Genomic DNA, 230,686 nt, shown 5'->3' on the forward strand with positions numbered 1-230,686 from the left:
TATCTCTACCGCCGGTGCTGCCGCGTTATTGCTCCACTTTACATAAGCGGTTTGCCCAACCGAAGAGAAGGTAAGCGGCACCGGAAAATTCATGCTGTAATAAGTTGGGAACCCCGGCAGAGCCTTACCCCAGGTGTTATATACGCCATTATTAATGGCCGTGTTAAGCATATCGTTGTAAAATACCCTTACTGCATAAATGCTCAAACCATTCGAACCGTCGGATGCACCAAGCGGACTGTAAAGCACATGGTGCCGTAGTACAGTATCTAAGGGTGAATAATGAAAAGTAATAAAATCATTAAAATCGGGGCCTATGTACGGGCCGCTGTCGGCATATTTAACAATATCCTCGGCTGTGTAAAATCCCGCGTCATTAAATGCCTTATTGGTTGGGGCCAGTATGGTTGGATACATCCCATTGGTTCGGTATATTGAGCCCGGGGCACTAAAAAAGGCAATATCGCCGCCGCCGCTGTTGGCCACTAAAACACTATCCTCTATCATCAGGGCTTTGTAGTACATGCTCAACTCCGGATCGGTTTTAATAATATCATATAAAGTAGGTGCCGGAATCTGCGCTATGAACCCCGAAACCGGGTACAGGTAGCCATTGGTTGCCGGTATAACAGGCGCGCTTTTGTTAAGAGGCACACCGTTAAAATAGATAGCGCCGGTTTGCTTAACAAACAGTATCGGCGACCGCTGGTAGATGGTGCCCGTACTCGGGTCTTTTACCGGGTCTTTTTTCAGGGTGATGATCTGTGGTGTAACCACGCTATTGCTAAGCGCTCTTTCGTCTAAGGCACCTATGCCTATCTGGTAAGTGATCAGCTTACGCAGCGAATCAATATCCAGCTGATTTATCCCGGCCTCATCAAGTCCGGCGGCCATCATGGCCGAATCGGTAGGTGCAAAAATGGTATAGGCTTTACTGCTGTCTATACTCGCGGCAAGCTTCAGTCGATTAAAGGCCTGGTAAAATAAATGCAGCGAACTTTGCCCGGCCAGTGTTTTCACCAGGTTATCGCCCTTAAAAGGAAGAGCAGGCTCGGGATTAAGCTGCGCATCAGATGCTTTTAAACATCCGCTTAATGTTAAGGTTAAACTTATACCCAAAACTGCCAGGGCAAAGTTTATATATAGTAATTTCTTTTTCATGTAGTAATAATGATTGATGTTATGGATGGATCCTGGCGCTGTCGGGTAACATTACGAGGCCGCCTATACCATGTACAATACCATTGGCCGCCTGATGATCGGGATTGGTAAAGTTGGCTGCAGGCGCATAGATGTAAGGGTCGCCATAAGGAGGTATCCAGCTGATGTCCTGTATATACCGGAAGTTAAGCGGCCATATACCATACCCACCCGTGCCGCCATATTGTGCCGGAGTAATTATCTGTACAAACTCAGGGGTAATAATACCCGGATTGGCTCCTAATGCATTGGAAATTGGCGCGTCAAGCAAATCTGAAAGGAAAAAACGCTGCCGGTAAAGGATGTACGCGTTAAACAATTTTTTCTGGTAAGTAAGCGTATCCAAACCGTTCAATACCGTTTCATCTATTCCATTTTGCATAAACAGATCGTTGGTGGGTGCCATTACTACAAAAGGACCGGGTTGTTCCAGCTGACTTAATAAACCAAATTGTTTTAATGCCTGTACAAAATAGCTGTACTGCGGCCTGGTTTCCAGGTATGCTTTTATGGATGTTTCCGGGTAGTACAGCACTTTACTTAATGCTAAAATATAGCCATTACCGGCAGCAAGATCAACCGCGTTTACGGTTACCCCGTTAATGTGTACTATCCCTTTCCCTACCTGTTGTGTTTGGTTCTGTGCCGGCACAGGTTGCGAAAAGTAAACCGGAAGCCCGGCCATCGTAGTAAAGGTAACGCCAATGGCCTGCGGCATAGCCTTATAAGGTAAGCTTTGCGGAAGGATGTGGTACAGCAGCAGCTTTCTTAGTTTGGCGGTATCGATGCGTGCAAGGCTATCTGCATTAATGCCCGATGCCGCGAACGCGTTATTATCAGGCACCATTAACGTGTAAGGGCCTTTACCTTCAAGCGTTTTATCTAACCCAACCCGCTGCAGGGCGGTATAAAACATGCTGAAATTAAAGTTATTTTTCAGTATGCTGATCAGCGATCGGCTATCTGTCACCGGTGGCGGTACTGCATCCTGCTTTTTAACACAGGCGGCCTGTAAGGCTAAAAGCAATACGAGTGTTATCAAAAAATATCGGTTGTTTTTCATCGTCTGTTTAATTCTTAGGCACATTATTAAAACCCCGTTGCAACTGCATGGTATAAACCCGGTCATACACTATTTCCATAATATTTACTGTGGAGTATACATGGTAGCCATTCCCGCTGTTCACCAGCAGGTTAAGGTTAGGTGCCGACCGGTTATTGTCTCTACTACTGTAATTGTTATAGGAACTGGGGTCGCGGTGGCAGCGTAATAAATACCCTAACCGGGAGTCGGGGTCTGTAACCGGTTTATCCGCATCAAGCAGGTTAAAACTGTAGTAGGGCAGCGTACCAAAAAAAACATTGTTGTTACTGAACGCATAATAGCTTCGCAGTATTCCCTGGTAAAAAAAGGCGCTTTCGGGAAGTAGTGGCAGTGGCTGAAAAGAGATACCTGTATCCATTTTAGTGTTCAGCGTGGTCATATACGTATCTTTATATTCAGGGTAAGCATCATAAACAACATCAGCCTGCGTAGCATATACGGCATCATTAAAGAGGTTATAGGTGGTGCTTATCCGTACATTATCACCAATATAATTGCCAAAGCCCTGCTGATTGTCCAATGGTTTTTTACCGGAAAGGTTCACAAAACCTATGTAGAGCTTATTTTCATCAAATGCCTGGTGAACGAACTGCTCATGCCTGATATACAGGCCGTACTTGCCATTATCCAGATCGCGGGAAACTACTTCGAGGGTATACACTTCGCCCTTTTCAAAATTCACGGTGGTATCCAGCAAAACCCTGCTTCTGATGGTTGAGGCTAGCTCTTTAAAAGGAATGTTGTTTTGCGGCCGTACCACAAACATAATGCGGTGCTTGCCAGAAGAGATCTGCGCCCAGGCCGAAAGGTCGAAACCGTTCATTACCGGCGCGGTTAATACATGCGCGTTGCCCGGGTATTCATAATTTAGCGGGTAAAGGTTAATTACCGGTGCACTACCCGGCTGCCCTGAGTTAAGGGTACCGGTACCAATAGAACTGTTAGCCTCGTTAACGGGGTACGACAGGCTGTATAATTGCCGTATGCCCATGTAATCGCCTATAATTTCTGCGTCGTTCGGCACATCCCCATCTGTTTTAGGGTCCATCAAAAAGGTTAAAAACGGAGCCACCTGTGCGCTATGGAATACATCAATATCATTTGAAAGATCATTAAATACCCTGATGTATGCCGGATCTTTAACCAGCGGGGCGATATCATATTTTTTGCAGCCCGCTACGGCCAGCAGCAATAAAAAGAACAGTGATTTATGTAATTTCATACTACAATTATTTATTGTGTTTAATGACCACCAGGCGGGCCTTTTGTGAAGCCGCCACTCCCGGTGCCGTTTTACCTACCAATGCCACCGTATATATGCCGGTTTCAGCTGTTTTATACTTTTGTACCGAATACATATTCTGATTTGATATAAAAGCTTGCAGCACATCAACCGGTGCTACATCGGTGAGTAAGCTGCCCGGTACTTCGGGCAAAATGCCCGGTTTAGACTGGTAAGCCCTGATGTATTTAGGAAGAATGCCAAATTCTGAATACTCAGATTTGGTACCTGCCGAGGGCGGCAAAGTATAAATGATGGAGCTGTTATTTGAAGACATGAAGCCCGGCGACAGGTTTATATAGGCGCTGAAATACCTCATGGTATCTAACTGAACTTGCCCGTTTACCGGTAAAAACAATTGATGGTCGTTAGTAAAGGTAGCGTAAGGCAAGTCGGGGCTCAGGTTAAGGAACCGCGATTGCAGCGCATAGTTAAACTGGCTCCGGCGAAAGATACCATTGGTACCATCGTCGGGCACAACTGAACCTCCGGGCCCGTTTGGCTGATAAGTGGTTTTGTATAGGGTACCCGACATATCATTCGCTTCAAATAAAATGGCAGACTTTCCATCGGGTTTGTTATAGGCCCAAATGGTGTAGTTATCATACGGAAACAACTTAAGATCGCCTTCGGCTATAATGGCGCCATTGCCATCAATTGCTTGTACATGGTGGTTACCCTGCGTATAGATCTGGTATGGCGATTGCTGCGCGGCGGCTGATGTAACCGAACCCACGTAAGGAAGTGTCCCTCCAAGCGTAATGCCATCTACTTTAAAAGTTATTTGATTATCGGGAATAGCGTTAACCGCCTGCATGCGGGCATAAGTACCATTCACCCCGGGATCATATTCAGTAATGATTCGGTAAGAATTTGAATAGTCGCCGACAGGATAGGTATCGCAACCTATATAGTTGAATAAATTCCGGCTGATCACTATACTATAAACACCACCGGGCTTAAAGGTGCGCGCCCTCGGGTTAAGGCCCTCCTGCGGCTGAATAACATTTGGTGCACAGGGTTCTACCCTTGGCATGGTAGGCAATTCTGCCAGTTGCCGGTTTGTTCTGATAGTTCCGCCTGCTGTTGCAAAAAGTTTAAATTGGTAAGTACCATAAGGTATTTCTGCATAACCCGACGTTGCTCTTAGCGCCACATTATTTAAAGCAGGATCTACCGCACTGCCATCGGCATAGGTAAGAGATACCGGGGTGTTCAACTCAAATTTATCCGCAGCGGCACCTAAGTTGATGATCCTTATTTTAAAATTTTGCGGGCTTGAGGGAGGCGTGTTGTTCCTTTCAACTACGCTGAAATGGCCGTCAAGCATTAAATAATAATCCAGCGGATGCGCCACATCATTTACTATTGTAGTATCGGTTATTGAAGTACCGTTTACATTACCATTTATAATGATGTGTATTTTGCCGTCCTTATCCAATAAACTATTGGGCATGGTAAAGGGGCTGCCACCATCGCCCGCCGTCCAAACACCTGTTGGAAATAATGACAAGCCCAGCGGTGTACCCTGCTGATTAGAACCGGTTGTGTAAGAGGTAAGCGGTATATTATTTACCGTCATGTTTGCCGGGTAGCCGCTAAAATTGAACAAACGGATACTTGAACCCGACTGATTGCTTACATCAAGTACCGGGATAGCATTATTGAACTTCTCTTTTTTACAACTACCGGTTAACAGCGCAAACAATACCAGCAAAATACTACTGTAATATGCCGGCTGATGTATAAATATTTTTTTCATACTCATTTTAGAATAATTTATAGGTAAGCCCTAATGAAAACTCGGCTCCTTTGTGATATTTACGGTAGATGTATTCTGTTCCGTAATATTTGCCGCCGTTGCCCGGGTTGGTGTAAACCTCTTTATATGGCGGGTCGAAAAGGTTTTTGGCGAAGCCCTTCACTACCCATTTCCTGCCCAGTTTCTGGCTAAAAACCAGGTCGAGCGTTGGCGCAGGGCTGTCATATATATCAGGCGTACCGTCTAACTGTACCTGTATCAGCCTTGGGCCAACTACGTTGAAACTGGCAGTTACGTTAGTCCCTGTTGAGGTGTTTGCATAATCTAAATAGGCATTAATGGCGTACGGAGCCTGTTCAAACACAGGGCTGGTAGCCGGCGAGCGCCTGTCGTTAATACGCGAAGCATCTAAACGTGCAGGGTTTTTATCTATACTGCTCACATCGAACAATAAATTGGTACCCGCGAATAAATATTTAAGCGGACTCCATAATTTTCCCAGGTCGCGGCGCGCTTCCAGTTCTACACCGTATACTTTACCCACATTAGGGTCGTTCTGGTACATGATCAGCGGAAACTCAGGCGCGGTTGAAAGGCTGCCCTGTGAAGCGTAAGTGAATACTTTTTGTAAGGAATTTTCAATAGTTTTAGTGAATGCCGACACGGCCAACACCTCACCTGGTCCGGTAAACCATTCCCACCTGAAATCGGCGCTTTTAGTTAACTGATTGATCAAATTGGGGTTACCGCCCACTACCGCGAACTGAAAAGGATCAAACTCAAAAACATTGGTTAGTTCGCGCAGTTCGGGCCTTGCCAGCGAGGTGCTGTAGGCCAGCCTGAAATTCATATCCTTTATTTTAGAATACGTAATGTTCACCGAATAATAAGGCTTATAATTTTGTGTATAGGCCGTATTGGGCTGGCTGGTATTGTACCTTACCGATTGGTTAGGTAAACCGGTAAGCACATTCAGATTGGCAGGTACAAACACATCTGCGGTATCTACATGTGCCTTAATGTCAGTAGATTCAAAGCGCACCCCGCCTGTTATGCGAAGGTCTTTGGTTACATGGGCATCCAGCATCCCGTAAAAAGCACGGGTTTCATAAGTACCGGTATAATTGTTAGGCGCCTTTTTTATCTGGTATAAAAACCCACCCACGCGTGGTTGTCCCTCGCTGTCATAATTTGAAGGGTCGAGCAAACCAATGTTACTTGGTGATACCAGCCTGTTAAGATCACCCTTAACATTATTAATAAGCTGCACTCCGCCACCGCCTAAGTTTGATCCCGGCAATCCGAGTATCTGTTCAGTAAAACCCCTGTCCCTTTTGAGGTAATTTACGCCAAATTTCAACAGCTGATCTAACTTACCTACTTTAAAAGGCTGGCTTAGGTCAACTTTCCCGTTGTAGTTAGTTTCATTCAGTTTGCGGTACTGACGACCATTCGGGTCGGCAACAATAATATTGGTATTGTCAGCACCTGTACCGTGTACCAACCCACTTACAAATGCGTAAGTATCTGACCCTATCCCTACCCCGTTAGGGTCCTGAAATCTTTGGGTACGATAATCTGCCACATCTGTCGACCGAAAATCAGGATCAGTTTGAGTGCTTTTTGATGTACTTAAGTTATAAGACAGCTTTGGCGACCAAACTTTATCCAAAAACTGGTGCTCACCTTGCAAATTGTAAGTATTGAACGTACGATAAGTAGTACGTAACTGGTTGATGGTATTATAAACCGGGAAATTTAAACCGGTATTTTGCCAGGCGCCGGTTAGGTTACTTCCCTGGGCTTCGGCACCACGGCTACCCAAAAACTGGGCCTGTATCTCGTTGCGTTTATTAAACTGGTAGGTAAGCCCTACCAAGCCGCCATAGTTGAGTGTTTTTGTACCGGTATTTTCTTTGTAGCTTAAGTAATTTCCCAGGCGTGGATAGTTGGGTGTAATGAAGTTAGGGATATGCAGGGTACTGAAAATAGCGGGCGAACCGGTAACCACTCCCTGAAAAAGGCTGTACTGATTGCGCTCTCCATCATAAATATCGGTGGTGCGCTGGTAATAGTTGGCGCTAACCACCACACCCAGGGTATGCCCATGCAATACTTTATAAGAGTTACCAAAAGAAAGCGTGTAAACCTGGTTCGGATCAGCCTTTTGGTATTGTGTGGTTAACACCGGGTCAAAGCTTTGCATAATCTTACTTACCCGCATAGCTTCGGCCGCCAGGGCCGGGTTGTTGCGGCTCTGTATAAATAAGTTCTGTATTTGCACCAAACCGCCGGGGTATTGCTTAGCCAGGTTGGTAAAATCAGTACTTAAATTATGTTTGCTAACTTTCTGACCGAAAAACCCGGGATCGCTGTTATAAAAACTATTGTATTGCCCGCCCAAACCAACGCTTGAATTAAAGCCTGTTTGCGAGGTAAATTCAAGCACCATTGTTTCCGGGATCGATTTAGTCTTCAGCTCCACCAAACCTGCAGAGGCATCGGCAGCCCTATCCGGATTAAGTGTTTTATAAACCGTGATATTATCCAGCAAAGCAGCCGGAACCAGATCAAGCGGCACCGCGCTGCGATCGGGATTGGCAGAAGATAGCCGCGCGCCGTTCAGTTCGGCAATAACGCTCCTGTCTCCCAATCCCCTTATGGCTACATATTTATCATCGGTAATGGTAACACCGGTAACCCGTTGCAGCGCCTGCGTGGTAGTTATACTTGCTGTTTTTTCAATATTCTGCGCCGATATGGCATCTGAAACAGTCGAAGCATTTTTTCGGTCGCTAAGCAACACTGCTTCACTGGCAGCCCTGCGCCGGGCCTCTACCTTTACCTCGCTTAACGATGTAGCGGCACTTTGCAAAAATATGTTGAGCGTTGTTGTTACCGATGCTTTAACAATTATACCCGGTACCTTTTTAGCTTCGTAACCAATGTAGCGGGCTTCTACCTCATAAGTACCGGGCGGCAGGCTTATCTTATAATGCCCGTTAACATCAGTAGGGTAAGATTTACCTGCAATAATGATAATGGCACCCGCTAATGTTTCTTTGGTTTTGGCGTCATAGATGGTACCTTCTATGGCGCCTGCGGGCGGGGGGAGCGGTAAGCGCGCTACAGTTATGGTCGAGTTGATCTGTTTGAAATCAAGCCGTGTGGTGGCTTTCAATATCCGAAGGGCTTCGGCCAGTGTTTTATTTTGTATGCTGATACTTATAGGCGCTGTTTTACCTAAAGTTGCGGCATAGGTGAAAGTAAAAGGGGTTTGTTTTTCAAAACTGTTTAAAATATCTTCCAGGCCTGCATCTTTAAAATTAGCAGATACCTTGTAGTCATTTAAACTTTGCGATTTCACACCGTTGGCGAATATCACTCCCGTTAGAGTCAGGCTGACTACGATCACCAGGGAGGTTAACCTCGTCATAAAAAATAGTAGTTTAATTACACTTCTTTTTGTAGAATTGTGCATAGCTTTTTAAAATGTCTGTTGTGGTAAGAAATAATGGATTTTTAAAGCTTTTTGAGGCAGGGGGGCTCGAATACCCCTGCTTCTATCTTTAATATCTCGCTTTGGATTTTTGGTAGTTTTCTATTTCATTCGATTTTACTTCAATGGGTGAATTATATAAAAATTAGGGGCATTACCAGATAGTAACAGTAGCGGCATCAATGGCGTAATGAACACCACCGGCAAATTGCAGCGTTTTCATTACATTCTCCAGCCTGTCGTTCTTTTGCTTAAAGTTGAACCGCATTTGTTTAAGTTCATCTTTTTTGATAATGATCTTCACGTTATACCAGCGCTCAAGCTGCCGGCTTATATTTTCAAGGGTTTCGTTATGGTAAACCAGCATACCATTTTGCCAGGCGCCTATTTCATTGACAGCTATTTTTGACAGATTGGGTTCTGTATCGGTTAAGTTATAGGCAATTTTTTCTCCGGGTAAAACGAAATAAGTTATGCTGCCTTCCGTTTTAGCTAAAACCCCCACCTTTCCGGTAGCAACCGCTACAGTTACCTTTTTATCCCCGCCGTATGACCGAACGTTGAAGGATGTGCCCAGTACGCTCACCTTTATCTTTGAAGTATGTACAATAAAAGGGTGGGCAGGGTCATGCGCAACATCAAAAAATGCTTCGCCTTCGAGGTATACTTCACGGGTCTTTCCATCGAAGTGTTCAGGATATTTTAGTTTACTCGCGGCATTTAAGGTGACGGTTGAACTGTCGCTAAGTTTTATTTTGATTAGTTTCCCATTCGGATTTATGGTTTCCTGCATGGCTATTACAGGCTGTTTTTCAGTACCTTTTTTGTAATACGTGTAGGTGGTACCGGCAATTAAAATAAACACAGCCCAAATCGCGGCATATTTTAACCAATTATAATTTCGGGAAGGCTTTACTATATTTTCTTCACCCTCTTTCAGCTTTTGCGCAAACCGTTCTTTCCATGCCGCAAGCTGCTGTGCATCATTGTCTTCTGCCGTGGGTTCTCCATCGTTCCAGCCTTCATTCAAAACATCATCAAACAAAGATTCAGCTTCACCGGTCGACATAAGCTTCCTGATCTCCGCTTTTTCTTCCGGCGTGCATTCACCTTTTAAATATCTTTTGATTAGTTCGCGATCCATTCATTGTACGGCATTATACACCGTTATTATACAAGTCGCAAAAAAGGGGCTGCCTCCCTGAATAATTTTTTATATTTTTTTAATGGCAGACGAAAGGATGTTTTAGAATAGTTTTTTTAAGATCACGATCAATAGCATCAGATCGGCATAATCCTTAAAATGTTCCCGCATAAACTGTAGAGATGCCGTAATATGCGACTCTACCGTTTTAACTGAAAGATTTAGATGACGGGCAATTTCAGACTGGCTCATGGCCTCTTCCCTGCTTAGTTTAAAAACCTTGCGGCGTTGCGGGCTAAGCATTTCCAAACTAATTTTGTATTGCTGTTGAATTTCATTCACAGCTAACTTGCTACCTGCTGTTTGGTAAGCAACAGGATCTGTTTCTATATCCGTAAGCGACATGGTTTCAAGTTCCTTTTTTCGGAAATGGCTGTAGATAATATTCTTCATGGCTCGGAATAAATACGCGGAGAGATCGTTAACTTTAATATTCGGATTATCTCGCTTGTGCCATAGCGATAACATCAGATCCATTACCAGTTCTTCTGCCAATGAATCATCATTTACTTTAGAAAGCGTATATTGATATAGCTTTTTAAAATATTGATCAAATATGTTATTAAAGGCCCGTTCATCCTCACCCCTATTTGGCTGAATGGTGGTAAAACCGGATAAAGCTTTTAAATTCATTAATGTAATGGTGAACGCCGGGGCTAAAATACTTTATCAAAAACACCAGCTGATTAAGCATACATTACCCAATTGTTAACAACATGATAATGTTGTTACATGGAAAGTAATAACCTGTACATATTGCTTAAATACTTCGATTATTGCGGCACCGTCATGTTATAAAGAAATGTTTACAACTGCATCTTTTTGATGAGTATAATAATTAACTTATTGCACACTTTGATATGGATAGTACACGCTTAAAGAGACTATATTTACTTTATCCTTCTCTATATATTTTCAAAAATCACGAAGACATAAAACATCGCGGCAGCAAAAACAAAAACACCGGTTAACCCATATAAGGTTAACCGGCGTTTGCTGTAAAACAGGCTTTGATTCCTTTTCTAATTTACAAACTAACCTTTCTGATCGCTTTATTGGCTTTATCCAATATATAGATCACTCCGTTAGATGCAATGCTAATATCGCTAAGGTCGCCAAATTTCACTTCACTAAAACTACCGTCCTGATAACCTTTACCTGCTTTAAATAAAGTACCTACCCTCCTGGCAGCCGGAGTAATGGTGCGTACCGCGTTGTTGTCAGGGTCGCACACCAGTATCATATCCTTGTTGTTCCATACCATGTTACCAACAACGCCGAACCGGGCTTCGGTATAACTGCCATCAACATGACCCGCAGCGAAGGAGTCGGCAATCAAATCATAATAACTGCCTGCACCAATGCCATGCCTGCCAACGCCATTTATATCTGAGGCATAAACTTTCCCATCGGCATCAATACCCACACGACCTTCCGGATCGGCATACCAATCCCATTCCATGGCAATACTTCCGTTCGGACTGATAATAAATACTCCTGAAAAGCTGTTAGGCGCTGTTCCAACGTACATTTTATTATTGATATCAATAGCTGAGCCTGTTGGCTCATAAGTAACATTTCTAACAAACATAGAAACATCGCCACCCGGAGTTATCTTCTTGATATTACCGGTAAACTCTATTACAAACAGGTTGCCATTGGTATCCATTACTATACCTACCGGCTGTGTGAACCGGGCCGCTGTCCCCAAACCGGGGGCATCGCCGCTTTCGCCGTTCGCGCTTCCGGCAAATACGCTGATGGTACCATCGGGTGCAACCCTGAGTATATTATTCCTTGCGCGGTCTGCCGCGTACACCTCGCCATTTCGGCCTGCGCATATTGAATGAACACCTGCCGGCAATGTATTAGTTAAAGTGCTTATCCCTTGGGTGACGAACGGCTTAGCCGAAAAAGCTTCTTTGCCGTTTACACTTACCTTTATTACGCCCGAGGTAACATTTGGTGGTGCTACCACTACCAATTGTGTAGCACTTGCCGAGTTTACATGCGCGTTTACACCATTAAATGTAACAATGTTATTGGCAGCTACGGTACTAAAACCCGTACCCGTAATAGTGATTACCGCCCCGCCTGTGCCCGCCTCAGGCGTGAACTTCGTTATACCAAGCGTTTGTTCGGTAAAGGTAGGACCAACAACAACCTGATCGTTCACGGTAACCTTAACCTTGCCCGAACCTGTATTTTCTGGTACAACAAGCGCTATCTCAGAAATGCTTATCGATTTTATAGGTACATCTTTATCGTTAATTGACACCTTGGTTTCACCGGGAATGAGGCTGTAACCTGTACCGCCAATTTTCATTTCTGTTCCCGCAGGACCGCTTAACGGGGTTACCTCTGTAATACTTGGCGGATCAACCAACGTGAACACAGGCCCCTCTATTACTGTAGCGTCTATCTTTAATCCAACCCTGCCAGTGGTTATACCCTCCGGTGCAATAACCACTATTTCCGTATCGGTTGACTGTACAACCTGGCCGGCTTTACCACTAAAACTAACCTGATTTTTACCCAACTCGGTTTCAAATCCAGAGCCTTTCAGGGTTATCCTGGTTCCTTTCCCCCCGGTTTTTGGCGAAATATCATACAGTGCCTGCACCTTGAATACCGGGCCTGTTGATGATTTATCCTGCACCTTAACTTCAACCGGGCCACTATTGGTTTTATCCGGCACGGTAGCTATAATGAGCGTATCCGTAAGGCTGATGATGCTTGCTTTGTTGCCGTTCACGGTAACTTCGGCGGGTTTATCTTTATCAGCAAAACCTTCGCCGCTTATCCGGATGTTTGTACCCACGGGGCCGCTCCTCGGCGAAATGGCTTTTACACTCAAGGATTGATAGGTGTACTTACCCACATTGAAATCCTTTCCATTATATTTCACTGTGATATCGCCGTTGCCTGTGCCGTTTGGCACCATTACTACTATGTACCCGGCAGTAGCGCTAACTACTTCGGCCGCTTGGCCTGCAATGCTGGCCGAGTATTGGGTAATATCGGCGGCAAAGCCCTCCCCTTCAATGGTAACCAGTGTACCGGCATTACCACTATTAGGGAAATAATTGTTTATTTTAAAGGCAGCAGCCTGCGGCTCAACCTTATCTTTTTTACATGCGCCTATCATCGCCATTATCAGCAGCAATAACAGGGTGCACGTTTTTACCGGATATCGTATCATCTTTTCCATATCTGATTTTAATATTTGTTATGTTAAAAAGTATAGCGTGCGCCCAACTGCATTTGCACCCGCGAGCCATAATAATCTATACTGTAAGGCTTGCCCGGCGTAGTGAATTCGTAAACAGGGTAACCACCATTATTTTGCTGAGGCGGAAACAATACAGGGTTTAAGCCCACGCTGGCCGTTGAGTTAAAGGTATTGGGCGAAAAATACTGTATACCCCATTTTTTATTGATGAGGTTAGTAAGGTTCATTACATCGGCAGTGATGCTGAAAAACCGCGTGCCCGAAGCGCTGGTAAATATATCGTGCGACAGGTGCAGATCTGCCTGAACATTCCATGGCGTGCGGCCCTGGTTACGTTCGGTAAAGTTACCCCTACGACCCCTCAGGTATTCATTGCCATCAATAAAGCGGTTAAACGCCTCCGCCTGTTGCTGGGCGGTAATGGTTTGGGCTCCGCTTACGCGATCTCTGAAAAAGTTGATCGCCTCATCTATTCGCGGTATATACACCAAACTCACCTGTTGAGGTAAACCCTGTATGCTGTTATTTACTATACCATAAGTGAACGGACTGCCCGATTGCGCACTCACAAACAGCGATACATTGGTGCGCCCATGCTTTGCCCAGGCTATATTATAGCTGATAGTGCTTACTATACGATGGCGGATATCAAAATTACTGTTAGCCAGGGTTGGATTATTAGGCACCAACGCCTGATTCAGCTGCCAGTTTGATTCCATAGAGTTGCGTATACCGTTGCTCAGGTCTTTTGAAGCACCATAAGTATACGAAGCCGAAGCCTGCAGCACGCTATTTACATTTTTAATGATGCTTGCCGTAAGGCTGTAACGATAACCTTTTGAGGTATTGCTGAGCAGGTAGATGTTTGAAAAATGCTGATCTACCGTACCGCTGTATATTGGCTGGCGACGGTCTTTATCGTAGGGATAGTAAGTGGCATTATCCTGCACATTCAATTGCTGAAACAATACATCTTTAAGGGTTTTGGTATAAATACCCTCAATGGTAAATTTCCAGTCATCCGCGGTGCTGTAGTCGAAGCCCATACTGGTGCGCAATACCTGCGGCATCACAAAGTTATTGTCAATCAGATCTACCTGTGTTTTTCCGCTGTTACTGTTGTTTATTATCGCGCCATTAGCGGCAATAAAATCGCCGATACCGTTAGCACCTCCTGTAAGCGGGTTGCTGCCCGGTGCAAAAGGTTTTTGATCACTTTTTTGATCGTAACCGCCGTAGTTATTACCCGAGTTGTAAAACGTGTAGGCTATCCAGGCCATTGGTATCCTCCCGGTAAACAAACCGGCGCCGCCTCTCAGTATCAGGCTTTGGTCACCCAGCCAATCGTACCGAAAACCTATCCGCGGCGATATTTGCACCTTGTTAAAGTATTGATTACGAAGACGGCTTAGCGGCGTATAGCTGTAAGTATTACCATAATAGGAGTCGGCAAGCGCGTTTTGCACCCTTGCGGTCAGCTCTGGTTTTTGCGGCAGATCGGTCATATCGGCCCGCAAACCAGGGATAACTTTCAGCCTATCAGATACCTGTATTTCATCCTGCAGGTACACGCTGTACATATTGATACCGAAATCGGCACCGGGGTTATTCAAAATATAATCGCGTGTGTTGTTGGTATAATTATATGCTCCACGTACACGGTACGGGTTATTGTTGAGGTAATCTTCTATGCTTAAATAATCAACCCGGCCGTTCCAGGCATTTACAAAGCCGTAAGTAATGTTATACAGTTCGTTGTGTGTGCCCAGGGTAAGGGTATGTTTACCAAGCGTGTAGCTCAAATTGGCGGTAACCTCCCATGTACGTTGTTTCATGTTGAAGATACTCGCCTCACGATCAGTACCCAAATAGATAGTAGTACCCGGCGTGCGGCCTGCTATCTGCACCTGCGGCAAAGTTGGATCGCCCAGCGGATCCCGTAAATCGTTCACACGGGTATACCCCAGCAACAAGTTACCCGAAAGTGCCGATGTAAAGCGGCTTTTCAGTTCGGCTACGGTAGATGTTTGGTTATTCTTTTGCAGGAACCCCATGCTGCTGAAGCGAAAATCCTGCTGATCGCGATCGAGATGCGTAGCTTCAGACAGGATGGTATTGTTACGCAGGGCCAGCTGATGCTTATCGCTGATATTCCAATCTAAACGGTTAAAGAATTTGCGCGATTTAGAATAGGTATTATAATTGCCCGATGTACCCGCGTTCATCAAATGAGAAGCGCTGATGGCTTCAGCATCGGCAAGGCTGAGTATCTGGCTGGTTTCGGCCTGACCTGCTTTCAGTTGGGCCGGATCCTGTCTTTTGGTGATCTCCTCATTGCTGAAAAAGAAAAGCTTGTCCTTTATCAGCGGGAAGCCTACCCTGAAGCCTGCCTGGTAGTCGTAAAAATCGCTGTTCATCTTGCCCAGCGTCCCTACACGGTCGTTACCTGTAACAGCTGCATTACGGCCATACCCATAAACTGAACCGCTGAAGGTATTGGTACCGCTGCGGGTAACCGCGTTTACCGAGCCGCCTGTAAAATTACCGATCTTTACATCGTAAGGAGCCAGGTAAACCTGCATATCTTCTATTGCGTCCAGCGAAATGGGATTGGTACGGGTTGAACTACCCGCCATGCCCGACGTGCCCGACTGCCCACCCAGTGAAGGACTGAAGCCAATGGCATCGTTATTTATTGCGCCGTCAATAGTTACGTTATTGTAGCGAAAGTTGGTACCGCCAAAGCTGTTATCCTTACTGGCTTGTGGTACCAGCCTCGTAATATCTGTAATGCTGCGCGATACGGTGGCCATATTACGTACCTGGCCGGCGCTGATATTTTTGCCCGCGCCATAAGTACTTGCCTGCGCGCCACGTTTGGTAGCTTTTACTACTAATCCACTCAATTGCTGTGCCTGATCGGCAAGGGCGAAATTAAGGATGATGGATGCTCCCAAACGAATGATGATGTCTTCTTTTTTTTCGGTTCCCATGCCCACCATTGATGCCTCAACCGAATAAGGCCCGCCTATGCGGAGATTGGGTAAACGGTACCTGCCCTTTTGATCGGCAGAGATGGCATAGCGTGTGCCCGAAGGCTGGTGAATGGCCAGCACCGTAGCGCCGGGTATAGGTTCGCCTTTGGCATCTGAAACAGTACCGCTCAATGTACCGCTTGTTTCCTGCGAATAGGCCTTTTGGGGGCTATTTAGAAACAGCAGGGCCATGATCAGTACCACGAGGCCTGAATATATTTTTTGTTTCATTTGAAATATCTTATTCTGTTACAATCAATTATTGTTTAAATACCCGATTTTAATACACCGCCAATAATGTGCAGTACGCCGTTGCCGGTAAGGATATCCTGTTTCACGATGCTTATATCCGAAGTATTATCGGTACCCCTCACCGTGACGCCGCCAAAACCGCCGGGCTGGCTGCTGTCGGCAATCAATTTAATGGTGATGGCACCGCCGTTGAGCATGTTTTGTGTAGTAACCGTAGCGTTTTCGGTACCCAAAATGTAATCGTACACAAAGCGCCTGTCGCGGATGATGTGATAACTCACTAATCGCTTAAGCACTTCCGGGTCCGTTTTGCTGATCTGCGCCACCGAGGTATAGCCCATGGCCATCATGGCACCATTATCAGGCGCCAGTATGGTGTATGGGCCGGTACCGTTAATGGTTTCGAGCAGGCCCGATGACAGCATAGCTTCGTAAAACAGCGTTGCCGTTGATTCGGCGGCAAGGGCATTGCCCAGCTTTTCGTGCAGGTAAGGGGTAAGTACCCGGTTCATCACCTGTACCAGACCGTTAGATGCCGGGATATTTTTTGCCAGTAACCGGGCGCCGTTAATAGTAATAACGGTATCGGCACCTTTTAGCCAGCGGGTAAGGTAAAGCTTGCCCCCGCGCGAACGCAACTCCTGGTTAAACTTAAAGGGTAGCTTATTCAGTTCGTAACGGCCGTCAAGCATGTGATAATAAGCTATGCGGGCAACCGTGTTCCTATCGGCAGTAGCCACGGCCTGAGGATTGGAAAAAGTGCCTGAAAAAGCTGCATCAGAAGGAGCCAGTAAGGTGAAAGGTCCTTTCTCTTTCAATATCAGGTCTTGGCGGCTAACTTTCAGCACCGTGTTAAATATGGATAAGTTAAAATTGTCGTTAACAACATTGTTAATATTGTTCGGATCAACTTCTCCTCTATCAATCGCCTCTCTTTTGCAGGCGCTCATCACCAGCAGTAACACAGCAAGCAGGCTCACCATTGTACGGGTGGGGTAAAATGATCTTTTATCTCTTTTCATCAGAATATTTTTATCTGTAGGATGATAGCGCACCCCTTAGTTTATTTTAAAGCCTTTGGGTATCAGTAGGTGATCTACCGCGTTAAGAGAACCATTTATGGCCGGTATATCAGCGTCAATAACCCGTGCAGGCGTAAACTCGGCTCTCTTCACCTTTACTTTGATGCCCGACGCATCTTTAGCAAAATCGAACGGCATGTAGTATTCCGGGTCCTCCGGATCTTCGTTGGTGCCATATTTTACGCCGCCGGTAATCAGGTAATTACTCAGCACTGCATTAGTCATTACATTACTGAATATAATCGGGGCGTTTTGCGCAACTCTTGAGGCATTATATTCTTTAGGGATATTAAAGGTTTTACCCCAGTTCATGTGGTAGTTCAGCAGCGTATCGGTAGCGAAGTTGCCTATCACATCTCCCGATCCAAACTCATTAAGCCCCCAGTAAGGCAGCCCGCGGCGTTTGTTAAAGTCAACAAGGTCCTGCAGGGTATTGAAACCTGCGGCCTTAAACGCATCATCGGTAGGCAAAAAAAGTGTGGTTTGCACTATCTTGATGGGCTCAGTATTCACGGGCATCACTTGCCAGGCAAATCGCAGGGAAAACGCCGGTTTGTTTGAATAGCCATTAGCATCAGTCACTATCTTGTTCCATTGTTCGTCGGTGTACCGCATAATTTGCAGCAGCAGGTTAAAGCGTCCGTCCTCTTCAACAAGTTGCAGCAAGCTTTTTGCCGGGCGTGGTATAACCTTATCAATAAACCACATGCCGCCGTTGGCCGCCGGCTGGTATTTGCCTGTGCCGCCTACCTTGCCGTTTACGTACATTTTACCGTCTTTAACCTGCAGTTGCTGGCGGTAGTTATAAGGTATGCTATTTCTTAAAGAGCTTAATATAAATTGGGGATGTATAAGCAGCGTTGGGGCAATAAAATTATCGGCCTTGCCGGTAATGTCCTGCGGGGTTACGTTATTACGCAGGGTATGGTACAGCAACAGGCTGTCGAGCATTTTGGGTTCCATACTTTGTATGGTTTGCAGGTTGTAGCCCGCGGTTTCCATAGCTGCATTAGCAGGTACCAGCAAGGTAAAGTTAGTTTTGCCGATGGTTTGCGCCTTTAATATGCTATCCATATGGCTGCGCTGCCAGGCCGCGTAAAAAATGGTTGCTGCCGATTGGGCAAGCTCTTCCTTCAGCGTTGGCCTTACGGTATCTGCATAAGGTATTTTTTCGCCTACCGGGTCGGGAATGTATCCCTGTTTCTGGCACCCAAAGGCCAGCATAGCCAGCAGCAGGCATATCAGGGTATTTAAGTTCTGTTTCTTCATGGTATGTTCCATTAAATTGATACTTAATTCTTTTTGCAATTTTCGAGCTTTACCAGCACACCTGATAGCGTGTGCACCTTGCCGTTCTCGCATAAATTGTCTGATTTTGCTATGTCATTTTTGGTAGGATATACCCTGTAATACCAGGAGTAAACCGCAGCTTCCAAGGCCATGTCGGGACCGAACCAGGTGAATTTGCTGTTATCGTTGCGCGTTGTTAAAATGAAATTGCCTTCGCTGTTAATAGTTTCAAAAACATCTCTGTCGCTTATAAAATAGTCCTTACCGTAAATAATGTAGGCGCCAAACAGTCGGGGGCCTATGTATTCGGCTGTGTTGAGCTGTTCAACAACCTTCGGGGTAATTCCTGCTTCAATAAAGGCGGAGTTTTTGGGCGCAAAAATAGTGAAAGGACCGGCGCCGGAAAGTTCGTCCCACAGGCCGAACTTTTTCAGGCCCGCCACGAATATGCTGTAGTCGGGGCGTTCGGCAAGCCAGTTCTGCACCGTTTTACCGGGGTATTGCTGCATTACTTTTTCAACGGCCTGCAACACGCCGTTAACCAGCGGCACATCTTTTCGCATTACCATGCAACCGCTAAAATAAATGGCGTTTCGTGGATATTCGGGGTAAGTAGGGTTGAAGGTAGCGAACGACGCATAAAGCGATATACCCGCAAGCGTTTCATACCGTACATCCACGCTGTTTACCGGAAAATCGGCAAAAGTTAATTTACGCGGGATGATGTGGTAAGCCATAGCCTGCCTTAAACTATCGCGGTTTAACTTGCGGATATCTGAAGGTAGTTGTATGCCTAATTCATTAAAGGCGGTGTTGTTAGGGGCTATTACCGTAAATGGCCCTGGCTCGTTAAGGGTTTTAGCCAGGCCGGTATAATCAAGCGCTTCGTAAAAAAGGCTGTAATCATAGTTGTTACGCAAAAAGTCGCCGGCGAGCCTGAAATTCTCGTTGGGCTTGGTAACACTCAGGTCATCGTATTTGCAGGCGCTCAGTAGGGTGCATAAAAGCATCAGGCAGGCAAAGCATATACGGCCCTTATATTTGATGAAAAAGATGATATTATTCATGATGATATGGCTTATTTATAAATTGGAACCGGGTATTTCCTTTGAATGGTAGTGAGGTAAACATTGCTGTTTACCACCTCAATGGTGCTTACCGTGGCAAAGGTTTGCGGGTTGTTGGTGCCCGAATGCACGTTTACCAGCAGATTGGGCAGCAGGTAGCCGTTAGTTAGGTAGCTACTGCCCGAGTTTATGCGTGTTTTACCATTAAGCAGGCAGTTGGCCGATGCATAGTTGGCAAAGGTTTGCGAAACGTTGCCGGGCGCGTCTTTGTAAGGGTTTTCAAAAACATCTAGCTCCGGGGCTAAAAACTCAAAGCGTTGCCATAGGTCTGTAGTGATGCCGTTTGAACCGGCAGCGGCCCACAGCGGGAATGAATAATAGGGGCTTACCCTGTTGCTTTCGGTATTACGCTCTACCGTTCCCATAAACTTGCCCCTGTAACTTGGCAATATAGTAGCCTTGGTAGGTTCTATCTGCCCGTTGTATAGAGTGAGGTATACGTTCATACGCTCTTTTATGCCCGATTTAAACGATACAAGGTTGCTGCCCTGTGGTTTCAGGCTGTAGTCGGCCTCGGCAAAACCTTTGGCGCTGTAATTGTAAAAGTTTACGTAAGCCAGGGAGTCTGACAGGGAGAGCTTTTCAAAGTTCTCCTGCCTCAGCAGTATGCCGTTCTTTTTGGTAATAAAATCTTTTTGCAGCACATGCAGGGTGTATACTTCCTTAACCCCAAGGGTAATGGTGGTATCAACCACAACGTCGCGCTTCAGGCTTTCGTCGAGATTAAAGAAAGGAGTGTTGTTATACGGGCGGTAGTAAAACACGATCCTTAACTTACCGGCTGGCACCTGCGCCCAGCTACTGAGGTCGAAACCGTTAAGTACGGGGCCTACCAATACCGACTCTTTACCCGGGTACTCGGGGTTTTGTACAGACGCGCTGTTACCCACGTGCGACGGATATGGCGGAGCGTATGGCTCGCGCTTATCCAAAAAATCGCCTACTACACGGCCACCTGTAGGCAAACCGCTGGCATCCAGCACCGGGTCGATGATCATGCACAACGAAGGGTATTTATTATCCTTATCCTGCATATTAAGGGTATAATTCAAATCGTTGAATACCCTTAAGTAGGCCGGGTCGGCAAGGTCGGTATACTCAATTTTATTGCAGCCCACAACAAATACCATCATCATAATCGCCGGGATCAGGGCAAGCTTGTTTACAAATTTCCTATTCATTATTTGTTGTGTTTTACTATAATTAATTTTGCTTTTTCGGCATCGGGTACTCCTGCCCCACTACGGCCTATTAAGGCCACGGTGTAAATACCGGGTTCTTGTATAGGTATATCACGGCCGGGTGTGGTGTATAGCGCAGGGTTAGCTACAAAACTCACGCTCTTCAAAACTTCAATATCACGGGCCCAGGTACCGGGCACCACATCGGGCGCCGAGCGGTAGGCCATTACCTCATACGCGCGGTAAAAAAGTAATATTTCATTATTATAAGGCTCGCCGATTTTTAACACACCAGGTTGCATATTGGCTGATACGGGCCTGCCATTATCATAAGTAAATGTGATGTACGGGTTATCGGGAGAGAAATTTAAGAAGCGTTTATTGAATGCGTAATTAGTAGTCACTATGCCTTGGCTACCATCCTGCGGGGTACCTCCAACCGATACCATACCACTCAGGTTATTAGGTACAAATAATATTTGCGCTTTACCGGCGGCATCGGGGTATAACCATAGCGTATAATTTTGGTTATTCCTGAAAGTTTGACTTATTGATGCCAGTACATTGCCTGCCGCGTTAACCGCGTCAATAGTATAATCGCCCTGAATATAGCTTGAATAGGCTGATGCTTCGCCATAACCTAAACCGGCAGACAAGGGCTGACCGTTTATTTTAAAACCTACCTGATCGTTCCCCGGCAGGGCATTAACACCCTGTACCCGGCAATAGGTAGTATTGGCGGGCGCGCTGACATCGGTAACTATATGAAACGCGTTTTGAAAGGCACCGCTTGCCTGTAATATGGAGTTTTGCAGGTAATTAAAATTGCAGGGCGTTACCACAATGGTATAAACACCACCGGGCTGATAGCTCATCATTGGTGCAAAGGTGAGTTTAGCCGAAGTAACGGTACCGTTTAAGCTGATACCTACGGTAGATGTAGGCGGATCTATTACACCGAAGGTTCCGTCAGTAGGAGAAGCACCTGGAACCTGCCTGCCATTGGCCGTTAACACCTTGAACTGGTAACTGCCGTAAGGTAGCTCCACATAGTCAGATGTTTGCTGTTCATTGGTGATATTGCTTGTTTGGGCAGATACCGGCGTACCATCGGCATACGTTAGTGTTACCGGCCCTACCAAACTTTCTATCGGACCGCGCGGCGAAGCTACCGCGGTAGTTATTGGCGAAGTAAGGTTAATGATCCTGATCTTGAAATGATCGGCCTTTGAGGGCTGTACAACGCTTCTTTCTACACGTACATAATTGGGTAAACCGTTGGCCATTTGCGTGGGCAGCAGATAATAATCCATCGGCTTGTTGTAAGTTTCGCGAATGGCAGGCATCGTAAACTCACGCGGACCGAACGATGACGGGCCTATATAGCCAAATTTAAACTCCAACCCCTCAGTCTTTCCAAACAATTCCTGCGGTATTTGCCACGATTTTTCCAGATAGCCGTTCTTCGGGAAAAAATCGGTACCTGTTGATCTGTCGCCGCCAACTTCATTCGGGTCGCGTACAACGGGATCTGTAAGTGTGTTGCCGTTAGCCGCAACCTGGTTATAGCCGGCCAGATTAATAATACGGCTTGTTGAAAGTGGCCGGGTAGCGGTGTTAGCACGGTTATCTTTCCGTACATCCGCTTTCTCTTTTCTACAGGCTGTAAAGCAAGCGGTTATCGCCATTAGCCATAACAGCATGGGGTATTTAATTTTAGGGTATTGTAATGCGATCTTCTTCATCGTTAAAACAATTTATAGGTAAAGCCCAGCATAATCTCGCTCCCGCGGAGGTAACTGCGGTTGATGTATTCGTTATCGTACCATTTACCGCCATTGCTGGGGTAAGCATATACCGTTTTAATGGCCGGGTTAAGTATATTTTTGAAATAGCCTTTAAATAATATGCGCCTGTTTATTCGTTGGCTGAAAACAAAATCGAGCATAGGTACAGGCCGTGTGTACAGGTCGGGTTCGCCGGTAAGGTTTATCTGCACCAAACGCTCGCCTACCATGTTAAATGTGGTTGTAAGATCGGTTCCCCATTTTTTATTGTTGTAGTTTAACCAGGCATTAATGGAGTAAGGCGCCTGCTCAAATAAGGGGCTGTTTTTGGGCGTATGCCTGTCCATAGAACGATTGGCCAAATAACGCTCGGCGCTTTTTTTGATATTGCTTTGCGCCAGCAGCAGGTTAGATCCGAGAAAGAAGTTGCGCATAGGATCCCATATCATGCCCAGGTTTTTAACCACCTCAAACTCGGCTCCCCACACGGTACCTGTATTCGGGTCGTTCTGAAACTCGATGGTTGGAAACTCGGGGTAAGTAGCTGCCAGGCCTTCGGTTTTAAGGTTGAACACTTTTACCAGCTGGTTCTTTATCCGCTTACCGAAAGCTGATATGGCAATTACCTCACCGCTGTTCGGAAACCACTCCCAACGAAAATCGAGGTTTTGGGTATACTGGTTCACCAGCTTGGGGTTACCCACTACCAGCCCCATCTGAAAGGCGTCAAACTCAAACACATTGGTAATTTCGCGCAGCTCGGGTCTTGCAAGCGTGGTGTTGAAAGCCGTACGGAAATTCATTTTTTGATTGATGGTATACGTAGCGTTGAGCGAGTAATAAGGTTTGTAACCTGTTTTATATACCGAGTTGGGTTCGGTAAGTTCAATACCGCCCGCGCCTGTTAACGCCGGATCAATGAATACGCCTGCCGTATCAACCGCCGAACCGATATTGGTCATCTCGAAACGTACACCACCGGCTACACGCAGCTCGTCGGTCAGTTTCAAATCGAACATGGCATACATGGCGTTGGTAAAGTAATGCCCCTTGTAATTATTGGGCGATTTTTGAATATCGTACAGGTAACCGCCCACGGGTGCCGCGCCTTCGCCGGTACCGGCAGCCAGCGGACGCACACCGATGACATCGTTACTCACCAAACGGTCAAGATCGCCCTCTACATCGTAAAGTGGTATTTGCTTGTTACCCGTAAAGTTTGATCCCGGTAACAGCAACTGGCTCTCGTTAAAGGTGCGTTTCCTGAACAGGTAGTTAACTCCCGTTTTAAAGGTTTGCTTTTGCCCCAATAATTTGAAAGGGACAGAAAGATCTGCCTTGTAGTTATAATTATTTTCGTGGAGGTTGCGCCAGCGGCGACCATTGGGTTCGGCCTGTATGATACCGAACGTACCGAAGCCGTTAACATAGCCAGATGTAAGCGCGTAAAGATGTTTGGTATATGTAGGTACAGAGCTTGAACCAACCTGCCGGGTATACCACCCGCCGCCGTTTGGCGTATAATCTGCCAGGCTCACAAAGCGATAGTCGGGATTATTTTGTGCCGATGTAGAGCTGGCCACATTGTAGCTCAGCCTCGGCGAGTAATCGCTTTTTAAAAACTTGTGCTCACCTTGCAGGTTAAAAGTGTTTAGGTTACGATAAGTTTGCTTCAGCGAATACACGGTGCTGGCTACATCACCCGGCAAGCCGGTATATTCGTAACGCCCCTGTAAGTTGGTGGCTTGTGTTTCGCCGCCCCAGCTGCCCAAATACTGCATGCTGATCTCGTGCATTGGCGAAAAGCGGTAAGTTAAACCTCCAAGTACACCGTAGTTAAGGGTTTCGGTACCTGTATACTCTTTATAAGTTTGGTACTTACCCATAAACAGGTTATTGGGCGTGGTATAGTTAGGTATATTGCGAAAGCTGAACACATCGGGGTTGCCGGTAACCACACCTTGGTAAATGCTGTATTGCGTTAAATCGCCGCCATAGGTATCGGTAGTACGGCTGTAATAGTTGGCGCCCAGTATTAAACCCAGCTTGTGCTTTTTAAACAGATTAAAACTGTTACCGTACGTAGCCGAATACAGCTGGTTAAGCGGTGCCTGTTTGTAGCGGGTGGTCAGTACCGGATCAAAACCCTGCATAATTTTATTCACGCGGCCAACTTCTTTCCAGCCATCAGCACTGTAATTGCTTTGGCGTATCATTTGCTGTATGGAGCCTAAACCATCAGGGTATTGTTGCGACAGGGATTTAAATTGGGGCGTCAGGTTTTTATTACTGATCTTGTTACCGAAGAACCCCATATTACTATTGATAAAGCTGTTGCTTGCGCCGCCGATACCAATATTGGAGTTAAAGCCGCTTTGCGCCACCACCTCGAATACCATACTATCGGGTACCGACCGTGTTTTTAGTTCTACAATACCTGCCGCGGCATCGGCCGGTTTGTCGGGTGTTACGGTTTTGTAAATGGTGATGTTATCGAGTAACGCGGCAGGCACAAGATCAAGGGGGATCGCGCTGCGGTCGGGGTCTGACGAGGCAAGCCTTACGCCGTTTAACTGCCCTATAACCGAACGATCACCTAAGCCGCGCACGGCAACATATTTGTCGTCGGTAATAGTTACGCCCGACACCCGTTGCAAGGCTTGCGTGGTAGTGATACTGCCGGTACGTTCTATCTGCTGAGCCGAAATAGCATCCTGCACAATGGAGGCATTGCGGCGTTCATCAAGCACGGCACTTTCTGTACGGGTATTACGGCGCGCCTGCACCACAACCTGGTTTAACGAGGTGGATGACGGGGTAAGCGCCACATTGATATTTTGCACGGTGCCGCTTACCGTAACTTCTTTAGGCTGATAACCTATAAAGCTAAATACCAGTATTGAGCCGCTTTCGGGCACTACAATGGTAAAACTCCCGTTGGCATCGGTTACCGCTACCGTATTGGTGCCTTTTATACGTATGGTAACGCCGGGCAGCGGCTGTGCCTTCTCATCAGTAACCACTCCCTTAACGTTTATATTATAGCGCTTAACGGCGGCCTTTTTACTGATCACCATAACGTTATCAATTATAGAATATGTTAAGGGCTGATTTTTAAGTATAACGTTCAACGCTTCCTCTACGGTAGCATTGGTTATATTTACACTTACTGCCGAGCCTTCTTTTAACAGGTTACTGTTATAAAAAAACGTAAGTCCGCTTTGGTCTTTCACCAGCTTAAGCACTTTTGAGAGCGAAGCATCTTTTTCATGAATGCTTATTTTTTGCGCAAAGGCGCCGGCTGTTACCTGCAAACAGGCTGTGATAATTAATAAAATGGTTAATTTCATTACCAGGAAAATCTTGGAATAAGAAAAAACATCCCTTGCGTAGTATTTCCTACGTTCGTTGAATTGCATATTTTTGCATGGCTTGGGTTAATAAAATTCTGTAATTAGGAAGCTTTTGTACCGGAGCAATATTTAGCCGGGGAGTGCTCGTAACACTTCCCGGTTTTTTTTGCCCCGGTTTCAGATATTTGGATAATTATGTTCGCATATAGGCCTGGGGTTTTTAGGGTTGAATGATCAGTTGTTTATTTTCTATACTAAAGCGCACACCGCTTGCTTCAAGCATTTTAAGCACGCTTGTAAGACGGGTGTCGCGTTTTATCTCACCCACGAAAGCAAATTCGCCCGGTTTGCCGCGGTAAACTATCTGTACATCGTACCAGCGGGCTATCTGGCGCATCAGTTGCGGCAGGTCGGTATCGTCAAATACAAACAGGCCATCTTTCCAGGCGGTGGTAACTGATGGGTTAGTTGTTTTTTGCAGCACAATGTTATTGCCGCTAACAAGCGTTTGTTGCCCCGGCACCAGCACACGGCTTTGGCTGCCAGTTTTAAGGCGGATGCTACCTTCGAGCAGGGTGGTACGGATGCCGGGCTCATCCTGGTAAGCGTTAATGTTGAAATGGGTACCCAATACCTGTACTGTTTGCGTCCCACTGTTTACAATGAAAGGTTTGGCCGCATTTTTGGCTACCTCAAAATAAGCCTCACCCGTAATAGTTACCTCGCGAGTGGTGCCGTTAAACGCGGTTGGGAAGGTTATAGACGATGCCGAATTGAGCCATACCATTGAACCGTCGGGCAGTTTAATGTTATACTGCCCGCCGTTTGGCGTACTGATAGTGTTCATGGCATTGGCGGTGTCTGCACCGGTCGACTTATAGGCAAGCAAGCCATTTTGCACCTTGCTTATACTGGCACTACCCTGCCGGGCTATTTGCCCGTTTGAAGCATTATTGAGTATGATACTATCACCATTGGCTAAAACCAATACAGCTTTATTGCCACCGGGCTGCGCATCGTGCTTAACCCGCGATGCCGCTATGGGCTGTTGACTTGGTAAACGGTTGATAAGGATAGCCGCAAACACACAAAGCAATACAATAACCGCGGCGGCATATTTAAGCCAGCTATTGCGCATATGGCGTATATTGGTTGTCTTTTGCAGTTCTGCCTCGTTTTCTTCAGTTATGCCCATTTCGGCATTAATGGCTTCCTTTAAATAGGTATCCATTTTGCCTTCGTTAAGCAAATGAATAAAAACCTCCAACTCATTATCGGTAAGTGTTCCTTCCAGATAACGCTGGGCTAATAACCTGTAATAACTATCCTCCATTTATGGGCCTTTTATCTGCAAGACAACAGAAAGGCACCCGAGGGTAGCTACAATAGAAAAAAATAATTTATTTTTTCGGGAAAGCTGATCAGTGCTTGAAAAGCACCGCGATCAGAATACTCAACGGTATACCAAGCTCGTTTTCTACAGCGCTTCGGAGCACTTTCATAGAGTAAACCATGTGGTTTTTCACCGCGTTACGTGATATGCCCAGTTCTTCGGCCACTTCAGCATACGATTTTTCCTGGGTGCGGCACATGGCAAATATCTCGCGCGAGCGAGATGGAAGACGATCAAGCACCTGTTCAATAAATTGCAGATATTCCTTGCTCAGTAGTTCATCATCGGTGGTATTTCGTTCACTTACCGCGGCCTGTATGATCTCGCCAATGGCGGTTTGAGAGCGGATGGCGGTTTTCAGGCTGTTTAACGCGTGGTTGCGGGCGGTAATAAAAAGATAAGCCTTAAATACTTTTACATGCTGCAGGCGGCTGCGCTGGTTCCATATTTTCAGAAAAACCTCCTGCATTACATCCTGTGCCAATGCTTCTGATTTAAGGATCTTCAGCAGCATGCCCATCACATCGGCGGCATAGCGGTCATAAAGTACCGTAAATGCCTGCTCATTGTTATGAAACAAATATTGTTGAAGTTCATCATCAGGAAGCGTGTGCAACCCCATATAAGCAGCTTAATTTTTTTGATGCAAATTAAACTGTCGGATATTAGCTTAATGTTAACTGCTTATCACATATGATAAAGCAACTTTTATTAATCAACAAAAAAATCAAATTTGAGCAGCACATCAAATTACCCAATGTGTAAGTGAGCCTCAAATTTTCTATTCATAAAAAAAGCGCCCTCGTTTCTCAGGCGCGGGCACTTAGTAGTAATTAACTGTAGTTATTAACTGATATAAAGAACGAAGAGGTTTAAATTGGTATTTATTGTGCTTTTTGAGGGAGTAACACCAGCTTGATATAGTTTTTCCCGCTTAGGTACTTGCCTGCTACATCCTTTACATCAGCAGGGGTGATCGTGTTTAACTGTTGAATATAGGTGTCTATCTGGTTCAGATCCTCCTTGTTCTGTAATTGACTGCTCAAATAACCCAGCCAAAAGCCGTTGGTTTTTACCGCGGTTTCTATAGAGCGCTGCGTTTCAGCCTTAAACTTATCTACATTCACTTGTGCCGGGCCTGCTGTTTTTATCTTCTCTATCTCATCTAAAGATGAAGCGATCAGCTTATCCACATTTTCTGGCGCGCAACCGAAGCTTACCGTCATGTTGAACCTTCCTTGCGGCAATTTAGTTGTATTCAAACGTACGCCGGGCGAATACACGCCGCCTTCATCTTCACGCAGGCGCTCCAACAGCCGTATCTGTAAGGTTTCCTTCAGGGCATCCATTTTCAGCTTGCCGGCAAAACTGTAATCAAACGCGCCCGAGAATACGAGATTAACCGAAGCTTTTGGCTCGGTACCCTTGTACACTATCTTTTCTATTTTCCCTGCCGGGATGTTGATGTTCAGATCCTTCGCCTCTTCCACGTTGCCTGTGGCCGGCAAACCGCCAATGTATTTCTCTAACAAGGGCATGATGGTTACGGTATCAATACTGCCTACAAATACGAAGGTAAAACCACGCTCACTGGCAAAACGCTCTTTGTATATGGCGTATGCTCTGTCCAGGTTCATCTGACTGATCTTCTCGATAGATGGGGCGGTACGCCGCACACTGTAATTACCCAATACCGCGCTGATGGTATCCTGAAAAACACTGTTCGGGTCGTTTTGGCGATTTGCCAGGCTTGCCTTTGAACGTGCTATCATCCCCTGAAACATCAGCGAATCCTTACGTGGCTCGGTGATGTAGCCGTACATTAATTGCAGCGCCGCCTCCAGGTCATTATTAACACTGCCGCCGTTTATACTTTGTGTGCGTTCAGTAACAAATACCTGAACCCCCAGTTGCTTTCCCGACAGGTATTTTTCCATGGCAGTAGTATTGTAATTACCCACGCCGTAAGACGGAATCATGTTGGCAGCGGAGGCCGACTGATAATCGGCATCGTTGTACAAGGATGTGCCGCCCGGTGCAAAACCACTGAAAGATATTTCATTGTTCTTAAAATCAGTAGGTTTTAGCAAAACCGTAATGCCATTGCTCAGCATCAGGGTCGTAATACCCGATTTGCCATCCCTTTGCTTACTCACGATCTTACCTGCTACAGGTTCGTTCTTTAATATGCTTTCGGTGCTGGTTTCATCTTTATAAGCTGTAATTTCCTCGGCCTGAATATCCTTCATCCAGTTGATTACCGTTGCTTCTGTTGGCAAGCTTGCTTTATCTTTTTCCGGTGCCATCAGTAAAATATCACGGTCGGTTGTTTTAGATACCGTTTTTGCCAGGCTGTTCAGCTCGGTAAGTGTGATGCCTGCCAGCTCTTTTTTCACGAGGTTAAATTCGTAATCGATACCAGGCGCGGCGGTGCCATGCAAAAAATAATGCAGGTACTCGTTCACGTAACTATCCGATGGTGTTTTATTCTTTTCCTTTTGTACCGATTCAACTTGATTGTAATAACTGGTTTTGGCGCGTTCCAGTTCAGTAGCTGTAAAACCGAAGCGTTTTATACGTTCGTTCTCGCGCCAAACGGCCTTAAAGCCTTTTTCCAGTTCGCCGGGTTTAGCGGTTACCGATATGCTGTACGCGTCGAGCCCGCCAATAAAGCTATTGATACCCGCCCCCCCGTTTAAAAAAGGTGGATCTGCCTGGCGTGTTAACTCACCGTAACGTTCGCCAAGCATCGTGTTGAATAATTGACGAACGATATTTTGCCGGTACTGTGCAACCGTATGCAGCGGAAGTTCAGGTTGTTTGATCATCAGTTCCAAACTTGTCACCGGCATTTCAGCATCAGTTACCGCGATGAACTGGTTCTTCCCGGTAAGGGGAACGGTATATTTGGTTCGGGGCTTTTCTTTAACCGGGTTTTTCAGGTCGGCAAATTTCGCTTTAATCAACTGTTCCATCTTAGCTACGTCAATATCGCCCACTATAATGAGTGCTTGCAGATTAGGGCGGTACCAATCCTGGTAATAACGTTTAATAGCTTCGGGTTTAAAATTCTTCAATACCTCTTCCGTTCCTATCGGGAGACGATTGGCATACCTCGAATTGTTGAGTATCACCGGGAAATATTTGGTGCGCATGCGGTCGCCGGCACCTTTGCCCAAACGCTTTTCTTCGAGTACCACGCCGCGTTCTTTATTGATCTCGGCTACGTCGAGCGTTGCACCATGTGCCCAGTCGTGCATAATTTCGATACCGTTCTTCAATATTGCGGGATCATCTGACGGCAGGGGCAACTGGTACACTGTTTCATCAAAACCGGTATAGGCGTTTATATCGGCGCCAAAGCGTACACCTGCTTTTTGCAGGTAATTCACCAGTTCGTTTTTAGGAAAATGCACCGTACCGTTAAAGCTCATGTGTTCCATAAAGTGAGCCAATCCTTGCTGGTCGTCGGTTTCCAGCAGCGAACCAACCTTGTTCGCCAGGTAAAAGGTTACACGGTTTTTAGGTTCCTCGTTATGCCGGATGTAATAGGTAAAGCCGTTGGGCAGCTTACCAGTGCGCACTGCGGCATCAAAGGGAATAGTTTGCGCGTTTGTATGTAATGAAGAAAATAAAATACATGTAAGCGCCAGGATACAGGGCTTGTTATTAAATTTTAAAGGCATAATTATTTTAGTTTAATCAGGATGTTAGGTAATAAGTTAGTTTTCAAGCAGCTCCAAAATCCCCTCATTTTCAATGATCATCATACCATGACGGTCGGCGGAGATGCCCTGTTGCAGTTGATAAGTGTAAGTGGGAACAGAACCGTTCATTATGGTAGGGAGGTATAGCGACTGAATATTGCTTTGCTGTTTTAATATTTCTCCGGCTTCAATAATATGGGTAGATACAATGAATAAGCAATTGCGGTATTCGCTGAAGGCAGCCGTTACCGCCAGTGTGGCATCATAAGCATCCTTTACATTTGTCCCCTTAAACAATTCATCGAATATGATTACCAGATTCTTCCCGTTGCTTACTTCTTCAGCTACCTTTTTTACCCTTAATACTTCCGCGTAAAAATGACTTAAACCCATATCAAGGTTATCAGGCACATTTATAGAGGTATAAATCCCCTGTTTAACCGAAAATTCCATATCGCTTGCCGCCACAGGGAACCCCATGTGCGCCAAATAAAGGTTGATGCCAAATGCTTTCATGAAGGTGGATTTGCCTGCCATGTTCGCCCCGGTTAAAAAAATGAGGTTGCTATCTTTATGAAATGATACCGGGTTGGCTACTGCTTTATTAATATTAGGGTGCCTGAGGCCGGTTGCAGAGAATATGTTGGCCGCATTGGGCAAAGCCTTTGCATAACTGAAACTTTTATCTTTTGCCAAATTAGCTACAGCCAGGTACACATCCAGCATATAAAATATATTCATTACCGTTTGTAATGCCGAACGCAGCGTATATCGTAACAGGTGATCATACCTCGCTGTTATTTGAATGGAATACGGGGCACCGCCAATTTGCACTTTTTCCAGCCATTGCAATTTAGGCTGGTTCAATATGTTTTTTACGGTTTGCAACTCATCATAAAAGGGATGCTGCTGTTGCTCTTCTTCTAATTGGCTGATGAATGTTTTGCATTGGTAAAGCACGGCTATCGTTTGCCTCAAGCCGCTTTGTATCTTTGGATACTCTTCATCCCTCACTATGGTGGCCAGCAATTTTTTATAGGCAAGGGAAAGCAATATCCTCGGAAAAAATTTACCGCTGGTCCCGCTAAGGTAATTTCCCATAGCGTCGAACTGCTCATTGCTGAACGGGAAAGCGGTATGCCTGCTTTGAAAGTATTGAAAGGTTTCACTGCGTTTATTGATCAGTTCCGGATCTGTCAGCGGGGTTTGAAACATCTCTTGGAGTAACTTTTCCCCACCCGCTGTTTTTACTTTGTTAAACAGGTTAAAAATGGAATGCTGATTGTACCTGCCCAGCAGGTTCATGTCTTCAAGCGTTTGTTTATCGGCTATAAAACTCATTTGGTATTTGCCTCCTTTCTGTTCTTCAACATATCCAAAATACCTTCATTGTTGATAATGATCATCCCGTGCCGGTCATCGGTTATACCGCTTTCTAACGTATAGGTATATACAGGAGTAGTTCCCTTCATTTTGGTAGGCAGGTACTTAAAGCTGATGTTGCTGTGTTGCTTCAGCACATCGCCTGCTTCTATAATATGGGTAGAGATCACAAACATGCTGCTGCGTTTTTTTGCAAAGGCGCTGGTGATGGCTATAGTAGCTTCATAGGCATCCTTTACATTGGTACCCCTGAACAGCTCATCAAAAATCACAAAAATGTTTCTGCCTGCACTCAACTCTTTGGCAATCTTTTTTATCCGCAATACTTCTGCATAAAAGTGGCTCGCCCCTATCCCCAAATTATCCGGTAAATTGATGGTGGTATATATTCCGTCGAGCACCGAGAACTCCATTGCTATGGCGGCTACCGGGAAACCCATGTGTGCCAAATACATAGCTATACCAAATGATTTCATAAATGTGGATTTACCGGCCATATTGGCCCCTGTTAAAAAAACCACGTTGCTGTCGGGTGTGATGTGTATGGTATTGGCTACCGCGTTCTTTAACTGCGGGTGATAAAAAGCTTCTATATTAATAAGGTGATCCTCTTTTGACAGCGCTTTGGGGAAAATATAGTTGCGTTCAGTAGCTACCTTGGCTACGGTGATGTATACATCAAACTGGTAAATATACCGCAGTAGTTGTTGAACCGTGTCCCGGTGGCGAAATCGTAGCGTTAAGTCGTAAACGGCCAGTTTCTCATGCGGCAGTTTATTTTTTAAACCTTGCTGAAGCAATGAACTGATGGGTTCTGTGCTCAATAGCCTTTGGGTGCCGGTAGTTTCCGCATCATTTTTAAATGGACTGCCGGATAACAGCAAAACAGTATTCAACAGATTGTTCAACAATTGAATGATCTCTATCAGTGCGCTGATCCCGTTAACGATCTGCTTATAATCCGCATTAGATGCCACCAGGCTCGTGAGCATTTTTTCCAGTGACGGTTTTTCTGCCGGGAGCTTTGTTCTTTCGTCCACATTCGTCAAATATTGCTCGGCCTGATCAAAAAGTTCTGAACTGAAGGGAAACACCACTTTCATGGTTTTCAGGTAACTGATCTTCTCGCTGCGCGCATTGATGGATTCCGCATCCGAAAGCGGGTAACGGAACATATCTTCCAGCAATTTAGATCCATTTACCGTTGCTGTACGGTTAAACAGGGAAAGGATTGAATCCGTTCCCTGTTTGCCGTAAATGTTCAGGTCTTCCTGCGTTTGCTTGTCTGTTGTGAATAACATACTTATTTCCTTTTACGACGGATTAAAAAGATGGCCGCGAAGACCAGGATGATACCTGGGATCACGTAGATGTACACGATCTTTAAAAAAGAAACATGGTCGGTGCTTACCGTTACACGATTATCTTCGGAATCCGGGCGCGAGGCATCTACAGGGTATTGACCATAGTTCAACCAACTGAACAAGGCGGTGCTGAAATTAAAATTAGACACCATAGGCTCATATCTCCCTAATTCTAAATTACTTAAGAAATCCGCGTCACCGCTAATAAATATGCGCTGTTGCCTGCCGTTAATTTGGCGCGTTAAGGCCAATGCGGTAGTAAAGGTTTCCTTCGAGAGATTTTTGTTAGCTGAAGAAGACAACTTTGATTTTTTTGCACCCGGCTTTGAGCCATCTGCCGGCATCGGCATTGCCATGGCAAAACCACCGCCGCCGATCATTTGTACACCTCCGCCCTGCGATGAGTTAGCTTCCTCTTTGGTATTAACAATATCCAAATCGGGGTTTCTTCTCATGGTGTTGCTAACAAATCCGGCTTTGGTAATCAGCAATGGCTGCATCTGAAAGCCGCTGGTATCGCGGTAGGATAATGCTGCCGCGCCATTGGCAGAAATTGGCAATGTATCTACCGAAGGCTTATCCAATAACTTGGCAAAGCTGATAGCGGCTTTAGTTAGTTTAGGCAGCACCAATGCAGGCGCGTAATCTTCACTTTGCTGTATCAGCATACCATTGGCGAGTTGCACCCCTAATGTTTTAAGTAGTGGGTTAAGCATTTGTTGGCGGCCCGGCTCTCCGGCTATCAGCAGGTTTCCTCCTTTAGCAATGTAAGCCTTTATCTTTTGGATGGCCTGCGCGCTTAATTCATTCTGCGGATCGGCAATTACCAAAGCTTTAATATTATCCGGAATCTCCTGTGTACCTAATGAAATCGTATCAACATCAAAACCTTGGTTGATGAGCGCATAACGGAACGTTTTTTCACTGGTTACCGTTTTATATTCCCTGTCGCCTTTCTTGTTGGTTTTGCGTTCGCCGTCGCCGGTTACAAAAGCGATCCTTGGCATTTTAGCTTCCAGTAATCTTTTAAAAGCGGCAGAAACCTCAGCCTCCATGGGCCACACAATCTGGTCATTAAATATCCGCAGAAAAGTGGTTTTGCCTTTGTAGGTCAGCTTCATCACAAATCGGTTCAACTCCGGTTTCAGATCAATTTCTTTTTTAATCTGTTCAGGTGTTTTGAACATATCCATGCTCAAATCTGATCCTTTTGCCCTTTGCTCAGCAATTTGCTTGATGGTTTTGCCTTTGTACGACTGAAACAAATCGTATCCTAAAGCGAAAGGCATATCATAATAGTTCACAAAATGAAATTCTATATCGGGCTTAAAACGCAGATATGGCTCCCATCGGCCTAAATACTCATTACGTTGTTCGGGTAATCCAAACCATGAATAGTTATCCAAAAAGTTATTGTATGCCGTAACCTCCAGTTTACCATCACCCAGTTCCTTAATTATCTGCTGTGCTTTTGGCGTTAATGTATTGTCTTTATTTGCCGTAGTATCCCAGTAACCGATAAGGCTTGGCAGAGAAGTTACGTACCCAACAACTAAAGCCGAAACTACTATAGCCACATAGCGGCTTGCAGAAATATACCAGGGCTTTGTTTCGCGCCCCGATTGTAACTTATAAATGGTGAGGCCCAGAAAGATATATACAATAATGACAAAGTAGATCACATCCTTAGTAGTGATCAAGCCCCCAAGCATGTGACTGGTACGCCCCGATAACGACAGAAAATAAGTGAGATCGCGAACAAAATCTATACTCTGCCACAGGGTGCCGATATAACTAAGAATACCGATCATTACAAACGTGCTTACTGCCGCAACTATCTGGTAACTGGTTAAGCTCGACATGAACAGACCAATGGCCGAATAAGCACATAGCAATAAATAAAAGCCCAGCCCGGCTGCCAAAAGCATCCCATAATCTGCCGACTTGATATCAATAACACCTGCCATCATAAAAATGCCTATTACCAATAACAAGATGACACTATAGGCCATCATGGCGAGGTATTTGCCAAAAACGATCTCTTTTATTTTTACGGGAGATGAATACAGCAGGCTTATAGTACCCCCGTTAATTTCGCGGCTGATGAGACCCATGGTTAACAAGGGGATGTATAAATACAGGTTTTGCATGATACCATTAAACAAACCGTACGGACTGGTAAACACATTATAGGTTAACTGTTTCATGTAGTTTAAACCCATGCCTCCCATTTCCTGCTGGCTGGCATAATTGTTTATCAATTTGGTATAGGAGATAGCGCATTGTACCATAAAAGCGATGGTTAAAAACCAGGCTATAGGCGAGTAAAACAGGTTACGAAGCTCTGCTTTAGCTATTTTAAACGTTAATTTCATTATCGGGATAAATTAAGATTGCGTTGTTTTGGTAGATAATTGTTTAAAAATCTCATCAAGAGCCGTTTTGTCCAGGTTGATCTCTCTTAAGCGCCAGCCGTTATGCACACTTTCTGCTACCAGCCTTTCGGTAATTTCCCGGTCGCCGGTAAAATAAACGCGTGCCTGGCGTTCGGTAACAAAATCCACCCTGTCTACACCGGGTATTTTCAACAGCTCGGCTGCCGGAGGCGGGTTTTCCATGTGCATTAAGGCACTATGTGGTTCCACGTAATTGTTAAAAGCATCCATGGTATCAGAAAAAACGATCTTGCCATCGGCTATCATCTTGATCTCTTTGCACAGCATCTGTACTTCTGACAATACGTGTGATGAAAAAATCACCGCGTGTTCAACAGCAATTTCCTTGATCAGGGTACGCACCTCGGTAATCTGGTTGGGGTCGAGCCCGTTGGTGGGTTCATCCATTACCACCAGCTTGGGTTTGTGAATAATAGACTGCGCTATCCCTACCCGCTGGCGGTAACCGCCCGATAAGTTTTTGATTAACCGGTTACTAAAATGCGATATACCGCAGCGGTCCTTTGCTTCTTCCAGCGCGGGCTTTATAGCCATGGCATCCATTTTTCGCAGTTCGGCCGAATAAATGAGGTACTCATCTACGGTAAAATCGAGATATAGGGGCGGGTTTTGCGGCAGGAAACCAATCTGTCGTTTGGCCAGTTCGGGTTGTTCGCGTATATCAACACCATTAATCAGCACGGTACCTTCAGTTTGGTTTAATACACCGCACATGATGTTCATGGTGGTAGATTTGCCCGCGCCGTTTGAGCCAAGCAATCCTAAAATACCGGTGCGGTTTATCTCCAGGTTGATGTCGCGTATGGCCCAGCTGGTACTGTAGCGGTGCGATAGGTTTTTAATACTTAAAATTGAATTTTCCATATTGATTTTTTGAAAATGGGATACCCTGTCCGGGGTATAAATTATACCCCGAATGGTGATTTTAAAGTGTTTATGATTGGGTTTTACTGCTTAATGATAGCCCGGATTTTGAACAAGATGTGAGTTGAGTTGCAACTGCGCCTGTGGCAACGGGTATAGTGCATAATTAACCTGCCAGTTGGCCAGTACCGCCGGGGCTTGCCCGTTTGCCGGGTATTTGGTATCAGCACTGGTTCTGTTTAAATCAAACCACCTGTTACCAAATTCAAAACATAACTCCGTTCGCCTTTCCTTTCTAACAGCGGCCAGTACAGCGGTTTGTGATGTTGCGTTAACCGTGCTGCTTGCTAATCCCGCCCGGGAGCGAATGGTGTTTACATCGGTTAAAGCCTGTTCAAGATTGCCGAGTTGCGCGGCAGCTTCGGCACGGATCAGGTACATTTCGGCAAACCTTAGCAACATACACTCTGTTGCAGGGCTGGTAGGTTGTAAATCCTTGTATTTAGCGGGATAATACACGTTCTGTCCGTTTACAACATTAACACCCAGCCAGTTTGTGAGGCGCATATCCCCTGCTTCAAACTGGTTTAGCAAGGAATCTGTCACTATGTAGTTAGGTATTGCATCAGTGGAGTAAGGAAAAAATTGGTTTGCATCGCCTGATCCTCCGTATAGATTTTGTATGGGCACCTGCCAAATCCCCTCAGCACTTCCCACCAAAAACACATCGCTTATAGGAGTGGTGGTGAGATCATACAAACCTGAATTTATTACCGAATCGGCTTCATTATAAGCGGCCTGCCATTGGCTCCGGTACAAATTAACTTTTGCCTGCAATGCTATCGCAGTATAAAGATTAGGACGCGCATGGCCCGACGAAGGATAAGTAACCGGCAAAGCTTTGACGGCATCATGCAGATCTGTTAAAATTTGGGTGTATACAGCTGCTGTCGACGCTCTGGGCAACTGTGCATTTACCTTATAGTCGGTTGTGGTAACCAGGGGCACCCCGCCAAATATATTAACCATATTAAAATAGCATAAAGCTCTTACCACTTTCATTTCACCTGTAATTTGTTTTACGAATGAAGCGGATAGGTTATTATTACCCGTTACTCCTGCAAGTATGTCATTGATTTGGTATATCTCCGAGTAAGGTGCCGTCCATAATGAAGTAATCTCATCATTTACCGGTGTAATATTATAACTGTAAAATTGCGCGTTATCCCCATAACTATTGGTATAAGCTACTTCATGTCCCGAAAGCGAGGTAGATGATATGAACAGGCCATCGCTGTAAGGAATACCATGCCCACCTGGTGTATACGAATAAACACCAGCAACAGCCGAAATAGTTGTGGCGCTATCTGCAAATACCTGGTCGCGGGTAATTTGCGTTGGCGGATTAAGTGGTATTTCAATTAATTTTTTGCAGGATACAAGGGTACTTAGGGCAATTAATAAACCACCTGACAGTATTTTATTTTTATTAGAAAATATCTTTTTCATGATGATCATTTATTAAAATTTGAGATTTAAACCAAACGCTACAATACGCTGTAAAGGGAAACTGGTGAAATTACCGGGCTGTTCAGGATCACCAAATTTGTAGTTAGTAATGGTGAACAAGTTTTGCGCGTTGATGAAAATACTGGCATTCTTAACCTTTACCTGTTCAAGCCAGGCATCGGGCAATTTATAGGAAAGCGCCGCGGTTTTAACCCTTAGGTAAGTATCAGTGGTATAGCCGCCGGATGATTGCGAAAACTTATAAGCGCTGTTAAGATATTGCGAATTGTAACTGCTTGACAGCCTTTGCAAGGTAGCCTGGGTATCGCCAGGCTCTGTCCAATACTTGCCAAGCACATAAGTAGGCAGGTTGCTCGCCATACCCGGTGGGTTGCCATAAAGCGCCGCGATGGCATTAGGTTGCAGGCTGCTTGAAAACTGGCAGAAAACATACAGGCTAAAATGTTTATAGGTAAAATTATTACCAAAGCCACCCATAAATTTGGTTTCCCTGTTACCGATGATCACCATATCGCCGCCTTGAGCTACCGGCCTGTAATCGGGCGAAGAAGATGCTGTTCCATCGGCTTTGTAAAATTCAAATAAGCCGGTGGTTGGATTCACTCCCTTATAGCGGTAACCAAATACTACGGTAGTAGGCTGGCCTATTACGTATTGGTTGGTATAAGACGACGACTCCAGGTTAGGGAAGGCAATCAGTTTATTACGGTTGAAAGTGATATTAAAATTGCTTGTCCAGATGAAATTTTTACCTTTTATATTGGTGGATGAAAATGTAAACTCCCATCCTTTATTTTGAACCAGCGCCGGCTGATTTTCATACACTGTAGCAAAACCGGCTTGCGCGGCCAATGGATATTCAACCAGTTGATTGCCTTCACGATCGCGGTAGTAAGTAGCATTTACAGAGAAGCGATTTTCGAAAAAGCCAAGATCAAGAGCTATGTTTAACGCTTTTTTAGTAGCCCATCTGAAATCGGGGTTATATAAGTTAACAGGTATGTTTTGTTTGATGCCCTGGAAAGGCGTTGTATTGCCGTATGGAAACGCGCTGTATAGTGCCTGAAATTTATAACCCACAGATGCATCGCTTCCGGTTGTTCCGTAACTACCGGAGAGCTTACCGTAACTAATGAACGGAAGGGCTTCTTTAAACGGGGTTTCTTCCGAAAATATCCAACCTGCTCCTACCGATCCAAACGTACCGAACTGGTTGCCAGGGCCAAAATTGCTGGAACCATCCCTCCTGCCACTAAATTCTATGATGTACTTTTGATCGTGAATGTATTTCAAACGCCCAAACAAGGCCACATATTTGGTGAGGCCCGACACATCAAAAGGCGTTTGCGAACTGGCGCCGTTAATTGAATTAAGAAAAGCATCGTTGGAGTAACCGTAGGCCTGGGTTTGAAAAGCATAAGTGGTGGTTTTTTGATAAGTACCACCCAGTAGGGCAATAAGCTCGCCTTTGCCAATTGTTTTATTGTAATTTATTTGTGGTTCAATATTAATATTTTGAGCGGAGTTATTGGCAAATGCCGCGCTGATATTGATATAAGTTGGATTTTGCGCGGTTGATGGGTTGATAGAATGTTCGTTACCTGTATTACGATTGTAACCCACGGTAGTGCCAATTTTTAACCCCTTTAAAATTTCGTAATTAAGGTTTAAAGAGCTATTGAAATTGAAACTTTGAAGATCAGATTTTTGTAACAAACCGGCATAAAAGTTAGTATAGAAAGGCACACCCTTATAATTCCATACCAGTTTTCCGTTCCCATCTGTTAAATCGGGTGTATTAGGCGCTAACAACACGCTGTTTCCATATCCGGCAGCAGAATTATTTTGCTCATAGGTATAATCAGTAACCAGTGTAACGTTTAGTTTTCTATTTGCCGAGCTTGTAGTTAAAGCACTGTGTAAGGTATATCGCTTATCGCCAAAGTTACCCGGGTAATTATAATTTGACCGTGTATAACCACCGGAAACCATAAACGTGGTACCGGCACTTCCGCCTGATACGCTGGCATGTATGTCGGTGTTATGCGTACTATTTCCCTGGATGATCTTTTGCCAGTTGGTGTATTTATTTTGATCATAAATGGTAAGATCGGGTGCGAATCCACCGGAATAATCATTTGGATCGTTATTAGGCGTTATAGAATCCTGGGCAAAAGCATCTCTCCTGAGTTGAAGATATTGCTGCGTATTTAATAAGCGTATCGGCCTGGCAACGGCGTTAACCTGGGAGTTTACATTCAGGTCGACAATTGTTTTACCTGCTTTTCCTTTTTTGGTGGTTATCAAAATAACACCATGAGCGCCCTTTGTACCATATATAGCGGTCGCGTCCGCATCCTTAAGTATGGTAATGCTTTCTATATCTCCGGGATTGATATTGTTGAAAGCGCCTATACCGGTAGCCTGATCGAGCCCACCGCTAAAAGATTGCCCGTTTGCCAGATTGGACAACTGACTGATGTTAAGATTTTGCGGAGAAAAAGGCACGCCATCTACAATAAAATAAGGCTGATCATAAGGTTTAAAGGAAAGCCTGTCGGTAGCTAATGAATTTTGACCGCGCATCTGAACCAAAGTAGTTGAGCCGGGTACACCATTCATGGCAGTAACAGAAAGCCCCGGTACCTGCCCCTGTAATGCCAGTAAAGGATTGGTTACCGGTTGTTTTCCTATAGCATCGGCATTCACAGTAAATACAGAACCAACACTAAACCGCTTTGACTCTGTACCATAGGCAATAACCTGTATTTGATCGAGCGCGGAAGGCAATGTTTCCATAACCAGATTGAGGAAGATATTTTCACCCTCAACATTCACAAGCATTTCAAGCTTGTTATAACCCAGATAGGTAGCGGTTAAAAGGTAGCTATTGGGCGGCACACCCACAAAATTAAACTCCCCGTTTTCGTCAGTAATAGCGCTGTAAATCATGCCGCTTGTGCTAAAACGCACATTGGCACCAATCAATGGCCGCCCAAGGCTATCTATAACTTTACCCCTGATATCAGCATCAAGGTTAAGTAGTTTGGCTGTTTTATGCTGGAGGGTTGCCAAAATGGAAGGCTCTTTTTTTGTTACGCTTACTGATTTGTTGTCTATTTTATAATCGAGCGGTTGACCATTGAAAATTACTTTAAGCGCATCGCCAACCTCCATATTTTTCACATTGATAGTTACCAGTTTAGCAGCTTCAATAGTTGCAGTGGTGTATGCGAAATCGTAGCCGGTTTGCTTGCGAACCTGCTCAAATATGTTAGATAGTGACGCGTTTCGTTCGGACAAGGTAACCTTTTGCGCAAGCGAGCTCGCGCTTACCTGCATAAAGGCCAGGAATAGCATCAGGGAGGTTAATTTCATGAACAAAATGATTTTTTTTGCATAGCCAGGCGGCAACACAAAGTGTTCTGAGTAAATTTTGTACATTTGCTAAGTCAGGGTTGTGCGTTTCGCCTTTGAGTTTTCGAAGACAGGGGGCTAACGCGATTCTTAAATAGTTAATTAATTGTTTGAGCAATCTTTTCCGAAGTCATCCGGTTACCGCCAGATGACTTTTTTTATGCTCTTTTTTTGTAGAGATTATTTTACAACCGTAACCCTCCTCCCTTCAATTTTAAAGTGCACGCCTTTTGTGTTTTCTAATATTTGTAATATGGAGCTGATGTTTTTACCACGGCTGATTTGCGCGGTAAAATTTTCGGTGGTTACATTGCCTTCGTACTTAACCTCGATGTTATACCATCGTGAAAGTTCTTTCATAACGGTTTCGATATTATCGTTCTCGAAATAAAAGTCATTGTTTTTCCAGGCTACGTACCTATTGGTATTAACGGTTTTAAGGTGAAGGCCGTCGGTTTGCTGACCAGGGTTCAGCAGTATATTATTCACCTTTACCTTACCTTCAACAAGGGTGGTTCTTGTTTCTTTTTCATCGGTATAGGCATTTACATTGAATATGGTACCGATATCTTCAATGGTTTGCTTTTGTGTTTGTACTTTAAAAGGATGCCGGGCATCATGCGTTACTTCAAATAAAGCTTCACCGGTAATTTTCACAATTCTTTCAGTACCTGAAAATGCAGTAGGAAAAGTTATTGATGATTGGGCATTTAACCAAACCTTAGTACCATCCGGTAAAATCAATGGAAAGGGTGATTGTTCGCCAATTGCTGTAGACAAGGTATTGTAGGCTGCTGCTGCTTTATTACTTATGCCATTTGCGTAAGTAATTCCGTTGTTGATTTGTATGGTGGTATTTCCTTGTGCCAGCTGTTTATGCAATCCTTTTGTTAATAATATTTTTTGCCCGTTTGCTAAAGTTAACGTTGCCTGGCTATGGCCGGGAGCCACATCATTTTTATAATTAGATTGGCCGAATTGCTGCTTTTGCATTAAATAATAACCGCCAAAGGATATACACAGAATAATTGAAGCAGCTACGGTAAACTTTGTCCATAATGGCCTGGTGGAATTTCCGGTAACATGTGTGGTAATTTTATCGTTGATCCTGCGCTCAATTAAGTTCTTAACCGTCTCGGCATCTCCTTGTTCAGCATCCCATTCGTTTACTGATTGAAATTTACTGAACCAGGCGTTATACAGACGGATGTCCTGATGACTGGCACTGCCGTCTCTTACACGTTCAACAATTGCTAAGAAATCTTCTTTTGTCATTTCCTTTTTTTGCGGATCTTAAACCGCTTTCAACTGTAAGGCGAAAAAAGAGCAGCTACCCCCCAAAAGAATTTTAGAAATATTTTAAAAAAAATCGAAAAGGTTGAGGATGGACGTGTTTTATAGAAAAAAAAGCCATGCAGAAAAACTCCCAAGAGCTAATCTGAGTTTTTTTAATGCAATAGTAATTTGATTTTCAACTGTTTTTTCAGATATGCCTAATTTTTGAGCAATTTCCCGGTTGGAAAGCTGCTCATTTCTGCTTAATTCGAAAATCATCCGTGCGCGCGGGGGTAATTTCGCGCTCATTTCTGCAATTACTAACTTCAGTTCTTTAATTTCCAGTGGATCTTCATCAAAGGATAAATTTGCAATATCTAATTCATCCAAATTAACGAAGCAAGCTTCCCGTACTTTGTTGGCGCGTAGTACATCGGTAACTTTATATTTAACGGCAGCCTTTAAATACGATGGTAACGAATTGACTTTCAGTCCTTTTCTATGATCCCACAACCATACAAAAACCTCCTGGGTAACCTCCATGCACGCTTCCTGATCACGAAGAACGTTCCATGCCGATTGATACATCGATCGCCAATAACGGTTATAAAGTTCACTGAATGCACCGCGATCATCCTCCCCCAGGCGGGCAAGTAATTCCAGATCAGAAGGCGGGGTATAAACTGACATGCTGGCGTAATTTACAAAAAATTGATATTAAATTAAAATTGATAATCGCCAGTATTATAATTATTCTATTATGGCATTAACTGTGTTTAATTGAATATCGGGCCAACTCTGCGTTCAAAAAGAAATTAGGGACATTATTGACCTCGTGGCATAACTCCGCTTCCACATTGCACAAACCGGCACAGGTCAGGTGTTGGGAAGATCAAATTATTGCCCTTTCGAACGAGGAGAAACTACGCTTTTGAGCGATAGCGAAAAATCTTCTTCGTCAAGCAAATCGTAAACATGCATGGTGAAGAAGATCTCTCGCTAAGTTCGGGATGACAAGTGATTTTTTCAACACCTGTCATGTTTATACTCCAATAAGGTAATTGATTATTAATTAGGCAAAGGCTTTACCATAATATCTTTATAATACACCACGCTGCCCGGGTCATGGCCCTGTAATGCGAAAGTGCCGCTTGATATTGCCCGGCCACCTGCATTTTCTTTACCTACATTTTCGGGTTCAGTATACTCCACAACTGTTTTTCCGTTAATTTTGATGGTTACATTCTTACCCTGAACCATGATGTACTCTTCGTACCATTCATTGTCTTTCACATAGGTTTCCTTTACATCTTTAACGCCGTATAAACTTCCGGTTCGTCGCCAGTCGCTGTGCGAATTATTCACTTGTACCTCATATCCTTTTTCAGGAAAGCCTTCCTGCTGAAAAGCCGTGTGAAAATAAATTCCGGAATTGGCGTTCGGTTTGGTCATCACCTGTGCTTTAAATTCAAAGTTTTTGAAATTGGCGTCGTTTACCGAACCTGCATAAAATAAATGTGAGATGGGGCCGGCAACTTTTATTGCACCGTTTTCTACGCTAAATGTTTGCGGGTTTTGGTTCTTTTTCCAGCCATTCAGTGTTTTCCCATCAAATAGGCTTATCCAGCCATCCGAGTGTTGCTTCTTTATACTGGAGCAGGATAGTAACATTAGCGCAATGGCAACAGGTGCAATTAGTCTTTTCATTTGATTGATATTTTTATGCAGTGAAAATAACGTTATTCATGTACAATTCCATACAGATGTTTTTATAGATGTTCAACAGCATTCGCTTTGCCGTTGTTAAACCCATTTTAGCTATCACCCACCCGTGCCTGCACAGGGGTTGAACCATTATGTTTCTTAAAAAAAGTAGTAAAATAGGCGGGTTCATCAAAACCAAGGCCGCCTGCTATCTGCGATATACTCCAGTCGGTATGTTTAAGCAGCGCGTTGGCCTCTTTCAATACACGTTCGGTAATATGGCTGGTTGTCGTTCGGCCGGTAACTTCTTTAACCGCGCGATTAAGGTGATTGGTATGTACCGCCAAAGCCTGGGCATAATGGTGCGCTGCCGTCAATTTTAAGGATTGTTCGGGCGAATCGATAGGAAACTGTCTTTCCAGCAGATCCAGGAACAAGGCTGTTATCCGCTCGGAAGCACTATTGATTTTATTATCAGCGCTTACCGGCGATTTCTTAAGCGCCTCATGCATCAGGATATGCAGGTAGTTGCGCAGCAGATCGTACTTACCCAAGTAATCGGAATTCATTTCTTCCATCATCTTTTTCATTAATGCCGAAACAAATGTCAGCTGCATTTCACTTAAAAAAACAATATGACTGCTACCTGTCTTAAAAAGGACATAATCCTGTAACGGGCTCTGGTGTTCCTGCTGTTCAATAAATGCCTGGGTAAAGAGGCAAAAACAACCTTCCTGCGGCCCGCCTCCGGATTCCCAGGCAGACGTAACAGAGGGGCTGGAAAAAACCAAAGCCGGGCGATCAATAATAACCTCGTTATCCGCGTAGATCATTTTACCTTTGCCAATCACCAAAGCGATCTTGTAAAAATCGCGCCTGCTGAACGGGGTCCGGGTTTTGCATGGTTTCCGCAGAAAAACATTGAAATGCCCCTGCCCGGTATTGTCCTCCGAAAAGATAGCCTGGTTGGGCACCGGGTGTCGCTTATAAAACTCCTCTAATGTTTCCAGATGCTGCATTAAGCAAAGTTAAGGTATTTGATTATTATAACACAAATTACATTTATCTGATTATTCGTAAGTTTCATGTTTGATTTTTATAAATTTCCGCTTGAATAGTATAAGTGACCGATAGCTGTACGAACCTACATTTGCGTTATGGAAACCGGCTTTCGAAAATGGATCATTGTGGTCACCATTATTACTTCAACGATCATCGAACTGATCGATACCACCATTGTTAACGTATCAATCAATACCATGAGCGGCAACCTCGGCGCATCACTGGAAGATACCGCCTGGGTTATTACCTCTTATGCCATCGCCAATGTGATCATCATCCCGATGACCAGTTTTTTGGCGGATAAAATAGGGCGAAAGCAATACTATATTGGCTCTATCTTATTGTTTACGCTGGCATCTGCCTTCTGCGGTTTTTCGCATAATCTCTGGGAACTGGTGGCCTTTCGTTTTTTACAGGGCATCGGCGGCGGTGCTTTATTATCCACTTCCCAATCTATCTTGTTTGAAACCTTCCCCCCAAAAGAACGCGCTACCGCGAGCGGCATCTTCAGCCTGGGTATTATTATTGGCCCGTCAATAGGGCCGGTAATGGGTGGTTACATTGTTGATAATTTATCCTGGCAATGGATCTTTTACGTTAACATCCCTATCGGGCTGTTGGCTGCACTCTTATCATACATCTACCTCAAGCCAACAAAAAGATCAGACGATGGCAGATCTATCGACTGGCTGGGAATATTTCTTTTGGCAGTAGGTGTTGGCACCTTGCAGATTGTACTGGAGCGCGGGCAAACGGATGATTGGTTCGCGGCCAATTATATCGTTGTATTGACCATTGTTTCTGTATTGGCATTAAGCCTTTTGGTTTGGTGGCAATTAAAAGCGCCCCACCCTGTGATCAATCTGCGGGTACTAAAAAGCGCCACATTGTCTATTTCCGCTATCATGACCTTTGTGCTGGGTTTTGGCTTATTTAGTGCGGTATTCGTATTTCCGTTGTATGCTCAGCGCATTATCGGCTACTCGGCCTTTCAAACAGGTACAATGCTTTTGCCGGGCACGCTCATGGCAGCTATGATCTCCCCTTTTTTGGGCAAGATGCTGCAAAGCGGTGTACGCCCGCAATATTTGATCATTTTGGGTTTTGGCATGTCGGCAATATTCGGCTATATGATGTCTAAATCAAACCTGCAAACCGGGGGCGCTTACTTTTTTATTCCTTTAATATTTCGCGGATTGGGTGCTGCCTTGCTGATCGTTCCGCTTACCGCGCTGGCCGTGTCTGAGCTTAAACCTGCCGAGATTCCGCAGGGAGCCGCGCTCAATAATATGATGCGGCAAATGGGCGGCTCTTTCGGTATCGCTTTAATCAATACCTACATCGCGCATCGCGAAGCGGCAAACCGCACAGCACTCATAGCACATGTAACAGCAAGTGATCCTTTAACTATTCAGCGTCAGCAATCGTTTATCAGTAATTTGATGGCACATGGGGCAACCTATTTGCGCGCCTTACAGCAATCCCTTGGGGCATTGGAGAATATCGTTGTGCGTCAAACTTTTTTGCTTAGTTATATGGACGCGTTTTTCTTGCTGGCTATCCTAAACGCCTGTTGCATTCCGCTGGTTATACTCACCATTAAGAAAAGGGCGACCGTAAAAGCCGGGAAGGTGGAAATACCGGATGCACACTAATCAGGCAGACTGAGCGATTCACCGGGCATTCATCACTAATTTTGAAAAGTTTACATTTCGCTGCTTGAATGTTATCGTTTTCTGCCTGAACTTGCACACATGGAAATCGGTATAGATAGTTTTGCATCTGCCCTGTATGGTTCAAATGCGCTTACGCCCGTGGCGGCGATGGAACAGTTACTGGAACGCATCGCTTTGGCTGATAAAGTCGGGCTGCACGTTTTTGGTATTGGTGAACACCATAAAAAGTCGTTCCTCGATTCATCAACCGCAGTAATTTTGGCTGCAGCCGCTGCACAAACCAAAAACATCAGGCTAACCAGCGCCGTTACGGTACTCAGCGCGGCCGATCCGGTCCGGGTTTTTCAAAGCTTCGCCACACTTGATCTCATCTCCAAGGGCCGGGCCGAAATGGTAGTTGGCCGGGGTTCTTCCATAGAGGCTTATCCCCTGTTCGGTTTCGATCTGAATGATTATGACGCTTTGTTCAGGGAAAAGCTGGACCTACTGTTAAAAATCCGTGATGAGGAATTTGTTACCTGGCGCGGCAAGTTCCGTGCGGCGCTGGATAACCAACCGGTTTACCCAAGGCCGGTACAGGAGAAAATGCCCATCTGGCTGGGTGTAGGTGGCACGCCGGAATCGTTCGCGCGGGCAGGCACACTGGGTTTACCTTTAATGGTTGCCATTATTGGCGGAAACACACGCCGTTTCAAACCGCTGGTAGATTTGTACCGGGAAGCCGGTGAGCGCGCGGGTTTCACCGCGAACCAGTTAAAAGTAGGCCTCCATTCACCTGGTTTTGTAAGCGATGATAATGAAAAAGCCGTTGCTGAATATTACCCTGGCTATGCCGAACTTTGGACCAGGCTGGGACGCGAGCGTGGCTGGCCAGCTGTAACCCGGCCGCAATTCGACCAGCTCGTAGGCCCCGAGGGAGTGCTGGTTGTGGGCGGGCCAGAGCGCGTGGCAGAAAAGCTACTGCACCATAGCGAAGCATTAGGCGGTGTAGACCGGTTCACCTTCCAGATGGACAATGCCGGGCTCACGCATGAGCAGTTGATGCGTTCAATTCAACTCATTGGCGAAAAAGTTATCCAGCTGGTAAATTCTGCTAAAAAGTAACTTACCAAAGAATACAGGAGGCCTCCTGTATTCTTTGGTAAAATATGTCGCACGCGCTTTCGTAAACTTTTTACATGCGAACTATCATTGACAGACAGCACGACTTGCAATTAGGTAAAACAGGGGCGCTTTTACTCAACACTCTTTATTCAGATTTTTGAACAAATGAATCGAGGTTCATTGGGGTGGGCAATTCTACAGAAGATGAAGCATCAGCTAAAGTGATGTGGGTAATGAACGCGTCTTTAGGCGTGCGAACCTTTTTCATATTTACCAGCCAATCATTTTCCGTTTCGCGATAACCTAAGGGTAATATGACGGTACTTTTGTAGCCCGATCCTGTTAAGTTCAAGAGCTCGTCCAGTTTTTCAGGCAAAAAGCCTTCTATTGGTGTCGCATCTATTTTTTGTTCGGCCGCGGCGGCAATAGCCATGGCAAAAGAAATATAACTTTGTTTTGCAGCATGGTGGGCCTGCCAGGCCTCTCCGGAGCGTTCATAAAGATCGAGGATAACCTGCTTGTAACCGTCCATCGTTTGGTGTGGCAAACCTCGTTCATCCATAATATAATTAAATACACTCGATATCCGTTCGTCCGAATAACCGTCCCATGCGGCAAAAACAAGCAAATGGGAACAATCCGTAATTTGACTTTGATCATAAGAAACAAGTTTTATTTTCTCCAGCAATGCCCTATCTGAGATTACTAAGATCTTATACTGTTGCAGCCCCGAAGATGACGGCGCCAGGCGAGCGGCTTCTAAAATATAATCCAATTTTTCTTCCGGGATTGTTTGTCCGTTCATTTTTTTGGTGGCGTATCGCCACTGTAAATCATCTAATAAACTCATGTCTAAATATTTTTTTTGACAAATTTAGACCACACGAGTATTAAAAAGTAACTTTGTGACAAAAAGTAATGGTGACAACTGAGTCACCAAAGTGACAATTAAGTAACCAGGTAACCATGGAGAACATACCTAAAGGCCTTCCTCCTTTTGAGGATTGCGCTAAAAAGATCAGGGCTATCGACGATACGATGGAATTATTAAGCGGCAAATGGAAACTGTCCATACTTGCCAGACTTTCTTACAAGCCTATGCGATATTCTGAAATATTAAAAGATATTGAAGCGCTATCCGGCAAGGTGCTCAGCCGTGAGTTGAAAGACCTGGAAACAAATGGGTTGATCATACGAACTGTTACTGCAACAAAACCTCCGGCTGTCACCTACAGTGTCTCAGAATACGGTATGTCATTAAGGGACTTATCGGATAGTATTGCTGAATGGGGTTTGCAACATCGTGACCGTTTTAGATGTTCATTAAAGGCAGATCAGTTACAAGATGATTAATCTTAATTAAAAGATGCCCTGAATTGCAGTGGTGAAAATCCGGTTTTTGTTTTAAACAACTTGCTGAACGACTGCGGATGCTCGAAGCCCAGTTCATAAGCAATCTCGCTCACCGATAGCTCCGAGGTTGTTAGCTTCTCTTTGGCTTTTTCTAACAGCTTTTCATGAATATGTTGCTGTGCCGTTTGCCCGGTAAGCACTTTTAAAACACTGCTCAGGTATTTGGGGGATGCGTTTAATGCATCAGCGATATCCTGAACAGAAGGCAGGCCTTTGCGGGTTACTTCGCCGCTGTTAAAATAGTCTGTTAGTTTTTCTTCCAGATTATCCAATAGCAGATGATTAGCCTTTTTGCGTGTAAGGAACTGTCGGTTATAAAAACGCTCCGAGTAATTCAGCAATGTTTCTATCTGCGATATAATGATGTTCTGGCTGTACTTATCGATGTTAGCGTGATACTCCTGTGTTATATTTTCAATGATACCTTTCAACGTATCTTCTTCCTTTTTGGAAACGAACAAGGCCTCATGGGTGGTATAGCCAAAATACTCATACTGTTTAATGCTTTTGGCAAGCGACGTATTCCAAAAGAAATCCGGATGGATCATCAACATCCAGCCCGACCGCTCTCCTTTTACTTCCGCATCCCTTTCAATACTAAAAACCTGCCCCGGCGCAATGAAGAACATGATCCCTTCGTCAAAATCATATTCCTGCTGCCCGTATTTAATTTTGCCTCCAATGTTTCTTTTAAGTGATATGGAGTAAAAATCATACACCCAACTGTTACCCTGATGATCTTGAGTTAACCTCACATCCGCAAAATTTACCACACTGATCAGCGGATGCTCCGGCGGTGGCAGGTCACGTGTACGGTGAAATTCACTGATTGTTTTGATTCTTTGTATGGTCGCCATTATAGATATATAATCGTTACGGGTAAAATTGGTGAATAAAAAGGATTGAAAGCAAATCCTTTTTATTCACCAATAAACAGTGTGAGGTTTTTATTGTTCCTGCTGGTAAGCTGCGGCAAAATCACGCGCAAAATCGGCAAGTTTCACTTTACCTAATACCGGCTTGTGCTGGTAATAATCCTCATATAGGAGGCCACTGCCCTGGCTGGCCTGCATTTCTACAAAACCTTTGGCAATCTGCGGGTTGAAGCCAATCTTCAGGTAAATATTTAATTGCTCTTCGTCAGAAATTGCTTCCCATTTCAAACCGGGCCGACCTATCGCATCACCTAATGCAGCTGCAACCTCATTCGGTGAAACCTCGTCACTCGCTATGTAGCGTACTGTGCGTCCTGCAAATGGCGTATTCATTTCTTCAGCGATCACGGCAGCAATATCCAAAGGCGATACCCATGGTTCTTTCCGGTCGCCACCGTTATTATTGGAAATGATCTTCCCTTTTGTTTTTATGGTATGCACAAAGGCGAATAAATTGGTATAAAAACCGACCGGTCGCATAAATTTGATAGACACGTTTTCCGGTAATTGTTTTAGGATGCTTTCTACATTATGATGGAAGATCAAAAAACCATTCCCTTTATCCGTATGTGCGCCAATACTGCTCAGGTGAACCACTTGCTTAACACCCGAGCGTTCTATGGCCGATCTGTAATTGTTACCAATCTCGCTGATGCCGCCAATGAAATCGACAGTGGGATCCATCATGTCGCCACCAACTGCATCCAGCGTTTCCATCAGGTATACGATTTCAGCACCGGTAAAGGTATCCGCCAAAAAATCGGCATCAAATATAGAACCTACTGCTGGTTTTGCACCTAATGCTACAATATCTTTTTGTCTTTCTGTTTTACTGGTAATTACAGTAACGTCGTGTCCCTGTTTTACTAATTCCGCTGTCAGCGGCTTTCCTACATTGCTTATTGAGCCTGTGAGTACGATCTTCATAATTCTGATTATTTGTTGATACAAAATTGGCTACAAAGACACTGTTTAAAATAACTGAAAGGCCGATTGTTGTAGCCATAATTCATTATAGCCCCTTCGGCTGTCATCGGTGAGGGGCGCTCTGTATATGGCACAGGCTATGATACACCTTAATGTCAGATAATTTTTAGATGCAGCCTCAATTAAGCACTAAGATGCTGTGGGATTTTAAAGTATATAAATTGGCTTAATCTGCAATTTCATTTCTTCTGTACATTGCCGGTGTTTTATTCGTTTTCGCTTTAAATACCCGGTTAAAAGCGGCTTCAGACAAATATCCAACGCTGTGAGCTATCTCACTTATATTTCGTTTATCAGTACGCAACAGGTCTTTGGCCTTCCTTATTCTCCAATCGGTCAGGTAATTTAACGGGGTTTCCCCTACAAGTTTTTTAAAGCGATTGAAAAAAACCGACCTCGACATACCCACTTCCGAAGCAAGAGATTGTAAGGTCCAGTCAATTTCCGGTGAATCCTGCATCAATTTTAGTGACTTACTGATCTGACGGTCATTTAAAGCAGATATAAAGCCGTTTTTCAGTTTATCCTGTTCCAGGTAAGCTCTTATAATGTTAACGAAGGCTATTTCTGCCAAACATTTCAGCATAAGTTTAGTTCCCGGTTTTTCCTCATTTAATTCTGAAAATATCGAGCGTAACAGCTGACCTAACAATAACTGATTTTCAGTTTCATATTGTTTAATGTGGATGATTCGCGGCAGGTCTTTTAAAAAAGGATGTGGCTGATCATCAAAAGTAAAATGACCACCGATGAGGGTTGTTGTATCACCTTTGTCTGAAAAAACAGGAATGCCATCATGACGCGCTTTCACATATTTTTGAGCCGGAATTCGCAAGCTTGATGGGCTGTCTGCAATCCAATGCCCACCTCCGTGCGAGATATAAACCAAGTCACCTTCCTGCATTTCAATAAGAGTATTATCCGGCAGGCCAACTATACATTTCCCTTTAATTAATCGCCAGAATTGCGAATTATTATCCTCCGTAATATCAACACCCCATGCCCCGGAAACAACGAACTTATCATAGACCATACTGCGAAGGCGGGTAGTTTCTAATATAGTACTTAAAGCATCCATCTGAATAATTTGATACGAATGAGCAAATATCTAACATTTTTAATCACCAAACGTATCCACCATCAATTTAACTTTGTCACATTAAATAATATCTCAAGAATATTTACTTAGAAATCAGAAAATTATGACAACTCAGGAATTAGCAAATCAATACGTAGAAATGATCAGAGCCGGCCGCTCGCCGGAAATTTACGATCAACTGTACAGCACTGAAATTATTTGTAAAGAACCGGAACATGCGGCAGCCATGGGCATTGCCACATTAACTACCGGCATTGTGGCGGTGAGAGCAAAATCAAAAGCGCGAATGGAAACTATAGCTGAATCGCACGGGGCTTATTGTACCGAGCCGATTATAAGCGGAGATTATTTCAGCGTTGCCATGGGGCGTGAAGTAACATTCAAGAATGGTGACCGCCGCAAGTTTGATGAAATAGCCGTTTTTGGTGTAAAGAACGATAAGATAGTTTCAGAGACTTTTTTTTACTAAATATTATTCTCTGATAAAAGGAATTAATTAATTCAACCTGGCTCAGGAGGCTTTGTACACAAATTCGTAAATCTCGGTGCTACTTTGTACGAAGGCAGCATTGAAGTCCTCGCTTAAAAGACTTTCGCCCCTACCACCAAAGGCAGCCAATAGTGGCTGCCTTTGGTAGGATTGTCAATGAAATGAATAAATCGCAAGTTTAACAGCATAACCGGTAACCTCGTTTCGTTTACAATTTGCTATTGGCAATTGATCAATTAACCATTTTTTCGTTATTCTCAATATTCAAATCTAAAAATCTCATCCTCGGGTCTACCGTAACCCTTACAGGCTTTTGTCTGCATTTTAAAACTATCGGGTGTTCTATATTACTAATACTAACCATTTGCTTTTTCCCATCTTCAAATGCTATTTCAAGTTCTACAGGTTCCCTGAAGGGAATGCTTACTTTATTGCCACGACCATCTTCTTTATATTTTTTGGTAGTTACATCAATACTTAGTAAGTAACCGCTGTTTTTGAAGCTACCGATGGTGGCTTTTTTTATTTGCAGGTCATAAGTAACTATCTGCTTGAACAATTCTTCAATCTTAGCTTGCTGTGCTTTGTTACTGACCAAGTTAAGCTCGTTAATAAGATTCAAAGATGTTGGCGGCTGATGCGGATAAGCATATTTACCCAGGAAGTTTTTAAGCGCCTGGTTTATTTTATTCTCGCCTAAAAGGAGATACAACTGGTACATGACAACCATACCTTTATCATAACACAAATACGGCTTTTTAGGATCGGCCTTATACAAAGGTTCTTCGCTGCCAAAACCACGTTCGCCAAGGTAAATATCTTTGTGTACTTGCACACGGGATAAAAGGTTGCCGGCCCCATATTTCTTTTTATATAACATCAGCTCGGTATACATGGCCAGTGTTTCGGTAAGCAGCTTGCTGCCCTGTTGATATTCCGGATCGATCAGCGCGTTGCCCCACCAGGTGTGCGATAGCTCGTGGCTAACCTGCTCATTTAAGATATCGCGATGCGCATCATGCTCCATTTTGTTTTGAAAGCCGAAATCTTCGTTGATAAAAAAAGCGGTGGGATAGGCTGTAGCCGCAAATCCCTTGGTAAATGAGGATATTTCGGCGAAACGGATGGTATGGTAACGATATTTGCCAAAGCTCTGTTCGCAATAGTCTAGCGCTTGTTTGGCATCGTTCATCAGGCGGTCAATATTTTGCTGGTGACCGGGTTGATAGTAAGCTTCAATAGCAATACCCCGATGGTCGATCCGCCGTACGTCATACTGTGCCGAAGCCACCGCAAAACGGAACGGGACAAGCTTTTGTGTTTTATATTGATAATAGCTACGGTCCGCTGTTTGCCAGGTTCTTTTTAGTTCACCAATGCTAATAGCGATTTGCATTTTTGAGGTCGAGATGGTAGTATTCAAATCAATGTATCCATAGTTATAGGGCTTATCGGTACCTGCATCCAGGGGCTTAACCATATCAGATACCGGTAATTTACGGTGATGCCGTTCGGTGGGATCGTCTATCTCATTATCGCCTATATAGCCAAACCTTGGGTAATAATTACTAATGCGCAGGAACGATCCGTTCTTTAATATAGCGTTGAATTGCGTAAAGCCGTTAAAAGCAGATGCGCGGTAGCTGAAACTGAATGTCATTGTTGTAGAATCGCCTGGTTTGAGCGGTCGCTTCAACACATACCAGGAATGCCCATAAACGGCATCGTTCGATATACGGCTGGCATGTGGGATAGTTACGGCCTGCCATTGCAGGTCTTTATCGGTATATAATAATATACTATCAATATCCTTACTGCTTTTATTACCCAGCGTGTAGGTGCCATTTACGTTGTAGCTGTTGTTTTCGGGGTAAAGGTTGATGTTGGTAGTAACTGCGAGGATGGTCGGCTGTGGCAGGCCGTTACATTTTTTGTACTTTTCCTCGTAAGCCTGCTTCCAGTTGTTGTGTTCATCTTTGCGTTTAATCACTGTTTGATCAGCAATTATATAACCCGATACAAAAGCGCCTGAAAAGCAAATAGTTAGGAGTACAAGCGAGGTGAATTTTAGTACATACCAATTCCCGGGCTTTTTCCAAACATTTACAGCGATCAAAAAAATCCCGGCAGCAACGAAAGACCAGTACAGCATTTTGTAATGGAACGCGTTCAGAAAAAGGTCGAACCCATTCATTTCACTGTATTCACCGTGATATACATTGGCAAAAAGCAACAATGGATTCTTCAAGCCGACCAAACCTCCGAGGGAAGTATTGGTGATCAGCAACAACAGGGCGGATATGGCCAGGCCAGTATAACGGTTTTTACAGAACACCTGTACCGAAATGACAAGCGCCGAATTTAAGACCAGCGGCAAACCGATCAGGTAAAACAGCGACAGGTAAAGTTGCCAATCAATATCAGGATAACCCAATACCAGTTGGAACAGGATGCCAATCATTATATTAGAGGCGATCAACAGCAATGGTACAGCCGATAAGGAACACCACCTCGCTACCAAAACTGCGCCTTTAGGAACGGGGCTGCTGTTTTCAAAAGCATCGAACCGGGTGCTTTGACTATACCAAAAGATCTCACTCCCGTAAAATATAATCGCCAACAGCCCTACTATGGGGAGCATTTCCAGTATATAGGTGACCATTAAAGCTGAGGTCGCGAACTTTTCGGGAAAACGTGAGCCACTCGCGATATCGCCATACAATTCCATACTTAAGAAACATCCCCAACCTAAGATGAGTAACCAGAACGGGATGCTTTTGACTACGAAGCTCAGATTTCGCCTGACATAACTGTACCATGCTTTGATCAGATATTGCATTCCCCGTACGCGGGTTGCTACGGTTTTGTATTTGATAGTAAGTGTTTGTAAATCAGTAGTGGACTGTTTTCTGCTAATGCTTTTGCCGCCTGATGGTGCAAAGTTGAATTTGTGATAAGCAAATAGTATGAACAGACCGCCAACACAGGTATAAAGTACGCGATTGAACAGAAAATTACCATGTAAAGCCAGTACCTGGTTGTTGCGCTGTTCTGCCGACCAGTATTGGGTCTGTTCAAAAAATGCTGCCATACCAAAGGGATCCAGCCGGGCCATGAGTTGCATACTTTGCGGCGATACCGGCGAGGCACCCGCCATCAGTGGCGAATTGGTATAAAGCGATATCCCCCAATACAGAAAATACACGAACAGACCGGAGATATAAATGATCATTTTGTTTTTAGAGAGCGCCCCGATACTGCAAATGATACCTGTGCAAAACAATATATTGGGGACTGCCAATAGCAGGAATGGCTGTACATAGTTCCACAATTGAAGGTGGGTATATTGATCGGCATAACTTCTGAAAAGTTGATGCCCCAACAGTAACCCTGTCATAAACAGCGCGAAGGATATTGTCGCTACCGTGAAGATGACGGTCATACGGCTGGTTAGGTAAGCTATTTTATTGATGGGGGTAGCATACAGGATAAGATCGAACCGCGAATCTTTTTCGCGCAGCAGGCTTTGTGCGGCAAGCAACGTTACTGTAAATATGCAAAGAAGCGACATGATGCCCGTGACATAAGTAATCACATAGGGCGAATTTCTAAATGTCTCGGGGAACGGGAAGTTAGCGGCAGCCGCGGTAATTAAACTAAGTGCCGCGAAAAATACGAGAACTACGTAAAAACTTATTTTACGGGCAAAATACAGCCAGTCGAATTTGAGTAAACCGGTAAACATCTTATTTGGTGTGATAAAGTTGAGCGAAATAAACATCTTCCAGGTCGGGTTGGCGGAGGGCAAAGCCATTGCCGGGTTCATTCTCGGCGTAAACATGGATGCTTTGCCTGCCTGCGTGCAATTGTACCGATATCACCTGATACTGCTCGCGAAACGTGGGCAGATCCGCCCGGTCAATGGTTTGGCTCCATATGCGTCCTTCCAGCTGATTGATGAATGTATCGGGCTCACCGTAAGCTAAAAGGCTTCCCTTATTAATAATGGCCATTTGAGTGCATAGGTTGTGTACATCCTCAACCAGATGAGTCGAAAGAATGATGATCACCTGTTCGCCAATCTCACTAAGCAGATTATTGAACCGGTTACGTTCTTCGGGGTCGAGGCCTGCTGTAGGCTCGTCAACAATAATGATATGGGGATTGCCCAGCAAGGCCTGCGCAACGCCGAAACGCTGCCGCATCCCGCCCGAATAAGAACTTACCGCCTTATTACGATGTGCGTACAGATTGGTCTTTTCAAGCAGGGCCAATATTTGTTCCTTTCGTTCTTTGGCAGATGTAATGCCTTTTAAAACGGCCAGGTGTTCTAACAAATCGTAAGCGCTCACTTTAGGGTACACGCCAAAATCCTGCGGCAGATAGCCAAGGTGTTGTTTGATTAAAACAGGCTCTGCCACTACATCGGCACCGTTAAAAATGATCTGCCCGCTGTCGGGTTGTTGCAAGCCGGCAATGGTGCGCATTAGCGTCGACTTTCCGGCACCATTAGGGCCGAGCAGTCCAAAAATGCCGTTGCCAATCTCCAGCGAAATATTTTGCATGGCCTTTACGCCGTTGGCGTAAGTTTTAGTCAGCTTATCAATCTTTAAAGTATTCATCAGGTGTGTTTTTTAGACAATACAATTTCACACGTCCATTTCCGGGCGTTTTTAAGGGGCAATATTTAATGGTTTGTTAGTCTGCTCTGTACTCTAAAATATCGCCGGGCTGGCAATCAAGCGCTTTACAAATAGCTTCTAAGGTTTCAAAACGCATACCTTTAGCCTTCCCTGTTTTGAGGATAGATAAGTTGGCCTGGGTGATACCTAATATCTCTGCCAATTCCTTGCTTTGCATTTTACGCTTAGCCAGCATCACATCAACGTTTACAATTATCGGCATAGTTATATGTATAGGTCCTGTTCATTCTGCAAATTAAGTCCTTGTTTAAAAATTACGGCCATAAAATAAGCAAATATACCTACAACCGCATGCAGCAGAGTTAGCGCGATCAGCAGGTTCACCTCGTAGCTGTAAATGATATGCCCTATCAGAAAAGGCAGGGGCACCACAAAATTAAGAATGTAAAATAGTTGCAGTCGCTTTACGCCCTGCACGGTAAACAGTTTACTTTGCCTGAACGTGTTGAATATGTTACCAAGCAGCCAAAAGAAAAGACCGTATAGGCCGAGGAGTGCTACGAGTTCGAATTTATAATAAAAACGGACGTCATCGCCGATCAGGAAACGTGAATTTGTGAACGGATAATTGATAACGAAGCGCCTGCCGCCATCAATAACCTGGTATGCCGGAAGGCTGAGCACCATGCATAAAAGGCTATAGAAAGCGATGGTTAAATAAGGTATGGCAACTGCCCTTGATACGTAAAACAGGAACGCTGCTACAACTCGAACTCTTTTCATTTCTTAAATATTTACTGCAAATGTATATTTAATTATTGTAAAACAATAATTATTCAAGAAAAACACAGTTTACATATCAGTAAAGATGAGATTGCGCATATTTACGCATAAATGCCGATACTGTAGATATAAGCATAACAACTCCCAACCCTACCTAAACAACTTTCCCACAATAAACCAATGCATTTTACCGGTTTGGCATCGACCAAATGCCTGTTTGCATAATAGAATTTCGTGCCGGTAGTACCCAAACTACTTTTGTTCCTGGTTTTCGTGATCAGGTAATCCGGCATTTGAATTAATTCATTCAACTCTCCGGAACTACATGCAAACCGAGTTAACATCTATTTATTAATTATTATTTAAAAAGAATTAAAATGAAAAAGGCAACAACAATTTCGCTGATAACCTTCCTGGTAATGGGATTATTAGCGGCATGTTCTACACCATCGTATTTTGGGAAAACTTATTCGCCAACTCAAAATGTAGATGTTTATCTGGATAAGGCAGATGTAAAAAAGACCTACACTACAATGGGTTCTACCAAAATTGCCAAAGGCTTTAGCTCACTGGAATCCGCACAACAAAAGGTAATAGAGTTAGGAAAAGCTAAAGGCGCGGATGGCGTGATCATGAACCTGACCGAAGAAGTGGTAAGCACGCAGCAAACAGGTACCGGAGTAGTCACACAAACAAAAAAGAAAAACGTTATCGGTACGTCCAGTTCATCCACGATGGATGTTAAATCGAAAAAAATAACCGCTACCTTCATTAAATATGAATAAGGTACAGGTCTGGTCGGTATCTTAATTAATCGGGATTATATGTTTACTTCAGTGTTGAGATTTCTGAAAATTAATAGCAGGCGCTTATTGTTACTGACGGTGTTCTCGCTGTTCATTTACGGCTCGTTCTTTATGCTGTCCTATTTGGTAATCCCAGATAAAACGATGAAAAATTTCGCGGGACAGGGTGGCCTTGCCTTAAGCATATTGAGCTTTGTTACAGAATCCGTTATAACTCACTATGTATTGATATTTGTGGTGATACTGCCCACTATGCATGGGCAACGCCGTCGCCGAAATGCTTTGTTCATTACCCTGGCTCTTTTTCTTGTGAAGTTCGCAGTTAACTATGGTACGTATTTGTATGATAACAATAGGGATACCGTCAAGCTATCTGAAAGCTCGCTGGGATGGATACTGGTCATATCTTATGTATTTACACTGGTGAGCAGTCTTTCTGTAGCCCTGCTGGTTGAATGGGTAAACAAGAGTAAAGAGCGTATCCTATTGGAAAAGCAGAAAACCGAAGCCGAACTCAGCGCATTGAAGCACCAGATCAACCCTCATTTTTTATTCAACTCGTTGAGCTTTATTTATGGGAAGGTGATCAAGACGGATAGAGAAACAGCCGACTCAGTACTAATGCTGGCCAATATAATGCGGTACGCATTAGGTACGAGCGAAAGTGTTGATGGCAAGGTAAATATTATGGATGAACTTGAACACATGAAAAATGTGGTAGAAATTAACCAGCGTCGCCATAGCCATGACTTAAATATCCGTTATGAGGAACAGATAGACGACCAATCGATAAGCATACTGCCGCTGGTGCTCATCACATTGGTTGAGAACGCATTTAAACACGGCGACCTGCATGATCCGGATCATCCTTTGCTGATCAGTGTCAGTACCCGGGTGAACGAACTTACTTTTGACATTGAGAATAAAAAAGGAAAAGGAATTAAGGAACTTTCCAACGGCGTCGGCCTTCAAAATATACAACAGCAACTGAAGCTTACCTATGGTAGCCGATGTTCATTTGTGGTAAAGGAAACCGACGAGTTTTTCCGCGTAACTTTGAAAATAACATTTGCTGTATGATAGATTGCGTTATAATAGATGATGAACAGCACGCGATAGATCTGCTTGCTCAACATATAAGCCAGGTGCATTTTCTGCGCGTGGTTGGTACAGCCACCAACCCGGTAAAAGGGCTGGCAATGATCACAGATCTTAAGCCGGGTCTGGTATTTTTAGATGTACAGATGCCGCACATTACCGGGATAGAAATGCTGAAACTGATCAGTAAAGACAGCCATATCATCATGACCACCGCGTACAAGGAATACGCGCTGGAAGGTTTTGAACATGCCGTGGTAGACTATCTGCTAAAGCCGATTCCCTTTCTTCGTTTTTTGAAAGCGGTTAACCGCTTATGGACCATACATAACAGCCTCCGGCCGGCAGCGGAACAAGATCATTATGTGTTTGTAAAAACGGAACAGAAGGGCAAACTACTGAAGATTGACTCCCGCAGGATCAGTTATATTGAAGGCCTGAGTAACTACGCGATCATTCATACAGACGATCAGAAAAAGATCATCACCTATCTAAAACTAAAAGAGCTTTCGGAACATCTATCTGCCAGGGGTTTTGTACGGATCCATAAGTCATTCATTATTTCGCTCAGTCATTTAACCGCGGTTGAGGGAAACATGGTGCGAATACTTAACGAAGAGCAACCCATTTCCATAGGCGACGCTTATAAGAAGGATTTTTTTGATTTCATTAACACTAAAATGCTATCCCTGCCACCGGATAGTTCGATCAATTAACATAGCAATTTCACACGTGGCACAGCGTATCGCTGAACGGCCGGGCGGTATGTAAAACTCAGCCTATAGCTGCGACAACAACACTAAATCAATTTTAAAGATCAATCAGTTTTTGCTTGCTATTAAAGCAGATTGGCCGTGCTGTGCCCGGTTATGAGCACACGATCAGGTAAGAATTACATCAACAGACAACAATTAAAACAAATAGAAAATGAAAAACAACACAAGCGAATATCGCACATTCAAAAGTATCAGCCTGAAGGGAATATTTATAATTCTCTTATTATCATTATTCGTAATGCAGGCTTCAGCGCAAAAATCACTGGTAACCAGTGCGCTTTCAAAATATGGTCTAGATCAGTCTTTTTTAGACGCTGCAAACCTGAGGGCACCCGTTGACCACGCTTTTGACCTGAAGGAATCGACCACGGTTGCCGGTAAAACAAAGGTGATACTGGCCAAATTTGAGCCGTCGGCAACAGAGCACGAGCGGTGGAAAGTAGTGTCAGTGGATGGAAAATCACCCTCTTTGTATGAAACCAATACCTTTCGTAATGCCAGGGCAAAACCACCGGTAGACAAGCCCGACGAAACGACTTACAAGATAGACAGCGAAACCACGGATCAAATGGTTATCAGCTATAAAATGGATGCTGCATCGATCCCAAAGGAAGCATCATTTTTGAAAGATTGCCGTGTGATTCTATCCATTGATTTAAAAAACAAACAACTGACGCAACTGCAACTATTAAATGAAAAGCCGGTTAAGATAGGGCCGCTTACTGCTAACAAGTTTGAAATAGTAACGAAGTATTTCTACGATAAGTTGACCAAGCGTTACTTCCCGTTAAATGATAACGTACACATGGATGCCGCATTTTTAGGAAAAACTGTGACTACACAGATAGAAACCGTTTATTCTAATTATACCAAAGGTCGCTAAACAATCATAATTATACTAAAAACGGTTCCAAATGCATCAATCATGCAGATGGAACCGTTTTTAATTTCCCGATGTTCAATATTCCAAAATATAGATCTTTTGCTTATCATAATCCCAAACCGTTTTATATTGTGAGAAGAAACGATAACCAATATCCAACAGATTTGGCTCGGTAATACCTAATTCTCTTCTTACTACCTGAGTATCATCTAAATCAGCTAATTCCACTCCTTTTAAAGCAGTTTTAAATTTCCCTTCGATAATAATATTTTTAACACTCAACAAGGTATCGCCGCCGCTGTCTGTACCGGAATACATAACGGAGCCCCGGCTTTTAAGTGCCTTAGCGGAAGGAAGATCCAATTGTAATAAGCCATTCTGGCCTGTGTCAAACGCGCCTAAAATAGCTATCCCATCTATCTTTATTTTAACAAGCGGATGATTCGCTAATTTCCTGATCTCAAAATCAATAACAGCCAATACCTTCTCATTTGCTAAAAAATCTTTGGAAATACTACGTTCGGGCGAGTTTTTATAAAACGTGACCTTTCTGTGGAGGTAATCTAATTTAAAAAGATAGTCTTTAAAAAATTGATGACCGATATAGCCGAGAAAGTCGGGTGCGATGTGCTTTTGTAAAAAACCATAATTTCCACTATTGATCTTTTCCAGGTTGCGATAAGTTATACCATTGGTGAACCTGATCTCCCGGATGGTATCATTTATACTGGTTTTGAAAGACTGGCCGCTGGCTACTACACCGGTACCTTTCATTCTCTTATCAGGCAGATTGACGAAATTATCATTAATGGTAATGGATGTTCCAAACCCTGTATCGAACATGAATTTGCCTGTTACGCCATTAACTGTTGCTGAAATGAAAGGATAAGCATTGATGAGGGTGATTGGAAACACCACAATATCACCATGCAGTTCCGGTGTTTTTTCAAATACCTGGGCTTTTACCGGGAATACTGAATAACAGGTCAATAAAATGATCAACCCAAAAGATAATTTGAAACGTGGCATTTATATAAATGATTTAGATAGCTTTCGATCTTTGTTTTTCATAATCGATCTTCCCGTAATCTCCATTATAAAAATCCCGGTAGGCATTGGCAATATCCAGCTTGGAATTCATTACGAAAGGTCCCTCTGCAAAAATGGGTTCCTGGTAAGTATCGCCGCCGAACAATAAAACATCACAGGCTTCGGGATTTTTATTGTGTATTTCTATATTTCCTTCTTTTCTGTCGAATTCGATGAAGTCACCATCATTAAAATTTTCATCGTTGATAGTGGCAGACATGGTGGGCAAATAAGCCGCCACCTCCAGCTTCTCCGCAAAGTCAATAGTGAAAACTGCACCAGGCTCCAGCTGGATATGATAAAGGAATTGTTCCGAATAGTTAGGTATCACCGAGGATAGATCTTCAAATGTGCCGGCAATTACTTTGATCCATCCTTTGCCGTCCGGCAAGGCTTTGTAGGGCACTTCATTACCTTCAATGGCTAAATACTCCGGCTTTTCAGCTTTGATCTTCGCCGGCAGATTGATCCAGAATTGAAAGGCATGTACCAGTTTTGAGTCTGTACGAGAATCATAATTCAGCGTTTCATCGTGAATGATACCGTTACCGGCCTTCATCCATTGAACCCCTCCCGAGTGTACTTTGGCGTAATTCCCGGCACTGTCGAAGTGCTCATCTTCGCCATTCAGTATGTATGTTAATGTGGCGATGCCCCGGTGCGGGTGCGCGCCTGTACCTTCTTTATTGACAGTAGTTTGAATAGTAGGAACCACATGGTCCAAAAATACAAACGGACCCACCGCATCGGCATACCTGTTGGCCAGTAAACGGTATATTTTCAGATCGCCTATATCGGCCCTCTGTCCCTGGGTGGAAAAACTGCTTTTCTTTTTCATAATTAATAAATTTCTGTTGTATTAAATTACCGGGTGGCTATCTGCCGTTTTTCTAATTTGTGGGATCACCTTCGAACCAATCAGTTCAATAGCCTGCATTGTCTGCTGGTGAGTAAGGCCGGCAATATCCATCTGGAACATAAAACGGTCTATTCCCCCGAGCGATTCGCTATGTCGCAATAGCTTTTTAGCGACCGTTTCCGGCCCACCAACCATAAGGACACCTTTTTCAGATACCAGATCGTCGAACTGGCTTTTTGTAACAGGTGGCCAGCCACGTTCGCGACCTATTTTGGTCCACGATTCTTTATAGCCCGGATAATAGTCATTAATCGCTGCCTGATCATCCACACCCACATAGCCCGGTGAATGTAGCCCCACCTTCAACTCATCCGGTTTAAAACCGGCTTCGGCTCCTGATTTTCTATAAAGGTCCACCAGCGGCCGAAAGCGCTCGGTTTCACCACCAATAACAGCCACCATTAAAGGTAGCCCCAACATACCGGCACGAACAAATGATTGAGGCGTTCCGCCAACGCCAACCCAAACAGGTAACTTCTCCTGAAGCGGGCGCGGATAAACCGGCTGATTGATCAGCTCCGGTCTGAACTTACCTTTCCAGGTAACAAACTCCTCGTCACGGATCTGCAAAAGCAATTTCAATTTCTCCTTAAACAGGGCATCATAATCATTCAGGTTATACCCGAACAGCGGAAATGCTTCTACAGAGGAACCCCTGCCTGCCACGATCTCCGCACGTCCTTTGGAAATGATATCCAGTGTTGCGAATTGCTGAAATACCCTGACAGGATCAGAAGCGCTCAATACCGTCACCGCGCTCATCAGCCTGATCCTTTTGGTACGGGCTGCGGCAGCTGCCAGTATCACCGCCGGAGCAGAATCCAGAAATTCTTTTTTATGATGTTCACCAATGCCAAAAACATCCAGTCCGGCCGTATCCGCCGCGACAATTCTATCCAGCAGCTGCTCCATCGTATCAACACTGCTCAGCCCATTGCTGCTGTACATTGCCGAAGCAAAACTGTCTATACCTATTTCCATTTTATCCTTTTTTGCTCTTTTGGTTAATGATAAAAGGTCGTATGGTCCCTTTTAATGTATAAAAACTACCGTCGGGCAGGGTCGCGTTACTGTAAAGTATTCCATTCTCATGGTCTTCAACGTGAGTTACTGTCGCACCTGTGGCTTCCTTCCAGGCAACCATGTACACCTCCGGCCGCACCTCGCTGATCGCTATGTGCACGGTCTCTGTATGACCTGGTTCTGCCGGCCCGGCGCCATCTGTGATCTTGAAGGTAAGTGAATCATCCGACTCGAAAAACAGTTCCGATTTGAATGCGCCCAGATCAGCCAGAAACTTTTTGCCTGTTAAATTATTTTTCATTTTCCGGAGTTAATATATTGAATGAAGTCATCGGATTCCCACTTGCCGTTTTTTCGGCAGGTACTTCTGACTGTACCACATCCCAGTGTTCTGCTATCTTGCCGTTCTCGAACCTGAAGATATCTACAACGATCAATGGCGATGGCCCCCAACCATGCACCTGACTATGCGCTAAAACAAGGTTATTTGATTCAATGAAGATACCGGGTTCCCACCGGAAGCCCGGCTCTATATATTCCAGGATGTCCCTCAACCCTTGATGACCGTTGATCATCGATGGATTGTGCTGTACATAGTTTTCGTGCCAGTAACGTTCAATCGCGTTAATATCCCGGTCAACAAAAAACTCTTTCATTGCCTTCAATACAATTTCTTTATTCGTCATATATATGGTTATATAATTGGTGCTCTTAAATTAATGTTGCTCTTTTTGATAGGGAGATACCCGTATTTTCTTATTTATCAAGAAATACGTAGAGTGACTTGATTTTCCCGTTTTCGAAAAGCGCGATATCCATTCCGGTGGCAACGGGTGTCTGTCCGGTCGGGCCCGCTCCCCAAATCAGCCTGCCAATGCTGTTATTGATGATCACCGGTTTGACTTGGGTAAACACAAAATTGGAGGGCAGTACCTTTTGTGTGGTTGATACGCTATCATTGATCGCAGCCCAACCGGTTACCTGATCTCCAACGTGATTAAGCGTGGCGGTCGCACTGTAAATTTTTTCGATAGCCTTTAATCTGAGGGCCGGATCTCTTTCATTCCAAACCTGATTAAGATTATCTTCCATCATAATGGCTGCTTCGTCGGTCATATTGTATTAGTTAAGTTGATTTTTGTAATTGGATAAAGAGCAGCATCCCGAATTATTTAGGATGCTGCTTTCCTTTTAATTATTGGGCTGGTACAGGGGTAGCCAATAGCTGCAATTCCCATGCATAGGCTACGCCACTTGCACCGGCATGCTCCATCATCAAACCAGCTGCCTGGCCTGCAGTTTCGGTACGGGCCCAGTCGCGTTGCCATTCAGAAGCAACTGCCAGCCAATTGATCGGCGTAATACCGTGTGCCTCCATACGGCGAACGGCCATATCGTGCGCTTCTTTTGATACCGAACCAGAGGCATCTGTTACCACAAATACATCATAGCCCTCACCTGCTGCCTGGATCGCCGGCATAGCCACACAAACCTCAGTCCACAAACCTGCTATGATCAGCTGTTTGCGGCCGCTTGCTGCTACAACATCGGTAACGGCCGGATCCTGCCAGGTATTAATGAAAGTACGATTGATAGGCTTTTGCTCAGGGAAAACGTCCTGGATCTGTTTAATAAGCAATCCGCCGCGTTCTTCAATAACTGTTGTGAGAATGGTAGGTACATTAAAAATTTTAGCGGCTTTGGAAAGACCTGTCACGGCGTTAATGATCATTGTTGGTTCGTGGCTGTTCAGGTTCATAAACTGGAACGGCTGATGATCGATCAAAACTAAAATACTGTTTTCCGGAGTCAGCAGGGCCTCAAGGCCTCTTTTTACATTTTTTGACATGTTTTTGATAGCTATATATTAATGGATAATTGTGAATTGCGATAAAGCAAATTTCACGATCCTGACAGACCGGAAAGATGATATTTGTAGTAAAAAACAGTAGATAAATGTCTACGAAACACTCAGAGGCTGCTCATTAGATACAAGCGTCATATTTGTTAAACACCAATATTCCAACTATTTAACTTATTCGTGCACCACCCCTACCCGAAAGACTGTGCTTTTAATCTTATATTTGTATCACCATCAACAGTGTTTAATAATTTAAAAGATACGAGAGGCTTACATGTACAATGCTTTTTTTGAATACCTGAAAAAATTCAGCCCTGAGCCGCTTTCTGAAGAAGAAAAGGCAGTGATCAGGCAGACATTTATTCCGTTCAAATTAAGGAAAAGACAATTTTTGTTACAGGCCGGCGATCAGTGTAAGTATTTCGCTTTTATAATAAAAGGTGCTATGCGAATGTATTCGGTTGATGAGAGAGGCATTGAACACATTGTACGGCTGGGTATTGAAGAATGGTGGATGGGCGACCGCGAAAGTTTTGCTGAGCTTACGCCAAGCCGCTACAATATAGACGCATGGGAGCACTGCGAACTGCTTTGTGTTACCAGGGAAAGCACCCTCGAACTGCAGGATAAGGTACCCGCGTTCCGTGAAATGAAAATGAGGCTTGACGAGCGCAACATGATGGCCAATAACCGTCGTCTTACCTCCACTATAAGTTCATTAGCTGATAAGCGTTATACCGATTTTGTAGAATGTTATCCTGACCTTCTTAATCGTTTTCCGCAACACATCATCGCGTCCTATCTCGGTATTAATAAGGATACGCTAAGCCGTGTCAAACGTCAGCACAATCTGAAATAAAGCATTTCCCTTTCTTGGCAGATCAAAATAGTGGGCTATTATCTATATTTTTTGCTACAAATATCATCTTCGAGCCTCCGGAACGGGAAAAATTTCAGCAGATCACGGCCCGGCCGTTTTTTTACCAAATGGTAAATGAGGTGCACTTAATTATGCCGAAATTTAACTTATGAAAGAGTTCGTTGAATACATATTAAAGTTTGGAAACCTGAACAAGCAACAAACAGATTTTATTATCAGCAAAGCAAAAACGCTTGACCTGCACAAAGAAGAGTATTTTTCGGAAGCCGGAAAGATTCCGCGATATGTAGGGTTTCTACTCGATGGTGTAGTTCGTTTTTGCTATTACAACAACAAAGGCGAAGAGATCACACATCACTTCATCGATGAGAACAATTTTGTTTCGGACCAGCAAAAGTTTGAGGCACAGGTAGTGGCTTCTGAGTATATACAGGCAGTAACCGACTGCAAATTGCTTATTTTCACTAAAAAAGATTGGGACGACATCGGAAATACCATTGTTGGCTGGGACGCCATTACAGGCCTGATATTAAAAAATTGCCTGTTAAAAACTATCGAAAGAAGGAGCCCGCTGGTTTCAGAAGATGCTACCACCAGATACTTATCGTTCATTGAAAATTTCCCTTCGCTAATGAATCGTATCCCGCTTTCTCAAATCGCTTCTTACCTCGGTATCACACAACAATCATTGAGCAGGATAAGGAAAAATATCCGTTAACATCACTTTTTACCAAATGGTAAATGTTTTCATTTTTTTGATACCAACATTTGTATCATTATTTAAACAGAAAGAAAATGAGCAAAAAAGTTGTTTTAATTACAGGAACAAATAGTGGTTTTGGTTGGCTAACCGCGCATTCCGTTGCAGCTTTGGGGCATAAAGTTTATGCAACCATAAGAGATACCCAAGGTAAGAATGCCGATCAGGCAAAAGCATTAGCACAGGTAGAAAATATTACTGTACTGGATGTTTCATTAACTGATGAAACAAGTGTAAAGAATGCTATCGATACCATTATCGCGAAAGAAGGAACGATCGATGTATTGGTAAACAATGCTGGTGCCGTGATATTTGGCGTGGCTGAAGGTTCAACTACTGACGATGTACAGCGTTTGTTAGATATTAACGTTATAGCGCCATGGCGATTGATCAAACTGGTATTACCTTTTATGCGTAAACAGTCGGAAGGTTTGATCATTAATGTTTCGAGCGGTTGGGGAAGATTCGCCGCCCCTTTTACAGTAGTGTACGGCGCTTCAAAGTTTGCTTTGGAAGGTTTAAGTGAAGGTTTGCATTATGAAGTACGCCCATTAGGGGTTGATGTCGCTATTGTTCAACCGGGCGCTTTCCCTACCGAAATGTCACAAAAGGTCCAGGCCGGTTCTGATGCATCAGTTGCTGATGAGTATACAGCTATTGCTGATGTTCCAAATAAATTATTCGCAGCTATTGGCCAAATATTTGAAACCGCGAAGCCTGATGCGCAGGAAGTTGCGGATGCCATAGTAAACCTAATCAATTTGCCGAAAGGTCAAAGGCCATTACGAACAGTTGTTGACTCCTCCACAGGTGATATCACTAAAAGAGCCAACGATGCAGTTAAGGTTGAATTCGAAAATGTTTTAACAGCATACGGAATGAGCGAGCTATTAGCTTAAACATTAATCATTATGTAAATAGAACTGCCCCAAATGCCTTGGTTATGCATTTGGGGCAGTTTTATTTTAATGGTGTGCTTTCCCACTTATTTATCACACGGGTTCACTGCCAATCTCAGGAACACCCCGAACGTTGTTCGTCATTATCGTTTAGCGATTTTATATAAATTACCGTTATCGGTCGCGGCATAAATAGCACCATCTTTACCAGTGGCTATGCAGCGCCAGCGTTCATTTTTATCGGCTAACAGGCGCTCCTCGCCAACTACTTTGTTGTCTTTGATAACCAGGCGGATAATGTGTAAACCGCTTAACGCACCCACAAAGAGATTATTCTTCCACTCGGCGATATTTCCGGTATAAAACATCATGCAGCCCGGCGATATCACAGGATCCCAGTAATAAACGGGTTGCACTGTGCCTTCTTTTTGCTGGATGCCATCGTAAACTTTTTCGCCGCTGTACTCAATACCATAGGTAACATATGGCCAGCCATAGTTTGCGCCGGGCTTGATCAGGTTAACCTCATCTCCCCCGCGCGGCCCGAATTCGCTCTCCCATAAATCTCCCGTAAGCGGGTTGATGGCCAGTCCGTCGGGGTTACGAAAACCCAGGGCATAGATCTCGGGTTTGGCATCAGCCTTACCAACAAAGGGATTATCCGATACCGGTTTACCCTCTTTGGTGATATGGATGATCTTGCCGGTGGTCGCGCTCAGGTCCTGCGCTTTTACACGAATGTCTTTAGCGCTGCGGTCACCGGAACTAACGAAGAGGTTTCCGTTCTTATCAAATACAATGCGCGAGCCAAACTGGCCGCTTCCTTTATAACGTGGGCTGGCTTCAAAAATCACTTTTACATCTTCCAGTTTGGTTTCATCGGCAGATAGTTTGCCTTTGGCCACGGCAAGCGCGGCACCTTCACCGGGTTGGGCGTAGGTCCAGTAAACCATACGGTTTTTTGTAAACTCTGGATCAATGTTAATATCCAGCAATCCACCCTGTCCCTGAAATTGAACCTCCGGAAAACCGGTGATATTTTTTACGATTTTACCACTGGTATTAACAATTTGTATGGTGCCCGGCTTACTGCTGATCAGTAAGCGGCCGTCGGGCAAAACATGCATTCCCCACGGACCTTTCAGTTCACTGCTGATGAGTGTAACGGTATAAAGTGTTTTTGTTTTGAGACTTCCGATACGGGTCTGTCCCGCGAAAGCGGGTTTGTAATCGCTGTTGGCTTTGTTCTTTTCTACAGGTTCGCCGGTTTGAGCCATACCTGCTGTACTAATTACTGAAAGGACAATGCCTAAGCTTAATGATCTGTAAAATTTTGACAACATGATCTTTTGGGTTAATGCCCTTAATGACAACATTTCCGGTGATATGTTTTATAACAACAGTTTTATTACAGTTGCCGGGGATTCCGCGAAAATATCAACAATAAATACTATGTTTAGTTAAAGAAAACTTTACAAGAACTACAGTAGAACAGATTTAATTTCCCTATTGATTATTTTATAACACAGTTGAAAAAAAAAGCATATTATTTTTTCAGTTCCACTATCAGCACCTGCTCTTACGCCACACTGCTGAACTTATTATTGTTATTGCCTGTTTTCGCATTCGCTCAATTACAGGAGCAATTGGGTGCGCCCAAAATTATTCATTATGACCGTTCCGATTATAATGCCTATAATCAAAATTGGGCTATTGCGCAGGATGAGCAGGGCATCATGTATTTTGCTAATTCAAAGGGCCTGTTATTGTATAATGGCAATCAATGGCAAATCAGTGAACTCCCCTTGGGACAGGTAGTTCGTACCGTGGCTATTGACCCAGAGGGGCGCATTTATACAGGTGGCTATGCCGAGATTGGTTATTGGGAAAAATCGCTCTACGGTAAACTCAAATATCATTCTTATGCGGATAGTGTACATAACCGTGCTTTTAAGCAGGAAGAGATTTGGCATGTGATTACGGTTGGTAATGGCGAAATCTATTTTCAGTCGCTCAGTACCATTTACCATCTTAAGAATAATGCGGTTGAGGTGGTGAGTTCACAACACCCGTTTGAAAATATAAAATTAGTCAACGGTGTCGTTTATGCGATGTCGACGGACGGGCTGTTCGAGATTCGTAATAACAAATTGTCTCTTGTACCCGGCAGTACATCAATAAGCAAAGAGGGTATTGACGATATGGTGCCGTATGCGCTTAACCAGCTACTGCTATGCTCATCAACAAGCAAATTATTTATTTATGACAATAAAACTTTCAAACCATTTGCATCTGAAGCCCAATCATTCCTGACCGGCAACCCGGTGCTTAACATTTTACGAATAGCAGAAAATAGGTTTGCGTTCAGCACGCTGCAAAACGGTGTAATTGTTACCGACGGTTTTGGAAAAATAATATACCACTTCAGCAAAAATACAGGCTTGGCAAGCAATAGCGCACTGGCCCTGCTTACCGATAAAAAAGGTAATTTATGGGTTGGCCTCGATGGTGGCGTAAGCCAGGTACTGTTGCAATCGCCGTTTTTGCATCATAAAGATGGCGAAGGAAAATTCGGCGTGGTGAACAGTGCTGCATTTTACCGGGAAAAACTTTACCTGGCAACCGCAAACGGCCTTTTCTATCTTAATTCGCCCGAAAGCAAAGTTTATGAAAAATTGAAGCAATTCGCAGGTCCTGTACAGAGCGTTGAAACCATTGATGACCATTTATTTTTAAGTACCACGACAGGAACCTACACGATCTATAATGATGTAGTGAGCAAAATCTCCAATGTCATCATCGGATGGTGCATAAGACCAATCCCGGGTAAGCCGGATTACGTTATTGAAGGTTCCTATAACGGCTTAACCATTTATCATAAAGCAGCCAACGGCAAATGGCAATTGCATGCTACTATACCGCTTCGTCAATGGCTCCCCTCCAAGGATGTCGTAGTAGACGATCAGGGTATAGTATGGGTAAAACATTTGTACTATGGCATCTTTAAAATCAAATTGAGCAATGACCTTAAAAGTACTGTTAGTGTTCAGGTTTTGGGAAAGCATTCGGGCTTGCCTGCTTCAGGCAAACTTAATCTGTTCAGATATAAAAACACCATTCGTATAACAGGCACCAAGGGTATTTTTTATGAAGATACACCCGGCCATTTCAAACCAGATATTCAGCTCAAACAAAAGCTGGGTGATTATTTTTTCGCCAAACGCATTATTGCCGATTATGACCCCGAATGGTGGATCATTAATGATGACAACTCGATATCTCACCTCAAATGGATACCTGATGGGAAACCCGATATCAAACGTTTTGGCCAAAGGAATTTTTACCTTTTAAACGATTTTGAACATATCCGTAAACTGCGGTCGTTATATTTATTTTGTACAGAGGACGGCTTCAGCATGTATAATTCGCAGCAACCTGTTTCTTTTACTGATGTAAGCGCGCCTATTATTAACGAGGTAAATGTGCTTAATGGCGGCAATCCCGTACCGGTGGCCCAGGTTAAGGCATCAGGGGAAATTATCCAATTACCATACAGGCTGAATAACCTGAGCATATCATGGGGCATGCCTGAATATGACTCGCGTAAAATGTACAGCTACCGTGTAAACGGTATGCCGGGCTATGAAGAATGGAGCCGGTGGTCGGCTGCTTACCAAAAGCAATTCGATAACATGCCGGCAGGCCGGTATACTTTCCAGGTACGGTCAGACATCAGCGACAAAATTACCTCATTAAGCTTTGTTATTTTATCCCCGTGGTATTTTACCCTGTGGGCCAAAATACTTTACATACTTATTTTGGCGGGCTTGCTGTACTTACTATACAGGGCACATCGAAGGCGATTGGTGCAACAACGGTTAAGGCTTGAGGCGCATACGGAACAGCTTGTACAGCAGCAGCGAAAAGACAATCAGCACGAATTGATGACTGCCCAGCAGCAAAAGCTTACACAGGAAGTATTACTAAAAAGTGAACACCTTGCCAACTCATCTATCAACCTGATTGAAAAAAAAGCGGTATTAAATAAAATAAAGAAAGCGTTGGCCGATATAAAGGATGAGGCGGGACCAGGTTTTCCCGTAAATAAGTATAACAGACTCATTAAAATGATCAATAACCATACAGGAAATGACAATGACCTTAAGTTATTTGAAGAGAGCTTTGACCAGATCCATGACGAGTTTTTTAAAAAGCTGTTAAAAGAATATCCCGACCTTGCCCCACCCGATTTAAAGCTTGCCGCTTACCTAAAAATGAACCTGACCACCAAAGAGATCGCTCCTCTTTTAAACATTACACTGCGTGGTGTTGAGGTAAAACGGTATCGCCTGCGCAAAAGATTAAAGCTCAGCAGCGATCAGAACCTGATTGAGTTTATGATGAATATTTAATTACCATTAATTTTTCTGCAATTGTTTTAAATATCATTTTTCATTTTTAAAACACTGATAATAAATATTTTATGATTTTTTGAAGTAGTATTGATGTATTCTTTTTCTGCAAAACAGATGCGTTGAAGTATTAAAGTATGGGCTGGCTAATTGCAGGTAAAACAATTAAGCAAGGTAGATTAGCGGAAACGAACTATTTCTAATTAACTGACTAAATCAAGCTCCTGTGAAGAAAACTTTACTTCTCTTAATCAAACAGTATTTCTTTATCCTGCTGTTTATGTGCATCGGCAGCCAACTGATGGCCCAGCAGGCGATTTTCAAAAATGGCGTGCTTTCCGGTGTGGTGAACGTGAAGATTGCTCCCCAATCCGTAAACAAGCTTTCTTCAAAATTAAAGACCATGACCGCCAAAAGCGGCGTGCTCCGTACAGGCATAACTTCAATAGATGTCGCGGTGCAACCGTTTAATGCCATTACCATGCAACGCGTATTCCCGTACGATGCCAAACATGAAGAGCAATTGGAGCGGCATGGCCTACATTTATGGTACAAAATCACGGTGAACCCCAATGCCGATGTAAAGCAGGTTGCCGCCGCTTTAAGCAAGCTTACTGAAGTAATTGTTGCGCAACCCATTTATAAAAAAACCATGAATGACGGTTACAGGAGCGCCGCGGCTAAAGTAGTTAACCCGGCAAGTTTTCCGGGCGCTTTAAAAGCTGCCGCATTTCCAAACGACCCGTATTTCAACCAGCAGTGGGATCTTAACAACACAGGCCAGCATGGCGGCCTCGCAGGTGCCGATATCAATATGCTGAAAGCTTGGGAAATAGAAAAAGGCAATCCGAATGTCATCGTCTCTGTGCATGATGTGGGCATGGATATAAAGCATGAAGACCTTAAAGCCAATATCTGGATAAACGAGGCCGAAGCTAATGGTAAACCGGGTGTCGACGATGACCAGAATGGCTACGTTGATGATATAAACGGATATAACTTTTCAAAAAACAGCGGAAAAATTGATCCGGATGAACACGCTACCCATGTTGCAGGTACGATAGCCGCTATCAACAACAATGGTATAGGTATAGCCGGTATTGCAGGCGGAACAGGCAAAGGCGATGGCGTAAAGATCATGTCGCTTAAAATACTGGAAGGCGCATCAGAAGAAGATGTGGCCTTATCCTACATCTACGCCGCTAACAATGGCGCTGTAATTTCTCAAAACAGCTGGGGTTTTACTTCGCCGGGTGTTGATGAGCAAATTATTCATGAAGCCATTAAATATTTTGTGTCTGAGGCAGGGCGTTTACCTGGCAGCCCTATGCGCGGCGGTATTGTGCTCTTTGCGGCAGGCAATGCCGACGCCGATGGTGATTGGTATCCCGGTTATTATGACGAAGTTGTAGCCGTATCGTCCCTGAGCAATCAAAACACGCGTGCTTACTATTCAAACTATGGTTCATGGGTTGATATTGCCGCGCCGGGTGGCGATCAGTCAATCGCTGCCGAAGATGGCACTTTGAGTACCCTGCCCAACAACCGTTACGGTTATTTGCAGGGCACTTCAATGGCTTGTCCGCATGTATCAGGTATAGCAGCATTGATCGCATCCAAATTCGGAGGACCGGGTTTTACGGCAGATAAGTTAAAAATGCAGTTATTGACAGGCATTCATAATATTGATGCTCTCAATCCCGATTATGCAGGTAAACTGGGTGCAGGTTATGCCGATAGCTGGCTGGCCCTGCAAACCAACAAATTTGCCAAACCAGCACAGGTTAAAGATTTGAAGGTATTGAGCGCCGCTCAGGACAACATTAAGCTGGGCTGGAAAGTCCCTGCCGATGCCGATGACCTCTTCCCGGCTAAATTATACCTGTACTATTCAACCGAACCTATTACAACTGATAACATAGCGAAAGCAACTGTTATTGAATTACGCAACTGGGAGGCAGCAGGTGCCGATGTAGAAGCTATAGTACCTAAATTAAAACCACTAACCAAATATTACTTCGTAACGCGTTCTGCCGATAGATGGAACAATTTTTCGGATTTGTCGAACGCAGTATCGGCAAGTACAAGCGACGGCCCTGTCATCACGCAGAATAAAGCTTCGTTTGATTTTGCAATAGACGCTAATACCAATAAAACATTAACCACGACCGATAATTTTAACATTACCAACATTGGCAAAGGCTTGCTTACCTGGAATGCTTTCCAGCGGCAAAAGGGGGCTACTCTGGAGTATTTCAGGGCGAAGCTTAAATATCCTGTGATCAACAGTGTAGGAGCCCATCAGCATAAAACAATTAAAACGAGCGTTAAGGCGGTTCGCAATATTATCCAGCCAAAAGCTTCGGCATTTGTGAGCCAGGAACTTTTTTATTCGGATTTCCCTACCAATGTGATCGGCGAGGACGATTTAAAATTGACCAACTCTTCGGCTACCAAATTTTTGGTTAACAGTCCGGATGGCTTTAATTTAACCAATATTACCGCATTCTTAAATGTGAATGACAGCCACGGCCCTGTAATTGTTGAGGTATATAAAGGCGGCGATAAGCCGGTGAGCGAAAACCTGCTTTACGCGCAGGAATTTCATGTATGGTCTACCAAAATGGACTACTATTCCATCAAGTTAGATGAACAATTACCATTTGCGTCGGGCGAATCATTTTGGGTGGTAATTCATACCCCTGCGGGTAACAAATACCCTTTGGGCATGGGCTACCTGAATGATAATGCCACTCCCGAAAACTACCTGCTGATGAGTTTTGATTTAGGGAGCACCTGGACAACGCTTGCCAGCAATATCAATTCGCACGGCTTCGGGTGGAATGTGATCGCGCAAAGTTTTGAAGCATCTACCGGCGATTTTATCACGCTTGAACCGGCATCGGGCGAAAACGAAGCAGGCACCAGCACCAGTGTAAACGTAAATGTTAATGCGGCTACCTTAGCAAACGGCAGTTATTCTAATGTGATCATCACCAGCAGTAACGATGCCGCCCATAAAGAGCTACGTATACCAGTAACTTTAAACGTGAGTAATCGCAAAGCGGTTTTAAACTCGGCAGATATAGTTGACTTGGGCACCGTGTTTTTAGGCAAAGAAAAAATTGCAGCCATCAACATTGAAAACTCGGGCTATGGCAATTTCATTGTAGCCAACGTGAGTTCATCAAACACCGATTTTTCAGCAGAGAACCCCGGCCGGATCCCGGCACGAGGCGAGGCATTGTTAAACATTATCTATAAACCTACTAAAAAAGGCGAGGCCAGCAGCGTAATTACGCTTACAGATAACCAGGGAACCAGACACCTTATCAATTTATTTGCCGTTGCAGCGCAACCGGCAATCGTGAAGATTGACCCAACGGAAAGAAATTTTGAATTGAATATAGGCGATACCGCTTCAGCATCGTTCACAATTAAGAACGCCGGCAGCTTCCCGCTAAAATATGTGGCGCCCAAGTTTTCTAACAAGCAGTTGGAAGGGGTTGATTTCAGCAAGATTAGCACTTATGGTTACAGTTATAAAATAACTACAGGCACTGATTATAATTGGACGGAAATAAGCGCGAGCGGCAAGGATATAACGGACGTTTTTAAACCGGTTAACACTTATTTTTACCCGGCTGATCTTGGCTTTTCCATCAACGTTTTTGGGCATAAGTTGAGCAAGGTGTACATTACCCCTGCCGGTGCCATAACGTTCGATGATCAGGCTAATTTGGGTAATACCAGTACGCCCGGCGTAAAAGAGGACTGGATGCCGAATGGCTATTTTGCGGCCACATATTTGCTGCCCGATCTGCAAAAAGGCGGTCATATTTACTTTAAAAGAGAGGCAGACAGGTTTATTGTAGAATATAAGAACGTTGTATCTATTTACGCCTCAGATGCATCGCAGGTGATGACCTATCAGATCGTGATCAGGGATAATGGTGATGTACAATATTTATATAATGACATTGAAGCATCGGGCCTTAAAGATCTGATATTCATTGCGGCCGAAGGTTTTGACCGTACCGATGCATTGGCCATTCAGGATAACAGTAACCAGCTTAACCTTACGGATAAAACAGCCATTAATATAACCAGTCCCGGTGATGAGATCTTCACCTCCATGACTAATGCCGATGGCCTGGTATTGTTCAACGACAGCAAGGAGTTGCAATTGACACTTAATACAGACAGTTTAAGTGAAGGTAAACACACTCAAAATTTATCTATACTCACCAATGATCCGTTTATACCGGTTGCGCATTTAACAATTAATGTAAATATAAAAGGCGGCGGTTTGGCAAAACTCAGTGTTGACAGAAGTGAAGTAGATTTTGGCAGCGTTTTGCAAGGCGATACAGCTACACAAACAGTAGCCTTGGTTAATAATGGATCAGGCGCTATTGTAATAAATTCGGTGTCGCTTAACAAAACAAGTTTTAAATTCACAGGACAAAAAAGCTTTACACTGAAGCCAAAAAGCACCGCTTTTTTTGATATCGATATCAACTCATCCCAAAAACCGGGTGATTATGCAGATACGCTGACTTTTACTCCCGCCACTGGCAAAGCTTTAACTGTAGCGTTAAAAGCAACCATCACCCCTGCCCCGGCCATCTTAGTTGACCGTACCGCCATAAAAGAAAGCATTGCCGCAGGTGTAGTTAAGGAGCGTGATTTTGTGATTGATAATACAGCAGGTAAAGCAGCCCTTGATGTAGTACCATCATCGGCACATTGGCTAAGCCTGTATGATAAGAACGACACCAACAGTAAAATAGCTTATAGCTGGGCCGATAGTAAGAAAGCTGACGGACCGCAATTTGAATGGATAGACATTATTAAATCAGGTGTGAGGGTAGCCTACGCGGCTTCCGAAACATCAAAAGAGATTGAGCTGCCATTTGAATTTACATATTATGGCAAAAAATACAATAAGCTGAATATAGGAAAATCAATAGGCGCGGTATCATTCACCAATAGCATTCCTAATATGGTGTTTACGCCGGAAATTCCTAATACCAGGGCCCCCAACGCGCTGCTCGCTCCGTTCTTTGAGTCGGGCTATGTAGACATTCAACGCAATGACCCAGCTGTGTCGGGTATATTTTATCAGTTTTTTAATGATCGTGTAGTGATCGCTTACGAAAATTACACCTCTCTATTTGCATTTGCGGGTGGCGATATCTCCTTCCAGATCATCCTTTTCAAAAATGGAACGGTAAAATTTCAATATAACCATGTAGGGACTGATTTTGCTACCCAGGCCTGGATCAAACGCCCCGGCGTAGGTATCGAAAACGAAACAGGTGCAGAAGGGATCCAGATCTCGAAATTCCAGTCATATATAGAGGATAAGCTGGCTATCGTATTTACGCCATCGTACAAGTTCAGCATCCCGCAGGGCCAGGCAAAAACGTATGCTCTTAAATTTGATGCTACTACGCTAAGCGGAGGCGATTATCATTCGAACCTGATATTGCAAAACAATACGCCATCGGCAAAAAGCGTGTCAATACCTGTTTCACTCTCAGTTAAAGGCACACCTCAAATAACCGTTGCCGATACAATTGATATGGGTGCCGTGATCATTACCGGCAATAATACAACCAGTATTAATTATTTTAATATTAGCAATAACGGTTCGGCAACGCTGAATATCAAAAGTATGGCCTTCACCAACGCGAAAGGCCTTTCATTAGAATATGGCAAAATCAATTCTACTTTCTTTGGTACCGATACCGTATGGACGGCAGTTAATAAAATATTCCCGGCAAACTCCATTGATGTGCCGCCTTTTGGCAACGGTATGTTCAGGATAATTGAAGATGTTACCGCACCGGCAACCTATAATACCGAATTAAAAATTACCAGCAATGCCGCTGCTACCACATCGGTTAAAGTAGTTGGCACCGTGGTTTACCCACCGCTGATGTCAGTTTACGAAAGGGCCATACATACGCAGGCGAATGATTCAACAGCTGTTATTACCAAATCATTCACTATTGATAATACTAAAGGCCGGTCAGCATTGAACTATGGCCTTAACATTCAGTACCAACGCGGCGACGATAAATTAACCGGCAATGTTCTATCCGTATCAGCATCTAAAAGAGTCAAAACTACCTCCAAAGCTAAAATAGGGGGCAAAAAATTGGCTGCTGTAAAAGCGCTTCCGCATACTGTGGCTAACGGCGCTACTATTAACTCAAGCGTATTGGAACATGATAATGCAACCAGTGCCACTAATTTAATTGGTACGGGCGAAGGTTCGGCATTTTCAGCTGCTACCGCGTTCACTGCCGGAAGCGATGGGTTTAATCTTTCGGAAGTAAAAGTGTATATGGCGGCCGGTGAGATGGCTTCGGCACCGGTTACCATAGATGTTTTGGTAGGCAACGACCCATTGCATGCTAAAAAACTACACTCCGAGCGCTTTTACGTGATGCGTAATACGCCTGATACCGCAGGTGCTTACGAAACATTCAAGCTTTCTACGGTTAAACAGATCTACCCGAACGAAAAATTTTTTGTGGTGGTCAACTATCCTATCGGTTTAGGGTATCCGCAGGGCGTGGCAACTATTCCTGCCGGTTTACCGCAAACCTTCTTCTTTTTTGATGAGTACAGTGCTTCATGGATCGACCTCAGCACCATTGATGATTTTAAAAGTGTTTCTTTTATGGTGAAAGCGGTGGAAGATGTGCATAACAGCCTTTCGTGGGTGAGCTTGCCGGGTGCTGCAACAGGAAAAATAGCAGCCGGTTCAAAAACCGATATCGCGGTAAAATTCACGGCCGCCTACGCGTCCAAACCTGATAACAACGCGCAAGTAATGATCAACAGCAACGATCCCGACCATAAAACAGATTCGGTTGCATTGTCACTGCACCTTAACCAGGGTCCTGTATTCGTTAAAATACCGGCTGGCAATCAGATTTACATTAGGGAAAACACTGATACCACAGTAATTATAAAGGCTACAGATGCCGAAAAAGATGCCATTACGTACAGCGTTGAAAATGCACCGCAATGGGTGATCAGCAAAGCTGATACGGCGCTTCACCTTAACTTAAAACCTGGTTATAATGATGCTGGCAGCTATACTGTTAATATTAAAGCGGTTGATGCTTATAAACACGCAAGCACTTACGAATTTAAGGTAGATGTGCAAAATACAAACAGGCCCCCGTTAGCGGTAGCAACACAAACGCTTACACTTATAAATGGCAATATTTTTCATGCGAAGCAAGCCGATTATTTTACTGATGCAGACGGCGACGCACTTACTTACAGTTTTATCACATCGGATGCAGGCGCCATACAGGTAACAGCAGCCGGCGATGAATTTCTGCTGAACCCTTTAAAAACCGGGCCGGTTACGGTAAACATAATTGCCGATGACAAGCATGGCGGCAATGACACGCTAATGCTGAATGTAACCATCAAAAATAATTCGGCACCGGTGCTGGCTGCCTCGCCCGGTACCATTGTGGTAAATATATCGGGAGGCGTGCGCACACTTAACCTGAACGATTACTTTACCGACCCTGATAAGGATACGCTGACCTATGTATCTATTGTAGATAACAGTTCTATTGCAACTGTAAATACCGAGCAAAATCAATTGTTGATCACTCCTTTTAAAGTTGGCGATGCCAGTATCAGTGTAACTGCCGACGATAAATTAGGTGGCAAGGTCAGCTCGTCGATCGTATTGAAGGTGGTTACCGACAATGACGAAAGCCTGCGCTGCTATCCAAACCCGGTACAAACCCTTACCACTATTGATTATTTGTTACCGGTTAACGGCCATGTTTTACTGCGTGTATTTGATGCATCGGGTAAACTGATCAAAAACTTAGTTGACAGTAAGCAGGATATTGGCAAGCACTCCATCACGTTTGACATGTCGGGCATGAGTTCGGGCATATATTTCTACAACCTGTCTATCGATGAAAAAACAGGCATAACCAAAAAGATCATTAAGCTATAAAATTTACAACACAGGGAGCACTGTATTACGGTGTTCCCTAAAATTATAAAAAATGAAAAAAACATTTTTACGCACCTTTTATATCATCGTATTGTTTTTATGCGCAGGCAGTAAATTGTTTGCCCAAAATAGCGGAACAGCAGTACCATTTCTCAACATCGTCCCTGATTCCAGATCATCTGCTATGGGAGATGTTGGCGCGGCCACCACGGCAAATACAGATCCTAATGCATTGTTCCATAATCCTTCAAAACTGGCTTTTGCGGAAAGCAATACAGCCATTAGCCTCAACTATACTCCCTGGTTACGCAATATTGGCGTTAAAGATGCCAACTTAGGCTATTTGGCAGGCTATAAAAAAATTGATGAAAGGCAAACCATAGGAGCCTCGCTTAAATATTTCTCATTAGGAGACATTCCCTTTACCAATGAACAGGGCGAGTTGATACAGCAATACAGGGCCAGTGACTTTGCATTCGATTTTTCATACATCCGGAACATGGGAACAAATTTTGCGATGTCGTTAACTGCACGTTATACGCATTCATCTATAGGCAACGGAAACTATAATGGCGTTGATGTTAAACCAGGCAATGCACTATCGGTAGATGTAGGTTTGTATGCCAAAAAAGCTGCGCAACTTTTTAATAAAGAAGGTAAGTTGGCCATAGGTGCCAATATATCTAACCTGGGCACAAAAATCCAATATGGTGCACAAAAAAGTTTCTTACCGGCCAATCTCAAAATTGGTGCTACTGCCGACATTAACCTGAATGAAAAAAGCGTATTTTCATGGTCGGTAGATGTTAATAAACTGCTGATTCCGGAAAATAGTGATTTGGGTACCAGCCTGCCATCGGCTATCGGAAAATCTTTTTCACCGCTAAATCTTTCAGTAGGAACGGGTTTTGAGTTTTGGTATGACCAACTTTTAGCACTCAGAACCGGTTATTTTGCAGCACCGGGCAAATATGAAACCCAATATTTAACAACTGGATTTGGTTTGAAATATAAACTACTGCAGTTTGATCTGTCTTACCTGATATCAACCAAAAGCAGAAGTGCTATTGATAATACTTTGCGATTATCTTTAACCTATCAAATAAACTAAGTTGGTCTTTCAACAGCTACTTAGGACATCAAAAGTCCGGCCCTGAAAAGCCGGACTTTTTTATCTAATGCAACCAACTGATGTGAAATCAATTGAATTTTCAAGTGCACACCTTCAAAAAATCACTAAACCGAAAGTGCTTTTAACCCCTTTAAATAAGATATCTGAAGCAGATCAATTTATTTTGCGCTCCCTTATCGTAAACTTAGCTCTCTGACGGGAAGTTGACCATATTATACTCTAATTATCCTTTATCATAAAAATGTAAATTCCAAAAAACAGGCTTGTAGGCATTTAGGTAAATGCCTAAATTTGTTTCATGAAATTGCTGGAAGTAATTAAATCATTATCTAATCAAACTCGTTTGGACATACTTACCTGGTTGAAAGATCCTTTTGCTTATTTTCCGGCCGAGGAGTTGGCTGACTACAGTCCATCATTAGGTGTATGTGTTTCCGATATTGCTAAAAAGGCAAAAATGTCTATTCCTACAGTTTCAGTTTATCTTAAAAATATGGCAGTAGCAGAGCTTTTGGTGGCAACAAGGAAAGATAAATGGACATACTATAAACGTAATGAAGAAGCGATACAGCAGTTAGCTCAGTTGATCAAAAACAACTTATAATTTTTTTTAATATATAATTAGAAATTTACCTAAATAACTAAATACTATTATTTATGAAAGCAGCAGTGTTAAACGAATACGGCTCGGTTGAAAAGTTTGAAATATTAGATGTACCAACCCCAAAACCGGGTTTTGATGAAGTATTGGTAAAAGTGATGGCAACATCAGTGAATCCGCTGGATTTTCAGGTCCGCCGTGGGGATTATAAAAATGAATTGCAGTTGCCGGTTATCACCGGGCATGATGTGTCGGGCGTGATCGTAGAGATTGGAACAGGCGTTAAAAACTTCAAAGTTGGTGATGAGGTATACTATACCCCGGAAATTTTTAACGGGAACGGAAGCTATGCAGAATATCATATTGCCAATGAATTCATCATCGGTATCAAACCGAAAAATGTAAGCCATTTAGAAGCCGCCACATTTCCTTTGGCGGCCGGCACTGCCTGGGAAATGCTTTACACCAGGGCACAACTCAAGATCAACCAAACGATTTTGATACATGGTGGTGGAGGTGGTGTAGGAATACCTACTATTCAAATGGCAAAGGCTATGGGCGCTATTGTTTATACCACAGCGAGAACAGTGCACCATGAGTTTCTCAAAGCATTGGGAGCGGATCATATCATCGATTATGAAAAGGAAAATTATATCGATGCAATTTTAAAGCTGACCAATAACAAAGGCGTGGACGTTGTGATCGATACTTTAGGCGGTAACACACTTTCGGACAGCGGTAAAATTTTAAGCCAAATGGGACAGGTTGTAACATTAGTTGATATTGAAAAACCTCAAAACCTGATCCATGCTTGGGGGAAAAATGCCACCTACCATTTTGTATTTACCAGGCAGAGCAGAAACAAATTGGACGAACTTACGAAGCTGATAGAGGCCGGGAAGCTGAAACCCGTGTTAAACAAGGTTTTCCCATTGTCGGAAATAGGTAAGGCACATAACCTGCTTGAATTTAAAGAAGGTGATAAGGATTTCTATGGGAAAGTTGGTATACAGATAGGCAATTAAAACAGTGATTAAATAAAGACTAGCTATGAGTAATCAACATGTTTTTTTAAAGGCGAACAAAGCTTTGGCAGAAGGAAACTATGAAGAATTCATCACGTACTGCACCGAAGATATCAAATGGGAGAACGTTGGTAAAAGCACCTTCAATGGAAAGGCGCAACTCCTTAGGTACATCAGCTCAGCTTATGATGGAATTACCTTTACAACAGAAAATTCCATCAAAGAGGATGATATGGTAGTTGAGCTTGGTCAGTTAGTGATAGAAAAAAACGGTGAATCGAAAAAGAGCTCCTATTGTGACGTTTGGAAGTTTAAGGATGGAATGATCAGTCAGGTAACTTCTTTTGTGATCTGATAAAGCAAAATTTAAATCCCGTGAAAAAGCAATGATAGCTTTGCATAAATAAAATTAAGCTAAGTTTTTGAGGGTCGCATAATGCGGATATTTTGCTTACTGTTTGAATTGAGGTGCTCAAGCTAAACAACGCCAACACTTTTAGGAGGGAAACCAAAATGCCGGGAAAAACTGACAGAAAAGCTGGTTGGATTACTGAAACCTACCTTGTAAGCAACTTCCGCTACGGTTAAATTTTGTTTTTCAAGTAACTGGTAAGCTGTTTCAAGCCTGATCAGCCGGATCAGTTCACCCGGCCCCTGCCCTGCTACAGCCTTTAACTTGCGGTGTAACTGGATAATACTCATTCCTATGTCATTTGCAAGCCTCTCAACCGTGTAGGTTTCATCATCCAAATGCTTCAGTACGGTTTGGCGTATAAGGGAAATAAAATCGCGTTCCGGGTTGGGCATAGCTGTCTGATCAGATAACCATGATTGCTCTTTTGTATAATATTCGCGCAGGCGATTGCGGGTATCAATCAGGTTTTCAACTGTCGCTAAAAGTTCGCGGTTATTAAACGGTTTGGCCAGGTAAGCGTCGGCTCCTGTTTCTATCCCTTGTACCTTGCTGTCGGTATCTGCTTTAGCCGTTAGCATAATAATAGGAATATGGCTGGTTTTTATATCTGCTTTAAAACGCGCGGCCAATTCATAACCGTTTACCTTCGGCAGCATGATATCGGTTATAATAGCGGTTGGAATTTGCTCCATACCTATAGCAATGCCTTGTTCCCCGTCTTCAGCGGTTATTACCTGGTAATAAACGCTGAGCAGGCTGTACAAATAGTTCCTCAATTCCTCGTGGTCTTCTACCAGCAATACAAGTGGTTTGTCCGGGTTGGCACTTTGTGTTGCGTTTGCACGTATATTATATGAATTACGTATTTCGGTTTTACCGGCTTCGATAATATTTTGAATAGGAGGCGCCGGAAAGTACTGCAACACTACAATCATTTCCGTTCCTTCATCAACCGTGCTAACAACATTAATACGTCCGCCCATTAGTTCTGTCAGTTCTTTAGTTAATGCCAAACCAATCCCTGATCCTTCGGCCGACCGCGTGTCTGATAGATCCGCCTGGTAAAAGCGGGTAAAGATATGAGCAAGCTTTTCTTTGGGAATGCCTTTTCCTGTATCGCTGACTTTTATCAGTATATTTCCGGCGTCATTATCTATAAATTTTTGAAGCGCAATATCCACACCGCCGTTATCTGTAAATTTAACAGCGTTTGATAGCAGGTTGGCTACAACTTTACCGACCTTGTCATTATCGCCCATTATCCAAAGTTTGTCGAACAAGGATGTAAATGACAAAGAAATATTTTTTTTTGCAGCCGTTATTTCATAAGCGCTCAGGTGTGTGTTGATGACCGCCACAAGATCAAGCGGAGCATAAGTCACTTTCATGGCGCCATTTTCTATCTTGCTCAGGTCAAGCAATTGATTGAGCAGCTCGAGTAAACGGGTGGCGTTATTATAAATTAAATGTGCATGAGCCTGCGTTTGTAATGCAGGTGACGCCATGAGTTCTTCCGCGGGATTGAGTATCAGGGTAAGTGGCGTTTTAAGCTCATGAGTGATATTCGTGAAAAAACGCGATTTGATCAGGTCTGCTTCCTTCAGTTTTTCTGCCTGAAGTTCCAGTTCCGCTGTACGGTCGGCCACCAATATTTCCAACCGGCGGGCTTCACCGGCTATCAGGGCATTTTTTTCAGCCTCTTGCGTTAATGCCATTGTCGACAGCATTTCAACTTCGCTAAGCTTTTCCGATAATACCTGGTTAGTTCGGGTAAAATCAAGCGCAAGGTAAAGTGAAAGGCAAACGGGCAATACCAGTTCGCCTATGTTCATCATAAATAAACGCATGGCACTGCTGTAATAAGGCCATAAACCGAATACATCTGCCCAGGCAAAAAAGTACGTGAGTACCACCACAATCACCCCCGTCACAATAAGCCAGGCACCTTTGTCCCTGCGACGGATAATAGGTATCACCGACCTGAACGCATCGACCATCCAAAACAGGTAAATAAGGTAGAAGTAATCGTTCCACATCGCTTCAGGATAGTAGAGCGCCTTGATCACATAAGCCGCCAAATAGCCGGTGCATATGACCGAAAGTGCGATAAATCTTCGTTTAGGCAGTTTAACTAATCCCAGGGCGTAAAGCAGCGTTACACTTGTCCACAACTGCATTACCGTACATAGGTTGCCTGTTACTTGCGCTGCCCACTGTAATTGCGGGGTAGCAGCCTGGTAAAAAAAATAAGCAGACAATGCACTAATGCCTACGAACATTACAAACGCCGCATAATAGAGATAAATAGTACGTTTACGGTAAAAAAGGTACAACAAGAAGTGCAGTAAAGCCAGTATGATCTGTGCCGCGGCACACAGGGGAATAGTATTATACAGCAATATATTTCTGTTGATACGGGCAGAAACTTTTTTATAGTCGCCTATCCAAATCTCAAATCCGGCAAAATCAGCATAATAAACTTTATGATTAGCATAATGAATAGTAAGAAGATGGGGTTTGGTATCATTAAACCATACCGGTATTATTTGTCTTGGTGCCCGGGCATTCTCGGTAGAAATGGCTGTGTGCCCAACCTGACCATACCCACCAACCGCGTGGCCATCAATAAATATTTCAGAGGCGCCATCATGATTGATACGTAAGGATAATTTTTTTCCGGCCAGTGTTTTATCAGTTTGCAACCATACACTAAACCAGCCCTCACCGCGCCAGTTTTTGGGCGCATTTACATTTCCGAAAGTGGTATAGTTAAAAGTTGTCCATCCTTCAGTGTTACCAAGATAGGGTTGATTCAAGGCCTTACTTTGGGGCAGGAAATACCAGGTTGAGTCGCGCAATGATATCTCGTTCAATTGAACAAGACTTTTCTCGCCAATAGTGACAATTTCCTGAGCGCTTGCCGGCCGCATGAAAACCAGCGCGCATATAAGTAATCCAAGACGAGTCCTGATCACAGCAAATACAAACTTTGGTAAGTACCTCATCTCAACAATATTTTATAGCTCGACCACCATTTTGCGATGATACTGATTAAATGATTCCTTAGTGTGCCCCTCTTTGCAACAGGTGAATCTTATTTTGCTTACAAAATAATTATCTTTCTTGAAGCTTACAAGCAGCTTTGTGAAACCGATCATTGTGGGTTAAATGTTTAAGTCTGGCAACACCCATTCGCAAAGCACATTTAAATTTAGCCTTCAATTATTACGATCTAACAAACATTCATGAATTCGAAAGAAATTCAAATGAAATTGATAGAAATTCGAAGTTTTTTATTCTCTCCATCCCATTTATTTGCCAAGTGACTTTATTACGTAAGTTAGCAAGACAACAATACAGTTCCTGAACCTTGTATCGCAAAAAAAGCAACATTTAAACATCACACTATGAAAAAAGCAATTCAATTACTAATAGCTGTAATAGCTTTTAATGCTCTTTTTTTGAGCACAGGTTGTAAGAAAGATAAAAAAAATGCACCTAATAATCCAAAGGGGACCTACAGTTTTTCCAATTCTGAATACACCGGTATTGCACGGGTTGGCAATCATTACTACCCAAGACCTCTTTCACTACGATTTGGGGCTAAAGACAGTGTCATTGCCTGGTCGCACCTCACGCTTACTAAATGGCGCCGCGGAGACGTGCCCGGAAAGATAACAAAAGTAGAAGAAGACGCCCAGGGGCAAACCCAGGTTACAGTATTGTTTGATTTGCCGGGAGATGAACAATTCAATTCACCTCAGGTTTATACGATCTCTGCTGATAAATCTAAAATTACGGGTGGTTCTTCACCTATTATAGCTATGGTGGATATGAAACTCTTCCCTAAAGATGCTCCAAGTATAGTAGGTAACTGGGGGCAGCCCGACCACCCTGAATGGTTTCCCGATGTAAATTCTACTACATTTTATACACAAGGATTGACCAGTTATTTTTCAGGTGGTGATCCCCTTTATTCCGTCCACGACGATGGCGTAATCTTCAAATTAAATTACAAACAAGATGGCTCACGCATTTTATTTTCAGGAGCCAACCCCATAGATCCGGAAATTTATGTCATTCCTTATTACGGTGTACTCTCTGCAGATGGAAATACTTTATACGTTGACCCGTACGAGTTTACGGCCGCCAGAATCACTACATCATTGAGCACTTTTGAATGGTACGGACCTAAAGGTGTAACACCCTGGTTGCTGAGGAAGTAAGTTTGGATGAATAATATATCGGCTAACCGATACGGTCTCAAAACATTTCTCGTAAACCTATTATGTTTTTTAAATATTCAACTATCTGTGTTAACGAGAATTTCAAATATAGCGAATGCCATTAAAACTTAATTTAATGGCATTCGCTGTAATATTTAAGTAGATCAATCTCCAAATCTCATCCGATTTTACGCTCTGAAAGCAAATGCCGGTAAGCGGGACAAGGGGATTTTGAAACCTGCGTTGTTTTGGGATCCTGTGTTATAACAGTTTCTAAAAACCGCCGGTTAGTATCCCCCCACTGGTTCAGGGCATCAATGATAGGCATTAATGACCAGCCTATTGCTGTCAACGAGTACTCCACTTTAGGCGGCAATTGCGGATAGATCTTTTTTTCTACCATGCCGTGTTCCTCCAATTCCTTGAGTTGTACGGTCAGAACCCTTCGGGTTACTCCCTGTAGTAAACGCAGGATCTCACTCGGGCGTTTTACGTCCATGGAGATGGCATTCAGCAACGCTGGTTTCCATTTGCCGTTCAACACCTCTTTTGTCAGATGGAGGCCGCAATCAATAGTGAGAGGAATCTTTCTTTCGTACATACACCGGTTATCTTAACTCAAAAATAAGCATTGTATCTCATTTCGACATAAGGGATAATTTTATCCCTATGCTATTAGTTTCTCCCATATTGTAGTGCTGCAGTGTTTGCCCGAGGTTTGCTCAAAAAAAGCAATGAAAAATTCAACACAGCTTCTATTAGAAGAATATCACTTAGGCGATCTGAAATTAAAGAACCGGGTAGTTATGGCGCCAATGACCCGCGGACGTGCCACTAACGCGGATCTGGTTCCTACCTCTCTTATGGCAGAATATTATGCGCAGCGGGCATCAGCAGGATTGATACTTAGCGAAGGCACGTGGGTAAATTCGAGAGCTATTGGCTTTATTAATGTTCCCGGTATTTATACAGAAAAACAAGTTGAAGGGTGGAAACAGGTAACTACAGCGGTACATGATAACGGCGGTTTGATCTTTTCACAACTTGGGCATATTGGTTCTGCATCTCACCCCGATCATCTTAATGGTGAATTACCTGCCGGGCCATCAGCCATCAACCCGCAAACGCAATCATTTACGCCGGAAGGGTTTAAAGATACATTGACACCACGCGAGTTAACAGTTGCTGAGATTAAACAAACGATACAGGATTATAAACAGGCTGCTCAAAATGCTAAGGATGCAGGCTTCGACGGTGTTGAAGTACATGCACAGGCAGGTATGCTGATCCCGCAATTTTTAAGTTTAGCTACTAATCAGCGTACGGATGAATATGGAGGCAGTATCGAAAACCGGGCGCGTATTATCTTTGAGATCCTGGATGCAATAACAGAAGTTTGGAACAGCACCCGGGTAGCTATTAAGTTTACACCGGTTATGTACACTCATGTAGGCATTGTAACCCCGGATGAAGAGACAATACCAATTTTCCAGTATATATTAAAAAAACTCAATGATTACGATCTTGCTTTCGTTCACATTACAGGTCCCGCTCAAGACTTAACAGGTACGCCAGTAGAGGCATTGCAAAATGATTACTTCAGCCATTTCCGTTATCATTACAGCGGAAGGTTGATGGCTAACCTTGGCTTTACGCAGCAGAGCGGTGATACAATTCTGAAAGAAGGAAAAGCCGATCTGGTATCTTTTGGCCAATTATTCATCGCTAACCCTGATTTGGTTGAGCGCTTCAAATTTCAACTACCACTTTCTGAAAATGATCCTGATACTTATTACACTGGAGAGGAAAAAGGATATGCTGATTATCCGGGAGCCGTGTATGTTGGCGCTGGCGCACAATCTGATGAAGTTGATTCCGAGTAATAATTGAAAGTTTTAAAACAATGCTTTTCTAATCAAATATAGGAAAGCATTGTTTCGAAACCTTTATGGAGAGATAGAATTCACTTTCACTGTCAAAAACAACTTATGATTGCGTTTTCTGGCAGAAAAGCTTCCGTACATCATGGCACAGTGCATATAACTTTTTATGCCGCGGTTAAAACAGGCTACTGGAGTTAAGAACTTAGCTACAACCTTACAGCTACAAGACCCATAGTCTAATCGGCCTGCACAACGAACTGACCTTACTTTTTTTGCAAAATAAAAAGAGTAACGTTTGTGATGTTTTTTGCTCAGCGGCTTGGCTTACCGGGAACTCATACTTCATCAATAGGTATCTAAAAGACGCCGTACAGCGCAAAATAGTTACAAGAATTCGTAAGTATCCTGATCTAATTCCGCCCGGTACGATGCCCGGAAAAATAAAGCAATACCACAGCTATACCCCGTATCATTGTTTTTGCTGCGACAGGAAAGTAATAAGCGAAGCAAATTCCTGGTAAGATAACGCATTGGCCAGGCCGGTAGGCATCATGGAGGTTTTCAGTTCTGAACGGCTCAGCACATCTGCCGATTGGATAGTAAATACATCGCCGGTAATATTGCGCATCACTATCTTAGTGGCCGATTCTTCCGTTATAAAACCCATATACTCCTTATTGCCTTTCGCCGATATTAATACCGTAGCAAACCCCTGTGATATAGATGCATTGGGTTTAAGTATCGATTCGGCAATTTGTTGGCGCGTCATGATCGAACCGATCTGCCCCATAAAAGGGCCTTTCAGCTTTTCGCCCTTTGCAATACTGTGGCAGGCAATACAACCCTGACGGGTGAACAGTGCCTTACCGGCAAAGGGGTCGCCTTTTATTTTTTCAATGGCCAGCATCACATCTTCTATGGATGATTTACCTATTTGTCCTTTTTGATTACGTATTTTTTCCAGATCAACCTTTACCTCTTTGGTGGCGGTAACTTTTTCTTCGCCACCGAAAGCAGTAATACCCATTTGATGGCGTGCATTCAGGTCGGCATAAAATGGTTTGCCGGCTGCCGGAGATCTTGTCCATTGCTTTTTCAAAAAGCTTTCAATTTTTGGCGAACCTTCCCAAGCTATGCCCTTATAAACCGGTCCGTGCGAATCTGGACGTGTACCCCACCACCAGGAGGCATCATAAGGCGCTTCTTTTTTATACAGACGCGACAGGGTTACCAGAATCTGTTTTTTTTCCTTTGCGGTTTTCACCAGCGGGTAAGCAGCAATAAGACCATCAACCGCTTTGCTATCATACATATATCGCAAGGCCCATAAGGCAAGCGTAGAATTTTCTGTACCGATGGCCGCTACACAGGCATTTACAGCATTTAAGCTAACCAATGCCCTTACCGCCAAATGCGCGGGAATAATGGCAGAATTAGGTGTAGCATGCGGCCCTTCCACATTTTTTACCGGTGCCGTAAAACTGGCAGGTACAGTTATTTTCAGCAATGCTTTTGCAGCTTCTATTCTCCCAAGCCTGTTGAGCGATACAATGGCGGTTGTTTGAACCCGGGGCGACGGGCTTTTGAGCGCAGCCAAAAAAGGCGCGATCGGCACCTGCTGCAAGCCCCCTTTCCGGTCGGTAAGTGCCTTCAAGGCAAATTCTGTTAGTTCTTTATTTTTGGCGAGATCGAGCAATGCGGGGATACCGTTTTCACGGGCTATCTGCGCATAGGTATAAATACCGGCCACTCTTGCATACAAGGGTAAGCTTGTGTTTGAGGCCACATTTAGTGTGGCTTTAGCTGCTTCATCAGCCGGGCGGGTGATAAGCTCCTGCGAAGCATTCAGGCGGGTTACCGCACTTGCTGAATGAAGCAGACCTGCCAGATCGGATACTGACGCCGCTTTTAGATCCGGAAAAGCTTTGTAGGTCCAGTCGGTAGGTACCGCACGTACCACATATCCCTTTGCCGGGTTGCCCGAATACCCCGCGCCATCCCAGGCAGATAGGTATAGCCTGCCCGAACCATCCACATCGAGATCAGTGATCTGCGGCAGCTGGATAAATTCTTCTTCCTTCAGCAAAAAGCTTGCGCCGTCAGGCTGTACACGGTCAATAAACAACTCGTTGCGGCCCCAGTCGGCGGTCATGGGCACACGGTTATATTTTTCGGGCCAGCCGGGTTCGTCCATAAACAGGGAGCCTGTACCCGAGCCACCACCCAGATCGGCCAGTGCCGGTATGATCTCGTCGGTAAAATGCTGGAACAATACCGGGTAACCATACTCGCCCGACTGTATATGATGCGAGAAACGGATATTCCAGCCGCCGCCATCATTGGTATTATCCCTGGTGAAAACATTCATGTAAGGGTCAATAGCTACATCATACAGGTTACGGGTACCATGCGTAAAAACTTCCATCTCGGTGCCGTCCGGCCGTACGCGAACAATACCGCCGCCAAGCATGGTCATTTTTTTACCGCTGCGATCGATTGCATCATGAAAACCAAAATCGCCCACGGCGATATAGATCCAGCCATCAATACCCATCCGGATACCGTTGGTTGCGTGGTCTGTACCCCTTTCTACCAGCATGTGCTCGTTACTGATGTGTTCAATAAGTGGTTTAGCAGGGCCATCGGCAACGCCATCATGGTCTTTATCTTCAAAATAATCCAGGTCCATCCCCGTGGCTTTGCCTGTGGTTGCCGAAAATACGGTATGCAGTACATAAACCTTATCGCCCATGATTAATATACCACGCGGATCATCAACATCGGCAAAGTTGGTATGCTGATCTACCTTACCATCATTGTCGCTGTCAACCAGTCTTACAATGCGACCTTTGCCTTTATCTTTACCTAAGGAACCTATCATATCCACGCCAACATATACCTCACCTGTTGCCGCTACGGCGATACATGCCGGGCTTGGCGTTAGTTCAGGACCTGCAAACGGGGTAACGGTAAGCCCATCGGGCCATTTGGGTAGCTGTTTAGCAGGCACCTTTTCGCGTTTTTTCTGGTTCGCCCCTCCAAAAAAGGTGAACGTGCCCAGAAAAGACATGATAATAAACAGGGTGAAAGAATATCTTAGCATGGGTTAGCGGTTTTATTGTTTAGCTACGCGTTTTACAGCCATCAATTGTTCAATTACTTTTTTCAATTGTTCGGGCTTGGCAGCAAATTTTTCAAGGTTAATGATCTCTACTTTCCTGAATTCAACCGGGTGACTTTCGCTTTGCAGGGAGATGGTGCCGCTTTTTATCAGCGTACCATTGTCGCTGTTACCTACCGGGTCGGTTTGTGGTTTCTGGTAACGCAACACTTCTTCCCCGTTCACGTAATGAACCACCAGCGAGTCGCCCAGTACCAATGCCTCTACACGCACCCATTGGTCGCCGTCAAATGTTTTTGAATTGGAGTCCATGCAATGGTTTTTAACTACCGAATTGTTCATCACATACTGCGTGCCCGGTGTACAAACATTTGCAGTAGTGCGTTTCCCGCTGCCATTGCCGCCTAACAATTGCACTTCTATAGAATTAGGAAAATCCTGACCTTTGGTCATGGTTGCCGGGTCCTGCCCGTGGATCATGATCCCGCTGTTTCTAAAAGCCCATCCGGGGCCACCTTTTACCTGGTTGCCGGTAAAACGGTATTCGGCGGCGATGAGGTAATACGAGAAAGGTTTTTTATAGAACAGGTGCCCGTATTGTTCATCGAACTCTTTGTAATGGTCATAGTTCACCTGTATTTTACCATCCACCACTCTGAAGGTATTTCCGAAGTTATCGTTAAGATCACGCCCTTTTATTTTGATGGTCCAGTCTTTCAGGTCTTTCCCGTTAAAAAGCTGCTGCCATTTTACACCGGCAGGCTCAGGTTTGATCACAAAGGCAAATATTACCGGCAAAAAGCCAGCAATAATAATGTACTTAAAAAAAGATACGCGTTTTGTTTTGTTCATAAGGTTGTTTTAAAACAATATCTGTGCAACCAATTTTAAGGATATTTTTTCTTAATTCAACTATTGCGCGATTTATTTGGTAGAACAGCTTTGCGAATACTCCCGGAACAGCCATTGATCAGGCAGCAGATCGGGATCAATAGGTTTAACACCTTTGATGTAATGAATACGCTACTTTATTTGCAAGATATGGTGTTAAGCCATTTACTCTTCGATAATCATGGCACCCTGTTTTTTTAACTTTTCCAAACCTTCTTTCATTGCCGTGATCTGCTCTGATGAATGACGCTGCCATACAATAACTTCACCTACAACTTTGAACGGGGCTGTGGAGCGGTAGGACATGGTAGGGTTACCAGGGAATTTCTTATCGGTTACGTTGGGGTCATCTTCAACCGCACCTGTTGCTTCTACCAGGTAAATTCTTTCACGGCCCTCTCCTGATGCAAGCTCAGCTCCCCAAACCGCCACATTTAAGGTTGCGGAAAGGTAAATATGTTTTAATTGACGGTCTACAAAGTTTGAATTAAAGCCGGTGCTTATAAGATCGCCGATTTTCAGATCCGCTTTTGTACCGTGAAAAAAAGTTTGCGAAAAAGGATTTAATGCAGAGGCTGTTACTTCGTGTTCGTTCTTGGATGTGTCCATCTTCTTACTGTTTTTGATCTATCGCTTTATTAATGCTACAATTTCTTGTTCAGAAAACATATGATTATAAAGATAAATAATTGTTTTACTGATAAAACAGATCGGTTGTTGAATACGCACAAGTTCAGGGATGAGATGCAACATTCAATGCCGCCGTTAAGGGGATCGTTATCGTTTAGCGATCTTATATAAATTACCGTTATCGGTCGCGGCGTAAATAGCACCATTTTTACCGGTGGCTATGCAGCGCCAGCGTTCATTTTTATCGGCTAACAGGCGCTCCTCGCCAACTACTTTGTTGTCTTTGATAACCAGGCGGATAACGTGTAAGCCGCTTAATGCGCCCACAAAGAGATTGTTCTTCCACTCGGCAATATTTCCGGTATAAAACATCATGCAACCCGGCGATATAACAGGATCCCAGTAGTAAACGGGTTGCACTGTACCTTCTTTTTGCTGGATGCCATCGTAAACTTTTTCGCCGCTGTACTCAATACCATAGGTAACATATGGCCAGCCATAGTTTGCGCCGGATTTGATCAGGTTGATCTCATCTCCCCCGCGCGGCCCGAATTCGCTCTCCCATAAATCTCCCGTAAGCGGGTTGATGGCCAGTCCGTCGGGATTACGAAAACCCAGGGCATAGATCTCGGGTTTGGCATCAGCCTTACCAACAAAGGGATTATCCGATACCGGTTTACCCTCTTTGGTGATATGGATGATCTTGCCGGTGGTCGCGCTCAAGTCCTGCGCTTTTACACGAATGTCTTTAGCGTTGCGGTCACCCGAACTAACGAAGAGGTTTCCGTTCTTATCAAATACAATGCGCGAGCCAAACTGGCCGCTTCCTTTGTAACGTGGGCTGGCTTCAAAAATCACTTTTACATCTTCCAGTTTGGTTTCGTCAGCAGATAGTTTGCCTTTGGCCACGGCAAGCGCGGCACCTTCACCGGGTTGGGCGTAGGTCCAGTAAACCATACGGTTTTTTGTAAACTCTGGATCAATATTAATATCCAGCAATCCACCCTGTCCCTGAAATTGAACTTCCGGAAAACCGGTAATATTTTTTACGATTTTACCACTCGTATTAACTATTTGCATGGTGCCCGGCTTACTGCTGATCAGTAAGCGGCCGTCGGGCAAAACATGCATTCCCCACGGACCTTTCAGTTCACTGCTGATGAGTGTAACGGTATAAAGTGTTTTTGTTTTGAGACTTCCGATACGTGTCTATCCCGCGAAAGCGGGTTTGTAATCGCTGTTGGCTTTGTTCTTTTATACAGGTTCGCCGGTTTGAGCCATACCTGCTGTACTAATTACTGAAAGGACAATGCCTAAGCTTAATGATCTGTAAAATTTTGACAACATGATCTTTTGGGTTAATGCCCTTAATGACAACATTTCCGGTGATATGTTTTATAACAACAGTTTTATTACAGAAGTTGCTAAAACTATCCGCGCTCCCATGGGTTTATATACCCAAATTAATGTAAGACCAATTGCCTGTAACACCGTCCCGATTCAGTCCGCTTGCCGCCAGAATGATACTCATTGCGGGTTTGCTGGTTTTACTAATTGCCGAAAGTTTCTTTGGCTACCGCCTGCACGAGCTGTCGGCGCGGCAGGAAATGATCAAAGCGGATCATGCGCAGGTAAATAGTATTACTTACGGTTTGCTGTCCGTCGACCAGTGGCAGGATGAGATTGCCGGGGTGGTAACACGCCAGGTCAAACACTTTAAGTTGACGAAACTGCAGAAGAAGGAATTGCAGACCGAGATCGAAGAAGTACTGTATGCGCTGATTGCCAAAGCAGAAGCGATGGTAGAGAAAAAGCCCAAAAGCCTGGCAGGGAAGATCCGGAAACTGGCGGTCAAAACTTTCGTCAATACGGATAAGATCAAAGCCGGGGTACCGGCCATGGCGCGTGATATTATCGCCAAAGCCGACAATCCGAATCAAAAGGCTAAGTTGAGCGACTTGGCCATGTCCAAATTCAGCGATCTGCAACAAGCTAAGCCTATTGACAGCGCTTTACGCGCGAATCACCAGCTGTTTGATAAGATGTACCATAAATACCGGGTTACTACCACCCCTGCCCTAAACAGCAAGCTGGATCATTTGCTGACAGAGATACGCACGGAGATGTACCGCTATTGCTTTTTGATGCTGGGCTGCATTGTCATTGTGCTGGCCTTATGGTGGTTCCTGCGCAAACAGGTTAAATTGCACGCCACGCTATTCATTCTCTCTTTACTCTTCGCTTTCATTCTGTTGGGGGTCGGCTTGAGCGCTTCTATGATCGAGGTGGATTGCCGGATCAGCACGCTGGATTTTACGCTGCTGGGTGAGCATGTATTGTTCAAAGACCAGGTATTGTTTTATGAGAGTAAAAGTATCCTGGGCGTGGTAGAGGTATTGATCAAACAGCCGGCCATTGATTCCATCGGGGTCGGTATCCTGATCCTGTCATTCAGTATCCTATTCCCGGTACTGAAACTGAGTTCGACCGGAGTGCACCTGCTGGGCCGGAAAAGTATCGCGGAAAACCGGATCGTCAAATACTTCGCGTTCCAGTCCGGAAAATGGAGTATGGCCGATGTGATCGTTATCGCGATCCTGATGACCTATATCGGGTTAAACGGTTTGCTGAATAGTCAGCTGGCTTTATTGAATATCCGCTCGCAGGATCTGACGCTGATCTCGACGAACAATACCGCGCTTCAGCCCGGCTATATCATCTTCATCAGTTTCGTGCTATACGGTCTGATCCTGTCGACCATCCTTAAATATATTACGCCTAACGATGCCCATTAAATGAAATAATCTTTAGCAACCATCAGTTTATTGTTTGGGCTGAGCATTTTGCTGGCAATTGGCGTATTTTCCGCGTACAAGCTTGACGCGCTGTCGGCAGAGCGGGAAAGCCTCAAAGAAGATTACAGTTTATCTAACAGCGTCAGCCTCGGGCTTTTCTCGATCGATGCCTGGCAGGATCGTATCTCGGTTGTGATCAGGAGCCAGCTGCATGATTTCCATATTACGCCTGCGCAAAAAAAAGACCTGCAGGCCACCGTCGAAAAAGAAATGCATGGCCTGGTGCGCAAAACTGTAAATGAGATCAACCGTCCGCAAAAAAGCCTGGGCGGAAAGTTGAAAAAGCTGGCCTTTAACGCGCTGGTTGATTCAGCAGAATTACAGGCGCAGGTGCGCCCTTTTGCCCGAACCATCGTGGCAAAGGTGGCCAGCCCGAAAAGCGAACGGCGGCTGAAACGAATTGCCGGCAGCAAGTTTACGCAACTGACCTCCCAAATTTATGACAGCGTACGGGTAGCCAATGACACCGTGACGAAATACATGTATCAGAAATATAAGGTTTCGAATCCTGTTGCTTTTAATAAACGCATCAACGGGCAACTGGCACTGATCGATACGCAACAGATTTGTTATGTAGCCGGTTTGATCGGGAGCATTCTCGCGGCCTTGACGTTATGGTTTGCCTTGCGCAAACAGGTGCAGTTGCAGACGGTACTGTTTGTATTCGCCTTACTTTTTGCCCTGCTGCTGCTGGTGACCGGTAGTGTGATCCCGGTGATCGAGGTCGATGCGCGCATCCGGTCACTCGAATTGCAGTTGCTGGGTGAGAAGATCGTATTTCAAAACCAAGTGTTGTTCTATCAAAGTAAAAGTATTGTCGGGATCGTGGGAACGCTCCTCTCTCAGCCGAAACCGGATACCATCGTGGTGGGTATATTGATCTTATTATTTATCCTGGTATTGCCGCTGCTACGATTGATCGCCAAGGGTATTTATGTACTGAGCCCTAAAAAGATCGCGGAAAATGGCGTGGTGCGCTACCTGACTTTTGAACTGCACAAATGGGATATGGCCGATGTAATGGTAGTCGGCATGCTGATGACCTATATCGGGTTAAACGGTATCTTAAAAAGCCAGTTGTCCGCGCTGAATATTCAGGACAAGACCTTACAGGTCATGACCGATAACGGCACTTCGCTACAGCCGGGCTTTTACATTTTTGCGGGGTATGTCGTATTTGCGGCTATCCTTTCACAGATCCTTAAACGTGTTTCATCACATGATCAGCTTTGAAAGCACCTCTGCATTTAGTATGCATTATCGCGCATCATCGACAAGACCATTTGTTGCTGCTTCATCATATATTCGCCACGTGGAATACTTGATAGTCTTTGCATTCGCGATGATTCCGGCGAGCTGTGTGCTCTCCTTCAGCACGTCATTACAAAGACCGATCTTTTAATCTATGCCTGTTGATGCGTCGGCTTATCTGGACCTTCCAGGTAAGTAAGTTTGGACCGCTCAGGTAAATTAACGTTGCCATTTCCATGGATCTTTGTATTACAAAATCTTGGGAAATGAACAACAACAGCTATATTATTACCGGACCGACCTCCGGTATCGGTTATGCAACAGCCTTAGCACTGGCCAAACATGGCAATTTGATATTGGTAGGCCGGAATGAACAAAAATTACAAGAGGTTAAGAAAACCATCGAAACATCAGGAGGTTGCGCTTTCACTGTCGTATGTGATCTATCCGATATACACAGTGTTAGATCCGCAGCCAAAGAGATCATTGCGCTCGGCTTACCGGTCAAAGGGTTGCTGAACAACGCAGGGATCATGCCATCCAAACCAGGCAAGAACGCGCAAGGTTGGGATATAACTTTCGCCACCAATCATTTAGGTACCTTCGCTTTCACAGAGGCGCTTGCCTCAATGCTACCCGACGGTGCAAATATACTGACGGTTGCCTCCGCTATCGAAGATCCCGAACGTAAGCCTGCCAAAATCATGGGTATGAAAGGAGGCCGTTTCTTATCGGTAGCAGCCAGCGCTGGCGGGGAATGGAAAGCGGGCGGCTCAAAGATGCCGGGCATAGACGCGTATGCGACCTCAAAGCAATGCATCTTAGCAGCAACCCTGGCTTTGGCGCGTCAGGACCTGAGACTTCACTATAACGCCCTTGAGCCCGGGATCACACGGGGAACTAATCTGGGCGGCGAGGACACGCCGGCATTCCTGCGTTTTTTATTTGGGCACCTGATGGCCATCATTCCGCCATTTTCACGGTTCAGCAGTACGCCGCAAAAGACCGCACGGGTAATCGTTCAGCTACTCAGCAGTGACACGGGTAAAACAGGCATCTATTTTGATGAAAAAGGTAAGCCGATGCTAGCCTCTGAACAGGTTCGCCAACCAGAATTTCAGGACCTTGTGTTAAGCGAAACCAGAGCCTTGCTATTGGCAATCAAATAAGATAGTTTTGCGTACTTAAATGAGCATATCTAATTATAAAACAGGCGTCATCTCTCCCGAGCAGTTCATTGCCGAGCATTCTTTCGCCTACATTATAAAAGGTGAAATGCAGTTGTATGACGGTGAGCATAATCACTTGCTCCGGTCAGGTGAGTTTGGCCTGGCACGAAAAAACAGGCTGGTGAGGTTCAAGAAAGAGATGATCAACGGGGAACTGGAAAAAGTGTTCGTTTTTTTCGATGAACCCTTCCTCCGGAAATTCCAGGAAAAGCACCACCCTACTATCACCAACTTTCCGCCCGGACAGACTATCATAAAGCTTCCGGAAAATGAACTGCTTCCCAATTATATTCAGTCCTTATTGCCCCACTACGATCATGGCCTGATCGCAGAGCCGTTCAAAGAACTGAAACGTGAGGAATTATTGATCATTTTATTGCAGGCCTCACCTGAATTAACAGGCATATTGTTCGATTTCGGTATTCCGCAAAAGATCAATATTGAAGCCTTTATGAACCAGAACTATCATTTTAACGTAAGTAATGAGCGGTTCGCATTTTTGACAGGACGAAGTTTATCAGCTTTCAAAAGGGACTTCAGGAAAGTATTTCATGATACGCCCGGCCGGTGGCTGGTTCAAAAGCGCTTACAGGAAGCCTATTTTCTGATTGATAAGCAACATAAGAAAATTTCGGAACTTTATCTGGACCTGGGCTTTGAAACCTTGTCTCATTTCTCGTACGCTTTCAAAAAACACTTCGGCTTTGCACCGACCGAACTGACCAGGCATAAGTAATACCACATGCAGCAAAGCGCTTATTATGAATTATGCCGCTTTGCCTTTACATTTGCCGTATCTAAATGACCGAATCGATGAACAGATCAAGTTCTTTTCCTGCGGGCCTGAGCCAAAACGAGCATTTGCCGATCAGGATCGTTTCGCCTGATTTTGGTCATTTACCGGCTGGAACCGGGGCCGAACAGATGCAGACACAGCGCTTATCCTATTACTTTTTCCTTTTTGTATATAATGGTCATAGTCATGTAAGTGCCGACCTGAACAACTTCGAGGTTGGGAATAATGAACTGCTCTTTTTGCTGCCGCAGCAAATACGGGATATTACACGTCCTGATCACGGTGGTGCTTATTTCAAACTGGGTTTCGACCAGGAATGCCTGGCCCGTTTGCCCAGGTCCTATCCTTTCCTGCTTGATCCACTGCACCAACAGAAAATAAAGGTTACACCGGATTCGGCTGAGCGGTTAAAGATTATTTTTTCGATGTTGCAGGGGCTGCTTAATAAGCCTGATAGTGATCCCCGGATCATACTGGCACACCTGAACAGCCTGATGACCGAGATCGATGCAGCTTATTTCGCCGGTCAGAAAAAACCGGATGATGGCCGGATGTCTAAGTTTGCCAGCTTTAAAATATTTGTCGAAGATCACCTTTCGGAACACCGTTCCATCAAAAGCATATCAGAAGAGCTGGCGGTCAGTAGCAGCAGTTTGCACCAGATCGTTAAACAGCAGTCCGGCCTGAGTCCGAAAGAATTTATTAATGAACGCCTGATCCTCGAGGCTAAAAGGCGCATGCACTATGGCCAGCGCAGCTCGGTTAAGGAGCTTGCTTTTGAACTCGGTTTTAATGATCCTGACTATTTTAGCCGCCTCTTTAAACAAATAACCGGGCAGACCGTTGCCACGTTCTTTAGGGATTTGTCCTGAACTTTCCTGCTTTTGTCCGGCATCATCCCAATTGCTTCGCTGAACTTTGTTCTTGTTAAAACAGTAAACATGAGCAAAAAAACAGAAAACATATTAATCACCGGTGGTGCCGGCCTGGTGGGTACGCGGCTGCTTCCGAGATTGGTGGCAGCGGGCCATGATTGCCGCGTGTTATTGCGTAGCGGCAAAACAGCTGCAGCAGTGTTAACTGCCGTTTCGGGCGATCTTTTAGATGCCGATACACTTGCCGGTGCTGTAACCGGGATCACGACCATCATCCATTTGGCAGCGGTGTTTCGCTCGCCTGATGCGGATCTAATATGGAAAAGCAATCTTGAAGGTACCAGGAATCTGATTGATGTCGCAAAGCGATATGCCCCGGGCGTGCGGTTCATTATGGCCGGCACTGCGCACGTTTATAACAGTAATCAGCCTCATCCCGGCAGAGAAGATGATGAAGTAGCGCCGCAACACGCTTATCCCGCCAGCAAAGCAGCAGCCGAAGAGTTGTTAAAAGAAAGCGGATTGAACTGGTCGGTGATCCGGTTTCCCTTTGTTTATGGCGATGGTGACGGCCATTTGGAGGAACTGCCCAAACATGTGGTACAGTGGCATCCTGCCAAACGTATGAGCACAATTCATCATCGTGATATATTCACGGCGTTAGCAATAGCGCTGGAAGGAAAATTTGATAGACGTATCGTCAATATCGCTGATGAATCCCCTACCTCTATTTTTGAATTGCTTGGTTTGATTGGTATCCAGTTCCGTTTCTCAGCTGAACCTCTGAACGATCCCTGGCATTTGCAGGTGGACGCTTCGCTGGCGCGGTCGCTGGGTTTCCAACCTATAGTACGGACGGTTTATCAGGCGGTACAGGAAGGTTTATTGTAATTTGATTTATTGTAAATGGAAGATCAGCTGGCTTTAAAATAGGTTTTAAGGATAGCACGATGCGTTTCGCCCAACCTGGCGGTCACTTCAATAAACGAGATCAGCGTTTGATCAGTTCGATGAGTCATAAATGACCTTATGGATGATCCCTTGCCCGCTGAGTTGTTTAAGCTGATTGCCCAGTAGTCTGCGCGAGGCTTTGTGTATTTTCCGCTGTAACTCTCCCGGCCTTTTGATACCGTATGAATACACCAGATCAGACTGATCTTCCATTTGCCACTAATTACCGCCATAAAAAGATGCAGTCGGCATTCCAGCTCTACGGCTAACTTTCGTTCATACATTCAAAAATATGTCATCAGAATTATATCAATATTTATGCACAGCATTATGATGACTGACATATGCCGTCCGAGGCGTGCGGTTTGGAAGATTTGTCCAAAGCTGGAAAAGTGTTGTGCACCGGTTTAGTTAACTTCCAGACACCAATTAAAATATTGATAATCATTCAATTACAAAAAATCGGTACAAACAGGTAACAAATTCACAAAACATTGCCAAAATCTCTCGTTCAATTCAAATAATAGTTACGCCCCACTTTCCGCAACTGGCCTTCATCAACACCCCGTGCATTTTTTTCATTATTGTACGTCCTAAGTTGTTTCGCAATTTCCAGCAAAACATCTTCTACCTGTGTATTGGCCATATTAAGCGTGATCGGAGTGTTTAATTGGCGCTCGTCGGCATGTACCGATACATCATATCTTATGTTCAGCGTATTTATTACCTCTTTTAAAGTTTCCCCTCTGAATACGATATCACCCTGACGCCATGATGCCGATAAAACAGCCTGGTTATCTGTCATTTTAATCAGTTGACTACCTGTTATATGTGCATTACCGGCAATTCCCGACCCGGCCATCGTCTCACTATCAGGCAAAGGCTGCTGCCCCTTTGTTAATTGTAGAGGGCTGGTTTGCAGGCTATACCTGGCTTTTTCGTTAGGCATTAAATATACAGTGTCCCGATGTTGTCCCTTTGATACCTGGTTAAGGGTAAGCATTACCTTTCCTTCAAGCAAGGTAACTTCAACTGCTTTACTTGTTTTGTACGCCTTTACGTTAAACTTAGTGCCCAATACGCGCGTAACCAGGTTACGGGCATGTACCCTGAAGGGATGTTCTTTATCTTTTGCCACCTCAAAATAAGCTTCCCCTTCAAGATAGACCTCACGTGTAGCGGTTTTACCGAAGGTTTGCGGATAGCTGATCCGGCTGCCCGCATTTAACCAAACCAGGGTACCGTCGCTCAATTTAACCATGGAGACTTTGCCGGGTTTTGAGGATACTACACTTAAGCGCGCTGTATCCGTTGTAGTTGTTTCATCGTTTAATCTCCATAAGCCAAAACTGGCAATTATCAAAATGGAGGCCGCGGCAGCATATTTCCACCACTTCACTATAGGTACAACAGGCGGCGTTTCACGGTTTATCTTATCTTGAATTGCAGAAAACATTCGTTTTCCGGTATCGGTAACTTTCTCCGGCGCCAAAATCTGTGTGATATCAAGGTCCGGATAAATACGTGCGAAATAGCTTTCCACCTGGATTTTCTCCCCGGCAGTGGCTGTTCCGTCCTGGTATTTTTTCACCAGCAATATCAGTTCATCATCATTCATTACATCGTGTGTGTCAAAATCCGGGCAATCTCCCAAGCAATCGGCAAATTAATTAAAAATTATAACGCAAGCCTAATTGCATTTGCCATCTCGACTGATTAACATCTATTTGATAAGGTGACGTAGGCAGCTCCCATGTATATGTAGGGTAGCCTCCAACCGACCTGCCCGTTGGCTTAAGGCCCACACTTGCCGCGGAGTTAAACAAATCGGACGAGAAGTATACCCTCCCCCAGTTTTTATATAGGAGATTGGTTAAATTAAATATGTCGTAAGTAATAGTGAAAGAATGGCCTTTGGTTAGCTTTCCATTCAGCAAAAACGTTTGCGAAATACGTAGATCAGCATTAGTGTTCCATGGTGTGCGGGCACCGTTACGCTCGGTAAACTGTCCACGATGCGAACTCAGGTAAGGAACCGAACGTAAATACTTGTTAAACTCCTCCGCCTGATCTGCCTGACTTTTTTGAACTATGGACCCGTTCGACAAGGTGATACGGCCGCCCTGAAAATACCTGAAAGTTTCCTCAGGCGTGGGTATGTATACTAACCCCACCTGCTGACCTGTATTTTGCAGGGAAACCGACGGATTAACAAAACCATAGGTAAATGGCTGCCCCGAACTGGCGCTGATGAAAGCACTTACATTGGTGATCATTCGCTTCCCGGCACCGTAACTCAGGCGGTAATTTACCGTACCGATGATGCGGTGGCGCACATCAAAATTAGAGTACGCCAGTCCCGGGTTATTGGGGTTGAGCGATTGATTCAGCTGCCAGTTTGATTCCATGGAATTGCGTATCCCGTTGGCCAGATCTTTTGATTCGCCATAGGTATACGCAGCCATCAGGTCGAGACCAAATAAAAAGCGTTTACTCAGCTGCGCGGTGGCGCTGTAGCGATAACCTTGATGTGTGTTCGTCATCAGGTACATGGCAGAAAACGCGGGATCATTAGAGCGGCCGCTGAAGATTGGCTGCTGATTATTCCGGTCATACAAATAATAAGAAACGCTGTCCTGCACGTTGATTTGTTTAAACTGCACATCGTAAATTGTTTTGGTGTAAACACCTTCTATCGAAAACTTGTAGCCATTGCCTGCATCAACATCCAGCGCTGCACTGGTACGCCAAACCTGCGGCATTTTAAAATCGTTGTCAATATAATCAACCTGCGTAGGCCCGTTTCCGTTAAGTGCCGCCAGCCCGTTCTCATTTGCCGCTATGGCCGCTATGCCGTTACGTGAAGGAATACGCGGATCGGTACCCGCTGCCGGTATAGTAGGCGGCACCGGCGGAATGGCCGATGGGTTGCCCACATAGTTGTACCGCTTATCGAACGAACCAAAATCGGCACCGTTATTATAAAAGGCATAACCTAACCAGGCAAAAGGGATACGGCCGGTAAATAAACCTGTACCTCCTCGTAGTACCGTTTTTTTGTCGCCGCTAAGGTCGAAATTAAAGCCAACGCGCGGCGAGAACTGAATTTTCCCTAAATAACCGTTATCAATATCGGCAGGCTTGGTATACGTATAGGTTGTGCCGTAAAACGGATCAGTGCGGGCACGTGTGGTTTTGAGCGATATCTTTTGCTTATCAGGAATCGCGGTCATATCCAATCGCAGGCCGGGTATCAGTTTAAACCGGGTAGAAAATGCTATTTCATCCTGTGCATATACACTGTACAAATTTACTTTAAACTGTGTAACAGGGTTGTTGAACAAGTAATCGCGGTCCTGGTTATTATAATAGAAATTACCGCGGATACGGCTTGGCTGCCCGGCAATAAAATCGTTAATGCTCGCGTAATCTATACGGCCGTTGGGTGAATTTACAAAATCATAAGTAATGTTATATAACTCATTATGTGTGCCTATGGTAAAGGTATGCCTGCCTTTAAATATGGTCACGTTATCGGTAATTTCAAAACTTTTTTGGCGCATGTTAAATACACTTGCCTCGCGATCGGTTCCCAGCAAAATAGTGGTACCGGATGTATTTCCGGCTATCTGTATCTGCGGATAATAAGCGTACGATAAGGGGTTGCGGTAATCGTGCACCGTGGTGTAGCCCAAAACCAGGTTATTTGATATTGTGCTGTTGAAGGTTGATTTCAATTCAGATACGGTTGCTACCTGGTTATTATGCTGCACAAAATCGATACCTGAAAAACGGAAGTTCTGTGCATCGCGCGTTAGATTAGTGGCTTCAGAAGTAACCACATTGCTTCTGACAGACAATTGATGCTGATCAGAGATATTCCAATCCACACGGTTAAAGAACTTTTTTGATTTGGCGTAAATGGTATAGTCGCCCGCCGTACCCGGGCCGGCATATAAGCCCTGCGGATCTATGTTCTTTTTATAGTTATCGCTGTTATAAAAATCATAAATGCGCTGGGCATCTGCTGCTGTTAAAATGGGTTGTGTAATAGCCGAATTGATGGTTTGCGCCAATGGCTGCTGATTATCGGTAAGTTCGGCATTGGTAAAAAAGAATAGTTTATTACGAATGATGGGGAAGCCAATTCTGAATCCGGTTTGCAGGTCATGATAATCATTGGATAACCTGCCTGTGCCCGATGCATGATCGGGGCCGGTAAAGGAGCCCAGTTTACCAAAAGCGTAAACCGAACCTTCTACATGATTGGTACCCGACCGTGTTACCGCGTTGATGGAACCACCTGTGAAATTACCTATCTTAACGTCATAAGGCGCCACATACACCTGTATATCCTGTATCGCATCTATAGATATTGGATTAGAACGGGTAGAGGAACCTATCTGGCCCGAGATACCTGTTTGGCCGCCTAACGACGGCGAGAAACCAATTGCATCGTTATTAATAGCGCCATCAATAGTAACATTATTGTAACGAAAATTGGTACCCACAAATGAGTTACCGTTGTATTGGGGGGTAAGGCGTGTATAATCTTGCAAACTGCGCGCGCCGGCAGGCAGGTTACGCAGGGTTGCCGAACCAATATTTGTGCCTGCCCCTGTGCTATTGGCCTTTGAACTTTGCGAACCTTTAATTTCAACTATATTAAGCAGTTTAGCGTTGGATGGCATAACAAAATCAACCGACCCTGCCGAGCCGAGCGCAACCATGATGCTATCTTTTGTCTGTGTATCATAACCCACAAAGGTGACGGTAACGGTATAGGGGCCGCCAACCCGCAGGTTCACCAATGCATACCGGCTGATGGAATTGGTTTTGGTGATATACTTTGTACCTGTAGGCTCATGTACCGCGGTAACAGTAGCGCCCGGCAAAAAGGCACTGGTTTCGTCGGTAATCCTGCCGCTGAGTGAGCCGGTGGTTTCCTGGGCAAACAGCTTGGGCACACCAGCCAGCAGCAGTAACAGCAAAAAGCATAACCGAATGAAATTGAGCGTTATAAAACGTTTAGGTTGTATATTAATAATCATAGGTGAAAGTTCTTGAGCCTTTATAGCTGAATTGAATATTATCGAAGGTTTCTATAGATTTTACCGGCAGTCCTTTATCGTTATACTCGTATTTCCATACCGATTGATAAATATCTACAGGCGTCAATATCGGTTCGGAGCCGCTGCCCGGCCCGCCGGGACTGTAAATAACGCCTACCATTTTACCCTCGGTTACGTTGTTTTTGTTTACCAGCGCGGCAAATTCGCCTGGTAGCTTTATACTACTTTGCAGGGTAGGGAAATTGTTAAAAGGATTAGGATTGTTATCAAATTTATAATAGCTGTTTTGTCTTAAAGTTGGCCTGTTTTGCAGGTCGAACTGGTTTTTGGTGATCTGTATCACGTTATTACCCGCAGCATCATAGGTAAACAGGTATTGATATTTAACCGGCAGCTTCAGCGGCTGCTTAAGCGAATCTAATACGGAAATCAGTTTACCCGTACCACTCTGATAGGTGAATACCACTTTGCCGGTATCAGTTAATGTAGTATAATTGATTTGCTTGGGCTTTTTAGTTGCAGGGTCATAAATTATATTTTGCGTGCCCGAATTATTGGCCTGCGCTTTTACCAGTTGTTTGGCGGCATCATAGCTTAAGGAATAGGAAAAAAGGGCTTGTGTATTTTTTTCAAAAACGTTTACCGGCAGATCATCCTGGTACGATAAGGAAAAGGTGGTTACGGGCAATACGTCATAATCATTTTTCACCAGATCGTAACGAAAGATTTTGCCCGATGCTGATTTGCCCGCGGCCACCGGCACATCGTTTTTATTACAACTTGTAAAGCCGGTAACAAAAGCGGCAAGCACGATGATATAAGTATGGATACTGATTTTTTTCATGGTATTATCTGGCATAGTAAAATGAGTTTACACCAACAGGTATGTAAGAGATAACCGAACGGTACCCTAAGTAATTATAGGCCTCGGTAGATGATTGTGTAACCGGTACCTTTGTAGGGCCTACTGCAACAGGTATGGTGGCCACCGTGGGGTGATAGCTTTTGCCATCGTAACGGAGCAGGAAGCTGTCGCGGTAGGTTCTGTTATAAAGCCCGAATGAATTGTATACCGGCAGCCAATCGCCCACCCCCAGTGGGGCGGCACCCGTGGCGGCAGATTCACCTGCCTTGTAAGCCAGTACCCTGAAGTAACGGGGCAGGCCAACGGTATCGGGCGCGTTGGTTTGTGGGTTTATACGCATGTAGCGCCCAAGCGGTATCTCGGTAAAAGGTTGGTCGTCTTTAGTTTGAAAACGTCCGAGGCCTTTTGCGGCCAGAAACTCCTGCCCTATTTTGGTGATAAAACGTACAGTAAACCGGTACGACGGATCAAAATAGTCGGCCCTTGGCCCATACATCGGGGCAAGGTATACGTCAATCGAGTCGGTATTCTGGTTAAGTACCTGATCGTTATAAACCGGGGTGAAATTAATAAAGCGTACATAAGCGCAGGTATCCTTAAACTGTTGAAACTTATCGGGATGATCTTTAAACGATATGATGTCCATGTCCTGAGAGTTAAAGGAAATCGTTTCAGACATGCCATACGGGAAGCCGTTCTCGGTATTCTGGCCCGCTGTTGTGTACGCCTTAACAGATGACTTATTAACCAGCAGAGAGGTTTGTATTGCTCCCCCTTCCAAGTTAACCTGCCTTTCATAAAACTTTGGCCCTCTTACCGATACCATATTACCGTACTGGTTAGCTGTAACCACGCCATAAAGTGATATAGTATGCTGTGCCGCCGGCAGCGATGCCCAGTTAAAAAAGTTAAACTTATTGATATTGGGCGCAAGCATTATTCTATTAGTGGGATTAGGAAAGTAAGAGAACCTGCTGCCGTCAGTAAAATAATAGCCGTATACGCCGGCAAAGTTTAAAGGTGTATTATCACTCCAGCCACCTGATGGGTAATTTACCGTAACGGTAGATGGCTGATTAGGATCTTCCTGGTAAATACTTCCATCGGGGTTGTGCACTACCGAATCGCCGTTGGCATTAGTTAACCCATCCATTGCGAATTGTATTTTGCCGCCGCCCGGTGCATCTATCACAATAAATCTGAAATAGGACTGGGCATATTCGGGCGACATTTTCACGTCTTTTTTGCAACCTGCGAACAATGCCGCTGTAAGGAAGCTTAACAACACGATTGGTTTTATTTTCATCACGGTTTAGCTTGTGTTTTATCAATAAATAAAGGGATGTAGGAATTATAGGTGGAGTTAGTAGCGCCAATATCAATACGGCCATACACGTTTGGTGCGTTTTTGCTGCTGCCGTCATCGTTCAGTACATAAATACCGGTGGCGCCAAATCCATTGTATGGCAGGCTCTTGTTGGCGTAATAAATGTGCTTACCCGCCCAAACAAAACCCTGATTATAATCTTCGTTAGTATTGTCACTCAGGGCATCAATCCAATTTTGCTTCCCATATAATTTTACCAGTACACCCGTTGCCGCATTAAACTTATAAATCGCTTTTTCCGGGTTCGCATAATCTTTGTTGATGGTATAGATCAATATATTGTCGTCATGAGAAGGGTCGGTGAGGTATTCCACGATGGTCAACCCGGGCGGCAAAGGGATCGTGCCAACTGCTCCCCCGCCTCTTGGCATGTAATGCAGCTCAGATATCATATTGGGTCCGTTAGAATATCCGTTATTATATGGCTTTCCATAAAAAACATAGTTTTTGGCAAAATCAAGTCCATAAGAAGCGTCTTCAGCAATCGGGTAATTAACGTAGCTTGGTTTAAAGGAATTGGCAGTTTTGGCAGTTGCCACATTACCCGTCATAAACCTGTTACCGATACCGAGCTTAATGTAGATCTGGTTACCATCAATTCCCAATCGTAGTGTAAGATGATTGGGGATGTTTATAGTACCATAAATAGGATCCTCAAATGGTTTAAATCCTATTTCAGATGTGAGAAGTGTATCCTGCCAAATGATGGTTTTGGTAACCGACGGCTTAAGCGTTAGTTTGGTTAGCGAGTAGGTTACAATTTCATAATTGTACTGATCTCTGCGCAGGTAATAAGCATTACCTTCACTGTCCGATACGATGTTGGTTTTAACGAAAGCATAATTACTTCCGTAATCAGATAGCGTACCGGGTTGGCTTGTTCCGTCACCAGGTTGTGAAATTTCACGGGGTTCAAAATTAAAAGGCGCTTCGATAGCATAAGGTTCTCTACCCTGATCTAACCCTCGATAAAGCTTTATACCGCTCACTGATGAGTAATCAGCATAACGTACTATCCAGTGCAAACGTCCGTCTTGCAGCGGGCTGGGTTTATTAACCGTCATGGGATATGGCATGGAAACCAGGCCATTGGTAGTGATCACTAAAGATCCGGTAGCATTCGCGTTAGTAATAATTGCTCTGATAGTAGTATCTGTTACATTTAAAACCCGAAGTAAACCACCGGCCGGTGCAACACCGTTCAGTTTGTAGGGCGTAGTAAAATTTTGGCCTTTTATCAGAACGGTGTCCCCCGGAGTAACATTTGATGGGGTAACCGAAGTAATAACCGGTTGACCGGTTACAATAATCTGCAGTATATCAGGGTAAACGGTCGCCTTCCCTCCGGCATACGCCACACTGAGCTGGCCATTAGATACCCCTTCCGGAATTACCGCTGTTATTTGTGCCTGCGTGGCACTGATCACTTTAAGTGCCGCGGTGCCTATCGATACCAGGTTCTCCGACGGGTTACTGCTAAAGTTGCTTCCGCTCACCACAATGGTATCGCCTATATTGAACCTCGTTTTGTTGATGCCCGAAATGGTAACGGTAGGTACTTCTTTAGTTTCTTCCTTTTTGCATCCGCCAAAAAGCACAAGCAGGCTCAGCAAAAGCGCGATGATCATCACCGGCATGGCACCATGATCATACACACGGCTGTTTGCCTTGTTTTTAAGTATTGTTTCTGTCAACATCATGGCTTAATATTTATAATATAATGTGGTGTTATTGGTGTACGAGCTGCTGGTAGCATACGCGTCTGATATAAAATGCACAAAGGGCTTAATAGGCTTTGGTTCACCGGTGTAACGTGTACCCGGCAACAGGCCCATTACATAAATGGTACCGCTGTTGCCGCCTTTAAAGGGCAGTTTCATGGCAGCAGTTTGAAACGGAAGCGTTGTTTTGCCGGCATCGGTGATGTACAGATCCTGCGTTACCAGCGTGGGGTTGATCTGCTGGTAATCGGTAGCCTGGCCGAACGGCACCCCGGCCGCGATCACCGGGCCCGACGGGCTGCCGGTATGCAGGTCAAAGGCTGCTAAACCACCCATCAGGTTGATAACGCGCAGTTTAAAAAAGGCAGGATCGGGGGTTCGGTCGTTTTGCATTACAAATGAATTGCACTGCGTTTTGCTATCATTACGCGGCACCAAACAAATGGTATAAGACAGGTTCTCCTGAAAGTCGTAATTAAATACATTATAGGTGGGCGAGAAAGTACGCGCGGCCAGAGTACTTGCTTTATAAGAGCCCGGACTGATCTGTACAGGAAATGGGAAACGGGCGTTTGCGGCCATACTTGGCGGGTTCCAGTCATATACCCCCGTGGTATCCTCTTCCGGACTCGTAGAAGGGTACACAATGGGCCAGCGCTGCGCCGCCAGCGTTGCCTGGTTAAGCTGAACATTTATACCGGTATAAACACCCTGTGAACCCGGAACAGTTGGATCGAAAATAATATTAGGCAAATTGTAAGCGCCGTGCACCAGCCTTACCTCGGCCATGGTAGACGAGTTACCGGGGAAGGTAACGGTTGATATTGCCAACTCTTCAAGGCTCTCGGGATGCCCGTCTTCCACAATAAAAAACTGGGGCTGTGGCTCAATGGTAGGCGCAGGCGTCAGGAAGTTCTTCATATCGCCGGTAGCGATAACCGAGTAACTTTTTCCGTCTTCCAACGGTACGGGCAAAAACGTAAATCTGATATTATACTGGCCCGTGTTATTATAGCCGTAACCCGACATATTAAAGGCGAGTACCTTATTTCCCCCTTTGGTAGTGGAATAAGTTTCTGAAGGTGTTTTGATATCGTTAACATAATCAAACCGTGCCTGCGGAATGGTAAGGTTGGTACCCGCCCCCGTGTTGGGCGTTACCGTAATACTGCTGCTATTGTAACCGCTCATGAGGTTAAGAAAGCGAACAGCCGAATAACCATTACCCGGGTGGTAAACCTCCTCAGGATAATATACCAAGGAAGGTACAACTGATGCCTTGGTACCATTATTAACATCATACCCCTGCGACACAGGAAATACCATATAGCTTGTATTGGGTTTAAAAGCGATGGTAGCCATTGACCTGAACAAGGAGTTTATTCTCGGATTATAGGTTACGATCAACTTGCTGCTGGGCTGCTGGGCATTCGGGTTAAAGGCTGTAAGCGTTGAATAATATTTACTGAACGTGTTCAACTTTACATTTTCGCGCGGTAAGCCATCAACAGATAGCGTGAGCGCCGTATCATAGGTAAATGCGTTAAAGAAGTGAAACTGGGGAGGCACCGCGGCTACGGAATCCACATGTGTAAACAGCCGTCCGTCCTTTTTACATCCGGTTAGGTGCACACCGGCAAACAGCATCATAAAAATGGGTACAATAACCGTATAAGAGGATAAGCGGCTCAGCCTTTGCAATATACTTTTCATTACTTGTGTTGTTATTGTGTTTATTTATTAGTGTAATTGGTGTGCTTGATCATAATGAGCCTTAACTTTTGCTTTTCATCAGCCGTGTTTAGCAAACCGATTGCGGCCATGGTATAATTACCCGGGTTGGTTTTTAAAGGGAAGAAAGCCTTGCTTTCAATAGAAAATACCTTTTTGCTGGCTAATGTATCCGGCCGTTGCGTACTCAATCTTAAATTGAATGTTGCGGGCTGAAGTTGAACACGGCCATCAAATACCGCTGTAAAAGTGTTGTTGCTTTCAGTGGCATAACTTTTATAGCCCATATCCGCGGTCATACGGGTATCTGTACCGCCGATCACCGTAGCTGAGGTAACAAACATGTTGCCTGCATCGGCACACAGGTTGAACACTTTAAATTTAACAGGCTCTATATAACCCGGACCGGCATAACCGGGTGCCTGATAATCGGTTGTTGATATATTGTTGCTTTGCTGAAAAACCTGGGGGGTATTATTCTGGTCGGCGGTATAATACAAGGTATAGTTTGCCAGCCGGGGTATTTTTATATCGTAAGTATATAGTGTGCGTCCGCCCTGTGTAAAAGTGCAGGTAACGTTTCCTGAGGGAACGGTTATTGGCGCTGTATATTTACCAAAGGGCAGCGAGTTATACTGATGTGTTTCACCTGTCTGGGGCTTCATGGTCAGCTGCAGATCCTGCTGACCTGGGTTGGCATTCACCACCTGCACTTTACCAAAATCATCAAGCGTATTGGCGCCATACTGTTTGTCAAGTATCACGTTGTACATGTTACCAAAAACGTAAATACTGTAACAGGCGCCAGCATTAAAGGGATAGCTGCCCCGGTTACCGGCATTTGAGCCTATACCCTGAAAAAAGCCCGATGGATCCGTATAAAAAGGATGCACACTGAAATAAATCTCCCCCGCGCCCGCCATGGAAAACGCGATACCGAATGAGGAGGTTAGGTTATTGAATTTACCCGAATAGTTAAAGTACTTCAGCGAATCCGGGTACTGATTGAAGAGCAGTAGTTGCTGCATACCATAAGGTACTTCCGCATAGTTCGAGGTGCTGCCATAAGGCACCTGCTGTAAACCGCTTACCGCCGTGCTATCAGCATATTGCAGGCTCACCGGAAATTGTTTACCAGTTGAGTTAGGGAAATCATAAGGTAGCTCGTAAGTATTTCGCATAACGGGCAGATGGTAACCAAAGTTTACTATCCGTACCTTAAACTTACCCGGCACTGGCGGGGGCTCATTGATGGCGGTCATCGGTATGTATTTAACATCATATTTGCCATCGGGTCCGGCATACAGTACCAGGTTGTTAAACCCGCTGTTGGGCGGTATATTAATTTCGGCTGAGGTACAAATCACCTTGCGCTCGTCAATCTTGTTAGATATTGGCGAGTAGTTGGGTATTTTAGCAACTTTAAAGCGATAAGTACCACCAGTATGGGGCAAAGTCATTATCGGCGGAATACCGGAACCCTGCGTTCCGCGTATGCCCCACTTTGAATTGGAATAGATCATGCTGGTGTCTGTTCCGCTTATCGCGTACAAGGCATACCCCATTGGCGAAAACGAACTATCAGGTAAAAGATTGAAGATATGAAGCGTATCCAGCTTGGTAATTTCTATGGGCTCAAACTTCGACAGGCTGGCAGCCTCTTTTTTACAGCTTTGCAAGTACAAACTTCCTGACAACAACACGATAAGCAGTAAATACAGTGTTTTTAAACTTTTCATCATTTTCATTATAAGCTATATTTAAACCCAATGGTGTAAACTGCACCATAAGCAAAGCGTCGGCGTATGTAAGTGGCATTGTCAACCCCGAAAGTGTGCGAGTTACCGGCATTGCCGTAAGCAAACTCTGTGGCCGAATTCAGCAGGTTTTTGCCGAACATTTTCAGCTGTAGCCGCGAGGTGATTTTTTGTGAATACACCACGTCAAAACTCGCGGGCGGGTATTCGTAAATATTGGGGGAACCATCGGCGTTAATGTCAGACAGGCGCTTGCCTGTACGCGCATACAACAGGTTGATCTGTGAACCCCATTTAGGGTAACCGACGTCAATGTTAATATTGTAAGCGTAATTGGGCTGGTCAACCAGGGGGCGTTTTTTATCTGCCGTACGGTCCAGCAGAGCGATAGCCCGGTAACCTACCGAATCAATAGTGGCCTCGCTTTTGGCAAGCATTAAACTGGCGTTTATACCTATGTATTTCCCAAAGTTGAAAAGGCCGCCAAGGTTTCGCCGTATTTCAAACTCCAAACCATACACCTTTCCAACGCTGGGGTTGTTTCTGAAGGTGACAAAGGTATTTTGAAAGCCAAATTGGTCGATAAAAGAACCGTTGGCGCTTGCCGGAATATACACCCTTTCTATTTGTCCGGTAACGGTTTTATAGAAAAGCGAACCTGCAATGAGCTGATCCTGGCCGATGAACCAGTCGGTACGGAAATCATAATTATTGAAAACCCCGTTTTGCAGATCTTTGTTACCATACACAGTGATCTGCTGTATTGGATCGCGCTGGGCTGACAGTACGATCTCGTTAATTTCCGGCCTGATGAGCGTACGGCTAAAGGCAAGCCTGAAATTGATATCTTTAATTCCCTTGTAAATAATTGAGCCTGAAGGCAGCCAGTTATAAGTAAGGTAATTGGTTTTATACAGGCGGGTAAATTCTTCGTTTGTTTTAATGCCAGTTCTGCCGGCAAAATCAGTATTCAGCGTATCGGGTGTGGCGCGGTAATCGGTATTCTCAATCCGCAAGCCACCTACCACGCGCCAAGCCTTGCTCAGGTGCAAATCGCCCATGGCATAAAACGCGACAATGGTTTGTTTTGCCCTGTAACTATTAATAAATGATTTGCCACCAATGGTATTTATACCGGCCTCGGGCACATATAGTACACCGGTTACCAGCGGCTTGCCCTCTACCACGTTTAAACCTTCCTGTACGCCTACAAATTGAGGGCCGCTCCAGGCATCCAAATCGCCGCCAAGTGTTGTCAGGTTGCCATAATACTGGTCGCTGCCATAATATTCGTTCTGGTACCTCGCCGGGCTAAGGTCCTGCCTGCGGGTATTCAATTCATTATAGCTCCTGTTACGGTGATAATAGTAAGTGCCGAATTTCAACAGCGATTCTTCGTCCTTCATAATGGAGAACGGCACTGTCAGATCGATCTTACCGTTTCGGTTTTTTTCGTTTAACAAACGGTAATACCGGTTAGATTCCGCGTAATAGGTATACTTATACTCCGATTTTACCAGTTGATTATCTTTTACGATGTAACCATTAGAATCTAAACGCATACGTGTTTCCCTGAAATCGGGATCGTTCTGTCGTGCTGTTGAGATACTCCCGTTATAGTTTAACTGCCATGGTTTCCAGTTTTTGCTAAGTCTGAACTGGTGATCGCCTTTTAACTGCACAGCGTGTAATGATCTTTCTGTCAATCTCAAAACATTGTCAAACAGGCGCTGGTGCGGCGGAAAGGTTGGCACCACGTTAGGGTCATTAGCTACCAGCGACGAGTTGGCGGTACCATCCTGCAATGTGGCGTTGCTTTCGGTACCGAAGTTGCCGTTATAGGTAGCGCTAATGGCATTGAACTTGTTGAAACGAAAGGCCACAGTCGTCAACCCGCCGTAGTTTAGCTGGCGCTGACCGGTGTTTTCGCTGAGCTGGTACAAAGGTACCAGGCGCAGTTCGTTCGGGTAAACAATATTGGGCTCACCCACGCCCGAAGAAGTTGGCACCTTGGTGGTGAAAAGATTATTCTCACCGGCAGGGTTGGATTGTGAACGACTATAATAATTCAACCCCATAATCAGGCCGATCACCTTTTCGCCTTTCAGGGCTATTTTGGTACCGCCGGTAATGCCGTATATCCTATCGAGCGGATATTGGGCAGGATTGGTGGTAAGCGTACGGCTAAAGCCTTCTTCCATTACTTTGTTAATGTGTAGCGCCGCATCGTAATGTGCCTGATCAATGTTACTGCTTCTTATCGCCTGATCTAACATGCCGCCAAACGTACCCCGTGGTATGGATCCGCCCCTGGCGGTATAATCAGACTGGAGGTTAAGATAATCTTGTGTTAAATTATGACGCTTTACATTTTGGCCCCAAAAGCCCATATCGGCATCGGCAAAGGAGTTGGCATAGCCCTGTATACCAATATTACCGTTCACCCCTGTTTGTGCCGAAAACTCTAAAAAAGGCTTATCAGGGATTGATTTGGTGTGTATTTCTACAACGGCGCCGTTGGCATCACCTGGTTTATCAGGTGTTATGGATTTTTCAACCACGATATTTTCGAGCAACTGCGCCGGTATCAGGTCGACAGAAACCGAACTACGCCCGGCATCTGAACCTGCCAAACGTGAGCCGTTTAACTGCACCACCACGTTTCGGTCGCTCAAGCCCCTTACGGTAATATATTTACCGTCCTTAACGGTAACACCGGTAACCCGTGAAAGTGCCTGCGCGGTGGTTATACTGGCCGTTCTTTCTATCTCAACAGCACCAATCGCGTCCTGTATGTTAGATGAGGCCCTGCGCATTTCGAGCAGGGCGCGCTGTGTGGTGGCTTTACGTGTGGCATCAATAACTACAGCCCCCAGCATACGGGCATCCGAACTCATAATAAGCGAAAGTTTGCCTACTTTACCGGCTTCAACAGTTATTTTCCGGCTTATAGGCTTCATGCCTAAAAAGGTAACCGACAGGGTATATTCACCCGGCCTTAATGATAACGAAAAGGCACCTTTCGCGTCGCTCATAACGCTTTGTTTGGTTTCAACAATGGTTATGGTTGCGCCAGGTAAAGCCTCCTTATCATCAGCCACTACGCCGCTTATGCCTGTTTTGATGCTCTGCTGGGCAGCGGCAGGTAAGGCCCCGGTTATCAAACTTATAATAAGTAACACGGATAGTATGCGACAGGATAACCGTAATATTCTATTCTGTAAAAACATATTGTGATGTTGGTTGCTTGGTATCAATATTTGGTTATTTGTGGGTTGAAGTTGCACCAGCCTGCGGTCCAGTCTTCGGTACCAAAAGCGCCTACGAATTTGATATCCTTGTTAATCAGCGGGATATCAACAGGTGAGCCTGATGGAAATTTTGCACCTTGTAGTAAAACAGAACCTGTTTTGGGCAATAAGTTAGGGTGACCAAGCATGTTGTAATTAGCCAGCCCTGCTATCCCGAGATCATCTTTTCCGGCATCCGGTTGCAACATTTTGGTAGTGTCATTATCTGCGGCAAAGCGGGTGTTTTTTGCATCGTTCCTGATGTTCTCAAAACCGCTGCCCGGCGATGTCGCATTCTCCAGCGAAAAAGCGCCGCCTCTGAACGGGTATTGGGCTGGAGCACCGCCGGTGATATAATTGTTGAACAGGTCAATAGCCCCGTATATAGAAGGCTGGGCGTAGTTATTCCATGTATCCCGGCCAAATATCGAAACGCCGCTTAACCAACTACCCGCTATTACAGAATTATATAAACTAACCTTGCTTGTATTGGGTATATAGTAACCTGTTCCGTTGGTTAAATTGCTGTAACCACCTATTTGAACCCCCCTGCCGGCATTATTACTTAGCGGATAACCGGGGCTGATACTTTTAATACCACGTGCTGATGGGTAATAGCCAATCAGGGTGATATTACTTAACCGTACCGGAGCACCCATCACAAATATTCCTTGCCCCAATGAAACATCGGCATTGTAAGGGTCTTTGAGGCCTAAGGCATATTGCAGAACAATATATGGCCCGTTAATTTTGAAATCGGTACCGGCACAGGCGAAGGCTACAAAGTATCTGCCTAAAGCATATTCAACATCTGAACCGGTATATTCAACAACGCTGTTTATATTAAAAGCATCACCCTGACTGTATGATACCTGGATATTACTGTAAGTGCTGCTGGCATCCATATTAAGAGCCAGGGCTACACCAGTTTTACCCGATGCATGATAACCGGCGTATTCTACCCGCATATACTTCAGTATGCCGTTTGGTAGGCTGCGCTCACCTGCCTTAATGGTTACGCCGCCCCAGTCACCCGGCTGACGGCTGTTCACCGGCTGATCAGATGTAAATATTACAGGTTTATCGGCCGTACCCTCAATACCGATATCGGAGGCTGTGACCGAGGCATGGGTAAGCTTCTCACCCAGTATCACCGTTCCGGCTTGTATGATCAGCTTATTATTAAAGATCACCTCACCGCGTAACAGGTATTTTTTATCGGCTGTAAGAATGGTGTTATCTACAATGGTACCCTGCAATACCGTTAAAAGGCTATATGCCAAATCACTTATTACCGTTTTACCGCCAACCTGAACTTTAATGGTTCCGTTTGAGGCAATCGCAGGTACAATTACCTGAAGTCGATTGGGGGTGGCTGTGGCAACCTCGCCGGGTACGCCGTTAAAGGTCACCTTGTTATTTTGCGGATTGCTGTCGAACCCGTTACCGTAAATAGAGATGACATCGCCGGTAGCAAAGCTCATAGGGCCATAGCCATGCAGGCCCAGATCGGGCTCCCCTGCTTTATCCTTTTTGCAGGAGGTAAAAACCGTTAGTGTAAAAACGAACAGGTAAAGTATTTTCTTCATAAGATGTAATTGCAATTGATTATTGGTAGGATACTTGCTGAGGCTGATAATTACTCCATGACGCGGCCCAGTCCGTACCGCCGAATGCCCCCCGGAAAGCTGTATTTCTTGCAAAAAATGTGTTGGCTAACATAGCCGATGAGAAATCGGCGCCCGACAGAAGCAGCGAGCCTGAAACAGGTGAAAACACCGGGCTTGTTAGTTTATTGTACTGCACACTATTAGTTAAACCATAATCATCATAAGGAGCATCATAGGTAGGATAAGGTAATAGCATCAGCCTGGCCGTATCGTTGTGTAACATAAAGGCACCGGCCTGCGTTGTACCGTCAATGCGTTCAAATCCTTTTCTGCTGCCTGTTATGTTTTCGGCGGAGAAACTGTAGCCGCGGAAAGGGGGAGAACCCGGAAGCGTACGTATCGCATTAGTACCGTCTGCCAGGGTATAAGTGACAGATGTATTGCGAATTACCGAGCCTGTGCTGCCATTTTCATACCCGGCCCACGATGCCGCGCCGTCAACAGAAATACCGGCCAGCCATGGTGCCGCTATTACTGAGTTGAATAATCTTAAAGTACCACTTGCAGGAGTAAGTACACCATTTACATTAGCCATTCCACCTATGCGTACTCCGCGGCCGGCATTTGCATTTAACACTTCATCATCAACCAAACCGTACAGATAGGTGGTATTGGGTACGATCTGCCTTGCCAGGCCATTATAGCCTATCAGGGTTAAGTTACTGATGGTTACCGGTCTTGATGATTGTACCAGCAAACCGTCGGCACGGAGTTGATCGGCATATACCGGGTCTTTGATCCCTAACAGAAATTGCCCGTACCCTTCAACACCGTTGGTGTAAGTAAAATCATTTCCGGCGCAGCCGTAAGCAATCAAATGGTCAATGTATTGTGAGCTGCCCCGTGCCGAATCAAACAAATAACCATCACCGGCGCTGTAACTTGCCTGTATATTATTAATATTACCGGCGGTTGTTGCCCGGCTCACCCGCAATGCCGCGCCTGGCGCTTCGGGCTGATGGTAGCCTGCATATTCTATCCGTACGTACTTGATCACATCGCCCGGAGACGCGCCGCCGTCTCCCGATAATTCAATCCCTTTCCAGTCGCCCGGCTGGCGAAAGGTAATGGCCTGATTAGATGAAAAAACCACGGGACTTGCCGCCGTTCCGTTCATCGCTACAGTGGCGCCCTGATCTATAATAAGTGCCGCCCTTGATGTTTTATCGCCTAAAATCGTAGTTCCGGCCTCAATGGTGAGCTTACTGCCGGTAAGCATATGAACATTTCCTTTAAGCAAATAGATCTGATCTGCCGTCCATTTGGTGTCTGTGCTGATATTATCTTTAACTACCGTAATTACCGCGAAGACTTTATCATAAGTGTTGGTATTACTGCCGGTTTGTACAGTGATATTGCCATTGCGGGGAGCGCCGGGCACTATCACCCGAAGGGTATTGGCTGAAGCTGTTATCACTTTGGCTTCTGCCCCATTTATTTTTACCGTGTTACCGGTAACGTTGTTTTGAAAGCCCGCGCCATATATACTTATGGTATCACCGGCACCGGCCATCGCCGGCTCCACTCCTGTAATGCCGTAACGGATACCCGGGTTAACCGTTTCCTTATCTTTTTTGCAGGAAATGACCGGAAACAAAAAAAGCAGGAGAACTGATTGAATGGTAAGCAGGTAAAATCTTTTTATCATATGCTGTGACTATTTAAGTTGGCGGCATCACTTATCAGCCGCTAATCACATACATGTATCCTAAACCTTAAAAACTCCCAAGTGTATAATGAAATATTTTTTTGAAATTTTAAAATAACGGGGTGTTAACCTAAAACTTAACAATAAGCAAAGGTTATTAATAACGAAATGAAAAAGGTGAAGTAAAAAATAGAAGCGCTAACCAGGTTAGGGCAGGAAAGAAAGAAACAGGAAAACCAGCACGGTAGTAATGAGCGACTGAATTTGCTGGTAGGAATTGACTAAATGGTTTTGAACGGTTTTTTGTGCGATCTGTAATTTTTCGGCAATAACATTGGTGGTCAGGTTATCTTCGTGACGCATTTGAAAAACACGTTTACGCTGCGGGGGCATCTTATCAAGAAGTTGTTCATAGGCCAGTTGCAGTTCGGCACTGATGACGGAATCGTCCGCGGCGCTGGCCTTTATATCCGCCAGTTCAAAATCGTTAGTCAATGATAAGCTTCCGCGTGTGCCTTGTTGTTTATTAACCCGGTATACCGAATACCTTACCGAAGAAAAAAGATAGGCTTTAAGATTCTCGATCCGGAGCGTTTCGCGGCGTTCCCACAGGCTGATGAAAACGTCTTGAATAAGGTCTTCACATTGATCGGTATCTTTCATCAAATTATACGCGTAAGCAAACAGTTTTTGCCAGTATTTATCATAGATCTGCGCAAAAACTTCCTGGTTACCTCCGGCCAATAATTTAAGTAGCTCCTGATCGTCCATAAATCACGCTTAATGAAGCGCTTCAAAAGTACCATCCCTGTATTAAGCACAACTACACAGGCTATTAATTAGATGTTAACTTACATGGTTGATAGCGTAGCAATTTTATTAAAAAAGCAGGCCTTTATTAAATACCTGCCCAATGAATACTTTCATTAAATACGCAGGGAGCTTAAATCTGTTGCGGGGTTGAGTATCGGTTTGCGCAATTTTTTGCCTGAACTTACATCCACTGGTCTGCATCTGCGCTGCGCAAAGGTTTCATTGCTAATAATCTCCGACGATCTTTCGTTCATGATCTCATCAAAATATGGTTTGACTCTTTTTAGTTCGAACCATCCATTTGAACGAAATTGGGCAATGTATGATAAACTACGAGTTGGATATAAATAAAAAAAAACGGGACAGAAAAGAATTTATCTAATCTGTCCCGTTTACCGTCGGGATGGCAGGATTCGAACCTGCGGCCTCCACATCCCAAATGTGGCGCGATACCGGGCTACGCTACATCCCGAAAGGGTTTGCAAAGGTACGTTTTTATTTCGCTGTTGCAAACATTATTTAAAAGTATTTTCTCAGCTGCCGTAACCGCCAAATAATTGCTTTTAATGCGGAGAGAGAGGGATTCGAACCCTCGGTACCGTTGCCAGTACGACAGTTTAGCAAACTGTTCCTTTCGGCCTCTCAGGCATCTCTCCGTTTAATGAACTAATCCCCGTTTTGGGTCTGCAAATATAGTAATTCAACCCTCCCGTCAAAAAAAAATTTATGTTTTCTTAATAATCTATTCGCACGTGGTAAATACTCATCAGCATTCGTTTAAAAATCGTTTTTATGGTTTCAATATCTTTCAGCGTTATGTCGCTGTCTTTCAGCTGGTCCTGATCGAGTTTGTATTTTACAATGCGGTCAACAAGGTCGCTGATGGATTTTTGGTCGGGTTCTTTTAAAGAGCGCGAAGCGGCCTCAACTGAGTCGGCAAGCATCAAAACACCCGTTTCTTTTGAGAAAGGAATGGGGCCCGGGTACCTGAAAATGTTCTCATCGATGAATTTTTCCGGAAAATTTTTCAAAAACGACTGGTAAAAATAATCTACACGGGTGTTGCCATGGTGCGTACGAATAAAATCGATCACCATATCGGGTAGGTTGGCCTTCCTGGCCATGTCGACCCCTTTGCTCACGTGCCTGATGATGATCTGCGCGCTCTCCTCGTACGGCAGCTTATCATGCGGATTAAAGCCCGAGATCTGATTCTCGATAAAGAACAGCGGATTTTCTATCTTCCCAATATCGTGATATAAAGCCCCTGCTCTTACCAGCAAAGCATTACCCCCTATCGAATATATTGCATTTTCGGCCAGATTAGCCACCTGTAACGAGTGCTGAAAGGTACCGGGGGCAGTGAATGCCATTTCGCGCAGTAATGGCGCGTTGGTATTGGTAAGTTCTATTAGGGTAATGTCTGATGTTAAGCCGAACACTTTTTCAAAAGCGTAAATCAACGGATAAGCGAGCAGGGTTAATAGTACGCTTACAGCGAAAGGTACAAAATCAACCCAGTCGATATTACTTAAGCTACCCTCGCGGATAAATGAGATGCCCAGGAAGGCCACAAAATAGCACGACATTATGATGATAGCCGAAATAAGGAACTGCTCGCGGCGAATCAGGTTTTTGATGGTGTAAATAGCCACCATGCCCGCGGTAATTTCATAGTAAGCGAATTCAAAACTATTCGGCACAAAAAATCCGGCTATCAGTACCACCAACAGGTGTATATACAGCGCCAAACGGGTATCAAACAATATCCGGATGATGATCGGTACAATACAATACGGGATATAATAAAGGTTAGGGATTTGCAACTTAATGGCCAGCGATAAAGTAGCCAGCATGGCCGTAATTACCATCAGGATGAGGCCTACCAAGCGGTTATCTACGTAAATATCTCGCCTGAAAAGGTACAGGAATACCATGATGAGCGATATGGCCAAACTCACTAACAGAAAACGGCCAAACAATACGATATTGAAATTGCCTTTTACACGGGCATTATCCTCAAAGGCTTTTTTGTACGATTGTAGTTTTTGAAATACTTCATCGCTCACTACCGACCCCTTGGCAATGATCACCTCACCGGCTTGCACCATACCACGGGTGATGGATAGGTTATCAACTACCTCTTTCTCTAATTTGGTAGTCAGCCTATCATCGTAATTAAGATTGGTTTGAAGGCGGTCGCTAATGAGGTCTAACAAAAAAGTTTTATCAATACCCTTATTTTTATTGAGCTCCTGCTCACAGTAAGCCAGCGCTTTTTCTTTGGTGTAAAGGTCGTTGGTATTTTTATCGGTAGCTATGTTATTATTCAGTACGGTAACAGTGTAATTTTCGCCGCCTTGCTGATGCTTGGTGTTGAGTTTAATGATACCACGACCGTAAACTTCAAACAGCAGTTTATTGCCAATGGTGATGTAGTCTTCCTTCAATTTATCATCGAGCCCGGCCCCGCGCCACTTCACTTCCAAATCGTTACGAAAACCTTCTATCTGGTCGCGGCCTGTTTGTTCTTCCAACCTGTAAATTGGTGTTATACTGGCGAGCGCGGCCTTGCGGTCATTCTGTATCTCTTCGGGTGTTTTAAGTATGGCGAAGTTATAGGGCGATACCAGGTCTTTTTGGTTCCAGATCCTCCCCTTTTCAAATTCGTACCTGAACTGGGCCTGTTTGGGCAATGCCATTACTATTACACATATACTTGCCAGTATCATCAAATACTTAATGTTACGGGCATATTTACGCAGCAAAGCCTTTTGGCGGGAAGTGGATAGTTGTACCATGTATTGTGTTAACCTCTCAAAAATAATATAAGTTTCTGTTATATGCAGTTTTTCTTGTTTTTATGAAAATTAGTTTGATATCTTTGTGATATCATTTTAAAATCATTTTTCAATCATGGAAACCGAAAAAACCATCAATCCGCCATCCGGATATTTAACCTTCACATTATTCCTTTTACTTATCGCGGCGGCGGCAATCAGCTTTTGGCAGCAACTGCCTGTGGTTGGCGCTCTCCTCCTTGTATTTGACTTTACCCTTGTGCTTCCGGGGCTTGTTATTGTAAACCCTAACGAATCAAAAGTGCTTACCCTTTTTGGCAAATATGTGGGCACCGTAAAAAAAGACGGTTTCTTTTGGGTGAACCCTTTCACTGTAAAAAAGAAGGTATCGTTACGCGCCTTTAACCTTAACGGCCAGCAATTAAAGGTGAACGATAAAGTAGGTAACCCTATTGAAATTGCAGCTGTTATAGTATGGAAAGTAAAAGACACAGCCAACGCGGTTTTCGCGGTAGAGAACTACCTGCAATACGTAAACATACAAAGTGAAGCCGCAGTAAGGCACCTGGCCAACTCTTTCCCTTATGATAATATGGAAGATGAAACTGCGGGCATTACCCTACGTGGCGGTGCTGAGCAGGTAAGCCATTTACTTGAAGAAGAACTGAACGAACGCCTGGAACGCGCAGGTATTGAAGTGCTGGAAGCCCGTATATCTCACCTTGCTTACGCGCCCGAAATTGCGCATACCATGTTGCAGCGTCAGCAGGCATCGGCCATTATATCTGCCCGTAAACTTATTGTTGAAGGCGCGGTTGGTATGGTTGAAATGGCATTGAACCGCCTGTCGGAAAAAAACATTGTTGATTTGGATGAAGAACGCAAAGCCGCCATGGTAAGCAACCTGTTGGTGGTACTTTGCGGCGACCGCAGCGTAAACCCGGTGGTTAATACCGGTACACTTTATCATTAATAACTATGTACACCAGGTTTGAAAATAAAAATATAAGTGAGCTGTACATAGTAAGGCATGGCTGGGTAAAACCCGAATATGAGCTTACCGACAATGTTTACAGCTATGGCAAGCTCGCTTATAAGTGGCTCTCGGCAAGGCGCAGGGCCTATGTTGAAACAGCCGACAACTATTACAGCTTCGCTTTTGAAGGCTTTTGGCGACGAACAATAGCCATTACCGACAGAAACGACAAAGTAATAGGCCGCTTGGTTACCACGGCATTCAGCAGGAAATCGACACTAAAGATGGAGAATGGCTTTACCGCCATTTTTCACCGTACGTCTTTCTGGCGGTCAAAGTATGTTTGGGAAAGCGAAATTTACGGACCTATACTACGCGTTGATAGTCCGTCGTTTTCATCAACCGATACTATTGGTATTGAGCAAAGTACCACCCCGGCAGAAATTTTACCTTTGCTGGCATTTTTGGGTATTCATATAATTATTATAAGGCGACAAAGGGAAGCGGCAGCGGCGTCCAGTTAATTTATGGCTGAAAAGAAAGCATTTATATTACGCATAAATCCGGATATGTTGAAGGAGATAGAAGCCTGGAGCGCCGAAGAATTCAGGAGCACCAACGGGCAGATAGAATACCTGCTGCAACAAGCTTTGAGCGCGCGTAAAAAGGCAGGCAAAAAGAAAAAGCCCGAACAAGAATAATTTTAAGGCCGTATACAATTACGCAAATACTAACTTTGCTTAAGCTTTAAATTATGAAAGATGTAGTTATTGTTGCAGCCACCCGTACGCCCATAGGCAGTTTCGGCGGCAGCCTGTCTTCTTTAACGGCTACCCAACTGGGGGCTATCGCCATAAAATCGGCAGTAGAAAAGGCCGGTTTACAGTCCGGACAGGTACAGGAAGTATACATGGGCAATGTAATGTCGGCCAATTTGGGGCAGGCACCTGCTACGCAGGCAACTATTTTTGCAGGCCTGGGCAATGTACCGGCTACTACGGTAAACAAAGTGTGTGCATCGGGCATGAAAGCAATTATGCTGGCTGCACAAAGCATCGCCCTCGGCCAAAACGATATTGTGGTCGCCGGTGGAATGGAGAGCATGAGCAATGTGCCCTACTATTTAGATAAAGCCCGCAACGGCTACCGCTTAGGTAATGGCCAAATTACCGATGGCCTTGTTAAAGATGGTCTTTGGGATGTATATAATGATTATCACATGGGTTCGGCTGCGGAACTTTGCGCAACAGAATGCCATATCAGTCGTGAAGAGCAGGACGAATACGCCATCTCCTCCTACCAGCGCACCCACAAAGCGCAAAGCGAAGGCAAATTCTTCGACGAGATCACCCCCGTAGAAATTCAGGATAAAAAAGGCACCATCACCTTATTCGCGGTGGATGAAGAACCTGCCGCGGTAAAGTTCGAAAAGATCCCTACCCTGCGCCCCGTATTTAAAAAGGACGGCACAGTAACAGCCGCCAATGCATCTACCTTAAATGATGGCGCGGCGGCACTGGTACTCATGAGCAGCGAAAAAGCCGAAGAGCTGGGCATTACCCCACTGGCAAAGATCACTGCCTTCGCTGACGCGCAGCAAGCGCCCGAATGGTTCACTACAGCGCCATCGAAGGCTATTCCGCTGGCCTTGCACAGGGCTGGCTTATCAGTGAATGAGATAGATTATTTCGAGATCAACGAAGCCTTTTCTGTAGTAGCCATAGCTAATAATAACGAATTAAAGTTAGACCCGGCAAAAGTGAACGTTAACGGCGGCGCCGTATCATTAGGTCACCCACTGGGTGCATCGGGCGCACGCATTATTGTTACTCTGTTGAGCGTGTTACAGCAAAACAACGGCAAATACGGCGCTGCCGGAATTTGTAACGGCGGCGGTGGTGCCAGTGCAATGGTTATTGAAAACTTGCGTTAATACTTCTACATGAAAAAAATACTGGCAGCCTTATTAGTATCATTGCTACCTGCATTAGCCTTTGCACAGCGCAGCAACGAAAGCGCTGATATAAAACAACTCCGCTTTTACCAGGACAGCCTTAATCATTTAGGTAAACGCATCATCAACGATCCGGAAGAACTGGTGCGCAAGAACACCAATTACCAGTTCATCAAAACACTGGTAAGCGCGTTAAAAACACCCAACTCGTTCAGTTTCCCGTTTGACTCGCTTAAAAGTATTACCATCAGTACTTCGCCTGATAAACGTTTCCGCATTTTTAGCTGGCATGTTTTAAATGACGACGGCAGCTACCGTTTTTACGGTACCATACAAATGAACAGCGGTCGCTTGCAATTATATCCATTTGAAGACTACTCTCCCCTGCTGAAAAACCCCGAAGATTCGGTAACCGACAACCATAAATGGTTTGGGGCACAATATTACCAGATCATCCCGGTTAGCGGCAACAACCCTTATTATGTATTGTTGGGCTGGAAGGGCAATACCGTAAAATCAACCAAGAAAGTAATAGAGGTACTATCCTTCAAAAACAATGAAATAAGCTTGGGACTGCCCGTGTTTGAGGGCAACAAGAAAACACGTAAACGGGTAGTATTTGAATATTCCCGCCAGGCATCTATGCTGTTAAAGTATTCGGCAGATCAAAACCTGATCGTGTTCGATCACCTTTCATCGCCGGATGGCAAACCCACTGCCAAACCTGAAACTTTTGGCCCCGACATGAGCTACGATGGCTATCGCCTGAAAAACGGCAAATGGCAATATGTAGAGAACCTGGATATGAGGAACATACCCGACATACACGACCAGGAACCTTACGCCGATCCAAAAAAGCAGGCTGAAGAAGCACGCAGGCAGGTACCTAAAAGAAATTAAACCAATACCATCAAGCTCTTTTACAGGGCTTAATATCCCGCTTTGTAATACTTTCAATATAAAATTTCGATTTGCGTTAATTATAGTATTTTAGCAAAATTCATAAAATATTAAATGACCGAACAAATTACCCCAGCAGCAACACGTAAACCCAAAATTCCGCGTAGTATACCTTTTATTATAGGTAACGAGTTTTCTGAAAGATTTAGTTTTTATGGTATGCGTGCCGTATTATCTATCTTTTTGGTTAACCAGTTTTTTAACCCGCACGGGCTGGCCGAGTTAACCGTTGAAGCCAACGCAAAATCAAACGCTTATACCCATGCGTTTTCAACCCTTGTATATTTTACCCCGCTACTGGGCGGTATCCTTGCCGACTGGTTTTTTGGCAAATACCGTGTTATTTTAATAGGTTCAATTATTTACACCATAGGGCACTTGTGCCTTTCGGTATTTGAAGGCTCACTTACCGGTTTCAGTATCGGGTTATTAATTATAGCCATAGCGGCGGGCGGTATCAAATCGTGCGTATCAGCCAACGTAGGCGACCAGTTCGACCACAGCAACTCCGAACTGATGAGCAGCATTTACGGCTGGTTCTATTTCAGTATCAACGCGGGTTCAACCGTTAGTATAGCGCTTATCCCTGTAATTTTAGATAAATATGGCGCATCATGGGCTTTTGGTGTACCGGGTATACTGATGGCTTTGGCTACTATCATTTTCTTTTCGGGTAGTAAAAGATATATTAAGGTACCGGCCGGAGGTATCAAAAAGGATAACTTTATGAGTGTTAACTTTTTTGTTTTAAAGGCAGCATTCAGCAAGCCTGATAAATCAAAAACGGCCTGGCAAATTGCCGAACAACGTTACGGCGAAACCAAAGTTGATGGCGTACGTGCCGTATGGCGTGTAATGGCCGTATTTGCATTTGTACCAATATTTTGGGGTATGTGGGACATGAACCAATCTGAATGGGCATTGCAAGCCACCAAGCTCGATCTTAACTTAGGTATTTTCGGTATAAAAGCGTTACCATCGCAACTACAGGTAGCCAACGCGGCTTTCCTGTTAATGCTTATCCCGATATTTAACTATGGTGTTTATCCACTGGTTAAAAAAATGGGCATTACGCTTACCCCGCTGCGTAAAATTGGCGCTGGTTTATTAATTACCGCGGGTAGTTTTGTAATAGTAGCAATGTTGCAAGCTAAGGTTGATGCCGGTTTACACCCTTCACTTTGGTGGCAGGTATTGGCTTACGTGTTACTTTCGGCAGGTGAGGTATTGGTTTCAATTACCGGTTTGGAGTATGCTTATACCCAATCGCCCCCATCAATGAAAAGCACCATGACGGCGATCTGGTATCTTACCTACTCAATCGGTACTTTCTTTACTACTTTGGTAAACGTGAATATTGCGAACAATGGCGTTTTTGGCTATTTCACCGGTGATAAATATTTTTGGTTGTTTGTAGGTATTATGCTGTTCTTCTTTGTGTTGTTCTTATTTGTAAGTCCGCGTATTAAAGAGAAAAGCTACCTGGTTGACGATTTGAACCTTGGCGAAGGACTTCACATTACAGGCGACAAAACGCAGGAAATTCATCCGGATAATCCAATTGTGTAAAAAAATGCTTTGCTTTGCATACTTTTTTTTAACGTAATACCCTGAAGTGCCCGATAGCATAGTAATAATACCTACGTATAACGAAAAGGAAAACATTGAGCGAATGATACGCAAGGTGTTTTCCCTTCCGCATGATTTTCATATACTGATAGTTGACGATGGGTCGCCGGATGGCACCCAGCAAATAGTTGAGCAGCTGCAAACCGAATATGCCGATAAGCTTTTCATGGAAACACGAAAGGGTAAGCAGGGGCTCGGCACGGCCTACATTCACGGGTTTAAATGGTGCATTGCGCGCCATTACGATTTTGTTTTTGAGATGGATGCCGATTTCTCACACAACCCTAACGACTTACTAAAACTGCGCCAGGCCTGTATTGACGGGGCCGATGTAGCCGTCGGTTCGCGCTATATTAAAGGCGTAAATGTGGTTAACTGGCCCATGAGCCGGGTATTAATGAGCTATTTCGCATCGGTTTATGTACGGTTTATTACCGGTATGGATATCCAGGATGCTACGGCAGGTTTTATGTGTTACAAACGTAAGGTACTCGAAACCATTCAGCTACATAAAATAAAATTTGTGGGCTATGCCTTCCAGATAGAAATGAAATACACCGCCATTAAACATGATTTTAAGGTGGTTGAAGTGCCCATTATATTTACCGATCGCACGGCAGGTACCTCAAAAATGTCAACCCGTATTTTCCGCGAAGCATTTTTGGGCGTGATACAAATGAAGATCAACAGTATATTCAGGAAATATCCGGAGGGGTGATTTTTTGAGAAGTCCGAAAGACGGGAAAGTCCGGAAGTCCGAAAGTTGTTTGCTTGGTGGGGTTTCGGGCTTTTTTGTTTTAGGGAATTGCAAAGGAAAGCTAATTGCGAACTTTTCCGACTTACGGACTTTCGGACTTCCCGACTTTTTGTTTTAAGCCACTGTAAAGGAAGCTACTTCCTGACTTGCCGACTTTCGGACTTACGGACTTTCTAACTTCCCGACTTTCGAACTTCCTCTCCTGTAACAAAAATCTTTCGGACATTTCCGGCTTACGGACTTTCGGACTCTAAGAAAAAATACTAATTTCGTTGGCAATGAACGAGCATCTTGATCCTGAACGTGAACGCCTCACACCTACCGAACGTGATATTGAAAAAGTATTACGTCCGCAGGCCTTTGAAGACTTTACCGGTCAGCATAAAATATTAGCCAATCTTAAAATTTTTGTACAGGCAGCCCGTCTTCGCGGCGAAGCGCTTGACCACGTTCTGCTGCACGGTCCTCCGGGATTGGGCAAAACCACCTTGTCGCACATTATCGCTAATGAAATGGGCGTGGGTATCAAAATAACATCAGGCCCGGTGCTGGATAAACCCGGCGATCTGGCCGGTTTGCTTACCAATCTCGAAGTTGGTGACATTTTATTTATTGATGAGATACACAGGCTTAGTCCGCTGGTAGAAGAGTACCTGTATTCGGCCATGGAAGATTTCAAGATAGATATTATGCTGGAGAGCGGCCCTAACGCCCGTTCGGTGCAAATATCATTGAATCCCTTCACTTTGGTTGGCGCCACTACCCGTTCGGGCTTGTTAACCGCGCCTTTACGGGCAAGGTTCGGCATCAATTCGAGGTTAGAGTATTATGATGCCAAATTATTAACTACCATATTATTACGTTCGGCATCTATATTAAAAACCGAAATATCAGATGAAGGCGCTTACGAAATTGCCCGTCGCAGCCGTGGTACGCCTCGTATTGCGAATGCACTGCTACGCCGTACCCGCGATTTCGCCCAGATAAAAGGTAATGGTACCATTGATACCGAAATAGCGAAATACGCGCTAAACGCGCTAAACGTTGATGAACACGGCCTTGATGAGATGGATAACAAGATACTGGTTACCATTATTGATAAGTTTAAAGGCGGCCCGGTTGGTTTAAAAACTATTGCCACCGCTGTAGGCGAAGATGAAGGTACTATTGAAGAAGTTTACGAACCGTTTTTAATACAGGAAGGCTTTTTAATGCGTACATCACGCGGACGGGAGGCTACCGAAAATGCGTACAAACACCTGGGACGAATTAAGTTAGGAGGTAATCCATCGCTATTTTAGCATAACATACCAATCAGAAAACCACCATACCTATGAGAAACATTAAACACATTCTTTGCCTTGCTTTACTGCTGGCCTTTGCCACGGCTGTATCGGCTCAAAAACTGCTGCGCGTAGTAGTTGCAGGTTTATCGCACGATCATATTCACGGTATTTTAAACCAATACAACAAAGGCAAGGTTGATATTGTAGGCATTGCCGAACCCGACCATAAACTTTGGGCAAAATTCGCGAAGATCTACAAGATCCCTGAAAACCTGTTTGCCGAGGATCTGAAAAAGATGGTGGTAGAGAAAAAGCCGGATGCTGTTTTGGGCTACAACGCTGTTGCTCATCACGTAAATGTGGTGGAGATCTGCGCGCCGCTGGGTATATCGGTAATGGTTGAAAAACCGCTGGCTGCTACACTCGATCAGGCTAACCGTATACAGGCATTGGCCAATCAATACAAAATACAGGTATTAACCAATTACGAAACCACCTGGTACCCATCGTACCAGGAAGTGTATGATATTGTGGCAAAAGATAGCGTAGGCGCTATCCGTAAAATGGTAATGCACGACGGGCACCGTGGCCCGCGCGAAATTGGTTGCAGCGAAGATTTCCTGGCCTGGCTTACCGACCCGATACTGAATGGCGCAGGTGCTCTTAACGATTTTGGCTGCTATGGTGCCGACCTCATGACCTGGCTAATGAAAGGCCAGAAACCAATTGCGGTAACTGCTGTAGCCAAACACTACAAACCCGAAGTATACCCAAAAGTGGAAGATGACGCTACCATCATTGTAGAATATCCAACGGCTACCGGCCTCATTGAAGCCTCATGGAACTGGCCGTTTAACATAAAGGACATGGAAGTTTTCGGAAGCAAAGGTTACATGCATGCTTTTGATAAAGACAACCTTCAGGTACGCCTTAAAGAAAACAACGTGGGTATCACTAAAAAATCAACCGCGCTGCCCCCGCCCATTGATGATCCTATTACTTACCTGACCGCTGTGCTGCAAAAAAAGCATGAAGCGGTGAATGATCAATCGTCGTTACAATACAACATGACGGTGATGCAAATACTGGATGCTGCCAAGCGCTCTATAAAAACAGGCAAACGTATAGTGCTTTAATTTATGGCAAAGGTTGGTTTGATAGCATTGGCTTGTCTGCTGTTTGCCGGATGCGTGGGTAGCCAATCGCGGAGTACAACGGCGGATACTACCCATGTTTACCCTACGGTGAGCTATTTGAAAATCAAATTAGATGCCGCCGGGCATTTGCCAACTAATCCATATATCAGGGTATACAAGAACGGACCGAGAGAAATCGTTTTTTGTGGTACCAACCACCTCGACCATAGCGATACCGAAAACCCAATGTACACCACCATCGAAAATAAGTTTTTCGAGATAAAACCCGATATATGCGTAAACGAGGGCGGAGATGTATCAAAACGGGTATACAAAGACAGGCACGAAGCAATATCAAAAAACGGCGAAATTGGCCTGATAAAAATACTGGCCGACAGCCTGAAGATACAATGCATCAACGGAGATATGACCGATAGCCTGGAGTTTAAAGGACTTCTAAAGCATTATACCAAAGGCGAAATGCTGGCCTACATAGCAACCGAAAGGTGTATGTGGTCTGTTTCACCGGAGAAGTTTAACGATACTGCGTTTATCAGCAAAAAGTATAAAAACTTCATCGAAGGTTACATCATTAAAACAGGTAATGTAAACCTCACATCCGAAGAGCAAACGCTGGCATTTTATAAAGCTAATTATCAAAAACTGCTTAACCGTCCGTTTAGTTTTGAAGAACTGGAACCTACCAATCCGTTCAGTCCCAAAGGTAAATTTCAGGAAATTGGCCGCAGGTCGAAAGAGATACGAGATCAATCCTTATTAAAAACTATTGATACCCTGCTGAATAAGCACGATAAAGTTTTTATAGTTTTTGGCGGCTGGCATCTCTTAACCAGCGAACCGGGCTTGCAACAGATCATCAATAAAAAGCGTTGAAAAGAAGTTTCAATTAAGCTTTGTTTCCTCCTAAATAAACCTAATTTTAGCACCTGTTAATATTATTTTTTTTTTCTATGTTCAAGCGTTTTTTAGCCTTGTCTATCTGTTCGTTAGCAATGGCTGCCTGCCAGTCGGCATCATCAGTTAATTCAGATCCTGCCTCAACAAACGGCGATAGCTCTGCCGTATCGGCCACTACTACAACATCCGCGGCAGCGCCTAAAGGTAACCCTGCCGATGCTGCTACCATATTAGCCCGCAAGCAGGTGCCGGTAGTATGCTACCACCAGATACGCGACTGGCGACCGAAGGATTCTAAAACTGCTAAGGATTATATTGTACCCATAGCCAACTTTAAAGAGCATATTAAAATGCTGGCCGATAGCGGCTACCATACCATACTGCCCGATCAATTGTATGATTACCTGGCTTACGGCACCGCGCTGCCAAGCAAACCCATCATGCTTACTTTTGACGATACTGACCTCGACCAGTTTACCATCGCCGCGCCGGAATTAAAGAAGTATGGCTTTAAAGGGGTATACTTTATCATGACGGTATCCATAGGCAGGCCAAACTACATGAACAAGGAGCAGATCAAACAACTATCTGACGACGGAAACGTAATTGCCAGCCATACCTGGGATCACCATAACTTTAAAAAATTCAGCGGGGACGATTGGGTTACCCAAATTGATAAACCAACCAAAAAACTCGAAGAAATCACCGGCAAACCTATTAAATACTTTGCCTATCCATTTGGTTTATGGAATGCAGAAGGTTTACCTGAACTAAAGAAACGCGGCTTTAAAGCAGCCTTCCAGCTGGCCGAAAAACGCGATCAGAATGATCCGCTGCTGACCATCAGAAGGATATTGGATAGCGGTTACTGGAGCACTAAGACCTTGCATAATAGTATTAAGAATAGCTTTTAATTCGAGATTCAAGAATAGAGAATCAGGAATTAAGACTCAATAATAATAGAGAAGGCCACGATTTATCGTGGCCTTCTCTATTATATTTTACTGTCATTCTGAGGAACGAAGAATCTATTATACGATTTGCATTTTGGAGATGCATGTGATAGATTCTTCGTTCCTCAGAATGACAGAGTCTACAAATTCTCACCCTTTGGCCCGGCATCTTTATTTGATGCTGTAGTAGCCGAAGCGCTACGTTCTTCTACCGGTGGGCCGGGATCGCCGCTGTCGTTATCTGGTGTTACGGTGTGTATACGTTCGTCGTCATCTTTTTTTTGTTCGGTTGGCTGGTTGCCTTTTGCAAGGTCATGCTCACCCGGTTCCGAATTTGATTGATCGTCATCCGGATCGCCGTGATTATTGTTGACATCTTGTGGTTGCTCCGGCACATCGTCGTAATGCGCTTTATACTTTTCTTCGGTAATCATAGGTATGTATATTTAGTTTATCTTCTGGCTATCCATTTTATCGCTTCATCCAGTCGTTCTAAAGGGAACCCTCTCGACTTACCCGGTATCAGTATCCGAAACCAATTGCTGAACTGCTCTACCCCTTTTTGGTCGGTAACAACGGCAATTTTGTTCCATTTGGTAAAATGTTTAAGCCCAATTTTTATATCCTGCCATAAGGCGCCTGCTGTAAAGTTTTTTATATCGGTTTCTAATACTAATAAATAATTTATTTCTCCATGCTGCTCAACCATATTATTCAAATGCGGTATCAGCACTGTATCTATATCTTCCCTCGTCACCTTGCCCACGGCATGTATACCAACTACATGCACCGGCATATCATTTATAAATTGAAGCATGTATGGTAGATGTTATCATAGCCATCAATGTCAAATACCATACCATGCAGTTAATTATTATAAAGTTTAAAGAAATTAATTCAACCCCAATATTTCACCTGCCGGATAACGTGCATAAGTGCCCGCTGATAATTTTTTGATTTATAGTATCTTTGTGCGTGCAATCACGTTCGGCAAATAGTAAACTGATAAAAGAAGCGGCTAAACAGCTGGGCTTTCTTTTTTGCGGAATATCAAAAGCCGAGTTTTTAGAACAGGAAGCGCCAAGGCTCGAACTGTGGTTAAAAAAGAACATGCATGGCGAAATGCAGTACATGGAGAACCACTTTGATAAACGCCTCGACCCGCGCCTGCTGGTCGACGGTGCCAAATCGGTGATCTCGTTAGGGGTTAATTATTATACCGATGCCATGCAGGCCGACCCTGATGCCCCCAAAATTTCGCGTTACGCTTATGGCGCCGATTATCACCATGTGATAAAGGATAAGCTGAAACAACTGCTACAGATCATTAACGAGCAAATTGGCGAGGTGGGCGGCCGGGTGTTTGTTGATTCGGCCCCGGTGCTGGATAAAGCCTGGGCAAAAAAATCGGGCATGGGCTGGATAGGTAAGAACAGCAATCTCATCAGCAAAAAAACAGGATCGTTCTTCTTTTTGGCCGAACTCATTATCGACCTTGAACTGGAATACGATATTGAACCCACCGCCGACCATTGCGGCAGCTGCACCCGTTGCATTGATGCCTGCCCTACCGATGCCATTGTTGGCCCATATGTGGTTGATGGCAGCCGTTGTATCTCCTACCTTACCATCGAACTGAAGAACGAGATCCCTGCTGAGTTTAAAGATAAAATGGACGGCTGGATGTTTGGCTGCGATATTTGCCAGGAGGTATGCCCCTGGAACCGCTTTTCGGTATTACATAACGAGCCTGCCTTTGATCCGCACCCTGATATTTTAGGACTAACCGGTAACGACTGGCAGGAACTCACCGAGGATGTATTTAAGAAAGTATTTCAAAAATCGGCGGTTAAGCGTACCAAGTTCAGCGGGCTTCAACGCAATATTAGTTTTTTGAAACCCGGCGGTAATTTCGACAGCCAATAAAAAAGCGGGCAGGAATCGCTCCCACCCGCTTAAAAACTATAAAAACGAATAAATAAAAACCAAATTATTTCAACAAGCCATCCAGCGTAACTGATGCGTAGTACAGCGCGCCAATAGTTGGGCCACCGGCATACTGAATGTATTGTTTGTTGAACAGGTTTGATCCACCCACTTTAAATGTTGCATTGTAGGTAGGCACTTTAAGGCTAACCTGCGCGTCGAAAGTGTGAATGGCGGCTACTGTACCTGTAACCAGCGGGCTCTCCCATAAGAATGATTGCTGCCATTTGTAAACCACGTTAAAGCCAACATTCTTCACAATTTCGCGGTTACCGAATGATACGTTACCCGACCATTTTGGTGTGTTGAAACCGGTAACGAAGATATCGGCAGATTCCTGCGATTTCATTTTGTTGAAGCTGGCGTTGGTTGATATGGTGTATCTTTTATAAAAGTTATAGGTGATACCAGCCGATGAACCGTAGTTGTTATAGATGTTTTTAGCATTGGTATATACACGGTAACGGCTTTGGCCTAAGCTTGCCGCATTATTGGCAGTAGCGGTTGTAGGGTCGCGGTTAATATCAAGCATAGCTAATACAGCTTCATCACTACCCACTTTAACACCGTTTGGTACAAACACCTGCACCTGGCCTAAGAAACCATTGTAACGGTTGGTATAAGCGTCAATATCAAAGAAGATCTTGTTATCAAAGAAGATACCTTTATAGCCTACCTCATATGAAGTGATTTGCTCCGGACGGGCTTCAGGCAGGTTAGCTACTTTAAGTAAGCCTTTGTTGGCTAAAGCTGTCGCATCTGTACCGCTGCCGGTAGTAGCCGCGTTTACAGCAGCATTAAATGCTACTACTGATGATTGAGTGTAGCTGTTCTCCAGGTAACCTAAACCTTCGTTAATTAAAGGTAAGCTACCCACACGTTTAACACGACCATTGTTTACATAAGATAATGCCTCAAACAATGATGGGAAACGGTAACCGTTCTGGAAGGTGAACCTGAAGTTATGATTAGTATTTGGTGAATAAACCGCTGCCAAACGAGGTGTAAATTTAGGATCGTAATATGGGTTGTAATCTCCGCGGATTGAAGCGAATAGTTTCAACTTCTCATCGAAGAAGGTTTTGGTAGCTTGCGCGAAGGCACCGTATTTTTTATAATATACGTTGTCTCCAAAACCACCACCCGGCAATTCGGTATTTCTGTCGGCAATTGAACGGGTAAAGTCAACAAAGTTGTTACCGTCAGGCGTAATCTGGTAAATACGGGCATCAGCGCCAACCAACAGGTCAACCACTTTTACACGGTTTGTTAAATCCCATTGCGCTTCGGCGTTGTACATGTGGCTTTTTTGTACCAAAGCCGCACCACCTGTTATAGGGGCGTCAGGTATCAGACTCGATTTAATATCCCAGTTATTGATACCAGTAATGGTTTTCTTCAAATCTCTGAAAGCCTGTGTTCCAGGTTCTGCACGGCCGGCATCGGCGGCAATACGGGCAGCCTGTGTAGCAGCGGCAAGGTTAGCCGATGTTAGCGAACCACCGTTTGCAGCAGCGTAAGCGGTAATGGCGTTTTTATAAGCAGTACCCCATGCAGAGTTGCTTTTGTTATAAAGATCGAGGTTATCGGCCAGTGGTTTTACGTTGTATGAGTCGCCGGTATTTTCGATAGACTCATAGGCACGTACCAAAAACTCTTTGCCTTTTAGCTCCAGTTTATGATTTTGTACAGTTGCGCCCTGTAACGATATTTTGTTACCACGTTGAAAAACACCATCCATACGGCCGTAACGATAGGTATAAGATAAGGTAGTGTTCTCGTTCAATTTGTAAAACAAACTACCGTCTAACTTAAGGTTAGTCACTTTAGGATCAACCAAATCAATCTCATTGTAACCTGTACGGGCAACAGTAAGGTTAGGGCGTGCTACGCCATCAACGGTAAGCCCACGGATAACAACGGTGTTACTGCCTGCCAGGGCATCGTCACCATATTTATTCCAGCCATCATAAGCGGTGTTGTTGGCGCCTGTAAGTTCCGGGAATAACGGATTGGCTGTTTTAAGATTAGAAGGGTTTTGATCTTTACGGGTATTTGATTGCCAATCCTGTCCCTGCAAGTAACTTGCATTCACTTTAAAGGCAAATTTATCATTGAATGATTTCGCATAGCGGAAAGCATCCTCGGTGATCAGGCTCGGGCTTATACCTCTGCCGTCAACATGGTTAACACCTGTGCGGTGGTAAAAGCTGAATCCCTGGTAAACAAAAGGATCTTTAGTTAATAAGTTTGACAAACCGTTAAGCGCGTTGGTACCATATAAAGCGGCCGCGGCACCCGGGGTTACTTCAATACTGGCAATATCCAGCTCGGTGGGGCCAATAGCATTACCCAGCGGTACACCTAATGTGGCCGATTGCATATCAACACCATCAACCAATTGCATAAACCTAAAGTTGTTAGGGCTGTTAAAACCCCTTGTATTAGGCACTTTAAGTGTTAAACTGGTAGTGGTCATCTGCACACCTTTTACGTTCTCCAAGGCATCGTAAAAGCTTGGGCCGGGCGATTGCTTGAGCGCGTTGATGCTCAACTTCTCAATAGCTACCGGTGAACGCAGCAAACGTTCCTCTTTACGCGAAGCGGTTACTACCACCTCGTTAATTAATAACGATTGGGATACCAGTTGTACATTAAGCGCGCTGTTGGCGTTTTCAATTAAAAATTCCTGTGGTTTGTAACCTACCGTGGTAAACACTAAAGTGTAAGGGAATTTAGCATTGGTAGTAATTTTAAATACACCCTCTTTGTTGGTAGAGGTGCTGGTAGTTGTACCTTTAATGGCTACGGTTGCGCCTTCAAGGGCTTTACCCTGATCGTCGTTAACTTTTCCGCTAAGTATATAGCTGCCATTGAGTTGCGCGTAACTTATAGCCGGTAAAAGGGCTAAAAAGAGCACAATAATCTTAAAAGATTGAGTAAAAATTTTCATTAAAAATAGTTTAAAGTTTAGAGTTACTGATTGTGAGTTGAATTAAAAAATGTTGTATACTGAAGAAAAAAGAGGGGGATTCAGCAACAACAGCATGCAGTTTGGCCTTGCATATTTAAAGGTGAATAGAAAGTGGTGCCGGTGGTTGTATTATACATTTCCTATGGATTTGGTAGACAAAAATATTAATAATATTTTAACACACAATATTTATTTCAAATAATTATAAAATTGTTCATTTTATGTACAAATAACACCATTTTATACACATATAGATAAAAAAAGATCATAAATTTCAGATATTAGCCAACATTCAGTCACAAACGCATATAAAAAGGCATTTTTGATTGATTTTAACATTATTTCATCAAAATGTCATTCAATTACCATCGAATCATTATAAAAATAGGCTCAAACGTACTCACCCAGCCCAACGGATTGCCCGACCTGAAACGGATTACCCACCTGGTTGAGCAAATTGCCGCTATTAAAAAACAAGGCATCGAGGTGGTATTGGTATCGTCGGGCGCGGTTGCATCGGGCAGAAGTTTGATCACCGTATCCGAAAAATTTGATGCCGTGGCGGCGCGTCAGTTACTGGCCTCAATTGGGCAGGTAAAACTCATTAATACCTATGCTAACCTGTTTGAAAAGCATGAGATGCTTTGCTCACAGGTATTGGTAACCAAAGAAGATTTCCGGGACAGGCTGCATTATCTCAATATTAAAAACTGCCTCGATCTTTTATTACAGCACCAGGTACTCCCCGTGGTGAACGAAAACGATGTGGTATCGGTAACCGAACTGATGTTTACTGATAACGATGAACTGGCCGGATTGATCGCCTCTATGCTGAACGCGCAGGCGCTGATCATTTTAACCAATGTAGATGGTATTTATGATGGCGACCCAAAACTGGATACTTCAAAAGTGATAGCGGAGATCAATAATAAAGGAGTGGATTTCTCCTCCTTTGTATCTTCGGACAGGTCGCAGTTTGGGCGTGGCGGTATGATCACCAAGACCCACATGGCCCAAAAGGTGGCTCAATTGGGTATTGCCGTACATATAGGCAACGGAACCAAAGAAAACATACTTACAGACATACTGGAAGGCAAAGCCCCGCATACGCGCTTTATTCCGCATAAAACGGCATCGGGCAAAAAGAAATGGATAGCTCATTCCGAAACATCGGCTACGGGTATTGTTGAAATAAACGCGGGTGCTAAAGCGGCGCTTAATTCGAGCAAGGCTACAAGCCTGCTGCCTGTGGGCATATCTAAAATAAAAACCGATTTTAAAAAAGGTGACATCATTAAACTGGTTGATGAGCATAACGCGCTGGTAGGTTTAGGTATTGCCGAGTACGGTGCCGAAAAAGCGAAAGAGCGCCTTGGCCAAAAGAACCAAAAGGCACTGGTGCATTATGATTACCTTTATTTACAATAACATTGAATCAATGAGCTATACCATATATTTTGAAAAGGCCGTCGCCGCAGGCAGAACCATCGCGGCTGTATCAAACGATACCATTAACAAAGTTTTAACCGAAATTGCCGATGCTGCCATTGCAGCTACTGATACCATCCTCGCCGAAAACAAGAAAGACCTTGACCGTATGGACGTGAACGACCCGAAATACGACAGGCTTAAACTTACCGCCGACCGTATTAAAGGCATAGCGGCAGATATTGTCAGTGTGACTAAGCTGGCAAGCCCGTTAGGAAAAGTATTGTCTTCGAACGATCTGCCAAATGGCCTTTCCATTTCAAAGGTAAGCGTGCCGCTGGGTGTGGTTGGGGTAATTTACGAAGCAAGGCCAAATGTTACCTTCGATGTATTCGCGCTTAGTTTTAAAACAGGTAATGTATCGGTATTGAAAGGTGGCAGCGATGCCGATTTCTCCAACAGGGCTATCATCAGCATTATTCACCAGGTACTCGAAGCCAACAATATCGATATCAACGTGGCTACCCTGCTCCCTGCCGAACGTGAAGCTACCGATGCTTTGTTAAACGCGGTTGGTTATGTAGATGTGCTCATCCCCCGCGGAAGCCAGGGGCTGATCAATCATGTGCGCGATAACAGTAAGGTACCGGTAATTGAGACCGGCGCGGGTATAGTACATACTTATGTAGATAAAAGCGGCGACACCCAACAGGCTGCCGATATTGTATTTAACGCCAAAACCCGCAGGGTAAGCGTATGCAACGCGCTCGATTGCCTTATTATCCATTCGTCGCGCTTAAATGACCTTGCAGCTATTACATTGCCACTGACGGGTAAGCAGGTGGAGATATTTGCCGACGAACCGGCTTACAAGGTTTTGCAAGGCCACTACCCTGCCGAACTTTTAAAGCAGGCTGAAGCAAAACACTTCGGGATAGAATTTCTCGATTATAAAATGGCCATTAAAACGGTAGACAGCTTTGATGCCGCGCTGGAACATATCGCCGTAAACAGTTCAAAACACAGCGAGGCCATTATCACCGAAAACGCGGCAAATGCCGAACGTTTTTTAAACCTCGTTGATGCCGCGGCGGTATACGTAAACGCCTCCACCGCTTTTACCGATGGCGCGCAGTTTGGCCTTGGGGCCGAAATAGGCATCAGTACTCAAAAACTGCATGCCCGGGGCCCAATGGCACTGGAAGAATTAACAAGTTATAAATGGTTAGTTAAAGGCAACGGACAGGTGCGTAATCCTTAAAAATATATAGTACTAAGTATTCTGTTTTTAGTTTGGAAAATCTGGGGAGTAAGTAAACTTACTCCCCAGATTAGTTTTGTGGCTATCAGTTACCAAATCAGGTAGTTCACAGTTGCCAACACACAAATAACCACAAGTATAACTCCTTGTAATTTCTGCTCGATCGTCAAGTGGTTTATTGTTTCCATTTGTCTTATTGAATTAGGGTATAACAAATCTATATTCTACCGAAAAAAATGCAATAGCCGGCCGCACTTTTAGCAATATTTTAACAAAAAAGTAATGTGAATTTTATAGTGTCGAAATATGCTTTTCTTTAATATTAAAAATGCAACAAACATGTTCTAACATTGAAATTCACACATTCCCCAAAGCGCTGAAAACATGCTTTTTGGAGCAGGTAAATCGTATTTTTCATCGTTTTTTGTAAAAAATACAATTATTGGTGTTTGGTGAACATTTTAAATGACGCGAAACAATTTATCAGAAACGTGTTTTTATCATCATAATATTTTACCATGGAGATCCTTTCTATCAACCCCGCTAACGGCAAAACCATCAAAAAATACAGCGCGCACAGCGATAAGCAGGTCGACAAAAAAATACAGCAAACCCATACCGCCTGGCTCAACTGGCGTACCTCTCCGCGTGAAGAGCGCAGCCGCTTGCTGAACAATATTGCCACCGTGTTAACAGAACGTAAAGACGAACTGGCAAAACTGATGGCGCTTGAAATGGGCAAGCCATTGGCGCAGGGCGTGGCCGAAATAGAAAAGTGCGCCGCCGTATGTGAATATTATGCAACCAACGCCGCCGAACATTTAAAAGACCAACTGATTAAAACAGATGCCTTAAAAAGTTTCGTCAGCTTTCAGCCGTTGGGTGTGGTGCTGGCCATTATGCCATGGAACTTTCCCTTTTGGCAGGTGTTCCGCTTTTTAGCGCCTGCTTTGGCGGCAGGTAATTGTGGGGTGCTTAAACATGCTTCAAACGTACCCGGTTGCGCTTTGGCCATTCAGGATATTGTAAAGGCCGCAGGTTTTCCGCAGCATGTATTTCAAACCTTATTGGTGGGTAGTAGCAAGGTAGATGCTATTATAGCCAATAAACATATCCAGGCCGTCACGCTTACCGGCAGCACAGGCGCCGGTATTAAGGTAGCGCAAAAGGCCGGCTCTTTATTAAAGAAGACTGTATTGGAACTGGGCGGCAGCGATCCTTATATTATATTAGAGGATGCCGATTTGGAACTTGCTGCCGAAACCTGTGTAAACAGTCGCCTTATTAATGGTGGGCAAAGTTGCATTGCTGCCAAACGCTTCATCGTTGTAAAATCGGTAGAAAAACAGTTTACCAAGTTATTCCTGCAAAAAATGGAAGCCAAAAAGATGGGCGATCCGTTTGAGCAAGGGGTAGATGTTGGTCCGCAGGCACGTATCGACTTGCGCGATGAATTACACAAGCAGGTAAGGCAGGCCGTTAAGCAGGGTGCCAAATGTATATTAGGCGGCGAAATACCCAAAGGCGTTAACGCTTTTTATCCGCCTACCATACTAACCAAAGTAACCGACAGTAATATCGCTTTCCAGGAGGAACTCTTTGGCCCGGTAGCGGCCATCATTTCGGCTAAAGACGAAAACGACGCCATTCGCCTGGCCAACAAAAGCGTGTTCGGTTTAGGATCGGCGGTGTTTACTAAAGATAAGAAACGCGGCGAACTCATTGCCACCACCCTGATAGAGGCAGGCTCCTGCTTTGTAAACTCACTGGTAAAGTCAGACCCACGCCTGCCCTTCGGCGGTATCAAACAATCCGGCTATGGCCGTGAGCTGGGCATGTTTGGTATACATGAGTTTGTGAATATTAAAACGGTATTTATAGCGTAGGGGTTGAACCGGAATTTTTGGAATTTAAGAGTGTCAGAATCAGAATTTTCGGAATTTAAGAATTTACAGAATTCGGGTGGATTGGAGGGTGCACATATAATCCTTAAAATTGTACACTTCAGATTATTTTCTTCGCTTCTACCAAAAACATGTTTTAAAAACATGCTTATGTAAGGGTCATACTGAGCTTGTCGAAGGATCGTGTGTAGAGGCCTTTACCCACGCACCCTTCGACAGGCTCAGGGTGACAGGCTATATACTATCTTATCTTACAGTTCATCTCCTGTCCCAACCCCTCAATTCCAAAACACAATTCATCCTCTTTACAATTATATTGGGTTACATTTTCACATAAGTTGTATTAAGGGTATAGTAACGAGAATATATTCTATAATTACTTTATATAAATTCAGTAATATTTTGGTTAACAATAATAATTAATCAATAGTTAAGTGCCACGGTCGCGGTATTATGAATTTTGTAAAGCTTTTTATCCTGAATAATTTCTTGTTATCCATTACCAAATCACAACCTTATTTCAATACACTTATGACCATTAAAAAAACCTTAAAAATAACCGGCTGGGTAGTGCTGGGCATTGTATCCATCGTGCCTATTTATCTGTTATCGGCCTATACCCTATCGCGTATCAGTGTAGACAGAGAAGCCGGATCCGGCAATGATGTGGCAGTATACCTGATCACCAACGGTGTGCATACTGACCTCGTGCTGCCTGCAAGAAGCAGGCATATAAACTGGACCGACGAGATTAAATACAGCAACACCAAAAGCAAAGATACAACCGCCGCTTATGTGGCATTTGGCTGGGGCGATAAAGGTTTCTACCTCGAAACACCAACCTGGGCCGATTTGAAAGCAAGTGTTGCTTGCAGGGCTGCCTGCGGATATGGTAGCAGTGCCATGCATGCCACCTTTTATAAGCATGTACGTGAGGACAGTACATCGGTAAAGATAATGATGAGCAATGCGCAGTATAGTCGTTTGGTTAGCTACATTAAAGGTAGTTTCCGTACCGATGACGGTCAGCACTTTATCAATATACCAACCAATGCCAACTACGGTAACAGTGATGCCTTTTACGAAGCCAAAGGCAGTTACAGCATTTTCCATACCTGCAATACCTGGACAAACAACGCCCTCAAAAGCTGCGGCCAAAAGGCTTGTTTATGGACACCTTTTGATACGGGTTTGTTTTATCAGTATGGGAGGTGAACGGGGTTGTCTGAAGTAGAATGTCTGAACTGGAATTTTTGGAATTTAAAGGTTGTCTGAACCGGAATTTTTAGAATTTAGGAATTTTCAGAATTGTAGGGTTGATTCTTTGTGTGCTTTGTGCGGGCTTATTATTCAGTACTCTTTGTGGTTCAAGGTGTTCGTTAGTTCGCGTTAGGGATTGTAGCGGATACCGGCCAATGTGGCTAAGGCCTGTGGAGTATGAGCGAAAAGCCCGGCAGAAGGCAACGCCCAAATACTAATTTGCTTTATTCAGCTATACTTTAAATTACACCGGTAACTTGTAATTGCCTCACATATTTAATGCTAAACATCATCATAAAACATAAAATTTAACGCCTTGAACTCCCTGCCTCCCCTATCACCAAACAGTCAAAATATCAATTTGGTAGTGCTTAAAAATTACATTTAGTATCTTTGCACCCAATATGAGTAAGCACGGTAGGATCTTAGTGGCAATGAGTGGCGGAGTTGATAGTTCGGTAGCGGCAGTTATGCTGCATGAGCAGGGCTATGAAGTGATAGGCCTTACCATGAAAACCTGGGACTACGCTTCATCGGGCGGAAGCTCAAAAGAAACCGGCTGTTGCAGTCTGGATAGCATTAATGATGCCCGCGCTTTGGCGGTGGGTTATGGCTTTCCGCACTATATATTGGATATCCGTAACGAGTTTGGCGATTTTGTGATCGATAACTTTGTTGACGAATACCTGGCCGGTCGTACTCCTAACCCATGCGTTTTATGCAACACCCATATTAAGTGGGATGCCTTATTAAAACGTGCAGATAAGCTGGATTGCGAATTTATAGCTACCGGGCATTACGCTAACATCCGTCAGCATGATAACGGCAGGCATGTAATATCACGTGGTAAAGATCTTAATAAAGATCAATCTTACGTGCTTTGGGGCGTATCACAGCAAAACCTCGCGCGTACCAAATTCCCTTTAGGCAGTTTTTCCAAACCGGAGATAAGGCAAATGGCCCTGGATATGGGGCAAATGGAACTGGCCGGTAAAAGCGAAAGCTACGAAATATGCTTTGTACCCGATAACGACTACAGAGCGTTTTTAAGACATAAAGTAGAAGACCTTGACGAACGTGTAGGCCAGGGTAACTATGTGCTTACAGACGGCACCGTAGTAGGTAAACACGAAGGATATCCGTTCTACACCATCGGTCAGCGTAAAGGCTTGGGCATTGCTTTGGGCAAACCTATGTTTGTTACCGGCATACAACCGGCTACCAACACCGTGGTTTTAGGCACTGCCGATGAACTGGAACGCAAGCAAGCCTGGGTTAAAAATCTTAACCTCATAAAATACGAAACCATAAAAGAGCCTATTGAGGCCATCACCAAAATAAGATATAAGGATGCAGGCACCGAAAGCAGCATTGTGCAAATGGGCGAACACATGAAGGTGGATTTCCATCATAATGTATCGGGCATTGCGCCGGGTCAATCGGCTGTTTTTTACGAAGGTAACGACCTCCTTGGCGGTGGTTTCCTGTTGTAAAAAGCGGTCTGCTTTTTATCGTTTCAAACAATACCAATACTTATTTTATTAATAAAATATAAAAATTAAGGGCGAACTAAGTTTGCGTTTCCCTTACTTTATGTTTTATTTGCAAAAAAATCACCGCTTAAATGGCTAAAAATTTACTGATAGTTGAATCACCGGCGAAGGCCAAGACCATTGAGGGATACCTCGGTAAAGACTTCACCGTAAAATCAAGTTACGGACATATTCGTGATTTGGTGAAGTCTGAAGATGCTATTGATATAGCCAATAACTTCGAACAAAAATACGAGGTACCCGCCGATAAGAAGCAGGTAGTAAGCGAATTAAAGAAACTTGCTAAGGAGGCCGAAATGGTATGGCTCGCATCCGATGAGGACCGCGAGGGAGAGGCTATTTCATGGCACCTTTATGATACTTTAAACCTTAAGGAAGCTACTACCAAACGCATCGTTTTCCACGAGATCACCAAACCGGCTATTTTACGTGCCATTGAAAATCCGCGTAAAATTGACTACAACCTTGTAAATGCCCAGCAGGCACGCCGTGTTTTAGACAGATTGGTGGGCTTTGAACTTTCACCTGTTTTATGGAAAAAAGTTAAGCCGTCATTATCTGCCGGCCGCGTACAATCGGTAGCCGTGCGTTTGATAGTGGAACGCGAGCGCGAGATCAATAAATTTAACAGCGAAGCCGCTTTTAAAATAGTAGCCATATTTGGCAAAGGCAAAGAAGCCTTTAAGGCCGAACTGCCAGAGCGTTTTGCCCAGCAGGAAGATGCCGAAAAGTTTTTACAGGATTGTATCGGGGCCGATTTTAATATCCGCTCGTTAGATACCCGCCCTGCCAAACGCTCTCCTGCCGCGCCGTTCACTACATCTACACTGCAACAGGAGGCCAGTCGTAAGCTGGGCTTTTCGGTATCGCGTACCATGTCGGTAGCGCAAAAGCTGTATGAATCGGGTAACATTACCTATATGCGTACCGATTCGGTAAACCTGTCTGACACGGCACTGGCTGCCGCGGCGCAGGAGATCAACAGCGCTTATGGCGAAAAATACTACCAGCACCGTAAATACAAAACCAAAAGTGCCAGCGCGCAGGAAGCTCACGAAGCCATCAGGCCTACGTATTTCAACGCCCATACTATTGAAGGCGATGCTTCTGAAAAGCGTTTGTATGAACTGATTTGGAAACGTGCTATCGCATCGCAAATGAGCGAAGCGCAGTTTGAAAAAACCACGGCAAAAATCTCTATATCAAAACGTAAAGAAGAACTGGTTGCCAATGGCGAGGTGATGAAGTTTGATGGTTTCCTGAAGGTTTACCTCGAATCGCACGATGATGAGGATGATACCCAGCAGGAAGGCGAGAACGCCATATTGCCGCCATTGACACAAGGCCAGTTGTTAGAACTGCAAGAGTTAACCGCTACCGAAAGATTCTCCCGCCCACCTGCCCGTTACACCGAGGCAAGCTTGGTAAAGAAACTGGAAGAACTGGGCATCGGCCGACCGTCGACCTACGCTCCTACCATATCAACCATACAAAACCGTGGTTATGTGGTAAAAGAAGAGCGCGAGGGCAAGCAAAGGCAGTTCAGGGTGTTAACGCTTAAAGGCGATAACATTACCAAACAAGAAAAAACAGAGAACACCGGTGCCGAACGTAACAAACTATTCCCTACGGATATTGGTGCTGTTGTGAACGACTTTTTAGTACAGCACTTTAACGGCATTGTTGATTTTAACTTTACCGCCAGTGTTGAAAAACAGTTCGACGAAATAGCCCAGGGTCTTAAGGAATGGACGGACATGCTCCGCAAGTTCTATGATCCTTTCCATAAAGACGTAGAAAACACCATCGAAACGGCCGACAAAGCCCGTGGTGAGCGTGATTTGGGTGCACACCCTGAGAATGGCAAAAAGGTATCGGTACGTATTGGTCGTTACGGCCCGTTCGTGCAAATTGGCGAGGTTGACGAAAACAATAAAGAAGACAAACCGCTATACGCCAGCCTTCGCAGCGGTCAAAGTATAGAGACCATTAGCCTGGCTGATGCCCTTGAACTGTTTAAACTGCCCAAAAAAGCCGGTGTATACGAGGATAAGGACATGACGGTGGCTATCGGCAAGTTTGGCCCTTACATCAGGCACAACAGCGCTTTCTACTCGTTGCCTAAAGGGCTCGATCCGCTGGATGTGAGCGAGGAAATGGCTATAGAGATCATCAACGAGAAACGCAAAAAGGATATCGAGAAGCTCATCAAGGCTTTTGACGAAGACCCTGAAGTAAAAATATTGAACGGACGCTGGGGGCCATATATTGAATTTGGCAAACAGAACGTTAAAATACCAAAAGATAAAGATCCGCTTACGCTTACGTTTGAAGAGTGTAAAGCATTAGCCGCCGAAGCTGATAAAGAGCCTAAAAAAGGCAAAAAGAAGTTTCCGGCGAAAGCAGCGGCTAAACCTGCTGCCAAGGCAGCGGCCAAAAAGAAATAATTAATTGATGGCTTGAGTGGCTATTCGGAAGGTTATGATAAAAATAATCCCCCGGTTAGCCACTCACCTACCATCAACACAATGCATTTAAAAAATGATAAAAGACCTTCCCGATAATACAGTGCAGGATATTGCTGTTGGTGTGGCGCTGGAAAGCGAAAGCATTGAGAGCAAGGTATGGTATGTTTACCTCATCAATTTGAAAAAGGAAGCTATTGAAAATGTATTGATCACATCGAAAGGTTATGGCGAAAAAGACGGCGAACAGGTAAAAACATCCACCCTGCGCCACATGTTCCCGAGGGTTGAGGCGGGCGCGTTCAAAATAATAGAGCCTATTGATGAGTAAACCTTCGGCCTTACCAACGAGTACTGGTTAAGCTACTATATAGGTAAAGATATCTACGACAAAAAGTTCATTTTTTTGCCCGAAAGCATTGTAGATATGAACCTCATAAAACTACCGGTTGTAAACAAACCCGGCGTTATGATCAAGTAACAGTCGTTATTGAATAACTACAGGTAGCCCCGTTAACCTGTTCTGCTACAAAAACATAATACTTTAATATTTATTTAGCTTCAAAGGCCATAAAGCCATAAAAATATACCGCTACTTCTTTGGAGCGGATATGGCATAGGATTATATTTACTTCAAAATATACCTAAAATATGGAATCCGAACGCAATCTTTTTTATCAGCGTAAGAGATTGATCACTATTGGCGTGGCCCTGGTACTGATCTTTGTTGTTAGTTACTTCTTTATCCATCGTCCGCAAAAATTAGCCGTTGACCCGGCCTTCAGCAAGTACATCGAATCGTACACCGCCGGGGTAATTTCAAAGGGCAGTACCATCCGTATAAAACTGGCCGGCGAGGTGCAAACCACCCACCAGCAAAACGAACAACTGAGCGATGGCGTGTTTGATTTTTCACCATCAATAAAAGGTAAAGCGTATTGGATAGATGCCCGCACCATCGAGTTTAGGCCAGATGAAAAGCTGGAGCCCGGCAAAAGCTACGATGCCGAGTTCAACCTGAAAAAGGTGATAGACGTACCCGACCAGTACAAACATTTCAACTTCGATTTTCAAACTGTTAAACCCGATTTTACGGTATCATTTGCCGGTTTGCGCACTGCTACCAATACTTCGTTAGACAAAATGAAGCTGAGCGGCAGTATACAAACCGCCGATATTGAAGATCCAACCGCCGTAGAAAAAATCATAACGGCTAATTATACCTCAGCTGTTAAGGTAGCCTGGCAACACAATAACGTTACCAAGGTGCACCAGTTTACCGTAACGGGCCTTAACCGTAGTGCAGGTAAGCCAAACCCGCTCACCGTAAACTGGGATGGTGGCAGTCTTGATGTAGATAAGCAGGGCAAGCAGGACTTCGTTATACCCGCTATCGGCGATTTTAAGATCCTGGCCATACGTGCCGTGCAGGATAACGATCAATACGTGGAGATCCAATTTTCAGATGCCATATTGATCGGGCAGGAACTGAACGGCCTCATCAGCATCAACAACGTTACCGAACCTGCTTACACCATTGATGGAAGCGTGGTAAAAGTTTACGCGCCCGAACGTTTGCAGGGCAATTATACCGTGACTGTAAACGAAGGCATCGAGAATATCTCGCATAAAAAGATCACCAAGCCATATACCGGTAATGTGTTCTTTGAAAATCGCCTGCCATCGGTAAGTATACCGGGCAAGGGCGTGATCCTGCCCGACTCGGGCAAACTGATGATGCCTTTCGAGGCCGTTAACCTGAACGCGGTTGATGTAACCATTATCAAGGTATACGAGAACAACGTACCTCAATACTTTCAAAACAATGGTTTCGATGGTGGTTTTGAATTAAGGCAGGTTGGTCGCCCGGTGGTACAAAAAACCATCCGTTTAGATGACGATAAGGGCTTAAACCTGAGCAAGAAGAACCGCTTCATGTTGGATATTGACCAGCTGCTACGTACTGAGCCGGGCGCTATTTACCGTGTGGTGATCGGTTTCCGTAAAGATTACTCCTTATACAACTGTAAGCTGGGCGGCAATGTTAAGGCCGATAACGATGATGAAGATTCGGAAAGCGACTATGGCTACTCCTACGGTGGCGATAATACCAGCAAGGTAAGCGACGAGGATGACGAGTTTTGGTCGAGATACGATAATTATTATCCCGAAGATTACAACTGGGAGCAGCGCGACGATGCCTGTACCAACTCCTACTTCACCAAGCAGCGTTGGGCAACCCGCAACATCATCGCTTCAAACATTGGCCTGATAGCCAAACGTGGCAGCGACAACAGCATGCTGGTGGCCGTAACCAATATTTTAAGTGCCCAGCCGATGCCGGGCGTAGAACTACAATTGCTGGATTACCAAAAACAGGTGATCTTTAAAACAGCATCTGATGCGGATGGTATGGCTAAATTCGACCTGAAACGCAAGCCTTACCTGTTGGTTGCCAAATTCAATAACGAACGTGGTTACCTTAAACTTGATGATGGCAGCTCGCTCCCGTTAACCCGTTTTGATGTAAGCGGTGAGCAGGTGCAGAGCGGTTTAAAAGGCTTTATTTATGGTGAGCGCGGCGTATGGCGACCGGGCGATCCTTTATACCTCACTTTTATTTTAGAGGATAAATTAAAAACCTTACCGGCAGATCATCCCGTTGAGTTTGAACTTTACAATCCTACAGGGCAATTATATAAAAGGATCACCCAAACAAAATCTTTAGATGGATTTTACAATTTCCAAACCGCTACCGAGCTCTCATCCCCTACCGGTAACTGGACAGCCAAGGTAAAAGTTGGGGGGGCCGTGTTTGAGAAAAAGATTAAGATAGAAACCATTATGCCTAACCGCTTAAAGCTTGATCTGTCTTTCGGCGGGGCAAGTGAATTAACCAAGGGCAGCGGTTTAAATGGTGCTTTATCTGCCAGGTGGTTATTTGGTGGTACGGCTCAAAATTTGAAAGCGAAGGTTGATGCCTTTTTATCGGCACAAACCACCAGTTTTAAAAAGTTTGAAGATTATACGTTTGATGATCCTACCCTTGCCTTCAATACCCAAACCCAAACGGTATTTGATGGCAAGCTGAACGAAAACGGCGTAGCATCGGTAAATACCGACATCAACGTAGAGAACCAGGCACCGGGGCAATTACGGGCCAACTTCCTGGTGAAGGTATTTGAACCGGGCGGCAGTTTCAGCATTAACCAAATTGCTTTGCCTTACAATGTTTACCAGGGCTATGTGGGTATAAAAACACCGAAAGGCAGCGAACAATCAGACATGCTGGTTACCGGTAAAGACCACGTAATTGAAATTGCCGATGTAGATACCAAGGGCAACCTGTTACCGGGCACACGTAATGTAGAGGTTGAACTGTACAAGATACAATGGCGTTGGTGGTGGGATCAAAGTGACAATCAGCTAAGCAATTTTACCCAGGACAAATACAACAAGCTGATAAAAACCGAGAACGTCAGCGTAACCAACGGTCGAGGCAAGTGGCAGTTCCGTATTAATCAAGCTGATTGGGGACGTTACCTCATCAAAATTAAAGACCCTCAAACAGGGCACTCAACCGGTAAGATCATTTATGTAGACTGGCCAAACTGGTCGGAAAGGTTGCAAAAGGATAACCCTACCGAGGCAGCCATGCTATCGTTCACGTCTGATAAAAAAACTTATAAAGTTGGCGACGATGCCACACTAACCATACCAACCAGCAGCGATGGCCGCGCGCTTATCAGCTTTGAAAATGGCAGCAAGGTGCTTAAAACAGTTTGGATAGATACCAGGAAAGGCCAAACCCAGTACAACTTTAAAGTGGAGCCCGAAATGGCACCCAACATATTTGTAAACGTTACGCTGTTACAACGCCATGCGCAAACGGTTAACGACTTGCCGATACGCATGTACGGGGCTATCAATCTATCGGTAGAAAACCCTGAAACCATACTGAAACCGGTGATTGCCATGGCCGATAAAATAAGGCCCGAAACAAAATCGGCCATCACGGTATCCGAAGCCAACGGCAAGGAAATGACCTATACCATAGCTATTGTGGATGAAGGCTTGCTGGATATCACGGGCTTTAAAACGCCTGATCCGCATGAGGCTTTCTATGCACGTGAAGCGCTGGGCGTTAAAACCTGGGACTTGTTCGATTATGTGATCGGCGCGTTTGGTGGTGGCTTAGAGCGGATATTGAGCATAGGTGGTGACGGCACTAACGGCGCTAAAAAGAATGTATCGGTAAACAGGTTTAAACCTGTGGTTAAATTCCTGGGGCCGTTCCACCTCAACGCGGGCGAAAAGCAAACCCAGCAGTTTACCCTGCCGCAATATATCGGTTCGGTAAAGGCGATGGTAATTGCAGGGCACAATGGTGCTTATGGCTTTGCCGATAAGGCGGTGGCTGTTAAAAAACCATTGATGATACTGGCTACCCTGCCGCGTGTACTGGCCCCTACTGAAAAGATACAGTTGCCGGTTACTGTATTCGCTATGGAGAATAATATTAAAACGGTAAGCTTACAGGTACAGTCAAACGCTTTCAGCAATTTGGCGGGTAACAATACCAAAACGGTAACCTTTACCAAAACAGGCGACCAAATGGTAACCTTCGACCTGAATGTGAAGGACTTTGTGGGCGTTGGCAAGGTTAAAATAATTGCCAAAAGCGGTTCGGAAACAGCGGCTTATGATGTTGAACTAAACATACGCAACCCTAACCCGCCGATAACGCGCATATTGCAAAAAGAACTGGTACCGGGCGAAACCTGGAACACCGCTTACGCCGCGATAGGTATGGCGGGCACCAATAAAGCCACGCTGGAGGTATCCTCTATTCCATCGTTAAACCTGGCTAAACGTTTAACTTACCTTATTCAATACCCGCATGGCTGCGTAGAGCAAACTACATCGTCGGTTTTCCCGCAGTTGTATCTGAACCAGATCATCGATCTTTCATCGCGCGAGAATGCCGAAAGTATCCGCAACATTAAGGCAGCTATTAATCGCCTCAATGGTTTCCAGGTGAGCGATGGCGGTTTGAGTTACTGGCCTAATGGTGGCGAAGCCGACGAATGGGGTACCAATTATGCCGGTCACTTTATGCTGGCTGCACAGGCCAAAGGTTATAGCCTGCCGGTTGGCTTTATTGAACGGTGGAAGAAATTCCAGAAACAAAAAGCACTGGGCTGGGCACCCGACAGCCGTAGTTTTTACGGCGCCGATCTTACCCAGGCTTACCGACTGTACCTGCTTGCCTTGGCACGCTCGCCTGAATTAGGGGCGATGAACAGGCTACGCGAGTTTCAATACTTAAGCGTTGAAGCCAAATGGAGGCTTGCAGCGGCTTATAAACTATCCGGACAGCCCGAAGTAGCCGCAAGGTTAATACAAGGCTTACCAACTACCATTAAGCCATACAACAGCATGTACGGCACCTACGGCTCCGACCTGCGCGACGAGGCCATGATATTAGAAACCCTCACGCTGCTTGGTCAGCAAAAACGAGCAGCCGCTATGATGGTTACGGTAGCTGCAAAACTGGCCCAAGACCAATGGTACAGCACCCAAACCACGGCCTACTCCTTACTGGCCGTTGCAGGTTATTGCGGGGAGAACAAGAATGGCAGCAAGCTATCGTTCAACTACCAGGCTACGGGCAGCAGTGCAAGCATCAATTCCGCATCTTATTTGTGGCAGGCAGATGTTGCGGCTAATGGCGGTAAAGCATTGGTTAAAAATACCGGCAAAAACAGGTTATACATCAGGCTGATACAACGTGGCCAACCATCGGCAGGTCAAAATGTGGTAACCAGTATTAAGCCGGATGTGCTCACCATGAAAGTGGCCTACTTTACATTAGGCGGTAAACTGCTCGACCCTGCGAAACTGAAACAGGGTACCGATTTTTTAGCACAGGTTACGCTCAAAAACCCGGGCAGGCAGGGCGCATACAACAATATGGCGCTAACTCAGATCTTCCCTTCGGGATGGGAGATCTTGAACAGCCGGATGATGAACAACGACGAAGCATTTAAATCGTCTCCATCTGATTACAGGGACATTCGGGATGACAGGGTGAATACCTATTTCAGCCTGAACGCAAACCAGGAAGTAACCTATTATGTAATGCTCAACGCGGCTTATGCAGGTACCTACTTCCAGCCGGCAACCTATTGCGAAGCCATGTACAATTCATCTATAAATGCCTTAATAAAAGGCCAGTGGGTTGAAGTGATAAAGTAATAATTTCACCGATAAATCAAAAAGAGCCTGTATCGTTCACAATGATACAGGCTCTTTTATTTGCACTAAACCGTAGCTATTGAATCACCAATGATAAGCATCAAATAAATAATACTATCTTAACTTTGTGAGCATTTGTTAAAAAACTCCATGCACGATAAATTAAGGGAACATATAGAAAAGATAGTGCCGCTTACTGATAAAGAATTCGCGTTTGTGAGCGACCATTTTTCGTATAAAAAGTACAGGAAACACCAGTTTTTGATACAGGAGGGCGATACTGTAAAATACCATTACTTTGTACTGTCCGGACTTTTAAAGCTGGTATATACCGATGATACAGCTAAGCAGCACATTGTATCTTTTGCCATGGAAGATTGGTGGGAAAGCGATTTTTATGCCTATTATACCCAAACTCCGGCCACCCTGTCATTAGAGTGTGTTGAAGATACCGAGGTATTGTGCCTTTTGCTCGAAGACTATAAAAAACTATGCGACGGTCTGCAAAAGATGGAACGTTTCTTTCTCGAAAAGGCGAATTTCGGTTTTCTTGGCGCGCAAAGGCGCATTATATCATGGCTTACATCAAACGCTAAAGAGCGTTATGAACAATTGCTTAAACAATCACCATCCCTTATTCAGCGTGTACCTAAAAGTCTGCTGGCCGCCTACCTTGGTGTTTCGCGCGAAACATTGAGCAGGCTATCGCCTTGATGTGATAAACATCACTCCATAATCGTGAGGTTTGTCAACAGGCTATTCCGGCTGTTATCTTCAACTTTGCTGTGTAAATATTAATAATGTGCCTGTTACCGGCACAAACAATAAACACAGTAAAAATGGAAAAGAGAATCATCAATCCCTGGGAATGGCAGGATAAACGCAGTTACGTACAAGCTGTTGAAGTAAAAAATGTAGAAAGTACACTGTACATTTCGGGCCAAACGGCAATAAGCGCCGACGGTATATCAAGCGATGAAGATATGAAATCGCAATTGATCAAGGCACTGCAAAATCTGGAGCAAGTGATCAGCGAAGCGGGTTACGAATGCAAAAACATTGTACGCCTGAACATCTATACCACCGCTACCCATGAGCTTTGGCCCCACTTCAATATTTTTCAGGACTGGATAGCCAAACACGGCATTCAGCAAGCGCTTACTTTGTTAGAAGTGAAAAGCCTTTTTGAAACTTTAAAAGTTGAGCTGGAAGCTACGGTGGTGAAGTAACGGGTTCATCAGGTATAAAAAACTTGTTATTTCGAGGAACGAAGCAATCCCGTAGCTATCTAATCCGACCTGTATAGTTCGCGATTGCTTCGTTCCTCGCAATGACACATAACCGTTTATTTTTGCCCACTCAATATGCCAGTAGCAAAGTCTAATTAATCGAATATGTATAGTTCGCGATTGCTTCGTACCTCGCAATGACATATTTTTCTATGTCGCTATATATTCCCCCAACCATTAGCCAGTACATCGGCTAAATGATAGGTTTTAATGGGCAGATTATTACGATCGATATAGGCTTGCAGGTGCAGCAAGCATGAGGCATCGGTGGAGATGATATAATCGGCGCCGGCGGCAATGGCATTATCTACCTTTTGCTGGGCCATCGCGGTAGCTATAGCCTCAAACTTAACCGCGAAACTACCACCGAAGCCGCAGCAGGTTTCGTTATCCTTAAGGTCGACCAATTCGAGACCTAACACTTTTGACAACAGTTGCCTTGGTTCTTCTTTAATGTGGCATTCGCGCAGGGCGCTGCAACTATCGTGGTATACCGCACGACCGTCAAGCTCCGCGCCAAAATAGTCGTACTGCAATATATTTACCAGGAAATCAGACAGCTCGTAGATATTACTTTGAATAGTACGGCATTTGTTATGCTCCACCGTATTGGTGAACAGGTCGTTATAGTAATTTTTCACCATACCGGTGCACGATGCCGATGGGGTAACGATAATGCTATCTTCCTGAAAATCATTTAAAAATTTACGGCCTACCGTTTTGGCATCATCCCAAAAACCGGCATTAAAAGCAGGCTGACCGCAACAGGTTTGGTTAGGGTTAAATGCAACGCTGCAGCCCGCTTTTTCAAGCAGCTTAACGGTATTAAATGCCGTATCGGGGTACAGCTGATCAACAAAACATGGTACAAATAACTCTATCTTCATTCCCCACAAATAATTTTAAACGGCACTGATGTCCGTGCTATCGGCACCCTTTTTCTCGGCTTTCAATAAAGAAAACAACAGTATCAAACCTAAGAAAAAGAAACCGCTCAATGTTAATACCGAATTGCGCATGCTGCCGCTAAGCTCTTCAATAAAGCCAAAACTAAACAAACCGCCAACAATAGCAAGCTTTTCGGTAACATCATAAAAGCTGAAGAACGAAGCAGTATCGGTAATGTTTTGCGGTAAATATTTTGAATAGGTAGATCGCGAGAGTGATTGTATGCCCCCCATCACCAAACCTACCAATATAGCCAGCGTGTAAAACTGCATAGCCGTTTGTATAAAATAGGCCAGTACACAAGCTATCACCCAAAAGAAAACCACGGTGATCAATACCTTAACGTTACCATACTTTGCAGATAAACGCGACATAAGATTTGCCCCTACTATGGCTACCAACTGAATGATCAATATAATGGTGATCAGCTGTGTTTTATCCAGCTTTAACTCTTTAGCGCCAAAGCTTGTAGCCACCAGCATAACGGTTTGCACACCCATAGAGTAAAAGAAAAATGCAGGTAAAAAGCGTTTTAACAGCGGCATACCCTTCACTTTTTTAAATACTTTGGCCAGCTCTATAAAACCGCCTTCTATAATATTATAATTATGTACCTGTACATTGGGGCTGCCTTTTGGCAATACTTTGAAAGGGATCTGGGCGAAACCTATCCACCAAAGGCCTACCAATAAAAAGGAAAGCTGCGCGGCCGTTTGCCCTGTAATACCAAATGTTTTGGGCGACAGCACAAACGCGAAACAGATCAACTGCAACAACACGCTGCCTATATAACCGAAGGTAAAACCTTTTGCACTCACTTTATCCTGCATATCCAGCGTGGCAATTTCGGGCAGGTAGGAATTGTAAAATACAAATCCACCGCAGTAACCAATGGCAGCCGTGGCAAAGCAAATTACGCCTAGTTCTAAATGGTTGGCATCAAAAAAGAAAAGCAATCCGCAGGATATTGCCCCTATCAGCGTAAAGAATTGCATGAATGCCTTCTTGTTACCGCGATAATCTGCAATAGAGGTTAAGATGGGCAGCAGCAACGCGATCACCAGGTAAGCGGCCGCCAAAGCGTAATCAGATAGCGCGGTATTAACGAACGTGCCGCCAAAAAATTTCACCTTATCGTTATTTCCGTTGGCGGTAATGGTTGCATAATACGCCGGGAAAATGGTAGAAGTGATCACCAGGTTATAGGCCGAGTTAGCCCAATCGAACATGGCCCAGGCGCGGATAGTCTTTTTGTCGTTTTTAGGTTGCATCGCGCTTTAAAAGTATGTAAAATTTGTTAGTTACAAAAAGAAGACAGTAGGGGTTGCCATTTCATGATTCATTTAATTATTTTACGAGATATTATATCCTCTAATGAAATTTACAAAACCTGTACTTCTACTACTTTCTCTTTTACCGGTTATTTCAAGCACCAACACCTTTGCGCAGTCGGCATGCAAACCTGCTGCACTCAAGTGCGAATACCTGGTAACCCCTTTAGGCATTGATGCCCCTCACCCGCGTTTAACATGGCTATTGGCCGATTTAAGGCAGGGAGCCCTGCAAAAAGCCTATCAGGTTTATGTGGGTACCGATTCGGCCGAGGTAAGCCGTGGTAAGGGCGATGCCTGGGAAACCGATAAGGTATCATCTGCCGCCGGCCTGGTTGCCTACAATGGTAAAACGCTTAACGCCTTCACAAAATACTACTGGCGTGTGGATGTTTGGGATAAAGAAGATGTACGCAGTTCATCGGCGGTAACCTCGTTTGAAACCGGTATGGGCACCATGCGTAACTGGCAGGGCACCTGGATCACCGATGAGCATGATATGAAAACCAAACCTGCTCCTTATTTCCGCAAGGTATTTGAGGCGGGTAAAAAGATAAAATCGGCACGTGCATATATCGCGGTAGCAGGTTTGTATGAACTATCTATCAACGGGCAAAAAATTGGCAACCACCGGTTAGACCCTATGTATACCCGGTTTGACCGCCGCAACCTGTATGTTACTTATGATGTTACCGCGCAATTGCAAAGCGGCAAAAACGCTATCGGCGTATTGCTGGGCAATGGCTGGTACAACCATCAATCTACCGCGGTGTGGGATTTTGATAAGGCCCCATGGCGCAACCGCCCTACCTTCTGCCTCGATCTGCGAATCACCTATGAAGATGGATCGGTAGAAACTGTACAGTCGGACAGGTCGTGGAAATCATCATTGAGCCCGGTAATATTCAACAGCATTTACACTGCTGAGCATTACGATGCCCGCCTGGAGCAAGATGGATGGAACACGGTAAACTTTGATGATGCCAAATGGAAAGGCGTGATCATCCGTTCGTCGCCGTCAAATAACATCGTATCGCAAAGCATGCAGCCGGTGCGTAATGTGTTAGAGATACCTGCAACAACCTTTGTTAAATTTAACGATACCGCTTACCATTATAACCTGGGCCGCAATATATCGGGCGTGAGCAAGATCACCGTTAAGGGTGAAGCAGGTACCGTTATCCGCCTGCGTCATGCGGAAAGATTGTATGATAACGGTCGTGTCGATCTGTCGAACATTGATCAGCATTATCGCCCTGTGGGCACCGAAGACCCTTACCAAACCGATATTTTTATACTTAGCGGCAAAGGCGAAGAGACCTTTATGCCTAAGTTTAACTACAAAGGTTTTCAGTATGTTGAGGTAAAGGCCAGCAAACCAATCAAGCTCGCCAAACAAAACCTGGTAGGTTATTTTATGCACAGCGATGTAGAGCCTATTGGTAACATCAGTACCTCAAACCCGGTAGTGAACAAAATCTGGAGCGCTACCAATGCCTCCTACCTGTCTAACCTGTTTGGCTACCCTACCGATTGCCCGCAGCGCGAAAAGAACGGCTGGACAGGCGACGCGCAAATAGCCATTGAAACCGGCTTATATAGCTTCGACGGCATTACCATTTACGAAAAATGGCTGGCCGATCATCGTGACGAGCAGCAGCCGAATGGTGTGTTGCCTTCTATTATCCCTACAAATGGCTGGGGCTATGAGTGGGGTAATGGACCTGATTGGACCAGTACCATCGCCGTTATACCATGGAATATTTACTTATTTTATGGTGACAGCAAGATACTGAGCGACAACTATGACAACATTAAACGTTACGTTGACCATATTGACGAGCAATACCCAACCGGACTAACTACCTGGGGGCTTGGCGACTGGGTACCGGTAAAATCAAAATCGCCGGTTGAACTTACCTCATCGGCTTATTACTTTGCCGATGCTACCATACTATCAAAAACAGCCGCCATTTTAGGCAAAACCGCCGACGCTGAAAAGTACGAAAAACTTGCACAAAAGATCAAGAACGCGGTAAACGCCAAATACCTCAACCCAACCACTAACCTATACGGTGCAGGCACACAAACCGAATTGAGTGTGCCTCTGTATTGGGGCTTAGTACCTGCCGACGTAAAATCGCAGGTGGCTGCCAACCTGGCCAAACGTGTGGAATTTGACAAGTTCCATTTGGATGTGGGGTTATTAGGAACGAAGGCTATACTGAACGCGCTTGGACAGAACGGATATACCGATGTAGCTTATAAAGTGGCTTCGCAGGAAGATTTTCCATCATGGGGATGGTGGATTGTTAACGGCGCTACTACGCTTTACGAAAACTGGAACATCAAATCGAAATATGATATATCGCTCAATCACATCATGTTCGGCGAAATTGGCGCGTGGCTGTACAAAGGCATTGGCGGTATCTTCCCTGATGAAACACAACCGGGCTTCAAAAACGTATTGCTGAAACCACATTTTGTGCCTAATCTGCAAAACTATGAGTCGTCGCATACAGGTCCTTACGGAAAGATCACCTCATCGTGGAGGCGTAAAGGCAAGGGCGTTAGCTATACCGCTGTAGTACCGGCAAACTCAACCGCTACTATTTATTTCCCGGTAACAGCAGGTCAGCAAGTTTATCTGAGCAACAAAGTAGTAAGCACTACCGATTTCGCTGTCGACACCAAACTATATAAGGTAGAAGCCGGAACGTATACTTTTGAGATAAAGTAAACTAACACATCAATATTTTGAAAGGGCGGTGAAGTATCACTGCCCTTTCTTATTTTGCGGAACTGTGATTAGTGCCAATACACTTATATTGCATTAAATTAGCCATGATAAACGCAGCCGACAACTTCTATCTCCAAAAAGACGAACCCATAAAAGGGTGTTTACTGGCCCTGCGAGAGATCGTACTAAAGCAAGACCCGCTTATCACCACCGCCTGGAAGTATGGGATGCCTTTCTTTTGTTATAGGGGCAAAATGTTTTGCTACTTGTGGGTACACAAAAAGCACGGGCAGCCTTATATAGGCATAGTAGAAGGCACGCGTTTGGAACATCCCGAACTCATCATCGAAAAGCGTTCGCGAATGAAGATCATGCTGTTTGATGCGGAGCAGGATCTGCCAATAACCACCATCGAAGCCATATTACAGGAGGCGCTTGATCTTTACAGAAATGGCGTTATCTTTATAAAATAAAGCTTAAACCTGAACACCTGAAGCAATCAAATGAACAGCATAAATATCTTTAAAATAAAAAACAGACCGTATAATTTATTGGCTTTGGTTGCATTAATTCTTTTGGTTTCGAGCTTTTTGCCCTTAAAAGATAGTTTTGATGTGAACCTGCATGATGCCTATTTCATCATTTCAACAACATCATTTTGTTATACATTGGCGGTGGTGCTGCTTTTAATCTGGACTATATACTTCATCGTTAACCAAAGAACATTATCAAATAAACTTACATGGGCGCATACAACAAGCACCCTATTGCCGGTAATAGCATTTTTAATACTATTATGTTTAAAAACAATGCTTCCCGATACTCCGGTAGACCGATCTTTCTCACTTGAAGAAAGTGCGCAATTATTTTCTGTGATGGATCTCATCACTAAAACAGCACTAATCACCCTGATCATTTTTGGGATAGGGCAAGTAATTGGTGTGGTTAATATATTGGGCGGCTTGATCAAATCGTTGCGGGTTAAACAATCCTAATGCCCTCCGGAATACCGGAGTCAATTCGTCATAATATCCTCGCGATTTCCTTCTCCACCGATAATCGCATTACAAAATCACCAATATTTATGTAGATTTGCAGCGCTTTTGGTTCCCGGTACAATTTTCAGTACCCGGATTAAAAGGGAATCCGGTGTAAATCCGGAACTGTCCCGCAGCTGTAAGCTCCATACAACCAAAGTCCATTCTTAAGTCACTGTGTGCTGCCGCGCATGGGAAGACGGACAAGGGGAGCAAGTCAGAATACCTGCCTCAAGCTTTACTATTTCATAGCTTTCGCGGATAGAAGCTGGAATGAGAATACTTTTCGTGTATTTCATTTTTAGGTGTACCAATTCGGTTTGCTGTGGGTAATTAACTCACAACACACAATGGAATTATCAGTACGTAACACGCTGTTGAAGCGCGTTTACTGTAGTTTTGGCTTATATTTCGCCCTTGTTTTTACAATGGGCATGCTATTGTTTTCCCCTTTTGCATCGGCCCAAAACACCTCAGTAACTGATACTATCCGCAGGGACACTACCAAAGGCCGATTGCTCAACCAAGTTGACATCCGCGGTACCAATAAAAATGACCGTAACACATCATCCACACCATTACAAACCCTTAAAGGCAGGCAATTAGAACGCCTGAACAGTTTTTCAGTAGGTGATGCCATACGTTTTTTTACCGGGGTACAGATAAAAGATTACGGCGGCATCAGTGGCTTAAAAACTGTTAACGTGCGTAGTTTGGGCAGCAACCACACGGCAGTATTTTATGATGGCGTACAGGTAGGCAATGCCCAAAACGGACAGGTTGATCTGGGTAAGTTTTCGTTGGAAAATATTGATGAGATCTCCCTTTACAACGGCCAAAACAGCAATCTTTTTCAACCCGCAAAAGGTTTCTCGTCGGCCAGCGCTTTGTACATTCAATCTAAACAGCCGCAATTCAACGCGGGAGAGCACACCAAACTGAAAGCAGGTTTTAAAAGCGGCTCATTCGGGTTGATTAATCCATCTATACTATGGCAGCAAAAGCTGAATAACAACGTAAGCAGCAACATCAGCGCCGAACTCACCAAAGCTGACGGACGCTATAAGTTCAGGGAAACCAACAGCGTATACGATACTACAGCGGTACGAAACAATACCGATGTGTACGCCCTGCGACTGGAAGGCGGCCTCAACGGAAAGATTGCCGACAGTACAACATGGTCGGCAAAAACCTATTATTACCATTCGGCACGTGGTTTACCAGGTCCTATCATCGGCAACAAATTCAACTATACCCAACGCCAGTGGGACGATAACTTTTTTGTACAGGGCAATTATCGCCACGCATTCAGCAAGCATTACAGCCTGCTGCTTAATGCCAAGTACGCGCACGATAACATGCGCTATCTCGATCCGGAAGCGCCGCCCGTGATTAGAGCGGATACAAGCCTTTTGGAGAACAATTTTCAGCAGCAGGAAATATACATTTCTGCCGCCAACCAGTACCGTGTTACCAATAACTGGAAGTTCGTTTTATCTGCCGATTACCAGTGGAACAAGCTCGATGCCGATCTGGATCACTTTGCTTACCCAACCCGAAACACTTTGCTTACCGCCCTTGCTACACAATTACGTCTGGGCAGGGCAAACCTGCAAGCAACCTTGTTGGGTACTTTTATAATCGATAAAGTAAAGCAGTTTGTATCGGCAGGTAACAAGCAGGAATATACCCCAAGCTTTACAGCCACATGGCAACCATTTGAAAACACCGGCCTCCTATTGAGGGCTTTTTACAAAAGCATTTTCCGGATGCCTACCTTTAACGATCTCTATTATACCGTTGTGGGCAACTCGCTGCTAAAGCCCGAACGTGCCAAACAATGTAACATCGGCTTCACCTACAACCTGCCGGTGAGCGGGCGTATTTTAAAAGAAATATCCGTACAAACCGATGCCTATTACAACCGTGTAACCGATAAAATTGTAGCCATTCCCACAGCAAATCTCTTCCGGTGGACGATGTATAATATTGGTGTAGTGAACATTAAAGGTCTGGAGATAAACACCCAAAGCACGTGGCAACTATCGCGCACGGTAGTGTTAAATGCGGGGCTTAATTACACCTATCAGCAGGCACTTGATGTAACCGAGACTGAAACTTATTACGTACCCTATATACCGCTGCATAGCGCCTCGCTGCTGTTGGGTGCCGACTGGCGCAAATGGACTTTCAATTACAGTTATCTGTACACCGGTTCGCGTTACAGCCAAAAAAGTAATGCCGCCAACGGAAACGAAAACTACATGGAACCCTGGTATACCCATGATGTGGCCATAGCTTATAATACCCCGCTGTACAAACACAACCTGAAACTCTCCGCCGAAATAAATAATGTACTTAACCAGGACCGCTACATCGTGCAAAACTTCCCGATGCCGAGGCGTTTCTACCGTTTTAAAATAAGTATTGATCTGTAATGATGATGAAATATAACAACGTATTACTCCGCTATACCTACCTGCTTGCAGTGTTGCTGTCGATAACGCTGATGAGCGCCTGCCGTAAAGAGCATAGCGTTACCCCCGAGCAAGAAACCACCCTGTTTACTCCCGACCCGGCCAACACACTTAAAGGTATGTACCTGCTTAACGAGGGCAACATGAACATGAACAAGGCCTCGTTAGATTATGTTGATTTTACAACCGGGATATACCGCAAAAATATTTATGGCCAGGCTAATCCATCGGTAGTGAAGGGCTTGGGCGATGTGGGTAATGATATAGGCGTTTATGGTTCAAAACTGTACGTGGTAGTCAATGTATCTAATAAACTGGAAATTCTCGATGTAAAGACCTCCAAGAGCATCAAGAAGTTAGATATTATCAATTGCCGCTATGTTACCTTCCATAATGGTAAGGCTTATGTGAGTGCTTATTTAGGCAAGGTTGGCGACCCTAAAGCCCCCAATGGCATAGTGGCCGAAATTGATACCGCTACACTGCAAATAACACGGCAGGTAATCGTTGGCCGCCAACCCGAAGAAATGGCCATTGTGGGCGACAAGCTGTACATCGCCAACTCGGGCGGGTATAGTCCGGCTAAGTATGAAAGTACCGTATCTGTTATCGACCTTAACTCCTTTACCGAAGTAAAACGCATTGAAGTCGCCATTAACCTCGATCGTGTAAAAGCTGACCGTTACGGCGACCTGTATGTAACCTCCCGAGGCGATTATTATAATATCCCATCCAAACTTTTCGTGATAGATACCCATACCGACGCGGTTAAAAAAGTGTTCGACATTGCAGCCAGCAACTTGTGTATCGACGACGATGTAGCTTACCTCTACGCTACCGAATGGAGTTATCCGCTGCAAAAGAACATCATCAGTTACAATATGATCAACGTAAAGGATGAAACCCTGCTCGATAAAAAGTTCATTACCGACGGTACCGAAAAACAGATCGCCATTCCGTATGGCATTATGGTAAACCCGGTAACCAAGGAGGTATTTGTAACCGATGCCAAAGATTACGTTACCCCCGGTACCCTATACTGTTTTGACCCTGCCGGGAAAAAGAAATGGCAGGTAACCACCGGTGATATCCCTGCCCACATGGCCTTTGTTCATTAATCAATCAACATATAAATATGAAATACAATTACTTAGTTAAAAGTTACGCCAAACCTGTTACCGTGTGTGTGCTGCTGGGTTTGTCCCTCCTCGCATCCTGCAAAAAGGACGAAACTACATCACCCGAACCCGAAAAAGAACAGGAAGCCCCGATACGCCCGGTGACCGATAAAAGCAATGCTTACGTTACCTCGCTTATCGAATACAAACCTGCCCCCGGTCAGTTTATCAATACAGGCTTTGCCGATACCACTGCTGCCAAGAGTTTACTAAAAGGCCCGGATGGCTTTGTTACGCTGGGTGCATGGGGTGGTTACATCACACTCGGTTTTGACCATACAGTGCTTGATGTACAGGGTAAGCCCGATTTTATTGTATATGGCAACGCCTTCGAAAAATTTGCCGAGCCCGGTATAATATGGGTAATGCAGGATACCAACGGCAACGGCAAAGCCGACGATACCTGGTACGAGCTTGCAGGCAGCGCCTATTACAAAGATGGGTACGTGCGCGATTATACGGTTACCTACACCCGCCCCGCATCAGATACCGCCAGCGTGCCATGGAAGGATAACAAAGGAAACTCGGGCGTAATTGCTACCAATATGTTTCATACGCAGCCTTATTTCCCGGCATCGGTTAGCGGTAACGAGTATACCTTGAGCGGAAGTTTACTGCCATCAACCAATATTAATGACGATGATCCTTTTTACATCACCAGCGGATCGTTCGATTTTGGCTATGCCGATAATAGCAGCGGCGGCGACAAGGTTGATATAGCCAACGCTATTGATGCCAAAGGCAACAAGGTTAACCTGAAAGGTATCGACTTTGTAAAAATTCAGACCGGGATACTTTACAACATGGGCTGGCTGGGCGAGCAATCAACCGAAGTATCGGGCGTAGCCGACCTAAGCCTGCTGAAATAATCATCATTCACTAAATTTTCAATTCATCAAATAACATTAAATGATCAACATTACTACTTTAAAAAGATCAACCGCTTTAGTTGCCGCCTTCGCGCTGGCGCTGGCTTCATGTACCAAAGACCATAACGATGCCATAAGCATAGTTAAACCAGGACTGAGCGTTAAAAACGGAGCAGACACCATAACCCTTGGCAACCCCTTAACCCTTCGCCCTAAACTGGCCGAAAGAACCGGGGTTACCTATACCTGGGCTGTAGATGGCAAATCTGTAGGTACCGATTCCATATACACCTTTAACCCTGCCGACCGCGGCGATTACAAAGTAAGTTTCACGGCATCAAACACCGCCGGTAAAACATCGGCCGAATACCAGATACACGTTTGGGGTAAGTACGAAAACGGTTTCTTCCTGGTAAATGAAGGTTGGTTTGGCCATGGCACAGGTACGGTTAATTTTTATCGTTACGATACCAAGACTTTGGAAGACAGCGTGTATACCAAAGAAAATCCGGGTAAAACATTAGATCCGAAGACTTCTACGCTTGAAAACGGCACTATATTCAACGGCAAACTGTACCTATCCAGCAAAGTTGGCGGCCCGGTTGTGGTTACCGATGCTTATTCGCTTAAAGAAACCGGCCGCATAGCCAGCGCAGGCGGCAACGACTGGCGCGCGTTTGTCGGTGTTGACAATACCAACGGATTAATCACCAGCGGAAACGGCGTTTATAAAGTAAACCTTTCGCCTTTAACGCTGGGCGCAAAAGTAGCCGGTATCAGCGGAGAAATTGCCGATGTTATTAAGGCAGGCAATTATATCTTCCTGCTATCGCAAACAGAGGGCGTGCTCGTTTTAAATGCCGGCGACTACAGCATTGCTAAAAAGATCCCTAATGTAAGCGTGGCATTTGCCAAAACACCTGACGGTACCGTGTGGTGCGCAGGCGGCAAATCACTCATCAAGATAAACCCTGCAAATTTAGAAACACAAACCATCGCCGTGCCATTTGATGTACATGGTTCTTGGGGTGCATGGCATCCGGGATCTATCACAGCGTCTACAAAAGCCAACGTAGTTTACCTTGCTAAAAATGGCCCATGGAGCGGTGGTACTACCATTTACAAGTATGATGGCAGCGCGTCATCATTAAACAACGCGTTTATAACCTTGCCTGCCGGTAAAGAACTATACGGTGCAGGCCTTGGTTACAACACTCGCTTTAACCACCTCATAGTTACAACAGTACAATCGGGCTATGGCGTAAATTACAGCTTTAACAATGTTTACTTCCACGATGCTACAACCGGCAGCCTAAAGAAAGATCTGGCTTACAGAGGCTACTTCTTCCCGGCTATGCCATTGTCGCAACAATAGTTCAATTATATCGGACACAAATTACAAAAGCCCTTTCTTTACGTTGTAGAGAAAGGGCTTTTGTATGAATCAGGGCGTATCCCTACGGGTCAGGCTATTCGCTCATACTGCGCAGGCATTAGGCGCATTGGCCGGTATCCGCTACTATCCCTTACGCAAAGATTTTAAAATGAAACCATCGACGTAAAATTATAACTGCCGGGTTGTAACGTGTAAATCGCTTTATTCTTTTCAAACCGCACAAACTTCGCTCCTGTTAAACCGGAAACTGTTTTCCCATTCTGTTTTACATTATTTTTGCTGGCAGCAGGCAGGTACAAAGTAGCCGTGGTATTGGCAGGTACGGTTGCATTGTAGGTTAGCAATTTACCGTTCAGTTTCCAGCCGCTTGCTATTTTGCCATAGGGCGAATCATAATAGCCGTTGGCAAATTTCATCTTCCCGGTAGCATCTGGCTCGGGTTGCAGGGTGAATTTTTTAAAGCCCGGTTCGTCACGTTCTATACCCAGCGAATGGGCTATCATCCATTGCCCTACAGCGCCAAAAGAATAATGGTTAAAAGAGTTCATGCTATTGTTGCCGCCAAAACCATTTTCTACGGTATAGCCGTTTAATCGTTCCCATATAGTAGTAGCCCCCTGGTTAACCGCGTAAAGCCACGATGGGTATTGCTCGTTCTGTAGTAGTTTATAAGCCGCTGCAGAGTATCCTTGTTCCGACAGCGCTTTGCTGATCCATGCTGTACCAACAAAGCCTGTCATCAACGAGTATGCAGGCCTTAATACGTTTTGGTCATCCTTGTTTTGGCGTTCAACCGCGGCTAACAGGTTTTTAGCCATAAAAACTTCATTTTCCTTACTAAATACATTTAAGCCCAGGCCGGTAGCATAGGCTGTTTGTGTATCTGAAACCTTATACTCCTGGCCCTGCATGGCCCATGGGTTTCCGCCTACCAGGCCCACTGTTTTCTTATCACTATTGATAAAAGTTTTATTAAAGAAAGCTTTGCGCTCATTATACAACCCACGGAATTTTTCTTCGTCTTCCTTTTTTCCTAAAATACCGGCCACTTTGGCCATAATATCCAAATCATATATTTCATAAGCCGTCACCGGAAAGGCGGTACCTAACTGGTCATTTTGCGGGCCTAACCAGTCGCCCAATACCCTGTCTTTGCTTAGGCCTGTGCTTTTATCTATTGTGCCTTCAACAAAATCCATGTACTTGCGCATAGCATCGTAATGTTCTTTTAACAAGCTTACATCATCATACTGCAAATAGGTTTCCCACGGAACCGTGATTCCTGCACTTCCCCATATCACCCCTCCAAAACCACCGCCAACGGGTGCTATGTCTGTAAACTTACCTTCTGCTGTCTGCACATCGCGCATGGCGAACATGTGCCTGCGAAGAAACTGATCGGCATTAGAAAGGTAAGTGGCCGTGCGTGAAAATACACTTATATCGCCCGACCAACCCATGCGTTCATTGCGTTGAGGGCAATCAGTAGGGATGGTAAGGAAGTTATCGATATTTGACCAGGTAAGGTTTGACCACAAGCGGTTAACCTTTGGATTTGACGTTAGATAATCTGCACTAAGTTTTTGCACCGAGCTGATCACTACTCCCTGAACATCCTTTAGCTGAAGCGGAGCATCTAAACCCGTTACCTCTATATACTGATAACCGTGCGAAGTAAATTTAGGCTGGATAACCTGGTCGCCATCCTTCATGATGTAAATATCCTGGCTTAGGGCGGCGCGATAATTTTCGGTCATGAGCATCCCCACATTCTTACCCGACTCTTTCAGGTTAGGGTACATGATCTCGGCATATCTTAGTATGATCTTTTTACCGGCCTTGCCATTGCTGATGTGTATACGTGGTACGCCAACAAAATTCTGCCCCATATCATACACGTAAATGCCTTTTTTAACTTCCGTAAAATGTTGAGCGGTTAAAACTTTATAAATGGTAGCCGAATTGCCTATCTGGCCAATCAGCTTAAAATGGTCATAGTTTAATCCGTCATCTTTACTGGTAGTGCCCTGTAAGGGAATCTCCTGTACTTTACCCCAATCGCTGTCGTTATAAGCGGCGTTGCTCCAACCTTTAATTGAATTGTCGCGGGTGGCATAGTACACTTCGCCCATGCACAGGCTGCTATACACAATTGGGCTGTTGTTAAAATATTTCCAGTCTTTATCGTTGGTTTTGATCACTTCTCTTGTGCCATCGGCATAAGTAATTACGAGTTTAGCCAGTAACGATTGCCTGTCGCCAAAGTGGTTCCATACATTTCCGTAGCTTAGCATACCGCTCCACCAACCTTCGCCCAACATAGCTCCTAAGGCATTTTTGTCTTTATTAACCATATTGGTTACATCATAAGTTTGATAAAGGTGGGTTTTATTGTACTGCGTTAAACCGGGATTAAAATAGTCGTTACCTACGCGTTTGCCATTCAGGTAAATTTCATAAATGCCACGTGCTGTTACATACAATCGGGCTCCTGCTATTACCTTGCTGCCTGCATCAAAGCGGGTGCGCATCATCGGCATTGCGTTGTGGCTTGGGTCGGCTGTTAGCATCACTCCTTTTTCGCCACCGTTAATATAAAACGCGCCGTCTTTAACCTGCAATAATTTATCTGAAATGGCCTTACTGAAAATTCCGCTGTAAGTGGCATCCTTAAGCTGTTCTTCAAAAAGGGTGTTCTTTGGGCTTCGGTTATTGATAACTTTTATATCTGAGAAGCGGGCGCTTTGACCTGCATCAACAGAGAACCCAATATCGCCCAACATACCATAAGTGATGAGGTCGTGACCCTCGCCTAACGGGTTTAGAACAACCTTGGCATATTCGGGAGGATTGGCATTGCCGGGTGTTTCGGGCAAGAAGAACCAGGTTTCGCCATCTACAGAAAATATTAATGTACCATACTCATTATGAATTACAATGCGGTGCGGCTTGTTTTTATTTTCGTTATTGATGATCCCGGGCTTAACAGGAAAACTTTTAAATACTTTAGTTGGAATATCTGTAGCAGCATAACCACTGCGGTACACATTTATGCGGGCATTTCCATTGTTTTCTATTCCTGAAATATCTAATTCTACCTTAAAATACGATTGATCTTTTTTGTTTTCCAGCTGAAAAACGTTCTTGTTCCTGTCCATTAAACGCGGATCATTAGCCGCTAAAATTAATCCTGCTTTTTTACTGCCCGCGTCTATGGCTAATTGGTATTGAAGCTCAAACTGTGGCAGGTAATGTGCATGGAGTACCAGGTCTTTATCTCCGCCGCCTATCCAGTTTGCTCCTTCCCAGGCAGATATACCGGTATCCATCAAACCTGTTTCAAACCACGATGTGGCGGATGATTCGCCGCCTTCCTCATCCCAAACCTTAACAGTCCAGTAATATCTCGTTGATGCTTTTAAAGGTTCTCCGGCATAAAGAATGCCGAGCGCCTTTCCGCTTTTTACCTTTGAACTGTTCCAAACCAGCTTACCGGTAGCATCCTTAACAATCAATTGATATGCCGACTGTGTATTTGCTGCTGCTGAACTTTTAGAAAACTGCATTTGCCAGCTAAACCTCGGCGTTTCAACATCAATACCAATTGGCGTGTTGGTATACTCCACTTTTAAGTTATTGATCTTATCAACCGCATACAGGTTGATATGTAAAAATAACAGGCAGCTTAGCGCCAGGCTAAAAACTATCGTCTTCGAAACGCGGGAATTTTTTGTCATTTCAGGTAAATATTGGTGCTGGAAATGTACTAAAAGCCTGCTGTTTAACTTTCCCTTACTTGCCCCTAATTGATAAAAATCTGATCGAAATAATCCTACAGCTCAATCGATACTGCTTTTTACAAAACGAAATAATGCACAGAAATACGTCATTTCCGCAACAAGCTTAACCAATAATCGCGCAATAATTTAATCTCTGATCTGCTATAAAAACACATAAAAAAAGCACCTGTCAATTAAGACAAGTGCTTGCATGTATACTACAAATAATATTATTTCAATATCGCTTTTATATCTGCTATAATCTTCTCTGCTAATTCATTAGCGGTGGCTTCCGATTCGCTTTCCGAATAAATGCGGATGATAGGTTCAGTATTCGATCTCCGCAAATGTACCCATTCTTTGTCAAATTCTATTTTCAATCCGTCAATTGTGGTATGCGGCTGACTTTTGTATTTCTCTTCTACTTTCAATAGCAACGCGTCGATATCCATCTCCGGCGTCAGCGTGATCTTGTTTTTCGAGATGAAGTAGTTTGGATATGAACTCCTCAATACCGATACCGGTTTGTTGTATTTTGCCAAATGGGTCAAAAATAGCGCGATACCTGCCAGCGCGTCCCTGCCGTAATGAAGTTCCGGGTAGATTACTCCCCCATTACCTTCACCGCCGATTACCGCGTTGGTTTCCTTCATCTTGTTCACCACATTTACTTCGCCTACTGCTGCTGCATGGTAAGTTCCGCCTGCTTTTTCGGTGACATCTCTTAGCGCTCTTGTGGAGGACAGGTTGGATACCGTATTGCCTTTAGTATGCTGCAGTATATAATCTGCTACGGCTACTAATGTATATTCTTCGCCGAACATGCTGCCGTCTTCGCATACGAAGCACAGCCTGTCCACATCCGGGTCTACCGCTATGCCCAGGTTTGCTTGTTTTTTTGTTACTTCCTGCGATAGCGCGATCAGGTTTTCCGGCAATGGTTCCGGATTGTGAGGAAACTCGCCATCCGGCTCGCAATACAGTTCGTGTACTGTATTTACGCCCAATGCTTTCAGTAGTGCCGGTACAAAGATGCCGCCTGTAGAATTCACGCAGTCGATCACTATTTTAAAGTTGGCTTTCGCTACTGCTGCTTTGTCTACCAGTGGCAGGGCCAATATCTGGTCGATATGTTTTTGAAGGTAAGTATCGTCGTTAGTTACTTTACCCAGGTTGTTTACATCGGCATAGGTAAAATCGCTGTTCTCGGCTATTTCCAGTACTTCCTTACCATCAGCATCGTTAATGAACTCGCCTTTTTCGTTCAGCAGTTTCAGCGCGTTCCATTGTTTGGGGTTATGGCTGGCGGTTAATATAATGCCGCCTGCCGCTTTTTCCAGCGGAACGGCTATTTCTACCGTTGGTGTAGTGGATAAGCCCAGGTCTACCACATCTATACCTAAACCTTGCAATGTGCCGATCACCAGGTTATTTACCATAGTGCCCGAAATGCGGGCATCCCTGCCCAGTACTATTTTCTTTATTCCTGTTCTTTTTACTACCCAGCTGCCATACGCTGATGTGAATTTTACGATGTCTATGGGTGTAAGGCCGTCTCCTGCCGGACCGCCTATTGTACCACGGATGCCTGATATTGATTTGATTAACGTCATTTGTTCTGCTTAAATTTTAGTCAAACTTCCATTTTACAAAGGCCTCAATGGCTTCGTATTCCGCAAGTCCCAGTTCATTGTACAATCGTGCGGTTTCGCGGGTCCGGTCTTCTGCCCTTACCCAAAACTCACGCGCGTCATCCCCCGGAAAAACCGGAATATCCTTTTGCGATTGGTGTTTGAAGATAGCCAAACGTTTACGCTCTACCTCTTGCGGCGAAAGAGGCACGGCCATTTCTATCTCGTGGATCTCGAACTCGTGCCATGCGCCACGGTACAGCCACAGCCAGCAATCCTTAGTCCACGCTTCAGTTTTACGCAAACGAGTAAGTGCTTCCAGTATGATCTCAAAGCATATTTTATGCGTACCATGCGGATCCGCGAAATCGCCGGCGGCAAATATCTGGTGTGGTTTCACCTTTTGCAGCAGCGCCATGGTTTGCTGTATATCGGCCTCGTACGAGTAATTCTTTTCTACCTTGCTGCCATCGTAAAAAGGCAGGTCCATAAAGTGGATATTTTCGTCTCTTAAACCTGATAAACGTGCTCCGGCCACGGCCTCCCCTTTCCTGATCAGCCCCTTTATGGTTTTCAACTCTTTGGTATCCGACTGGTTAGGTTGCTTGCTTTTCACAAACGCGGTGGTCGACGCGTATAGATCAGTCAGGTAGGTAACATCCTGACCTGTTGATTTGGCAAAATCTATAGAAAACTCAATATAGCGCAGGGCATCATCATCCCAAACGGCGGTATTACCTGATGTTTGGTAGGCCACATGCACATCGTGACCTTGGTCGGCCAGGCGAATGAAGGTACCGCCCATTGAAATTACATCATCATCAGGATGCGGTGAAAACACGATAGAACTTTTCACCTGCGGCAAGGCACGCTCGGGGCGCTGACTGTCATCGGCATTAAATTTACCACCCGGCCAACCTGTAATGGTATGCTGTATATTATTAAAAATGCGGATATTGATATTATACACCGGCCCAAACTCGGTTGCCAGTTGCGACATGCCGTTGGTATTGTAATCGTTTTCAGTAAGTTTAAGTATGGGTTTTTGCAGCGTTTTGGCTAACCATATTACCGCCTTTTTAATTAATATATCTGTCCACTGGCAATCTTTTACCAGCCACGGCAGGTTAAAACGGGTTAGCTCAACAGCGGCATCCTCGTCAATAACAAACTCCGTATTGGCCGACATTTGCAGATAGGTAGCAGGAACATCTGTTGATATACCACCTTCAACCGCCTTTTTTATAATGGACGCCTTCTTCTCGTTCCAGGCCATCAGTATAATTTCGCGGGCCTTAAAAATGGTGCCGATACCCATGGTGATGGCTTTTTTAGGCACATTATCCTTTCCGCCAAAATCTTTAGAAGCATCCCTGCGGGTAAGGTCGTTAAGGGTAACCAGGCGCGTGCCCGAATTGGGCGCCGAACCCGGCTCGTTAAAACCGATATGGCCTGTACGGCCTATACCCAGTATCTGCAAATCGATACCGCCATAACTGTTTATCTTTTGCTCGTAGGCCAAACAAAAATCGGCTATGTCCTCCTGCGCCAATGTGCCATCGGGTATGTTTACGTTGGCCATATCTATGTCCACATGGTCAAACAGGTTTTGCTTCATAAAGCGAACATAGCTTTGTTCGGCATCGGGCTGTATGGGGTAATACTCATCTAGATTGAAGGTAACCACATTGCTGAAGCTCAAACCTTCCTCTTTATGCAAACGGATCAGCTCTTTGTACACCTTTATAGGCGATACACCCGTTGCGAGGCCTAAAACGGTCGTTTGGTTGTTTTGCTGTTTGTCTTTTATCAGCTTAGCTACCCTGTGTGCAATTGCAATACTTGCCTCGCTATCATCAGGGTATATTTTTACCGGGACCTTCTCGTAGCGGGTTTCTTCTAACAAGTTTAGTTTTAGCATTTTATCAGATGTTTTGGTTTGGTGCCGCGCCTGCTTACATTTTAAACAGCGCACAGCAGTAACACTACCGTGCGGAACCCTGCATGTTGCAGGGCCGCCGGTTATTATAATATAGTATCAGGGTTAATTATTTGCCGGCGCTTAAAAAGCGCCGGTTGTCAGTTAAAATGATCTTGCTTAAAATCCGCTATCGTCAAGCGCGAAAGTGTTTTTACGCTCTTTCCATTTACCCGCAGTAAAATCAGGGAATTGCTGCGGCGTGTTGCCATCGGCAATTGATTTTTCTGATAACGGGGTAATCACGCTCATGGTTAACGAATCGTAAATATCTATAGGGGTTTGCTTGCGTTGCTTAACCGATTGTACAAAGGCGTTAAACACAAACCAGTCCATACCGCCATGGCCTGCACCTTCGGCTTCACTCTGGAATTTTTTCCAAAGCGGATGGTCGTATTTTTCAGTCCACACATCGGCTTTATCCCACTGATCGTAGTTCTTTGATTTATCCTCAATGTAGATAGCGTCGGCTACATCCATCCATAAACCCTCGGTACCCTGCACCCTGAAACCTATTGAATATGGGCGTGGCAAGTGGGTATCATGTGTTAAAGTTACAGTTTCGCCATTGGCGCAATTGAGCATGGTGGTTACAATATCGCCGTTTTTGAATTTGATATTGGCATTTTTATTACCCGGCGATACCTTTTTGATGTAGGCATTTAAACCCGGAGATTTTGAAGCGAACGATACCAGGTTGGTGAAGCGGTTACCGCGGTTAATGTCAACATAGTTCATAATAGGGCCAATACCGTGGGTTGGGTAGATATCGCCGTTCCTGTCAATGTTGAATTGGGTACGCCATTGTGCTTCACCCATGGTATTCGGCCCAAACTCGGCACCTTTGCCGTTAAAGCTTTTGCCATCGTTAAAGAAAATACCGCGCAGATCATGCTGGTAACCGGCCTCTAAATGCACCAGTTCGCCAAAAAGGTTTTGCCTTACCATGTTCAGCACCGCCATAACATCACGACGGTAACAAACATTCTCCAATGTCATGTATGGTACTTTGGTTTCCTGGTATACTTTTAAAATATCCCAGTGATCCTGCACGGTAATACCGGCAATTACCTCGCAACCTACATATTTGCCCGCGCGCATGGCATCAATAGCCTGTGCTTTGTGAAACTGCCACGGTGTAGCGATAATCACGGCATCAATATCTTTCCTGTCCAGCAGTTTTTTGTAGGCATCCAGTCCGCCGGTGTATTCGGCAGGCAGCTTTTTGTTGGCCTTTACAAACTGTTCGCGGCAATATTTAAGCGAGCTTTCCTGTATATCACAGATAGCTACAATTTCAACATCCGACCGTAATAAACCTTCACCAATGTGGTTACGCCCACGTAAACCAACACCAATGTATCCTAAACGTACTTTATCGGCATCCCTTGCAAATAATGTTCCTGAAGGCAATATTGTTAACCCCGCTAATCCAACCACGCTGTTTTTAACAAAATCTCTGCGATCCATAAAATTCAATTTTAATTTGTTTGTTTATTGTGATTTATAATGATTTGTTTAATGATTGTTTACCCACTTTATGCCCGCTAATGGCGTAATAACCTATCATAAGGTAAATGGGTATTAATATGATATAGGCATGGTGCAGGCTGAATTTATCTGCCAGAAAACCATAAGCTACCGGCAATACCGCGCCGCCCGCAATACCCATAATTAATAATGATGAACCTATTTTGGTATACTTGCCCAACCCCGATAACGCCATTGGCCACAAGGCCGGCCATACCAGCGAATTAGCCAGCCCCAGCAAAGCGATCATCGCTACCGATACAAAACCGGTGGTAACCAATGCCAGTACAGAAAGGATGAGCCCAAGCAAAGCGCAAAGCTTCATGGCGTTTTCCTGGCTGATGAACTTAGGGATACAGGTAATACCTATGAAGTAGCCCATCAGCATACATACCAGCGTACCCGTTGTAAAATATTTAGCCGCGCTTAGCGCTATGCCTTGCGATGCACCATAGTTAATAATGGTATCACCGGCTATAACCTCGGCCCCTACGTACAAGAACAAGGTAAGTACGCCCAATAATAAATGCGGGTATTGAAATACACTTGTTTTGCCTGCTCCTGTTTCGGTAACGCTGTCTTCTTTATCGGTATCAACTTCCGGCAATGCCGAATAGTAAATAAGCGCCGCAAGTATGAGCAACACTACCACGATAACTATGTACGGGACTATTACTCTCGAAGCAAGTTCATTAAGCTCGTTCAGTTTTGTGGCAAGATCCATCTGGGTAAGGCGGGCTTTTAAGCCGTCGGCATCTTTAAGGGTGATGGCTCCTAATATGATTGGCGCTATAGCCCCTGCTATTTTGTTGCTGATCCCCATAATGCTGATCCGTTTCGCAGCGCTTTCGGGTGGCCCTAATATGGTGATGTACGGATTTGAAGCCGTTTGCAATAACGCTAAACCCGAGCCCTGTACAAATAAGCCTAATAAAAACAAAGTGTAAGTACGCGTGAGCGCGGCCGGGATAAATATTAAAGCACCGATAGCCATAACCCCCAGCCCTAACGACATACCTTTTTTAAACCCGGTAGAATTTAGTATCCACGATGATGGAATAGCCATTACGAAGTAGGAAATGTAGAACGAAAAGGCTACCAAATAAGCTTCGGTATTATTTAACTCGCAGGCCAGCTTCAGGTACGGAATGAGTACCGAATTTAACCAGGTAATGAACCCAAAAATAAAGAACAGGATACCGATGAGCACAATAGGGCTCAGTTTTGATGTAGGATTTGAAGTGGTGGTTACTGACATTTAATGCTGATGATTAATAAGTGGAAATGGCTGTAGTTTTCGGATTGAATTTGATCTCTTTAAAAAATCCGCTTAAATGAAAATTGGGTTGCGTGGCCTCAATATTGTTCCAGCACAGGTAATGCGGCACCGGCAAATCGTCGCCGCATTTGTATACGTTAACCCTTGCTTTGGTTTGTGATAACTGCAAACCGGGATGAAAACAAAATACCGATTTAGGGATACACAAAGTAAGCTGCCAATCTACCAGCCCTGAAAAAGCATTTGTTTTAAGTTGCGCCTGATGATTGATACTTTTTAATATCGCCCCCGAAATAAATACCCTATCCGTTTTGCCTTCGCCATACTGGGCAAGGCAATTGCCAGCGCAGTTAAACTCCAGGTTGTAGTAGCGCGTATCGTTATCAAAAGCGATGAAAAACTCCACACAGCTATCCTTGTAAACAGGGTCGTTCAGTTTATTGTATTTGGCGCTGATGCTTTGCTCGGTAACGTAGTATTTTAAAAATAGATAGTCGTCATTATAAGCTAAAGAGAACGATGCCTGTACTGCCGCCTCATCTGCCGCCCATGGCGAATTGATTATCTGCTGCGCGGGGTACTGATCCAGCGAAGCCGATACATGGTCGATAAGCCTGTAAGCCTGTACGTTATCCGTATTTAAATGAGGTATCGTCATTGTTCAGGCTTGTTTTTGCTGATAAACTGCCATTTCGTTATTGATGATCGTTTGCAAAGCGTCGGCATTTTCGTGCAGTAACTTATGCAATTGCAGCTGGGCCCTGGTACGCTGCAAATTATGACCATCAAATTTCACCTTAAAGTAATGATCTCCGCTGATATAATCGGTTAAAAAGCGCACCGCCTGCATATAAGGCAACAATAAGGCGCCCATCACCAGCGAATCAACCTCGCTGCCGGTTAGAAACTGCCCTGCCTCTTTTAAATAGCCTTTGGTATAAGCCTCAAACAAGGGCATGTTTAGTTTTATCTTATCCAAGTCGGCCTCATCTTCGGCAGCTGTATTGATGATAGTACGTATGGCATCACCAAAATCATAGGCGATGTAACCATCCATCACCGTATCCAGGTCGATAACGCATTGTGCCTGATCGTTCTTGTCTAACAGTACGTTATTAAACTTGGTATCGTTATGGGTTACCCTTTTTGGTAAAGCCAGTTGCTGCTGCGGTTGCTGAAAGTACAGCATTTGCTGCGCGTGGGTAGAAATGTATTCCAGTTCGGGCAATACCTTTTTCATCCTGTCTAAAGGGTCACTACCGGCGGCCTCATTTAATGCAGCAAGGCGTTTTTGAATATTATGAAAATCCGGAATCACATCGAACAATAATCCCGACGGAAGATCAGACAGCATTTTCTGGAACTTACCAAACGCCTCGCCACCCTGAAATGCCTGCGTGGTATTTTCCACCACATCATAACTGCGGGTATCCTTTAAAAACAGGCACAAACGCCAATAATCGCCGGTTGAATCCCGGTAATAATACTTACCGTCAATGGCAGGTATCAGGGTCATCACCTCCTTATCCGGATCGCCCGCGCCTTGTGTTTTCACCTTGTTTTTGAGGTGCGCTATCACCCTGCACATATTTTGGGTTAGTTGGTCAACATCCTTAAAAATATGGTGATTGATGCGCTGTAATAAATAATCTTCCCCCGAAGCTGTACTGTTTTTAAGAAAATAAGTATCGTTGATATGCCCCGAGCCAAATGCCCTTAACGATTCAACATCAACCTCACAGTTAAAATTTGATACAACCTCCACTATGTTAGCTACGCTTTGCACAATATATATCTTTATATTATCTAATTTTTTAACAACTCAAATACCGGCAACCTGTCGGCCGCTACTTCTATTTCAATTTTAGCCGGGCCTTTTACCTTCTTCCCCAAATCATTTTGCCAGGTACCTTTAGGCAGAAATACTGTTTTAGTATTACCGGTAGCTACCATTGGCGCTACGAGGTATTTACTGCCCAGCATAAACTGCCCCTGTGCATTGGCAAAACCCTGGTTAGGAAATTCATACTCCATACTGCGGGCAATAGGTTCGCCGCTTGCGGCAGATGCCTTTACCAATTGCATAATGTAAGGTGTATACTTTGCCCTTATCTCCACCGCTTTTTTAACCGCCGCCAGGCTTGGTTTTGATAATACCCGCCATGGCGCTACTGAAAATTGCATCATAGGCATTAGTGCCGAGCATTGCGCCGACCGTACCACCAATTGCTCATCCAGTTTATCTTTACCTATGAACGAGCCGTACTCGCCGCCGCCAATCATATCGGGACAGGTGAACTGGTAACCCAGCAGCCCCGCGGTGGTAAGGTGAGGTATCAGCTTTTGCAGATCTTCCCAGTTATGTTTTTTATCGCGCAGGCGCTGTACCAATGGCTGGCCGCCCATTTTCCACATGGCACGGTACTCGTTGAGCGGATAAAATAAGCCCAATTCTGCCCATAGCCTGCTGTGTTCATTAGGCGTCGCCTTTTTGTAGGATAATGCCGTAGCCGGATAAAAATCGGCATCGCCTGCATCAAACTTAAAACCATCGAGGTGATAGGTATTCACCATGTGATCTAACCGGCCACGGAACCATGTAATAGCTTCCGGATTGGTAAAATCCATTACCGAGCTGTAACCATTCCACCATGATATGATGGCTGGCTTATCGGCCTTTGCCCAGGTTTTGGTGGTATCGCCGCCGTTATCAAACAACAATAGTTTTTTATCAAGCAGTTCCCTGAAAACTTCGGTATCAGGCGATACAAACGGACTAACCCATAACATCACCTTAAAACCCAAACTATGCAGGGTATCAACCATAGCCGTTGCATTGCTGAACCTATCGGCACGGAAATCGAAACGGCCATAGTAATCTGCCCAGTTATCATCTATCATAATTACTCCCGGCGGAAAACCATTATCAATAATGGCATGGGCGTAATTCAAAATGTCCTTTTGGTTCTGGTTATACACCAGCTCAATCCAGGTGTTGTATTGCGGCTTGCTGAATAAAAAGGTATCGGGCAGTTTATTTTTCGAGGGGAAGAAACGTTTCGCGGCGTTCTTGAATGCCTCTCGCAGGTTTTTACCCGCCGAGTCAATTACCAAAGCGCCTTTCACATCACTGATCACCAGGCTGTTCTTTTGAAACGTAAACTTGAAAGGCTCTTCGCTCCAAATAAAACGGCCTTTGGTTGATACCAGTAAGGGCGCTGCCTGGTTGCCGCGGGTATCGCCATACATATTCAGGCTGTAGCCATCGGCAAACGGCATCAGGTGGGCGTCGTTTACCGCGCCGCCAAACCATTTTTCACCATTCTTAATAGCTATAGTTGTTTGCGCGTAAAGCTGTACAGTTGTACATAACATCAGCGCGAAAAACAAAGCTATTTTAAATACTTTTATCATTTACAGCAGTATTATCAGTTAACTTTTATGGTGTGGTTCAGCTTGTTGTAACCTGTTGTAGCCTCCCAAACATTGTTGTTAGCTAAACGGATACTATACTCCGGACGGGTAGCTATGCTGGCATATTCGTCGGGCAGGTTAAGCAGCATTTCATAATCGCCTGCCGGGAAATCAGATGGTATACTGATGCTTTCCTCTACCTTTTGCGTACCCGAATACCATTTTCTTACATCAGTTGCCAGGGTTAGCGACTGTACTTCGCCGGTTTTAGTGTTACGCAATACCAGTTTAGCTGTACGTTTATTATACGGCGATGCATAACCCACATTTTTAAGGTTGATGGTGATGTTTAATGATGTACCACGAACTACATTATCGGGCAGTACAGCACTCTCCAATACAAAACGATAACCTAAATTCTTTTTAATGTTATCCATACAACCGCCTGTTTGCCAGTCGTTATTTACCTCGGTATTGTAATGGGCGTTAATGTAGCTGTAGTGCATAGAAGCAAATTCTTCCTGCGCATGGCCGCCCGGTTCGCAATCATTAGCCGGACTGTAAGCATCTGAACAGGTTTCGCCGCCTACTACCACGTATTTACTATCGGCCTTAACATACTCGCGCAGGGCATTTACAACCGAACCATCAGCACTGCGGCCGGTTGAGCTGTTGCCCAAATCTTCGTAAGTACCAAAATCATTTGAGCTGGCCAAAAAGCAATCGTTATGGAAACCTATACGCGCAGCATCACTCCCCGAAAAGCCTTCGCCATCGGTTAACGCGGCCGAGCTTACCTGCGAATTGATACCGTAAACATAACGCTGTTTAAACTGCGGCGTGCGCACTTGCACCATCCTGTCGGCTGGTACGGCATCAAGCATGGCTTTCAGCACGGCAATCCTGTCCTGCCAGTTATTGTCAAGTAGTTTACCTTGTGAGGCATTGTTAGAGGGATCGCCAAAGTAATCGCTGTAATAATTTTCGCCCCAAGTACCTATAAAGCCCAACTGCACACAGGCAATTACATCCGCATTTTCATGCAGTATAGGTTTCAACTGCGCTATGTGGCTTAATATGATCGCCTTTGAAGCATCGCCATAAGGCGCGCATATAAAACCTTCTGGGCAACTGCCTGCATTCGCGGTAGCCGTGTACACAAAACGCGGTACCAGTTTTACACCGGCAGTGCGGGCAGCCACCATATCTTTTTGTATGTTGCTTAAAAAGCTGGCGCCTATCACCGCGTTGGTCAAATTATCCAATATATAATAACGGAACACCAATGTACTATATACCTGGTAATTAGCCGTAGGTATAGCTTGCAGGGTGCGGTAACTTTTCAGTTCATCGGCATTTAGCAACTGGTAGTTACTGGCGTAAGTTTCCGAATAGCGGTAAAAGCCACGTTCCGGGTTCGGAAAGTCTTCGGTGCTTTCGGTATAGCTAACGTTTACCTTCTCTACCTTTACCAGGTTGTCGGCCTTATCTTTACAGGACATAAAGTTTGTTGCCAGCATTACTGCCGATAACAGGTATACAGATGTAAATTTTATATTCATGTTGTTAATAGCTAATGTTATAGTTTAAAAAATATCTTGTTCTTGAACAACCAGTAGCACAGTGCCCACTCCAGTACCCAAACTGAAAGTGCCGATATCAGCGCCGCTAATTTTACAGGGATGCTAAACAAGGTGATCAGCATATCGCCGGTGAAAATGGCTACTACCCCATTCAGCCATTGTACGCCTACGGTTTCAAAAAACAGGTAAATAAAAATGGCGTTCATACCTACTACGGTAAATATCCATACGTATTTCAGGTTTTGCTTTACGTCTATCAGCCAATAGGTTGCGGCCAGTATCAGCAATACCCAACCACCCGAAGCAAACGCGAACGAACTGGTACTGATACGTTTGATGATAGGTGTTATACCCGTTACATCCAACCCAAAGCCGATTACCAGTGCAATTACACCCGCAACTGCAAGCGCCTTTATTTTATAGGCCGATGTATGGCCCGATACCAGCAGCTTGCCCGCCAACACACCCCATATAGTATGGGCAGCAGTAGGTATGCAATTGATGGTTACCCAGCCGTCACTGTTGATCTTGCCCATTAGCAAGGTATCCACATAGGCGCCGAAATTGTGGCCTTCTGTAAAAGGTTGCTCAAAGCCGGGCATCAATATGGTACGGTACAAAATTTCGGTTAAAATGAGTAACGCTACTGAGAACACCAGTTGCCAGCTGTATGAACGGTTAATGATCAGATAAGCTACTATACTGGTGAATGACAGTTGGGTAAGCACATTCCACAGTTCCCAAACGGGTTTGCCCGCGTATACACAATGCAGCGCGGTACCGCAAATGAACAGCTTGAGGCTGCGCCATAATACATGCTTAAAATTTGTTTGCCAGCTGATGCCTTTATCCAGCTTGCGGCTGTATGATATGTACATTGCCGCGCCCGCCATAAACATGAAGGCAGGCTGCACCAAATCCCAAAAGTGCAGACCATGCCATGGGTGGTGGAAAAACTGATCCACCAATAACGCCGCGGGTTGTACCGGCTCCAGGTGTTTCAATGCTTCAAACAGCATGCAGCTTTCGGCACAAAGCAATATCATGATCATACCACGCATCACATCTAAGGATACAAGGCGACCGGCAACAGGCTGATTAGCTGTAGTAGTAGTCATATAGCGGCTAAATAATTAATCATTTAATCTTTTGATATTAAAGCGAATAAGCAATACACTTATTCACTCATATCTAACTGGAAGCTTGCTGTGCCGTCATCCGGTGCGCTGCCCAAAGTTACCGACCAATCATTTTTTATAGCCTGAATAGCAATACGCAATCCCGAACCTGTAAGCCCTTTTAGTTTACCACGGGCAATACGCATTTCAAATTTCAATAAGCCGCCTTCTTCTTTAGTGGTGCCTACAGTGTAAGCATCGGGAATTGTTTGCTTATCGAAACTAAAAGCGCTTTGGGCGCCTGTGTGGTAAAATATCTCAAGGCCGGTTTTAGTAAACAATTGCCCTTCTAACAAAATATCATAACCACCATCGGTAAAGGTACCTGTCAGTAAACCTGTAGCCGCGCTGTTATCCGAATCGATATAAAAATCGAAGATATCGTCATCGGCCTTCGTGCGGGCCATTTCAATGTAGGCATAAACATAATTGCCATCATAATCAAACTTAACGGTATTGAATACGCCTTTTTTAGCGCCCAGGGTAATAACGTTATCGTTAACATTATCCCAATCGGCCAGCGAGTTATCATTGATCTTTACCGGGGTTGTTTTGGCTATGCGCAGCACGGTTGAAGCCTCAACCGTTTTACCGCTAACAGATGCGGTTAGTGTGGGTACATATTTACCTTTACCAGGGTATTTATGCGTAGGACTGGCATCGGTAGATGTAGTACCATCGCCAAAATCCCATTTGTAATTGCTTACGCCTTCGGTTTTTACCGTAAAGGTGGCGGTAGTGCCCTCAACCGCTACTTCATACAGCAGGTCGGTTAACGGGGCGGTTTTATCTTTTTTACATGAGCTGAATACCAAACATGCTGCCGATAGCATGAACACGTAAACTTTTAAATTTTTCATATCAATTTGTATGTTAATATTACGGTGTGATAGTTTCAATTATGGGTTTTGAGTTACAGCCGGGTTGCTTAATACTTCATCAATTGGGATATAGTATATAGTACGCGGGCTGGTGTATGGCACAGTAAGGTTAGGATAACCAGTTGGCGTTTTCGACAGATCTACATCGGTTTCTTTTAAACCGGCCAGGTGGTATCCCCAATAAGCTTTATTTAAGGTCTTCTTGTTACGGAAAACATCATAAGTGCGGTGACCTTCAAATGCCATCTCAATACGTTTTTCAAGCAAAACCACATCTAAAGCAGTGGTGTTGGCCGGTACCACTTTTTTGTAAAGGAAGCCTTCCAGTCCGCGATTCTTACGAATCATGTCCACATCATCCAGCGCCGCCGTGTTGTTGCCTGTTTTAGCTTCGGCTTCGGCACGTATCAGATACATTTCGGCAAGGCGGAACATAATAGGCGAACTTAAGTTAGGTAAGCCGCCCTGAAAAGAGAACTTGCTGATGTAATAAACTTCAATACCGTTTCTTTTTACTATCGCACCATTCGCGTCTTTTGATGGTACAATGTACGACCATCGAACATCCTCGGGATGCGCAGACATAGCAGAACGTAATGATGATGATGCATATTCCTCGCCCCAGCCCGAGTTACCATCTGAATAGATCATTGATGCTATTGAACCAAACTTGCCGTAATCGTCAATCTGGGTAAAAGCGACACAGAAAATTGTCTCGGAACCTGTAGTGGCGTTAGCGAATAATGCCGGGTAAGTATCAGCGGTAGTTAAAGTGTATTTACCTGTGTTAATTACTTTGGTAGCATACTCAATAGCTTTAGCATTATTCTCTTTATAAATATTAACACGAGCTAATAATGCCCATGCAGCCGCTTGTGACGCATATTGTACACCGCGTGGCTCGGTCATTAAACCAGCTGCCTTTTCAGCATCGGCAATTACCGACGCGTATACCTCGCTCACTGTTGATCGTGCTTTTTTAGCAGGATCAGTAAGGTTGGTGCGTAAAACCACACCTGCCGAATTTGGATCTACACTGTATGGCTTACCAAAAAGGCGTACCAAGTTAAAGTGGCAAAACGCGCGCAAAAAGTAACACTCGCCGAGTAACTGATTGGTGGCGGCATCTGTTTTGCCCGATTTTTCAACAGCGGCAATAACCGTATTTACACCGGTAATAATTTTGTATGATATATACCAGTAATAACGGGTGTTAGCTTGCGCCGGTGAATGGCCAAGGCTAAAACTGTAAAACAATGGGTCGGTAGTTACCTGGCCGCAAACAATGTCATCACTCGCAAAATCCGACAGGTGATAGAACTGGCGCAGGTACATATTATTGGCATCAACCGTACCGTTAAATTCAATATGGTCTTTTAACAAAGCGTAAGCTCCGTTTAAGGCATTGGTTAAACCACTTGTAGTGGTAACCAGTGTATTGGTACTAATGGCGTCGCTTGGAGAAACATCTAAGTTTTTACAGCTGCTTGCTGCAACAACCATAAGGGTAATGAAGGTGAATATTTTCTTTTTCATATACTTTATATTAATAGGCTGCAGCCTGCTTAAAAGTTGAAATTAACGGTTAACAGATACTGACGGTTGTTAGGATACTTAAAGTCGGACACGCCCGGGGTTGCAAAGCTGCCCGGTGTAATAGTAGTTTGCGGATCCTGACCAAGGAAGTTAGAGAAGGTGGCCACGTTATCGGCAGTTACACCTACGCTTATACCTTTCATGCTTATTTTGTTAGCCCATGCTGTTGGCAGGGTGTAACTGAAAGCGATGTTCCTGATGGTGAAATAACTGCCATCTTTTAAGTAACGGGTTGATGTTTCGGTTGAGTTGGCCGAGTTTTGCGGACTTGGCTCTGTAGCCTGTGTATCACCCGGGCCGCTCCATACTTTAGCGCCATCAGGCATCCTGATCTGGTTGTAATCCGGCTCGTGTCCATCATTCATCATAAACCTTAAGTTATTACTGAATACCTTGTTACCGTAGTTAAAGTAAGTGCTCACCCTTAAGTTAAAGTTTTTATACCTGAAGCTGTTATTAAAACCGCCCTGGTATTTAGGCAATGCCGAACCTACTTCCTGATTGGTAGCCTGCGCATAGTCTGATGTTTTTTCGCTGGCAACGGCTTTGCCTTCGTTATTGTAGATCAGTTTTTCCCAAACAGGTGCACCGGTTTGCGCATCAACACCTAACCATTTAGGCATGTAAAATTCAAACAGGTTACCACCGTTACGGTAGATCTGCGATATGCTCCATGAACCTGTCTTGATAATATCTGATGGGAAGCCTGATAGTTTGTTATTATTAAAGTTAATGGTAAAATCAGTCATCCATTCAAAATCCCTGGTTTTGATATTGGTTGAGTTAATGCCCACCTCTATACCTTTATTGATAACGGTACCGGCATTTTCCCACTTGGTTTCAAAACCAACCGATAGCGGTTGTGATACGCGCAACAACAGGTCTTTGGTATCGTTACGGTACAGGTCAACAGTTAAGTTTACCCTTTTAAATAAACCAATGTCAATACCGGCATTGATCTGGCGTTTACTTTCCCAGGTTAGGTTGGGGCTTTCCAACTGGTAAGGCACCGCGCCTACCAATGAGTTATATTGTGTAGTTAAAGAGTATAAACCCTGGTACCTCGACGCGCCTATATCCTGCGTACCGGTAACACCGTAGCTACCCCTTAGGCGCAGGTTACTGATGATACTGTTATTGGCCAAAAATTCCTCATTGCTGGCCAGCCATGATGCCGATATAGATGGGAAGCCACCGTATTTATTACTTGGCGAAAAGTTTGATGAACCATCGTACCTGTACGAACCGGTAACAAAGTACTTGCCTTTATAGCCGTAGTTAACCTGCGATAATAATGATTGCAGTATATACTTATTATTGTAGCCGTTAACCGTTTGGTTGTTTGATACAACGTTCAATACTTTTAAACCTTCAGGCAATCCTTTACCCGAACCTCCAGAATATTCAATGCGGCTGCTTTCAAACGCGCCACCGGCAAAACCATTAAGGGTATGGTCGCCAAATTTAAAATCAAACTTGAACAACTGGTTACTGATAACACCGTAGTTAAGGGTATTCAATTCGTCAATGTAACCGGTACCATGGTATGTACCTGCTGCTATAGGCGATACATAGTTGGAACTTTTATTAAATGATGCCGATACCCTGTTGGTACTTGCAAAAGTTAACCAGTCGGTAATGCGATAGTTGATACCTAAATCGTAATTTACATCGAAACCTTTATAGGTGTGATCTGAATTTTGCACGGTATTAAGTGGATTGATAGGATCTCTTGACCACCAGGTATAACCGGCATCAATTTTGGGTTTATCAATATAAACCGGATTTCCGGAAGCATCATAAGGATTATCCCACGGCATATTCAGGAATGAGTAATACATATCCATATAATCGTAGCTTTTACCCTGCGATGCGCTTAGGTTAATATTATTGGTTACATCCAGCTTTTTTGAGAAGTGATAGGTGGAATTACCACGTAAGTTAACACGCTCAAAATTGGTGTTAACGAAAGTGCCCTTTTCTTTATAGTACGATGCACCTACATAGTAATCGTTCTTTTCGGTTTTGCCGCTGGCTGATAAATAAAAGTTATATACCGGTGCCGATTTAAACGATTCTTTCGACCAGTTATAATTCTGATCTCTTAATGACAGCGGACGCTCGGCATAAAATTTAACCAAATCTATTTTGTATGTGTTATCGGTAGCGCCCACGATATAATCGCGGTAAAAACCTTTTTGATAATCGTACAATTCGCTGCTGTTCATCAGGTTCATTTTACCAAAGTCAGCCGTTCTGAAACCAGTTGAAACTTTCGCCTCAAATTTGGTTTCGCCTTGTTTGGCGCTTTTAGTAGTTACAATGATAACGCCCGCGTTGGCTTGCGAACCGTATAATGCCGTTGTACCCGCATCTTTCAATACAGTGATGCTTTCTACATCATTAGGGTCGTAATTACCGCCAATAATACCATCAACCACAAAAAGCGGGCTTTGATTGGCATTAACCGATGATACGCCGCGCAGCCTGATCTCGGCCACTGAACCCGGCGCGCCGGAGCTGTTAACCACCTGTAAACCGGCAACTTTACCCTGCAACATGGTACCCACGCTGTTAGCGGTAACGTCTTTCAGTTTATCGGCCGATACTACGGTAACCGCGCTGGTTAGCTCGCTTTGTTTTTTGCTGCTGTAACCTACCACCACTACATCATTCAATTGGGTTACATCTTCAACAAGCGATATCGTTACATTTTTTTCATCGGCGGTAACTTCTACCTCTTTGGTTTGGTAGCCTATAAAGCGAGCTTGCAGTATCGCTTTACTACCGGTAATACTAACAGAGAAACTACCATCGGCTTTGGTGGCGGCACCTCCCTGGGTACCTTTTACCGATACTACTACACCCGGCAGGGGTTGCTTGTCTGCAGCGGAAACCACAGTTCCGGTAACTGTGGTGGTGGTTTGGGCAAATCCGTTTAGATAACCCAGCAGACAGCAACAACAGATAAGTAAAATTTTGTTAATCATATTGTTAGTTAAGTTTTAAGGAGTACGTGTGTATTTGATTTGTCGTGATACCGTAAAATTGATGTAAAACAATTGTTAATAAAAGGCACACGCGGCAGGCGGAGTAAAAAACAATTTGCGCAAACGTTTGCGCACGTTACGCAAACGTTTGTTCTATTTTGCGTAATTTGCGCAAAAGCGGATTTTTATTTTGAATAATTCAACAAAACACCGCATTATATACCATAAGCACCAATAATAACGTGCATATATTTGGCATTTATTACAAATAAGGCAATGTATGCCGAATAAAAATTGGGAAGGGAATTACAGGGAGTAGTCAATCATCTGCGAATCGATGATGTGCTGAAAATAGGTTTCGTTTGATGTGGATGCCTTGTCAGATTTTTCGATCATCTTAAACAAGTATTCGGTAGCCATACATGATTGCTGACCTGCGAATTGTTCAATAGAAGCCAGCGGCAATGTATCCATATATTCCCATATAGGGAGATTGGCAAAGCTGATGAAACTGATATCTTTATTTACAGTAAGCCCGGCTGCTTTAACAGCGGCAATGCAATCAAGTACTACATAATCGTTAAACACAATTACGGCAGTGGGCCTGTTTTCCAATGCCAGCAGCTTCTTTATGGCCTTAACATTATCGCTTTTGGCCAGCGTGGTGGCCACCATAATATCCTGATCAACCGGGAGGTTGTTTTCTTTTAAACATTTAAAATAGATCTCCAGCCTTTGCAGGGTAGCGGCAAGTTTGGCGGGACCGTTAATAAGGCCGATACGGCTATGCCCCATGCCTACCAGTTTGGTCATGGCTTGTAACATGCCCGACAACAGGTTACAGGCCACAAAGTTGATATCCTTACGTGCGGGCACCCTGTCAAAAAACACTACGGGAATGTTATACTTTTTCAGGTTTTCGAAATGGTCGTACGTGGAGGTGTCTTTGGTAAGCGATACCAGTACGCCATCTACACGGTGATCTTTCATGTTCTCAACTATCCTTTTCTCCCGCTCAAAATTATCAAGCGACTGGCCAATAATTACGTTGTAATTATTTTGCTCGGCAATGTCCTCAATCCCCGTTAGGGCCGATGAAAAAAATGGTTCGGAAAGGTTCGGGATGATCACCCCTATGGTGTATGTTTTACGCTCCTTAAAGTATATGGCAGATTTGTTTACCTCGTAGCCAAGTTCCTTGGCCATTTTGTGTACACGCATAGTAGTAACCAGCCCTATACTGGGGTGATCATGCAATGCACGCGACACCGTGGAGGCGGAAACATTAAGCTTTTTGGCAATTTCTACTATTGTAGGTAACTTATTCTTCTGCATTTATAAAACCCGCGCTTTTACTGTCTACCGTTCTAAATCTACACAAAAAATTAACATTTAAAACTAAATAACAGGGCTTTCTCCATAAACTATTAAGGTTTATAGCTGTTAAATGCAGTATCACCAATCCTCAAAAACCATGAACGATCTGTTATTTGCAACAGCATTTGCTAAAGAGCTTGAGGCCGAAGCACCTGCTACCATTAAATGTCTCGAACGTATCCCGGCCGAACTTTCTAAATGGAAACCGCATCCAAAATCAATGGAATTGGGTTACCTCGCACTGTTGGTCGCCGAAATTCCGCTGTGGATAACGCACATTATTAAAGACTCGGAAATTGATTTTGCCACCTTTGCACACCAGCAGGCCACAACGCCCGAAGAGCTTGTAGCGCATTTTAAAAGCAACGTAGCCGGAGCAAAAGAAGCTTTATTGGGTGTTAAAGACGGTACGCTTGATGAGATATTTTACCTGAAGGCCAATGGCGAAACGCTATTCAGTTCGCCCAAGCACGAGCAAGTTGAATCAACTATTAATCACCTGGTGCATCACCGCGGACAACTTACCGTTTATATGCGGCTAAATGATATTGCGGTACCATCTATCTACGGCCCTTCGGCCGATGATAAGAATTTCGCTGGTCAATAGTCATACTGCATTACTAAAACAGTCACAAGCTATCTGATGAAGTTTCGGCCAGGTCACCGGCCGGGGCAATAGTTTCATCAATAACAACAGGCTCGGAAGAATAACCGAACAGGGCTTTCGCTTTAATAATATCGGCAACCTCGTTTGGTACATATTCTTCCCAGCCGGTTGTGCCTTGCTTAATAAACTTCAATACCTTATCAGTCTCCACATTCAGGTTATTCTCGTTATAATGCCTGATGTCTTCTATCTTGTTGTTAGCGATCAGGTAACGGAAAAGATCTATCAAATGCGGCGGTGGCGTGAATTTAAGGCAATTCCAGATAACGCCATTGCGCAAAGTTGGGTACACAAACAGTTTCACCTTACGGCTAAACAGCGTAGCGAACGATTCGAGGATACCGCCCGGTAATTCGCGGTAATGCTCTTCCGAAAATATATACTCCAGGTTGGGATAACCCAATACCACCCCCATTTTAAGGCTGGTAATTTTTGAAAGATAAGCCACCAGTTTATAATACTCGTGGAAGTTAGAGATCAATACCGTTTGGCCTAACGAGCAAAGGATATCTACACGATCTAAAAAGTCTTTTTCGTCGATCTCTGCTGTTGGGTCGGCATCACGCTCTTTTAAGGCTTGCAGCGTGAGCTCGGTAATTACCATTACGTTCTTTTTATCTACATCGGGCTCCTGCACAAATTGCTTTACACCCTGGTTAAGCATATCCAGGTGAACGTTGATCAGCGGGCGGAAACGGCCGCGGATAACCACAATGTGTTTTTTGTACAATACCTCTGATGGCTGCTGGTTCTTGCCATCCGGACCGAATACCGCAGCATCTGAAAAGCCATATTTTACCAGGTGCAAGCTCATCAGCCTGTTATCAACCTTGGTAAAGCCCGGCCCTTCAAACCGTATCATATCTATTTGTATCCTGTCTTTCGACAGGTTATCCATCAGTGATTGCAGGAAAACCGGCGGGGTATCGTTATAATAAAAACAAGCGTATATAAGGTTTACGCCCAATATACCTACCGCTTGTTGTTGCAGGTTATTATCGTTATCGAGCAGTTTAACGTGTATTACCACGTCGTGATATTCGCCGTTGGGCTCCATCTGGAAACGCACGCCCATCCAGCCGTGGCCTTCGTTGGTTTTGTAATAGTTAAGCGCCGAAAAAGTACCCGAAAAAGCGAAGAATGTAGTCGAGCTGCCGCGTTGCTCGGCCAAACGCTCTTTCAATAAACCATACTCATGGTCGAGCATAGAGATGAGGCGGGTTTCGCTAACGTAACGCTTTACTTTTTGTACGCCGTAAATGGCATCAGAGAAGGTCATGTCGTAAGCCGACATGGTTTTGGCTACGGTGCCGGCGGCAGCACCGGCTTTAAAAAAATTTGCGGCTACATCCTGCCCGGCACCAATTTCGGCAAATGAGCCATATATTTTAGGATTAAGGTTTATGGCAAGTGCTTTTTGCTTTGTTCCGATATCTTTATTATGGATGCTCATATTTCAAATTGAGTATTTCAGTGTGGCTGAAAAAATAATTACTCAAAAATATAAGCATTTCACCGCATTACCGCAATAATATTGTAGAAATCTACCTGTCGGCTTTGCGCAGCCATCAATTTTAATATTAGATATATTTTATTTCGTTAAACTAAAATGGCGATTATAAGCCGCTCTAACTTGTTTTTAATGTAATGTGCCACTTATATAAACAGGATTAAGTAGTTTTATTAAGTTTATATTTTTTCCATCGTTATGCCGCTTAAGTATCTGCTATTGTTGATAGCTATCTTATTTATGTCACTTATTTCAAGTGCACAAAAACGGACTTACAGTAAGGCTGACAGTCTTTTTATATTTAATTCAACTACCAGCAAAAAACTGAAGCAAAAAATGATGGACAGTTCATTTGCGAACGAGAGCACGTCTCCAAATTTTGTAGTAATAACTGCTGTCAATAAAATTACAGGTAAAACAAAAGAAATATGTACGGAGGCACCTTTCGTTATTGGCGGAATTGAGCGAAACAAAGGCAACGCAACACAGCAAAATTATAAGTCGGCAAGTTTCTATTTTAACACAAAAGCCGCATTAGATAATGTAGGTTTTGACGAGTATACTTACCGGGAATTAATAAAATATGGCCAAAACAAAGAACTCAAAACTATTGTCGATTATCTTTCAAGAAATCCCATGGTGACAATGGAACACAACTTTCAAGGCACTCGAAAACAACAGTTTATGTTTGCGTATGTGTTGTTCAACAACGGCATAATGTCGACAAGTGGTTGTATGCAGGCAACTTGATGACCCTAAAAAAGATGGAATAATATAATTACATCGTTATCAATTATATCAAAAAGTACAAAAGAAAGCACAGATCGTATTAACAAGCACAGGGCAACTTGGGATACTTTTGGTTTATTAACCTCAATTAATAAACCTGTATGAAGAACGAATTAACAGCCGATGCGATAGCGCAATACCGTCGCGATGGTTTTTTGGTTATCGAAGATTTTTTATCGCCCGATGAACTTAATTTCTGGCGCGAAGCCCTAAACGAAGCGGTAGCAAAACGCAATGGCAACAAAATGCCAGACCGTAAAGAGGTTTACGGCAAAGGCGACGATGCCGATAAATCATACTACGATAATGTGTTTGATCAGCTCATTAACTTATGGCAGGATAATGATAAGATAAGACAAATAATGCTGGATGAGCGCCTCGGTAAAATGGCTGCCCAACTCTCAGATTCGGATGGCATAAGAATATGGCACGATCAGGCGCTGATAAAAAAGCCCTGGGCTAACCCTACTTCCTGGCATTTGGATACCCCATACTGGTCGTTCAGCGACAGGAGGGCATTATCGATATGGGTAGCCCTCGATGATGCTACTTACGAAAACGGTTGTTTGTTTTTTATACCAGGATCATACCATACCACAACTTTTGAAAACCCAGGCATAGGCAAAAACATGGGCGCTATTTTTACTACCTATCCCGCATTTAAAACTACAAAAGCGGTAGCCGCACCAATGAAAGCCGGAAGCTGCTCTTTCCATAACGGACTTACCATACATGGTGCCCACGCTAACATGACACCGGGTTACCGGCGTGCCATGACCTGCGCTTACATGCCAGATGGCGGTACATTTAACGGCACACAAAATATTTTAAGCGACGAAGAAGTTGCCAAACTACAATCCGGCGACCTGCTCAACAACGACCTGCTTACGCCATTAATATACTGCAAACATTAAGTAAGTTTGGTATTAGCAACTACCGCTTACACAAGCACATTATTCTTTACATCAAGTATTTATACCCATACCAGTAAATGACGTTCAAAGCCCCATTATTTGCTTTTCTTATTTTGTTATATGCTTTTCAACCTGCCCATGCAGCGGAAAAAGCCGTACCGGGAATAATCAACAACACAACCGCTAAAGAAATTACGATCAGCACCCCGGATAAAAACCTTTCTATAGTGATTGATTACTCGACGGGCTGCGTGGTGAAAAAATTGAGTATTAAAGGCAAAAATGTATTATCTGCGTCGGGCATTTATACGGGTTTGCGTATCGGCGGAGATAAGTTTTCATCCGCAGAGGTATTAAATAACATAAAGGTTACCAATAATACACAGGACATCACTTTAAGCAATATAAGCTATACCGCCGGGGTAAAAGAAACATGGGGATTCAAACTGAACGGCGATAAAATAGTCTGGAACATTACCCGCGATTACGCTACCGACCTTCACCTCGAAGATATGGCCTTTCCGAAATGGAATTTCGCTAACCTGAACGTTTGGAAAGGTGGCATAATAGATAACGGTGGCATGGTATGGTGCAAATATTTGAAAGAGGTAAATGATACTTACGGCGTACACACAGGCGGCATAACCTTTTGGAATGCCGAAACAGGCAACGGTTTACGCATAGCACCGCATATAGCCAATGGAAAATCAATTGCCTCGGCATATTCTCATAGCCCTGCTAAAGAGTTTACTTTCACGCAACTGCTTACCGATGCTCCGCTGAAGCAACGCTATAATCTGAACCGCTTTGTTGCGCAAAAAGCAGATGTATTTGCCCCTTTTGATATAAAAAAAGGTACCGCAACGGTAAGTTATGAATTGCAATACATCGACTATGGCAAAGAATATTCGAAAGGCGAACTGCCCGGAATAGATGCTACCGTGGTGCGCGAACTGATGAACACTACAGGTCGTTATGGTGTGGTAGATAATACCATTGTGGGTGCTAATGGCTGGCTTACCAACTGGAAATGCCTGCACGAACCCTTCTTTGCGCAGATAGGAATGGCGCTTAACGATAGTAATTATACCGCTAACATGGCATCAAACCTGAACCGCGAACGGGATGTGGCCATGCTGCCCGATGGCCGGATACTCTCCCGCTGGCATAATGAAGCAGGCGACGAAATACCCGGAACTTACAATGCCGAAACAGGCTATTACGAAGCGATGTGGGGCTACACTATTGACTCGCAAACGGGCTACGTAATTAACGCCAGCGAGCAGTTTGATCTTACCGGCGATGTGGAGTGGCTACGTACGCACCAATCTTCCTGCGAAAAGGCGCTCGACTGGCTCATTACACGCGACAGCAATAATAATGGCCTGGTTGAAATGATGAACAATAACATTGCCGAAAAAAAGGCCAGCGACTGGTTGGATATTGTTTGGGCAAGCTTTGAAAACTCCTTTGTAAACGCGCAACTATACGAGGCTTTAACGCTGTGGACCAACTGCGAAAGCATATTAGGCAATAAAGAAAAAGCAAAGTACTACGCTGCCGTTGCTCAACGCCTCAAAACGGCTTTTAATAAACCTGTTGAGCAGGGCGGTTTTTGGTTGGCAAGCAAGCAGCAATATGTTTACTGGCGCGACAATGATGGTTCGGTACATGGCGATAATTTGGTTACCCCGATCAATTTCGCGGCCATTGCCTTTGGTTTGTGCGATGATGCTGACCGCAAGGCATTGATATTAGATCAGATTGAAAAACGCGCTGATGCCGAGCATTTGTTTCATTGGCCGTTGTGCTTTGATTCTTTCAGAAAAGAGGAAGTGAGCGGCGGCAACTGGCCGTTCCCTAAGTACGAAAATGGCGATATATTCCCTACCTGGGGCTACCTGGGCATTCGGGCTTACGCGCAATACGATAAAGCCATCGCATTAAAATACATCAGCAACCTTATTGAACAGTATAAAAAAGACGGCCTTTCATCGCAACGCTACAGCCGTACCACGCAATTGGGCTTGGGGGATGATATTTTGGCCGGGATATGCACAAGCATCACCGCGTTATACCGAGATATCTACGGCATTCGCCCTAAATGGAACAGGATGGGTCTTGAACCCAACCTGCTTGCCAAACTTAACGGAACCGAATTTAAATACAAGCACCTCGGCACCTTATACACGCTCAACTTAAGCGTTAACAATTATGTAATGCGCAGCAATGGTTTCACCATCAGTAGTAAAGCAGTCTTCGGAGCTAACAAAACAGGCAACACATTAAGTTATTACCCCAATAATGCGGAACTCGCTGTCCTAAAAATAACAGCTACAACAAAAAAGGCTATCGATGTAAAGATCATCGAACCGGCATCGTCTACCCTTTCGTGGAGTATTAATTCGGCCGATACCTATCAAATTACCTTGCAAGGTTTGCAGCCTGCAAGCGCTTACACAGTTTTGATAAATAACAGGGCGCAAAACGTAAAGACAGATACAAAGGGCAGTTTTTCAATAAAAATAACTTGTAAAGGGGCTACGCATTTTGTTGTTAAGCGTTTATAACAGACATTTGAATAAACCAGCTACCAAAATGCAAATCAAATTTTTCAGCCCGCTTTGGGGGCATGAACACCTCCCAATTTCCGACTATCTCGACCTGATAAAAAGCGCCGGGTACAATGGTATTGAAACATGGATGCCCGCTAACGCTACCGATAAACGCGTGTTGTTTGATTACTTACAGCAGCACGAAATGGAGATCATTTCCTTTCAGCATGAGGCCGATGGCAGCACGTTCGACGAGTTTAAGGCATCGTACCTGAAGAACCTGCATGCCTGTGCCGAGCCGCAACCTATCCTGATCAATTCGCATACCGGCCGCGACTATTTTTCGCTTAGCCAAAACATGGAACTGATTGATATAGCGACAGAATTCACAGAAAAAACCGGGATACTGGTAGTTCACGAAACTCATCGCGGCCGGGCAGGGTATTCGCCGCAGGTAGCAAAAGAGATGTTTGATATCAACAAGGATTTTATGATCACTGCCGATTTTTCGCATTGGGTTTGTGTTACCACCAGCATGCTCCAAAATTTTCAGGAAACTATAGCCGAGGCGATAAACCGCGCACCACACATACATGCAAGGGTTGGTTTTGAAGAGGGCCCGCAAATTGGCGACCCGAGAGAACCCGCGTGGAAGTACGCTTTAGATACCTTTTTGCAATGGTGGGATAAAATAGTGGAGATTAATGCTGCCAGCAATTCAGATGTTTTAACCATCACTACCGAGTTTGGGCCTCCGCCCTATATGCAATTGCAGCCGTTTACTGATCGGCCTTTGTATAACCAGTTTGATATTAATTGTTACATGAAAGATCTGCTTACCGAAAGGTATAGCCAATATATCGCGTAATCATCAGCGGCCAATGCATACTAACTATTTTAAATACCTTAATATAACCCCGGTTGAAGAGCGCTGGGGTTTGTATGTAACTACCACAGGGTATTCGAGAATAGCGCCTAATGATGATTACCCCAATACGGAACATCCGCCAAGTCATCACCTTACCTGGAACAGGGGCCGCATTTTAAATGATTATTACGTGGTGTTCATTTCAAAAGGAAAAGGGGTGTTCGGTTCGGCATTAAGCTCACCGGCAGACATCGTTGCCGGTAATTGTTTCCTGCTTTATCCGGGTGTATGGCATCGCTACAAACCCGAGCAACGATCGGGCTGGGAAGAATACTGGATCGGCTTTAACGGCTATTATGCCAGGCAGCTCATGGAAAACGGCTTTTTTGACAACAAAAACCCGGTTATTGATTTAGGTTTGAATAAAGATATGCTCGTACTTTTCCGCTCGTTAATTGAGCAGGTACAGCAGGCCTTAACAGGTTATCCGCAGCAAATTGCGGGCATTACGCTTCAAATTTTAGGGTTGATCAGTAACATTATCCAGCACCGCGATAACCATAACGACCCAACCAGCAAATTGATAGCCAAAGCGAAATTCATCATTCACGAATCGTTTGAGAACGCGCTGGATATGGAGAAGCTGGCACGAGAGTTGCCCATGGGCTATGTTTCTTTCCGTAAGGCATTTAAAAAGATCACCGGCGAATCGCCCAATCAATACCACCTCAATTTAAGGATGGAACGCGCCAAAGACCTGCTTACATCGACAGTTTTAAATATCAACGAAATAGCAGACCAAACCGGCTTCGATTCTGTCTTTTACTTCTCCAAGCTGTTTAAAAAGAAACATGGCATCCCGCCAAGTGTTTACCGTAACAACCACGAAAAAGTTATTGAATAATAATTGCGGATATTATGCCAAAGGCAGACTGAAGTAAAAAGTAGAACCTTCACCTAAAACACTCTCCGCCCATATTTCGCCGCCATGGCGATAAATGATCTCGGCACACAGGTACAGCCCGATACCAAAGCCGCTGATGGTTTTGGTTTGGTTGTTCTCCACCCGGTAATAGCGTTCAAACAGGCGCTCCAGATCGTGTTCGGCAATACCTATACCCTCGTCTTTTACGCTTACCTGTACAGTGCCGTCCAGATGCGTGCATACCAACTGAATGGATTTGCCTTTAGGCGAATATTTAATGGCGTTGCTCAAAAAGTTATTGATCACCTGCCCTATCTTATCCCTGTCGGCCTCTACAAATATGGCCTCGCACTTGGTAAATTCAAGTTGATGGCTCGGATTGGTTAATTGTACATCGCCCTGTACTTCTTCAATCAGCTCTTCAAGATTAAAATGTTGCGTACTCAGGTGGATCTTTCCCGATTCCAGTCGCGATACGTTCAGGAAGCCATTGATCATGGCGGTCATTTTTTTAACCTGGTTATTGGCTTTTTCTAAGGCCCCGCCGGTAAAGGTATCTTCTGCTTTTTGGGCTTTAGATGCCAACATTTGAATGTAAGCACTCAATGAAGTAAGCGGCGTTTTAAGTTCGTGGCTCACCATACCAATAAAGTCGTTCTTACGCAGATCGTCCTGTTTTGATTCGGTGATATCCAGCAGCGTGCCGGCTACAAAAGCGCCGTGTAAGTCATCGCCCTCATATAATTGACCCGTTACCCTAACCCAACGCAGTTGATGATCGTGTAAACCGGTAACATTAAACTCTTGTTCAAAGCTAACCTTGTTTTGTATGGCGCCCCGCATCGCGCCTACAAATACATCTTTATGTTCATCGCTGATACAAGCCAAAGCATTCTCATAAGTAATGGCTTCATCGGCATGAAAGCCAAATAACTCCTTAAAGCGTTCCGAAGCCGTGAATGTTTTGGTATTAAAATTAAAATGCCAGGTACCCAATTTCGACGATTCTATAGCCAGCCTTAATTGCGTTTCGGCCTGCTCAACGGCCTTACGCGCAACAACGCTATTGGTATTATCAATAACCGTGGCCAATACGCGGTTCACTTTACCATCCAGATCTTTTAAAGGCTGGTAATGGTAGTCAACATAAAATAGGCGCCTGCCTTCTACATGATTGAAGTAAACAGGTCTTTCATGATGAACGATAGTTTCGCCGGTTTCCAGTACCTGCTTCCATAACGATGGAAATGGCTGCGTTTTCAATTCAGGAAATACCTCCAGCATCGGGCGGCCAAGCACTTCATCGGCCTTTTTATTCCAAAAAGAAAGTATGGCCTTGTTAGTGGTAGAAATTATATGATCGGGCCCTAACAGCACCACTACAGGTGCAGCCAGTGTGTTCAGTATCTGGTCGAGTTTTGATTTACTGTAACTCAGGTCGTGATGGGCAGCTGTAAGTTGCTCGTTTATAGCGGTCAGCTCTTCATTGGTGGCGTTTAACTCTTCGTTAAGCGCGGTATATTCTTCATTGAGCGAGCTAAGTTCCTCGTTACTGGCCTGGTATTCTTCCACTACGGCAGCCAACTCATCGTTTGAGGTGGCCAGTTCTTTTATTAATTCCTGCTCCTTAATACCCTGGTCGGCAATAGCATTCCTGTCGAGCACATTTTGGGTTACATCATGCGCGGTATGCAGCAATGAATACGTTTGCCCGGCCGCGTTACGGATGGCGCGGTATTCAAAATTAAAGTAGAATGTTTGCAATACGCCATTAACTACCAGGTTAGCAGGTGTGTCTTTAGCGGTATAAGTTTCGCCGGTTTGCCATACGCCTTTTAGCAAATCGGTAAAAGGCTGGCCTTTAATTTCGGGAATAGCTTCTTCAAAAGTTTTGCCAACAACAGAGCGGTCTTTACCCCAAATCGCGATCATGGCATCATTGGCGAAGCCTATTTGCAGCTCTTCATTGGTATAAATCGCCGTTGCTTCATTGGCGAGCATCAACACATCTATTAATGCAGTATCCTGCAAATAATTACCTGTATCCATCAACCCTGTATGCTCCATTCAGCAAAAATAAAAAAAGGCCTCACTTTACAGCATCTTATCATCGTATTTTCAAACAGTTTTATTTACAGCTGACATTTATTCTTAACGGTTTATTTAGGGCGATGTTTTAGCTTATCCATTTAAACACCGTAAATGAAACAATTAGTATTTTATTGTATTTGGAACAAAATATTGAGGCTATAGATAGTGATGAATAATAGTTGCCTTACCAAAGAAGAAGAAAGCCATGTTTGTTGATGTGCTATTGTATTTAGGCTGAATTTGCATTGGCAAGGCAGCACAAGTCTGCAAAACTTTCTAATAACAAAATGACTGTAAACATGCGTTTTGTTTACGGTTGTTATCTCTGTACTGTTGGGCTGGAATATTTCCGGTAATATCGGATTAAAAAGTGCCTATCCCCAAAGTATTTCTATTTTGGATTAATGGGGATTCCATTTCTTTCACGGATAAGTTGAAAAAGGTGATCCGGGCGAACTATCGAATAATCTTCATTGAGCGAATTGGCCACATTTTTAAAACTTGTTGGTGATATATTCGTCCATGGTTGCGCCTGTATAATTATGAAACGTGGCGAAGTTTTATCCCAACCTGCGGCAGCCCTGGCAATATGATCTTTCATCGCTTGTTCAGTTGTGCAGTAATTGCAGCTAAGTGCCATTCCCGGCAAGCTGTCGTTATAAATAGTGAGCCCGCCTCCTGTGTTTTGGGCAGTTACACCGAGCAACGATTTTGCCTTACCTGCATAAATTTCACCAACATCAGGATTAATGCCTCCGGTGATCGTGTTCCAGATGGTGATTACCCGTAAACCCGCACGATTATTATAGTCTTCGGTTTTGGCAACAAACCGTTTTAACAAATTTTTATCAGACCATGTATTAGGATAAGTATAACCATAGCCGGAAGGGCCGGAAATCAGGTTATCATTGTCGGTAGAAGTTTGCCAGTAGTAATTAAGCGCGCCGGGCATTGCATCCAGCATAGCAGGGGATACAGTCCATCCCATTGGAACTGCACCCCGGTCCGGATTATTCCAAAGTTTACGCATCAAATGCTCTGTAAATTGTAAGTTATCTCCGTCGCTCAATATAAACGCGACATAAATCTTGTTTTTGAGTGCGGGCTTTGGGGGAATTGGTTTGATATTTACAATTCTGGATGTACCGCTATGTACCGTTAGGTTAGCACACCAATCACTTGCAACGGTTGCTATACCATACTTTGAAGCCCTCTCTACTCCCGGCCCTTCTTGTGGCCACCAACCCATGAAGGCCGAACCGGGAGACATGGAAGATAGGAATTTGTTGAGTAATTCACTTTCACCGGCAACTTTAGGATCGAGCCATATTACCGCGACACCCAATGCTATTGCGTATTCACGTAGGGCCGCTTTATGCGCGTTAGGGTTTAGTCCGATTAGCAAACGATGATCAAGATGTGGCCAATATGTGTCATATAACGATTGATAAACCTCAAGCTTGCTGTTGAATTTTCCCCGCAAATCAAGTACTACAGGTAAATTATAAGGCGGGGCAGTTAATTTAGATAAGAGTAAGGGCGAGGCAATAAGTGCACCTTTGCTTTTTGCAAGTACCGTAGCCAGATTAATAGTATGTACCTGTGCAGAATCATAAACGATTAAACCTGAAATTTCACTTGGGTATTTTATAATCAAATCCCATTTATCTGCAGACTCCGTCCAACTCAAACCTAAAGATTGCAGCCAGGTATGCGGCCCTTCACCGAAGGCATCACCCTCGTAGGAGAAGATGCGTGGTTTAGTTTTGTTTACGATACCCTTTAACGAAGCAAACAGGTACATTTCTGCAGCGGAGTAACGGGAATTTTGACGGAGCATGATCAGATCCTGAACTTGCGCCGGCGCCGGGAAAGACGGAAGCAGCTGACCGGATGGCCATTTGATTTGAGCCATGCCTGGCGTGACAAACAGAAGAAACAAAACAAAGCATACAGCTTTAATTCTAAACATTTTAATCAGTTTTATCATGTGTTAAATATAAACTTAACGTTTGTAGATATTGCCTGAATCGAAACATATTAGCTATGATTTTCAAATGAAATTTTAATTGAAGTTTGTAGAAATAAAATTTAACTGTAGATTTATGATGATAGCAACCTTTAAACCAATCACTATCCATGAAAGGAAAATCACTTTCCCTTTTGACGTTACTGTCTTTAATTTTTGCTTGGCGTTAGAATATCTTAGATTATGTTCGTGGTAGGGATAGGGCACCCGAAACAGTACTTGAATCGCCTGAAATATGATATGCACGGCGTATTCAAATGTTTACCCTCTAATTAAATGAGAGCTACATTAAAATTTATAGTTTTAGCATGCATTTGTCTTATTCAGACAAGCGCATACTCGCAATTGCCAAAATATGATGTCGAAAGTGTCAGTGAACGAATTTTTAAAGATGTTCACCGTTTTTTTAAACCGAACGACGATTCAACAACTTTTGCATGTCTTCAAGGAGGTACCTTCGTTAAATTTGAGCTGAAAAATGGGAAATTTACAAATGTGGAATTTTCAAATGATGCACCAATTTTTCTTTTATCAGCATTAAAGACAACAATTGATTCTTTAAATGATGATCATGTATTAATGATTAAATTAGGGAATTTACAACGCACATTTATATTACCGGTGCTTTATGATTATAATCAAGGATGTAAGTATCCTGTTTCAGACGACACTATCACGCATAAAAGTTATTATAAAGCTTATTTAGATATCGAAACCGAAAGAAATCATTTAATGCTAAATCTTGTTAATCTAATGAATTTCAGCAAGGAAAAATGGTATTACGGCATAGATTGTGTGCTGTTACATCCATTTTTTACGGGACAGAACAGTATGTAACAATATTTTGATGGTACATACTGCAGCTTTATATCTACCTTCTGCGCAATTACGTCAACAAATAATAATGAGCTTAAAACCAGCTATTATTGCCTTGCTTTTGCTGATAGTTGTGTCAAACAGCCCGGGCTCTTTTTCTACCGGTGCCATAAAGCCATCTGATGATGAGGGCAGAAACCTATTTATTAAGAATTGCAGTTTCTGCCACACATTACCCGATCCGGCAAGCCTGACCAAGGAGATATGGCATAGCCACGTGTTGCCGGTAATGGCTGCCCGCCTTGGCATTATCTACCCGGGGTATGATCCCTTACGCGGCCTGTCTGACGAAGAAAAAAAGATCGTAAACAAAAAGTATATCATCCCCGATCAGCCAGCCATGACTGATGAGGAATGGAAAAAGCTTACCGATTATATTTTAGCCCACGCTCCAGATACATTAGCGACAGACAAAAGCCGGCTAACCCGAAATGTTCCCCTAAAAGCTTTCATACGGCAGGATATTGCTTTGGATGATCAGCAGCCATCGTTAATAACAGGTATCAAGTTCAATAAATCAAAGCAAACCTTATGGATAGGTACCCTCAATAATAAAGTGCTGCAATGGCAATTTGGCAAGGGTGTAACCGGAACCATCAGCACGGAGAGTCCCGCGGTTAATTTTGTATTTAAAAACGATACCACTTATTTAACCCAGATAGGCAAACTATATCCAACAGAGCTAAGTACAGGTACGCTATCGCGATATGCGAATGGTGTAAATGCGAATATACTACCGGCATTACATCGCCCTGTTAGTATCGCCATTGATGATATAAACGCCGACGGGATTAATGAAATAGTGGTTTGTAATTTTGGTAATAAAACCGGCAAGCTTTCATTATTCAGTAAAAAGAAGCCTAACGACAGTTACTCAGAGAAGGTATTGCTTGAAGTGCCCGGTGCCGTTAAATGCTATGTAAGAGACATGAACGGCGACGGTAAAAAGGATATTATAGCGATGTTTTCACAGGGTGACGAAAGCGTATATGTTTTTTATCAAAGGAATAATTTGAGTTTCAAGACAGACCGTGTGTTGCGTTTTCCGCCCAACTATGGCACTACCGATATGGTGTTGACCGATTTTAACCGCGACGGACTTACAGATATTATCACCGTGCATGGTGATAATGCCGATTACTCCAATATTTTAAAACCCTATCACGGTATCAGGATCAATATTAATAACGGCAGTAATAAGTTTACAGAGAAGTTTTTTTATCCTTTATATGGTGTAACTAAAGTGCTGGCCGAGGATTTTGACAAGGATGGCGACATCGATCTGACCGCCACAGCTTTTTTCCCTGCATTCGATTGGCTGATGGATGAGTCTTTTGTTTATCTTGAAAATACCGACAGCAAAGGTTTTAAATTTAAATCGTACACGGCAGCAAGCGATATCCCCATTAAAACCTTGGTGCTGGAAAAAGCTGATATCGACGGTGATGGCGATCTCGATATTATTACCGGGCTCTTTGCACAAAGCCCCGGTGAAGTGCCCGAAAGCCTGAACAAAAAATGGCAATCAGCTAAGTATGGCTTCTCGGTGTTTTTTAATCAACTATATCAGCCTAAGAAATAAAATGGTATTATCGCGCGTATGTTAGTGGAATTGGTGAGCCTTGATGAATTTTATAAGAAAGGTAACATTGCTTAGAAATATATTCAGTGTTTGTCAAACCAAGGTTTGCAATGGATGTTATATATTGATGATGTGTTTTGTGAAGAAGTAAAGGCCTTTAATAAGTTGTTAGCCAGTTACTATTAACTTATTAGGATGGCTTACGCTGTGTTTTTTACTTGTATTTTTGTCATGCGCCCAAAGAAAAGTAACAAAAGAAAAAGTGCTATTCGCTACCTTTGGCTATGACCGATTCTTATCCTTACGACCTTATTTTGCAATGTATTCTTACGGCATCTATACCATTTACGCTTTATTTTCAAATTAAGGGAGATTTTCGTGCGCGAACCTTAGAAAAAAAGAAGGAAGCCAAAATCTTAATGTGGTTAACTGGGTTTTTTACGTTGATAACAATATGTTACCAAATTTTAAATGCCGTTGTTGCTAACGGAAAAGAAGAAATACTCAATGCCTCACTTAAATCAATTAGTGATAAAAATGACAGCTTAAATAAGCTCATAGTATTATCTAACTTTTCCCTAAGGAAAAAGATTGATACATCTCAGGCGGAGAATGCAAGGATTGCGGCTGAAAAAGCATTGATTGCGAGTAGAGAGTTAAACTTGACTGCTGACCATTTAACAACTATTATAACAGGATCAAGAAGGCCTCCGGAGTTTTTCTTCGAGAAAAATGTATCCAAGCTAAACGGCCTGCTCAAAAATTACGATAAGCTACCAGCTAATTTTATAGTTACCGTGATTGACTATGAGTGGGCCTCAATTTGTAAGAGAACAAAAGATAACAAATTTATAGATAAATCTTGTTATCTTAAGTACAGCAAGAGTCAATCAGTGTCAATGCCTGCTGGGTCACTTACTGAAATACCACTACCCTTTATAATTGATCATGAAATTTTTGGTCGATATCAAATCTTGATTGATTATCCTGATACCAGATTTGTTATTCAAGTTGAGTACAAAGTGGAACAGAAAGTGATAACAATGTCAAAGCGGATATTGAAATTAAATTCAGTCCTGAATGCCACTCAGGTTTCGGAGTTAAATCAATTGAGAATCGACTGGAGAAAAGAATTTGATATTCCTTTGAACATAGTATTCGCTGACTTTTTATAATATTATAAATACTTATGATTAAACCTTGTACATAAAAATAAACAGTATAGAAGGTATCAAGCTAAGCTAAATTAACATAATTGAAGCCCTCCAATTCCCATTTAACCTTTTGAAAATGTAATATTAACTCGTTTATGTAAATTCGATTTTCACTGCTAAATACCATATCAAAATAATCACTACGGAAAGCTTTTTTAGATATATTTGCTAAACAAACTTCCACATAGTTCATCGCTTCCAAAGCGGTAAAAAACTCCGGGGGATCAAAATCTTCCATACCACCAGTATAAAAATACATTAAAGACCTAATCCAAATTTGTTGTCTTGTAATCGGGGATGGATGTAATTTATTTCGATTCTCATTAAAATTATTTGCTGTTCCTTGCAATCTATTTAAAAGTGATACGCTAAAAGCGATCATCCATATAGGTGCAATATATTCTCTATAAATCCTATCAAAATGAACAGGTATTGGCGCCAATCGTTCAACCCCCGTGGCTATAAAAAATTCTAATTCCTCCAACTCCCATGCAAATGTCATAAGAGCCCAATTATCAGCATCAAACTCGAAAGAATGGTAAGTAATAATTTCAGCATCGGGAATGTGACTTATATCATACATAGTCAATCCGCTTGACATACCATTTTTTTGTTTCAACCAGCTACAATGTCCCATCATGATGTGTCCAAGTTCATGATTGATTAAGTATTTTAAAGCGATCAGGACAAATTTATTTGCATGTTCAGCACGCATCATGTCTCTTGGATAAACCTTTTGCAAATCCAAAGGCAATTTTCGTATAAAGTTTGCATCAGTAATTTCTGCATCGCTAATTTTTTCAGGAATGATTTCAACTTTAGGATCACCTATAACTTCGAACAGACCAGGATGTGAAAAAAAACGATATAATATATTTTCCAAAATGTAAACACAACCGATGTAAACTCCAATGTAGTAAACATCCTTATGTTCTTCATCTTTTCCACCCTTTGCGACCACGGCATTTAAAGCCATATTATTAACAAAATCTAGATATATATTAACCTTATCTGAAACCCGCGCACATATTAAACAAAATCGAAGGGACTCCCTTAACTGCCTTAAAAAAACGAGGTAGCGGAATCCATTTTCATCGGTATAATTATTAAATAATCCACCATATTGACTCATTGCATTATTAAATGCATCTTGATATTTGTCCATAAAACAATTTACTTCTTTTTCCAAAGTTTTTCCTGTACAACCTCAAAATTAGCTTTAACCAGTATATCTTCCACTTTTTCAATTAATAGGGTTCTCTTTTTAAAACTGGGTTCCGTAATTATTACGAAAGCGAATACTGCAATAAGCGATCGCAGAAAGTCCAGGCAGCAGAAGACTTCCCACTACGGGGCATATCAAATCCTGGTACGAAAAGAATATTACTGCTGGATTTCTAAAGGTAAAAGGTTGTACTATAGGTGTATTGAGCATTCCGCGATAAATATTCCAAGACAGGTAATTCACGGACAGTTTGACCCTTCATCGATCCAATGTTTGAAGATAACTTATTGATACTTAAAGAGAAAGGGTTGCTCTTTTTGGAGCAACCCTTTCGAAAATCGGACTTAAGTCCGATACGTACCCAGCGCCGGAGTCGAACCGGCACGGTTTCCCACAGGTGTTTGAGACCAGCGCGTCTACCAATTCCGCCAGCTGGGCATGTTCTAAGCATCTTTCCTTAGAAGCGGGCTGCAAATGTATCTAAACTCTCTTTAATTCGCAACAGATATTTTTGTCTGTAGTAAATATTTAATATTTCGTTCAGTCTGTTTTCTTTCGCTGTATCGTCTAAACCGGCATAATCATGGGTGAGTGCATCTAACGACTGGTTTATATCGCCCTCAAATGCAAGTACTTCTGCGCTGATGTCGGCAAGCTGGTCGGCATTGTCAATTTCCATCAGTCTTTCATTAATATCCATCATTTCCATTAAAAAATCTGACGGAAGTTGTGGTTTTGCCCCTTCAACAAGCAATTCGTGGGTGCGTAAAATGTATTCGAGGCGCTTTGCTGGGTCGGCAAGCGTTTGGTAAGCCTTGTTATTTAGGGTAGATAGTTCCAGTATTTCCTGCTGCTTTTCGTCGCCTTCGTTGGCGTAAAAATCGGGGTGATACTCTTTGCTCAGCACATAAAACTGTTTTTTAAGCGCTGCTTCATTAAGCGTAAAGGATTCGGGGATGTTATAAAATTCAAAATAATTCATCGTTGCAAAGTTAAACGTGTTGTAGTGTTTTTGTATCTGTATAAAGCAATAAACAAACAGCGCGATAGTTATGAGTTGGGAGAGGGTTTATTTTTTGCCATCTTTGCCAATTAAATAACACTACATCAATTATGCTGTTTGATCAAATACGCCAAAAGCCGTTCTTTATATTGGGCCCATGTGTAATGGAAAGCCAGGAACTTTTATACCAGGTGGCCGAAAAGGTGGCCGAAATTGGCCAAAAGTTTAATGTGCCTGTTATCTTCAAATCGTCGTTTGATAAGGCAAACCGTACTTCAATACACTCATACCGTGGCCCCGGTCTTGAAAAAGGCATGGAGATGATGCTGAACGTAAAACAGCGTTTCGGGTTGCCATTGGTAACCGATATACATGAAAGCCACCAGGCGGCCGCGGTTGGTGAAGTGGTTGATATTATACAAATTCCCGCCTTTTTATGTCGCCAAACCGATTTGCTGGTCGCGGCTGCTAAAACAGGCAAAATAGTTAATATAAAAAAGGCGCAGTTCCTTTCAGGACAAGATATGTTTTATCCGGCCCAAAAAGTGGTTGAAGCAGGCAACGAGCAAGTGATACTTACCGAACGCGGTAACATGTACGGTTATAATAACCTCGCGGTTGATTTCAGGAATATTTACGATATGAAAGGCTTCGGCTACCCGGTTTGTATGGATTGTACTCACTCGGTACAACGCCCGGGCGGTGCAGGTGGTAAAACCGGCGGCGACCGCACCTTTGTATCTATGATAGCCCTGGCTGCCAAGGCTTTTGGTGCCGATGGTTACTTTTTAGAAACGCACCCCGACCCTGATAACGCGTTGAGCGACGGGCCAAACATGGTGAAGCTGCACGATCTTGAAAAAGTAATAGCACCATTGGTTTAATGCTGCTGCACACACCTATGAAAGATATTGCCAAAAAGGTTTTTGAAGTAGAAATTGAATCGTTACAACACGTAGCGGCTTTAATTGATGAGGGTTTTGATGCTGCGGCAAAAGCAATATTAAACAGCAAAGGTAAACTGATCGTTATCGGCATCGGCAAATCCGGACTGATTGGCCGTAAAATTGCCGCTACCTTGGCCAGCACGGGTACGCCAAGTTTCTACCTGCATTCGGCGGAAGCTTTTCATGGCGATCTCGGGATGGTGGGCAGCGACGATATCGTGATCCTGATCTCCTATTCGGGAGAAACGGACGAGGTGCTGAAACTCATTCCTTTTTTGAAATGGAACAGCAATACCATTATAGGTATAACCGGCAACCCCGAATCTACCGTTGCTAAAAACAGCGATTATCATTTAAATGTGGGCATCATCAACGAGGCTTGTCCGCTTAAGTTGGCACCAACATCATCAACCACGGCTACCCTGGTAATGGGCGACGCGCTGGCGGTAGCCTTGATGGAAGCCCGTGGTTTCCAGGAAGAAGATTTCGCACGGTTTCATCCCGGCGGCAGCCTTGGCCGCAAATTGCTGGTAAAGGTGAAAGATTTGATGCGTACCGAAGCCCTGCCATTTATTGATAATCAGGCGGCATTTACCGAGGTATTGCTCCAAATGTCGAAAGGGAGATTGGGCATGGTAATTATAGGCGATGCCGGTAATGTAGAAGGTATTATTACCGATGGCGATTTACGACGCGCGCTGTTACGCAATCCGGATACCTCGCAGCTTACCATTACCGATATGATGACCCACTCCCCCATCTTTTTAAATAGCGATGAGCTGATTAACCGTGCCGAGCAACTAATGATAGATAAAAAGATAACTACCGTATTGGTAGGCGATGCCACAACGCGCAAGCTGGAAGGCGTGTACCAGATATACAATCAATAATGAATTGATATGCGGCGCTATTAAAAGCTGCATATCAATTTCCCTCTCCTTAAAATAGTCCCTAAAACAAATTGGCTGTTTAAACCTTTTTGATGTGTACTAAACCATATTAATGAACAGATCAACCTTAATTATTCTTTTGGCTTTATTGCTTGTTGCCTGCAATAGTCCTGCGGAAAAGAAGAGTGTCCCTGCGGATACGCCGCATCAGGTACTAAAAACAGATAGCCTTAAAACAACATCAACGAAAACGCCTGTATTAAATAGTATAGAGGGCCGATACGTAGCAAAACCATTAGAGGGTGATACCGAGGCATGCGACATGTGGGTAGAGATTGTTAAAGAACCTGCAGATTACTCGTACACGATTAAGCTAAACGGAAAAACACTGAAAGGCAAGGCCACAGTTTCAAAAACAGGGGATGAAACCTTTATTAATTTTGAAGGTATAAAATGGGCCGAGTATGAAGGCGACATCTCTAACGAGTCGGCAGAACATGATACCACGAATGTAGAAATCCCGGTAGGTATCGATGCTTCGCTCGAAGACCATGAGCTCATTATTCAAAACACCGGCAATGCCATGAACTACTACGTTAAGTTTTCCGGCTGCGATGCAAAATACATCAGGCTTGTAAAAAATTGACCAATGCAGTTACCTACAGAAATTGACCAATCCACAGAAAATCAACGTCAAGCTTTAATAAGCAGGATATTGATTGGGGGCGTTCTTATTATGGTAATTGTGTTTTTAAACTGCACCAACAATACCGAAGATGATATGCTTCTACAAGGTGCATTACTATCACCTGTCATCACTGTGCTATTGGCAATATATACGTTTACTTACCGTGGCAAGGCGCATTTAGCGGCAAGGATCCTTTTCTTTATATTTTTGATATTGAGCATAATTAGTTTGGGGATATTGTATTACGTAGCCGGGCTGGCCAAAGCTTTTCAGCATTAATATGAAACAGCTAAACCTAACCAACAAAATATATGCGGCTTTACTGGTATTGCTGGTGATAGCCACCGTAGTAAAGCTTTTGAGGTATAAAAGCTGGGAACGGTATTACTACGGTGCTACTTTCTCGGCACCGCGTAGTTACCCCATATACATACGTAACGGATATTTCATATTGAGCGATGGTGACATAGCACCTGTTGGTTCAAGTGACGTAAATAACCATGGTACAGATTGGGGTTATGGCGATTTTCAAAGCCCGAACACAAAAGAACGATTGCCCGAAAAACTGGTACTGGAGTACGCGTCATACCGTGATCAATCCTTTTATGCGGATACCATAACATTGCCTGCAAGGGTTATTAAGCAGGCCTTTGAAAATATGGGCGAAAGCGGCATCAGTACAGATATTTATAATAGTATGCCCGTTAAAAGGCTTGATTTTGTGGTCGGTGTAGCCAATAAAGGCAATATTATTGTTTGGCTTCGTGGTGAGGGCGCAGAAACTACCCTGTTAAAGTATAAGATCAACCCGCATGAACCCATTAGCGACGAAACCTATCATAATGGCAGGCTCCCGAAAAAGGAATACCTGAAACAGGTTTTCTATATAGATAGTGCCGATCAAGCCGCTTATGATAAAGGCTTGGACGCCTCGGCTAATTTTATCGATACGCCATCACTCTTTAAGTCGCGGTTAAGTAATGGTAGCCAATAGCGGGTACATAATTATAATGATACTATCGCGTGGCTTTACACGTTAAGCTACTGCCTTTAACATAAAAACAATACGCAATTGATCTCTATATTAAATACCCGAATTTTAAGGTTATTAGTTTACTTATGCTTCGCGTTATTGTTTTCGGTTCCTTTGGGATGCAGATCGCTCCGGTCAACAGGGAAAAATCCCAAAGGCGCGGCGTTGCAAAAGCTGGAGCAATTACCCAACTATTCTAAAGAAGGTTTTTTAAATCTCGACGACGAAGATGAGCGCAGCATTAACATGTTCAGTGTATTAATGGATATGCGCAACCGCCCCGCTACCGTGCGGCCAAATACGGTAATGCCTATCGTGAAGACCGATCTTAAAAATACCGCGTACGCTAAACCAACCGTTATATGGTTTGGTCACTCCTCATTCCTTATTAAAACCAAAACAGCCAATATTTTGGTCGACCCTGATTTTAGTGGTTTTGCCGGGCCATTTTCCTGGTTTATGAAAGCCTTTGAAGGCAGCAATACCTACAGTGCCGATGATATGCCGCAGATAGATGTGCTCATCATATCGCACGATCATTACGACCACCTCGATTACGGAACGGTGATGAAACTGAAAGACAAGGTTAAAAGGGTAGTGGTACCTTTAGGCATTGGCAGTCATTTTATTTATTGGGGATACAAGCCCGAATTAGTGCATGAACTTAACTGGGGCGAAACGAACGCCGTTAGCACCCAGGTGAACATTACCGCCATGCCATCGCGCCATACTTCGGGAAGGATGTTGTCGGCAAAAAAGACTTTGTGGGCTTCGTATGTAATTGAAGCGGATGGCTTTAAATTATTTTATTCGGGCGATACCGGTTATGGCAGTCATTTTAAGTTGATAGGCGAACAATACGGACCTTTCGACCTGGCCATGATGGAGTGCGGGCAATACGGAAAGAATTGGCCTCAGAACCACATGTTTCCGTCGCAAACCGCGCAGGCAGCGGCCGACCTTAAAGCCCGCATGATACTACCCGTACATTGGGGCAAATTCGCGGAAGCCAATCACCCCTGGAACGAATCGGTAACACGGATGAAAATCGCTGCCGATAGCCTTAATATCCCGGTTACTATTCCTAAAATTGGCCAAGCCTACACTGTTGACAGCCCTGCTTATACCAATGATTGGTGGAGTGTTGATTGATGGTAAACCAATCGCCTATAAATAACAATGCCGCCCTGGTTTACAGTGCGGCATCGCTAAATTCAAGTATCAATTACTTGTTAAGGTAAATATCTTGTACACTTCTGTAATTATCATTAAGTATCTTATAGCTTATTTCGGAATGCAGAACAAGCTCTGTTGAAGTTACCCTTGTAATGGTAAATGAAGACGGTATTTGATCCGATCCGGTATTTGCATTATCATCAAATTTCTGATTGGTGAGCTGAATATCAGAACCGTTAACATTATAGTTGAAATTGTAACCATGCCCGGTGTCTTCTATCCGACCGGTAGCATTGCTGTTAAATTGAATAAATGCCGTTTTATCGCCGAAATCGGTATCTTCAGATTGGGTGGCTTGTTTATCGTTTTTATAAAGTATTAAAGATGTTTTAGTAACAAACCATTTGCCTTCAATTTTCTCTTTTGATTTTTCGCTTTTGTCTTTTTTACACGATGTTGCGCCAATTACCAAAAGGCCGATAACCAGCATAGAATAGATTTTTCTCATATATAAATAGTAAATAAATTTCGGCGAAGGTAAATATTTTACTTAAATATAGTAGAAGTATTATTGATAGCCATCGCAGTTATTGCCTTGGAGATTTAGTTTACAATATGGCTTAACAAAAATTATGACCGCTAATACATGAAGATATTAAGATCTCAATATGGACTGAAAACATTGGCAGATGGAGCAAATGTGATGTATGTAGCCCGATAATTTAATAAACTGATAATATAGCCGAATTATAGCACTTATACTTTTGCGCTGCAATAAAGGCGATAAAAAACTTAAGGGAAACAGGCATTCGCCACTCTTTTTATTAAAATGTTCGCCTCATTGTTAAACCCTATCCAAACTGTAAAACAATAAGCAGCTATAAGCGAGATACCGCATAGCTGCTTTTATATTTTTTTTGATAATTGATTATGGAAAGAAGATCAGCGCTTAAAAGTCTTGGTGGTATATTGCTGGCACCATCGGTAGTTTTAGAGGCAAATAAAGCCGAACGTAAGCAGGTATTACGTGTAGCCCATTTAACCGACATTCACCTGAAAGATAAATTTGGCGCGCCCGCCAAGTTTGTAAAATGCCTGCACCACGTGCAGCAGCAAAGCCCCAAAGTTGATATGATGCTGAACGGCGGCGATATTGTGTTCGACATGAATAAGGAAAACCTCGACACCATTAATGCCCAGTGGAAACTGGTAAGCAATATTATGCAGGCCGAATGCAGTTTGCCGGTAAGTTACTGTCTGGGTAACCACGATATATGGTGGGCCGAAAATAACAAAGGACAGGCCGTATACGGTAAGCTATACGCTATGGATCAGTTAAAACTGAGCAAGCCTTATTACAGTATGGTAAAAAACGGCTGGAAGTTTATTATTCTTGATAGCGTGAATTTGGATATCGACGGTACCTGGTACATAGGTAAACTTGGCGATGAGCAATTCAACTGGCTGCAAAACGAATTGCAAACTACCAACCCGGCCATGCCGGTGCTCATCATGTCGCACATACCTATACTTACGGCTACTAATTTAATTGAAGATGATATTGTTAACCGCTGGCAAATGTATGGCGGCGATATGCATACCGATGTATCAAAAATCATCAAGCTGTTTTATCAGCATCCTAACGTAAAGATATGCCTGAGCGGGCACATCCACCTGCGCGAAAAACTACAGTACAACAACGTAACCTATATATGTGATGGTGCGGTAAGTGGTGCCTGGTGGGAAGGTAACCGCCGCGAAACTGCTCCGGGTTACGGATTGATAGACCTGTACAGTGATGGTAGCTTTGAAGAACGTTATGTGAATTATTAACTTTTTACTATCAGTTACACTGGTAAGGTATATTGTTTTTTAAAAATAGAACAACTATTGTTTCCACCAATCAGCAGGTAGCAGTAGTTGTTTTTTTGCTTTCTTTCCCCAGTTTTTATTGTAAAAGTTTGTTATTGATGTATCATCTGCAGTGCTATCCAAGGGTGTATAGATGGACTTTTGGTATTTAAAATGGGTGCCTTTGATCGAATAAATTGAAGCTGGTGTGATGCCTGTATTTTCTTTTTCATACCACGAGGATTTTCCCATTACGATAATTTTACTATTGGTAAGAAAGAATACTCCGGCTGAACTATAGAGGTAGTTTCTGTGAAAGTGATTGTCTGTAATGAATGTTTTCTTTTTAAGATTATAAACATACAAATTAGCCCTATAACCAAAACCTACATCATCAGATGTATTAAAGTAAAGGAGATCGCATTTTATTAAACTAAAATGTTTTTTGAAATTACCATTATTGACCTCATAAATTCCGTCATAAGGATTGTTGACGTTTATAGTTGAGTCTTTTGCAACGTGGAATGTTTTTGAATCAACTGTAATACAAATGCTATCACCTTTTACATATAGTTTTTTAACAGGCGGAACATTGCTGTGAGTTTTATTAACAGTAATATAGGGGGTGTTATAATGATGAGTGCTTTTTGCTTTTTGATCAGATTGGCATGAATAAAAAAGGTTGATTATTAATGTTGTTATAATAACATTTTGTATATCGAATTTCATTACTAAGGTTTAAGCGTATCTATTTAATATTTTACAATAAATTTAATGAATCCATTTTGCTCTTAATTATTTCATTTTATTAAAAAGAGGCTTTTTGGCACTACAGCGCAACAATAAGGCAGGCACTTTAGTATAAGAACATAATTGTATTTAACTTTGGGTTAATTTGCTATTGAATGAAAAAACAGCCTCTCACATTCCGTTCATTCTGCTTATCGGTATTTAAAAAGTACCGGCTTTATATTGAAAACGCTATCCAGGCACCGGCTTATTCCCGCGGGCAAGGTTTTTTATACTGGCAAAATCGTTTGTTTACTGATGCTATTATGTTTGCCATGCCGCTAAGCCTTATCGCGCTTATTCCCAGTGTATTTGTGGAGTATCGGGAAGGGCAGATATTTCTTGTGGTGTTTGATATATTAGCATTACTGGTAGTAGGTTTTATAACGCTTAGCCGCAGGCTAACTTTGTACTTTCGCAAAATTACTGTGGCTATAACCATTGCTTTAGTAGCTGTTGTATTAACTGCATCACTCGGCTCATTCAGCATGGGGTGTATCTATCTTTTTTCGCTTAGTGTATTTGCCGCGTTGCAATTTGAAGATAGATTGGCTTATGGTTCAATAGCTGTTAACCTATTGATATGCCTGGGTTTTGGGATAGTGATCAATTATAACCTGTTAGATATCCCAATTACACACAGCGTTACATTTAGCCACTGGGTTATATATTCTTCCAATTTTTTGTTTATGGACTTGGTGGTAGTTACCTTGATTCGTCAGATATTGAACGGCTTACAACGTACCATGCGTAAAGAAGCGTTGCTTTTCTCTAACCTGCAAAAAGAGTTGGCCGAACGAAAGCGCCTTAATGTATCCCTGAAAGATTCTGAAGAGCATTACAAAACTCTGTTTTTTCAAAGCCCTTCACCCAAGCTTATTTTTGATATGGATACGCTTCAGTTTTTGCAGGTGAATAAAGCCGCGGTGCGTAATTACAATTACACTGAGCAGGAGTTTTTATCTATGAAGCTTTCGGATATCCATCCGGACGAAAAAATTGAAGAGATGCTGCACCATTTAAGCGCCCCTGTGAATTACAACGATGTTTTGCCGGCTTATACTACACAACATTTAGCCAAACATGGCAAGCGTATACATGCCGAAATTACCCGAAGCGATATCCGTTTTGAAGGCAGGCAGGCACGTATGATCGTAGCGACGGATATTAGTCAGTTGGTGAGCCATACCGATGCCATCCGTAAACAAAATGATAAGCTTAAAGAGATCGCTCACATGCAATCGCATGTTATCAGATTGCCGCTTACGCGCATCATGTCATTATCCGGCCTTATCAATGATGAACTCAGTGAACAGGCAGATCCGCAATTATTGCGCTACCTGAATATATCGGTAAATGATTTGGATGAGGCTGTTAAAAAGATAGTACATCACAGTGAAGAGATCATGGCCGAAATAAACGCGGAAGACATGCGATAATTACTTATGCCACAGCACGCCCATAACCGTTTACCTTATTAATAAAGTAGTCGAGGTCGAAAGGTTTTTGAATGAAATCATCGGCACCACAGGTGTTCTTAATTGTCTCCAATTCGCTGTTTGTCGAAACCAGTACCACGGGGATATGTTTCAGGTTTGCTTCCTGTTTAATATAGGTACACATGGATGGGCCGTCTTCACCGTTTAAATTAACATCCAGCATTACCATGGCTACATCGTGCATAAGCAATTGTTGCCGGGCAATGGCAGTGTCACTCAAACTGATCACTATGTAGCCCTCAGTTTCCAGCAAAATACACATCATCTCGCTGATAACCGGCTCATCCTCTATTATTAGTACTTTTCTTTTCATGCTGTTAACCATGCAAATTAAAGGCCAGTTAAGCATCGGGTTGATATAATTAATGTAGGCCACTTAAAACAACAAACCCCTCCGGCAAAATGCCGAAAGGGTAAAACCTAAACAACAATCATTAAAAACAATTAAAAACCTAAGCCCATTGTAAAGCCACGCACCCCGGTAGGGAATGCCCTGCCTACTGTGGCCGCACCTGTAGTAAGATTTATTCTGTAAAAATTAGTACCTGCATCGGTACTTAATATGGCGAAACCATCGCCGCTGTAGCCGCCAATATCAAAACCATTAGCCGCGGTAATGTTCACGTTCAATGCGCCAACACTGGTTAATGTACCGTCGTTCGGCGGGTCTTGCTTGTAAAGCGTATTGGTTTCACTGTCTATATCAAACAGGGTAGTAGTAGTTGCGCCAGCAAAGTTGTTGGTGTAAGCTGCTGCTGTTACTGATGGTGTGCCCGGTTTAAGCACGCCATCAACAAATGCTACTACACCTGTTTCGGGGTGTACGCGCAGGTTTTGGCCGGTATTGCTCACAATGCGGATCCTGTCTACAGTCGGGTTAAAGTCGAAACCGAAATCGGTACCCGAAAGTAGGGTAGCAAAAGGCTCGGTACCCACTGCTGTTGCCGCGCCAGATGACGCGTTCAGCGTGTACACACGGCTGCTGCTGCCCAACACATAAAGCTGACCATTAGCCGGACGGGTATCTAATCCTAATACATTTTCGCCGGTTTGCATACCGGTAATTGGTTTAGTTACGGTAGCGCCGGTAGCCGGGTTGTAAATTATAAATTCATTAGCCGAACTGATGGCATAAGCAACAGGATTGGTTGGTATAGCCAGGCCGATAACCGCGTTGCCGAAACTGCCCGTCCTTGAAGCTTTACCGGTAGCCAAATCAATAACATATAATCTTGACTGCCCGCCTACGCTCAAAACAGCCAGTGCGATATCGCCTTCCGGTGAAATATCAAAACCACCTGCTTCGTCGGCATCTATGCCAAGGCTGCCTACTTCAACCAATGTGCCGTCATTCGGCGGGTCTTGTTTGTATAGCTTGTCGTTGGCTACATCAATATCAAATAAGGTAGTGGTACTTGCACCTGCCTGGTTGTTGGTGTAAGCTACTGATGTTACTTTGCTGGTGGTAGCAATGCTGCCATCGGTAAAGGCTACCGCGCCTGTTTCGGGGTGTATGCGCAGGTTTTGCCCTGTTGAGGTAACAATACGTATACGGTCGACCGTTGGGTTAAAATCAAAGCCTACCGCGGTACCGCTGATAGTTGGCGTTAAGGGATTTGTACCGATCTGTTTTGCTGCGCCGTTTTTTAAGTCGATCACATAAATACGGCTTCCGCTACTTAAGCCATATAGCTGACCGGTGGCTGGTCTGAAATCGATAGCGATAAGTGTTTCGCCGCTTTGCAAACCGGTAACGGTTGCCTGCCCGCCGCTTTGGCCTGTTTGCGCGTTGATGATAGACAGTTTGTTATCTGCACCCAAAGCGAAAAAGTTAATGTTTGGGCCAATGATGTCGCCGTTCGTATTATCGTTCCTGTCCTTGCGGCAGGCCGTAAAAAAGATGCTTAACAGAATAGCGCACATAGCCACACGCTTCGTTGTTAACGAAAGTTTAAATGTTTTCATTTTGATGTTTTAAAAAGATAAATGATGAATAATTACGGCCTTTGAATTAACCGCGTATAAGAAACAATAATGGGAGTTTTATGATAGCCAGGGCGGCGGGGTAGGTACCGCGAAAAAGTGCTTAGCCGTTGCCGGATGTTCGTTGAAGTTAAGAAAGGTGACTTTAGCAGTTACCAATGCCCGCCAGCGTGTAGGTGCAGAATGATAGGTTATCGGTTCCGGTTTCTCTTTGCTGATGTCTTTTTCGTTATCCTCGTCGCTTTCGGTTTGTTCAAGCAAAACTTTTTTATCAATAAAGTTTACTTTAATATTAGCCACCGTCCTGGCCGAAAAGGCGAAGAGCAGGGTAATTGCTATGATATAAAGTAACTTTTGATGCATAGGCTATATTGATGTTATGTATCAATATACAGCTATATACGCTATTTGTTTAGTGACAGATTTGCTGAACGATGCTTTTTGCGATAAAAACATTCCTAAAACGAAGGGTGATTTTCATATTCTTCAAAATGCCATGGTGTTTTTTAATGGTTTGCCCGCTTATCCGAACAAGTCACTTTCACCCAAATAGCCGCGGATCATTTTTAATAATTGGTCGCCAAAGTCTTTAGCTTTTACATCGCCGAAGCCTTTTATCTGCGCCAGCTGATTTAATGAGCGTGGTAGCTTGGCTGTAATATCCCGAAGCGCGTTATCTGATACAAGGTTGTATTCTAATAGTTTGCGCTCTTCACTTACCTCTTTACGCCACAAAAGCAATTGCTGGTACAGCTCGGGGTTTACAATTTCTTTCTCTTGAGGAAGTGCTTTGCTGTTCCAGTTTTTATAAATAGGCTGAAAGCTAATACCCGCTTCCTGTACCGACGATAAAATATCGTTAACGGACGATGCCACAGGTAACCGTGTAAACGCGGCTGTTTTAGCTTTCAGGTTAACGAGGAAGTGATTCAATCCATCGTAAAATTCCACCATAAGGTCGGTGCCTTTTATAACGGTATAAATATCATTGATAATTTTGCCAAGACTGCTAACCTTCGGCACAAAATAAGCAGCGGCATTTTTTAAGCGACCGGTAAACGCATCATTACTCCAAAGCTCGGCAGAAGCGATGGCCGGAGATAATTCCTTTCGGATAAAGCGGTCGCCTATGGTTTTAATATCCTGTAATATTAAAGTTTCGGCCTGCTGTATCAGGTTGTTTAAAGTGCTGTTCTGCTGTTCATCCGCAGGGAAATACTTTTTAAGTTGCTGCCAGCCGTTTGCCAATACTGCAAAATCAAAAATGTCGCTAAGTGTTTCCAACTCTAACTCGCGGATGGTTTTCTCCAATAGCTGCATATCCGGCAATGCCGCCACAGCCTGTTGCATAAAACGGATGATCTCCGGATCGGTACGAATGTTTTCGGCACGAACAGGGGCTTTCAATATCATCCCTTCCAACGTACGGCAGCGACTAAGCGCCACGTAAGCCTGCCCGAACGCGAAAGCCGCATCTACATCAATCACCGCTTTTTCAAAGGTAAGTCCCTGGCTTTTGTGGATGGTGATGGCCCAGGCCAGGCGCAAAGGGTACTGACTGAATGAGCCGTTATTTGATTCGTTCACCCGGCGTTCATCGGCAGCCAGGGCGTATTTTACGTTGTTCCAGGTTTCGGGCACTACCTCAAATTCCGAATCGTCATCTAAAAATGTAAGCCTGATATTGGTTGCCGACATGCCCGTAACCCTTGCCGTACGGCCATTGTAATATTGCTTTTTGCCCGAACTGTCATTTTTAATAAACATTACCTGCGCGCCAACTTTCAGTACCAGTTCCTGCTCGGCAGGGTAACCATCTTTCGGGAAATCGCCGGTGATAGTAGCCTTAAACGTGAATGGTTCGCCATCCAGTTCCTGTAACCGCTGCTGGTTTATTTCGTTAACGAGTTTGTTATGGGTAGATAGCGTTACGTAATCCTTTAGCCAATTGGCGTTCAGGTTGGCATCGTAATGCGCGTTTAGCTGCGCCAGCATTTCAGCATTGGCATAGCCATTACGGATGTGGTTAAGGATCTCTACAAAAAGCGGGTCTTTTTGGCGATAAACCTGTGTTAACTCAAATGTAAGCACATGGAATTGTCTGAATGCCAGGCTATGGAAAAAATAAGGACCTGTATAAAAGTTCTTCAGCACGGGCCAGTCTTTCTCATAAACGGGCGGCAGCTGAAACAAATCGCCTATCATTAATAGCTGTACCCCGCCAAACGGTCGTGATGAACCCTTCGACTGTCGTAAAACGGCATCTATATAATCCAAGGTATCGGCACGCACCATACTAATCTCATCGATGATCAGCAGGTCGAGGCATTTCAGTAGTTTATCTTTTTCAAGGCTGATCTGTCTTATTTCATAACTGCCATTAGTAGCAGGTAATTGCGGGCCAAACGGCACCTGGAAAAAGGAGTGAATAGTTACCCCGCCTGCATTGATAGCGGCTACCGCTGTAGGGGCTACAACAGCCAGGTTTTTGGTAATGTTTGATTTTATCCAGCGCAAAAAAGTTGTTTTGCCTGTGCCTGCCTTTCCGGTTAAAAATATGGGCCTGTTGGTGTGTTCAATAAAATTCAGAACAAGTTGATGAAAGGGCTCCAGTACCATATAATTTAACAAATGAGTTCAAAGGTAATATTTGCTGCCGGATAGTCGCCCGTAAAAAGTTAATAACGCATCAATGGGAGCGATTAATATATTTGTGTTTAATTGATAATAAATCGGGGCATCTGTTTTTGTTCGGCAATGGTTTACTTATCGTCGTCGTATATCCGGTAAGCTTGGGTGTCGAACAATATCCGGCCAAGATCTTCCGGGTTTCGTCGAATGCGGAGCTGGTAGCACAACATAGTTATATCTTACACAGCATTTATTCTTCATTTTGTTTTATTGTAATCAGCCATAACATTCGCCAAAAAATCATAATTTTAATATTATGAGAAAACTTGTTTACGGTATCAACATTAGTTTGGATGGCTGCTGCGACCATACCCGGTTTGGCGGCGGGGTTGACGTTCACGACTATTTTCGGGAATTGCTGGAAGATACAGACCTGATTATTTACGGGCGAAAAACGTATGAGTTAATGGTACCATTTTGGCCGCAAGTGGCACAAACGCAATCACTAAACGCTACTGCCAATGCTTTTGCAAATACCTTTGCTAATATTGATCGTGTTTTGGTTTCCCGCACGCTTAACCATGTGGATGACGAGCATGCTACTATTATTAACAAAAACATTAAAGACGAAATCCTGAAGCTGAAGCAACAACCGGGCAAAGCCATCTCTACCGGCGGTGTAGAGCTGCCTGCCCAATTGATTGAATGGGGTTTGGTGGATGAGTTTCATATGGTAATTCACCCGGTGATAGTTGGCGAAGGGCGGCGTTTGTTTACAGAAATGCGCTTACCCGAAAATTTAGGATTAAAACTAACGGCATCACAAAAGTTTAGCTCCGGTTGTATAGCGCTGCAATATGATAAGGTTTAAGAGTAGCCGTAAGCTTTCTTATACTGGTTACAACTACTCCTTTTGCTAATATTCCACAACTCAAACTTTTCTCCATTTATTCCGCTGCTTTTATAATTTTGTACCTTGCTCTTATATTTATCATCAATCCTGTGTATATTTAATAATGTCTAACCTTCAGTCTGCTGCCAAAAACACGTTCAATACCCCTCAAAATATTCATATCGCAATCATTGGCCTTGGCTATGTTGGCCTGCCGCTGGCCGTAGAGTTCGCTAAGCAATATGCTGTGGCCGGCTTTGATGTAAAACAGGAGCGTATTGCCGAGCTAAGCGCCGGTAACGACCGCACACTGGAGATTGATAGCCATGAACTATTAAGCATAATTACTACAGATGCAGGCAAACAAGGCTTGTATTTTACTTCAAATATTGAGGATATTGCTACTTGTAATATCTATATAGTAGCTGTACCCACCCCTACCGACAGGCATAACCGTCCCGACCTTGGTTTGCTGATAAAAGCCAGCGAAACCATTGGCAAGGTTTTAAAAGCTGGCGATGTGGTGATCTATGAATCTACCGTATACCCCGGCGCTACCGAAGAAGTTTGTATCCCCGTGTTGGAAAAGGTATCCGGATTGGTTTTTAACCGCGACTTTTTTGCGGGCTATTCTCCCGAGCGTATCAACCCCGGCGATAAGGTGCATACCCTTACTAATATATTAAAGGTAACATCGGGCTCAACACCCGAAGCAGCCGATTTTATCGACGGCTTATATCAAACCATTATTCACGCTGGTACCCACAAAGCTCCCAGCATAAAGGTGGCCGAGGCATGCAAGGTGATAGAAAATTCGCAACGCGATATTAACATCGCCTTTGTGAATGAATTGGCCAAGATCTTTAACCTGCTGGGTATAGATAGCCATGATGTGTTGAAGGCTGCCAGTACCAAATGGAACTTCCTCAACTTTAAACCCGGCTTGGTGGGTGGGCATTGTACCGGGGTCGACCCGTATTACCTGGCGCAAAAGGCACAGGAAATAGGCTATCATCCTGAAATTATACTGGCTGGTCGCAGGCTGAACGACGGTATGGGTACTTACGTAGCGCAGGAAGTGGTAAAACTGATGATCAGGAATGACATTGCCGTAAAGAGATCGAACATACTGGTGCTGGGTTTCACCTTTAAAGAGAACTGCCCCGATGTGCGCAATACGCGTGTTATTGATATAGTACGTGTGCTTGATGAGTATGAGGCCAACATTGAAATTTACGACCCATGGGCCAATCCTGAAGAAGTAAAGGCCGAATACAATGTGAATACCCTGAATAAATTTGTAGATATCAGCGGCAAATACGACGCTATTATTGTTGCGGTTTCACACAGCGAATTTCTCACCCTAAATTATAATCAGCTCAAACGCAACCCGCAGTCGGTTTTGTACGATTTGAAAGGCATACTGGATACACAGATCATTGACGCCCGACTGTGAAAAAATTTGTTGTATGAGTGTCAATATATAAATATTTATTATTGCGCAATATATGGGCTATATAGTGCATACATAAAGGTTTTCTTAATTTATTGTTAAAATTGAAAACCAATAATAACCGTAGTATTGACATTATAAAACTCATTAAAAATTGAAACTTAATTTGTAATTAATAGTGTAAATACGCTTTAAAATTTTAATTTTGCTATTGTTAATAGTGCTTATTTATTAAAGATGAAAAGTATTATTTTAAAGCTTAATTTTAAAAAACGCCCCGAATTAGGCAGCATCACATATAACACCCGTATTAAATGATTCACAGATACGCTACGTTTATTAAGGCGGTTAACCTCACTATTGATTACATTATCCTGAACCTGAGTATGGTTATCTCTTACTTTATAGAGGACAAATCATACATATCATGGATAAGCAATAAGAACTACCTGCCTATTGTATTGGTTTTTAACCTGATATGGTTATTATCGGCCAATGTAACAGGCCTGTACGAGCAGGTTTTAAACAAGGATTCCATTAAAACCTACCGCGGCTTAATTAAAACCTACCTGTTATTCGTAAGCTTTATTTGCTTCACCATCATCATTTTAATAGGTACAAAAGCATACTTCATTACCCGCGAATATCTGTTCTATTCTTTAGCCCTGTTTGGTTTCCTGCTGGGTTTCTGGAAGTTGATATTCCTGAGCATTCGCCGCAGTGACCGTGCTTTACTGATCG

At 44.0% G+C, this 230,686-nt stretch carries 166 protein-coding genes, 3 tRNA genes, 1 pseudogene and 1 riboswitch (2 of these 171 cut by a window edge); of the genes and pseudogenes, 74 read left to right on the forward strand and 96 right to left on the reverse strand.

Features of this window, described 5'->3' with window-relative positions; translation table 11 throughout:
* The 28 genes from ABD894_RS03895 to ABD894_RS04030 form a co-directional block, all read right to left on the reverse strand.
* On the reverse strand, positions 1 to 1,161 hold the 5' portion of the coding sequence (locus ABD894_RS03895; protein WP_345209680.1) for a fasciclin domain-containing protein. Its footprint begins 99 nt before the window's first position; only the first 1,161 of its 1,260 coding nucleotides appear in the window; the start codon lies at positions 1,159 to 1,161; its stop codon lies beyond the left edge, outside the window.
* Positions 1,162 to 1,180: 19 nt separating this feature from the next.
* Entirely contained in the window at positions 1,181 to 2,263 is a 1,083-nt protein-coding gene (locus ABD894_RS03900; RefSeq protein ID WP_345209681.1) for a fasciclin domain-containing protein, read from the reverse strand.
* 7 nt (positions 2,264 to 2,270) lie between these two features.
* Positions 2,271 to 3,527 carry a hypothetical protein gene (locus ABD894_RS03905; RefSeq protein WP_345209682.1) on the reverse strand — a complete coding sequence of 419 codons (1,257 nt, stop codon included), beginning with the start codon at positions 3,525 to 3,527 and terminating at the stop codon, positions 2,271 to 2,273.
* Between the two features lie 7 nt (positions 3,528 to 3,534).
* Entirely contained in the window at positions 3,535 to 5,355 is a 1,821-nt protein-coding gene (locus ABD894_RS03910) for a hypothetical protein (RefSeq protein ID WP_345209683.1), read from the reverse strand.
* 1 nt (position 5,356) lies between these two features.
* Complete coding sequence (locus ABD894_RS03915; protein ID WP_345209684.1) at positions 5,357 to 8,785, reverse strand: TonB-dependent receptor domain-containing protein; 3,429 nt, start codon at positions 8,783 to 8,785, stop codon at positions 5,357 to 5,359.
* 217 nt (positions 8,786 to 9,002) lie between these two features.
* Positions 9,003 to 9,992: a FecR family protein gene (locus tag ABD894_RS03920; protein ID WP_345209685.1), complete on the reverse strand. Its 990-nt coding sequence runs from the start codon at positions 9,990 to 9,992 to the stop codon at positions 9,003 to 9,005.
* A gap of 102 nt (positions 9,993 to 10,094) precedes the next feature.
* Positions 10,095 to 10,685 carry an RNA polymerase sigma-70 factor gene (locus ABD894_RS03925; protein ID WP_345209686.1) on the reverse strand — a complete coding sequence of 197 codons (591 nt, stop codon included), beginning with the start codon at positions 10,683 to 10,685 and terminating at the stop codon, positions 10,095 to 10,097.
* Positions 10,686 to 11,079: 394 nt separating this feature from the next.
* Positions 11,080 to 13,263 (reverse strand): IPT/TIG domain-containing protein, encoded by a 2,184-nt coding sequence (locus ABD894_RS03930; RefSeq protein ID WP_345209687.1) that lies wholly within the window; start codon positions 13,261 to 13,263, stop codon positions 11,080 to 11,082.
* A 23-nt stretch (positions 13,264 to 13,286) separates the two neighbouring features.
* The gene (locus ABD894_RS03935) at positions 13,287 to 16,511 is read right to left on the reverse strand and encodes a TonB-dependent receptor (protein ID WP_486348225.1); all 3,225 of its coding nucleotides are present in this window, start codon (positions 16,509 to 16,511) and stop codon (positions 13,287 to 13,289) included.
* A gap of 74 nt (positions 16,512 to 16,585) precedes the next feature.
* Positions 16,586 to 17,593 carry a fasciclin domain-containing protein gene (locus ABD894_RS03940; protein WP_345209689.1) on the reverse strand — a complete coding sequence of 336 codons (1,008 nt, stop codon included), beginning with the start codon at positions 17,591 to 17,593 and terminating at the stop codon, positions 16,586 to 16,588.
* A 36-nt stretch (positions 17,594 to 17,629) separates the two neighbouring features.
* Positions 17,630 to 18,922: a fasciclin domain-containing protein gene (locus ABD894_RS03945; RefSeq protein WP_345209690.1), complete on the reverse strand. Its 1,293-nt coding sequence runs from the start codon at positions 18,920 to 18,922 to the stop codon at positions 17,630 to 17,632.
* Positions 18,923 to 18,945: 23 nt separating this feature from the next.
* Positions 18,946 to 20,010 (reverse strand): fasciclin domain-containing protein, encoded by a 1,065-nt coding sequence (locus ABD894_RS03950; RefSeq protein WP_345209691.1) that lies wholly within the window; start codon positions 20,008 to 20,010, stop codon positions 18,946 to 18,948.
* Between the two features lie 11 nt (positions 20,011 to 20,021).
* Positions 20,022 to 21,251 (reverse strand): hypothetical protein, encoded by a 1,230-nt coding sequence (locus tag ABD894_RS03955; RefSeq protein WP_345209692.1) that lies wholly within the window; start codon positions 21,249 to 21,251, stop codon positions 20,022 to 20,024.
* Positions 21,251 to 22,996, reverse strand: coding sequence for a DUF4397 domain-containing protein (locus ABD894_RS03960; protein WP_345209693.1), 1,746 nt, complete (start codon positions 22,994 to 22,996; stop codon positions 21,251 to 21,253). The genes ABD894_RS03955 and ABD894_RS03960 overlap by 1 nt, the downstream gene beginning before the upstream one ends.
* 2 nt (positions 22,997 to 22,998) lie before the next feature.
* Complete coding sequence (locus ABD894_RS03965; protein WP_345209694.1) at positions 22,999 to 26,388, reverse strand: carboxypeptidase-like regulatory domain-containing protein; 3,390 nt, start codon at positions 26,386 to 26,388, stop codon at positions 22,999 to 23,001.
* 223 nt (positions 26,389 to 26,611) lie between these two features.
* Positions 26,612 to 27,724: a FecR family protein gene (locus tag ABD894_RS03970; RefSeq protein WP_345209695.1), complete on the reverse strand. Its 1,113-nt coding sequence runs from the start codon at positions 27,722 to 27,724 to the stop codon at positions 26,612 to 26,614.
* Between the two features lie 88 nt (positions 27,725 to 27,812).
* The gene (locus ABD894_RS03975; protein ID WP_345209696.1) at positions 27,813 to 28,406 is read right to left on the reverse strand and encodes an RNA polymerase sigma factor; all 594 of its coding nucleotides are present in this window, start codon (positions 28,404 to 28,406) and stop codon (positions 27,813 to 27,815) included.
* Between the two features lie 262 nt (positions 28,407 to 28,668).
* Positions 28,669 to 31,470 (reverse strand): M16 family metallopeptidase, encoded by a 2,802-nt coding sequence (locus tag ABD894_RS03980; RefSeq protein ID WP_345209697.1) that lies wholly within the window; start codon positions 31,468 to 31,470, stop codon positions 28,669 to 28,671.
* A 36-nt stretch (positions 31,471 to 31,506) separates the two neighbouring features.
* Positions 31,507 to 32,832 (reverse strand): MutS-related protein, encoded by a 1,326-nt coding sequence (locus ABD894_RS03985; RefSeq protein WP_345209698.1) that lies wholly within the window; start codon positions 32,830 to 32,832, stop codon positions 31,507 to 31,509.
* Complete coding sequence (locus tag ABD894_RS03990) at positions 32,829 to 34,175, reverse strand: MutS-related protein (protein ID WP_345209699.1); 1,347 nt, start codon at positions 34,173 to 34,175, stop codon at positions 32,829 to 32,831. Before ABD894_RS03990 ends, ABD894_RS03985 begins: the two co-directional genes overlap by 4 nt.
* Positions 34,176 to 34,177: 2 nt before the next feature.
* A complete protein-coding gene (locus tag ABD894_RS03995) occupies positions 34,178 to 36,613 on the reverse strand; it encodes a Gldg family protein (RefSeq protein ID WP_345209700.1) in 2,436 nt (811 codons plus the stop codon).
* Between the two features lie 12 nt (positions 36,614 to 36,625).
* Positions 36,626 to 37,558 (reverse strand): ABC transporter ATP-binding protein, encoded by a 933-nt coding sequence (locus tag ABD894_RS04000; protein ID WP_345209701.1) that lies wholly within the window; start codon positions 37,556 to 37,558, stop codon positions 36,626 to 36,628.
* 90 nt (positions 37,559 to 37,648) lie between these two features.
* Complete coding sequence (locus ABD894_RS04005) at positions 37,649 to 39,067, reverse strand: RagB/SusD family nutrient uptake outer membrane protein (protein WP_345209702.1); 1,419 nt, start codon at positions 39,065 to 39,067, stop codon at positions 37,649 to 37,651.
* 12 nt (positions 39,068 to 39,079) lie between these two features.
* Complete coding sequence (locus tag ABD894_RS04010) at positions 39,080 to 42,466, reverse strand: SusC/RagA family TonB-linked outer membrane protein (RefSeq protein WP_345209703.1); 3,387 nt, start codon at positions 42,464 to 42,466, stop codon at positions 39,080 to 39,082.
* Between the two features lie 219 nt (positions 42,467 to 42,685).
* Positions 42,686 to 43,780, reverse strand: a complete 1,095-nt coding sequence (locus ABD894_RS04015; RefSeq protein ID WP_345209704.1) for a FecR family protein — start codon at positions 43,778 to 43,780, stop codon at positions 42,686 to 42,688.
* A 120-nt stretch (positions 43,781 to 43,900) separates the two neighbouring features.
* A complete protein-coding gene (locus ABD894_RS04020) occupies positions 43,901 to 44,470 on the reverse strand; it encodes an RNA polymerase sigma-70 factor (protein WP_345209705.1) in 570 nt (189 codons plus the stop codon).
* Between the two features lie 378 nt (positions 44,471 to 44,848).
* Complete coding sequence (locus ABD894_RS04025) at positions 44,849 to 45,487, reverse strand: 3-keto-disaccharide hydrolase (RefSeq protein WP_345209706.1); 639 nt, start codon at positions 45,485 to 45,487, stop codon at positions 44,849 to 44,851.
* Between the two features lie 107 nt (positions 45,488 to 45,594).
* Positions 45,595 to 46,503, reverse strand: a complete 909-nt coding sequence (locus tag ABD894_RS04030; RefSeq protein WP_345209707.1) for a helix-turn-helix domain-containing protein — start codon at positions 46,501 to 46,503, stop codon at positions 45,595 to 45,597.
* Positions 46,504 to 46,641: 138 nt separating this feature from the next.
* On the opposite strand from ABD894_RS04030, the gene ABD894_RS04035 reads away from it, so the two are divergent.
* Both ABD894_RS04035 and ABD894_RS04040 read left to right on the forward strand, forming a co-directional pair.
* Complete coding sequence (locus tag ABD894_RS04035) at positions 46,642 to 48,201, forward strand: DHA2 family efflux MFS transporter permease subunit (RefSeq protein ID WP_345209708.1); 1,560 nt, start codon at positions 46,642 to 46,644, stop codon at positions 48,199 to 48,201.
* 99 nt (positions 48,202 to 48,300) lie between these two features.
* Complete coding sequence (locus tag ABD894_RS04040; protein WP_345209709.1) at positions 48,301 to 49,326, forward strand: LLM class flavin-dependent oxidoreductase; 1,026 nt, start codon at positions 48,301 to 48,303, stop codon at positions 49,324 to 49,326.
* 145 nt (positions 49,327 to 49,471) lie between these two features.
* On the opposite strand, the gene ABD894_RS04045 is transcribed toward ABD894_RS04040, so the two are convergent.
* Positions 49,472 to 50,176: a nitroreductase family protein gene (locus ABD894_RS04045; protein WP_345209710.1), complete on the reverse strand. Its 705-nt coding sequence runs from the start codon at positions 50,174 to 50,176 to the stop codon at positions 49,472 to 49,474.
* A gap of 116 nt (positions 50,177 to 50,292) precedes the next feature.
* On the opposite strand from ABD894_RS04045, the gene ABD894_RS04050 reads away from it, so the two are divergent.
* Positions 50,293 to 50,679, forward strand: a complete 387-nt coding sequence (locus ABD894_RS04050; RefSeq protein WP_345209711.1) for a winged helix-turn-helix transcriptional regulator — start codon at positions 50,293 to 50,295, stop codon at positions 50,677 to 50,679.
* A 2-nt stretch (positions 50,680 to 50,681) separates the two neighbouring features.
* On the opposite strand, the gene ABD894_RS04055 is transcribed toward ABD894_RS04050, so the two are convergent.
* The 3 genes from ABD894_RS04055 to ABD894_RS04065 form a co-directional block, all read right to left on the reverse strand.
* Positions 50,682 to 51,596, reverse strand: coding sequence for a helix-turn-helix domain-containing protein (locus ABD894_RS04055; RefSeq protein ID WP_345209712.1), 915 nt, complete (start codon positions 51,594 to 51,596; stop codon positions 50,682 to 50,684).
* Between the two features lie 90 nt (positions 51,597 to 51,686).
* Positions 51,687 to 52,601, reverse strand: coding sequence for an NAD(P)H-binding protein (locus ABD894_RS04060; RefSeq protein ID WP_345209713.1), 915 nt, complete (start codon positions 52,599 to 52,601; stop codon positions 51,687 to 51,689).
* A gap of 226 nt (positions 52,602 to 52,827) precedes the next feature.
* Positions 52,828 to 53,739 (reverse strand): AraC family transcriptional regulator, encoded by a 912-nt coding sequence (locus tag ABD894_RS04065; protein ID WP_345209714.1) that lies wholly within the window; start codon positions 53,737 to 53,739, stop codon positions 52,828 to 52,830.
* A gap of 124 nt (positions 53,740 to 53,863) precedes the next feature.
* On the opposite strand from ABD894_RS04065, the gene ABD894_RS04070 reads away from it, so the two are divergent.
* Complete coding sequence (locus tag ABD894_RS04070) at positions 53,864 to 54,229, forward strand: SnoaL-like domain-containing protein (RefSeq protein ID WP_345209715.1); 366 nt, start codon at positions 53,864 to 53,866, stop codon at positions 54,227 to 54,229.
* Between the two features lie 253 nt (positions 54,230 to 54,482).
* Here the strand turns inward: ABD894_RS04070 and ABD894_RS04075 are convergent, their stop codons facing one another.
* The 4 genes from ABD894_RS04075 to ABD894_RS04090 all read right to left on the reverse strand — a co-directional run bounded on the left by ABD894_RS04075 (position 54,483) and on the right by ABD894_RS04090 (position 59,676).
* Positions 54,483 to 57,995 (reverse strand): ABC transporter permease/M1 family aminopeptidase, encoded by a 3,513-nt coding sequence (locus ABD894_RS04075; RefSeq protein WP_345209716.1) that lies wholly within the window; start codon positions 57,993 to 57,995, stop codon positions 54,483 to 54,485.
* Position 57,996: 1 nt separating this feature from the next.
* Positions 57,997 to 58,872, reverse strand: a complete 876-nt coding sequence (locus tag ABD894_RS04080; RefSeq protein WP_345209717.1) for an ABC transporter ATP-binding protein — start codon at positions 58,870 to 58,872, stop codon at positions 57,997 to 57,999.
* Between the two features lie 76 nt (positions 58,873 to 58,948).
* Positions 58,949 to 59,155: a helix-turn-helix domain-containing protein gene (locus ABD894_RS04085; RefSeq protein ID WP_172335923.1), complete on the reverse strand. Its 207-nt coding sequence runs from the start codon at positions 59,153 to 59,155 to the stop codon at positions 58,949 to 58,951.
* 2 nt (positions 59,156 to 59,157) lie between these two features.
* Entirely contained in the window at positions 59,158 to 59,676 is a 519-nt protein-coding gene (locus tag ABD894_RS04090) for a DUF2975 domain-containing protein (protein ID WP_345209718.1), read from the reverse strand.
* A gap of 377 nt (positions 59,677 to 60,053) precedes the next feature.
* Here ABD894_RS04090 and ABD894_RS04095 point away from each other — a divergent pair, with 377 nt between their 5' ends.
* From ABD894_RS04095 to ABD894_RS04110, 4 genes are all read left to right on the forward strand, one after another.
* Positions 60,054 to 60,461: a hypothetical protein gene (locus tag ABD894_RS04095; protein ID WP_345209719.1), complete on the forward strand. Its 408-nt coding sequence runs from the start codon at positions 60,054 to 60,056 to the stop codon at positions 60,459 to 60,461.
* A gap of 165 nt (positions 60,462 to 60,626) precedes the next feature.
* Positions 60,627 to 61,562: a sensor histidine kinase gene (locus tag ABD894_RS04100; protein ID WP_345209720.1), complete on the forward strand. Its 936-nt coding sequence runs from the start codon at positions 60,627 to 60,629 to the stop codon at positions 61,560 to 61,562.
* Positions 61,559 to 62,296 (forward strand): LytR/AlgR family response regulator transcription factor, encoded by a 738-nt coding sequence (locus ABD894_RS04105; protein WP_345209721.1) that lies wholly within the window; start codon positions 61,559 to 61,561, stop codon positions 62,294 to 62,296. Before ABD894_RS04100 ends, ABD894_RS04105 begins: the two co-directional genes overlap by 4 nt.
* A 211-nt stretch (positions 62,297 to 62,507) precedes the next feature.
* Entirely contained in the window at positions 62,508 to 63,239 is a 732-nt protein-coding gene (locus tag ABD894_RS04110) for a hypothetical protein (protein WP_345209722.1), read from the forward strand.
* A 75-nt stretch (positions 63,240 to 63,314) separates the two neighbouring features.
* Here the strand turns inward: ABD894_RS04110 and ABD894_RS04115 are convergent, their stop codons facing one another.
* From ABD894_RS04115 to ABD894_RS04145, 7 genes are all read right to left on the reverse strand, one after another.
* Complete coding sequence (locus ABD894_RS04115) at positions 63,315 to 64,268, reverse strand: pepsin/retropepsin-like aspartic protease family protein (RefSeq protein ID WP_345209723.1); 954 nt, start codon at positions 64,266 to 64,268, stop codon at positions 63,315 to 63,317.
* A gap of 13 nt (positions 64,269 to 64,281) precedes the next feature.
* Positions 64,282 to 65,166: a pirin family protein gene (locus tag ABD894_RS04120; protein ID WP_345209724.1), complete on the reverse strand. Its 885-nt coding sequence runs from the start codon at positions 65,164 to 65,166 to the stop codon at positions 64,282 to 64,284.
* A 21-nt stretch (positions 65,167 to 65,187) separates the two neighbouring features.
* Complete coding sequence (locus tag ABD894_RS04125) at positions 65,188 to 66,228, reverse strand: Atu2307/SP_0267 family LLM class monooxygenase (RefSeq protein ID WP_345209725.1); 1,041 nt, start codon at positions 66,226 to 66,228, stop codon at positions 65,188 to 65,190.
* 1 nt (position 66,229) lies between these two features.
* On the reverse strand, positions 66,230 to 66,571 hold the full coding sequence (locus tag ABD894_RS04130; RefSeq protein ID WP_345209726.1) for a MoaF-related domain-containing protein: 342 nt from the start codon (positions 66,569 to 66,571) through the stop codon (positions 66,230 to 66,232).
* On the reverse strand, positions 66,561 to 66,956 hold the full coding sequence (locus tag ABD894_RS04135; RefSeq protein WP_345209727.1) for a nuclear transport factor 2 family protein: 396 nt from the start codon (positions 66,954 to 66,956) through the stop codon (positions 66,561 to 66,563). The genes ABD894_RS04130 and ABD894_RS04135 overlap by 11 nt, the downstream gene beginning before the upstream one ends.
* Before the next feature lie 70 nt (positions 66,957 to 67,026).
* Positions 67,027 to 67,386 carry a nuclear transport factor 2 family protein gene (locus tag ABD894_RS04140; RefSeq protein WP_345209728.1) on the reverse strand — a complete coding sequence of 120 codons (360 nt, stop codon included), beginning with the start codon at positions 67,384 to 67,386 and terminating at the stop codon, positions 67,027 to 67,029.
* Between the two features lie 79 nt (positions 67,387 to 67,465).
* Entirely contained in the window at positions 67,466 to 68,119 is a 654-nt protein-coding gene (locus ABD894_RS04145; RefSeq protein WP_345209729.1) for a hydrolase, read from the reverse strand.
* Positions 68,120 to 68,405: 286 nt separating this feature from the next.
* Here ABD894_RS04145 and ABD894_RS04150 point away from each other — a divergent pair, with 286 nt between their 5' ends.
* From ABD894_RS04150 to ABD894_RS04160, 3 genes are all read left to right on the forward strand, one after another.
* Positions 68,406 to 68,990: a Crp/Fnr family transcriptional regulator gene (locus ABD894_RS04150; RefSeq protein ID WP_345209730.1), complete on the forward strand. Its 585-nt coding sequence runs from the start codon at positions 68,406 to 68,408 to the stop codon at positions 68,988 to 68,990.
* A 169-nt stretch (positions 68,991 to 69,159) separates the two neighbouring features.
* On the forward strand, positions 69,160 to 69,729 hold the full coding sequence (locus tag ABD894_RS04155) for a Crp/Fnr family transcriptional regulator (protein ID WP_345209731.1): 570 nt from the start codon (positions 69,160 to 69,162) through the stop codon (positions 69,727 to 69,729).
* 77 nt (positions 69,730 to 69,806) lie between these two features.
* On the forward strand, positions 69,807 to 70,670 hold the full coding sequence (locus tag ABD894_RS04160; protein ID WP_345209732.1) for an SDR family oxidoreductase: 864 nt from the start codon (positions 69,807 to 69,809) through the stop codon (positions 70,668 to 70,670).
* Positions 70,671 to 70,813: 143 nt separating this feature from the next.
* On the opposite strand, the gene ABD894_RS04165 is transcribed toward ABD894_RS04160, so the two are convergent.
* The gene (locus ABD894_RS04165) at positions 70,814 to 72,013 is read right to left on the reverse strand and encodes a PQQ-dependent sugar dehydrogenase (RefSeq protein ID WP_345209733.1); all 1,200 of its coding nucleotides are present in this window, start codon (positions 72,011 to 72,013) and stop codon (positions 70,814 to 70,816) included.
* 186 nt (positions 72,014 to 72,199) lie between these two features.
* Here ABD894_RS04165 and ABD894_RS04170 point away from each other — a divergent pair, with 186 nt between their 5' ends.
* The 6 genes from ABD894_RS04170 to ABD894_RS04195 all read left to right on the forward strand — a co-directional run bounded on the left by ABD894_RS04170 (position 72,200) and on the right by ABD894_RS04195 (position 86,203).
* Positions 72,200 to 75,082: a two-component regulator propeller domain-containing protein gene (locus ABD894_RS04170; protein ID WP_345209734.1), complete on the forward strand. Its 2,883-nt coding sequence runs from the start codon at positions 72,200 to 72,202 to the stop codon at positions 75,080 to 75,082.
* 280 nt (positions 75,083 to 75,362) lie between these two features.
* A complete protein-coding gene (locus ABD894_RS04175) occupies positions 75,363 to 83,090 on the forward strand; it encodes a S8 family serine peptidase (protein WP_345209735.1) in 7,728 nt (2,575 codons plus the stop codon).
* Positions 83,091 to 83,142: 52 nt separating this feature from the next.
* Positions 83,143 to 84,201 carry a type IX secretion system outer membrane channel protein PorV gene (gene porV / locus ABD894_RS04180; RefSeq protein ID WP_345209736.1) on the forward strand — a complete coding sequence of 353 codons (1,059 nt, stop codon included), beginning with the start codon at positions 83,143 to 83,145 and terminating at the stop codon, positions 84,199 to 84,201.
* A gap of 319 nt (positions 84,202 to 84,520) precedes the next feature.
* The gene (locus ABD894_RS04185) at positions 84,521 to 84,826 is read left to right on the forward strand and encodes an ArsR/SmtB family transcription factor (protein WP_345209737.1); all 306 of its coding nucleotides are present in this window, start codon (positions 84,521 to 84,523) and stop codon (positions 84,824 to 84,826) included.
* Positions 84,827 to 84,879: 53 nt separating this feature from the next.
* Entirely contained in the window at positions 84,880 to 85,848 is a 969-nt protein-coding gene (locus ABD894_RS04190; protein ID WP_345209738.1) for a zinc-binding dehydrogenase, read from the forward strand.
* 25 nt (positions 85,849 to 85,873) lie between these two features.
* Positions 85,874 to 86,203, forward strand: a complete 330-nt coding sequence (locus ABD894_RS04195) for a nuclear transport factor 2 family protein (protein WP_345209739.1) — start codon at positions 85,874 to 85,876, stop codon at positions 86,201 to 86,203.
* A 122-nt stretch (positions 86,204 to 86,325) separates the two neighbouring features.
* Here ABD894_RS04195 and ABD894_RS04200 read toward each other — a convergent pair whose 3' ends face one another.
* Positions 86,326 to 89,268: an ATP-binding protein gene (locus tag ABD894_RS04200; RefSeq protein WP_345209740.1), complete on the reverse strand. Its 2,943-nt coding sequence runs from the start codon at positions 89,266 to 89,268 to the stop codon at positions 86,326 to 86,328.
* Positions 89,269 to 89,670: 402 nt separating this feature from the next.
* Between ABD894_RS04200 and ABD894_RS04205 the strand changes: the two genes are divergently transcribed.
* Positions 89,671 to 90,489 (forward strand): hypothetical protein, encoded by an 819-nt coding sequence (locus ABD894_RS04205; RefSeq protein ID WP_345209741.1) that lies wholly within the window; start codon positions 89,671 to 89,673, stop codon positions 90,487 to 90,489.
* Between the two features lie 178 nt (positions 90,490 to 90,667).
* On the opposite strand, the gene ABD894_RS04210 is transcribed toward ABD894_RS04205, so the two are convergent.
* Complete coding sequence (locus ABD894_RS04210; protein WP_345209742.1) at positions 90,668 to 91,090, reverse strand: winged helix-turn-helix transcriptional regulator; 423 nt, start codon at positions 91,088 to 91,090, stop codon at positions 90,668 to 90,670.
* A gap of 133 nt (positions 91,091 to 91,223) precedes the next feature.
* Between ABD894_RS04210 and ABD894_RS04215 the strand changes: the two genes are divergently transcribed.
* Positions 91,224 to 92,372, forward strand: a complete 1,149-nt coding sequence (locus tag ABD894_RS04215; protein WP_345209743.1) for an alkene reductase — start codon at positions 91,224 to 91,226, stop codon at positions 92,370 to 92,372.
* 469 nt (positions 92,373 to 92,841) lie between these two features.
* Here the strand turns inward: ABD894_RS04215 and ABD894_RS04220 are convergent, their stop codons facing one another.
* The 4 genes from ABD894_RS04220 to ABD894_RS04235 all read right to left on the reverse strand — a co-directional run bounded on the left by ABD894_RS04220 (position 92,842) and on the right by ABD894_RS04235 (position 98,217).
* The gene (locus ABD894_RS04220) at positions 92,842 to 95,475 is read right to left on the reverse strand and encodes a DUF7133 domain-containing protein (protein WP_345209744.1); all 2,634 of its coding nucleotides are present in this window, start codon (positions 95,473 to 95,475) and stop codon (positions 92,842 to 92,844) included.
* 12 nt (positions 95,476 to 95,487) lie between these two features.
* On the reverse strand, positions 95,488 to 96,345 hold the full coding sequence (locus tag ABD894_RS04225) for a 3-keto-disaccharide hydrolase (protein ID WP_345209745.1): 858 nt from the start codon (positions 96,343 to 96,345) through the stop codon (positions 95,488 to 95,490).
* A gap of 204 nt (positions 96,346 to 96,549) precedes the next feature.
* Positions 96,550 to 96,993 carry an NAD(+)--rifampin ADP-ribosyltransferase gene (gene arr / locus ABD894_RS04230; protein WP_345209746.1) on the reverse strand — a complete coding sequence of 148 codons (444 nt, stop codon included), beginning with the start codon at positions 96,991 to 96,993 and terminating at the stop codon, positions 96,550 to 96,552.
* 168 nt (positions 96,994 to 97,161) lie between these two features.
* Positions 97,162 to 98,217, reverse strand: a complete 1,056-nt coding sequence (locus ABD894_RS04235) for a PQQ-dependent sugar dehydrogenase (protein ID WP_345210194.1) — start codon at positions 98,215 to 98,217, stop codon at positions 97,162 to 97,164.
* Between the two features lie 275 nt (positions 98,218 to 98,492).
* On the opposite strand from ABD894_RS04235, the gene ABD894_RS04240 reads away from it, so the two are divergent.
* The 6 genes from ABD894_RS04240 (at position 98,493) to ABD894_RS04265 (ending at position 104,911) form a co-directional block, all read left to right on the forward strand.
* Positions 98,493 to 99,809 (forward strand): paraquat-inducible protein A, encoded by a 1,317-nt coding sequence (locus ABD894_RS04240; RefSeq protein ID WP_345209747.1) that lies wholly within the window; start codon positions 98,493 to 98,495, stop codon positions 99,807 to 99,809.
* Positions 99,810 to 99,839: 30 nt separating this feature from the next.
* Entirely contained in the window at positions 99,840 to 101,102 is a 1,263-nt protein-coding gene (locus ABD894_RS04245; RefSeq protein WP_345209748.1) for a paraquat-inducible protein A, read from the forward strand.
* Between the two features lie 284 nt (positions 101,103 to 101,386).
* Entirely contained in the window at positions 101,387 to 102,289 is a 903-nt protein-coding gene (locus ABD894_RS04250; RefSeq protein ID WP_345209749.1) for an SDR family NAD(P)-dependent oxidoreductase, read from the forward strand.
* A gap of 19 nt (positions 102,290 to 102,308) precedes the next feature.
* Positions 102,309 to 103,085, forward strand: coding sequence for a helix-turn-helix domain-containing protein (locus tag ABD894_RS04255; RefSeq protein WP_345209750.1), 777 nt, complete (start codon positions 102,309 to 102,311; stop codon positions 103,083 to 103,085).
* A 77-nt stretch (positions 103,086 to 103,162) separates the two neighbouring features.
* The gene (locus ABD894_RS04260) at positions 103,163 to 104,017 is read left to right on the forward strand and encodes an AraC family transcriptional regulator (RefSeq protein WP_345209751.1); all 855 of its coding nucleotides are present in this window, start codon (positions 103,163 to 103,165) and stop codon (positions 104,015 to 104,017) included.
* Positions 104,018 to 104,086: 69 nt separating this feature from the next.
* Positions 104,087 to 104,911, forward strand: a complete 825-nt coding sequence (locus ABD894_RS04265; protein ID WP_345209752.1) for an NAD-dependent epimerase/dehydratase family protein — start codon at positions 104,087 to 104,089, stop codon at positions 104,909 to 104,911.
* A 111-nt stretch (positions 104,912 to 105,022) separates the two neighbouring features.
* On the opposite strand, the gene ABD894_RS28125 is transcribed toward ABD894_RS04265, so the two are convergent.
* The 15 genes from ABD894_RS28125 to ABD894_RS04335 form a co-directional block, all read right to left on the reverse strand.
* The gene (locus tag ABD894_RS28125) at positions 105,023 to 105,184 is read right to left on the reverse strand and encodes a winged helix-turn-helix transcriptional regulator (RefSeq protein WP_425562921.1); all 162 of its coding nucleotides are present in this window, start codon (positions 105,182 to 105,184) and stop codon (positions 105,023 to 105,025) included.
* 298 nt (positions 105,185 to 105,482) lie between these two features.
* Positions 105,483 to 106,625 (reverse strand): FecR family protein, encoded by a 1,143-nt coding sequence (locus ABD894_RS04270; RefSeq protein WP_345209753.1) that lies wholly within the window; start codon positions 106,623 to 106,625, stop codon positions 105,483 to 105,485.
* A 16-nt stretch (positions 106,626 to 106,641) separates the two neighbouring features.
* A complete protein-coding gene (locus ABD894_RS04275; protein WP_345209754.1) occupies positions 106,642 to 110,022 on the reverse strand; it encodes a TonB-dependent receptor in 3,381 nt (1,126 codons plus the stop codon).
* On the reverse strand, positions 110,012 to 110,887 hold the full coding sequence (locus ABD894_RS04280; RefSeq protein WP_345209755.1) for a hypothetical protein: 876 nt from the start codon (positions 110,885 to 110,887) through the stop codon (positions 110,012 to 110,014). The genes ABD894_RS04275 and ABD894_RS04280 overlap by 11 nt, the downstream gene beginning before the upstream one ends.
* Positions 110,888 to 110,891: 4 nt before the next feature.
* Positions 110,892 to 112,214, reverse strand: coding sequence for a hypothetical protein (locus tag ABD894_RS04285; RefSeq protein ID WP_345209756.1), 1,323 nt, complete (start codon positions 112,212 to 112,214; stop codon positions 110,892 to 110,894).
* Entirely contained in the window at positions 112,214 to 113,995 is a 1,782-nt protein-coding gene (locus ABD894_RS04290; protein ID WP_345209757.1) for an IPT/TIG domain-containing protein, read from the reverse strand. Before ABD894_RS04290 ends, ABD894_RS04285 begins: the two co-directional genes overlap by 1 nt.
* Before the next feature lie 3 nt (positions 113,996 to 113,998).
* Positions 113,999 to 115,729: a hypothetical protein gene (locus ABD894_RS04295; protein ID WP_345209758.1), complete on the reverse strand. Its 1,731-nt coding sequence runs from the start codon at positions 115,727 to 115,729 to the stop codon at positions 113,999 to 114,001.
* Between the two features lie 20 nt (positions 115,730 to 115,749).
* A complete protein-coding gene (locus ABD894_RS04300; RefSeq protein ID WP_345209759.1) occupies positions 115,750 to 117,489 on the reverse strand; it encodes a hypothetical protein in 1,740 nt (579 codons plus the stop codon).
* A 5-nt stretch (positions 117,490 to 117,494) separates the two neighbouring features.
* A complete protein-coding gene (locus ABD894_RS04305) occupies positions 117,495 to 120,686 on the reverse strand; it encodes a TonB-dependent receptor (protein ID WP_345209760.1) in 3,192 nt (1,063 codons plus the stop codon).
* A 71-nt stretch (positions 120,687 to 120,757) separates the two neighbouring features.
* Complete coding sequence (locus ABD894_RS04310) at positions 120,758 to 122,383, reverse strand: IPT/TIG domain-containing protein (RefSeq protein WP_345209761.1); 1,626 nt, start codon at positions 122,381 to 122,383, stop codon at positions 120,758 to 120,760.
* A 19-nt stretch (positions 122,384 to 122,402) separates the two neighbouring features.
* A complete protein-coding gene (locus ABD894_RS04315; protein ID WP_345209762.1) occupies positions 122,403 to 124,112 on the reverse strand; it encodes an IPT/TIG domain-containing protein in 1,710 nt (569 codons plus the stop codon).
* 207 nt (positions 124,113 to 124,319) lie between these two features.
* Positions 124,320 to 124,883 (reverse strand): RNA polymerase sigma factor, encoded by a 564-nt coding sequence (locus ABD894_RS04320; protein ID WP_345209763.1) that lies wholly within the window; start codon positions 124,881 to 124,883, stop codon positions 124,320 to 124,322.
* Between the two features lie 440 nt (positions 124,884 to 125,323).
* Positions 125,324 to 125,397: transfer RNA gene (locus ABD894_RS04325), tRNA-Pro, on the reverse strand.
* Positions 125,398 to 125,494: 97 nt separating this feature from the next.
* Positions 125,495 to 125,581, reverse strand: a tRNA-Ser gene (locus ABD894_RS04330).
* 78 nt (positions 125,582 to 125,659) lie between these two features.
* Positions 125,660 to 127,726 carry an HD family phosphohydrolase gene (locus tag ABD894_RS04335; protein WP_345209764.1) on the reverse strand — a complete coding sequence of 689 codons (2,067 nt, stop codon included), beginning with the start codon at positions 127,724 to 127,726 and terminating at the stop codon, positions 125,660 to 125,662.
* A gap of 115 nt (positions 127,727 to 127,841) precedes the next feature.
* Between ABD894_RS04335 and ABD894_RS04340 the strand changes: the two genes are divergently transcribed.
* The 11 genes from ABD894_RS04340 (at position 127,842) to ABD894_RS04390 (ending at position 138,256) form a co-directional block, all read left to right on the forward strand.
* Positions 127,842 to 128,699, forward strand: a complete 858-nt coding sequence (locus ABD894_RS04340; RefSeq protein WP_345209765.1) for an SPFH domain-containing protein — start codon at positions 127,842 to 127,844, stop codon at positions 128,697 to 128,699.
* A 5-nt stretch (positions 128,700 to 128,704) separates the two neighbouring features.
* Complete coding sequence (locus ABD894_RS04345; RefSeq protein WP_345209766.1) at positions 128,705 to 129,226, forward strand: hypothetical protein; 522 nt, start codon at positions 128,705 to 128,707, stop codon at positions 129,224 to 129,226.
* Between the two features lie 3 nt (positions 129,227 to 129,229).
* Positions 129,230 to 129,403, forward strand: a complete 174-nt coding sequence (locus ABD894_RS04350; protein ID WP_345209767.1) for a type II toxin-antitoxin system antitoxin — start codon at positions 129,230 to 129,232, stop codon at positions 129,401 to 129,403.
* A gap of 53 nt (positions 129,404 to 129,456) precedes the next feature.
* Complete coding sequence (locus ABD894_RS04355) at positions 129,457 to 130,635, forward strand: acetyl-CoA C-acyltransferase (RefSeq protein ID WP_345209768.1); 1,179 nt, start codon at positions 129,457 to 129,459, stop codon at positions 130,633 to 130,635.
* Between the two features lie 9 nt (positions 130,636 to 130,644).
* A complete protein-coding gene (locus ABD894_RS04360; RefSeq protein ID WP_345209769.1) occupies positions 130,645 to 131,556 on the forward strand; it encodes a hypothetical protein in 912 nt (303 codons plus the stop codon).
* 114 nt (positions 131,557 to 131,670) lie between these two features.
* Positions 131,671 to 133,185, forward strand: coding sequence for a POT-type proton-dependent oligopeptide transporter (locus ABD894_RS04365; protein WP_345209770.1), 1,515 nt, complete (start codon positions 131,671 to 131,673; stop codon positions 133,183 to 133,185).
* A gap of 46 nt (positions 133,186 to 133,231) precedes the next feature.
* Complete coding sequence (locus ABD894_RS04370) at positions 133,232 to 133,963, forward strand: polyprenol monophosphomannose synthase (RefSeq protein WP_345209771.1); 732 nt, start codon at positions 133,232 to 133,234, stop codon at positions 133,961 to 133,963.
* A gap of 317 nt (positions 133,964 to 134,280) precedes the next feature.
* Complete coding sequence (gene ruvB / locus ABD894_RS04375; RefSeq protein ID WP_345209772.1) at positions 134,281 to 135,303, forward strand: Holliday junction branch migration DNA helicase RuvB; 1,023 nt, start codon at positions 134,281 to 134,283, stop codon at positions 135,301 to 135,303.
* Positions 135,304 to 135,335: 32 nt separating this feature from the next.
* A complete protein-coding gene (locus tag ABD894_RS04380) occupies positions 135,336 to 136,424 on the forward strand; it encodes a Gfo/Idh/MocA family protein (RefSeq protein ID WP_345209773.1) in 1,089 nt (362 codons plus the stop codon).
* A 3-nt stretch (positions 136,425 to 136,427) separates the two neighbouring features.
* Positions 136,428 to 137,318, forward strand: a complete 891-nt coding sequence (locus ABD894_RS04385; RefSeq protein WP_345209774.1) for a hypothetical protein — start codon at positions 136,428 to 136,430, stop codon at positions 137,316 to 137,318.
* 77 nt (positions 137,319 to 137,395) lie between these two features.
* Positions 137,396 to 138,256, forward strand: a complete 861-nt coding sequence (locus tag ABD894_RS04390) for a polysaccharide deacetylase family protein (RefSeq protein ID WP_345209775.1) — start codon at positions 137,396 to 137,398, stop codon at positions 138,254 to 138,256.
* 179 nt (positions 138,257 to 138,435) lie between these two features.
* Here ABD894_RS04390 and ABD894_RS04395 read toward each other — a convergent pair whose 3' ends face one another.
* Both ABD894_RS04395 and ABD894_RS04400 read right to left on the reverse strand, forming a co-directional pair.
* Entirely contained in the window at positions 138,436 to 138,729 is a 294-nt protein-coding gene (locus tag ABD894_RS04395; RefSeq protein ID WP_345209776.1) for a hypothetical protein, read from the reverse strand.
* 17 nt (positions 138,730 to 138,746) lie between these two features.
* Positions 138,747 to 139,112, reverse strand: coding sequence for a SpoIIAA family protein (locus ABD894_RS04400; protein ID WP_345209777.1), 366 nt, complete (start codon positions 139,110 to 139,112; stop codon positions 138,747 to 138,749).
* Positions 139,113 to 139,270: 158 nt separating this feature from the next.
* On the opposite strand from ABD894_RS04400, the gene queG reads away from it, so the two are divergent.
* Complete coding sequence (gene queG / locus ABD894_RS04405; protein WP_345209778.1) at positions 139,271 to 140,221, forward strand: tRNA epoxyqueuosine(34) reductase QueG; 951 nt, start codon at positions 139,271 to 139,273, stop codon at positions 140,219 to 140,221.
* A gap of 64 nt (positions 140,222 to 140,285) precedes the next feature.
* On the opposite strand, the gene ABD894_RS04410 is transcribed toward queG, so the two are convergent.
* Positions 140,286 to 143,234 carry a TonB-dependent receptor gene (locus ABD894_RS04410; RefSeq protein WP_345209779.1) on the reverse strand — a complete coding sequence of 983 codons (2,949 nt, stop codon included), beginning with the start codon at positions 143,232 to 143,234 and terminating at the stop codon, positions 140,286 to 140,288.
* Between the two features lie 372 nt (positions 143,235 to 143,606).
* On the opposite strand from ABD894_RS04410, the gene proB reads away from it, so the two are divergent.
* From proB to ABD894_RS04460, 10 genes and pseudogenes are all read left to right on the forward strand, one after another.
* Entirely contained in the window at positions 143,607 to 144,683 is a 1,077-nt protein-coding gene (gene proB, locus ABD894_RS04415; protein ID WP_345209780.1) for a glutamate 5-kinase, read from the forward strand.
* Between the two features lie 10 nt (positions 144,684 to 144,693).
* Complete coding sequence (locus ABD894_RS04420) at positions 144,694 to 145,944, forward strand: glutamate-5-semialdehyde dehydrogenase (protein ID WP_345209781.1); 1,251 nt, start codon at positions 144,694 to 144,696, stop codon at positions 145,942 to 145,944.
* Positions 145,945 to 146,462: 518 nt separating this feature from the next.
* Positions 146,463 to 147,830 carry an NAD-dependent succinate-semialdehyde dehydrogenase gene (locus ABD894_RS04425; RefSeq protein WP_345209782.1) on the forward strand — a complete coding sequence of 456 codons (1,368 nt, stop codon included), beginning with the start codon at positions 146,463 to 146,465 and terminating at the stop codon, positions 147,828 to 147,830.
* Positions 147,831 to 148,379: 549 nt separating this feature from the next.
* On the forward strand, positions 148,380 to 149,063 hold the full coding sequence (locus ABD894_RS04430) for a TIGR02117 family protein (RefSeq protein WP_345209783.1): 684 nt from the start codon (positions 148,380 to 148,382) through the stop codon (positions 149,061 to 149,063).
* Between the two features lie 449 nt (positions 149,064 to 149,512).
* On the forward strand, positions 149,513 to 150,601 hold the full coding sequence (gene mnmA / locus ABD894_RS04435) for a tRNA 2-thiouridine(34) synthase MnmA (protein WP_345209784.1): 1,089 nt from the start codon (positions 149,513 to 149,515) through the stop codon (positions 150,599 to 150,601).
* A gap of 131 nt (positions 150,602 to 150,732) precedes the next feature.
* Positions 150,733 to 153,108 (forward strand): type I DNA topoisomerase, encoded by a 2,376-nt coding sequence (gene topA / locus ABD894_RS04440; RefSeq protein WP_345209785.1) that lies wholly within the window; start codon positions 150,733 to 150,735, stop codon positions 153,106 to 153,108.
* Positions 153,109 to 153,202: 94 nt separating this feature from the next.
* Positions 153,203 to 153,607: pseudogene (locus ABD894_RS04445) on the forward strand (hypothetical protein).
* A gap of 170 nt (positions 153,608 to 153,777) precedes the next feature.
* On the forward strand, positions 153,778 to 159,384 hold the full coding sequence (locus tag ABD894_RS04450) for an alpha-2-macroglobulin family protein (protein WP_345209786.1): 5,607 nt from the start codon (positions 153,778 to 153,780) through the stop codon (positions 159,382 to 159,384).
* A 150-nt stretch (positions 159,385 to 159,534) separates the two neighbouring features.
* Complete coding sequence (locus ABD894_RS04455; RefSeq protein WP_345209787.1) at positions 159,535 to 160,098, forward strand: Crp/Fnr family transcriptional regulator; 564 nt, start codon at positions 159,535 to 159,537, stop codon at positions 160,096 to 160,098.
* A gap of 125 nt (positions 160,099 to 160,223) precedes the next feature.
* Positions 160,224 to 160,613, forward strand: a complete 390-nt coding sequence (locus ABD894_RS04460) for a RidA family protein (RefSeq protein ID WP_345209788.1) — start codon at positions 160,224 to 160,226, stop codon at positions 160,611 to 160,613.
* 218 nt (positions 160,614 to 160,831) lie between these two features.
* Here ABD894_RS04460 and ABD894_RS04465 read toward each other — a convergent pair whose 3' ends face one another.
* Both ABD894_RS04465 and ABD894_RS04470 read right to left on the reverse strand, forming a co-directional pair.
* Positions 160,832 to 161,560, reverse strand: a complete 729-nt coding sequence (locus ABD894_RS04465; protein WP_345209789.1) for a (Fe-S)-binding protein — start codon at positions 161,558 to 161,560, stop codon at positions 160,832 to 160,834.
* A gap of 15 nt (positions 161,561 to 161,575) precedes the next feature.
* Positions 161,576 to 162,892: an MFS transporter gene (locus ABD894_RS04470; RefSeq protein ID WP_345209790.1), complete on the reverse strand. Its 1,317-nt coding sequence runs from the start codon at positions 162,890 to 162,892 to the stop codon at positions 161,576 to 161,578.
* A 103-nt stretch (positions 162,893 to 162,995) separates the two neighbouring features.
* Between ABD894_RS04470 and ABD894_RS04475 the strand changes: the two genes are divergently transcribed.
* From ABD894_RS04475 to ABD894_RS04505, 7 genes are all read left to right on the forward strand, one after another.
* Positions 162,996 to 165,692: an alpha-L-rhamnosidase gene (locus ABD894_RS04475; RefSeq protein ID WP_345209791.1), complete on the forward strand. Its 2,697-nt coding sequence runs from the start codon at positions 162,996 to 162,998 to the stop codon at positions 165,690 to 165,692.
* A 104-nt stretch (positions 165,693 to 165,796) separates the two neighbouring features.
* On the forward strand, positions 165,797 to 166,165 hold the full coding sequence (locus tag ABD894_RS04480; RefSeq protein WP_345209792.1) for a DUF1801 domain-containing protein: 369 nt from the start codon (positions 165,797 to 165,799) through the stop codon (positions 166,163 to 166,165).
* A 30-nt stretch (positions 166,166 to 166,195) separates the two neighbouring features.
* On the forward strand, positions 166,196 to 166,687 hold the full coding sequence (locus tag ABD894_RS04485) for a hypothetical protein (protein WP_345209793.1): 492 nt from the start codon (positions 166,196 to 166,198) through the stop codon (positions 166,685 to 166,687).
* A gap of 92 nt (positions 166,688 to 166,779) precedes the next feature.
* Positions 166,780 to 166,977: riboswitch (cobalamin riboswitch) on the forward strand.
* Positions 166,978 to 167,079: 102 nt separating this feature from the next.
* Positions 167,080 to 169,167 carry a TonB-dependent receptor plug domain-containing protein gene (locus ABD894_RS04490; protein WP_345209794.1) on the forward strand — a complete coding sequence of 696 codons (2,088 nt, stop codon included), beginning with the start codon at positions 167,080 to 167,082 and terminating at the stop codon, positions 169,165 to 169,167.
* Positions 169,167 to 170,324, forward strand: a complete 1,158-nt coding sequence (locus ABD894_RS04495; RefSeq protein ID WP_345209795.1) for a YncE family protein — start codon at positions 169,167 to 169,169, stop codon at positions 170,322 to 170,324. Before ABD894_RS04490 ends, ABD894_RS04495 begins: the two co-directional genes overlap by 1 nt.
* Positions 170,325 to 170,341: 17 nt before the next feature.
* Positions 170,342 to 171,253, forward strand: coding sequence for a cell surface protein (locus ABD894_RS04500; RefSeq protein ID WP_345209796.1), 912 nt, complete (start codon positions 170,342 to 170,344; stop codon positions 171,251 to 171,253).
* 40 nt (positions 171,254 to 171,293) lie between these two features.
* The gene (locus ABD894_RS04505; protein ID WP_345209797.1) at positions 171,294 to 172,628 is read left to right on the forward strand and encodes a DUF5074 domain-containing protein; all 1,335 of its coding nucleotides are present in this window, start codon (positions 171,294 to 171,296) and stop codon (positions 172,626 to 172,628) included.
* Between the two features lie 164 nt (positions 172,629 to 172,792).
* On the opposite strand, the gene ABD894_RS04510 is transcribed toward ABD894_RS04505, so the two are convergent.
* The 14 genes from ABD894_RS04510 to ABD894_RS04575 all read right to left on the reverse strand — a co-directional run bounded on the left by ABD894_RS04510 (position 172,793) and on the right by ABD894_RS04575 (position 195,823).
* On the reverse strand, positions 172,793 to 176,386 hold the full coding sequence (locus ABD894_RS04510; protein WP_345209798.1) for a family 78 glycoside hydrolase catalytic domain: 3,594 nt from the start codon (positions 176,384 to 176,386) through the stop codon (positions 172,793 to 172,795).
* Positions 176,387 to 176,658: 272 nt separating this feature from the next.
* Positions 176,659 to 178,041 carry a phosphoglucosamine mutase gene (gene glmM / locus ABD894_RS04515; RefSeq protein ID WP_345209799.1) on the reverse strand — a complete coding sequence of 461 codons (1,383 nt, stop codon included), beginning with the start codon at positions 178,039 to 178,041 and terminating at the stop codon, positions 176,659 to 176,661.
* Between the two features lie 16 nt (positions 178,042 to 178,057).
* Complete coding sequence (nagB, locus tag ABD894_RS04520) at positions 178,058 to 180,034, reverse strand: glucosamine-6-phosphate deaminase (protein WP_345209800.1); 1,977 nt, start codon at positions 180,032 to 180,034, stop codon at positions 178,058 to 178,060.
* Positions 180,035 to 180,157: 123 nt separating this feature from the next.
* Entirely contained in the window at positions 180,158 to 181,507 is a 1,350-nt protein-coding gene (locus ABD894_RS04525; protein WP_345209801.1) for a Gfo/Idh/MocA family protein, read from the reverse strand.
* A 34-nt stretch (positions 181,508 to 181,541) separates the two neighbouring features.
* Positions 181,542 to 182,825: a sugar MFS transporter gene (locus tag ABD894_RS04530; RefSeq protein WP_345209802.1), complete on the reverse strand. Its 1,284-nt coding sequence runs from the start codon at positions 182,823 to 182,825 to the stop codon at positions 181,542 to 181,544.
* Between the two features lie 13 nt (positions 182,826 to 182,838).
* Positions 182,839 to 183,504: a carbohydrate-binding family 9-like protein gene (locus ABD894_RS04535; RefSeq protein WP_345209803.1), complete on the reverse strand. Its 666-nt coding sequence runs from the start codon at positions 183,502 to 183,504 to the stop codon at positions 182,839 to 182,841.
* Between the two features lie 3 nt (positions 183,505 to 183,507).
* Complete coding sequence (locus tag ABD894_RS04540) at positions 183,508 to 184,632, reverse strand: phosphotransferase enzyme family protein (RefSeq protein ID WP_345209804.1); 1,125 nt, start codon at positions 184,630 to 184,632, stop codon at positions 183,508 to 183,510.
* A gap of 20 nt (positions 184,633 to 184,652) precedes the next feature.
* Positions 184,653 to 186,260, reverse strand: coding sequence for a glycoside hydrolase family 31 protein (locus ABD894_RS04545; protein WP_345209805.1), 1,608 nt, complete (start codon positions 186,258 to 186,260; stop codon positions 184,653 to 184,655).
* A gap of 14 nt (positions 186,261 to 186,274) precedes the next feature.
* Positions 186,275 to 187,822 (reverse strand): DUF4832 domain-containing protein, encoded by a 1,548-nt coding sequence (locus tag ABD894_RS04550; RefSeq protein ID WP_345209806.1) that lies wholly within the window; start codon positions 187,820 to 187,822, stop codon positions 186,275 to 186,277.
* A 17-nt stretch (positions 187,823 to 187,839) separates the two neighbouring features.
* The gene (locus ABD894_RS04555; protein ID WP_345209807.1) at positions 187,840 to 188,961 is read right to left on the reverse strand and encodes an acyltransferase family protein; all 1,122 of its coding nucleotides are present in this window, start codon (positions 188,959 to 188,961) and stop codon (positions 187,840 to 187,842) included.
* Between the two features lie 59 nt (positions 188,962 to 189,020).
* Positions 189,021 to 189,881 (reverse strand): PKD domain-containing protein, encoded by an 861-nt coding sequence (locus ABD894_RS04560; RefSeq protein WP_345209808.1) that lies wholly within the window; start codon positions 189,879 to 189,881, stop codon positions 189,021 to 189,023.
* A 39-nt stretch (positions 189,882 to 189,920) separates the two neighbouring features.
* Positions 189,921 to 191,438 carry a RagB/SusD family nutrient uptake outer membrane protein gene (locus tag ABD894_RS04565; protein WP_345209809.1) on the reverse strand — a complete coding sequence of 506 codons (1,518 nt, stop codon included), beginning with the start codon at positions 191,436 to 191,438 and terminating at the stop codon, positions 189,921 to 189,923.
* A gap of 29 nt (positions 191,439 to 191,467) precedes the next feature.
* The gene (locus tag ABD894_RS04570; RefSeq protein ID WP_345209810.1) at positions 191,468 to 194,488 is read right to left on the reverse strand and encodes a SusC/RagA family TonB-linked outer membrane protein; all 3,021 of its coding nucleotides are present in this window, start codon (positions 194,486 to 194,488) and stop codon (positions 191,468 to 191,470) included.
* Positions 194,489 to 194,794: 306 nt separating this feature from the next.
* The gene (locus ABD894_RS04575) at positions 194,795 to 195,823 is read right to left on the reverse strand and encodes a LacI family DNA-binding transcriptional regulator (RefSeq protein ID WP_345209811.1); all 1,029 of its coding nucleotides are present in this window, start codon (positions 195,821 to 195,823) and stop codon (positions 194,795 to 194,797) included.
* A gap of 139 nt (positions 195,824 to 195,962) precedes the next feature.
* On the opposite strand from ABD894_RS04575, the gene ABD894_RS04580 reads away from it, so the two are divergent.
* Positions 195,963 to 196,472, forward strand: coding sequence for a DinB family protein (locus ABD894_RS04580; protein ID WP_345209812.1), 510 nt, complete (start codon positions 195,963 to 195,965; stop codon positions 196,470 to 196,472).
* A gap of 22 nt (positions 196,473 to 196,494) precedes the next feature.
* Here the strand turns inward: ABD894_RS04580 and ABD894_RS04585 are convergent, their stop codons facing one another.
* The gene (locus tag ABD894_RS04585; protein WP_345209813.1) at positions 196,495 to 197,985 is read right to left on the reverse strand and encodes a TonB-dependent receptor; all 1,491 of its coding nucleotides are present in this window, start codon (positions 197,983 to 197,985) and stop codon (positions 196,495 to 196,497) included.
* Positions 197,986 to 198,282: 297 nt separating this feature from the next.
* Between ABD894_RS04585 and ABD894_RS04590 the strand changes: the two genes are divergently transcribed.
* From ABD894_RS04590 to ABD894_RS04610, 5 genes are all read left to right on the forward strand, one after another.
* Positions 198,283 to 198,792 carry a hypothetical protein gene (locus ABD894_RS04590; protein ID WP_345209814.1) on the forward strand — a complete coding sequence of 170 codons (510 nt, stop codon included), beginning with the start codon at positions 198,283 to 198,285 and terminating at the stop codon, positions 198,790 to 198,792.
* 140 nt (positions 198,793 to 198,932) lie between these two features.
* Positions 198,933 to 199,745, forward strand: a complete 813-nt coding sequence (locus ABD894_RS04595; RefSeq protein WP_345209815.1) for a phytanoyl-CoA dioxygenase family protein — start codon at positions 198,933 to 198,935, stop codon at positions 199,743 to 199,745.
* A gap of 77 nt (positions 199,746 to 199,822) precedes the next feature.
* Positions 199,823 to 202,315 carry an alpha-L-rhamnosidase-related protein gene (locus ABD894_RS04600; protein WP_345209816.1) on the forward strand — a complete coding sequence of 831 codons (2,493 nt, stop codon included), beginning with the start codon at positions 199,823 to 199,825 and terminating at the stop codon, positions 202,313 to 202,315.
* A gap of 28 nt (positions 202,316 to 202,343) precedes the next feature.
* On the forward strand, positions 202,344 to 203,168 hold the full coding sequence (locus ABD894_RS04605) for a sugar phosphate isomerase/epimerase family protein (RefSeq protein WP_345209817.1): 825 nt from the start codon (positions 202,344 to 202,346) through the stop codon (positions 203,166 to 203,168).
* Positions 203,169 to 203,181: 13 nt separating this feature from the next.
* On the forward strand, positions 203,182 to 204,072 hold the full coding sequence (locus ABD894_RS04610; RefSeq protein ID WP_345209818.1) for an AraC family transcriptional regulator: 891 nt from the start codon (positions 203,182 to 203,184) through the stop codon (positions 204,070 to 204,072).
* A 12-nt stretch (positions 204,073 to 204,084) separates the two neighbouring features.
* On the opposite strand, the gene ABD894_RS04615 is transcribed toward ABD894_RS04610, so the two are convergent.
* A complete protein-coding gene (locus ABD894_RS04615) occupies positions 204,085 to 206,160 on the reverse strand; it encodes an ATP-binding protein (protein WP_345209819.1) in 2,076 nt (691 codons plus the stop codon).
* A gap of 415 nt (positions 206,161 to 206,575) precedes the next feature.
* The gene (locus tag ABD894_RS04620) at positions 206,576 to 208,174 is read right to left on the reverse strand and encodes a hypothetical protein (RefSeq protein ID WP_345209820.1); all 1,599 of its coding nucleotides are present in this window, start codon (positions 208,172 to 208,174) and stop codon (positions 206,576 to 206,578) included.
* Between the two features lie 315 nt (positions 208,175 to 208,489).
* Here ABD894_RS04620 and ABD894_RS04625 point away from each other — a divergent pair, with 315 nt between their 5' ends.
* The 3 genes from ABD894_RS04625 to ABD894_RS04635 all read left to right on the forward strand — a co-directional run bounded on the left by ABD894_RS04625 (position 208,490) and on the right by ABD894_RS04635 (position 211,846).
* A complete protein-coding gene (locus tag ABD894_RS04625) occupies positions 208,490 to 209,050 on the forward strand; it encodes a hypothetical protein (RefSeq protein WP_345209821.1) in 561 nt (186 codons plus the stop codon).
* Positions 209,051 to 209,117: 67 nt separating this feature from the next.
* Positions 209,118 to 210,671: an FG-GAP repeat domain-containing protein gene (locus ABD894_RS04630; protein WP_345209822.1), complete on the forward strand. Its 1,554-nt coding sequence runs from the start codon at positions 209,118 to 209,120 to the stop codon at positions 210,669 to 210,671.
* 284 nt (positions 210,672 to 210,955) lie between these two features.
* On the forward strand, positions 210,956 to 211,846 hold the full coding sequence (locus ABD894_RS04635) for a hypothetical protein (protein ID WP_345209823.1): 891 nt from the start codon (positions 210,956 to 210,958) through the stop codon (positions 211,844 to 211,846).
* Positions 211,847 to 211,907: 61 nt separating this feature from the next.
* On the opposite strand, the gene ABD894_RS04640 is transcribed toward ABD894_RS04635, so the two are convergent.
* From ABD894_RS04640 to hscB, 3 genes are all read right to left on the reverse strand, one after another.
* Positions 211,908 to 213,074: a hypothetical protein gene (locus tag ABD894_RS04640; RefSeq protein WP_345209824.1), complete on the reverse strand. Its 1,167-nt coding sequence runs from the start codon at positions 213,072 to 213,074 to the stop codon at positions 211,908 to 211,910.
* A gap of 394 nt (positions 213,075 to 213,468) precedes the next feature.
* Positions 213,469 to 213,548, reverse strand: a tRNA-Leu gene (locus ABD894_RS04645).
* Between the two features lie 19 nt (positions 213,549 to 213,567).
* Positions 213,568 to 214,092 (reverse strand): Fe-S protein assembly co-chaperone HscB, encoded by a 525-nt coding sequence (gene hscB / locus ABD894_RS04650; RefSeq protein WP_345209825.1) that lies wholly within the window; start codon positions 214,090 to 214,092, stop codon positions 213,568 to 213,570.
* A gap of 131 nt (positions 214,093 to 214,223) precedes the next feature.
* On the opposite strand from hscB, the gene kdsA reads away from it, so the two are divergent.
* From kdsA to ABD894_RS04680, 6 genes are all read left to right on the forward strand, one after another.
* Positions 214,224 to 214,997, forward strand: a complete 774-nt coding sequence (gene kdsA, locus ABD894_RS04655) for a 3-deoxy-8-phosphooctulonate synthase (protein WP_345209826.1) — start codon at positions 214,224 to 214,226, stop codon at positions 214,995 to 214,997.
* Positions 214,998 to 215,014: 17 nt separating this feature from the next.
* Entirely contained in the window at positions 215,015 to 215,950 is a 936-nt protein-coding gene (locus tag ABD894_RS04660) for a KpsF/GutQ family sugar-phosphate isomerase (protein WP_345209827.1), read from the forward strand.
* Between the two features lie 112 nt (positions 215,951 to 216,062).
* Positions 216,063 to 216,596 (forward strand): hypothetical protein, encoded by a 534-nt coding sequence (locus tag ABD894_RS04665; protein ID WP_345209828.1) that lies wholly within the window; start codon positions 216,063 to 216,065, stop codon positions 216,594 to 216,596.
* A gap of 3 nt (positions 216,597 to 216,599) precedes the next feature.
* A complete protein-coding gene (locus ABD894_RS04670; protein WP_345209829.1) occupies positions 216,600 to 216,917 on the forward strand; it encodes a hypothetical protein in 318 nt (105 codons plus the stop codon).
* 1 nt (position 216,918) lies between these two features.
* Entirely contained in the window at positions 216,919 to 217,632 is a 714-nt protein-coding gene (locus tag ABD894_RS04675; protein ID WP_345209830.1) for a DUF2931 family protein, read from the forward strand.
* Positions 217,633 to 217,710: 78 nt separating this feature from the next.
* Positions 217,711 to 218,823 carry an MBL fold metallo-hydrolase gene (locus ABD894_RS04680; RefSeq protein ID WP_345209831.1) on the forward strand — a complete coding sequence of 371 codons (1,113 nt, stop codon included), beginning with the start codon at positions 217,711 to 217,713 and terminating at the stop codon, positions 218,821 to 218,823.
* Between the two features lie 73 nt (positions 218,824 to 218,896).
* Here the strand turns inward: ABD894_RS04680 and ABD894_RS04685 are convergent, their stop codons facing one another.
* Positions 218,897 to 219,355: a hypothetical protein gene (locus ABD894_RS04685; protein WP_345209832.1), complete on the reverse strand. Its 459-nt coding sequence runs from the start codon at positions 219,353 to 219,355 to the stop codon at positions 218,897 to 218,899.
* A gap of 422 nt (positions 219,356 to 219,777) precedes the next feature.
* On the opposite strand from ABD894_RS04685, the gene ABD894_RS04690 reads away from it, so the two are divergent.
* Complete coding sequence (locus ABD894_RS04690) at positions 219,778 to 220,680, forward strand: metallophosphoesterase family protein (protein WP_345209833.1); 903 nt, start codon at positions 219,778 to 219,780, stop codon at positions 220,678 to 220,680.
* Between the two features lie 54 nt (positions 220,681 to 220,734).
* Here the strand turns inward: ABD894_RS04690 and ABD894_RS04695 are convergent, their stop codons facing one another.
* A complete protein-coding gene (locus ABD894_RS04695; RefSeq protein ID WP_345209834.1) occupies positions 220,735 to 221,427 on the reverse strand; it encodes a hypothetical protein in 693 nt (230 codons plus the stop codon).
* A 176-nt stretch (positions 221,428 to 221,603) separates the two neighbouring features.
* Here ABD894_RS04695 and ABD894_RS04700 point away from each other — a divergent pair, with 176 nt between their 5' ends.
* Positions 221,604 to 222,926, forward strand: a complete 1,323-nt coding sequence (locus ABD894_RS04700; RefSeq protein ID WP_345209835.1) for a PAS domain S-box protein — start codon at positions 221,604 to 221,606, stop codon at positions 222,924 to 222,926.
* Positions 222,927 to 222,930: 4 nt separating this feature from the next.
* On the opposite strand, the gene ABD894_RS04705 is transcribed toward ABD894_RS04700, so the two are convergent.
* From ABD894_RS04705 to ABD894_RS04720, 4 genes are all read right to left on the reverse strand, one after another.
* On the reverse strand, positions 222,931 to 223,299 hold the full coding sequence (locus ABD894_RS04705; RefSeq protein ID WP_345209836.1) for a response regulator transcription factor: 369 nt from the start codon (positions 223,297 to 223,299) through the stop codon (positions 222,931 to 222,933).
* Positions 223,300 to 223,430: 131 nt separating this feature from the next.
* On the reverse strand, positions 223,431 to 224,951 hold the full coding sequence (locus tag ABD894_RS04710; protein WP_345209837.1) for a DUF4394 domain-containing protein: 1,521 nt from the start codon (positions 224,949 to 224,951) through the stop codon (positions 223,431 to 223,433).
* Between the two features lie 78 nt (positions 224,952 to 225,029).
* Entirely contained in the window at positions 225,030 to 225,332 is a 303-nt protein-coding gene (locus tag ABD894_RS04715) for a hypothetical protein (RefSeq protein ID WP_345209838.1), read from the reverse strand.
* A gap of 159 nt (positions 225,333 to 225,491) precedes the next feature.
* The gene (locus ABD894_RS04720) at positions 225,492 to 227,588 is read right to left on the reverse strand and encodes an HRDC domain-containing protein (RefSeq protein WP_345209839.1); all 2,097 of its coding nucleotides are present in this window, start codon (positions 227,586 to 227,588) and stop codon (positions 225,492 to 225,494) included.
* Between the two features lie 328 nt (positions 227,589 to 227,916).
* Here ABD894_RS04720 and ABD894_RS04725 point away from each other — a divergent pair, with 328 nt between their 5' ends.
* The 3 genes from ABD894_RS04725 to ABD894_RS04735 all read left to right on the forward strand — a co-directional run.
* A complete protein-coding gene (locus ABD894_RS04725; RefSeq protein WP_345209840.1) occupies positions 227,917 to 228,471 on the forward strand; it encodes a dihydrofolate reductase family protein in 555 nt (184 codons plus the stop codon).
* A 145-nt stretch (positions 228,472 to 228,616) separates the two neighbouring features.
* The gene (locus tag ABD894_RS04730; RefSeq protein ID WP_345209841.1) at positions 228,617 to 229,948 is read left to right on the forward strand and encodes a nucleotide sugar dehydrogenase; all 1,332 of its coding nucleotides are present in this window, start codon (positions 228,617 to 228,619) and stop codon (positions 229,946 to 229,948) included.
* A 311-nt stretch (positions 229,949 to 230,259) separates the two neighbouring features.
* Positions 230,260 to 230,686 carry the start of an undecaprenyl-phosphate glucose phosphotransferase gene (locus ABD894_RS04735; protein ID WP_345209842.1) on the forward strand. Its footprint extends 977 nt past the window's final position, so 427 of the gene's 1,404 nt are visible here — the first part of the coding sequence; its start codon is at positions 230,260 to 230,262; the stop codon falls past the right edge of the window.

Origin of the sequence: Mucilaginibacter gynuensis, from assembly GCF_039541195.1 — a bacterium.
GTDB lineage: Bacteria > Bacteroidota > Bacteroidia > Sphingobacteriales > Sphingobacteriaceae > Mucilaginibacter > Mucilaginibacter gynuensis.

Bases quoted from the DNA above. Each gene is read 5' to 3' on its own strand.
- ABD894_RS03915 (WP_345209684.1), bottom strand. From the start codon at position 8,785: ATGACGAGGTTAACCTCCCTGGTGATCGTAGTCAGCCTGACTCTAACG.
- ABD894_RS03985 (WP_345209698.1), bottom strand. From the start codon at position 32,832: ATGAGTTTTATAGCCGATAAACAAACGCTTGAAGACATGAACCTGCTG.
- ABD894_RS04620 (WP_345209820.1), bottom strand. From the start codon at position 208,174: ATGATAAAACTGATTAAAATGTTTAGAATTAAAGCTGTATGCTTTGTT.
- ABD894_RS04615 (WP_345209819.1), bottom strand. From the start codon at position 206,160: ATGGAGCATACAGGGTTGATGGATACAGGTAATTATTTGCAGGATACT.
- ABD894_RS04700 (WP_345209835.1), top strand. From the start codon at position 221,604: ATGAAAAAACAGCCTCTCACATTCCGTTCATTCTGCTTATCGGTATTT.
- ABD894_RS04145 (WP_345209729.1), bottom strand. From the start codon at position 68,119: ATGTCAAAAAATGTAAAAAGAGGCCTTGAGGCCCTGCTGACTCCGGAA.
- ABD894_RS04290 (WP_345209757.1), bottom strand. From the start codon at position 113,995: ATGATGTTGACAGAAACAATACTTAAAAACAAGGCAAACAGCCGTGTG.
- ABD894_RS04400 (WP_345209777.1), bottom strand. From the start codon at position 139,112: ATGCTTCAATTTATAAATGATATGCCGGTGCATGTAGTTGGTATACAT.
- ABD894_RS03980 (WP_345209697.1), bottom strand. From the start codon at position 31,470: ATGCCTTTAAAATTTAATAACAAGCCCTGTATCCTGGCGCTTACATGT.
- ABD894_RS04350 (WP_345209767.1), top strand. From the start codon at position 129,230: ATGGCTGAAAAGAAAGCATTTATATTACGCATAAATCCGGATATGTTG.
- glmM (WP_345209799.1), bottom strand. From the start codon at position 178,041: ATGACGTTAATCAAATCAATATCAGGCATCCGTGGTACAATAGGCGGT.
- ABD894_RS04385 (WP_345209774.1), top strand. From the start codon at position 136,428: ATGGCAAAGGTTGGTTTGATAGCATTGGCTTGTCTGCTGTTTGCCGGA.
- ABD894_RS04045 (WP_345209710.1), bottom strand. From the start codon at position 50,176: ATGAGTTTATTAGATGATTTACAGTGGCGATACGCCACCAAAAAAATG.
- ABD894_RS03900 (WP_345209681.1), bottom strand. From the start codon at position 2,263: ATGAAAAACAACCGATATTTTTTGATAACACTCGTATTGCTTTTAGCC.
- ABD894_RS04050 (WP_345209711.1), top strand. From the start codon at position 50,293: ATGGAGAACATACCTAAAGGCCTTCCTCCTTTTGAGGATTGCGCTAAA.
- ABD894_RS04150 (WP_345209730.1), top strand. From the start codon at position 68,406: ATGTACAATGCTTTTTTTGAATACCTGAAAAAATTCAGCCCTGAGCCG.
- ABD894_RS03965 (WP_345209694.1), bottom strand. From the start codon at position 26,388: ATGAAATTAACCATTTTATTAATTATCACAGCCTGTTTGCAGGTAACA.
- ABD894_RS04135 (WP_345209727.1), bottom strand. From the start codon at position 66,956: ATGACGAATAAAGAAATTGTATTGAAGGCAATGAAAGAGTTTTTTGTT.
- ABD894_RS04285 (WP_345209756.1), bottom strand. From the start codon at position 112,214: ATGAAAATAAAACCAATCGTGTTGTTAAGCTTCCTTACAGCGGCATTG.
- ABD894_RS03950 (WP_345209691.1), bottom strand. From the start codon at position 20,010: ATGAATAATATCATCTTTTTCATCAAATATAAGGGCCGTATATGCTTT.
- ABD894_RS04705 (WP_345209836.1), bottom strand. From the start codon at position 223,299: ATGAAAAGAAAAGTACTAATAATAGAGGATGAGCCGGTTATCAGCGAG.
- ABD894_RS04460 (WP_345209788.1), top strand. From the start codon at position 160,224: ATGGAAAAGAGAATCATCAATCCCTGGGAATGGCAGGATAAACGCAGT.
- ABD894_RS04410 (WP_345209779.1), bottom strand. From the start codon at position 143,234: ATGAAAATTTTTACTCAATCTTTTAAGATTATTGTGCTCTTTTTAGCC.
- ABD894_RS04125 (WP_345209725.1), bottom strand. From the start codon at position 66,228: ATGGAAATAGGTATAGACAGTTTTGCTTCGGCAATGTACAGCAGCAAT.
- ABD894_RS03925 (WP_345209686.1), bottom strand. From the start codon at position 10,685: ATGAATTTAAAAGCTTTATCCGGTTTTACCACCATTCAGCCAAATAGG.
- ABD894_RS04095 (WP_345209719.1), top strand. From the start codon at position 60,054: ATGAAAAAGGCAACAACAATTTCGCTGATAACCTTCCTGGTAATGGGA.
- ABD894_RS03935 (WP_486348225.1), bottom strand. From the start codon at position 16,511: ATGGCCCTGCTGTTTCTAAATAGCCCCCAAAAGGCCTATTCGCAGGAA.
- ABD894_RS04090 (WP_345209718.1), bottom strand. From the start codon at position 59,676: ATGAAAAGAGTTCGAGTTGTAGCAGCGTTCCTGTTTTACGTATCAAGG.
- ABD894_RS04690 (WP_345209833.1), top strand. From the start codon at position 219,778: ATGGAAAGAAGATCAGCGCTTAAAAGTCTTGGTGGTATATTGCTGGCA.
- ABD894_RS28125 (WP_425562921.1), bottom strand. From the start codon at position 105,184: ATGGAAGATCAGTCTGATCTGGTGTATTCATACGGTATCAAAAGGCCG.
- ABD894_RS04535 (WP_345209803.1), bottom strand. From the start codon at position 183,504: ATGACGATACCTCATTTAAATACGGATAACGTACAGGCTTACAGGCTT.
- ABD894_RS04075 (WP_345209716.1), bottom strand. From the start codon at position 57,995: ATGTTTACCGGTTTACTCAAATTCGACTGGCTGTATTTTGCCCGTAAA.
- ABD894_RS04200 (WP_345209740.1), bottom strand. From the start codon at position 89,268: ATGAGGTACTTACCAAAGTTTGTATTTGCTGTGATCAGGACTCGTCTT.
- ABD894_RS04605 (WP_345209817.1), top strand. From the start codon at position 202,344: ATGCAAATCAAATTTTTCAGCCCGCTTTGGGGGCATGAACACCTCCCA.
- proB (WP_345209780.1), top strand. From the start codon at position 143,607: ATGTCATTCAATTACCATCGAATCATTATAAAAATAGGCTCAAACGTA.
- ABD894_RS04335 (WP_345209764.1), bottom strand. From the start codon at position 127,726: ATGGTACAACTATCCACTTCCCGCCAAAAGGCTTTGCTGCGTAAATAT.
- ABD894_RS04355 (WP_345209768.1), top strand. From the start codon at position 129,457: ATGAAAGATGTAGTTATTGTTGCAGCCACCCGTACGCCCATAGGCAGT.
- ABD894_RS04545 (WP_345209805.1), bottom strand. From the start codon at position 186,260: ATGATAAAAGTATTTAAAATAGCTTTGTTTTTCGCGCTGATGTTATGT.
- ABD894_RS04555 (WP_345209807.1), bottom strand. From the start codon at position 188,961: ATGACTACTACTACAGCTAATCAGCCTGTTGCCGGTCGCCTTGTATCC.
- ABD894_RS04365 (WP_345209770.1), top strand. From the start codon at position 131,671: ATGACCGAACAAATTACCCCAGCAGCAACACGTAAACCCAAAATTCCG.
- ABD894_RS04345 (WP_345209766.1), top strand. From the start codon at position 128,705: ATGTACACCAGGTTTGAAAATAAAAATATAAGTGAGCTGTACATAGTA.
- ABD894_RS03920 (WP_345209685.1), bottom strand. From the start codon at position 9,992: ATGGATCGCGAACTAATCAAAAGATATTTAAAAGGTGAATGCACGCCG.
- ABD894_RS04155 (WP_345209731.1), top strand. From the start codon at position 69,160: ATGAAAGAGTTCGTTGAATACATATTAAAGTTTGGAAACCTGAACAAG.
- ABD894_RS04570 (WP_345209810.1), bottom strand. From the start codon at position 194,488: ATGATTAACAAAATTTTACTTATCTGTTGTTGCTGTCTGCTGGGTTAT.
- ABD894_RS04315 (WP_345209762.1), bottom strand. From the start codon at position 124,112: ATGATAAAAAGATTTTACCTGCTTACCATTCAATCAGTTCTCCTGCTT.
- ABD894_RS03995 (WP_345209700.1), bottom strand. From the start codon at position 36,613: ATGAAATTAACGTTTAAAATAGCTAAAGCAGAGCTTCGTAACCTGTTT.
- ABD894_RS04530 (WP_345209802.1), bottom strand. From the start codon at position 182,825: ATGTCAGTAACCACCACTTCAAATCCTACATCAAAACTGAGCCCTATT.
- ABD894_RS04495 (WP_345209795.1), top strand. From the start codon at position 169,167: ATGATGATGAAATATAACAACGTATTACTCCGCTATACCTACCTGCTT.
- ABD894_RS04480 (WP_345209792.1), top strand. From the start codon at position 165,797: ATGATAAACGCAGCCGACAACTTCTATCTCCAAAAAGACGAACCCATA.
- ABD894_RS04475 (WP_345209791.1), top strand. From the start codon at position 162,996: ATGAAATTTACAAAACCTGTACTTCTACTACTTTCTCTTTTACCGGTT.
- ABD894_RS04300 (WP_345209759.1), bottom strand. From the start codon at position 117,489: ATGATGAAAAGTTTAAAAACACTGTATTTACTGCTTATCGTGTTGTTG.
- ABD894_RS04310 (WP_345209761.1), bottom strand. From the start codon at position 122,383: ATGAAGAAAATACTTTACCTGTTCGTTTTTACACTAACGGTTTTTACC.
- ABD894_RS04660 (WP_345209827.1), top strand. From the start codon at position 215,015: ATGAAAGATATTGCCAAAAAGGTTTTTGAAGTAGAAATTGAATCGTTA.
- ABD894_RS04280 (WP_345209755.1), bottom strand. From the start codon at position 110,887: ATGAAAAAAATCAGTATCCATACTTATATCATCGTGCTTGCCGCTTTT.
- ABD894_RS04185 (WP_345209737.1), top strand. From the start codon at position 84,521: ATGAAATTGCTGGAAGTAATTAAATCATTATCTAATCAAACTCGTTTG.
- ABD894_RS03905 (WP_345209682.1), bottom strand. From the start codon at position 3,527: ATGAAATTACATAAATCACTGTTCTTTTTATTGCTGCTGGCCGTAGCG.
- ABD894_RS03975 (WP_345209696.1), bottom strand. From the start codon at position 28,406: ATGGGGTTGCACACGCTTCCTGATGATGAACTTCAACAATATTTGTTT.
- ABD894_RS04625 (WP_345209821.1), top strand. From the start codon at position 208,490: ATGAGAGCTACATTAAAATTTATAGTTTTAGCATGCATTTGTCTTATT.
- ABD894_RS04635 (WP_345209823.1), top strand. From the start codon at position 210,956: ATGACCGATTCTTATCCTTACGACCTTATTTTGCAATGTATTCTTACG.
- ABD894_RS04175 (WP_345209735.1), top strand. From the start codon at position 75,363: ATGTGCATCGGCAGCCAACTGATGGCCCAGCAGGCGATTTTCAAAAAT.
- ABD894_RS04040 (WP_345209709.1), top strand. From the start codon at position 48,301: ATGGAAATCGGTATAGATAGTTTTGCATCTGCCCTGTATGGTTCAAAT.
- ABD894_RS04140 (WP_345209728.1), bottom strand. From the start codon at position 67,386: ATGACCGACGAAGCAGCCATTATGATGGAAGATAATCTTAATCAGGTT.
- ABD894_RS04425 (WP_345209782.1), top strand. From the start codon at position 146,463: ATGGAGATCCTTTCTATCAACCCCGCTAACGGCAAAACCATCAAAAAA.
- ABD894_RS04630 (WP_345209822.1), top strand. From the start codon at position 209,118: ATGAGCTTAAAACCAGCTATTATTGCCTTGCTTTTGCTGATAGTTGTG.
- ABD894_RS04085 (WP_172335923.1), bottom strand. From the start codon at position 59,155: ATGCCGATAATTGTAAACGTTGATGTGATGCTGGCTAAGCGTAAAATG.
- ABD894_RS04595 (WP_345209815.1), top strand. From the start codon at position 198,933: ATGAAGAACGAATTAACAGCCGATGCGATAGCGCAATACCGTCGCGAT.
- ABD894_RS03940 (WP_345209689.1), bottom strand. From the start codon at position 17,593: ATGAAAAGAGATAAAAGATCATTTTACCCCACCCGTACAATGGTGAGC.
- ABD894_RS04395 (WP_345209776.1), bottom strand. From the start codon at position 138,729: ATGATTACCGAAGAAAAGTATAAAGCGCATTACGACGATGTGCCGGAG.
- ABD894_RS04260 (WP_345209751.1), top strand. From the start codon at position 103,163: ATGAACAGATCAAGTTCTTTTCCTGCGGGCCTGAGCCAAAACGAGCAT.
- ABD894_RS04120 (WP_345209724.1), bottom strand. From the start codon at position 65,166: ATGAAAAAGAAAAGCAGTTTTTCCACCCAGGGACAGAGGGCCGATATA.
- ABD894_RS04665 (WP_345209828.1), top strand. From the start codon at position 216,063: ATGAACAGATCAACCTTAATTATTCTTTTGGCTTTATTGCTTGTTGCC.
- ABD894_RS04165 (WP_345209733.1), bottom strand. From the start codon at position 72,013: ATGTTGTCAAAATTTTACAGATCATTAAGCTTAGGCATTGTCCTTTCA.
- ABD894_RS04225 (WP_345209745.1), bottom strand. From the start codon at position 96,345: ATGAACAAAACAAAACGCGTATCTTTTTTTAAGTACATTATTATTGCT.
- ABD894_RS04000 (WP_345209701.1), bottom strand. From the start codon at position 37,558: ATGGAAAATTCAATTTTAAGTATTAAAAACCTATCGCACCGCTACAGT.
- ABD894_RS04695 (WP_345209834.1), bottom strand. From the start codon at position 221,427: ATGAAATTCGATATACAAAATGTTATTATAACAACATTAATAATCAAC.
- ABD894_RS04105 (WP_345209721.1), top strand. From the start codon at position 61,559: ATGATAGATTGCGTTATAATAGATGATGAACAGCACGCGATAGATCTG.
- ABD894_RS04030 (WP_345209707.1), bottom strand. From the start codon at position 46,503: ATGCAGCATCTGGAAACATTAGAGGAGTTTTATAAGCGACACCCGGTG.
- ABD894_RS04025 (WP_345209706.1), bottom strand. From the start codon at position 45,487: ATGAAAAGACTAATTGCACCTGTTGCCATTGCGCTAATGTTACTATCC.
- ABD894_RS04565 (WP_345209809.1), bottom strand. From the start codon at position 191,438: ATGAAAAAGAAAATATTCACCTTCATTACCCTTATGGTTGTTGCAGCA.
- ABD894_RS04670 (WP_345209829.1), top strand. From the start codon at position 216,600: ATGCAGTTACCTACAGAAATTGACCAATCCACAGAAAATCAACGTCAA.
- ABD894_RS03990 (WP_345209699.1), bottom strand. From the start codon at position 34,175: ATGTTATTCACAACAGACAAGCAAACGCAGGAAGACCTGAACATTTAC.
- ABD894_RS04450 (WP_345209786.1), top strand. From the start codon at position 153,778: ATGGAATCCGAACGCAATCTTTTTTATCAGCGTAAGAGATTGATCACT.
- ABD894_RS04160 (WP_345209732.1), top strand. From the start codon at position 69,807: ATGAGCAAAAAAGTTGTTTTAATTACAGGAACAAATAGTGGTTTTGGT.
- ABD894_RS04585 (WP_345209813.1), bottom strand. From the start codon at position 197,985: ATGAGCATCCATAATAAAGATATCGGAACAAAGCAAAAAGCACTTGCC.
- ABD894_RS04580 (WP_345209812.1), top strand. From the start codon at position 195,963: ATGAACGATCTGTTATTTGCAACAGCATTTGCTAAAGAGCTTGAGGCC.
- ABD894_RS04420 (WP_345209781.1), top strand. From the start codon at position 144,694: ATGAGCTATACCATATATTTTGAAAAGGCCGTCGCCGCAGGCAGAACC.
- ABD894_RS04380 (WP_345209773.1), top strand. From the start codon at position 135,336: ATGAGAAACATTAAACACATTCTTTGCCTTGCTTTACTGCTGGCCTTT.
- ABD894_RS04255 (WP_345209750.1), top strand. From the start codon at position 102,309: ATGAGCATATCTAATTATAAAACAGGCGTCATCTCTCCCGAGCAGTTC.
- ABD894_RS04275 (WP_345209754.1), bottom strand. From the start codon at position 110,022: ATGATTATTAATATACAACCTAAACGTTTTATAACGCTCAATTTCATT.
- ABD894_RS04195 (WP_345209739.1), top strand. From the start codon at position 85,874: ATGAGTAATCAACATGTTTTTTTAAAGGCGAACAAAGCTTTGGCAGAA.
- ABD894_RS04010 (WP_345209703.1), bottom strand. From the start codon at position 42,466: ATGAAATTAACCTCCCTGATGCTATTCCTGGCCTTTATGCAGGTAAGC.
- ABD894_RS04390 (WP_345209775.1), top strand. From the start codon at position 137,396: ATGTTCAAGCGTTTTTTAGCCTTGTCTATCTGTTCGTTAGCAATGGCT.
- ruvB (WP_345209772.1), top strand. From the start codon at position 134,281: ATGAACGAGCATCTTGATCCTGAACGTGAACGCCTCACACCTACCGAA.
- ABD894_RS03910 (WP_345209683.1), bottom strand. From the start codon at position 5,355: ATGAGTATGAAAAAAATATTTATACATCAGCCGGCATATTACAGTAGT.
- topA (WP_345209785.1), top strand. From the start codon at position 150,733: ATGGCTAAAAATTTACTGATAGTTGAATCACCGGCGAAGGCCAAGACC.
- hscB (WP_345209825.1), bottom strand. From the start codon at position 214,092: ATGAATTATTTTGAATTTTATAACATCCCCGAATCCTTTACGCTTAAT.
- ABD894_RS04575 (WP_345209811.1), bottom strand. From the start codon at position 195,823: ATGCAGAAGAATAAGTTACCTACAATAGTAGAAATTGCCAAAAAGCTT.
- ABD894_RS04080 (WP_345209717.1), bottom strand. From the start codon at position 58,872: ATGAATACTTTAAAGATTGATAAGCTGACTAAAACTTACGCCAACGGC.
- ABD894_RS04470 (WP_345209790.1), bottom strand. From the start codon at position 162,892: ATGCAACCTAAAAACGACAAAAAGACTATCCGCGCCTGGGCCATGTTC.
- ABD894_RS04035 (WP_345209708.1), top strand. From the start codon at position 46,642: ATGGAAACCGGCTTTCGAAAATGGATCATTGTGGTCACCATTATTACT.
- ABD894_RS04100 (WP_345209720.1), top strand. From the start codon at position 60,627: ATGAAAAATTTCGCGGGACAGGGTGGCCTTGCCTTAAGCATATTGAGC.
- ABD894_RS03930 (WP_345209687.1), bottom strand. From the start codon at position 13,263: ATGGAAAAGATGATACGATATCCGGTAAAAACGTGCACCCTGTTATTG.
- ABD894_RS04720 (WP_345209839.1), bottom strand. From the start codon at position 227,588: ATGGTACTGGAGCCCTTTCATCAACTTGTTCTGAATTTTATTGAACAC.
- kdsA (WP_345209826.1), top strand. From the start codon at position 214,224: ATGCTGTTTGATCAAATACGCCAAAAGCCGTTCTTTATATTGGGCCCA.
- ABD894_RS04250 (WP_345209749.1), top strand. From the start codon at position 101,387: ATGAACAACAACAGCTATATTATTACCGGACCGACCTCCGGTATCGGT.
- ABD894_RS04675 (WP_345209830.1), top strand. From the start codon at position 216,919: ATGAAACAGCTAAACCTAACCAACAAAATATATGCGGCTTTACTGGTA.
- porV (WP_345209736.1), top strand. From the start codon at position 83,143: ATGAAAAAAACATTTTTACGCACCTTTTATATCATCGTATTGTTTTTA.
- ABD894_RS04205 (WP_345209741.1), top strand. From the start codon at position 89,671: ATGAAAAAAGCAATTCAATTACTAATAGCTGTAATAGCTTTTAATGCT.
- ABD894_RS04485 (WP_345209793.1), top strand. From the start codon at position 166,196: ATGAACAGCATAAATATCTTTAAAATAAAAAACAGACCGTATAATTTA.
- ABD894_RS04710 (WP_345209837.1), bottom strand. From the start codon at position 224,951: ATGAAAACATTTAAACTTTCGTTAACAACGAAGCGTGTGGCTATGTGC.
- ABD894_RS04115 (WP_345209723.1), bottom strand. From the start codon at position 64,268: ATGCCACGTTTCAAATTATCTTTTGGGTTGATCATTTTATTGACCTGT.
- ABD894_RS04295 (WP_345209758.1), bottom strand. From the start codon at position 115,729: ATGAAAAGTATATTGCAAAGGCTGAGCCGCTTATCCTCTTATACGGTT.
- ABD894_RS04550 (WP_345209806.1), bottom strand. From the start codon at position 187,822: ATGAATATAAAATTTACATCTGTATACCTGTTATCGGCAGTAATGCTG.
- ABD894_RS04500 (WP_345209796.1), top strand. From the start codon at position 170,342: ATGAAATACAATTACTTAGTTAAAAGTTACGCCAAACCTGTTACCGTG.
- ABD894_RS04610 (WP_345209818.1), top strand. From the start codon at position 203,182: ATGCATACTAACTATTTTAAATACCTTAATATAACCCCGGTTGAAGAG.
- ABD894_RS04590 (WP_345209814.1), top strand. From the start codon at position 198,283: ATGTCACTTATTTCAAGTGCACAAAAACGGACTTACAGTAAGGCTGAC.
- ABD894_RS04210 (WP_345209742.1), bottom strand. From the start codon at position 91,090: ATGTACGAAAGAAAGATTCCTCTCACTATTGATTGCGGCCTCCATCTG.
- ABD894_RS04600 (WP_345209816.1), top strand. From the start codon at position 199,823: ATGACGTTCAAAGCCCCATTATTTGCTTTTCTTATTTTGTTATATGCT.
- ABD894_RS04065 (WP_345209714.1), bottom strand. From the start codon at position 53,739: ATGGATGCTTTAAGTACTATATTAGAAACTACCCGCCTTCGCAGTATG.
- ABD894_RS04715 (WP_345209838.1), bottom strand. From the start codon at position 225,332: ATGCATCAAAAGTTACTTTATATCATAGCAATTACCCTGCTCTTCGCC.
- ABD894_RS04685 (WP_345209832.1), bottom strand. From the start codon at position 219,355: ATGAGAAAAATCTATTCTATGCTGGTTATCGGCCTTTTGGTAATTGGC.
- ABD894_RS04360 (WP_345209769.1), top strand. From the start codon at position 130,645: ATGAAAAAAATACTGGCAGCCTTATTAGTATCATTGCTACCTGCATTA.
- ABD894_RS04220 (WP_345209744.1), bottom strand. From the start codon at position 95,475: ATGCTAAGATATTCTTTCACCCTGTTTATTATCATGTCTTTTCTGGGC.
- ABD894_RS04265 (WP_345209752.1), top strand. From the start codon at position 104,087: ATGAGCAAAAAAACAGAAAACATATTAATCACCGGTGGTGCCGGCCTG.
- ABD894_RS04130 (WP_345209726.1), bottom strand. From the start codon at position 66,571: ATGAAAAATAATTTAACAGGCAAAAAGTTTCTGGCTGATCTGGGCGCA.
- ABD894_RS04190 (WP_345209738.1), top strand. From the start codon at position 84,880: ATGAAAGCAGCAGTGTTAAACGAATACGGCTCGGTTGAAAAGTTTGAA.
- ABD894_RS04215 (WP_345209743.1), top strand. From the start codon at position 91,224: ATGAAAAATTCAACACAGCTTCTATTAGAAGAATATCACTTAGGCGAT.
- ABD894_RS04060 (WP_345209713.1), bottom strand. From the start codon at position 52,601: ATGAAGATCGTACTCACAGGCTCAATAAGCAATGTAGGAAAGCCGCTG.
- ABD894_RS04730 (WP_345209841.1), top strand. From the start codon at position 228,617: ATGTCTAACCTTCAGTCTGCTGCCAAAAACACGTTCAATACCCCTCAA.
- ABD894_RS03945 (WP_345209690.1), bottom strand. From the start codon at position 18,922: ATGAAGAAACAGAACTTAAATACCCTGATATGCCTGCTGCTGGCTATG.
- ABD894_RS04510 (WP_345209798.1), bottom strand. From the start codon at position 176,386: ATGACAAAAAATTCCCGCGTTTCGAAGACGATAGTTTTTAGCCTGGCG.
- ABD894_RS04055 (WP_345209712.1), bottom strand. From the start codon at position 51,596: ATGGCGACCATACAAAGAATCAAAACAATCAGTGAATTTCACCGTACA.
- ABD894_RS03970 (WP_345209695.1), bottom strand. From the start codon at position 27,724: ATGGAGGATAGTTATTACAGGTTATTAGCCCAGCGTTATCTGGAAGGA.
- ABD894_RS03955 (WP_345209692.1), bottom strand. From the start codon at position 21,251: ATGAATAGGAAATTTGTAAACAAGCTTGCCCTGATCCCGGCGATTATG.
- ABD894_RS04320 (WP_345209763.1), bottom strand. From the start codon at position 124,883: ATGGACGATCAGGAGCTACTTAAATTATTGGCCGGAGGTAACCAGGAA.
- ABD894_RS04005 (WP_345209702.1), bottom strand. From the start codon at position 39,067: ATGAAAAAGATATTTTCTAATAAAAATAAAATACTGTCAGGTGGTTTA.
- mnmA (WP_345209784.1), top strand. From the start codon at position 149,513: ATGAGTAAGCACGGTAGGATCTTAGTGGCAATGAGTGGCGGAGTTGAT.
- ABD894_RS04455 (WP_345209787.1), top strand. From the start codon at position 159,535: ATGCACGATAAATTAAGGGAACATATAGAAAAGATAGTGCCGCTTACT.
- ABD894_RS04340 (WP_345209765.1), top strand. From the start codon at position 127,842: ATGGAAACCGAAAAAACCATCAATCCGCCATCCGGATATTTAACCTTC.
- ABD894_RS04015 (WP_345209704.1), bottom strand. From the start codon at position 43,780: ATGACAAAAGAAGATTTCTTAGCAATTGTTGAACGTGTAAGAGACGGC.
- arr (WP_345209746.1), bottom strand. From the start codon at position 96,993: ATGGACACATCCAAGAACGAACACGAAGTAACAGCCTCTGCATTAAAT.
- ABD894_RS04430 (WP_345209783.1), top strand. From the start codon at position 148,380: ATGACCATTAAAAAAACCTTAAAAATAACCGGCTGGGTAGTGCTGGGC.
- ABD894_RS04070 (WP_345209715.1), top strand. From the start codon at position 53,864: ATGACAACTCAGGAATTAGCAAATCAATACGTAGAAATGATCAGAGCC.
- ABD894_RS04020 (WP_345209705.1), bottom strand. From the start codon at position 44,470: ATGTCAGTTTATACCCCGCCTTCTGATCTGGAATTACTTGCCCGCCTG.
- ABD894_RS04505 (WP_345209797.1), top strand. From the start codon at position 171,294: ATGATCAACATTACTACTTTAAAAAGATCAACCGCTTTAGTTGCCGCC.
- ABD894_RS04525 (WP_345209801.1), bottom strand. From the start codon at position 181,507: ATGGATCGCAGAGATTTTGTTAAAAACAGCGTGGTTGGATTAGCGGGG.
- ABD894_RS04560 (WP_345209808.1), bottom strand. From the start codon at position 189,881: ATGAAAAATTTAAAAGTTTACGTGTTCATGCTATCGGCAGCATGTTTG.
- ABD894_RS04725 (WP_345209840.1), top strand. From the start codon at position 227,917: ATGAGAAAACTTGTTTACGGTATCAACATTAGTTTGGATGGCTGCTGC.
- ABD894_RS04465 (WP_345209789.1), bottom strand. From the start codon at position 161,560: ATGAAGATAGAGTTATTTGTACCATGTTTTGTTGATCAGCTGTACCCC.
- ABD894_RS04490 (WP_345209794.1), top strand. From the start codon at position 167,080: ATGGAATTATCAGTACGTAACACGCTGTTGAAGCGCGTTTACTGTAGT.
- ABD894_RS04110 (WP_345209722.1), top strand. From the start codon at position 62,508: ATGAAAAACAACACAAGCGAATATCGCACATTCAAAAGTATCAGCCTG.
- ABD894_RS03960 (WP_345209693.1), bottom strand. From the start codon at position 22,996: ATGAAGAAGATCGCATTACAATACCCTAAAATTAAATACCCCATGCTG.